This is a genomic window from Longispora fulva, from assembly GCF_015751905.1.
In the GTDB taxonomy this organism is placed as follows: domain Bacteria; phylum Actinomycetota; class Actinomycetes; order Mycobacteriales; family Micromonosporaceae; genus Longispora; species Longispora fulva.
Genome location: NZ_JADOUF010000001.1, coordinates 2,458,953 through 2,689,638 on the forward strand (window position 1 = coordinate 2,458,953; position 230,686 = coordinate 2,689,638).

General features: G+C 69.0%; 217 protein-coding genes and 10 pseudogenes (1 of these 227 running past the window's edge). 117 read left to right on the top strand and 110 right to left on the bottom strand.

Features of this window, described 5'->3' with window-relative positions:
- From IW245_RS10890 to IW245_RS10925, 8 genes are all read right to left on the bottom strand, one after another.
- A protein-coding gene (locus IW245_RS10890) for a hypothetical protein (RefSeq protein ID WP_197003060.1) crosses the window boundary here: on the bottom strand, positions 1-426 show its 5' portion. 279 nt of this gene lie to the left of the window's left edge; 426 of the gene's 705 nt are visible here — the first part of the coding sequence; the start codon lies at positions 424-426; its stop codon lies beyond the left edge, outside the window.
- The gene (locus IW245_RS10895) at positions 423-1,133 is read right to left on the bottom strand and encodes a hypothetical protein (RefSeq protein ID WP_197003061.1); all 711 of its coding nucleotides are present in this window, start codon (positions 1,131-1,133) and stop codon (positions 423-425) included. Before IW245_RS10895 ends, IW245_RS10890 begins: the two co-directional genes overlap by 4 nt.
- Positions 1,130-1,516, bottom strand: coding sequence for a hypothetical protein (locus IW245_RS10900; RefSeq protein WP_197003062.1), 387 nt, complete (start codon positions 1,514-1,516; stop codon positions 1,130-1,132). Before IW245_RS10900 ends, IW245_RS10895 begins: the two co-directional genes overlap by 4 nt.
- Positions 1,517-1,594: 78 nt before the next feature.
- Positions 1,595-2,242 (bottom strand): GGDEF domain-containing protein, encoded by a 648-nt coding sequence (locus IW245_RS10905; RefSeq protein ID WP_197003063.1) that lies wholly within the window; start codon positions 2,240-2,242, stop codon positions 1,595-1,597.
- A 3-nt stretch (positions 2,243-2,245) separates the two neighbouring features.
- Positions 2,246-2,500: a hypothetical protein gene (locus IW245_RS10910; protein WP_197003064.1), complete on the bottom strand. Its 255-nt coding sequence runs from the start codon at positions 2,498-2,500 to the stop codon at positions 2,246-2,248.
- Between the two features lie 121 nt (positions 2,501-2,621).
- Positions 2,622-3,257, bottom strand: coding sequence for a GNAT family N-acetyltransferase (locus IW245_RS10915; RefSeq protein WP_197003065.1), 636 nt, complete (start codon positions 3,255-3,257; stop codon positions 2,622-2,624).
- A gap of 14 nt (positions 3,258-3,271) precedes the next feature.
- Positions 3,272-4,801: an APC family permease gene (locus IW245_RS10920; RefSeq protein WP_197003066.1), complete on the bottom strand. Its 1,530-nt coding sequence runs from the start codon at positions 4,799-4,801 to the stop codon at positions 3,272-3,274.
- A 23-nt stretch (positions 4,802-4,824) separates the two neighbouring features.
- Positions 4,825-5,616, bottom strand: a complete 792-nt coding sequence (locus tag IW245_RS10925; protein ID WP_197003067.1) for a GOLPH3/VPS74 family protein — start codon at positions 5,614-5,616, stop codon at positions 4,825-4,827.
- Between the two features lie 532 nt (positions 5,617-6,148).
- Here IW245_RS10925 and IW245_RS10930 point away from each other — a divergent pair.
- Positions 6,149-7,813 (top strand): S9 family peptidase, encoded by a 1,665-nt coding sequence (locus IW245_RS10930; RefSeq protein ID WP_233472390.1) that lies wholly within the window; start codon positions 6,149-6,151, stop codon positions 7,811-7,813.
- On the opposite strand, the gene IW245_RS10935 is transcribed toward IW245_RS10930, so the two are convergent.
- Positions 7,802-9,112 (bottom strand): helix-turn-helix domain-containing protein, encoded by a 1,311-nt coding sequence (locus tag IW245_RS10935; protein ID WP_307788879.1) that lies wholly within the window; start codon positions 9,110-9,112, stop codon positions 7,802-7,804. The genes IW245_RS10930 and IW245_RS10935 overlap by 12 nt on opposite strands.
- 369 nt (positions 9,113-9,481) lie before the next feature.
- Positions 9,482-10,588, bottom strand: coding sequence for a helix-turn-helix domain-containing protein (locus tag IW245_RS10940; RefSeq protein WP_197003069.1), 1,107 nt, complete (start codon positions 10,586-10,588; stop codon positions 9,482-9,484).
- 191 nt (positions 10,589-10,779) lie between these two features.
- Between IW245_RS10940 and IW245_RS10945 the strand changes: the two genes are divergently transcribed.
- The 9 genes from IW245_RS10945 (at position 10,780) to IW245_RS10985 (ending at position 17,690) form a co-directional block, all read left to right on the top strand.
- The gene (locus IW245_RS10945) at positions 10,780-11,184 is read left to right on the top strand and encodes a glycine-rich domain-containing protein (protein WP_197003070.1); all 405 of its coding nucleotides are present in this window, start codon (positions 10,780-10,782) and stop codon (positions 11,182-11,184) included.
- A 67-nt stretch (positions 11,185-11,251) separates the two neighbouring features.
- Positions 11,252-11,863, top strand: a complete 612-nt coding sequence (locus tag IW245_RS10950) for a DUF6875 domain-containing protein (RefSeq protein ID WP_197003071.1) — start codon at positions 11,252-11,254, stop codon at positions 11,861-11,863.
- On the top strand, positions 11,863-12,744 hold the full coding sequence (locus IW245_RS10955) for a protein kinase family protein (RefSeq protein WP_197003072.1): 882 nt from the start codon (positions 11,863-11,865) through the stop codon (positions 12,742-12,744). The genes IW245_RS10950 and IW245_RS10955 overlap by 1 nt, the downstream gene beginning before the upstream one ends.
- Positions 12,745-13,060: 316 nt before the next feature.
- Positions 13,061-13,288, top strand: a complete 228-nt coding sequence (locus tag IW245_RS42635) for a GNAT family N-acetyltransferase (protein ID WP_233472378.1) — start codon at positions 13,061-13,063, stop codon at positions 13,286-13,288.
- Between the two features lie 181 nt (positions 13,289-13,469).
- Positions 13,470-14,036 carry a peptide deformylase gene (gene def / locus IW245_RS10965; RefSeq protein ID WP_197003073.1) on the top strand — a complete coding sequence of 189 codons (567 nt, stop codon included), beginning with the start codon at positions 13,470-13,472 and terminating at the stop codon, positions 14,034-14,036.
- A 408-nt stretch (positions 14,037-14,444) separates the two neighbouring features.
- Positions 14,445-15,143 carry a RibD family protein gene (locus IW245_RS10970; RefSeq protein WP_197003074.1) on the top strand — a complete coding sequence of 233 codons (699 nt, stop codon included), beginning with the start codon at positions 14,445-14,447 and terminating at the stop codon, positions 15,141-15,143.
- Between the two features lie 4 nt (positions 15,144-15,147).
- Positions 15,148-16,023 carry a PfkB family carbohydrate kinase gene (locus IW245_RS10975; protein WP_197003075.1) on the top strand — a complete coding sequence of 292 codons (876 nt, stop codon included), beginning with the start codon at positions 15,148-15,150 and terminating at the stop codon, positions 16,021-16,023.
- 406 nt (positions 16,024-16,429) lie between these two features.
- Complete coding sequence (locus IW245_RS10980; protein ID WP_197003076.1) at positions 16,430-16,696, top strand: hypothetical protein; 267 nt, start codon at positions 16,430-16,432, stop codon at positions 16,694-16,696.
- 82 nt (positions 16,697-16,778) lie between these two features.
- Positions 16,779-17,690 (top strand): phosphotransferase family protein, encoded by a 912-nt coding sequence (locus tag IW245_RS10985; RefSeq protein WP_197003077.1) that lies wholly within the window; start codon positions 16,779-16,781, stop codon positions 17,688-17,690.
- An 80-nt stretch (positions 17,691-17,770) separates the two neighbouring features.
- On the opposite strand, the gene IW245_RS10990 is transcribed toward IW245_RS10985, so the two are convergent.
- From IW245_RS10990 to IW245_RS11005, 4 genes are all read right to left on the bottom strand, one after another.
- Positions 17,771-18,223: a hypothetical protein gene (locus IW245_RS10990; RefSeq protein WP_197003078.1), complete on the bottom strand. Its 453-nt coding sequence runs from the start codon at positions 18,221-18,223 to the stop codon at positions 17,771-17,773.
- Positions 18,224-18,236: 13 nt separating this feature from the next.
- Positions 18,237-18,773, bottom strand: a complete 537-nt coding sequence (locus IW245_RS10995) for a GNAT family N-acetyltransferase (protein WP_197003079.1) — start codon at positions 18,771-18,773, stop codon at positions 18,237-18,239.
- 14 nt (positions 18,774-18,787) lie between these two features.
- Positions 18,788-20,107: a helix-turn-helix domain-containing protein gene (locus IW245_RS11000; RefSeq protein WP_197003080.1), complete on the bottom strand. Its 1,320-nt coding sequence runs from the start codon at positions 20,105-20,107 to the stop codon at positions 18,788-18,790.
- A gap of 212 nt (positions 20,108-20,319) precedes the next feature.
- Positions 20,320-20,532 (bottom strand): hypothetical protein, encoded by a 213-nt coding sequence (locus IW245_RS11005; protein WP_197003081.1) that lies wholly within the window; start codon positions 20,530-20,532, stop codon positions 20,320-20,322.
- A gap of 453 nt (positions 20,533-20,985) precedes the next feature.
- Here IW245_RS11005 and IW245_RS11010 point away from each other — a divergent pair, with 453 nt between their 5' ends.
- Positions 20,986-21,588, top strand: coding sequence for a hypothetical protein (locus IW245_RS11010; RefSeq protein WP_197003082.1), 603 nt, complete (start codon positions 20,986-20,988; stop codon positions 21,586-21,588).
- Positions 21,589-21,592: 4 nt separating this feature from the next.
- Here IW245_RS11010 and IW245_RS11015 read toward each other — a convergent pair whose 3' ends face one another.
- Positions 21,593-22,051 (bottom strand): hypothetical protein, encoded by a 459-nt coding sequence (locus IW245_RS11015; protein WP_197003083.1) that lies wholly within the window; start codon positions 22,049-22,051, stop codon positions 21,593-21,595.
- 28 nt (positions 22,052-22,079) lie between these two features.
- On the opposite strand from IW245_RS11015, the gene IW245_RS11020 reads away from it, so the two are divergent.
- The 4 genes from IW245_RS11020 (at position 22,080) to IW245_RS11035 (ending at position 25,830) form a co-directional block, all read left to right on the top strand.
- A complete protein-coding gene (locus IW245_RS11020; RefSeq protein WP_197003084.1) occupies positions 22,080-22,664 on the top strand; it encodes a metal-dependent phosphohydrolase in 585 nt (194 codons plus the stop codon).
- On the top strand, positions 22,661-23,578 hold the full coding sequence (locus tag IW245_RS11025) for a phosphotransferase (RefSeq protein WP_197003085.1): 918 nt from the start codon (positions 22,661-22,663) through the stop codon (positions 23,576-23,578). Before IW245_RS11020 ends, IW245_RS11025 begins: the two co-directional genes overlap by 4 nt.
- 81 nt (positions 23,579-23,659) lie before the next feature.
- Complete coding sequence (locus IW245_RS11030; RefSeq protein WP_233472376.1) at positions 23,660-24,787, top strand: M20 family metallopeptidase; 1,128 nt, start codon at positions 23,660-23,662, stop codon at positions 24,785-24,787.
- Between the two features lie 8 nt (positions 24,788-24,795).
- Positions 24,796-25,830 carry an NAD-dependent epimerase/dehydratase family protein gene (locus IW245_RS11035; RefSeq protein ID WP_231398754.1) on the top strand — a complete coding sequence of 345 codons (1,035 nt, stop codon included), beginning with the start codon at positions 24,796-24,798 and terminating at the stop codon, positions 25,828-25,830.
- On the opposite strand, the gene IW245_RS11040 is transcribed toward IW245_RS11035, so the two are convergent.
- The 4 genes from IW245_RS11040 to IW245_RS11055 all read right to left on the bottom strand — a co-directional run bounded on the left by IW245_RS11040 (position 25,810) and on the right by IW245_RS11055 (position 30,580).
- Positions 25,810-27,294 (bottom strand): helix-turn-helix domain-containing protein, encoded by a 1,485-nt coding sequence (locus tag IW245_RS11040; protein ID WP_197003087.1) that lies wholly within the window; start codon positions 27,292-27,294, stop codon positions 25,810-25,812. The two genes, IW245_RS11035 and IW245_RS11040, sit on opposite strands and share 21 nt — an antisense overlap.
- 219 nt (positions 27,295-27,513) lie before the next feature.
- Positions 27,514-28,197: a 2'-5' RNA ligase family protein gene (locus IW245_RS11045; RefSeq protein ID WP_197003088.1), complete on the bottom strand. Its 684-nt coding sequence runs from the start codon at positions 28,195-28,197 to the stop codon at positions 27,514-27,516.
- A 125-nt stretch (positions 28,198-28,322) separates the two neighbouring features.
- Complete coding sequence (locus tag IW245_RS11050; protein WP_197003089.1) at positions 28,323-29,210, bottom strand: phosphotransferase family protein; 888 nt, start codon at positions 29,208-29,210, stop codon at positions 28,323-28,325.
- Complete coding sequence (locus IW245_RS11055) at positions 29,207-30,580, bottom strand: helix-turn-helix domain-containing protein (RefSeq protein WP_197003090.1); 1,374 nt, start codon at positions 30,578-30,580, stop codon at positions 29,207-29,209. Before IW245_RS11055 ends, IW245_RS11050 begins: the two co-directional genes overlap by 4 nt.
- A 623-nt stretch (positions 30,581-31,203) precedes the next feature.
- On the opposite strand from IW245_RS11055, the gene IW245_RS11060 reads away from it, so the two are divergent.
- Complete coding sequence (locus IW245_RS11060; protein WP_197003091.1) at positions 31,204-32,496, top strand: MFS transporter; 1,293 nt, start codon at positions 31,204-31,206, stop codon at positions 32,494-32,496.
- Between the two features lie 137 nt (positions 32,497-32,633).
- On the opposite strand, the gene IW245_RS11065 is transcribed toward IW245_RS11060, so the two are convergent.
- The gene (locus tag IW245_RS11065; RefSeq protein ID WP_197003092.1) at positions 32,634-32,771 is read right to left on the bottom strand and encodes a hypothetical protein; all 138 of its coding nucleotides are present in this window, start codon (positions 32,769-32,771) and stop codon (positions 32,634-32,636) included.
- Positions 32,772-33,613: 842 nt separating this feature from the next.
- Here IW245_RS11065 and IW245_RS11070 point away from each other — a divergent pair.
- Entirely contained in the window at positions 33,614-33,976 is a 363-nt protein-coding gene (locus IW245_RS11070) for a TSCPD domain-containing protein (protein ID WP_197003093.1), read from the top strand.
- Positions 33,973-34,527 carry a class IV adenylate cyclase gene (locus tag IW245_RS11075; protein WP_197003094.1) on the top strand — a complete coding sequence of 185 codons (555 nt, stop codon included), beginning with the start codon at positions 33,973-33,975 and terminating at the stop codon, positions 34,525-34,527. The genes IW245_RS11070 and IW245_RS11075 overlap by 4 nt, the downstream gene beginning before the upstream one ends.
- Positions 34,528-34,671: 144 nt before the next feature.
- On the opposite strand, the gene IW245_RS11080 is transcribed toward IW245_RS11075, so the two are convergent.
- Positions 34,672-35,232 carry a DJ-1/PfpI family protein gene (locus tag IW245_RS11080; RefSeq protein ID WP_197003095.1) on the bottom strand — a complete coding sequence of 187 codons (561 nt, stop codon included), beginning with the start codon at positions 35,230-35,232 and terminating at the stop codon, positions 34,672-34,674.
- 173 nt (positions 35,233-35,405) lie between these two features.
- Here IW245_RS11080 and IW245_RS11085 point away from each other — a divergent pair, with 173 nt between their 5' ends.
- The 4 genes from IW245_RS11085 (at position 35,406) to IW245_RS11100 (ending at position 38,258) form a co-directional block, all read left to right on the top strand.
- Positions 35,406-35,633: a hypothetical protein gene (locus IW245_RS11085; protein WP_233472374.1), complete on the top strand. Its 228-nt coding sequence runs from the start codon at positions 35,406-35,408 to the stop codon at positions 35,631-35,633.
- On the top strand, positions 35,630-36,241 hold the full coding sequence (locus IW245_RS11090; protein WP_231398756.1) for an NUDIX domain-containing protein: 612 nt from the start codon (positions 35,630-35,632) through the stop codon (positions 36,239-36,241). The genes IW245_RS11085 and IW245_RS11090 overlap by 4 nt, the downstream gene beginning before the upstream one ends.
- A 42-nt stretch (positions 36,242-36,283) precedes the next feature.
- Positions 36,284-36,706, top strand: coding sequence for a GFA family protein (locus IW245_RS11095; RefSeq protein ID WP_197003097.1), 423 nt, complete (start codon positions 36,284-36,286; stop codon positions 36,704-36,706).
- A gap of 676 nt (positions 36,707-37,382) precedes the next feature.
- A complete protein-coding gene (locus IW245_RS11100; protein ID WP_197003098.1) occupies positions 37,383-38,258 on the top strand; it encodes a hypothetical protein in 876 nt (291 codons plus the stop codon).
- Positions 38,259-38,638: 380 nt separating this feature from the next.
- Here IW245_RS11100 and IW245_RS11105 read toward each other — a convergent pair whose 3' ends face one another.
- The 3 genes from IW245_RS11105 to IW245_RS40515 all read right to left on the bottom strand — a co-directional run bounded on the left by IW245_RS11105 (position 38,639) and on the right by IW245_RS40515 (position 43,134).
- Positions 38,639-39,811, bottom strand: a complete 1,173-nt coding sequence (locus tag IW245_RS11105) for an alpha/beta fold hydrolase (protein ID WP_197003099.1) — start codon at positions 39,809-39,811, stop codon at positions 38,639-38,641.
- A gap of 81 nt (positions 39,812-39,892) precedes the next feature.
- On the bottom strand, positions 39,893-40,522 hold the full coding sequence (locus IW245_RS11110; RefSeq protein WP_197003100.1) for a hypothetical protein: 630 nt from the start codon (positions 40,520-40,522) through the stop codon (positions 39,893-39,895).
- Positions 40,519-43,134, bottom strand: coding sequence for an FtsK/SpoIIIE domain-containing protein (locus tag IW245_RS40515; RefSeq protein ID WP_197003101.1), 2,616 nt, complete (start codon positions 43,132-43,134; stop codon positions 40,519-40,521). The genes IW245_RS11110 and IW245_RS40515 overlap by 4 nt, the downstream gene beginning before the upstream one ends.
- A 206-nt stretch (positions 43,135-43,340) precedes the next feature.
- On the opposite strand from IW245_RS40515, the gene IW245_RS11120 reads away from it, so the two are divergent.
- From IW245_RS11120 to IW245_RS11165, 10 genes are all read left to right on the top strand, one after another.
- Complete coding sequence (locus tag IW245_RS11120; protein ID WP_197003102.1) at positions 43,341-43,859, top strand: DUF6244 family protein; 519 nt, start codon at positions 43,341-43,343, stop codon at positions 43,857-43,859.
- A gap of 161 nt (positions 43,860-44,020) precedes the next feature.
- The gene (locus IW245_RS11125; protein WP_197003103.1) at positions 44,021-44,326 is read left to right on the top strand and encodes an HNH endonuclease; all 306 of its coding nucleotides are present in this window, start codon (positions 44,021-44,023) and stop codon (positions 44,324-44,326) included.
- A complete protein-coding gene (locus tag IW245_RS11130) occupies positions 44,323-44,757 on the top strand; it encodes an SMI1/KNR4 family protein (RefSeq protein WP_197003104.1) in 435 nt (144 codons plus the stop codon). Before IW245_RS11125 ends, IW245_RS11130 begins: the two co-directional genes overlap by 4 nt.
- 79 nt (positions 44,758-44,836) lie before the next feature.
- Positions 44,837-45,073, top strand: coding sequence for a hypothetical protein (locus tag IW245_RS11135; protein WP_197003105.1), 237 nt, complete (start codon positions 44,837-44,839; stop codon positions 45,071-45,073).
- 56 nt (positions 45,074-45,129) lie between these two features.
- Entirely contained in the window at positions 45,130-45,504 is a 375-nt protein-coding gene (locus IW245_RS11140; RefSeq protein WP_197003106.1) for a hypothetical protein, read from the top strand.
- Positions 45,505-45,550: 46 nt separating this feature from the next.
- A complete protein-coding gene (locus IW245_RS11145; protein ID WP_197003107.1) occupies positions 45,551-45,838 on the top strand; it encodes a hypothetical protein in 288 nt (95 codons plus the stop codon).
- Entirely contained in the window at positions 45,727-46,047 is a 321-nt protein-coding gene (locus tag IW245_RS42640; RefSeq protein WP_197008443.1) for a DddA-like double-stranded DNA deaminase toxin, read from the top strand. The genes IW245_RS11145 and IW245_RS42640 overlap by 112 nt, the downstream gene beginning before the upstream one ends.
- 35 nt (positions 46,048-46,082) lie before the next feature.
- The gene (locus IW245_RS11155; protein WP_197003108.1) at positions 46,083-46,478 is read left to right on the top strand and encodes an Imm1 family immunity protein; all 396 of its coding nucleotides are present in this window, start codon (positions 46,083-46,085) and stop codon (positions 46,476-46,478) included.
- A gap of 40 nt (positions 46,479-46,518) precedes the next feature.
- Positions 46,519-47,067, top strand: a complete 549-nt coding sequence (locus tag IW245_RS11160) for an SMI1/KNR4 family protein (protein WP_197003109.1) — start codon at positions 46,519-46,521, stop codon at positions 47,065-47,067.
- Positions 47,068-47,149: 82 nt separating this feature from the next.
- On the top strand, positions 47,150-49,204 hold the full coding sequence (locus IW245_RS11165) for a DUF1963 domain-containing protein (RefSeq protein ID WP_197003110.1): 2,055 nt from the start codon (positions 47,150-47,152) through the stop codon (positions 49,202-49,204).
- A gap of 419 nt (positions 49,205-49,623) precedes the next feature.
- Here IW245_RS11165 and IW245_RS11170 read toward each other — a convergent pair whose 3' ends face one another.
- On the bottom strand, positions 49,624-49,785 hold the full coding sequence (locus IW245_RS11170) for a hypothetical protein (protein WP_197008947.1): 162 nt from the start codon (positions 49,783-49,785) through the stop codon (positions 49,624-49,626).
- Positions 49,786-49,815: 30 nt separating this feature from the next.
- Here IW245_RS11170 and IW245_RS42855 point away from each other — a divergent pair, with 30 nt between their 5' ends.
- From IW245_RS42855 to IW245_RS11190, 4 genes are read left to right on the top strand one after another with little or no spacing between them, the layout of a single operon-like run.
- Complete coding sequence (locus IW245_RS42855) at positions 49,816-50,235, top strand: helix-turn-helix domain-containing protein (protein WP_197008444.1); 420 nt, start codon at positions 49,816-49,818, stop codon at positions 50,233-50,235.
- Positions 50,229-50,834: a MauE/DoxX family redox-associated membrane protein gene (locus tag IW245_RS11180; RefSeq protein WP_372445122.1), complete on the top strand. Its 606-nt coding sequence runs from the start codon at positions 50,229-50,231 to the stop codon at positions 50,832-50,834. Before IW245_RS42855 ends, IW245_RS11180 begins: the two co-directional genes overlap by 7 nt.
- Positions 50,835-50,856: 22 nt before the next feature.
- Positions 50,857-51,417, top strand: a complete 561-nt coding sequence (locus IW245_RS11185; protein ID WP_197003112.1) for a TlpA disulfide reductase family protein — start codon at positions 50,857-50,859, stop codon at positions 51,415-51,417.
- The gene (locus IW245_RS11190; RefSeq protein ID WP_197003113.1) at positions 51,414-53,285 is read left to right on the top strand and encodes an ABC transporter ATP-binding protein; all 1,872 of its coding nucleotides are present in this window, start codon (positions 51,414-51,416) and stop codon (positions 53,283-53,285) included. Before IW245_RS11185 ends, IW245_RS11190 begins: the two co-directional genes overlap by 4 nt.
- A 27-nt stretch (positions 53,286-53,312) precedes the next feature.
- On the opposite strand, the pseudogene IW245_RS40530 reads toward IW245_RS11190, so the two are convergent.
- Together IW245_RS40530 and IW245_RS11195 are read right to left on the bottom strand one after the other, a co-directional pair.
- A pseudogene (locus IW245_RS40530) lies at positions 53,313-53,402 on the bottom strand (DUF1330 domain-containing protein); the annotation flags it as partial.
- A gap of 245 nt (positions 53,403-53,647) precedes the next feature.
- Positions 53,648-55,240 (bottom strand): hypothetical protein, encoded by a 1,593-nt coding sequence (locus tag IW245_RS11195; RefSeq protein WP_197003114.1) that lies wholly within the window; start codon positions 55,238-55,240, stop codon positions 53,648-53,650.
- 510 nt (positions 55,241-55,750) lie between these two features.
- Between IW245_RS11195 and IW245_RS11200 the strand changes: the two genes are divergently transcribed.
- Complete coding sequence (locus tag IW245_RS11200; RefSeq protein WP_233472370.1) at positions 55,751-57,073, top strand: ricin-type beta-trefoil lectin domain protein; 1,323 nt, start codon at positions 55,751-55,753, stop codon at positions 57,071-57,073.
- A 529-nt stretch (positions 57,074-57,602) separates the two neighbouring features.
- Here the strand turns inward: IW245_RS11200 and IW245_RS11205 are convergent.
- Together IW245_RS11205 and IW245_RS11210 are read right to left on the bottom strand one after the other, a co-directional pair.
- Positions 57,603-58,286: a response regulator gene (locus tag IW245_RS11205; RefSeq protein WP_231398758.1), complete on the bottom strand. Its 684-nt coding sequence runs from the start codon at positions 58,284-58,286 to the stop codon at positions 57,603-57,605.
- Positions 58,286-59,479 (bottom strand): sensor histidine kinase, encoded by a 1,194-nt coding sequence (locus IW245_RS11210; RefSeq protein ID WP_197003115.1) that lies wholly within the window; start codon positions 59,477-59,479, stop codon positions 58,286-58,288. The genes IW245_RS11205 and IW245_RS11210 overlap by 1 nt, the downstream gene beginning before the upstream one ends.
- Before the next feature lie 96 nt (positions 59,480-59,575).
- Here IW245_RS11210 and IW245_RS11215 point away from each other — a divergent pair, with 96 nt between their 5' ends.
- Both IW245_RS11215 and IW245_RS11220 read left to right on the top strand, forming a co-directional pair.
- Entirely contained in the window at positions 59,576-60,304 is a 729-nt protein-coding gene (locus tag IW245_RS11215; protein ID WP_197003116.1) for an ABC transporter ATP-binding protein, read from the top strand.
- Positions 60,301-61,074 carry a hypothetical protein gene (locus IW245_RS11220; protein ID WP_197003117.1) on the top strand — a complete coding sequence of 258 codons (774 nt, stop codon included), beginning with the start codon at positions 60,301-60,303 and terminating at the stop codon, positions 61,072-61,074. The genes IW245_RS11215 and IW245_RS11220 overlap by 4 nt, the downstream gene beginning before the upstream one ends.
- Here the strand turns inward: IW245_RS11220 and IW245_RS11225 are convergent.
- Complete coding sequence (locus IW245_RS11225) at positions 61,041-61,244, bottom strand: hypothetical protein (RefSeq protein ID WP_197003118.1); 204 nt, start codon at positions 61,242-61,244, stop codon at positions 61,041-61,043. The two genes, IW245_RS11220 and IW245_RS11225, sit on opposite strands and share 34 nt — an antisense overlap.
- A 270-nt stretch (positions 61,245-61,514) precedes the next feature.
- Here IW245_RS11225 and IW245_RS11230 point away from each other — a divergent pair, with 270 nt between their 5' ends.
- The gene (locus tag IW245_RS11230) at positions 61,515-61,754 is read left to right on the top strand and encodes a hypothetical protein (RefSeq protein WP_197003119.1); all 240 of its coding nucleotides are present in this window, start codon (positions 61,515-61,517) and stop codon (positions 61,752-61,754) included.
- 398 nt (positions 61,755-62,152) lie between these two features.
- Here IW245_RS11230 and IW245_RS11235 read toward each other — a convergent pair whose 3' ends face one another.
- Both IW245_RS11235 and IW245_RS11240 read right to left on the bottom strand, forming a co-directional pair.
- Positions 62,153-62,593 (bottom strand): SSI family serine proteinase inhibitor, encoded by a 441-nt coding sequence (locus tag IW245_RS11235; RefSeq protein WP_197003120.1) that lies wholly within the window; start codon positions 62,591-62,593, stop codon positions 62,153-62,155.
- A 406-nt stretch (positions 62,594-62,999) separates the two neighbouring features.
- A complete protein-coding gene (locus IW245_RS11240) occupies positions 63,000-63,917 on the bottom strand; it encodes an RICIN domain-containing protein (RefSeq protein ID WP_197003121.1) in 918 nt (305 codons plus the stop codon).
- Positions 63,918-64,077: 160 nt separating this feature from the next.
- Between IW245_RS11240 and IW245_RS11245 the strand changes: the two genes are divergently transcribed.
- Positions 64,078-67,152, top strand: coding sequence for an AfsR/SARP family transcriptional regulator (locus IW245_RS11245; protein ID WP_197003122.1), 3,075 nt, complete (start codon positions 64,078-64,080; stop codon positions 67,150-67,152).
- A 222-nt stretch (positions 67,153-67,374) separates the two neighbouring features.
- Here the strand turns inward: IW245_RS11245 and IW245_RS11250 are convergent, their stop codons facing one another.
- Positions 67,375-67,710 (bottom strand): hypothetical protein, encoded by a 336-nt coding sequence (locus IW245_RS11250; protein WP_197003123.1) that lies wholly within the window; start codon positions 67,708-67,710, stop codon positions 67,375-67,377.
- 90 nt (positions 67,711-67,800) lie between these two features.
- On the opposite strand from IW245_RS11250, the gene IW245_RS11255 reads away from it, so the two are divergent.
- Positions 67,801-70,896 carry an AfsR/SARP family transcriptional regulator gene (locus IW245_RS11255; RefSeq protein WP_197003124.1) on the top strand — a complete coding sequence of 1,032 codons (3,096 nt, stop codon included), beginning with the start codon at positions 67,801-67,803 and terminating at the stop codon, positions 70,894-70,896.
- A gap of 316 nt (positions 70,897-71,212) precedes the next feature.
- Here the strand turns inward: IW245_RS11255 and IW245_RS41565 are convergent, their stop codons facing one another.
- Positions 71,213-71,344 carry a hypothetical protein gene (locus IW245_RS41565; protein ID WP_269215936.1) on the bottom strand — a complete coding sequence of 44 codons (132 nt, stop codon included), beginning with the start codon at positions 71,342-71,344 and terminating at the stop codon, positions 71,213-71,215.
- A 278-nt stretch (positions 71,345-71,622) separates the two neighbouring features.
- Here IW245_RS41565 and IW245_RS11260 point away from each other — a divergent pair, with 278 nt between their 5' ends.
- On the top strand, positions 71,623-72,174 hold the full coding sequence (locus tag IW245_RS11260; RefSeq protein WP_197003125.1) for a hypothetical protein: 552 nt from the start codon (positions 71,623-71,625) through the stop codon (positions 72,172-72,174).
- A gap of 467 nt (positions 72,175-72,641) precedes the next feature.
- Here the strand turns inward: IW245_RS11260 and IW245_RS11265 are convergent, their stop codons facing one another.
- Positions 72,642-73,082 (bottom strand): DoxX family protein, encoded by a 441-nt coding sequence (locus IW245_RS11265; RefSeq protein WP_197003126.1) that lies wholly within the window; start codon positions 73,080-73,082, stop codon positions 72,642-72,644.
- A 412-nt stretch (positions 73,083-73,494) separates the two neighbouring features.
- Here IW245_RS11265 and IW245_RS11270 point away from each other — a divergent pair, with 412 nt between their 5' ends.
- The gene (locus tag IW245_RS11270; protein WP_197003127.1) at positions 73,495-74,004 is read left to right on the top strand and encodes a hypothetical protein; all 510 of its coding nucleotides are present in this window, start codon (positions 73,495-73,497) and stop codon (positions 74,002-74,004) included.
- 392 nt (positions 74,005-74,396) lie between these two features.
- On the opposite strand, the gene IW245_RS40535 is transcribed toward IW245_RS11270, so the two are convergent.
- From IW245_RS40535 to IW245_RS11285, 4 genes are all read right to left on the bottom strand, one after another.
- The gene (locus IW245_RS40535) at positions 74,397-74,603 is read right to left on the bottom strand and encodes a hypothetical protein (protein WP_231398760.1); all 207 of its coding nucleotides are present in this window, start codon (positions 74,601-74,603) and stop codon (positions 74,397-74,399) included.
- Positions 74,604-74,677: 74 nt separating this feature from the next.
- Entirely contained in the window at positions 74,678-75,031 is a 354-nt protein-coding gene (locus IW245_RS40540) for a protein kinase family protein (RefSeq protein WP_231398762.1), read from the bottom strand.
- 123 nt (positions 75,032-75,154) lie between these two features.
- The gene (locus tag IW245_RS11280) at positions 75,155-76,492 is read right to left on the bottom strand and encodes a carotenoid oxygenase family protein (protein WP_197003128.1); all 1,338 of its coding nucleotides are present in this window, start codon (positions 76,490-76,492) and stop codon (positions 75,155-75,157) included.
- On the bottom strand, positions 76,489-77,745 hold the full coding sequence (locus tag IW245_RS11285) for an MFS transporter (RefSeq protein ID WP_197003129.1): 1,257 nt from the start codon (positions 77,743-77,745) through the stop codon (positions 76,489-76,491). Before IW245_RS11285 ends, IW245_RS11280 begins: the two co-directional genes overlap by 4 nt.
- 128 nt (positions 77,746-77,873) lie before the next feature.
- Here IW245_RS11285 and IW245_RS41570 point away from each other — a divergent pair, with 128 nt between their 5' ends.
- Positions 77,874-80,471 carry an AAA family ATPase gene (locus IW245_RS41570; RefSeq protein WP_197003130.1) on the top strand — a complete coding sequence of 866 codons (2,598 nt, stop codon included), beginning with the start codon at positions 77,874-77,876 and terminating at the stop codon, positions 80,469-80,471.
- Between the two features lie 66 nt (positions 80,472-80,537).
- Here IW245_RS41570 and IW245_RS11295 read toward each other — a convergent pair whose 3' ends face one another.
- From IW245_RS11295 to IW245_RS11325, 7 genes are all read right to left on the bottom strand, one after another.
- Positions 80,538-80,702: a hypothetical protein gene (locus IW245_RS11295; RefSeq protein WP_197003131.1), complete on the bottom strand. Its 165-nt coding sequence runs from the start codon at positions 80,700-80,702 to the stop codon at positions 80,538-80,540.
- A 1,024-nt stretch (positions 80,703-81,726) separates the two neighbouring features.
- Complete coding sequence (locus IW245_RS11300; protein ID WP_197003132.1) at positions 81,727-82,575, bottom strand: alpha/beta fold hydrolase; 849 nt, start codon at positions 82,573-82,575, stop codon at positions 81,727-81,729.
- A gap of 56 nt (positions 82,576-82,631) precedes the next feature.
- Positions 82,632-83,327 carry an alpha/beta fold hydrolase gene (locus IW245_RS11305; protein ID WP_197003133.1) on the bottom strand — a complete coding sequence of 232 codons (696 nt, stop codon included), beginning with the start codon at positions 83,325-83,327 and terminating at the stop codon, positions 82,632-82,634.
- Positions 83,328-83,493: 166 nt separating this feature from the next.
- Complete coding sequence (locus tag IW245_RS11310; protein ID WP_197003134.1) at positions 83,494-84,006, bottom strand: hypothetical protein; 513 nt, start codon at positions 84,004-84,006, stop codon at positions 83,494-83,496.
- A 160-nt stretch (positions 84,007-84,166) separates the two neighbouring features.
- Positions 84,167-86,434: an XRE family transcriptional regulator gene (locus IW245_RS11315; RefSeq protein ID WP_197003135.1), complete on the bottom strand. Its 2,268-nt coding sequence runs from the start codon at positions 86,432-86,434 to the stop codon at positions 84,167-84,169.
- 192 nt (positions 86,435-86,626) lie between these two features.
- The gene (locus tag IW245_RS11320; protein WP_197003136.1) at positions 86,627-87,301 is read right to left on the bottom strand and encodes a ricin-type beta-trefoil lectin domain protein; all 675 of its coding nucleotides are present in this window, start codon (positions 87,299-87,301) and stop codon (positions 86,627-86,629) included.
- Positions 87,302-87,309: 8 nt separating this feature from the next.
- Complete coding sequence (locus IW245_RS11325) at positions 87,310-87,465, bottom strand: hypothetical protein (protein ID WP_197003137.1); 156 nt, start codon at positions 87,463-87,465, stop codon at positions 87,310-87,312.
- Between the two features lie 210 nt (positions 87,466-87,675).
- Here IW245_RS11325 and IW245_RS11330 point away from each other — a divergent pair, with 210 nt between their 5' ends.
- From IW245_RS11330 to IW245_RS11340, 3 genes are all read left to right on the top strand, one after another.
- The gene (locus IW245_RS11330; RefSeq protein WP_197003138.1) at positions 87,676-87,819 is read left to right on the top strand and encodes a hypothetical protein; all 144 of its coding nucleotides are present in this window, start codon (positions 87,676-87,678) and stop codon (positions 87,817-87,819) included.
- A 270-nt stretch (positions 87,820-88,089) separates the two neighbouring features.
- Positions 88,090-88,677: a VanZ family protein gene (locus tag IW245_RS11335; protein WP_197003139.1), complete on the top strand. Its 588-nt coding sequence runs from the start codon at positions 88,090-88,092 to the stop codon at positions 88,675-88,677.
- A 182-nt stretch (positions 88,678-88,859) separates the two neighbouring features.
- The gene (locus IW245_RS11340) at positions 88,860-89,327 is read left to right on the top strand and encodes a DUF262 domain-containing protein (protein WP_197003140.1); all 468 of its coding nucleotides are present in this window, start codon (positions 88,860-88,862) and stop codon (positions 89,325-89,327) included.
- A 289-nt stretch (positions 89,328-89,616) separates the two neighbouring features.
- Here IW245_RS11340 and IW245_RS11345 read toward each other — a convergent pair whose 3' ends face one another.
- Positions 89,617-90,180, bottom strand: coding sequence for a GNAT family N-acetyltransferase (locus IW245_RS11345; protein ID WP_233472368.1), 564 nt, complete (start codon positions 90,178-90,180; stop codon positions 89,617-89,619).
- A 323-nt stretch (positions 90,181-90,503) separates the two neighbouring features.
- Entirely contained in the window at positions 90,504-91,859 is a 1,356-nt protein-coding gene (locus tag IW245_RS11350; protein WP_197003142.1) for a chymotrypsin family serine protease, read from the bottom strand.
- A 695-nt stretch (positions 91,860-92,554) separates the two neighbouring features.
- Between IW245_RS11350 and IW245_RS11355 the strand changes: the two genes are divergently transcribed.
- Entirely contained in the window at positions 92,555-95,182 is a 2,628-nt protein-coding gene (locus IW245_RS11355) for an NACHT domain-containing protein (RefSeq protein ID WP_197003143.1), read from the top strand.
- Positions 95,183-95,750: 568 nt separating this feature from the next.
- On the opposite strand, the gene IW245_RS11360 is transcribed toward IW245_RS11355, so the two are convergent.
- The 3 genes from IW245_RS11360 to IW245_RS11370 all read right to left on the bottom strand — a co-directional run bounded on the left by IW245_RS11360 (position 95,751) and on the right by IW245_RS11370 (position 99,271).
- Positions 95,751-96,311: a hypothetical protein gene (locus IW245_RS11360; RefSeq protein WP_197003144.1), complete on the bottom strand. Its 561-nt coding sequence runs from the start codon at positions 96,309-96,311 to the stop codon at positions 95,751-95,753.
- Positions 96,312-96,399: 88 nt separating this feature from the next.
- Complete coding sequence (locus tag IW245_RS11365; RefSeq protein ID WP_197003145.1) at positions 96,400-96,549, bottom strand: hypothetical protein; 150 nt, start codon at positions 96,547-96,549, stop codon at positions 96,400-96,402.
- Positions 96,550-96,862: 313 nt separating this feature from the next.
- Positions 96,863-99,271, bottom strand: a complete 2,409-nt coding sequence (locus IW245_RS11370; RefSeq protein WP_197003146.1) for a P-loop NTPase family protein — start codon at positions 99,269-99,271, stop codon at positions 96,863-96,865.
- A 638-nt stretch (positions 99,272-99,909) separates the two neighbouring features.
- Between IW245_RS11370 and IW245_RS11375 the strand changes: the two genes are divergently transcribed.
- Both IW245_RS11375 and IW245_RS40555 read left to right on the top strand, forming a co-directional pair.
- The gene (locus tag IW245_RS11375) at positions 99,910-101,430 is read left to right on the top strand and encodes a hypothetical protein (protein WP_197003147.1); all 1,521 of its coding nucleotides are present in this window, start codon (positions 99,910-99,912) and stop codon (positions 101,428-101,430) included.
- A 468-nt stretch (positions 101,431-101,898) separates the two neighbouring features.
- The gene (locus IW245_RS40555) at positions 101,899-102,519 is read left to right on the top strand and encodes a hypothetical protein (RefSeq protein ID WP_231398764.1); all 621 of its coding nucleotides are present in this window, start codon (positions 101,899-101,901) and stop codon (positions 102,517-102,519) included.
- Between the two features lie 120 nt (positions 102,520-102,639).
- Here IW245_RS40555 and IW245_RS11385 read toward each other — a convergent pair whose 3' ends face one another.
- Positions 102,640-102,918, bottom strand: a complete 279-nt coding sequence (locus tag IW245_RS11385) for a response regulator transcription factor (protein WP_197003148.1) — start codon at positions 102,916-102,918, stop codon at positions 102,640-102,642.
- 523 nt (positions 102,919-103,441) lie between these two features.
- Here IW245_RS11385 and IW245_RS42155 point away from each other — a divergent pair.
- From IW245_RS42155 to IW245_RS40565, 3 genes are all read left to right on the top strand, one after another.
- Positions 103,442-104,743, top strand: coding sequence for a trypsin-like serine protease (locus tag IW245_RS42155; RefSeq protein ID WP_197003149.1), 1,302 nt, complete (start codon positions 103,442-103,444; stop codon positions 104,741-104,743).
- Positions 104,744-105,405: 662 nt separating this feature from the next.
- Complete coding sequence (locus tag IW245_RS11395) at positions 105,406-106,389, top strand: peroxiredoxin family protein (RefSeq protein WP_231399575.1); 984 nt, start codon at positions 105,406-105,408, stop codon at positions 106,387-106,389.
- A gap of 64 nt (positions 106,390-106,453) precedes the next feature.
- Positions 106,454-106,651, top strand: a complete 198-nt coding sequence (locus IW245_RS40565) for a chitin binding peritrophin-A domain-containing protein (protein ID WP_197003151.1) — start codon at positions 106,454-106,456, stop codon at positions 106,649-106,651.
- 466 nt (positions 106,652-107,117) lie between these two features.
- Here the strand turns inward: IW245_RS40565 and IW245_RS11405 are convergent, their stop codons facing one another.
- The 4 genes from IW245_RS11405 to IW245_RS11420 all read right to left on the bottom strand — a co-directional run bounded on the left by IW245_RS11405 (position 107,118) and on the right by IW245_RS11420 (position 111,975).
- A complete protein-coding gene (locus tag IW245_RS11405) occupies positions 107,118-108,176 on the bottom strand; it encodes a hypothetical protein (RefSeq protein ID WP_197003152.1) in 1,059 nt (352 codons plus the stop codon).
- Positions 108,177-108,656, bottom strand: a complete 480-nt coding sequence (locus tag IW245_RS11410) for a SigE family RNA polymerase sigma factor (protein WP_307788880.1) — start codon at positions 108,654-108,656, stop codon at positions 108,177-108,179.
- Positions 108,657-109,119: 463 nt separating this feature from the next.
- Positions 109,120-110,490 (bottom strand): TolB family protein, encoded by a 1,371-nt coding sequence (locus tag IW245_RS11415; RefSeq protein WP_197003153.1) that lies wholly within the window; start codon positions 110,488-110,490, stop codon positions 109,120-109,122.
- Positions 110,491-110,631: 141 nt separating this feature from the next.
- On the bottom strand, positions 110,632-111,975 hold the full coding sequence (locus IW245_RS11420; protein WP_197003154.1) for a WD40 repeat domain-containing protein: 1,344 nt from the start codon (positions 111,973-111,975) through the stop codon (positions 110,632-110,634).
- Positions 111,976-112,557: 582 nt separating this feature from the next.
- Between IW245_RS11420 and IW245_RS11425 the strand changes: the two genes are divergently transcribed.
- Positions 112,558-113,397 carry a hypothetical protein gene (locus tag IW245_RS11425; protein ID WP_197003155.1) on the top strand — a complete coding sequence of 280 codons (840 nt, stop codon included), beginning with the start codon at positions 112,558-112,560 and terminating at the stop codon, positions 113,395-113,397.
- A gap of 409 nt (positions 113,398-113,806) precedes the next feature.
- On the opposite strand, the gene IW245_RS11430 is transcribed toward IW245_RS11425, so the two are convergent.
- From IW245_RS11430 to IW245_RS11445, 4 genes are all read right to left on the bottom strand, one after another.
- Positions 113,807-114,244, bottom strand: coding sequence for an XF1762 family protein (locus IW245_RS11430; RefSeq protein WP_197003156.1), 438 nt, complete (start codon positions 114,242-114,244; stop codon positions 113,807-113,809).
- Between the two features lie 44 nt (positions 114,245-114,288).
- Entirely contained in the window at positions 114,289-115,194 is a 906-nt protein-coding gene (locus IW245_RS11435) for a TRM11 family SAM-dependent methyltransferase (protein ID WP_197003157.1), read from the bottom strand.
- Positions 115,187-115,939, bottom strand: coding sequence for a hypothetical protein (locus IW245_RS11440; RefSeq protein WP_197003158.1), 753 nt, complete (start codon positions 115,937-115,939; stop codon positions 115,187-115,189). The genes IW245_RS11435 and IW245_RS11440 overlap by 8 nt, the downstream gene beginning before the upstream one ends.
- A 447-nt stretch (positions 115,940-116,386) precedes the next feature.
- Positions 116,387-117,319: a hypothetical protein gene (locus tag IW245_RS11445; RefSeq protein ID WP_197003159.1), complete on the bottom strand. Its 933-nt coding sequence runs from the start codon at positions 117,317-117,319 to the stop codon at positions 116,387-116,389.
- A 613-nt stretch (positions 117,320-117,932) separates the two neighbouring features.
- Between IW245_RS11445 and IW245_RS11450 the strand changes: the two genes are divergently transcribed.
- Together IW245_RS11450 and IW245_RS42650 are read left to right on the top strand one after the other, a co-directional pair.
- The gene (locus tag IW245_RS11450) at positions 117,933-118,817 is read left to right on the top strand and encodes a hypothetical protein (protein WP_197008948.1); all 885 of its coding nucleotides are present in this window, start codon (positions 117,933-117,935) and stop codon (positions 118,815-118,817) included.
- Positions 118,818-118,820: 3 nt separating this feature from the next.
- A pseudogene (locus IW245_RS42650) lies at positions 118,821-118,968 on the top strand (ATP-binding protein); the annotation flags it as partial.
- Positions 118,969-118,988: 20 nt separating this feature from the next.
- On the opposite strand, the gene IW245_RS11460 reads toward IW245_RS42650, so the two are convergent.
- Positions 118,989-119,399 carry a hypothetical protein gene (locus IW245_RS11460; protein WP_197003160.1) on the bottom strand — a complete coding sequence of 137 codons (411 nt, stop codon included), beginning with the start codon at positions 119,397-119,399 and terminating at the stop codon, positions 118,989-118,991.
- A 455-nt stretch (positions 119,400-119,854) separates the two neighbouring features.
- Between IW245_RS11460 and IW245_RS11465 the strand changes: the two genes are divergently transcribed.
- The 3 genes from IW245_RS11465 (at position 119,855) to IW245_RS11475 (ending at position 122,039) form a co-directional block, all read left to right on the top strand.
- Positions 119,855-120,217 (top strand): pilin, encoded by a 363-nt coding sequence (locus IW245_RS11465; RefSeq protein WP_197003161.1) that lies wholly within the window; start codon positions 119,855-119,857, stop codon positions 120,215-120,217.
- Positions 120,218-120,222: 5 nt separating this feature from the next.
- Positions 120,223-121,134, top strand: a complete 912-nt coding sequence (locus IW245_RS11470) for a TrbL/VirB6 family protein (RefSeq protein ID WP_197003162.1) — start codon at positions 120,223-120,225, stop codon at positions 121,132-121,134.
- A gap of 275 nt (positions 121,135-121,409) precedes the next feature.
- Positions 121,410-122,039, top strand: coding sequence for a hypothetical protein (locus IW245_RS11475; RefSeq protein WP_197003163.1), 630 nt, complete (start codon positions 121,410-121,412; stop codon positions 122,037-122,039).
- On the opposite strand, the gene IW245_RS40570 is transcribed toward IW245_RS11475, so the two are convergent.
- The 3 genes and pseudogenes from IW245_RS40570 to IW245_RS42660 all read right to left on the bottom strand — a co-directional run.
- The gene (locus IW245_RS40570; RefSeq protein ID WP_231398766.1) at positions 122,036-122,446 is read right to left on the bottom strand and encodes a hypothetical protein; all 411 of its coding nucleotides are present in this window, start codon (positions 122,444-122,446) and stop codon (positions 122,036-122,038) included. The two genes, IW245_RS11475 and IW245_RS40570, sit on opposite strands and share 4 nt — an antisense overlap.
- Positions 122,447-122,487: 41 nt before the next feature.
- Positions 122,488-122,826: pseudogene (locus tag IW245_RS42655) on the bottom strand (recombinase family protein); the annotation flags it as partial.
- A gap of 43 nt (positions 122,827-122,869) precedes the next feature.
- Positions 122,870-123,112, bottom strand: a pseudogene (locus IW245_RS42660) (DUF5372 family protein); the annotation flags it as partial.
- Here IW245_RS42660 and IW245_RS11485 point away from each other — a divergent pair.
- From IW245_RS11485 to IW245_RS11495, 3 genes are all read left to right on the top strand, one after another.
- Entirely contained in the window at positions 123,070-124,017 is a 948-nt protein-coding gene (locus tag IW245_RS11485; protein WP_197003165.1) for a PrgI family protein, read from the top strand. The pseudogene IW245_RS42660 and the gene IW245_RS11485 overlap by 43 nt on opposite strands.
- Before the next feature lie 133 nt (positions 124,018-124,150).
- The gene (locus IW245_RS11490) at positions 124,151-125,953 is read left to right on the top strand and encodes a VirB4 family type IV secretion system protein (protein WP_233473209.1); all 1,803 of its coding nucleotides are present in this window, start codon (positions 124,151-124,153) and stop codon (positions 125,951-125,953) included.
- Positions 125,954-126,004: 51 nt separating this feature from the next.
- A complete protein-coding gene (locus tag IW245_RS11495) occupies positions 126,005-127,402 on the top strand; it encodes a serine hydrolase domain-containing protein (RefSeq protein WP_197003166.1) in 1,398 nt (465 codons plus the stop codon).
- Positions 127,403-127,421: 19 nt separating this feature from the next.
- Here the strand turns inward: IW245_RS11495 and IW245_RS11500 are convergent.
- Together IW245_RS11500 and IW245_RS11505 are read right to left on the bottom strand one after the other, a co-directional pair.
- A pseudogene (locus IW245_RS11500) lies at positions 127,422-127,807 on the bottom strand (transposase); the annotation flags it as partial.
- 59 nt (positions 127,808-127,866) lie between these two features.
- Positions 127,867-128,307, bottom strand: coding sequence for a MarR family winged helix-turn-helix transcriptional regulator (locus IW245_RS11505; RefSeq protein ID WP_197003167.1), 441 nt, complete (start codon positions 128,305-128,307; stop codon positions 127,867-127,869).
- Between the two features lie 89 nt (positions 128,308-128,396).
- Between IW245_RS11505 and IW245_RS11510 the strand changes: the two genes are divergently transcribed.
- The gene (locus IW245_RS11510) at positions 128,397-128,846 is read left to right on the top strand and encodes an SgcJ/EcaC family oxidoreductase (protein WP_197003168.1); all 450 of its coding nucleotides are present in this window, start codon (positions 128,397-128,399) and stop codon (positions 128,844-128,846) included.
- Positions 128,847-129,324: 478 nt separating this feature from the next.
- Complete coding sequence (locus IW245_RS11515) at positions 129,325-129,744, top strand: hypothetical protein (RefSeq protein ID WP_197003169.1); 420 nt, start codon at positions 129,325-129,327, stop codon at positions 129,742-129,744.
- Positions 129,745-129,751: 7 nt separating this feature from the next.
- Here IW245_RS11515 and IW245_RS11520 read toward each other — a convergent pair whose 3' ends face one another.
- The 4 genes and pseudogenes from IW245_RS11520 to IW245_RS11535 form a co-directional block, all read right to left on the bottom strand.
- Positions 129,752-131,287, bottom strand: coding sequence for an ISL3 family transposase (locus tag IW245_RS11520; protein WP_307788954.1), 1,536 nt, complete (start codon positions 131,285-131,287; stop codon positions 129,752-129,754).
- 556 nt (positions 131,288-131,843) lie between these two features.
- Positions 131,844-132,044, bottom strand: a complete 201-nt coding sequence (locus IW245_RS11525; protein ID WP_307788955.1) for an ATP-binding protein — start codon at positions 132,042-132,044, stop codon at positions 131,844-131,846.
- Position 132,045: 1 nt separating this feature from the next.
- Positions 132,046-132,766: pseudogene (istA, locus tag IW245_RS11530) on the bottom strand (IS21 family transposase); the annotation flags it as partial.
- Positions 132,767-132,774: 8 nt separating this feature from the next.
- Complete coding sequence (locus IW245_RS11535; RefSeq protein WP_197003171.1) at positions 132,775-133,629, bottom strand: GNAT family N-acetyltransferase; 855 nt, start codon at positions 133,627-133,629, stop codon at positions 132,775-132,777.
- Between the two features lie 317 nt (positions 133,630-133,946).
- Here IW245_RS11535 and IW245_RS11540 point away from each other — a divergent pair, with 317 nt between their 5' ends.
- Together IW245_RS11540 and IW245_RS11545 are read left to right on the top strand one after the other, a co-directional pair.
- Positions 133,947-136,523, top strand: a complete 2,577-nt coding sequence (locus tag IW245_RS11540; protein ID WP_197003172.1) for a type IV secretory system conjugative DNA transfer family protein — start codon at positions 133,947-133,949, stop codon at positions 136,521-136,523.
- A 171-nt stretch (positions 136,524-136,694) separates the two neighbouring features.
- Entirely contained in the window at positions 136,695-137,555 is an 861-nt protein-coding gene (locus IW245_RS11545; protein WP_197003173.1) for a replication-relaxation family protein, read from the top strand.
- A gap of 160 nt (positions 137,556-137,715) precedes the next feature.
- On the opposite strand, the gene IW245_RS11550 is transcribed toward IW245_RS11545, so the two are convergent.
- Positions 137,716-138,438, bottom strand: coding sequence for a hypothetical protein (locus tag IW245_RS11550; RefSeq protein WP_197003174.1), 723 nt, complete (start codon positions 138,436-138,438; stop codon positions 137,716-137,718).
- Positions 138,439-138,631: 193 nt separating this feature from the next.
- Here IW245_RS11550 and IW245_RS11555 point away from each other — a divergent pair, with 193 nt between their 5' ends.
- The 13 genes from IW245_RS11555 (at position 138,632) to IW245_RS11615 (ending at position 150,331) form a co-directional block, all read left to right on the top strand.
- Positions 138,632-139,549 carry a replication-relaxation family protein gene (locus tag IW245_RS11555; RefSeq protein WP_197003175.1) on the top strand — a complete coding sequence of 306 codons (918 nt, stop codon included), beginning with the start codon at positions 138,632-138,634 and terminating at the stop codon, positions 139,547-139,549.
- 251 nt (positions 139,550-139,800) lie between these two features.
- Complete coding sequence (locus IW245_RS11560) at positions 139,801-140,154, top strand: hypothetical protein (protein WP_197003176.1); 354 nt, start codon at positions 139,801-139,803, stop codon at positions 140,152-140,154.
- 279 nt (positions 140,155-140,433) lie between these two features.
- The gene (locus IW245_RS11565; protein ID WP_197003177.1) at positions 140,434-140,958 is read left to right on the top strand and encodes a hypothetical protein; all 525 of its coding nucleotides are present in this window, start codon (positions 140,434-140,436) and stop codon (positions 140,956-140,958) included.
- A gap of 552 nt (positions 140,959-141,510) precedes the next feature.
- Positions 141,511-142,206, top strand: a complete 696-nt coding sequence (locus IW245_RS11570) for a hypothetical protein (protein WP_197003178.1) — start codon at positions 141,511-141,513, stop codon at positions 142,204-142,206.
- A 265-nt stretch (positions 142,207-142,471) separates the two neighbouring features.
- Positions 142,472-142,864: a hypothetical protein gene (locus IW245_RS11575; protein WP_197003179.1), complete on the top strand. Its 393-nt coding sequence runs from the start codon at positions 142,472-142,474 to the stop codon at positions 142,862-142,864.
- A complete protein-coding gene (locus tag IW245_RS11580) occupies positions 142,861-143,652 on the top strand; it encodes a hypothetical protein (RefSeq protein ID WP_197003180.1) in 792 nt (263 codons plus the stop codon). The genes IW245_RS11575 and IW245_RS11580 overlap by 4 nt, the downstream gene beginning before the upstream one ends.
- A gap of 51 nt (positions 143,653-143,703) precedes the next feature.
- Entirely contained in the window at positions 143,704-144,354 is a 651-nt protein-coding gene (locus IW245_RS11585) for a hypothetical protein (RefSeq protein WP_197003181.1), read from the top strand.
- A 1,021-nt stretch (positions 144,355-145,375) separates the two neighbouring features.
- Entirely contained in the window at positions 145,376-146,137 is a 762-nt protein-coding gene (locus tag IW245_RS11590) for a hypothetical protein (RefSeq protein WP_197003182.1), read from the top strand.
- Complete coding sequence (locus tag IW245_RS11595) at positions 146,134-146,358, top strand: helix-turn-helix domain-containing protein (RefSeq protein WP_197003183.1); 225 nt, start codon at positions 146,134-146,136, stop codon at positions 146,356-146,358. The genes IW245_RS11590 and IW245_RS11595 overlap by 4 nt, the downstream gene beginning before the upstream one ends.
- 196 nt (positions 146,359-146,554) lie before the next feature.
- Entirely contained in the window at positions 146,555-147,217 is a 663-nt protein-coding gene (locus tag IW245_RS11600) for a GGDEF domain-containing protein (protein ID WP_233473207.1), read from the top strand.
- A 200-nt stretch (positions 147,218-147,417) separates the two neighbouring features.
- On the top strand, positions 147,418-147,981 hold the full coding sequence (locus IW245_RS11605; protein WP_197003185.1) for a hypothetical protein: 564 nt from the start codon (positions 147,418-147,420) through the stop codon (positions 147,979-147,981).
- Positions 147,982-148,148: 167 nt separating this feature from the next.
- Positions 148,149-149,261 carry a M23 family metallopeptidase gene (locus IW245_RS11610; protein WP_233473206.1) on the top strand — a complete coding sequence of 371 codons (1,113 nt, stop codon included), beginning with the start codon at positions 148,149-148,151 and terminating at the stop codon, positions 149,259-149,261.
- Positions 149,262-149,500: 239 nt separating this feature from the next.
- Positions 149,501-150,331 (top strand): hypothetical protein, encoded by an 831-nt coding sequence (locus tag IW245_RS11615; protein ID WP_197003186.1) that lies wholly within the window; start codon positions 149,501-149,503, stop codon positions 150,329-150,331.
- 153 nt (positions 150,332-150,484) lie between these two features.
- Here the strand turns inward: IW245_RS11615 and IW245_RS11620 are convergent, their stop codons facing one another.
- Positions 150,485-150,877: an NUDIX domain-containing protein gene (locus tag IW245_RS11620; protein WP_231398769.1), complete on the bottom strand. Its 393-nt coding sequence runs from the start codon at positions 150,875-150,877 to the stop codon at positions 150,485-150,487.
- Between IW245_RS11620 and IW245_RS11625 the strand changes: the two genes are divergently transcribed.
- Positions 150,876-151,064, top strand: coding sequence for a hypothetical protein (locus tag IW245_RS11625; protein ID WP_197008949.1), 189 nt, complete (start codon positions 150,876-150,878; stop codon positions 151,062-151,064). The genes IW245_RS11620 and IW245_RS11625 overlap by 2 nt on opposite strands.
- A 40-nt stretch (positions 151,065-151,104) precedes the next feature.
- On the opposite strand, the gene IW245_RS11630 is transcribed toward IW245_RS11625, so the two are convergent.
- From IW245_RS11630 to IW245_RS11640, 3 genes are all read right to left on the bottom strand, one after another.
- A complete protein-coding gene (locus tag IW245_RS11630) occupies positions 151,105-151,584 on the bottom strand; it encodes a hypothetical protein (protein WP_197003187.1) in 480 nt (159 codons plus the stop codon).
- Between the two features lie 63 nt (positions 151,585-151,647).
- Positions 151,648-152,238, bottom strand: coding sequence for a hypothetical protein (locus IW245_RS11635; RefSeq protein ID WP_197003188.1), 591 nt, complete (start codon positions 152,236-152,238; stop codon positions 151,648-151,650).
- Positions 152,239-152,345: 107 nt separating this feature from the next.
- Complete coding sequence (locus IW245_RS11640) at positions 152,346-152,711, bottom strand: MerR family transcriptional regulator (protein ID WP_197003189.1); 366 nt, start codon at positions 152,709-152,711, stop codon at positions 152,346-152,348.
- A 52-nt stretch (positions 152,712-152,763) separates the two neighbouring features.
- Here IW245_RS11640 and IW245_RS11645 point away from each other — a divergent pair, with 52 nt between their 5' ends.
- The 3 genes and pseudogenes from IW245_RS11645 to IW245_RS40575 form a co-directional block, all read left to right on the top strand.
- Positions 152,764-153,747: an aldo/keto reductase gene (locus IW245_RS11645; protein WP_197003190.1), complete on the top strand. Its 984-nt coding sequence runs from the start codon at positions 152,764-152,766 to the stop codon at positions 153,745-153,747.
- A 64-nt stretch (positions 153,748-153,811) separates the two neighbouring features.
- Positions 153,812-154,366, top strand: a complete 555-nt coding sequence (locus IW245_RS11650) for an isochorismatase family protein (protein WP_197003191.1) — start codon at positions 153,812-153,814, stop codon at positions 154,364-154,366.
- A 229-nt stretch (positions 154,367-154,595) separates the two neighbouring features.
- A pseudogene (locus IW245_RS40575) lies at positions 154,596-154,787 on the top strand (IS5/IS1182 family transposase); the annotation flags it as partial.
- Between the two features lie 69 nt (positions 154,788-154,856).
- Here IW245_RS40575 and IW245_RS11655 read toward each other — a convergent pair.
- From IW245_RS11655 to IW245_RS11665, 3 genes are all read right to left on the bottom strand, one after another.
- Positions 154,857-155,729 (bottom strand): class I SAM-dependent methyltransferase, encoded by an 873-nt coding sequence (locus IW245_RS11655; RefSeq protein ID WP_197003192.1) that lies wholly within the window; start codon positions 155,727-155,729, stop codon positions 154,857-154,859.
- A gap of 108 nt (positions 155,730-155,837) precedes the next feature.
- Positions 155,838-156,560, bottom strand: a complete 723-nt coding sequence (locus tag IW245_RS11660; RefSeq protein WP_197003193.1) for a hypothetical protein — start codon at positions 156,558-156,560, stop codon at positions 155,838-155,840.
- A 410-nt stretch (positions 156,561-156,970) separates the two neighbouring features.
- Entirely contained in the window at positions 156,971-157,915 is a 945-nt protein-coding gene (locus IW245_RS11665; RefSeq protein ID WP_197003194.1) for a phosphotransferase family protein, read from the bottom strand.
- Positions 157,916-158,068: 153 nt separating this feature from the next.
- Between IW245_RS11665 and IW245_RS11670 the strand changes: the two genes are divergently transcribed.
- From IW245_RS11670 to IW245_RS11680, 3 genes and pseudogenes are all read left to right on the top strand, one after another.
- Positions 158,069-160,966, top strand: coding sequence for an ATP-binding protein (locus IW245_RS11670; protein ID WP_231399582.1), 2,898 nt, complete (start codon positions 158,069-158,071; stop codon positions 160,964-160,966).
- A 301-nt stretch (positions 160,967-161,267) separates the two neighbouring features.
- On the top strand, positions 161,268-161,762 hold the full coding sequence (locus IW245_RS11675; RefSeq protein WP_197003196.1) for a hypothetical protein: 495 nt from the start codon (positions 161,268-161,270) through the stop codon (positions 161,760-161,762).
- 189 nt (positions 161,763-161,951) lie between these two features.
- Positions 161,952-162,511 (top strand): annotated as a pseudogene (locus IW245_RS11680) (IS5 family transposase); the annotation flags it as partial.
- A gap of 186 nt (positions 162,512-162,697) precedes the next feature.
- On the opposite strand, the gene IW245_RS11685 reads toward IW245_RS11680, so the two are convergent.
- On the bottom strand, positions 162,698-165,781 hold the full coding sequence (locus tag IW245_RS11685) for an NACHT domain-containing protein (protein ID WP_197003198.1): 3,084 nt from the start codon (positions 165,779-165,781) through the stop codon (positions 162,698-162,700).
- Positions 165,782-166,189: 408 nt separating this feature from the next.
- On the opposite strand from IW245_RS11685, the gene IW245_RS11690 reads away from it, so the two are divergent.
- Positions 166,190-166,603, top strand: a complete 414-nt coding sequence (locus IW245_RS11690; protein WP_197003199.1) for an NUDIX domain-containing protein — start codon at positions 166,190-166,192, stop codon at positions 166,601-166,603.
- Positions 166,604-166,774: 171 nt separating this feature from the next.
- On the opposite strand, the gene IW245_RS11695 is transcribed toward IW245_RS11690, so the two are convergent.
- The 6 genes from IW245_RS11695 to IW245_RS11720 form a co-directional block, all read right to left on the bottom strand.
- The gene (locus IW245_RS11695) at positions 166,775-167,530 is read right to left on the bottom strand and encodes a hypothetical protein (protein WP_197003200.1); all 756 of its coding nucleotides are present in this window, start codon (positions 167,528-167,530) and stop codon (positions 166,775-166,777) included.
- A gap of 66 nt (positions 167,531-167,596) precedes the next feature.
- Entirely contained in the window at positions 167,597-168,103 is a 507-nt protein-coding gene (locus IW245_RS11700) for a DinB family protein (RefSeq protein WP_197003201.1), read from the bottom strand.
- Positions 168,104-168,125: 22 nt separating this feature from the next.
- Positions 168,126-168,440: a transposase gene (locus IW245_RS11705; RefSeq protein WP_197003202.1), complete on the bottom strand. Its 315-nt coding sequence runs from the start codon at positions 168,438-168,440 to the stop codon at positions 168,126-168,128.
- Positions 168,441-168,518: 78 nt separating this feature from the next.
- The gene (locus IW245_RS11710) at positions 168,519-170,798 is read right to left on the bottom strand and encodes an ABC transporter permease (protein ID WP_197003203.1); all 2,280 of its coding nucleotides are present in this window, start codon (positions 170,796-170,798) and stop codon (positions 168,519-168,521) included.
- Positions 170,795-171,493 (bottom strand): ABC transporter ATP-binding protein, encoded by a 699-nt coding sequence (locus IW245_RS11715; protein ID WP_197003204.1) that lies wholly within the window; start codon positions 171,491-171,493, stop codon positions 170,795-170,797. The genes IW245_RS11710 and IW245_RS11715 overlap by 4 nt, the downstream gene beginning before the upstream one ends.
- Before the next feature lie 87 nt (positions 171,494-171,580).
- Positions 171,581-172,168 carry a TetR/AcrR family transcriptional regulator gene (locus tag IW245_RS11720; protein WP_197003205.1) on the bottom strand — a complete coding sequence of 196 codons (588 nt, stop codon included), beginning with the start codon at positions 172,166-172,168 and terminating at the stop codon, positions 171,581-171,583.
- 331 nt (positions 172,169-172,499) lie between these two features.
- On the opposite strand from IW245_RS11720, the pseudogene IW245_RS11725 reads away from it, so the two are divergent.
- The 6 genes and pseudogenes from IW245_RS11725 to IW245_RS11750 all read left to right on the top strand — a co-directional run.
- Positions 172,500-172,736, top strand: a pseudogene (locus IW245_RS11725) (response regulator transcription factor); the annotation flags it as partial.
- Positions 172,737-172,770: 34 nt separating this feature from the next.
- A complete protein-coding gene (locus tag IW245_RS11730) occupies positions 172,771-173,574 on the top strand; it encodes a sensor histidine kinase (protein ID WP_197003206.1) in 804 nt (267 codons plus the stop codon).
- 20 nt (positions 173,575-173,594) lie between these two features.
- Entirely contained in the window at positions 173,595-174,251 is a 657-nt protein-coding gene (locus tag IW245_RS11735; protein WP_197008453.1) for a response regulator, read from the top strand.
- Positions 174,252-174,322: 71 nt separating this feature from the next.
- Complete coding sequence (locus IW245_RS11740; protein ID WP_233473204.1) at positions 174,323-174,757, top strand: DUF2871 domain-containing protein; 435 nt, start codon at positions 174,323-174,325, stop codon at positions 174,755-174,757.
- 2 nt (positions 174,758-174,759) lie between these two features.
- Positions 174,760-175,695: an NADP-dependent oxidoreductase gene (locus IW245_RS11745; RefSeq protein WP_197003207.1), complete on the top strand. Its 936-nt coding sequence runs from the start codon at positions 174,760-174,762 to the stop codon at positions 175,693-175,695.
- Between the two features lie 228 nt (positions 175,696-175,923).
- The gene (locus tag IW245_RS11750) at positions 175,924-176,367 is read left to right on the top strand and encodes a VOC family protein (RefSeq protein ID WP_197003208.1); all 444 of its coding nucleotides are present in this window, start codon (positions 175,924-175,926) and stop codon (positions 176,365-176,367) included.
- Positions 176,368-176,800: 433 nt separating this feature from the next.
- Here IW245_RS11750 and IW245_RS11755 read toward each other — a convergent pair whose 3' ends face one another.
- Positions 176,801-177,043, bottom strand: coding sequence for a carboxymuconolactone decarboxylase family protein (locus IW245_RS11755; protein WP_197003209.1), 243 nt, complete (start codon positions 177,041-177,043; stop codon positions 176,801-176,803).
- 125 nt (positions 177,044-177,168) lie between these two features.
- Between IW245_RS11755 and IW245_RS40580 the strand changes: the two genes are divergently transcribed.
- Complete coding sequence (locus IW245_RS40580; protein WP_267920142.1) at positions 177,169-177,507, top strand: transposase; 339 nt, start codon at positions 177,169-177,171, stop codon at positions 177,505-177,507.
- Here IW245_RS40580 and IW245_RS11765 read toward each other — a convergent pair.
- Complete coding sequence (locus IW245_RS11765) at positions 177,473-177,913, bottom strand: hypothetical protein (RefSeq protein ID WP_197003210.1); 441 nt, start codon at positions 177,911-177,913, stop codon at positions 177,473-177,475. The two genes, IW245_RS40580 and IW245_RS11765, sit on opposite strands and share 35 nt — an antisense overlap.
- Positions 177,914-178,081: 168 nt before the next feature.
- Between IW245_RS11765 and IW245_RS11770 the strand changes: the two genes are divergently transcribed.
- A complete protein-coding gene (locus IW245_RS11770; RefSeq protein ID WP_197003211.1) occupies positions 178,082-179,815 on the top strand; it encodes an IS1182 family transposase in 1,734 nt (577 codons plus the stop codon).
- Between the two features lie 80 nt (positions 179,816-179,895).
- Here the strand turns inward: IW245_RS11770 and IW245_RS11775 are convergent, their stop codons facing one another.
- From IW245_RS11775 to IW245_RS11800, 5 genes are all read right to left on the bottom strand, one after another.
- On the bottom strand, positions 179,896-180,465 hold the full coding sequence (locus IW245_RS11775; RefSeq protein ID WP_197003212.1) for a suppressor of fused domain protein: 570 nt from the start codon (positions 180,463-180,465) through the stop codon (positions 179,896-179,898).
- A 541-nt stretch (positions 180,466-181,006) separates the two neighbouring features.
- Positions 181,007-181,543 (bottom strand): DinB family protein, encoded by a 537-nt coding sequence (locus IW245_RS11785; protein WP_197003214.1) that lies wholly within the window; start codon positions 181,541-181,543, stop codon positions 181,007-181,009.
- A gap of 250 nt (positions 181,544-181,793) precedes the next feature.
- Entirely contained in the window at positions 181,794-182,711 is a 918-nt protein-coding gene (locus IW245_RS11790) for a phosphotransferase enzyme family protein (RefSeq protein WP_197003215.1), read from the bottom strand.
- 164 nt (positions 182,712-182,875) lie between these two features.
- Complete coding sequence (locus tag IW245_RS11795; RefSeq protein ID WP_197003216.1) at positions 182,876-183,376, bottom strand: hypothetical protein; 501 nt, start codon at positions 183,374-183,376, stop codon at positions 182,876-182,878.
- A gap of 175 nt (positions 183,377-183,551) precedes the next feature.
- Positions 183,552-184,454, bottom strand: a complete 903-nt coding sequence (locus IW245_RS11800; RefSeq protein WP_197003217.1) for an aminoglycoside phosphotransferase family protein — start codon at positions 184,452-184,454, stop codon at positions 183,552-183,554.
- 735 nt (positions 184,455-185,189) lie between these two features.
- On the opposite strand from IW245_RS11800, the gene IW245_RS11805 reads away from it, so the two are divergent.
- The 4 genes from IW245_RS11805 to IW245_RS11820 all read left to right on the top strand — a co-directional run bounded on the left by IW245_RS11805 (position 185,190) and on the right by IW245_RS11820 (position 190,038).
- Entirely contained in the window at positions 185,190-186,188 is a 999-nt protein-coding gene (locus IW245_RS11805; protein ID WP_197003218.1) for a hypothetical protein, read from the top strand.
- 347 nt (positions 186,189-186,535) lie between these two features.
- Complete coding sequence (locus IW245_RS11810) at positions 186,536-187,636, top strand: AAA family ATPase (protein WP_231398772.1); 1,101 nt, start codon at positions 186,536-186,538, stop codon at positions 187,634-187,636.
- A gap of 32 nt (positions 187,637-187,668) precedes the next feature.
- Entirely contained in the window at positions 187,669-188,247 is a 579-nt protein-coding gene (locus IW245_RS11815; RefSeq protein WP_197003219.1) for a hypothetical protein, read from the top strand.
- Between the two features lie 150 nt (positions 188,248-188,397).
- Complete coding sequence (locus IW245_RS11820; RefSeq protein ID WP_197003220.1) at positions 188,398-190,038, top strand: vWA domain-containing protein; 1,641 nt, start codon at positions 188,398-188,400, stop codon at positions 190,036-190,038.
- A gap of 531 nt (positions 190,039-190,569) precedes the next feature.
- Here the strand turns inward: IW245_RS11820 and IW245_RS11825 are convergent.
- From IW245_RS11825 to IW245_RS11835, 3 genes are all read right to left on the bottom strand, one after another.
- Positions 190,570-191,553 carry a hypothetical protein gene (locus tag IW245_RS11825; protein WP_197003221.1) on the bottom strand — a complete coding sequence of 328 codons (984 nt, stop codon included), beginning with the start codon at positions 191,551-191,553 and terminating at the stop codon, positions 190,570-190,572.
- The gene (locus tag IW245_RS11830) at positions 191,550-200,228 is read right to left on the bottom strand and encodes a DUF6531 domain-containing protein (RefSeq protein ID WP_197003222.1); all 8,679 of its coding nucleotides are present in this window, start codon (positions 200,226-200,228) and stop codon (positions 191,550-191,552) included. Before IW245_RS11830 ends, IW245_RS11825 begins: the two co-directional genes overlap by 4 nt.
- An 815-nt stretch (positions 200,229-201,043) precedes the next feature.
- Positions 201,044-201,226, bottom strand: coding sequence for a hypothetical protein (locus tag IW245_RS11835; RefSeq protein ID WP_197003223.1), 183 nt, complete (start codon positions 201,224-201,226; stop codon positions 201,044-201,046).
- Between the two features lie 16 nt (positions 201,227-201,242).
- On the opposite strand from IW245_RS11835, the gene IW245_RS11840 reads away from it, so the two are divergent.
- The 3 genes from IW245_RS11840 (at position 201,243) to IW245_RS11850 (ending at position 204,092) form a co-directional block, all read left to right on the top strand.
- Complete coding sequence (locus IW245_RS11840; protein WP_197003224.1) at positions 201,243-201,401, top strand: hypothetical protein; 159 nt, start codon at positions 201,243-201,245, stop codon at positions 201,399-201,401.
- 1,022 nt (positions 201,402-202,423) lie between these two features.
- Positions 202,424-203,485 carry a hypothetical protein gene (locus tag IW245_RS11845; RefSeq protein WP_197003225.1) on the top strand — a complete coding sequence of 354 codons (1,062 nt, stop codon included), beginning with the start codon at positions 202,424-202,426 and terminating at the stop codon, positions 203,483-203,485.
- Positions 203,486-203,630: 145 nt separating this feature from the next.
- Entirely contained in the window at positions 203,631-204,092 is a 462-nt protein-coding gene (locus IW245_RS11850; RefSeq protein WP_197003226.1) for a hypothetical protein, read from the top strand.
- A gap of 64 nt (positions 204,093-204,156) precedes the next feature.
- Here IW245_RS11850 and IW245_RS11855 read toward each other — a convergent pair whose 3' ends face one another.
- From IW245_RS11855 to IW245_RS11875, 5 genes are all read right to left on the bottom strand, one after another.
- Complete coding sequence (locus IW245_RS11855; protein WP_197003227.1) at positions 204,157-204,420, bottom strand: site-specific integrase; 264 nt, start codon at positions 204,418-204,420, stop codon at positions 204,157-204,159.
- A 248-nt stretch (positions 204,421-204,668) separates the two neighbouring features.
- Positions 204,669-205,769: a glycosyltransferase gene (locus IW245_RS11860; protein ID WP_197003228.1), complete on the bottom strand. Its 1,101-nt coding sequence runs from the start codon at positions 205,767-205,769 to the stop codon at positions 204,669-204,671.
- Between the two features lies 1 nt (position 205,770).
- Positions 205,771-206,346, bottom strand: coding sequence for a TetR/AcrR family transcriptional regulator (locus IW245_RS11865; protein WP_197003229.1), 576 nt, complete (start codon positions 206,344-206,346; stop codon positions 205,771-205,773).
- Between the two features lie 343 nt (positions 206,347-206,689).
- Complete coding sequence (locus tag IW245_RS11870) at positions 206,690-207,103, bottom strand: DUF6188 family protein (RefSeq protein ID WP_197003230.1); 414 nt, start codon at positions 207,101-207,103, stop codon at positions 206,690-206,692.
- 411 nt (positions 207,104-207,514) lie between these two features.
- Positions 207,515-208,174: a site-specific integrase gene (locus IW245_RS11875; protein WP_197003231.1), complete on the bottom strand. Its 660-nt coding sequence runs from the start codon at positions 208,172-208,174 to the stop codon at positions 207,515-207,517.
- A 1,191-nt stretch (positions 208,175-209,365) separates the two neighbouring features.
- Here IW245_RS11875 and IW245_RS11880 point away from each other — a divergent pair.
- Entirely contained in the window at positions 209,366-210,091 is a 726-nt protein-coding gene (locus tag IW245_RS11880; protein WP_197003232.1) for a hypothetical protein, read from the top strand.
- Between the two features lie 105 nt (positions 210,092-210,196).
- Here IW245_RS11880 and IW245_RS11885 read toward each other — a convergent pair whose 3' ends face one another.
- Positions 210,197-210,553: a hypothetical protein gene (locus tag IW245_RS11885; protein WP_197003233.1), complete on the bottom strand. Its 357-nt coding sequence runs from the start codon at positions 210,551-210,553 to the stop codon at positions 210,197-210,199.
- A 209-nt stretch (positions 210,554-210,762) separates the two neighbouring features.
- Here IW245_RS11885 and IW245_RS11890 point away from each other — a divergent pair, with 209 nt between their 5' ends.
- The 3 genes from IW245_RS11890 to IW245_RS11900 are packed head-to-tail and all read left to right on the top strand — an operon-like array spanning position 210,763 to position 212,125.
- Positions 210,763-211,035, top strand: a complete 273-nt coding sequence (locus IW245_RS11890) for a hypothetical protein (RefSeq protein ID WP_197003234.1) — start codon at positions 210,763-210,765, stop codon at positions 211,033-211,035.
- A 53-nt stretch (positions 211,036-211,088) separates the two neighbouring features.
- Positions 211,089-211,391, top strand: a complete 303-nt coding sequence (locus IW245_RS11895) for a type II toxin-antitoxin system PemK/MazF family toxin (RefSeq protein WP_197003235.1) — start codon at positions 211,089-211,091, stop codon at positions 211,389-211,391.
- A gap of 2 nt (positions 211,392-211,393) precedes the next feature.
- Positions 211,394-212,125 carry a TIGR02391 family protein gene (locus tag IW245_RS11900; protein WP_197003236.1) on the top strand — a complete coding sequence of 244 codons (732 nt, stop codon included), beginning with the start codon at positions 211,394-211,396 and terminating at the stop codon, positions 212,123-212,125.
- 46 nt (positions 212,126-212,171) lie between these two features.
- On the opposite strand, the gene IW245_RS11905 is transcribed toward IW245_RS11900, so the two are convergent.
- Both IW245_RS11905 and IW245_RS11910 read right to left on the bottom strand, forming a co-directional pair.
- Positions 212,172-212,375, bottom strand: a complete 204-nt coding sequence (locus IW245_RS11905; protein ID WP_197003237.1) for a hypothetical protein — start codon at positions 212,373-212,375, stop codon at positions 212,172-212,174.
- Between the two features lie 27 nt (positions 212,376-212,402).
- The gene (locus IW245_RS11910; RefSeq protein WP_197003238.1) at positions 212,403-213,314 is read right to left on the bottom strand and encodes a hypothetical protein; all 912 of its coding nucleotides are present in this window, start codon (positions 213,312-213,314) and stop codon (positions 212,403-212,405) included.
- Between the two features lie 413 nt (positions 213,315-213,727).
- On the opposite strand from IW245_RS11910, the gene IW245_RS11915 reads away from it, so the two are divergent.
- From IW245_RS11915 to IW245_RS11945, 7 genes are all read left to right on the top strand, one after another.
- Positions 213,728-214,135: a glycoside hydrolase family 101 beta sandwich domain-containing protein gene (locus tag IW245_RS11915; protein WP_197003239.1), complete on the top strand. Its 408-nt coding sequence runs from the start codon at positions 213,728-213,730 to the stop codon at positions 214,133-214,135.
- A 340-nt stretch (positions 214,136-214,475) separates the two neighbouring features.
- Complete coding sequence (locus tag IW245_RS11920; RefSeq protein WP_197003240.1) at positions 214,476-214,655, top strand: hypothetical protein; 180 nt, start codon at positions 214,476-214,478, stop codon at positions 214,653-214,655.
- 225 nt (positions 214,656-214,880) lie between these two features.
- A complete protein-coding gene (locus IW245_RS11925) occupies positions 214,881-215,312 on the top strand; it encodes a hypothetical protein (RefSeq protein ID WP_197003241.1) in 432 nt (143 codons plus the stop codon).
- Positions 215,313-215,394: 82 nt separating this feature from the next.
- Positions 215,395-216,045 (top strand): HAD family hydrolase, encoded by a 651-nt coding sequence (locus IW245_RS11930; RefSeq protein WP_197003242.1) that lies wholly within the window; start codon positions 215,395-215,397, stop codon positions 216,043-216,045.
- A gap of 494 nt (positions 216,046-216,539) precedes the next feature.
- Positions 216,540-217,493 (top strand): LacI family DNA-binding transcriptional regulator, encoded by a 954-nt coding sequence (locus IW245_RS11935; RefSeq protein WP_197003243.1) that lies wholly within the window; start codon positions 216,540-216,542, stop codon positions 217,491-217,493.
- 79 nt (positions 217,494-217,572) lie between these two features.
- The gene (locus IW245_RS11940; RefSeq protein WP_197003244.1) at positions 217,573-219,651 is read left to right on the top strand and encodes an NPCBM/NEW2 domain-containing protein; all 2,079 of its coding nucleotides are present in this window, start codon (positions 217,573-217,575) and stop codon (positions 219,649-219,651) included.
- A gap of 594 nt (positions 219,652-220,245) precedes the next feature.
- Complete coding sequence (locus tag IW245_RS11945) at positions 220,246-220,548, top strand: DUF4190 domain-containing protein (RefSeq protein ID WP_197003245.1); 303 nt, start codon at positions 220,246-220,248, stop codon at positions 220,546-220,548.
- A gap of 141 nt (positions 220,549-220,689) precedes the next feature.
- Here IW245_RS11945 and IW245_RS11950 read toward each other — a convergent pair whose 3' ends face one another.
- Positions 220,690-221,172, bottom strand: a complete 483-nt coding sequence (locus IW245_RS11950; protein WP_197003246.1) for a P-loop NTPase family protein — start codon at positions 221,170-221,172, stop codon at positions 220,690-220,692.
- A gap of 224 nt (positions 221,173-221,396) precedes the next feature.
- Between IW245_RS11950 and IW245_RS11955 the strand changes: the two genes are divergently transcribed.
- Positions 221,397-222,500 carry a tetratricopeptide repeat protein gene (locus tag IW245_RS11955; protein ID WP_197003247.1) on the top strand — a complete coding sequence of 368 codons (1,104 nt, stop codon included), beginning with the start codon at positions 221,397-221,399 and terminating at the stop codon, positions 222,498-222,500.
- A 216-nt stretch (positions 222,501-222,716) separates the two neighbouring features.
- Here IW245_RS11955 and IW245_RS11960 read toward each other — a convergent pair whose 3' ends face one another.
- From IW245_RS11960 to IW245_RS11975, 4 genes are read right to left on the bottom strand one after another with little or no spacing between them, the layout of a single operon-like run.
- The gene (locus IW245_RS11960) at positions 222,717-225,338 is read right to left on the bottom strand and encodes an FtsX-like permease family protein (RefSeq protein WP_197003248.1); all 2,622 of its coding nucleotides are present in this window, start codon (positions 225,336-225,338) and stop codon (positions 222,717-222,719) included.
- Positions 225,332-226,003, bottom strand: coding sequence for an ABC transporter ATP-binding protein (locus IW245_RS11965; protein ID WP_197003249.1), 672 nt, complete (start codon positions 226,001-226,003; stop codon positions 225,332-225,334). The genes IW245_RS11960 and IW245_RS11965 overlap by 7 nt, the downstream gene beginning before the upstream one ends.
- Positions 226,000-226,692, bottom strand: a complete 693-nt coding sequence (locus tag IW245_RS11970; protein WP_197003250.1) for an ABC transporter ATP-binding protein — start codon at positions 226,690-226,692, stop codon at positions 226,000-226,002. Before IW245_RS11970 ends, IW245_RS11965 begins: the two co-directional genes overlap by 4 nt.
- Positions 226,692-227,243 (bottom strand): hypothetical protein, encoded by a 552-nt coding sequence (locus IW245_RS11975; protein WP_197003251.1) that lies wholly within the window; start codon positions 227,241-227,243, stop codon positions 226,692-226,694. Before IW245_RS11975 ends, IW245_RS11970 begins: the two co-directional genes overlap by 1 nt.
- Positions 227,244-228,049: 806 nt before the next feature.
- Here IW245_RS11975 and IW245_RS11980 point away from each other — a divergent pair.
- The gene (locus tag IW245_RS11980; RefSeq protein ID WP_197003252.1) at positions 228,050-228,619 is read left to right on the top strand and encodes a hypothetical protein; all 570 of its coding nucleotides are present in this window, start codon (positions 228,050-228,052) and stop codon (positions 228,617-228,619) included.
- Positions 228,620-228,853: 234 nt separating this feature from the next.
- On the opposite strand, the gene IW245_RS11985 is transcribed toward IW245_RS11980, so the two are convergent.
- A complete protein-coding gene (locus tag IW245_RS11985; RefSeq protein ID WP_197003253.1) occupies positions 228,854-229,369 on the bottom strand; it encodes a hypothetical protein in 516 nt (171 codons plus the stop codon).
- A 107-nt stretch (positions 229,370-229,476) separates the two neighbouring features.
- Complete coding sequence (locus tag IW245_RS11990; protein ID WP_231398773.1) at positions 229,477-230,013, bottom strand: nuclear transport factor 2 family protein; 537 nt, start codon at positions 230,011-230,013, stop codon at positions 229,477-229,479.
- A gap of 141 nt (positions 230,014-230,154) precedes the next feature.
- Between IW245_RS11990 and IW245_RS11995 the strand changes: the two are divergent.
- Positions 230,155-230,583, top strand: a pseudogene (locus IW245_RS11995) (transposase); the annotation flags it as partial.
- Positions 230,584-230,686 lie beyond the last annotated feature (103 nt).

Sequence of the window (230,686 nt, forward strand, 5' to 3'; positions counted from 1 at the left end):
AGCAGGGCGGCCGTGGCCGACGGTGACCAGGTGCGCCACGCACACCGCCCCGCCTGGTACCGGGACCGGGCTGGGGCTGGTGATCGGCACGTAGCGTGGTCCGAGACGTGGGCGTTCGGCGAGGTGGCGGGCGAACGCCACCGCCAACCTCACCCGCACCGACGCGGTGCCGGGCCCGATGAGGACGACGGCCTCGGCGTCGGGGTGCTTTGCCAACTGCAGGCCGTCTTTGGTCAGGTCGGCGAACTCCCCTCGTGTCCACCACGCGGAGCGGGCGGGCCCGACGGTGCCGAGCCACCGGTGCCCGAGCACGGCCCGGCGCGCCGTGGTCACTGCGAGGACCCCGGCGCCGGGCGGATCACGGAAGTCGCCCATACCGGCTGTGGACACGACCTCCGCCGCCGGTTCGGCCAGGCGGGTGTTCACCGGGGACCGCCGAACGTGACGTCGAGCAGCGGCAGGAGCCTGGCGGCCTCGCGGTACACGGCGGTGATCGTCAACGGCCCGTCCGCGCAGATCTCGGCGACCATCGCACCCAGCGGGTTGTCGGGAAGGTATCCGGCCCGTGCCCGGGCGCGCAGGTCCAGCAGCTCGCGCAGGTGGGTGTCCAGGCGGCCGCGTGCGGTGGCTGGCGGTAGGGGTTCGCCGTGGACCTGCTGCGCGGTGGCGTCGGCGATGACCTCCCACATGACCCGGTCGCGCAGCTGGGTGCCGGTGTCCACGGTGATCAGGTGCGGGATGACCGTGCATCCGTTGAGCACGGTGCTCGGCCGGGCCGGGCAGCATACTGCCGCCTGGTCGGTGACGGCGAGATCGCGACGCCGCCGGGTCAGGTCTGCGGACACGGCCAGGGCCAACGCGACCGTGTGCGCCTCGAGGGTGTGGTCCTCGCGGCGGTGCGCGAGTGCCGAGCCGAGCACACCCGGGGTGCCGCACAGTCCGATCGCCTCGCGCATGGCCCACAGTGGGTCGCGTTCAAGGGTGAACCACACCCCGCCGGCCGACGCATCCGCCAGGTGCTGCTCGCCAGCCACATGACCGATCGCCGCAAGCACTAGCCGTCCCTGTCCGGGCAGCACGTCGAACCAGGCGGCTGTAGTGTCGAAGACGTCCTGCACACCGGCCCCGATCACCGGGACACTTCTTCCGGAACGGGCACCCGCCACAGCCAGCACCGGCCCTCGGCATTGCGGATCTCGTACCGGTGCGCAGGATCCAGAACCACGGTCGTGCCGTTCAGTGACGTCAACCGTTGCACCGGGGCTCCGTTGTGCCGCAACCAGCCGGAGGGAAGCACATGTCCCTCGATGGGGACGAGCAGCAGCCACCCGCCCGGCGGGTCATACACCAGGATGCAGTCGGCGGCCGGCAACCAGTCCGCCCGGTCGGCGTCACCCCGGTAGTCGCGCACGGTGATGCCCACCAGGCGGGCCAGGCCGGTGCGTGTGTCGGGGCCTGTGGCGTCGAGTTCTGCGACCGCCAGGCCGTGGTCGGGAAGTTCGTGTCTGCTCATCATGTCCTCGCCGTGCTCGATCGCTGTCAGTCGAAATCGCGGCCCGTCGCCCTGTGCGTCGCGGGCGGACGGGCAGAAGGTTCAGGCGGCGTGTGGCATCGCGGTTCTGCTGTCGCGGCGGTGGTTCTTGGCCTCGAACATCGCCCGATCGGCGGCCACGAACGCCTGCTCGGAGTCCTCCCCGGGGCGCAGCAGGGCCACGCCGACGCTGAGGGTCACCGGCCACGGCGCGCACTCCCCCGCCGGCATCAACAGCCCGTCGGCCAGATCCGCCGCGAGCGCCGTGGCGTGGGCGTGGGGGTCGGGGCCGTCGAGTGGGACGAGGGCTGCGAACTCGTCTCCGCCGTAGCGGGCCAAGAACCCTCGCCCGGCTAGCACTCGGGTCAGCAGACCCGCGACGTGGTGGAGGGCCCGGTCGCCGCCCGGATGACCCAGCACCCGGTTGAGGTCCCTGAACCTGTCGACGTCGAAGACGAGCACGGCGGTGGGGCCGGCGGCGTGTCCGGCGCGCGCCAGTTCGGCTTCCCACGCGGCACGGGAGGCGATGCCGGTGACGTCGTCGACGAGCGCGGTCTGCCGCCACAGTGCGGCCCGGTGCAGTGCGACGGCTTCGCGGGCCCGGGCGGTGCGCGCTTGCGCCCGGGCGGTCAGCAGTACCGTGGTGACCGCGCTGCCAGCCGCGCACATCACGGCAATGGTGGCCAGCCGCGCCACGTGGCGGGTGGTCACCGCTCAGCCCGCCACGGTGATGCCGGCGGCGAGGATGTCGTGGCGGAAGGTCCACGCCTCGTGCCACGGTCCCCGGGCCGCCGCGCCGGCACGCACCGCCCATTGGGACATGGGGCACGGCCATGCCTGGGTGCAGCCGGCCGCCCACCGTCCCGCGTCATCCGGATGCTGGTGGTGGCGGTCGGCGAGGCGGGTGGCGGTGCGGGCCAGGAGCGGGTCCGTGACGTCCTCACCCACCCGACGGCTGCTGGTGATCATGCTTGTGTCCTTCCTGCTCGGCCGTACGTGCTGGGGCTGGGGCGGGCTGGTGGTGCGGTTTCGGCCGGTGGGGTCGCACCCGGGTCCTGTGCGAGCGCGACCTCACCGGGGCTGATGCCGGTCAGGGCCGGCCGGGCCTCCACATCGGGAAAATCGGCGGTCCGTCGGGTAGATCGATCGGATCGCCGAGGTCGAGGTAGCCGTTGCGGGCGTAGAGGCGCTGGCTGTTTTCGTCGCAGGCCTCCAGGTAGGCGGGGGCTGCGACTTGGTCGAGGCGGGTGTGTGCGTGGCGCAGGAGCAGGCTGCCGATGCCCTTGCCCTGCCAGGCCGGCATCACCCCGAGGAGTGCGAGGTGGTCGTGCGGGTCGGTGGGGTGGTGCTCTTCGAACCGCTCGTCGAGGGTGTGGAAACGGGGCAGGTGCGCTCCGGTGGCGGCGGCCAGCCGGGCCGGGTAGTCGGGGATGTCGGGCAGTGGGGCGGTGCGGGGGAACCAGACTGCGGCGGCGATCGGAGCGCCGACGCGGGTGGCGATGTGTGTGTAGCCGTGCTCGGCGGCATGCCTGGTGAGGATGCCGAAGAAGTCGCGCAGCACCCTCTCGCGGCTGGTGTCGTCGGGCACCAGCCACCGGCACACCGCGATCGGCGCGAAGGCCGTGGTGATGATGCGGGTGACGTCGTCGAGGTCGCCGGCGGCGGCGCGGACGATCTCCACGTCAGCCTCGATGGAGTGGGTGGTGAGGGCGTGTTCTGTAGTCATGGGTGGTGGGCCTCCTAAGCGGACTGGGGTTCGCGGTACGGGGAGTCGGGTAGCTGCTCGGGAAGCGCCGCGCGGGTCGCGCGGCCGATGGACGCGTACACCTCAGGCCGGGCGGTCCGCAGCCACAGACCGCGCGCGCACCCGGCGGCGGTGAGCACCGCCAGGGCGGCGGGAACTTCCCATCGCAGCGGCGAGGTCTCTGCGACGCCAAGCACCGCGGCGAAGTTGACCAGCGCGAGAGCGACCATCGCCGCCAGCAGGACCGTTGCGACGATCGGGCAGATCAGCCGCGTCCACACCCCGAGCCGCGGCTGGTCGGGTCCGTGCAGCAGGAACACGGCGGCGAGGGAGGTGGCGGTCAGCAGGCACAGGACGGCGAAGCCGCCGGCGGCGCCGAACAGGTAGAACATGCGGGTCACCGGGTCCCAGCCGGCGACGGTGTAGGCGCCGATCACGGCGGCGACGGCTGCGGACTGTAGGGCTGAGGCCCAGATCGGGGCTGCGGTGCGGGTGTGGGTGCGTGCTATCCAGGCGGGGAGGACGCGTTCGCGGGCGAGGCTGAACACGTAGCGGCTGCCGGTGTTGTGAAACGCGAGCATCGCCGCGATCAGGGAGGTGCCGAACAGCAGCCGCACGGCGTTCGCGGCCGGCTCGCCGAGCTGGTCGAGCGCGGCGAGGGCGACCAGGTTCGTGCCGTACTCACCGGCGTGCTCGATGGTGCGCGCCGGCCCGTCGGGTACGGTCATTGCCCACGCCGACACCGTGTACAGGCCAGTGATCAGACCGAGGGTCAGTAGCGTCGCCTGCGGCACAGCCCGGGGGCGGGCCTCCTCTGCGTAGGGGATGCCTTGTTCGATGCCGACGTAGGCCAGGACCACGATGACCAGCGCGCCGCCGATCGCCGGACTCCCCAGACCGGCAGGGTCGAAGCTGTCGGCGAGGTCGATCGGGTGGGGGTGTCCGCTGAACAGGACGGAGCCGACGTTGGACGCGGAGGTGAGCATGACGATGAGTAGTTCGCCGGCGCACAGGACGGCCAGGACCTTCGCCGACACCGTGACCCGCAGGACCCCGAGGGTGCTCACCAGGGCCCAGCAGGACAGGGCCACCGCCCACCACGGCAGACGCCAGCCGGTCGCCTCGCCGATCAGCGGGCCGAGCGCGGAGCCGACCGCCCCGTAGGCGGCGACCTGCACCGACAGGTACCCCACCACCGCCAACCACGCAGCACCAACGCCCGGCACCCGGCCCAGGCCGGCGGCGATCACCGTGTACAGGCCACCCGCCGACGGACACACCCGGGCGGCGGCGAGGTATCCGGGCATGAACACCGCCAGGACCGCGCCGACGAGAAGGAACACCAGCGGCAGCGCGGTCAGGCCGATCGCGGCGTAGGCGGTGGGGATGACACCGGCGACGACGGTGAGCACGGCCGCGGCGCTGAGCATCACCCCAGTTAGGGGGCCGGTGCCCAACTGGGCGGCGCGCAGCAACTGCGGCACCCGGGCGGGCCCGGCGCCTTGGGGTGATGGTGTCTTGGACACGAGGAGGGTCTCCAGGGAGGAGGTTAGCGGGACAGGTGCATCGAGGCGATGACGTGCTCGCACAAGGCGAGCACCGCCCGGGCGTCGGGGGCGAGACGCGCGATCATTCCGGTCGCGTGCGGGGCGAGGTGTTTGTGGTCACGCAGCCACAGACGCTGCATACCCGCCGCACGGATCAGCCCCACCAGCACGGCGTCACGGGCCGTCGCGGTCGGAGAGTCCGCACCGAGCGCAAGACGGTTACGCAGCAGCACTGCGCGCCGCTCGGCGTCGGTCGAATCAGCCGGCACGGCGGCACTGCGACGCCGACCCAGCCGGTTTCGCCACTCCACCCGGTGCAGCACTCCGGACGTCACGAGCGCTTCGCGGGTCCAGTTGGGGATGCTGGCCGCGAGTACCCGCAGCCACGTCTCGGCGGCGGTCGGCGCCATCCGCAGAATCTGCTCGGACACCTCCGCCAGGCCGAGGTCCAGGCGCAGGGCGGTGTCGGCGACCAGGACACCGCCCTGCACGCTCCAGCACCCGGCCAGCAGGCCACCGATCAGCTCCGCCCCCACCAGCGACACGCCCAGCGCCGACCCAGGTATCAGCAGCCGCCCGGTCTGGGGGTCGTGCGCGATCAGGTACAGGTCCTCGGTGACGAACCCGCCGTCACCGGCGAGCAGAAGCCCGTCCGCACGCTGAGACTGCCGCCCGGATCCGAAGCGGGAGGCCGGATCACCGGGGACCAGGCGGGCTGCGAATTGCCGACCGGTCGGACCGTAGGCGGGCTCGTCACCCGGTATTGCAGGACCGCTCAAGAAGGTTCCGGTCATCGTGACCACAACTCGCCTCCCGCACACAGCACCCGGCACCCGCCGGTGACGGGCGCGTACCCAGGGCTCCCCTCAGCGCCACCGGCCATCCAGGGACGGCCGCCAGCGGCGACACCCTCACGACCCGCAGCGGGCTCCGGGTGCCGCCGCGAACGAGCAGATGCTGTGGTGGCCATGTCGAGGCCCTTCTTCCAGCCGCCCGCAGTGCGGGCGGACACGGGGCTGGTGCCACCCCACCTAACGGGCCGATCCGGAGTGTCGGACAGGCGCACACCAGGGCGGTGACAATCCGTTGACAGCGAGTGCTTGTTGGCAACCAACGCGCCGGTCGCCACCGTGGCGGGGCCGATCACGTTCTTGCTCTGCCTCCATTGGCGCGCATCGTGGCCTTGACGGGTAGGTCGCCGATGCCGACAGCCCAGTTGTCCGCATCCCCGAGTGCCTGGCTTGGCCCGGTCGGCTGGGTAGCATCGTCAGGGTGAGTACACCGGGTTTTGACGCCTTGACCTGCTGGGGTGACGGCTTGTTGTGGGTGCAGGCCGACGAGCAAGGCTGCGGGCTGATGGCCTGGTCCCGTTCCAGTGGCACGACCCGGCTCACCCCTCCGGAGGTCGAGGTCGGCAACATAGTGCACGCCTACGGCGGCGGCGCGTTCGCGGCCGGCCCGGGCCGCATCTGGTACGTCGACGCCACCGACGGACAGCTCCAGACGCTGGCGGTCCAGGAGCCGAACGCCGAACCGACGCCCTTGACCGGCGGCCAGCAGGCCGGCTCCGGCGATCTGATCTACTACGACGGCGAACTGCTCGGCGTTCAGGAAGGCGAGCACGGTGACACGGTCACCGCGTGGGACACGTCCAACGGGCTGGCCCGGACGCTGCTCACGTCGTCTGGATTCCTGGCCGCCCCGCGCCTCGCGCCGGGCCGTCTGGCGTGGTTGACCTGGGGCCAAGACGCGATGCCCTGGGACAGCGCCGAACTGTGGTGCGCCGACTACCATCCAGGTGGCGTACCCATCGGTGCGGTGCTCGTGGCCGGTGGGCCGGATGAGGCGGTTGCCGAGCCGCGGTGGGGGCCGGACGGGTCGCTGTACTTCATGTCGGACCGCTCGGGCTGGATGAACTTGCACCGCTGGGACGGCACCAGCGTGCGGTCGGTTGCGTCGATGGACGCCGAGTGCGCCGCTGCGCCCTGGGAGCTCGGGTACGCCAGCTACACGTTCCTGCCCGACCACCGCATCGCCATGATTGCCCGCCGCGGGACCCTCGATCAACTCGTTCTCGTCGAACAGGAGGGTGTGCGGGAACTGGAGCTGCCGTTCACGTCGATCAAGCCATACATGGCCACGGTGGGCGATCACGTCGCGATGATCGCCGCGACACCAATCACAGCTCCCGCCGTCGTTGTTGTCGACCCCGACGGCTCTTTCGTGATCATCGCCGGTCAGAGCCCTGTCCCGAGCGCCCCGCGCCCCACGACGGGGCACACCGCGGGCGGGGTCACCTACCTGCTGCATCGGCCCTCGACCAGTCTGGCCGGTCCCCTGCCGCTGATCGTGCGGGCACATCCTGGCCCCACGGACGGGATCACCTACCGGCGGGATGCCTTCATCGATTTCTTCACCCACAACGGCTTCGCCATCGTCGATGTCGCCTATCGGGGCAGCACCGGCTTCGGGCGGGCGTTCCGGAGATCCTTATACGGCCGGTGGGGGCTTGACGACGTGGCGGACTGCGCGGAGGTCGCCGAGCACCTACTCGCCACCGGAACCACCACCCCGGGCTCCGTGTTCATCGCTGGTGCCAGCGCCGGCGGGTACACCGCTCTGCATGCCGTGTGCGCGGCCGGGCCGTTCGCGGCTGCGATTGCCCGCTCGCCGATCATCGACCCAAAGAGCTGGGCTGCGACGGTGCCCCGGTTCCAACGCGCCCACGCAGTCGCTCTCGACGGTGGAGGCGGCCGGGTTCGATCCGAGGCGATCCGCAAGCCCGTCCTGCTCGTGCACGGCGCCAACGACCCCATCACATCGGCGGCCGACACACTTGCCCTCGCACACGACCTGCAAGACCGGCGGTCCAGTGTCGAACTGCTGCTGCTCGACACCGAAAGCCACACCCTCTCGGCGCCGCACCTGGCCGAGGCGGTGCTCGACGCCGAGCTGCGGTTTCTCCGGGCCATGATGCGCTCAGAGCGGTAGCAGGGCCCTCATGTAGTCCTCAAGGTCGCGCACCGCCGGCTCCTTACGGAACGGGCCGAGGTCCTGCCTGAGGTCAGCCAACCGCTGCCGGCTGCGCGCCGAGGAGGTCTGCGCGGTGTAGTCGGCCGCCTGCCGCCCCACCGCACACGCCTGCTCGATCAGTCCTGCCCGGGCCAGCGAGGACGCCATCAGTGCGGCGTCGATCGCCAGCCGCCGCACATGCGTCGGCGACACGCCTGCCAACGCTCCGTCGGCCTGCTGTTGGGCGAGGCGCGGGTGGCCGAGATCATGGAAGCAGTGCGCCACCTCATCGGCAAGGTAAGCAGTGGTGAAGTACCTGATCCACCCCGGCTCGCGTTCCGGCGATGCCGCGTCCAGGTTCCGCTCGGCTTCAAGGATTGCCTGCGTCGCAGCCCGCTCGTCGCCGTGGCGGGCGTGTGCCCTGGCCGCGACGGCCGTAAATGCCGAGCGCGCGAGCGGGCCGGCCAGGTCGCGGGTGCCTCGAAGGCCGGCCTTCGCCATCCGCAGTCCGAGCGGCACCTCTCCGCGGTGCAGCGCCAGGTGGGCGCTGTTGACCGCGAGGATGTAGCCGCCCAGGAGCCGGTCGCCTGCGGCGGTAGCCCAGTCCAGAGCCTGCAGGTAGCAGCCCTGCGCCAGCTCGTCGTTGCCCGAGTCGATGGCCTGATAGCCCGCCAACTCCCAGAACCCCGCGGCCGTGGCGTACAGCCGAACCGCCACCTCGGCACTCGAGGGACGCGATGCCAACAGGCGGGCCAGATCGGCACTCGCGTAGGCCGTCACCATGGGAAACACCATGCCAGCGCCCTGGACGTGATCGAGCCGGCGAAACTCCTCCAACCGCCGGGCGACACCATCGACGACCTCGTCGTCCACCCAGCCCATGGCATTGTCACCCATGATGCGTGGAGCCGGGTCATCGTCGAGCAGCCAGTCCAATGCCGCCTGCTCCATCGACCGCGCCGGTCCCCCGCCGGCGCGCTTCGCCGTCTGCCGCTGCGCGGCGAGAGCGTGCCCGAACGCCGCGATCACGCCGTCGGTGTCCAGGGCCGCCTCCAGGGCCGTCACCAGCTCCGGTGCCGGCCAGCGCTGCGCCTTCTCGACCTTGCCGATCAGATCGGCGCTGACAAATGCCAACGCGCCCAGCTCTGCCTGCGACAACCCTCGCCGGTCACGCCAGCTGCGCACCGCAGCACCAAACGCGTGCCGTGGTGACAGCTGCGGGAACAACCGTCGGGGAGCTTGAGCCATCGCCAGCCTCGAAAACACTTCGGTCCGCATGGCATCGCTATGGGATGCGACACCGGACCTGACCCTACCTGCGGCAATAGCACCGGTCCATGGCTTCGAACCGTTCCGGCGCCATGTCAGTCGCGGAACCGCAACTTGCACCAGGCCAGGCAACTCGCGATTGGACCTGCTGACAATCCATTGGCGCTACACGAAGCACGGCACGCCCCCCCAGGTCGCGGATCGCGAATTAAGTTCACGGTCGTGAACACGCGGCGCAAGAAATCTCTGACTGCAGATCCCGCACCCACACTTCGGCGGTTCGAGGCACAGTGAGATCGACTGGGTCGACGCCGCCCCGGGGTTCGGTGTGGCGATATGACCGGACCGGCATGCCCCTGGGGTCAAGCGGTGCCGGCCTCAGCGGAAACGTTTGAGGACTACCGGGCGGGCGCCGCGATCGCCGGTGAGTTCGACTACCAGCCGGCGCACCGACTGGCTACGGCGATCTGCCGACAACGATTCGACGGCCTGCTGCGCGCGCTGGAGCGCACTAGCGTGGTCGCCCCGCGCGTGCTCGAGAACGGCCCGGTGGAGTTCCAGATGGGTCGAGTACCTGGCGTGACCGGCGGGAAGGGCTCGGGCGGCCTGGTCGATGGCCGCTTCGGCGCCAGGGTGGGCGATGCCAGCGAGGATTCCGGCCCGGGTCACAGCGTGCCGCCACCAAGGGATGTCCTCGTCCGTGGCCGCGGTGTCGCAGCCGGTACGGGCGAGTGCGCGGTCGGCGGCGTCGAGTTCCGCCAGAACGTCAGCGTTGCTCCGGGCGACGAGGACGGCCCGCGTGAGGTGGGCCAGCACCAGGCCGGTAGTCGGCCTGTCCGCGATGGCGACGGCCTCGTTCGCCCACGTGCGGGCGAGACCGACGTGCAGCGGCTGATCTTCCAGGTCCTGGGCCGCTCGAGCGCGCGACCAGACCTGGGTCGCAGGGTCCCCGCTCGTGTCGGCCCACGCCACTCCTCGCCGGTACCAGTCCACTGCGGCGTCGGGGCCGTCGAGTTCGCGCCACGTCTGGCCGTAGAGCGTCGTCATCCGCCCGGTCAGCGCGTGGACCTTGCGGGTGCTGGTGGTGCCTCGGATCGCTGAGAGGTCGCTCCACAGCCGCATGCGCACCTGAGGGACCTCCGGGAGCGCCATGAAGGAACGCGAATGGGCCCGGTGGACTTCGGCCCAGTCATCGGGGCTGTGCGCCACGGGGATGCTCGCGGCCAGGGCCTGCTCGAGGTCGAATGCCAGGGCTGCTGGTCCCGCGGCGGCACTGGTAGCCAGGTACGCGATAATCTCTCGCCTGCTGAGCATGTTGGGGTACTCCAGTCCGTAGGCGAGCACCACCTGGCGGGTAGGTGGTTTCACGCCGTTTTCGATGTTGCTGAGGTACGGACGGCTCAGGCCGCTTCTCAGGGCTAGGGCCGCGAGGTTGCCGCCGGCGGCACGCCGCTCGGCCTTCAGAATGGCACCTATTGTCGCCATTGTTCTACCTCACCACACCGGGGAACGCGAGGGAACGTCGCGGTCAGCCTGGACCACGCACTCCACGGTACGCGCAGTGACAGACTTCAATCACCGCCAGCGGAACTTCCTTACGACCAGGGGCGAGGGGTAGACGGCCGCCATACCCTTCGCCCCTGGCCGTGCCCCTGCGCTGCGAAATGGAGCACGATATGACAGCCTTCACGACCGTCAGTACCGGCCGGGCCCGCGAAGAACTGGGCCGCTTCTTCCTCATCGCCGCCCTCGCCGACAGTGCCCCGGAGATGTTCTCCGCGTTCATCGACGCCGAGTGGCACCGCCTCCTCGGCACCGGCGCGTACGACGGCTTCTGCGACCAGCTGGTCGGCCACCCGGTCGGACACCGCGAGGACGCCGGATACGGCCAGATCACCTGGGTGCAGCGCTACCACGAGCAGTTCGGCCCGTTGCCGGCCGAGTGGTTCGCAGACGCCGCCGGCACGATCGACCACAGCGCCTACGACGCCTACCGCTCCACCGGCGCGGTGACCGCGTCCTGGAACTGCTCCCCGGCCAGCGACGGCGACGGCGACCACCACACCGAGCCCACCAAATAGACCGACGACGCGGGGCCGCCCAGCGAGGGCGGTCCCGCCCACTTCGGTCGCGCCCAGGAGGTCGATCGTGCGCGAGCTTCACCCCACCACTACCGACCCAGCCAGCATCCATCCCGGCCTGCCCGGCTACCTAGCCGCCATGACCGGCCACTGCCCCTTCCTCACCCCGTCGCTGAACCAGCAGCTGACGACCTGGTCAGCCTGGCAAGCCGACCCTGAGGACGCACCGGACCTGTTCGCACTGCTCGTCGAGCACACCGAGCACTTCCGCCGGCGCCGCGCCAAGGATGGGCTGCTCGTCTGTGCGAACATCGCCGTCATGGGACCGAGCAGCATCCAGGAGGCCCGGGCAGTGCTGGACTGGCCAGCCTGGATCACGCGCAACATCTACGCGGAGGTCAGCGTCATGATCGGTAAATTCTGGATCGGAGAGGTCGAGAATGACAAGGTCGGCAGGGCTATCATGCCGCCGCCGGTGTCGTACTTTTCGATCCGGCACTCGTACCCCGCCAAGGACGCCCGGTTCCTGCACCGCTTCACCGATGTCTCCACGGCACTCGCTGCGGCCCCGGCCCACGACGACGGCCGCGATGTCCTGCGCAGGCACCTCGCAGGCGATACTCCGGGCGGCGCGTTCACCCGGCTCTGCGCCGCCTTCCCCGCGCCGATGGCGGTCTGATGGCCGCGTCACTTCCGGCCAGCATCGCCTACCAGATCGGCCCGATCAGCGGCTCCGAACTAATCGCCGACCGGCGCGGTAGCCAGGTGTTCCGCGTGCAGCGCCCCGACAGTGCCGCACTGGCGGTCAAGGTCTCCCGGACCAACCCGGACCCGGGAGCGCCGAACCCTGACTACGCCCGGCTCCTCGCCGCCCGCGAGGCCGCCGTTCTCGCCCACGGGCCGGCCCCTGCCGGGTACCTGCACGCCGCAGGTGCGACTCGTGAGGCAACGTGGATCGCGGTGGCCTGGATCGATGCGCCTAGCCTGCACCGCACGTTCGCCTCCGCCCGCGACGCCGACACCCCCGAGGGTCGCCGCACCGCACTGATCGCCGCCGCCGCGGCGGCCGGCGCTGTCGCCCGGTTGCACACGTCCGGCTGGATCCACCGCGACTTGCAGTCCGCCCACCTCTTGTGCGGCCCCACCGGCGCAAGTCTGGTCGACTTCGCGTTCGCCCAGCCCCCAACTGGCGTCCGGATCGAGCCGGTGGTGCCGTATCGGGGCGGGCTTGTGCACCTCGACGCCCCCGAACTCGCCAGGGCACTGCTCGACACTGGCCCGGCCGCCGACGTGACCATGGATCCTCCCGCGGAGGTATTCAGCCTCGCCGCAGTCATCCGCACCTGCTGGACAGGAGTGTGGATGTACGACTACCCGGAAGACGCGACGATGACCGCCCGGCTCTCGACAATCGCCGCAAGCGACCGCCGACCCCTGTCCACACAGCGTCCCTGGGCCTGGCCTCGACTCGAAGCGCTGCTCACGGCGGGCACCGAACCCGAGGCCAGCGCCCGGCCGACCGCTAACGAGTTCGCCGACGCCCTCACCCATGCGATCTGACGGCAGAAATCATCACCTGCGCGCTGGTGACATCTACGCAGGCATTCCCCAGTGGGCCCGCGTCCTGCCAGAAGTTCTAGAGTTTCGCGTCTTCCTCTTGACCACCCGATCTGAAGCGCAGCCCGACTATGTACGAACTCAGCCCTGCTGAGGCCCACGACGTCCCAGCCATCGCTGCGCTCCTGACTGAGCTTGACACCTATTACGGCGCCCCGGTCGCCAACCTGACGACGCGCGCAACCGCCAGATCGAGGCTGTTCTGTTCAGGCCAGTACCGGCCGCCCACGCACTCCAGACACGACATGACGAGCAGCCGGTGGGCCTGGCCAGCTACACCTTTCTGTGGCCCGCCGCACGGTTTACCCAATCGAGGTACCTCAAAGAGCTATTCGTTAGCAAAGATCATCAGGGCAAGGGGCTGGGCCGGCTAGTCATGGCGAAGCTCGAAGAAATCGCCATGGAAAACGGGTGCAGGCGGATCGAATGGACCACCGACAGCTCAACGCTTCTACGAATCGCTCGGGGTCTCGCCGCGCTTGAGTAAGATCTTCTACCGCCAACAGATCGCCCTCTAGCCGACAGAGTCAGGCGACCGTCAGTGAGTCCACGCCTCTGAAACTGCCGGACGCTCCGACACCTGCTGACGCTGGTGGACGCCGCCCACCAGGAAAGCAGCCGTACCTCAACATATCGAACCGAACTGAACTCCCGGAAGCGAGCCTGTGGTGACTCTTGTCCGAAGCAACCAGCAGTGGATCGACGGCGTCGCAACGGAAGGAATCCGGACCATCGGCGATCCCCTACTCAAGGCCCACGCCGCCGCTGTGGACGACCCGGCTACGGTGGCCGGCCTGCTTGATTTCATGGTTCAGCGGTTGCGGAACCTCAAAGGCACGGGACTCGCCGCACCGCAGGTCGGCGCATCCGTCCGTGTCCTCGTCATCGAGGTACGTAAGACCGACGTGTTCCCCGACCGACCTACGCACCCGCTCCTGCAGATGATCAATCCGATCATCACCAACCGATCTGGCGTGCAGGTCGACGGGTGGGAGGGGTGCTTTAGCGTTCCGGGCCTGATGGGACAAGTCCCACGAGACGACAGGATCACTGTCCGGTTCCTCACCTCCGCAGGTGAGTCGGTTGAGGATTCGTTCACAGGAAATGTGGCCCGCGTCGTGCAGCACGAGATCGACCATCTCGACGGCACGGTGTTTCTCCAGCGCATGGCCACTCTCGACAGCGTGACCACGGTGGCCAACTACCTCACGCACCACCGCACGAACAGGTCCTGACAGCACTTGGCGGCGGCCCGCGTGCCCCCGTACCGGCGTGCGAACTATCCCCGCATGCTACTTCTGGTCAGGCGATGCAGGGGTTCAACTCGGCTACACAGGTGAGCTAGGGTCACCACACGTCGTGTCGGACATCAACCTCCTGGTCGTGGTCGACGCTGCCTCCTGTACCGGGGATGAGACCGACATCGCCATCGCCCTCGGCCGCAGGGTGCCGCCGTTTCCCGTTAGCGGCGGCACGCTGCGGTCTTCGACGAACGGTGCGTCGCCGATCCGTGGCTACGACCTTGGACGAGCGGCGACCACACGACCGTTCTGGACAATGGCCGCCCGACTGCGAGCCGCACTCGGCGGCGGAGGCGACCGAGCGGCTCACCGAACAAATCCTCGCAAACCTTGGAGGCCTTGATGGCTGACCGTCCCTACACCTTATTGTCCGTCGCAGCCACGGTCGATGGCTACATCGATGACGCCACCCCGGAGCGGCTTCTGCTGTCCAACGACGCCGACTTCGACCGAGTCGACGAAGAACGTGCGGGTGTGGACGCGATCCTCGTCGGTTCCAACACCATCCGCGCCGACAACCCCCGCCTGCTTGTGCGTTCCGCCGACCGGCGCGCCGCCCGCACCGCTCGGGGCCTGCCGGCGAGCCCGCTCAAGGTCACCATCACCGGCCGGGGCGACCTGGACCCGCAGGCGTCGTTCTTCACGACCGGCGACACCGACAAGATCGTCTACGCGGCGGCCGGGTCCGTGGACAAGACCCGCGAACGCCTCGCCGACGCGGCCTTCGTCGTCGACGGCGGCGATCCGCTCGACCTTCACCGGGTGGTGGCGGACCTGGCCGGACGCGGTGTGCGGCGGTTGATGGTCGAGGGCGGCTCGACGATGCACACCCAGTTCCTCGCTGCCGACCTGGTCGATGAGATCCAGCTTGTCGTCGCGCCGTTCTTCGTCGGCGACCCCGCCGCGCCCCGGTTCGTGGGCGACGGGGTGTTCCCGCACGGCAAGGACAAGCGGATGCGGCTGGCCGAGGCGCGCACGATCGGCGACTGCGTGCTGCTGCGTTACCTCCTCACCACCGCCACCCCGTTCGCCTCGGCGTGACCTCGTGCTCGACGTGGTGGTCGTCGGCGTCGCCAACGTTGACCTGACCGTCCAGGTCCCTGGCCTGCCGGCCGCCGGGCAGACCGTATTCGGCTCACCGCTGATGGTCGGGCCTGGCGGCAAAGGGCTCAACCAGGCCCTCGCGGTTGCCGCCGGCGGCGGCCGTGCGGCGCTAATCGCTCGGGTCGGCGACGACGACTGGGGGCGCATGCTGCACCGAGCGCTGTCGGACGGCGGCGTCGACACCACTGGGATCATCTTCGACCCGGAGGCGGTCACCGGGGCCGCGCTCATCCAGGTCCCACCGGGCGGCGACAGCGCGGTCACCTTGGCCCGGTCCGCAGCCGCCACACACCAGCCCACCGACCTCGACGACCATGCCGCTCTCCTCCGCGAGGCGGCGGTGGTGGTGCTCCAGCTCGAGCTCGACACGGCGGTGATCCGCCACGGGGTGCGCCTGGCCGGCGGGATCACGATCGGGACCCTCGCACCCGCCAGCCCTCTGCCGCCGGAACTGTTCAGAGCACTGGACGTGCTGGTCGTCAACGCCGCCGAGGCCGGGGCACTACTTGATGCCTCGGCGCCTGGTGGGCGGGGCGAGGCGCTCCAGGCCGCCCACGCCCTGCGCTCGATCGGCCCGGCGTCAGTGGTGGTCAGCGTCGGAGCGCACGGCGCGGCCTACACCTGCCCCGACAGCAACGCCGCCCTCCGCGCCCATGACACCTCGGTCGTCGACACCACCGGGGCCGGGGACACGCTCCTCGGCCGCATCGCCCTCAGCCTGGCCCGCCGCCAGAGCCTGCACGAGGCCGTCGGCCACGGCCTAGCCGCCGCAGCGGAGACCGTGAGCAAGCTCGGCGCCACGAGCCCCGCAGGCTGACGCGGAGGCCAACGCGCGGCCTGTCAACGCATTGTCAACGGCCCTCGTTCGGGGCTATCGACATGGGGCGATAGGGCGTGTACTGGTCGCTCGCCGGCCCGCCACCCCGCGCGTGGTCGGCTCGTTGAGTAGGAGGAGGACGCCATGACGAAGTCCGGCTTGCCCGCAGCATCCAAGGTCGGCGCCCGCGCGGCGGGGATCCTGGAGCAGGCCAGGCCCACCCGGCCACCGACCGGCTGATCAGCTCGTCCATGAAGTACAGCACCTGCTGGGCCACGTTCACAGGCTACCCGAACCGTCAGCAACTGGTCCCTGGATCGCGACGCTGGCCCGCTGCTGGTCGAGGCGCTGCGGACGATGGCGCTCAGGCGCCGGACAACCGGTCCTGGACGAGGTAGGCGCCGGCGTGGTGTTCGATCTCGACGACACCGAGGGCCCGATGCTGGATGAGGTATACCACGGGACCTGGTTCAACAAGCACCGCCGCCTGGAGTCCGCGAAGGCCCACGCCGCCCTCGGCTGCCGGCTCGTGCACGGCTGCCAGTCTGTCCCAAACCAGTCCGGCGGGGCGCTGGTCCCGTACGGCGCGTCGCTGGACACGACCAAGGCCGAGCTGTCGGCTTTCCGCACCGAGTGGATCGCCGCCGTGGAGTCTAACCGGGTCACCGCCTGACCAGCAATGATCCATTGGGGGCTGGGCGGGCGTCGACTGCGGCACCCGCCCGCTCGAACCAACCAACCAGCGAGGGGCACCGATGCACCAGCGCGTCATCGACGGGCTCTACCGGGACCTGGCCGCCAAGGCCAGCATGGGCGTCCTGCGCCGCGAACCGCTGCGGGTCTGGCGGCTCTCCGGCGTCGAACGCCTCCACCTGGCCGACGGCTCCACGGCGATCTTCAAATACGCCGCCGAGCCCTTCACCGGCGAGGACCGGGCACTACGCCTCGCCGACGAGAACGGCGTGCCGGTGCCGGAACTGCACACCTCCGATGTCCAGGAACACACCCTCGGCATGATCATGGAAGACCGAGGGCCGGAGACCCGCGACGCCACCGACACCGACGGCGCTCAAGCAGCCGCCCGACTGCACACCGTGCCCCCGTTGCCGGACCTCGCCACCCTCGACCAGACCCGGCTGGCCGGACTTGTCGACCGGTCCCTGACCAGGCTGACCACCCTCACCGCCGCCGGCCGCTGGACCAGCGTCGAGGACCTGGCAAGCATGCTCACCGCACTCTCCACCGCGTCCAACCGGCTGAGCACCGGAGCCGAGCTTGCTCCGTTCGGGCTGTGCCACTCGGAGTTCCACCCCACCTCCCTGCACATCAGCGAGACAGGCTGGCGACTCCTGGACTTCGCCCGCGCGTTCAACGGCCCCGGCCTGCTCGACCTCGCCTCCTGGCACGGCACCAACGATGACCCCGACCCCGCCAAACTGCGCCACCTGCTCGGCGCCTACGTCGCCGCCGGCGGACACCGCGACACCTTGGCCACCCGCGGCGGCCTGCTCGCCGAGAACTGGGCACTGGGCTGGCACCGGATCTGGGCCATCGCCTGGTACCTCGACCAGTCCGTCCGCTGGATCAACGACCCCGAATCCGACCCCGCCTACATCGACGCAACCCGCCGCCACCTGCGCGAAGCGGTCCAACTCCTGGCCGTGTGACATGACCAAGATGGCCGCCAACCAGTCCGCCTGGCAGGCCCACGCCGAACAACGCCTCGCCGCCGGCCCACCCGAACCCCTCACCCCACCCAGCAGGATGGACTGGACCCAGCACCCCGGCCACGGACCACCGCGTTGTAGACACGACGGTCGAGCAGGTCGGCGATGTCGCGGAGTGCGGCACCCGGCGTCGTCAGCGGAGCGGTCTGCCACCCTTGGGTGGGCAGGCACGTTCGGATCTCCTCGGCGAGGTCTCCTTGACTGAGGATCTCCACGTTCTGGCCGATGCGCGCAACGCACATCTCCACCGTCTCGGGGCGTCCGGTCACGGTGGTCCGGAGGAAGCGGGCGCTGCTTTGCCGGTCTCGGTGGAACGCGTCGATCGCCCACCGCACAGCCCGGCCCGCATCCACGTGCTCAGCCTTATCCGCGCCAGTCCACGTCTGGATCCGGAGTGCCTCGTTGCGACCGGCGTCTTGCAGGTGTGCGTCGACCATCGACTCTCCATAGGGCTTGATCACGTGATCGCGCACGGTGCGACCTGTCCTACACGCGCGGGTCGGTGGCGAGGATCGAGTACAGCCGGGAATCGCGCCAGGCCCCGTTGGTGAAGACGTGGTCGCGGAGCGTGCCTTCGAAGGTGAACCCGAGGCGTTCGGCCACCCGGATGGACGAGTCGTTGTCGGGTCCGATCGCGGCGGAGATCCGTCGCAGGCCGAGGTGGTCGAAGCCGAACGCGATCATGGTGCGGGCGGCGTCGGTGGCGTAGCCGCGGCCCCAGTGATCGGCGTGGATGGCGTAGCCAAGTTTGGCGGCCTTGACCCCGCTCAGTCCCAGTCGGGCGAAGCCGATCAGCTGGTCGTCGCCGTTGATCACCGCGAGGTAGTACTCGTCCCGGGGTTCGTTGCGCGCCCGCGCGACAGCCCCGTCGATCATGTCCTGTGTCGCCTCGGGGCTGCGGCTGTCAAACGACAGCCATAGGGTCACGCGGTCATCGCCGACGACCTGGTAGGCGGCGGGTGTGTCGTTGGCGCGGAATTCGCGGAGCGTCACCGCGCGGCCGGTCAGACTGATCGGGTACATCTGCCGATCATGCATCATCGGGGAAGCGCGTTGGCCGGCACATGTGCGAAGTCCTCCATCTGCTCGACGAGCGCCCGGCCGTCGCGGGTGAGCCCGGCCGCGCTGACGGCCTGGTGTACTCGGCGGACGGAGTGCACGACGCCGTGGATGCGCTGGTCGGCGGGAAGGGTGAACACGTCCTGCAGCGCTGTCTGCGCGCCGTCGAGATCGCGGGAGGCGATGCGGGCGATTGCCAGGGCGGCCACGGCACCGGCCTCGTCGCCGAAGGCCCACTCCGGGGATTGGCGGTCCTGGTATGCGGCGACGGCACGCTCGGCCTGGGCGTGCGCGAGAGGCCGCTCCTCAGGCAGCCAGGCCAGCGCGTCCGCAGCGTAGTACTGGGCGCGGGCCGGGTGGAAGGTGCAGATGCCGCCGAAGCCGTCGAGGTCGTCCGGGCGAAGGTGCTCCCAGGCTGCCTCGGCTGCGGCGATCGCCTGCTTGGCGCGTTCGGCATCGCCCAGCGCCGCGTGCGCCCGGGCGGCGCTGGAGGCGAGCCAGACGGTCGTTGCGCCGCCGGTCCGCTGGGCGTACTCCATGCCGGCCTCGGCGTAGCGGACGGAGTCGCTGTGCCGCCCAGCCCAGTAGGTCACCAGGGCCTGTAGGCCGCGAAGCCAGCCACGAAGCCCGTCGTGGTCGGCCTGTTCGGCGCACAAGATCGCTGTGCGGGTCTGCTGCAGCGCCGCACGCGGCTCGCCCAGGTCATGGGACGCCTTGGCGAGCAAGCCACAGGTCAGACCACCCAGCAGATACAGCTGTCGAGCCTGCTGTGGCGCTTGGCGGCGCTCAAGCAGGGTGAAGACCGCGTCTTGCGTATCCGCGAGGTCGCCGGCGAACTCACTCAGCGGTCGCCGAGGGTACTGCTGGGCGATGCGTTGGACTTCGTCGCGCAGCTGGTCGATCACCTCGGGGGTCGTTCCGATTGATGCGACCAGCGCGAACTTCCGCGCGCGGTGTGCTGCCATCGCCACAATGCTCCTCTCATCGATGGGCACCTTCGGCGCCACGAATCCCGCGACGGCCGCGGGTGGGTCCGAGATCCAGGTCGCGCGGGCGATCAGCGAAAGATCGTCGAACGCCCCGATCAAGTCACCATCGGCGCCCAATTCCCGGTCGCAGGCAGCCCAGAATTCGCGGGGCACGTTCTGTCGTCCGACCTCGACGTTCGCGATCGTGGACCGCACGTAGTTCACCCGCGGCCCCAGCAACGCCTGCGTCAGTCCTGCGGCTTTGCGGTGGGCTGCGAGCCGCTGCCCCAGTTCGATCTTCGCCTTGCGGAGTTGCTCTGGATCAGCCATCGGCAGCACCCTGCGATCGACGATATGACCACCCCGCCTGCTGTGCCTGCTATCTCACTGGCCGGGCAGTTCTCAGGATCAATGCCATCCGCGCCTGACGCAAGCACAAGCAGGACCGAGGGTGTCAGGATCCGTTGACAATCTGTTGACCGTCTCCGCCTTGACAAGGCAGCAGGCAAAGCGCAGCGGAGGCGCCCACCTATGGGCTGAAGTCACGGCACGCCCTCCCGTTTCCACGGCCGGTCCCCGCCTGCTCCTCGCAGGCGTGCCAAACGGGTGAAGAGTTCAATCTGGATGCGGGGCCGGTCGGGGTATTCGGCGGCCATCTGGGCGGCGAAGGTGACCTTGCGTAGCTCCCGCGCGTCCCGCAGAAACGCGTAGCCGTCCGAAGCGGTGACGTCGGAACCGTAGGCGTGGCAGAACACCTCCCATTCGGTCGGGGTGACCGACCCGAACGCGAAGCGGTCGACGGCGACGCGGGCAAGGTCCCACTCCGGCGGGCCGTAGGTAAACCCAGATCAAGCACGACCGGTCCGGTTGCGGTGAGGACGACGTTGGAGGCCCAGGCGGCGCCGTGAACCGCGCACCACGGCAGCGCGGGCGGCAGGCATTCTCCTCGGCCGCATCGCCCTCAGCCGGGCCCGCCGCCAGAGCCTGCACGAAGCCGTTGTCCACGGCCTGGCCGCCGCGGCGGAGACTGTGAGCCGGCTCGGCGCCACCAGCGCCGCAGGCTGAGGCGAAGCCCGTCGGACGGTCTGTCAACGCAATGTCAACGGCCCTTGTTCAGGGTTATCGACACAGGGCGATGCGGCGTGTACTGGTCGCTCGCCGGCCCGCCACCCCGCGCGTGGTCGGCTCGTTGAGCAGAGGAGAAGGCCATGACGAAGTCCGGCTTGCCCGCAGCATCCGAGGTCGGCGCCCGCGCGGCGGCGATCCTGGAGCAGGCCACGGCCCACCCGGCCTATGACCGGCTGATCAGCTCGTCCATGAAGTACAGCACCTGTTGGGCCACATTCACCGGTTACCCGACCGTCAGCAACTGGTCCCTGGACCGCGACGCCGGCCCGCTACTGGTCGAGGCACTGCGGGTCATGGCGCTCAAGGCGGCCGTGTTCGAGCTGACCGGCGGCGACGAGGAAGCCGCCGAGCTGCTCGTGCCCGCCCCGGTCGACGAGATGATCCACGCCGTGCTCGCCCAGCACACCGTCGTGCGCCAGCTCGAGATGGACCTCGGGGTTCTCTTCCCGCACGCCACCGAGCTGGAGCGGTTCGCCTACAGCCGGGGCGGGTACACCGACGACTGCTACGCCGCAGCCGGCTGGGGCGAGCAGCCCCTGCGGTACTGGCTGAGCTCCGCCGAGGTCGACCGCCGCCTGGCCGTCCTCAACGACCGCTACGGCCAGGCCGGCTTCACCCCGGGCGGCCGGTCCCACGACATCGACTTCGAGGTCCTGGCCGTCGCCGAGGTTCTGGGGGCCTGATCCGCTACCGGCGGGCGAGTTCGTGGGACAGCACCCGACGCAGGGCCTTGGTGACCTCGCCGGGTGCGAACCGCTCGCCCGCCACCCGCTCGACCCGGGCCACCGCACTCATCAACGCCGCCTCCGGACACACCCGCAGACTCGCCACCAACCAGCCCTCCAGGTCATCCAGCACCTCGGGCAGCTCCAACGCCGCTTCCGGCACCGCGACATCGGCCGCATCCGGGTCCCGGAGGTCGGGAAGCGGGTCGCCGCCGGAGGCGTAGCGGCCCGGTGGCATGCCGACGCGGAAAGGGTGCACGCACACCGCGGTGCCTGCCTGGTCGACGCGCCAGCCGATCCGCGGGTCGTAGGCGAACTCCGGACCTGGCCGGTCGACGACATCGAACTTGCCGGGGCCGAGTTCCTGGGCCGGGCACACCGCGCAGGTGTCGGCCTCCCAGCACGGCAACGGTCCGCTCATGCCCACACCGTACGGAACGGGAGCCATCGTGACCATTCTCCGCCCGCCGCGCCCTCCGCTCGTTGACAAAGCGTTGACACAGGCGCGGACCTGGTGCGCTGGCCACGTCATCGACGACCGGCCGGCCCTCGTGCACGCCGTGCGGGTCGCCGTCACCCTCGGCCAGCACGTTCCCGGTGCGCCTGAGCACCTGGTGGCCGCAGCGCTCCTGCACGACGCCCCCGAACTCGCCTCCACCGAGGTGCCGCTGGACCGGGTGCTGGCCGCCTGGTTCGGCGTGCGGGTCCGCGATATCGTCCGCGCGCTGGAGGTCGAGCACCACGCCCTCGACGGCCCGAACCCGATCATCGACACCAGCGACCGGGAGGTGCTCCTGGCGTCGACCGCAGACAAGATCGTCGCCATCAGCTCGCTGCTGCGCCGGGCCCGCGCATCCGGCGACGTTGACCGGTTCTTCGCGGCCCGCCCTGCGCTGCTGGGCCTGCTAGGCCACTTCGGCGCGTTCGCCGACGCCGGGGTCGGGATCGTGCCGCCGAGCATGACCACCGCGCTCCGCGACGTGCTGGTCCTGCTCGACCGGGCCACCGCGCACGCCAGGGCCGCCGCTTCATGATCCCCACTTCGGTCCGGAACCTGCTGCTGGAACAACTTCTGGCCGACTCGAACCTTGAGCTGGAGCACCACGAGATGATGCGGGTATGGCGGCTGTCCGGGGTGGAGCGCCTGCACCTGGCCGGGGGCGGCTCGCTGGTCTTCAAGTACGCCGCCCGGCCATTCACCACCGAGCACCAATGGTTGTCCCACGCTGCCGCGGTCGGCGTCTCAGCGCCACGGCTCGTGGCGGCCACGCTCCGAGACGATCACCTGGGAATGCTCATCGACGACCTTGGGCCGCCCGCACGGGTGGCGACCGTCGCCGACCTTCTGAAGATCGCTCCCGCCCTGCACTCCGCACCCGGCCGGCCGGCAGGCGGCCTCCTGGCGACCGTCGATCTGGCCTGCCTTACCCAGGTCGGACGACAGGCTCTCGATGCGCTGCGCGCTCAAGGGCGATTTGCCGGCGCCGCCGGCATCAGCCGGTCACTCGCCCAGCTCGAGCGGGTCACTCGCCGCCGGGTGGCCGGGGCGAACATGCCACCGTTCGGCCTCTGCCACGGCGAACTGCATCACAGCGCCCTGCACATCAACCAGACGGGCCACGTCACGGTCCTGGACTGGGCGATGGCCCACACCGGCCCTGGCCTCCTGGACCTGGCCTCCTGGTTCGGCACCCGAACCGTCCCCGACCAGCCTGCGGCCCGCCGCCTGTTGTACGGCTACGTCGCTGCCGGCGGTTCGGCTGTCGGGCTCGCCGAGCGGGGAGGGCTGGCCGCCGAGGTGTGGGCGATGGGCTGGCACCGGGTGCGGGCCGCCGCCTGGTTCCTGACAGGCGCCGCTAACGGCGTCCACGGCCCGGAGACTGATATCGCCCATGCGGCCATTGTCAACCGTCAGTTGATCACCGCCGCAGGGCTCTTGGACGCCTGAGTTTTGTCGCGGCCGGTCTGGTGTTGGGCGGTCGGCCGCTGGAATGCTTGGCCAGGTGTCGACGAAGTCGGGGGTACTGGAGTGCTGGATGAGTCGGAGCACCTGATCAAGCGACTGCGTGAGCTGGTGGAGTGCGAATCGCCGACTGAGGATCGCGCAGCGTTGTCACTGTGCGCGGACCTGCTGGACGGCTGGTTCACCTCAGCGCTCGGGCGTCCCGCGCAGCGCGTCTTCACAGACGGTCGACAGCATCTGCTGTGGGCGGCCGACGATCCGGCGGTGTTGCTGCTCGGGCACTACGACACCGTGTGGCCTGTCGGCACTCTCGCCGACATCCCGTTCACGATCGACGAGGGGATCGCGCGCGGGCCGGGTGTGTTCGACATGAAGGCGGGCATCGTCCTCATCTTGTCGGCGGTGGAGCAGTTGGCCGATCGGTCGCGGCTGAGTGTGCTGCTGACCGCCGACGAGGAGACCGGGTCGGTCGGATCAAGGACGGTGATCGAGGAGCAGGCGCGGCGGAGCGCGGCGGTGCTGGTGTGCGAGCCCAGCGCCGACGGAGGGGCGGCAAAGATCGCCCGCAAGGGCGTGGCCCGCTACACGATCACTCTCACCGGCCGGGCCGCGCACGCCGGACTCGAACCACACCTGGGGGTCAACGCGAGCCTGGAGATGGCTCACCAGATGCTCGCCACAGCAGCCCTCGCCGCGCCGGAGCTCGGGACGACGGTCACCCCGACCGTGTCGTCGTCGGGTACCACGGTGAACACCGTGCCCGAGGCGGCCGTGTTCGAGGTGGATGTCAGGGCCTGGGAGCGCGGCGAGCTGGACCGGGTCGACGCCGGCCTGCACGCGCTCACCCCGGTGCTGGGCGGTGCCACTGTGACGGTGGTCGGCGGACCGAACCGCTACCCACTGGAGCCGAAGGTCGCCACCGGCCTGCTGGCCGAGCTGCACGCCGCCGCCGAGTCCCTCGGCATCGCCCCGCCGGCGGGTGAGCGGTCCGGTGGTGGGTCTGACGCGAATCTCACCGGGGCGCTCGGCGTTCCGACATTGTGTGGGCTCGGCGCGATGGGCGCGCACCCGCACGGCCGCGACGAGCACGTCGACGTCGCGTCCCTTCCACAGCGCGCCGCGCTGCTGGCGGAGCTGGTCCGGCGGCTGTGCGCCTCGGGCCTGGGTTTCGGTTCGCCCCAGGTGCGGGCATGATGGCCGGTATGCGTCTGCTGCTGATCGGCGGTACCTGGTTCCTCGGCCGCGTCCTCGCCGAGTCCGCACTTCAGCGCGGCTGGTCCGTGACGTGCTTCAACCGTGGCAAGACCGGCCGTGACGTGCCCGGGGTCCGCAGCATCCGCGGTGATCGCTTCGACCCCGCTTCGCTGGACGCTCTCGCCGCTCAGGGTGGCTGGGACGCGGTGATCGACACCAGCGTCTACGAGCCGCCGGAAGCGGCATCGATGGCGCAGGCGCTGCGCTCCGTCGCAGCCCGGTACGCGCTGGTGTCGACGGTGTCGGCCTACCGTCACTGGCCCGAACAACCGTGCGAGGAAGCGTCACCGCTGTGGCCGTCCCGCCCCGACGCCCGCGAGAGCGATCCGGATGTGCAGGCGCTACCTCGGCCGTTTCGGTACGGCACACTCAAGTCCGGCTGCGAACAAGCCGTCCTCGACGTCTTCGGCGACGACACGCTGATCGTGCGGCCCGGCGTCATTCTCGGCCCACACGAGTACGTCGGCCGGCTCCAAGCCCTGCTGCGGCGGGCCAAGCGCGGTGGGCAGATCCTCGCCGCGGGCTCTCCCGACCAGCCGATCCAGCCCGTCGACGTGCGCGACCTCGCGGCGTTCCTTCTCGACCAGCTCGCCACCGGCAGGACGGGCACGTACAACATCACCGCACCTTCCGGACACGCCACCTACGGCGACCTGCTGACCGGCTGCGTCACGGCCGTTGGCGCGGACGCGGAGCTGGTGTGGGTGGACGCGCAGTGGCTGCTGGATCAGGGCGTGAAGGAATGGACACAGCTCCCGCTGTGGCGGACCCCGCAAGGCACCTGGCGGGTCGACTCCCGAAAAGCGCAGCAGGCGGGGCTGCGGTGCCGCCCGCTGACGGAAACGATCATCGACACGTGGCGGGCGTTGCAGGCCGAACCGCTCGTTGACCATGAGCGGCAGCGTGAACACGGCCTGCCCGCCGAGCAGGAACGTGAACTGCTGCAAGCGTGGCAGGCAGCATCAGGGGCGTCCGTCTGTTAGCTGACTGGGTGCGTCGGCGGTGAAGGCGCCGATCCGTTCGATCAGCTCTGCCACGTCTTTCTGTCCGCGCCACCGCGCTGCGCTCAGGCCGTCTGCGACCTGCCTGATGCGGGTGACAAGCGAGTGGCGCCTCCGCGCCGCCGGTACATGCCAGACCTGCTCGAGCGCAGCTGTCGTCGCGTCCAGCCGGTGGCCGGCCAGCTCTGCTGCGGCAAGGTCGCAGTAGGCGCGCTCCGGCACCAGCCCGCCGAGCCCGTCGGCCGGCAGGAGCGTCAGCGCAGCCTGAATCCGCGCCGCCGCACTCTGGGCGTCGCCAACCTGCAGCAGTGCGCTGCCCGCGCACGCCGCGTGCCGCGACGGACCCCACCCGAACTCACCGCCCACTTCATCGAACAGGTCGTCCCTGCCGTCGGACGCCGCCAGCGCCACATCGGCCGCGCGCAGTGCCTGCCGAGTACGGTTGCCATCGCCGAGCAGCGCCCAGGCGCGGGCCTCGATGCACCGCAGCCGTGCCTCCGCCGCACCTGACGGGCAACCTTCCAGCCCTGCGGCGATCGAGGCGACAGCCTGGTGGGGCTGGCCGGTCCAGAACTGGATCAGCGCCGCTGTTCCGCGCGCCCAGGACCGTAAACCCGCGTGACCGACGAGTTCGGCGTAGACGCCGGCGGCGTGGGCGAGTTCGGCGGCCGGTGCCCAAGCGGTCATGTCGAAGGACGCGATCGCCGCCAGCCCGCACGCCTGCCCTGCGGCCAGGTACAGGTCCGCGGTTTGCGCGGGCCGACTGGTGCGGTCCAACAGCAGATAGGCAACGTCGCGCATGCGGCGGGCTTCGCGCAGCAGCACTGGGGACGGGAGGTCCGCATACCCGCGAGCCAAGGTCACGACGCCCACCTGGACCTGTTCAATGCTGACCGGGTCGACGCCTCCGCTGACGCGCATGGCGTGGTCGGTGGCCTCGCTGGCGGTGATCGCCGCAGCATCCGCCCAGCCAGCCGCCGGACGAGCACCCCGGCGTGCACTCATCACCGACGGCGACGGCTCCAGCAGGTCCAGTCCGTGCGCGACCCGCTGGCCCGCCAGGTGTTGTTCGGCTGGCAAGTCGTGGCTCCGACGGTAGCCCCTGTTCACAGCGCCGTCGGTGTCGAGTGGCCCCGCAACGCCCAGCTTCTGTCCTTGGCGTACCACGAGGGCAACGGTGGTCGCCATGTGCGAGCCGCGGATCAGGTCCTGGAGGCCGTCAAATCCGGCTATGAGTGCACCACCGGCATCCAGTAGCCGATCACAGATCGCCCAGAATTCCCGGGGCACGTTCTGCCGACCGGTCTCGACGTTGGCAATGGTCGAGCGCACATAGTTCGTCAGCGGCGCCAGGGTGAACTGGGTGTGGCCTGCCGCGAGGCGGTACGCCGCCAACAGTTCCCCCAGCACTTTGCGAGCCTCGCGGACATCCTGCGGATCAGCCATCGGCCGCCCCGTCCTGAGCTGAAGGAGTTCCTGCCCCGACGGTGGCCGGTGCGGCGGCGGTCGGACGTTAGCCAGCATCGGTGAAGCGCAAGGTGACACACAAGCACACACGCTGTCGCTGCATGTCGGAACATATTGACAATCCATTGACACCGCCCACACCTCGGCTGACGGAGCAGTCCCTGAGCTACATTGCACCGCGCTGAAGGCGGAGGCGGATCACAAGAAGATGGTGTGAACCGGCATCCACGAGTACTGCTTGCCCTGGCGGCGCAGCGACACAAGGTAAATGTGCGAAACGTTCACCTCGACTGGGCGTTCGTCACGAAGTTCTTCGACCGCGGCGATTACCGGCTGGGCGCTTCGGTGCAGGCCGTTGTAAGCGATGCTGATGTGGGGTCGAAGGTCCGCGACCACGCGTTCGCCAAGACATGCGGCCGCCGCGGCGGCCAGCTCGGCGTGGATGTGGATGATGCGGTCCCACGGGGAGACTGAGAATCGAACGGCGCCGGTCGAACCAGCGAGTGGACCAACCGCAAGCGGGATTGCACCCGAGCCGCCGAGTCGCTGAGTTGCGTTCGCAGCGATCGCCGACAGGTTCGTTTGGCTGATGTCCTCGATAGCGCTGACGCGCAGCAGGGTCAGATGCAGCAGGTCCAAAGGCACGGGCGCAAGGTCGGCATCGTTGTGCAGTGCCTTCTGAAGTTCGGCGGCGCGCCTCCGCAGATCGGGCTGGTCTCCTAATGCCAGGATCCAGTAGTACGCCTCGGCGCCGTCGGGCCAGGCGGGGCGACTCCAATGGTCTGACAGGCGCCGCAGCCCGGCGTAGGCCGCCCAGTCGTTGGTGACGATCGCATCGTGGTCGGTCAAGGACGAAGGCAGCTGGTGCGGAAACGCCGTCACCAATTCACCTCTCCGCAAGAGTCTCGTACTGGGCGGCAACGCACAGCGTCTTGGGCCGCACGTGGTCGATCTTCGCCTGCCGAATTGCCTCCCGCCTGGCCCGCCCGCCGCCGGGTGTGCGCTGGTCATGGAACTCCGGCCCAGCGCCACGGCCGCGGTCCTTCCTCGCCTCGCAGGCAAGCGAGGCGGATCTGAACTTGCTCGGCGATGCGCGGCCGGTCGGGATACTCGATGGCCATCTGAGTCGCGAAGGTGAGCTTCCGTAGTTCCCGGATGTCGCGGAGCACCGGGTATCCGTCCCAGGTGGTGACGTCGCAGCCGTATGCGCGGCAGAAGTCGTCCCAGTCGTCGGTGGTGACTGATCCGAAGGTGAAGTGGTCGACGGCGACGGCGGTGAGGTCCCATTCGGGTGGGCCGACCGCGAACCGTTCCAGGTCCAACACAACCGGGCCGGCGGCGGTGATGGCGATGTTGGAACCCCACGCGTCCCCGTGCACCGCACACCACGCCATCCCCTCGGGCAGTGCGGCGTAGCGTTCCCGCAGCGCGGCGAGGCGTTCGTGCAGCCAGGCGCGGTCGGTAGCGGTGACGGTCGCGGCGGCGTCGATGCGGTCGGCCAGTTGGGTCAACGGCTCCAGCCGTGGTAGGTCTAGTTCGGGTGGTGGGATGAGGGTGTGAAGGCGTCGCAGCATTCCCGCAACGTCCAGCGCGCTGCCGGGCCGATGCGGTGGGAGCTCGTGCCAGAACGTCACCGCCCGCCCATTGACCGCCACCGGCTGCTCAAGGTCTTCGACGACCCGGACGACTGGGACTCCTTCGGCCGCCAACCACTGTGACACCCGGGTCTCCTTGGCGGCCGTGCCCTGCTGTCCGGGGCGTGCGACGCGGGCGACGATCGCGCCAGGGAGCCGGAACAGGGTGTTCTGTCCGTGGCGGATCAGCTCGGCTGCCCCCGGGTCCAGTCCAGCGACCTCGGCGGCTACGAGGAGCGCGGTCCGGGCCTGCTCGATCATCTCCCGGCGAGGGCGAAGCTCAGACCTGCGACGAGATCCTCCGGCGGCTGGTCGTTGGTCGCGCGGCGCAGCGCCCGTTCCAGGTCCCTCAGTCCGGTGGTGACGCGCTGCGACCGCAGCGGTCTAGCCGCCTGCAATGCCACGCGTGCTTGGGCGATGCCTTCATCGCGGTCGGCGGTGCCAAGTGTCAAGGTGGCCAGGGTCGCCGCCGACATGGCTTTCGACCGGGCGTAGGCGGCGGTGTGCCCGGCAACCGCTGTGTCCAGGCGCTGGGCGGCGTCGGTGTGGTGGCCGGTGATTTGCAGGTCGACGAGGGCATGGGCGGTATCGCCGGCGTGCTGGGCGTCGTCGTAATAGGCCGTCCACACCGGGTCCTCAGGGCGCTTCACTGCGGCGTAGTGCTCGTCGGCTTCGCCGACTGCGGCGAGGGCGTCCTGGGCGCGGGAGGGGCCGAGTTTGGCCAGCGCACGGGCACGGATGGTCGACAGTTCCGCGCGGATCGTCGCCGTCAATCGATCGGAACGCACGGCGGCCGTCTCGGCGTAGGTGAGCCCTTGGTCGGGGTTGCCGCACCAGATCTCCCGCCGGGCCATCGCCGCCAGCAGGCCGGCACGCAGTCGCCAGTCGCCGGACTCCTCCGAGCAGGCCAGTCCGAAGCCGAACATGCGGCGCGCGTCGTCATGGGCCAAACCGTCGAAGGCCATGAACCCCGCCACCGCCGAAAGCCCGGCGACGGCCGCGAACAGGTCTGGCCTGACTGCGGGCGCGATGGTGGCATGCAGCAGTTTCATCGACCAGTTGAGTTGCGCGACGACGGTCTCACGTGCGAGTCCTCCGCCGAACTGATTGTCCCAGCCAGCGAACACGCTGGTCGAGGCGTGGACCTGGTCAATCTCGGCTTGTCCGACCATGCGCGGGACCGGGGTGGCGGTGGTGGCCACCAAGCCCGCGCCGACCCCGAGCGCGGTTCGTAGGAACTCAGCCCGGTTCACGCCCTCCACGGTATCTGCCGACCACACCCGCACGGAAGGATCAACCATGCCCCGGTCAGGAGAATCTGGCCGGGCCGGTTCCGGTTGTTCCCCTCGGTCCGACAGCGCGCAGGTAGGCCGATGCGCGGCGCGGATCATGCCCTGGAGGTTGTCGAATCCGGCGGCGAGCGTCCCGCCGGTGTCCAGGAGCCTGTCGCAGGCTTCCCAGAAGTCGCGGGGCACGTTCTGACGGCCGGTCTCCACATTGGCGATGGTTGAGCGTACGTAGTTTGTGAGTGGCGCGAGCGTGGTCTGGGTATGTCCGGCGGCGTTACGGTAGGCCGCGAGCGTCTGCCCCAACGCCTTGCGGGCGTCGCGTACTTCCTTCGGATCGGCCATCTGTTTCCCCGTCCTGAGCTGGAAGACCTCTGCCCGGCTGTCCTGGCAAGCGCGACCAGGGCCGTTCAGGCGTTAGTCAGGATCGATGAAACGCAGGTCGCAGACAAGCCACACGCTTTCGCCCAATGTCGGAATGTATTGACAATCCATTGACACCAGGCGCACCCCCTGCGTTGCGCCCGGTCCAGCATGATGGCCGGTATGCGTCTGCTGCTGATCGGCGGTTCCTGGTTCCTCAGCCGGGTCCTCGCCGAGTCCGCGTTCAGCGCGGCTGGTCCGTGACGTGCTTCAATCGTGGCAAGACCAGCCGTGACGTGCCCGGAGTCCGCAGCATCCGTGGTGATCGCGTCGACCCCGCATCGCTGGACTCCCTCGCGGCTCAGGGTGGCTGGGACGCGGTGATTGACACCAGCATCTACGAGCCGCCAGAAGCCGCATCGATGGCGCAAGCGCTGCGCACCCGTCGCAGCCCGGTACGCGCTGGTGTCGGCCTATCGTCATTGGCCCGAGCAACCGTCGCAGGAACTGTCACCGCTGCGGCCGGCTCGCCTCGACGCCCGCGAGAGCGATCCGGATGCGCGGCACATCGCGGTCCCGCGCCGCCCCCAGTACAGGAGTCGCCGGTGAACACCGAAGCCACCACCCCCGCCCGGGGAACTACCGCTCTGGTCGCCGCGACGGCCGTGTCGGTGACCGGCGACGGGATACTCCTGGCAGCCGCACCGCTGCTGGCCGCGTCCCTGACACGCGACCCCCTCGCCATCGCCGCGGTCACCGCCGCCGGGTTCGCCCCGTGGCTTCTCATCGGACTGCCCGCCGGCGCGCTGGTCGACCGGTGGAACCGCAAGGCGGTCATGATCGGCGCCGACCTGGTCCGCGCCGCAGTCCTGGCCACCATGGTGGCCCTGCTGTGGACCGGCGCGATGAACATGCCGGTACTCGTCGCCGCGATCCTGGTCATCGGCGTCGCATCGTGCCTGTTCGAGCCCGCCTCCCACGCGATCCTGCCCGCACTCGTCAGCCGCGAACCCGCCAGGCTCGCCGCGATCAACGCAAAACTCTGGTCAGCTGACACCTTCGGCCGAGCCCTCGCCGGCCCGCCACTGGGCTCGGCCACGTTCGCCGCGGCACCGGCACTGCCCTTCGGCCTGGACCTGGTCTCGTTCCTGATCTCCGCGGCACTTCTCACCCGCGTCAGACCCGCACACGTGGAACCCGCAGCGCGGACCACGATCCGTGCCGCGGTCGTCGAGGGCGTCACCTATCTGATGCGCCACCCCATGCTGCGCTCCCTCGCCATGGGCATGACCGGCTACAACCTGGGCTACAACGTCGCCGCCGGCGTCCTGGTGCTCTACGCCCAGGACGTCCTGCACGTCACCACCGCCGGGTACGGGCTCCTGCTGGCCGTCGGTGCGATCGGCGCCGTCGCTGCCGGCCCTCTCGCGCCGAAGATCATCGGCCGACGCACCCCGCGTCAGATCTACGCCGCCGCCTACGCCCTACAGGCCGCATGCTGGGCGCTCGTCGTAGCCACCGCCAACCCGTGGGTCACCGCCGCCGCCCTCGCCCTCCTGAGCGTCGGATCCGGCGTGACCACCATCAACAGCGCCAGCATCCGCCAACGCCTCACCCCCGACACCATGCTCGGGCGCATCACCGCCGCCACCCGCCTCCTCGGCATCGGCTCCGCCGCCATCGGAGCACTCCTCGGCGGCACCATCGCCACCCTCACCAACCTCACCACCGCCATCACCACCGCCATCGTCGTCCTCGCCGCCGGCGCGGCCACCTTCGCCCTCAGCCACGAACCACGCCCCACTCAACTCATCACCACCACCACCGATGAACGCCACCAGGCCGACGATGAGGCACCACCCCGTACTTCGGGGCCCTCCCGACGTCCTACGTCATAAGCCTCCTGATCAGCGCGGTCCCGCGCTCAACCCACGCCTTCAGCACCACGGAAATCTGCTTGATACGGGCGCACGTCAGATGTTGGTCGGCTGGGAGGTTGATGTGGCGCGGACACGTACGCGTCGGCCTTCGATTGCTACCAGTCGAGGTAGGCGGCGACGTCGCGTCCCGACACACCGACGGCTTCACGGAGTTGACGCAACTCGGGCCCGATCTGCACCCGCACCCGCATCCGAACCGCCCACGGCTTCATGCCCCACGGATACAAGATCATGACTGGCATCGCAAACGGATCTCTTCTCTACCGACGGCGCTCAAGGCCGCGAACTGGGCCGGCGGAGTAAAACCGCTGCGAGGTGGCGCTGTGGACCGTGGAGCGTCGCACTGTAAGCGGTTGACCGACTGGCTCTTCGCATCTTCATTGACCACCATGATGATGCACACGTGCATCCCAGCTGAATTGGTGGTGATCCACGCATCGCGGTGGACGGTGAGAGCCCTGTGGTCTCACCCCGGGAGAGGAGTGACCGTACCGTTCCTCGTACTGGCTGCGGCGGCCTTCGTGGCAGGACTGCGATGCTGGCGGCCATACCCGTGGGTGGCCTGGACCTGCAACGGGCCAAGACGGAGTACCAGCTGCGTCGGCGTCAGCGCCGCCACCCGCTCATCGCCGCTGTCGGCCTCGTCGCGGCCCCGGCCTCGGCATGGGTGCGCCCATGGATGCCCGCCGGCTCCGCGCAGTTGACCTTCATGGCAGGCACGACCTCGCCATGTACGAGCAGATCTGGACCGCCCTCACCGGCACCGCGCTCAGCCTTGATGAGACCCGAGACTGGGCCCACGCCCAGGTCACCGACTAGACAACCAATCAGCCCCCGGCCGACCGACGCGACAGCGGCGCGCCCAACAGCCAGCTGAAGCTCGTGCGCCACATGTTGTGGTCTGATATCACGAGAAGCTCAACCTGTTGCGTTTTTGCTTGATCCCCTTAGCTCGAATCCAGATCCCGTGAACGCTGGAGCGACCATGTACTCGATCGATACCCTCCCACCACACGACCTGGCCCGCGGCGGTAGTTCTCCTGTTCCGTCGCCTCGGTGTCGGCCCGGTGCCACGATGTCGTTCACTGTTGGAGGCGCCTACGGGCATCTCCTCACCAGCACCCTGTCTGATGGATCTCTCGTCGACGTGCGAATCGTGATGGCCAAGGAAGGGTCCACGATGCGGGGCCTGACCGACGGCCTCTCGGCGATGCTCACGATCGGCCTGCGCCACGGTGTCCCTTTGGAGTTCCTCTTGTCACAGCTGATCGGGACCCGGTTTGAACCATTCGGGATGACTGATGATCCGGAGATTCCGGTGGCCACGTCGATTACTGACTACGTTGCCCGCCGCCTCGCCCTCGACTACCTGCCCAGTTCCGATCAGCGAGGTTGCGACTTGGAGTCGGCAGACGTAACGGACATGGTGAGCCGGTGAAGCCGGAGTACGAGGCCCGCTTCTACGACGTCGACCCCGCCACCATCGCCGACACTCTCGCCGCACGGGGCGCGACCTGCACCATGCCTCGAACGCTCATGCGGCGCGTGATCTTCACCAACCACGACATCGCCGAGCGAGGCGGCTGGCTGCGTCTGCGCGAACAGGGAGAACGGATCTTCCTGACCTACAAGCAGAACACCGCCGTGCCGTCGGCCATCGACAGCGTCCTTGAAACCGAACTCGAAGTGTCCGACTTCCACGCCACCCGCACTCTGCTGGAGGCCATGGGCTGCACCGCACGGCGCTACCAGGAGAACTACCGCGAAGAGTGGACCCTGCACGGCGTCACCTTCGACCTGGACATCTGGCCCGACCTGCGGCCGTTCCTGGAGATCGAGGGAACCGACGAGGCGGCCGTACGCCGGGGCGCGGAAGTACTCGGACTGGACTTCACGACCGCCACCTTCGGCAGCGTAGACAAGGTCTACCTCACCGTCCTCGACCGAGACATCCTCACCGAAGACCGGCTCGTGTTCACGTCCGCGTAGCGCCGTAGCCAGCTGGCTGTGCCAAACAGCGTTTGTTGGCCAGCGACCTGCTACTGACCTGCTGGTCAGGGGCGTTCGAGGATTCGGACCTGGCCTTAACGGCGATCGAAAGTTGGCCGCATTGGAATGTCAAACGCGCCGCGCTCAGTCCAGTGACGGCTGGCGGAAGTAGGTCAGTGGGGTGATCTCGGGCTGCCCGTCGAGGCGGCGCAGGATCTCCTCGGCGAAGGCGAGGTAGTTCGACCCGGTGGCGGTGACGATGTTCGCGTCGGTGACCAGGGTCTCGGCGAGCCTCGTGCCCCGTCCGACGATGGCTGCGTACGCGGCCTCGTCGGGCGTCAGCGATGCGGTGTAGCGGGCGTTGTCCAGGACGCCGGCGTTGGCGAGCAGGGCGGGGCCGGCGCAGATGGCGGCCAGTAACTTGCCGTGGGCGTGCATGGCCTGGATGAGCCTCGTCAGCTCGGGGTGGCCGAACAGGCTGGCGGGTTCCCCGCCGGGGATGATCAACGCGTCGTACGCGTCTGGGGTGATGGCGGTGCCTGCCTCATCGGGTTGGATGGTCAGCCGGCCGGTGGAGGTCACTGGCCGGGCAGTCGGACCGACGGTTGTCAGCGTGTGTCCGGTGCCGCTCAGCGCAGTGATGAGCACAGCGATCTCGAACTCGGCGAAGCTGTCGTAGACGAACAGCAGGATCTTCTTGTGCATGGTCGCGCAGCGTATAGGGCTCACGGCCGGTCTGAGATTGAATTTCGGGGCAGGTCGTCGCGATGGCCAACTAGCGCCCAGATCGGCCACCTAACGGACTTCGTCTCAGGGCGGTAACCGGCTGTCGGCGCGTCGACTTGCTGAACTTCGGTCAGGTGTTCGAGGATCGTGCCGTGGAAGAACTCGCAGCGTGGCACAACGGACGTGACGACCTCGAGCGGATGGTCGTCATCGTCCGCCGTAACCTCTCCAGCGGATCCTGCGAGGTGCAGGTCAGCACCGCCGAGGGTCCCAAGCTGCAGGAACTGCTGACAGAGGCCAACGCGTTCGCGCTGGCCACGCAGATCCGCAAGACGGCCAAGGGCCGTTGGGAACGTGTCAACATGTCCGCCCAAACATGACCGCGCGCCGCGACCAGACGATGAACCTGAGTCACACCGAGGCCACCCTCCGCGCGGATCTCACCGCGTTGATCGCCGCCATCACGCCCGGAGACGCGGTCGAGGAAGCCGATCTGCGGCACACCCTGGAGTGGGTAGCCAGCGGTTACGACCTGTACCGCACGGCCAAACCCGCCACCCCGCCCCAGCACCTGGTCGCGTACTTCCAGGTCATCGACCCGGACACGGGGTTGATGCTGCTGGGCGAGCACAGGGGCGCCGGACTGCTGCTGCCAAACGGTGGGCACGTCGAGCCAGGCGAGAAGCCGTGGCAGGCGGTGGTCCGGGAGTGCCGCGAGGAACTGCACGCCAGCGCGGAGCCCTCACCACGGTTCGGCACTCGCCCGGCGTTCGTCTCGGTCACCCGCACCCGCGGCCCAGCCGCCGGGCAGCATGTCGACGTATCGCTGTGGCACGTCGTACACGTGGAACGCGAGTCGGTCTCCTATTTCGACCCGGCCGAGTTCACCGCCATGCATTGGATGGGCCCACGCGAGATTCTCATGATGCAGGCCGAACGGCTGGACCCGTGCATGCACCGCTTCACCCGCAAGATCACCCAATCGTGAAGAAGCCCTGGAAGCTGCAGGGCAACGGAAGGACCTGAACTGATGTCCGCGACCACCACCGACACCGTTCTCCGCACCGGTGGGTGCCTGTGCGGGAGGATCCGGTTCACCGTCAGCGGCGAACCAGATTTCCCCCACGTTTGTAGCTGCCGAAATTGTCAGAGGCTGGGCGGCGGCCCGCTGCAGTCCTGGGTGTCCTTCCCGATGCAGGGCCTGCGGTGGACCGGCGAGGGCGGCGAGCCACGCTGGTACGACACCTTCGCGGGCAAGACCACCCGGGGATTCTGCACAACATGCGGCAGCTCAGTGGCCGCGATCGACTACGGGGTCGACCTCATCGGTATCAACATGAGCGCGTTGGACGTCCAGGATGACCCCCGACTCGTGCCGGTCAACCAAAGCTTCCGTGGCGATGCGGTTCCCTGGCTCCCCCAGGTCCCTGACACCCAGCCCGCCGCGGCCTAGCCCCGCCGGAGGAGCCAGTATGCAGTACGCCGCCGTCGCCCGCGCCCCGGATGACTTCCAACAGCCCGTCACCGCCGCCGAGACATCACCCCTGCCGCACGTTGGCGAGCCGGGGCGTATGAGGCCCGACACCTGGCCGCCCTGCGGCTGGAACGCCACCGCCGGGGCAATACCGACGGCGTGGCCCAGTCCTACCCGGAGATGGCCGTGGTGCTCGACGCCCTGCGCAACAGGCCCGCGCGGTGACGGCCAAGTTCCCCTTCGGAACAGAGTTCGCTTCCGTTGAAGCGGGGTGCGCTCGAGCCTCCAGATCCAGTGGCTCGCTGAGCGCCAACGGGACCCTGGCCATGGATCTGGTCCGACTGCGGGCGCTCGCCGGCGAGGCGGAGGGCCTGGTCGTGGGCGAGGAGGTGCTGCACCGTGTCGCTTCGCGTTCGTTCTGGCGAGGGTTCACTGCCCCCGCCGCATATCCGCCGAGCCGTCGGCAGTTATCGCCTCTCATTCTGAGTGGCGAATTTCCGGCCGGTTGGGTCAGCAAGCTGCCCGCGGGCCGTCGGCCGGGCAGCGTGGGCTCCGACCGCCGCTCGCCAGCCTCGTCTTCTGGGCCACCCGCACCGATCTGGGAGTCGGGTGAAACCCGGTTGACGGCCCGGCCGGCGCGGACGAGGGTCGCTGGGTGCGACGTGACTATCAGGGGCCGGCCGATCTCCGGAAGCTGCAGGTGTTCGGCCAGCGGATCTGGTCGATGGCCAGCCGGTTCCACCTCGGTGAACTGACCTGGGGGTTCGGGTTCGAGCTGTTGACACGGGCGTGGCCGGAGGTGCCGGTGGCGCTCTGGGAGTCCGACGGCCGGGTGCTGGCCTGGGGCGGGCTGCACCGGCCCGGCAGCCTGTACCTGGCGGTCGACCCGTCCCACCCGGGGCTGACCGGCGAGGTGCTCGACTGGGCGGGCGGTCTGGTCGCGGAGCCGCTGACCGTGACCGTCCTGGACACCGAGCGGCACCTGATCGACGTGCTCACCGGGCGGGGCTACCTGCCCGGAGACGTGGACGAGCCATTTCTCCTCGCGCTCAGCCGGTCCCTGACCGAGTTGCCGGCGGTCCCCGCGCTGCCCGAGGGCTTCGTGCTCCGCGCGGTCCGTGGCGAGTCGGACGTGGCCGAGCGGGTGGAGGTACACGACTGGGTCCGCGCGCCTCGCAGTCTGACCGAGGACGATTGGCGCGCCATGACGGGGTCGTGGCCGTACTCGACGGCCTTCGACTGGGTCGTGCAGGCCCCCGACGGCGAGTTCGTCGCGAGCTGCATGGGCTGGTACGACGAGGTGAACCGGTGCGGCGAGTTCGAGCCGGTCGGGACGGTCAGCGGATTCCACCGCTTCGGGTTCGCCCCGGCCGTCGTGCTGGCCGTGCTGCACGCCTTCCGGGCTGCCGGCGGGAAGACCGCGCTGGTCTACCCGAGGGGCGAGGACGGCTGGCCGGCCCCCCGCCGCCAGGTGTACGCCGACCTCGGCTTCACCCCGCACGCCCGCACGGTCCGCTACCGCCACCCCTGAGCCGGGGGCTCTCGCCACTACTCGCGAGAGCTCGCCACTTCTCATGAGGGGATTCGCCAGGTCGGCGAGAACCCGCCATTTCACCGCCCGGCCGGCCAGCGGTCCGCAGGGTCGCGGCCCCGAACAGCCCGTAGACGGTGTCCTTGTCCAGCAACGCCGGCACCGGCCGCAAGACACGGAGCAACAGTTCGGCGACAGTACTCTTCCCCGTGCCGGGAGCGCCCGCCGCAACCACCGCGACGGCCTGCATCGAGACAAACTACCAGCGCCGGCACCGCGATCTCGTGCCGTGGTCGGGTCCGATCGGCAAGGCCCGGGCGCTGGCTGTGAGATCAGCACGACTACCGGCCACCGACTTAGGAGTCACCGGGCAACGGCAATCAGGTCGCCTGTCCGCCGAGCTCGGCGACGCGTGCGGTATCGATTGTCAGTGGTTGGCTGGTGCGCGTTGCTGCGACAACCGCGTCGATGGTGTAGGCCACCAGCGCCGGGGCTTCCTCGTGCAGGCGGTGGGAGGCGTCTGCGGCGATGATCCGCGTAGCACCGTAGCGGTCTGCGAGCAGTCGCTGTTGGGTCTGCCAGTAGGCATCCACCTCTGGTGTGGCCTGGGGGCTGAACCACCGGCCGGGAGTTTTCGACAGCACCACGACGGGAACAGCCAGGCCGTGTTCCTGGGCGAATTCGGCGGCTGCGGCGGGCAGGTCGATGATGGTGGCGTGCGGGCCAGCGCCGTCGGTGACGGTGTCGCCGAAGTTGCCGGGCCACAGTTCCAGCTCCGGGACGGAGCTGTCCACCAGGACGAGGCCGGCTACCTCCCCCGGCCATTGTTGGGCGAACGCCCGGACGATGAGCGCGCCAACCGAGTGGCCCACCAGTACCCACGGGCTTGCGATGCCCGCGCCGGCCAGCGTGGCGTGCAGTTCGGAGGCGAGCGTCTGGTAGGTCGCTACCCGCTGGTCAGTGGGCCGCGCCGGGCTGGCGCCGATCCCGGCCCTGTCGTAGGCCAGGGTGCGGGACCCTGCGGTCAGTAGGCTCCGCACAGGTGACCAGACCGCGGCGGGTTCACCGAGGGCGGACACGAACACGACGGCCGGATCATCGCCCGGCTCGATCACAGCCGCCACCGCACGACTTTCCACCTCAATCATCAGCACTACGGCCTTCCCTTCGTTGTGATCAACTTGACCGGTCCCGCTCGCGGCCGTTGGCCGTGCCGGATCCAGACTGACGGTGGGTGGCTTGGCGAGAGCGATCTGGATGGCGAGCACGCCCAGGCGTTCCTTGTCCGGTCCGTAGATCTCGCGAAGGTCCCGCAGCTGCTCGGCCCGTGGGAGGTCAGGGTTGATCCGGGTCGGGTCTTCTGTGTTGAGCATGTGCTCGAACGACGGGTACCGCGCGAGCCCGGTGATGGTGGTCAGCACCTCGTCGGCGTCGCAGACGAACAGGATCTGCTCGCCGACGCTCAACGTGTCATTCCGCGGGTAGCACACCCGCACCTCGACCACTTTCCGTCCGGATGCGACCAGGTCGAAGTACGGCCGTCGAAGGTGCATCACGCGACAGCGCGTCGGCTCTGCTCCGGGATCCCCTGTCACGGTGCCCAGCCTGACGCTGGCCCGCCCACCGGTTCGGCCTCAGCCAACGACGGCCCGCGCCAGGATGATCAGGACGTAGGACATGGGAAGTGCCGCGAAGCACAAGACCGCGCCCATCGCCTGGTGCCGTTCGCTCGATCCGCCGCCGAGGCGTGGCCGGGAAGCGAAAGCGAGGGTGAGGTAGCCGGTGAACAGCGCCAGCGTGGGCAGCCCGGCTCCGCCCCAGGCCAGGGCGGTGAACGTGTCGACGCCGGTGAGGATGAGGATCCAGGCGGCGATGGCGCTGGCGGCGGCTGTGGTGCTGTAGATGGCGGCGGCACGGGTGCGGCTGCGGGCGTGTGGGAGCAGGGGCGGTCTGGCGGCCAGGTCGAGTGCCTTGTCGAGCTGGGTGGTGACGGCGCGTTCGGCAGCGCGGGCGGCGGTCAGGCCGGTCTCGACGGTGTCGAGTTCGACGCGGCCTGCTGGCTGCAGGTGGGGTGCGGGTAGCCGTAGCCGAGTGGCGGTGGTCGTCAGGGTGTCGGGGTGGGCGTCGAGGCGCCGGTCGAGGTCGGTGAGGGCCGCCTCGGTGGTGGCGGTGTGGTGCTCGCTCCCGTGGGCGTGGTCGGCGCGTTGTGCGAGGTGCTGGTCGAGCTTTCGCAGGAGGCCGCTGTAGGCGGGTAGCGAGGTCACCAGGCACCTTCCTGTTCGTGGCGGCCGGGGCGGACGAACGGCACGATGAGCTGGCTGGTGTGGTCGTGCCGGTCGAGGAGCAGGCCCCGGTTGGGGCGCGGCTGCCAGTCGCCCATCACGTCCCCGGTGAGTGAGGCCAGGCCATCGGCGCCGATGTTGAGCGCGAGCAGGCACGCGATGAGGTCCCGGCCGGCCGACCCGCCGAGGTCTTCGGCGAGCCGTTTCGCGCCGCGCCACCAGCCCAGCACGTGCACACCCCGGGCAGGCCCTGCCGCCAGGACGGTGCGCAGGTCGTCAAGCGGGGTGCGGCGAGTGTCCGGGTCGCGGGTGCCCAACTGCGTGCTGGCCGCGTCGGTGCCGAACAGCACCAGGTAGGTGTCCCGCGCGGTTTCCGCGGCCAGGTCGGCCAGAGCCCGGGGCAGATCAGCGATCGTCAGCCTCTTGGTCGTGTGACCGGCCTGGTCGAGGGCGGCAGCCAGCTCGGCGGCGGGGTCCTCGCTGGGGCCGACGAGCGGGGCGAGCAGGAACCGGACACTGCCGGGCGGGTGCTGATGCGCCAGGGCGGTGGTGGCGGCGTGGAGGACGTCCGCACCGACGGGCGAGGCGCCGACGACGGCGAGGTGCCGGCCGGGGGTTGCGTCCAGAAGCGGGCCGGCGAGGCTGGAGGTCACGTCCACGGCCCGCCCGACCAGCAGCCGCCGTCGCGGGCCACCAGTCGGCACGTCGGGCAGGGCGGTGGTGATGTGCTGTTCGGCGAAGCCAGAGAACACGTGCGGTGGCCGGTTGCCGTCCGCCCGCATCGACCACAACTTCTGCCGCAGCTCGGCGACGGCGGTCGGGGAAGCGTGCGAGTCGGGGAAGCGCACAATCCGATCCCGGCCGATAGCCCCGGCGGCGTCGTTGATGACGGCTTGGCCGACCGTGAGGTCGCCGGCGGCGGTGTTGCCCGGGTCCAGGACGCCGGTCGCGCCTGCGAGGGCGACTCGGAGCGGGAACTGGCCGAAGATCGCATCCTTCTTCCCGAGGAGTGCGTCCACGCCGCTGATGGTCTGCGAGGCGAGCACGAGGTGGATGCCGTAGGAGCGTCCCTTGCGCGCCAGGTCCTCCAGCAACGCGACCGCGACCGCGGCCTGACGCGAGGGGCCGGACAGCAGGACGTGGAACTCGTCGACCACGGCAACGACCCGAGGCCACGGCGTGCGCGGGTCAGCGGCGCGCAGGGCGGGCAGGGTGGTGACGCCGAGCCGTTTCATGGCCACCGACCGGCGGCCCATCTCCGCGACGAGTTCCTGCAGCACGGCGATGCCGTATTCACGGTCGGACTCCACCCCTACCGCGCGGGCGTGCGGAATCCATGACGGGTCGATCGGGGTGGGGGTGAACTCGGTGAAGGAGACGCCTTCCTTGAAGTCCAGCAGGTACAACGCCAGCTCGGTCGGTGAGTACCGGGCGGTCAGCCCGTAGAGCACGTCGAGGAGAAACACGGTCTTCCCCGACCCACTGCGCCCGGCGATCATCCAATGCGGGGTCACATCGTCAAACGACAGTTCGACCTCGGTGTGCTTCTCCCGCCCGACCACCGTGCTAAGCCCGCGCGCAGACGAACCGGCCCACAGGGTGTCGCCGGTCAGGTCGGCGAACGTGAACGTCGCAGCGGCCTTCGCATCCGCCGACAGCAGCCGGCACAACTCCCCCACGGCCTCGGGGTTCGGGTCATCGTCCAGGGACACCCGCACCTGCATCCCCCGCCTCGGCCGGATCACCGCCGGGCGGCCGGCCGGGTCGGCGATCCGGGCGTACTGGCCGTCCACGGCGACCGTATAGGCGTGATCGAGCACCGGCCGGCTCTCCTCGGCCGGCCAGCCGGCCAGGACGAGGTGCAGCCGAGACGCCGGGCCGGCGTGAGCGAGGGCCTGGATCCGGGCATACTCGCCTCGGCAGTCGGGCAGCTGCCCGCACAGCACCAGGAACGGCACCTCCTCCAGCCGGCCGGCAGCCGCCATGGCCTGGGCGTGCTGGACATGCTCCTCGGCCTCGTCCAACACGCCGGCCAGCCCGGCGGTGTCGATCACCGGCGGTGCCAAGCCGCCAGAGGCGATCAGCGGCCGAAACCCAGTGAACGCCCCACCCGCCGTCGCCCCGTCGACCAGGCGCACATCGAGGAACTGCTGTGGCACCGCGCCCAGTAGCCGGGTCAGCACCGCGCGGACGAGGGACGCCGCGGCCCGGGTGCGCAGGCCCGCGTCGATGGTCAGGTGCCCGCCGCCTTCGCCGAGCAGCGGCAGCACCACCGGGAACCAGTCATCGTCGGTGACCCAGCAGATCCCAACATGCAACGGCAACGGCCCCTCGCCGGGTGTGTGCGCGCCGAGTTCAGGTAGCGGGGTGGTCAGTTTGCGCACGTCAACGCCCAGCCAACCCGGGGTGATGAGGGCGGCGGTCGCCTTCAACTCGGCGACCAGGCCCCGCACCGCGACCTCGTGCCCGGCGGCGGTCACACCCCGCTCGGAGTCCTGATCCTGCAGCAGCGACCGCACCGCCGCCACCTGGGCGCGGGCGGAGCGGTACGCGTCGGTGGCTGCGTCGAAGTGCCGACTGACCCGACCAGCCACCCAACACCCCCGGACCCTGTGACACCGTGTGCGCCGCGACGGACCATATCCGAATCCGCCCCGAACCACATCACCTCGCACTATCCGTCACCGAAACGCCCCTCAGGGCGCGGAAACCTTCTACGGATAGTGATGGGTCTGTCCAAAAGTGACGGCGTCTCCTAGGCTGCGGTTCCTCGAAACCGGAACCGATGGAAAGGCTTGCGATGACCGCGACCGCGGACATTCTCACAGCGCTCTCCGGAGCGGAAAAAGAGCTCGACGAGGCCAAGACCCACAACGCCGGAGGCCGCGACCACGCCGACCGGGTCCGCACCCAGGCCCTCGGCCAAGGCTTCCTCGGCGTCGCCCAACACATGACGCAGGTGATCACAGCGTTCGACGACGCCCAGATCACTCTCGGCAACGCCCTCGCCGCCGTCGGCGACGCCCGGAGCCCGGTCGGAGAGATCAAAGACGGCATGACCCCGGACGAGGTCAAGACCCGCCTGAACACCTCGATCGCCTCCATCGACAGATCGGCCGAGGCGATCCTGGCTACCTACCCGGCATTCGACGAAGCCGAGAACGTCGTCAAGTCCGCTCTCGCCGGAGGCGACCCCGGGCCGCTCCTACGGTTCATCAGCATGGCCAATGAGGCAGCCGCCCGCGGCAAGGCCCAGGCCGCCACCGCCAAGACCAAGGCCCAGGCCCAGATCCCGCAAGCCAGCAGCTTGGGAAACTGACCGCGGGCGCCGCCGGCTCTGACGCCGGACAGGCGCCCGCATCCAATACTCCGCCTCGGACAGATTCCAAGGGGCGAGTCATCCCCGACGGGGTCCAGCGCCTGCCCAGTGGCAGACTGCCGATCAACTTCACCTACGCGGGGAGGAAGTACGACGGCAACTTGTGGACGCCGAAACTCGACGCGAAGTACCCCAACGGCGTGGTGTTCACAGATGAGGGCTTCCCCGACTTCTCACCGTACGTCAAGGACGAGTGGCCGCCCGTGGTGATCGAGCCGAACTTCTCCGGCGACCGGTACCAGGACGAGAAGATCGCCAACGAGGCCGTGGGGCTCGAGGAGACGCCAGAGGACCGCACGTGGCATCATCACGAAGACGGCAAGACGTTGCTCCTCATTCCTACCGATATCCACAAGGCCGTACGCCATGCAGGGGGCGTCGCAATCGTGAACGGATTAGACCAGTGAGCGTAGAGTTCCGCCGAGCAGAACCGCCCGCCCCACCGGAGAAACTGGCCGAACTCGCCGACCGCGTAGGCGTCGCCTTGCCGGACGACTACATCGAATTTTTGTCACAGCATGATGGCGGACGGATGGGCAACAACAACGAGACCGTGAAGATGGTCTTCGGTGTTGGGGAAGTCCCCGATTACGCCAGCATCTGGGATGCGCTCGACACCTATGACGGTCGCGTCCCCACCTGGCTGATCCCCGCGGCAGATGACTCGTTCGGGAATCTGTTCTGCCTGTCGATCCGCGAACAGGACGTTGGATCGGTGTGGTTCTGGGACCACGAACAAGAAGCCGACGAGGACGAGCCCGCCACCGAGGACAACCTCACCTACAAGGCGAAGTCGTGGACCGAGTTCCTCAATCAACTTCGCCCCTCCGAGCCCTGAGTCAGCATGCTTGAGCCCTGAACCTCGCCGATGGGCGTGCCCGACGGCGCGGTGCCGACGGTCGTGTACACACGGCTGGATGCACGACAACGCCGGAGCCTGGAGAGCCGCACCGTTGACCGCATACGTGTTCTTCGCTGGCTGCGTGTACCCGCTGTGGCTGGACATCGACTTCGTGGCCGGCCGGGCCCGTGCGCGCTGGACCGCCGAGCAGCCTGCCGTCAGTGCCGACGAACTCACCGTCGCACAGGCGGTGGAGATCGACGCCGGCTATGTCCAGATGATGACGGCCGGCTCCTGGTCGGCGCCATCGTGACACGACACCACCTACTCGGGCCCGAGGTCGCTGGGGAGCTCGGACCCGGCACGGTCATGGACACCACAGTGCATCCGCCGGTCGTGTCGGCGCTGGAGTACGTGATCAGCGACTGGCTCGGCGATGACCTCCTCGAGTGCTTCCCATGCCACCTGGCAAGCGATCGCCTCGCCGACGCCATCGAGCTGTCAGGCCTCACCGGATACCGCATCGACCAGGTACGGGTGACACTCTCACCGCAGGCCGAAGAAGCCCTGGAAGGCACGCCCCTTCCCGCGTTCCGCTGGTTGATAGCGATTGGCGTGGCGGGCGTGGACGACTTCGGTGCGACCGCCAAGGGCGAAATCGTCGTCTCCGACGATGCTTTGAATCTCCTGCGGTCGTTCACGATCCAAAATTGCGACGTCACCGGCTATACCACCATCGGCTGACGCTCGCCCCTGCCATGCATGTCGGCACAGGAGAGAAGGTGGCGGAGTGACGTACTACGTCTTCGGCGACGAGCACGTAGGTCAGGTGACCCCGGCAGGGCCGGACGAGGCTGCGACGTTCGTGAGTGAGCAGGAGCACCTGCTCCAGGCGCACGGTGGGCGCGCCGTGGCGCATTTCTTCGGACCAGACGGCGGCGCTCACGTCCTACGGCTGGATGTGGACTGGGACGCCGAGCGTGCCGCTGTGCGGGAGAGGAGATCATCAGCGGTGAGAACCACAACTCAACAGCTGGGCTCAAGCCCGGGTCAGCCGGAAGTTGGCCAGAGACGGTGATCAGCCACGTAGAAGGTCATGTCGCAGCTCGCATGCGACGCCACAACCTGAAGGAGGGCGAACTGGTCATCAACCGCGGCGTCTGCGGGACCAACGAACGTGACCCTGAATTCCCGCTGAGCTGCGACAAGATTCTCGAGGACATCCTGCCCCGCAGGATCCCGACTGACGGTGTACGTGACCCAGGATGGCGGCGCGACCTGGAGTAAGGCAGCTATCTCGGCAAGGGTGGGAGAATCCAAACGTGACTTTCTCCGTCTGGTGGGACAACGACGAGCAAGAACTGTCCGACGCCGCATCCGTCGAGGCATTTTTCGCCCGACGTGCTGACCGCATCGCCCCTCATGGAGGCAGGGCCTTCGCCTACTGGTTCGCACCGGTCGGCGTCGAGGAGGTAGTACTTCGGCTGGACATCGACTACGACGCTGGCCGCACGGCGTTGCGCTGGCTTCCCGACGACACTCACGCCCTCGAACTCCCACAGGCTGGACCCATCACCGTCCTGGAAACCTCAGACGGCGGACAGATCTCCGAAGTGCCAGCAGAACTCGCGGTCGTATCCGTGCCGACGGCGCACGCGGCGATAGCTGAGTACATCGCGACCGGTCAGCGGCCAGCGCTGCTGCGATGGTCGCAGTGACACTGTTTCGAAGTTGAGATCCCACGAGACGAGGCATCCGATGAGTGACCCGGTCGACTGGAAAGTACTCATCGGCCAGGTGATCCTCGCCAAGAACGAAGCCGACCAGCTCGAGCCCGATCACCTCGAGCCACTCGTGGCACCCCGCGCACCGGCCACGCCGGAGGATATCGCCGCCTTCGAGGCCGCGGCCGGTGAGCGGCTGCCCGGCCAGTACCGGGACTTCCTGGCCCACGCCGATGGCTGGAGGTCGTTTTACTTCCGGGCCAAACTGTTCGGACTGACCGACCTGGCCGGGCACAGTCCTGAGGCGCAGGTCGCCGCCGACATCCTCGACGTGTACGCCGACGAGGACGTTTTCGAAGACCTCGACGTCGGCCGCGACGACGTGTTCGCGATCTGCGCCGGCGTGGGCATGCGCACGATGTTCGTCATGATCCGCGAAGGCCGACCGGACGCGGGCACGGTGATCTGGCTCGACGGCGAGGAAGTCGAGCGGTACAGCAGCCTCACGGAGTTCTTCGCCTCGATGCGCGACTACTCCCTGCAGCAAGCCGCCAAGCTGCGCGCGCAGCCCTCAAACTTCTGACCCTTGTACACCGAGCTGCAGTCGGCGCGACGGCAACGCTCGTCGTGCAGGCCAGCATGCTGAGCCCCCGGAGGCCAACGTCGTGAAGTCCGGTCCTAGCGGCTCGGTCGAGTGGAAGGTTCTCCTCGGCGAGATGCTCATCGCCCGCGGCGAGGCCTCCGAACGCGACCCGAGCACCGCCGAGCACTACGCCCTACCCCGGGTGAAGGCCTCGCAGGAGGAGATCAGCGCATTCGAGGCCGTCACCGGCACCGCGCTGCCCGCTGACGTGCGTGACTTCCTGGCTCACGCGAATGGCTGGCTCGGCTGTTACCGGGACCTGCACCTGTTCGGCCTCTCGGAGCTGCGGGGCGAGGGCGCGGGCGTGACCGGGGCGCTGCTCCTGCACGACGCCGCCAACTCTGGGACGCTGGCCGCCGAAGGCCTGGCCGTCACCGACCTGCTCGCGGTCGGCGTCGGTGTGGCCTCTGCGAACCTGGTCGCCGTCATCCGTCCAGGACAGCCCCGGGCCGGGGAGGTGCTGTGGATCCGCGACGACGTGTACGCGACGTCACCGGACTTCGTCGGCTTCTTCGCCGCCCTGCGCGACCTCGCGCTCATCGAGACCGCCCGGCTGCGGCCCCGCCTGCAGCTGGACCCGGCCGATGACTGGCCCGAACGCACCTACGGCCGCGAGGCGTTCGGCGCCCACCTGGATGACCTTCGCGCCTGGGCCGACGCGTCACCGCTGCGGGCGCTGTCCGACAACGGGGTGCGCCTGTACCTCGCCCGCCGCCGCCTGGCATCGCGCACCGACACCGTGAATGTGGTCAGCGCTCCCCCGGGCGACGGGCCGGGACTGTGGACGCTCGACACGATCTCCACCCCCAACCACCACTCCTATCTGATCCTGCACCCCGGAGTCGAGGTGCTGCGCGTCGGCATCGACGGCTTCGCCGCCCAGCTCCACCTGCGCCTGGAACCAGGACTCGCCGAGTCACTCGGGCTGACCGACTCGGACGTCACCCTCACTGTGGGCGTCCCGCAGGGCACCTATCGGCACGGCCACGAACTGACCGAAGCCGACCTGCGCGACAGCCTGGCCAGACTCCTGGCCGCAGGGGGCATCAGCACCCCGCAGATCGACACGATCGTCCACGACGCGATCGAGGACACAGAACGCCACACCGCAGCCGCGGCTGTCGCCGCCACCAACCGCGCCGTGGCCGCCGCGCACCCGGGCCGGTACTGGACGCTGGACTGGCCCCGCTACCCCCACGGGATCCTGCGCCGCGCCGGGCTCACCGACCGCGCCGACGACATCGCCGCCCTCTGCCGCCCGGCCCTGGCCCTACGCACCGCGGACGGCGACACCGCCACCGTCGGAGCCAGCCGGTTCGGAGGCTGCCCAGACCTACCCGACGGTGCAACCTGGCCGGAGCAGGACGGCAAGCTGTACATGTTCCTCCTCCAACTCGACCTGGCCACCCTGCCCGAGATCCCCGGCGTGCCGCTGCCGCGCACCGGCGTCTTGAGCTTCTTCGCCGGGCACAATGAAACCGCAAACGACCCCGGCGGCCTCGTCTGCCACCACGACGGCCCCTTGCACCGGGCCGCCCTGCCCCACGAGGACTTCCTCGACGAGGAAGGTGAGCTCCTCCCCGAACGCGCCGTCGCCATCACCCCCGTACTGCGCGCCCCGGTCTACGGCAGCGAGGCATACGACGCCCTGGAACTCGCCGACACCGACGTCGACGCCTACCTCGAAGCCTGCGACGACCTCGCAGGCCGGCGCGAACGCGAAGAGGTCTCCTTTCTCGCCGGGTACGCCGACTCCAGCCACGACCTGCTCAGCGAGCTGACGTTCGCCGCCCACGGGCGCGGAGACGAACGCCAGCGCTCCGTCAGTGAGCTGCGCCGCAAAGCCCCGGGCAGCCCCGCCTGGACACGCCGTCTGGAGGACTGGGAGTGGTGGAACGACCGGCGGGAAGAAGTCGCGGCCGAGATCCACGACTGGATCACCCTGCTCGTCCTGGACTCACACGCCGACGCCGGCATGTGCTGGTGGGACGCCGGAACCCTCAACTTCCTCATCCAGCACCACGACCTCACCGCCGGCCGCTTCGACCGGGTCCGCGTCGTGCTCACCACCAGTTGAACCCGACCGCAGGAGCTGAGGCGGTGGGCAAGGCCTCGGGCGGCGCGCGCTATCTCCGAATCAGCTGATCTTCCTGTGTTCGCTCGCCGAGCAAGGCAAACCACACACGCGCGGCCTACTACGGACGTGCCAAGTATTGCCGATACACCCCGTTCGATCAGATCAAGCAACTGATCGAACGAAGACGCGGTGAGCGAATCGACCAGCGCGCCAGATCCATCGCATGGCTGCGGTCATGCCCTCGGTGTTTCGCAGGGCCGAAAGCGCACACAATGGGTTTTGCCGAACTGGAGAAGACAGTCGCCGGGTACTTGCCCGAGCGGGGGTCCGACATCTGCGGCGTGCCGGCTGAGGACATCCGGGAGGCGGCGCGGAAAGTCGGCGCAGCCGAACGTCTGTTGTCGACGTGCCTGCAGGGTCTACCAGTCCCACCAGGCGACGGCGACGGCCTGCCAAGGCAACAACATCAACCCGCTGCGCGGCATGATCGGCGGACTGGGCGCCAACGTGTTCCAGATGAACGGGCAGCCCGCCGCGCAGAACACCCGCGAGACCGGGGCCGACGGCGACCTGGTCGGCATGCGCACAGTCTCACCCCGCAGGAACGCACCCTGCTCGAACTCGCCGACGCCGGGCATACCGACGAGAGCGCGGCCCGCAAGCTGGGCGTGTCCGGGCGGACCGTCAAACGCGGTATGGCGCACCTGGTGGAACGCCTCGGCGCGGCCAGCCGGTTCCAGGCCGTCGCGAGGGCCGCGCGACGCGGGTGGCTGTGGCCGCCGCACACCCTTTGGTGCCACGCCCAAAGGTCCGTCTGTCCAGCATGGAAAAGCGTTGCGAGGATATTCGCAGATCGAAAAAACCTAGGAGGCGATTACATGTACAGCTACCAGGAGAAGCAGTGCCGCGGCGGCGGTTGCATTTTTTGGTACGAGCAGGCGTGGTACCGCGACTGCAGCTGGTCGGACGGTGCCGGCACGATCTGCGGCCCGTGGTACAAGGGCGGCAACGGCTGCTCGATGGAGTGCTAGGTCGTATTCATGAGAACGCCGGAGCGGTCCGCCGCGAGCGGGCCGCTCCGGCGGACCACCGTCGAATCCGGGAGACCGCGTTGTTCGCCTTGGGATGGGGAATTCGAGGAATGCTCGCCCTGGTCTGCGCTGCGGCGGTGACCGGGAAGCTCCGCGACCGGAGCGCCCGCGCCGAGTTCGGCGCCATGCTCGCCGCGGTCGGGGTGCCCGGTGCGCTGCGGATGCCGGCGGCCGGGGCTCTGCTCGGCGGCGAGGTCGCCGTCGCCGGGCTGAGCCTGGTGCCGGCGACCGCCAGGCTCGGCGCCGTGATCGCGTTCGCGCTGTTCGGCGGCCTGACGCTGGGTGTCGCCCACGTGGTGCGGTCCGGAAGCCGGACCCGGTGCGCCTGCTTCGGCCGGGCGAAGGAAGTGCTGGGTTGGCGGCACGTGGCCCGCAACGCGGCCCTGACGGCCGCAGCGGTGGCTGCGGTGGCCCTGCCGGCGGCCGGCCCGGGGAGGCCGGCGGACCTGGTCGCGGCGACGGCCGTCGCGGCGATCGGCGCAATAGCCGTCGTCCTGCTCGACGACGTCGTATCCATTCTCAGGGCCGATCGGCCGTGAGCAACCCACGAACGGAGTAGCAATGAACAATATCGCGTGGATAGGATTCTCGCTGTCGGCCCTCACGTCCGCGGGCTCGGTGTTGCTGTCCGTGGCATTGCACCGCAAATTCGAGAACCTCAAAAAGAGTCTTCCGGTAATGCGTCCCGCGCACCAGGACAGCGCATTCCCGAAAATGGGCAGCCGGCTCCCCGCATTCACCGTCCGGGCCGTCGACGGCACCGTGGTGAGTTCCGCCGAATTCGAGACCGGGCCGGCCCTGATCGCCTTCTTCTCGGCCGGCTGCGGAGCCTGCGCGGAGCAGTTCCCCGCGCTGCGCGAGGCGGTCGCCGCGCACACGTACGGGCCGGCGCCGCTGGCCGTGGTCGATGGCCCCACCCCGGAGCTGCGCGCGGCGTACGTCGCCGAGCTCACCGGCTTCGTCCGAGTGATCGAGGGGGACGACGCCGAGTTGCTCCGGGGCGAGTTCGGGGTCAAGGGCTGGCCGACGCTCGTCCTGGCCCACGACGGCGTGATCCGGGCCGCCGGGGTGAGCATGCGCGGGATCGCCGCCGCCCTAGGCGAGAGCCCGATGGTGCGATGACCCCGGCCCGGCACGGGCTGGTGGCGACGACGGCGATGATCGTCCGGTCCGCGCCGCTGCCGGTCGCGGCCCTGACGCTGTGCACGGTGCTGGCCGGGTTCCTACCGGTCAGCATCGCCTGGTCGCTGAAGGTGGTGCTGGACTCGGTGACCGGGACCGCCCGCTCCGGGCACACCGCCGCGCTGGCCGCGATCGGGCTCGCGGGCGGCGGCATCGCGATGGTCGTGACCCGGGAGTTCGCCGGGTACCTGTCCAACACGATCCGGCGCAGGGTGCGACTCGACGCCAACGCGGCGTTGTACCGGCACCTGGCCACAATCGGCGGCATCGGCCTGTTCGAGGACCCCGGGTTCCAGAACAGCCTGCGAATGGCCGGCGACGCGGCCGACACCGCGCCGAGCCGGTTCCTGTCGTCGGCGGTGTCCCTGGTCCAGGGAGCTCTCCAGATCACCGGCTGGCTGGTCGCGTTGCTGGCCGTCTGGCCGCCGATCGTGCCGATCCTGGTCGTCGCGCTGGTGCCCGCCATCCTTGCCCAGCGCTCCCTCGCCCGACACCAGGCGGGCTTCGCGGCCCAGCAGGCGCCGCGGACCCGCCGCCAGGTCGGGTACCGGATGCTGATGGCCGACCCGGCCGTCGCCAAGGAGATCCGGCTGTTCGGGGTGGGCCGCTTTCTCCGGGACCGGATGCTCGGCGAGATCCGTGCGGCCAACACCCAGGAGACAGCCCTGGACCGGCGGATGATGCGGGTCCGGGTCGTGCTCGGCACGCTGGACGCGGTCGCGACCGTCATCGCGATCGGCATCGCCACCCGGCTCGCGCTGACCGGCGCGGTCTCCGTGGGCGGCGTGTCGCTGTTCCTCGGCGCGGTCGCCGGGCTCCAGGGGGCCGCGATCGCGGTGATCGACAGCGCCGGGTCCGGGTACGCCGCGTCGCTGCTGCTCCGCAGCCTGCACGACGTGCTGGCCAGGCCCTCCGACGTGCCCGACGGCACCCGGAGCACGCCGCGGCTGGCCCGGTCGGTGGAGCTGCGGGACGTGTGGTTCCGGTACCGTGACGACCTGCCCTGGGTGCTGCGCGGCGTAAGCCTGACCGTCCCGGCGGGCGCCACGGTCGGCCTGGTCGGCGTGAACGGGGCCGGCAAGAGCACCCTGGTCAAGCTGCTGTGCCGGCTGCACGACCCGCAGCACGGCCAGATCCTCTGGGACGGCGTGGACGTCCGGGACCTGGAGCTCTCCGGCCTGCGGGACCGGATCAGCGCGGTGTTCCAGGACTTCGTCCGCTACGACCTGACCGCGACGGAGAACATCGCGGTCGGGGACATCGCGGCGCTGGACGACCCAGCGCGGATCCGACGGGCCGCCGAGCTGGCCGACGCGCACACCGATCTGGCGGCACTGCCGGCCGGATACCGGACGCTGCTCAGCCGGATCTTCGCCGCGGAGGACGGCAGCGGCACCGCGACGCTGTCCGGCGGCCAGTGGCAGCGGGTCGCGCTCGCCCGGGCCTTCCTGCGCGGGTCCGCAGACCTGCTCATCCTCGACGAGCCCACGGCGGGGCTCGACGCGGAGGCGGAGCACGATCTGCACGTCCGACTGCGGGAGCTGCGGGCCGGGCGGACCAGCCTGCTCATCTCGCACCGGATGAGTTCCCAGCGCGAGGCGGACGTCATCCTCGTCCTTGAAAACGGCACGGTCGCCGAACAGGGCCGGCACGCCGAGCTGGTGGCGAGCGGCGGTGCGTACGCCCGGCTGTTCGACCTCCAGTCCCGCGGCTATCGGGATGCCGGGGCGGACCGGGTGTCGGCGGCGGGCGCGACCGGCGTCTCGGGCGCCGGAGGGGGCGAGGGCCACGTGAACTCGGCGACGTAGTCCTGGACGCCGGTGAGCCGGTCACGGTCAGTCGATGCCTTCCACGATGCGGAAGTCGCGCTCGACGCCGTCGGAGAGGACGGCCAGCGCCTCGCGGTAGGCCGCACTCTCGTGCGCTGGTCGTGACCATGGCGGCGATGCCGATCAGCGCTGCGGTGGTGTAGGCGTCGTCGTTCGGGAAGAGGTGGCCGGTGTCGGTGCCGGCGGCCAGGATCAGGCCGCCTATGGCGCTGCCCATGACGCCAAACGAACGGCGGTCCTTCACACGTCAGCCACCCGTCAACCACCTGCGCGCGGTCCACCCCGACCTGGACCGGCTGGCCGACGCGCTCGGCCGGGTCCACCACAGGCGGTGAAGTCGGTTAGGTCATGGCGAGCAGCGGTCGGGTCAGTTGTTCCAGTCCTTGGTTGAGTCGGCGGTAGTAGGTGGCTCGGCTCAGGTGAAGCCGATGGGCGATGAACTCGTGGCCGCCGGTGCGGTCGAGGTAGTACAGCGTCAGGATCTGACCGGCTTCGGCCTCGGCCGGGATGGTGCTGTTCGCCAGATCCCGGATTCCGCCCCGGAGGAGGTCGCGGAGGGTGGCGGGGTCGCCGACCACGGCCAGGAGCGGGCTGCGGGCGAGCCGGAGGGGCCGGTCGAGATGTTCGAGGGCTTCGCGGAGGTGGCCGATCGCCCACTGTGTGTCGTCGGGCAGGACCGGGGCCAGCCGCGGGCCGCGCAACCGGTCCAGCCAGCCGGACAGCGCCTCGGTGGTGAAGCTCTGTGAGTAGACCTGGGTGGGCAGCGGCCCACCGAAGACGTCGTGGCGGAGCGGGCCGTGGGCGTGGAACCCGAGCCGGGTGGAGACCTGCTGGTACTCCGACGTCGGGGTGGAGATGACCAGCCGTCCGTACTGGAAGCTGGTGGCGATGATGAAGCGGAACAACGCCGTCCGGGCGGCCGGGTACCGTTCGTCGTAGAGCGCCGTCCCCAGGAAGACCCCACCGGCGGCGGCCGTCTCGGCGTGCTGCTGCAGGACCGGTTCCAGGGTCGATACGGTGTGGTCGGTGATCGGCACGATGCCGGTCATCCCGACCGGCCGGTCCTCCTCGTCGCACACCACGTGCACACCCTCGGGTAGCTCGTGCAGCCAGGCGATGTTCTGCCGTTCGGACTGCCGTGGGTCGATGTCGCCCCGCGTGGACCGCAGGCGGATCAGCCGGCCGAGGTCGCGCTCGTCCTCGGCGCGGGCCGGCCGGATGTGCACGGGAGCGGTCACCGGTGCGAACATCGACCGAACGCCCCCGCCGACGGTCAGGAACAGCGACTGCACCACCCGATCGCTCCGCGCCGCGCGATCGGGATCGGTGGACAGGAGCCGGGTATGGTGCGCGGCGGCCAGCGTCAGCGCGGTCTGGTAGGAGACCGGTGCCCGCCAGCGAAGGGCCAGGTCGAAGACGGTGCGGAACGGTTCGACCACGGCTAGGCCGTGCGCCAGGGGAATGATCACGCTGGAGCCGAGCAGGCCGGCGAAGGCCGGCCCCTGGCCGAGTTGGACGAGCAGGTCCTCGTCGCACTGCCCGACGGCGGCGACCAGCAGCAGGGCCTGGTCGATTCCGGCCGCCTCACCGGCGAGGCGGTCCAGTACCTGCCGGGCGGCGCCGTCGGCCATGGCCCCCGGTGCCTCCAGGCCCGGCAGCGTGAGCGGAGTTCGACTCAGGGCGATTGCCAGCAGAGGGTTACCGCCGGCGAGTCGCAGGACATTGTCGTGGTACTCCGGGCCTGAGGCCGGTGCGCCGCCGAGCAGGGCGGAGATCCGGTCATCGGGCCACGGCCCGACTTCGACGGTGGCGACCGGACCGGCCGGATTCCACGACCGGTACGCCGGCAGCGGCCGACGGCTCGCGATGAGGATCGGGGCATCGGGAAGGACGAGCCCGCCCAGGTCGGCCTCGCCGTGGACGTCGTCCAACACGGTGACCTCGGTGGCAAGGCCGCCGAGGATAGCCGATTTTCCGCTACCGACTGGACCGACCAGATTGATCACCCGTGGTGCGTTCGCAGCACTGAGCAAAGCCCGGATCCTGGTCGCCTCATCGTCCTGCATGGATCACCCTAACGTCGCCACGCCCGACCGACCAAGAGGTCCGATGGCGCCAGGCCGGTATCCGACACCGAGACCCCCGCACGATGTGAGACGAACGTGAGACTTCGACAGGAGTCGCTGGCCGTTACTGTCCCTCCACACCTCTCACCAACGAAGGGAACACCATGCGTCATCTGTTCAATGCACTGGCAGTGGCCGCACTCGTCGCCGGATCCCTGGGCCTTGGGGCGGCACCGGCGAACGCGAACACCAGCCCGGACAACAATCTGACCTCCTCTTGACGTACCCGGCGTCTGCGAACGCCGCGTTGTCGCCTCGCCGACCGCGCTACGTGAAACATCCGTCCAGCATCGGTCATGCCTACATATTGGAGTTCAGGTGAAGCATCGGTTACGCACATTGCTCAGTGTCACTGTCGCGACAGTTGTCGCGGCGGGGACGCTGGTACTGGGGGGCGGCGCCGCATACGCCCAGGACCCGGGAAGCTGCTCGAAGTCGACCGGATCGACCGGCGAAGGCCTGCCGATCCGGGCGACCTGCTCGTCAACGGCGGACACCACGACGTGGGTGGTGACCGACCTCTGCTCGTATCCGTTCAGCTTCCCCCCGACCATTTACCGGGTATACGGCAATCAGGTAGCGGGAAATGGCACGTCGACCGCGTGGTGCAATCCGGGCGACGCGCCGTCGGTACGCAACAGTGATATACAGATCATCATTCTCTCGGCGGCGGCGCCGTCCATCACGGCCTCCCCGTCCACAGTTGTCATTCCTGCCGGGCAGGTCATGGGCACCACGACGGTGAGTTTCAGTAGTACGAACGCGAGTGGCACCTGCATTTGGATCAGCCAGACGGGTGAGGCTCCGAGGCTGTGGAGTTGCAACGGGGCGGCCGGCAGCGGTCTGGTCTGGCCGTATGTCCCAGTCGGCGGCTATACGAAGTTCCTTCTCACCACGAGTTCGACCGCACCGAGTCCGGTCCTCGCCACGACCACGGCGACCGGCGTCACGCCAACAGGGACGGTGACGGCTTCCCCGTCCACAGTTGTCATTCCTGCCGGGCAGACCGCGGGCACCACAACGGTCAGTTTTACCAGCACGTATACCAATGGCACCTGTATCTGGATCAGTCAGACGGGCGAGGCTCCGAGGCTGTGGAGTTGCGGCGGGGCGGCCGGCAGCGGTCTGGTCTGGCCGTATGTCCCAGTCGGCGGCTATACGAAGTTCCTTCTCACCACGAGTTCGACCGCACCGAGTCCGGTCCTCGCCACGACCACGGCGACCGGCGTCACGCCGCCCCCGGACGGACCCGCCGGAACCATCGTGAGCGCCTACTCCAACAAGTGTGTCGACGTCGCGGGTGGCTTGACCGCCAACGGCACACACGTGCAGCTCTACGACTGCAACGGCACGGCTTCACAACGATGGACCGTCACCGCCGCCCACACCCTCTCGGCGTTTGGTAAATGCATGGACGTTTCCGGCGGCGTGACGGCCAACGGCACCAAGGTGTGGCTCTACGACTGCAACGGCACCGGCGCCCAAGTCTGGATGCCGCAAGCCGACGGCACGCTGCTCAATCCGATGTCCGGTCGGTGTCTCGACGACCCGTACGGCGTCACCACCAACGGCACCCAACTCGACATCTGGGACTGCGTCGCCGGCGCCACCAACGAGAAGTGGTCCGTGCCGCACAGCTAGTCCGCCTTTGTGAAGAGCCTGGTCGGGGAAAGTTCCCGACCAGGCTCGCTCCATAGTTGGGTATTCGGAGTCGCGGCCTCAAGGGTCTGCCCGACGGTAGAATCCGCCGCCGGGCTGGCCCGCAGCGGCGATCTTGCGAATGCTGACACCTTCCGAGATCATGCCCGTGCACGACCCGCGGGCCGCGAGGTCGACGCCGCCGGCACTGCCGTCGGACTCATCGGGGCCGACACGTCCGTGCCCGACACCATCACGCACCTCCTCCGGCCGTGCCCCGGCAGGGGGCTCCTGAACCGGCCTGCAACCCGCAAGAGCGATTCACGCTCCCTGCCCATGAACGATTCAGACACACTCTCCGCTCGTCCCGTATCCGCCGCAGTCTGGCATGACCTAACGAACACGTTCCCGACACCGCGCGGTCCACCTAGCCGGCGGGCAAGCCCGGGACCTGGCGAAGCGGCGTACCCGCCCGATGCCGCCGCGCCCCGTTGCCGATCAGGTTCGAACGGCCGGCTGGCCGTCCTGACCGTCAGTCGTGGAGGGCGTCGCGGGCGAGTAGTGCGGCCTGGACCCGGTTCGTGCAGGCGAGCTTGGCCAGGATCCGGCTCACGTATGTCTTCACCGTCGTCTCGGTGGCCCGCAACGTGCGGCCGATCTCCGCGTTCGACATGCCCTCCGCGACCAGCCGCAGCACCGCGGTCTCCCGCGCGGTCAGGGTCGCCAGCCGGTGGACCGCGTCCGCCCGGCGGGGTGGGGCCGGCGGCCGGACCTGGTCCAGGACCAGTCGGGTGACCGCCGGGGACAGGTACGCCTGGCCGGCGTGCGCGGCCCGGACCGCCCCGATCAGCTCCTCGGGCGCGCAGTTCTTCAGCACGAAGCCCACCGCGCCGCCCCGCACCGCGCGCAGCACGTTCTCCTCGAGCCCGAACGCGGTCAGCACCACCACCGCCGGGGCCGGCCGGCGGGCGAGCAGGGACTCGGCGGCGGCCAGGCCGTCCAGCCGGGGCATACTGATGTCCAGCACCGCCACGTCCACCCGATACGCGGAGGCCGCTTCCAGGGCCGCCCGGCCGTCGCCGGCCTCGGCGACCACCGTGATGTCGGCGGCGGACTCCAGCACGGTGCGGACGCCGACCCGGATCAGGGGCTCGTCATCGGCGAGCAGGACCCGGATCAGAGGTCGGCCGTCGTCGGTCCGCCGGACCGGGGTCATCACCGCGACCCGGCCAGCAGCCCGAACGGCAGCACCACGAACAGGGCGGTCGCGGCGGCGAGGCCGACCAGCACCGGCCGGGCCGGCGGCGGCGCGACTGGTTCGGCGCCGGCGGGCAGCATCGCCCACAGCCGGAACTCGCCGGACTGCCACCGGTGATCCAGGTACCCGCCGACCGACTCGAGCCGTTCCCGCAGGCCGGCGAGGCCGTGCCCGCCGCTACCCGGGCCGCCACAGGGCGGGGCGGCCAGAGCCGCGCCGGGGGCGGCGGCAGGGTCGGCCGGGTTGGTCACGGTGATCAGGAGGGCGTCGGACTCCCAGGCCAGGGCGAGCCGCACGGGGCGGCCGGGCGCGTGTTTGGCGGCGTTGGTCAGACCCTCTTGCACGATCCGGTACCCGGCGTGCCCGGCCAGCGCGGACACCGCGACCGGCGCACCCGACCGGTGTACTGTCAGGTCGACGCCGGCGGCCCGGAAGCCCGCGACCAGCTCGTCCATCGCGCCCAGCCCCCGATGGCGGTCGGGCTGGCCCCGCAGCGCGCCGACGAGTTCGTGCAACTCGGTCACCGCGCGGCGGGCGTCGGCGGCCAGTTGTCCGGCCCGGTCGTCGACCCCGGTGACCTCCAACGCCGCCGCCTGCACCGAGACCAGGCTGAGCCGGTGGCCGAGCGCATCGTGCATGTCCCGGGCGATCCGGAGCCGTTCGCGGAGCCGTTCGGACTCGGCGATCAGGTCCCGTTCCCGGTCCAGCCGGCGGTTGCTCTCCCGGAGTGCCTCGACGAGCTGGTGCTGTTGGCGCAGGTACCGGCCGGCGAGCAGCGGCAGGCCGGCGAAGACCAGGTAGCTGAACACGAGCTGGCCGACCGCGGCCGGGGTCGGCCGACCGGCGAGCAACTGGCCACCGAGCACCCCGGCGAGCGCGCCCGCCGCCACAGCTGGTCCGGCGCGGCCCGCCGACCGCCCGGAACGGTAACAGGTCCATAGGAGGGTGGCCCAGACGGCGTGGTCGACCGCGCCCAGGACTAGGGCCGGCACCAGGCCGACGGCCGGCCACCGCCAGGCGCACACCAGCACGGCGACCGTGGCCAGGGCGTGCGCGCCGATCCACCACGGCGAGAGTCGACCGGCGTGCCCAACCGCGAACACGGCCAGGTCCGCGAGGGCGGCCAGCACGGGGAGCACGAGTCGGGGCATGCCGCCAACGTACCGCCGAAGAGTGTCAACTTTGGAGGACGGTGACGGTGAGTTCCGCCGACTGTCGGCCGGGCCTGGGGAGCCTAGCGTCGGGGCATGATCTCCGTGCGCAACCTGAGCAAACGGTACGGCGGCCGGCTCGCCGTCGACCGACTGTCCTTCGAGGTCCGGCCGGGCGTGGTCACCGCGTTCCTCGGGCCCAACGGGGCGGGCAAGTCCAGCACCCTGCGGATGATGCTCGGCCTGGACCGACCGGACGAGGGCGAGGTGCTGTTCGACGGCACACCGTACCCGGCTCTGCGCCGGCCGCTGCGCCGGGTCGGCGCGCTGTTGGAGGCCCGCGCCGTGCACGGTGGCCGCAGCGCCCGCGACCATCTGCGGTGGCTGGCGGACAGCAACGGCATTCCCGCCGTCCGGGTCGGCGAGGTCCTCGACCAGGTCGGGCTCGCCGACGTGGCGCGCCGACCGGCCAGGGGCCTGTCCCTCGGCATGGCCCAGCGGCTCGGGATCGCCGCCGCCCTGCTCGGCGACCCACCGGTGCTGCTACTCGACGAGCCGGCCAACGGGCTGGACCCGTACGGCATCCTGTGGATCCGCGAACTGGTCCGCGAACTGGCCGACGCCGGCCGGACCGTGTTCGTCTCCAGCCATCTGATGGCCGAGACCGCCCTGGCCGCCGACGAGCTGATCGTGATCGGCGCGGGACGGCTGCTGGCGGCGGGGCCGGTGTCCGAGTTCGTCGCCGGCGGCCGCACGCTGGAGGACGCGTTCTTCGGGCTGCTCGCTGCGGCGGCGGACCCGGGCGACCCGGGGCCGAGCCGATGAGCCTGGGGGCGGCCTGCCGGGCCGAGTGGACGAAGGTGCGCACCGTGTGGTCGACCCCGGTGGCCCTGGGGATCGCGGTGGCGCTCAGCGCCGGGCTGGGCGGACTGGTCGGACTGGCCATGCACCGGCCGCTGCCGGCCGCGCAGGAGGCGAAATTCGATCTGCTCTTTCCCGCGTGGTACGGGCTGACCCTGGCCCAGCTGGCCCTGGTCGTGTTCGCGGTGCTCCAGCTGACCGGCGAGTACTCGACCGGCACGATCTGGCCCAGCCTAGCCGCGGTGCCAAACCGGGCCACGTTCCACCTGGCCAAGACGCTGACCGTCCTGGCGGTGTCCGGCGCGGCCTCCGCCGCCATGGTCACCGCGGCCTTCGTCGGAGCACGGGTCGGGCTGCGCCCCCGGGTGCTCGACCCTGGCGGGCCCGGGGTGCTGGAGTCGGCAGTCGGCGCCTGGCTGTACCTGGAGCTGATGGCCGCGTTCGCGCTCGGCGTCGCGAGTGTGCTCCGCCGGCCGGTGCCGACCCTGGCCGTCCTGCTGCCGACCCTGTTCCTGGGCGCGCAGGGCCTGGGCGGGATCCCGAAGCTGGGGGCGGTTACCCAGTACCTGCCCGACCAGCTCGGCTGGGTGATGCTGCACCTGGCCGGCCCGCAGGACGATCCCCGGTGGGCCCGGGACTACGGCGCCTGGACCGGCCTGGCGCTACTGGCCGGCTGGGTGCTGGTCACACACCTGGCCGGCTACCTCCTGCTCCGGCACCGCGACCCGGGCTGAGGCGCGAGCAGGTCGGCCCGCTCGCGGGTGAGATGTTCGAGGAGCCGGTTCTTCCCGGCGACGGTGGCCTGCACCCCGACCGTGCCGTTCGGGTGACGGTGGATGAGCACCTCCGCCCGCGCCTCGTCAAGGTGGCCGTACCAGAACCGGGCGATCTCGATCATCTCCACGCCAGGATCGTCGAAACTCCGCGCCGGGGAGTCAAGACGACACGGCGGAAGGTGTTTGCCCGGCCGCCGGCCGGGTATGGCACCTTCTGGAGGTATCCGCGCCGTGACGGCCTCCCATCCACGGCGGACGCGGGCGCAGGGGTACGGCCGGGGCCGTCGGCGCGTCGCACGCCGCCGGCCCCGGCATCGTCGTGGGGTGGCGTCTGACATCCTGGACGCCACCCCACAATGGGAGGAGCGCCAATGCGCTCACGTCGTAGCGTGGCGGGTATGACCGACGTCCCGACGTCGCACGGGCCGGCCCCGGAACCGCACGGTTCCCCACGGCTGGATCCGCTGACCGAGCCGCTGCTGTTCGCCCGTCCCGTCCTGCAATACCTCGCCGAGGCCGCGGCCGCCGTGACCGGGGAACGCGCCGAGGGGCTCCTCGAGGCGTACGAGATCGTCGCCGCGCACGCCCCACACCGAATAGCCGGCCAATGTGAGACGCGTCGACCTCTTCCAAGATAGTGCCGAACAGCCTCCAGATGACGGCTACGCTGAGCACTCCTGGCGACCAGCTCGCGCGCCACGATCCTGCAGGCACCTACATTCGTCGGCACGGCGGCTCGGAGCGTTGCGAGCCAAACGAGGCAGTATCTGGAACTCGGCAGGTCAGGACGAGGATCGAGCTGTCCACCCAGCTGGGCCTGCGGCACCTCCGAGTCGTGCTCCGGATCGAGCATGGCGAGTCCGAAGAGCCTGCTCTCGGTGTCCGTCACGGTCCCTAGCAGGTCGGTGCCGCCGGCACTGGCCGTGGAAATGGCTGGTCCGGTCCCGTGGGCTCGACGTCGCGGCCCGAATGTCGCTCGGATAGGACTGACGGGCGCGGACCGTCCGGTCGGCGCCCGTCAGGAGGACTACAGATCCTAGAACTGGAAGACGTCGCCGGTGTACTTCGCCAGGACGCTGCCGTTGGTGTACGTGCGGGAGAAGTCGACGGTGGTGGCGCCCCAGTTACCGGTGGCGGTGACCGAGACCGGCGCGACGACGTTGGTGGGGAACCAGGTCGGGTGCACGATCAGCTTGGTCAGGTCACCGTTGACGGTGTTGAGTTCCTGGCACGCCGCGACCGGGTTGGTGACGGTGCCGCTGCCACTGACGTAGATCTGGCCCTGGACGTTGATGCCCCGGACGCAGGTCAGGTCCGCCTGGGTGGTCGTCCCGGCGTTGTCGGTCTTCGTCAGGTGCAGGGAGCCCAGCAGGACGGGTGTGCTGGTGGTGGCGGCCTGCGCGGTGCCGGCCCCCAGGGTCGCGGCAACGGCGCCGGCCATCAGGAGCGTGCCGGCGGTGGCTACGAGTCGACGCATTGTGCCTTCTTTCGCGTGTCGTCCCCCTCTGTCTGGCGGACGCCTGGTCCACACAAGATCAGCTGTAGGTGAATACGAGATAATAAAGGCTGTTATCCGGCGCATTGTCTTAGCAATGTGTATTTAGAGTAGATTTGCGTGGCGCCCTGTGCCGCAGGTCGAGCTACCTGTTGCGATCGTCCATCCATTGAGGATCATGATCTAGTGATCATTTCCACAGGCAGACGTGGGAACCCAAGCTTCTGTCGATGTTTGTCAATGTGTCGCTCGATGGCGGGTGGCCGCAACGGGGTGCGCCGCCGGTCCCGCGCGCTGTTCACGACTTCGTTCGATGTTCGCTCGAGCCGAAGAGAGCGGGTGCCAACAGCCGGACGAGGCTGTGGGCACCCGCTCGTGTCGTCGCTGCCTACTTCCAGCCCTGGTTGGTGCCGCCGTCGCAGGGCCACTGGTCGATCGCTGTGCCGTTGGCCGTGTTCCAGTTCGGCAGTTCCAGGCACATGCCGCTGTACAGGTTCGCGTAGCTGTACATCTTGGTGGTGGTGTCGAACCGCTCGAACCACAACTGGTTGGAGCCGCCGTCACAGGTCCACTGGTCGGCGGGGTAGCCGGCGATGGTGTTGAAGTTGGGCATCTCCAGGCACTTGCCGCTGCTCAGGTTCACGATCTCGAAGCCGGCCCCGCGGACCCGCTGGGTCCACCTCTGGTTGGAGCCGTTGTCGCAGGTCCACTGGTCGGCGGGGACCCCGTTGGCGGACGCGAAGTTGGGCATGTCGATGCACTTGCCGCTGTTGGCGTTGGCGTAGGCCCAGGGACCGCCCGCCCCGGCGTGGTAAGTGAGGTCCCACTTCTTTCCTGACGTGGTCTGACCCGGGGTGCAACCCGTGACGCCGGTGCTGAGCATGCCGAAGTAGCAACCGTTCGCGCCGTTGGAGATCGTCGTCGACGTCTCCAGGGAGGTGAGCATGTTCAGGGTCCCGTTCCCCGGGCTCTCCGAGCCGCAGCCGGTCGTGAACACGTCGGAGTAGGCGTCAACGTGCAGGCACAGGCCCGAGTTTCCGCCGTTGTCGGCGGCCATGTAGATCTCGATGACAAAGTCAGGCGCGACGAAGTTCCAGCGCTGGCGCTTGTTGTTGGTGTCGCACAACGCGCCGTGGACATCCTCGACGGCGCTGGGGACGTTGTACGTGCCCTCCAGACACAGCCCGGTGCCGTCGTTGCGGATCATGAAGTTGTTGGTCCCCGCCGAGGCCGGCGCGGCGTTGACGACCACCGCCGACAGCACGAGGGCGGCCATCGTCAGGGCGATGGTGATGACGCGTTTCATACAGTGGATTCCCATCTGCGGGTCCGAGTGGATCAAGTGCTCGCGGCCCGACCGGGACGGACCCGGCCGTCGACCGGGAACAGAATGCCGAATGATCTTGATAGGTTCGCTCTGCGTCCGCTATCGGGATCCTCTCGGTCGGCACGCGAGGGGGGACGAGATGGGGGTACGGTTCACGGTCCTGGGACCGGTGCGGCTGTCGGCCGCCGACCGGCCATCACCGGCGCTGGCGCCACGGCACCGCGCGGTGCTGGCCTACCTGCTGTTGCACGCCGGGACCGGTGTCAGAGCCGACCGGCTCGTCGACGCGGTGTGGGGCGCGGCGCCGCCGGACACGGCCCGCGCCCAGATCCAGACCGCTGTATCGGCGATCCGCCGGGCCCTGCGCGCGATCGGCGCGCCGGCGATACTGACCACCGGGCCGGCGGGTTACGCGATCCTCCCCGAGCCCGGCCAACTCGACCTCGAGCTCTTCACCGGCGGCGTCGCCGCCGCTGCGGCCCTCGCGGCCACCGGCGAGCGGGAGAAGGCCGCACGCGAGCTGCGCACCGCACTGTCACTGTGGCGGGGCGAGGCGTTCGCGGACCTGACCGCGCACTTCGTCACCGACGCCCGGGCCCTGCTGGCGGACCGGCGGCTGACCGCGGTCGAACGCCTCGCCGAACTCGACCTCACCCTGGGCCGCCCCGACGACCTCATCGACGAACTCACCGAGCTGTGCGCCCGGCACCCGCTGCGGGAACGGCCCCTCGAGCTGCTCATGACGGCGCTGTACCGGACCGGCCGGCACGCCGAGGCGCTGACCCGCTACGACGCGGCCCGCCGCCGTTTCGCCGACGAGCTGGGCCTTGACCTCACCCCGGAACTCACCGAACTGCACGCCCGGATCCTGCGCCACGACGTCGAACCGGCCCCGGCCACACGACTCCACCTGCCCCGGTCGCTGCCCTACGCCGTCGGGGACTTCACCGGTCGCCGCGCCGAGACCCAGCGGGTGCTGGACCTCGCGGCGGACCGGGCGGGCACGGTGGTCATCTCCGCGATCGACGGCATGCCCGGCGTCGGCAAGACCGCGCTGGCCGTCCACGTCGCACACACCCTGGCCGGGCAGTACCCGGACGGGCAGCTCTTCTGCGACCTGCACGGTTTCACCCCGGGCCGCGCCCCCCTCGGCAGCAACGAGGCCCTGCACCGCCTCCTGCGCGCCCTCGGGGTCCATGAGGAGACAATCCCCGCCGAGCAGGAGGAACGCTCGGCGCTGTGGCGCTCGTCGGTGGCCGGACGCCGGCTGCTGATCCTGCTCGACAACGCGGCCGACGCGGCCCAGGTCCGGCCCCTGATCCCCGGCGTCCCCGGCAGCCTGGTCCTGATCACCAGCCGCCGGCGCCTAACCACCCTCGACGGCGCCACGTCCCTGGCCTTGGACGTGTTGATGCCCGCGGCCGCCCGGACACTGTTCACCGCCGCGGCCGGGCCCGCGGCCCGCGCCGAGCCCGAGGCGGTCGAGGAGGTCCTGCGGCTGTGCGGCTACCTGCCGCTGGCCGTGCGGATCGCGGCCGGTCGGGTCGGCCACGGCGCCCGCCCCGTGGCGCGGCTCGCCACCGCCCTCGCCGCCGAACACGACCGGCTGGCCGAACTCGCCGTCGACGACCGGGACGTCGCTGCCGCGTTCGCGCTGTCTCACGACGCGCTGCGGCCCGCCGAGCGGCGCCTCTTCAGCCTCCTGGGCCTGCTCCCGGGCACCGATGTCGACCCGCACGCGGCCGCCGCGCTGATCGGCCTGACCCCGGAGGCGACCGAGCGCCTGCTGCGCGGTCTCCGCGACGCGCACCTGCTGACCGCCGGGCCGGGTGACCGGTACGGATTCCACGACCTGTTGCGGCTGTATGCGGCCGACCGCGCCGCCGCGCTCCCCGAACCGGACCGCCGGGCCGCCCTCGACCGGCTGACCGACCATTGTCTCCAGGTGACCGTCGCCGCGGTGGCCGCCGCGGGCCTGGACACCCCCGCCAGCCGGCACCCCGTGCCCGGGGCCGCCAGGCCGGGCACGCTGACGTTCGCCGGGCCGGCCGAGGCGCTGGCCTGGCTGGACGCCGAACGGGCGAACCTCATCACCCTCGCCGGGCGGGCGGGGCCTGAGTTCGGCTACCTCCTTGCGACGGCGCTCAGCGGGTACCTGGACGTCCGCGCCCACCATCGAGAGTCCCTCGTCCTGTACGACCAGGTGCGACGGATCGTCGCCGACCCCGTCCGGCGGGCCGACCTGCTCCGGTTCCAGGCCTCCGCGCACAACCGGCTCGCCGAGTACGACCAGGCCCTGGACCTGGCCCACCGGGCGCTGGAGGCCCACCGCGACGCCGGTGACGCCGCCGGACAGGCCGGCGCCCTCAACCAGATCGGCATGATCCACACCCAGCGCGGCGAACTCCGGCAGGCGGTCGACAGCCTCCGCGCCGCGATGGAACTTGACGCCGGCGGTCCGACGCTGATCAACCTGGCCATCGGCTACGCCCGGCTGGGCGACTACGAGGCGGCCGCGCGGCACTACACCGCGGCCCGCGCGGCCGGCCGCCAGGTCTGCGACCGGTACGTCGAGAGCCGGGCCCTCGTCAACCTCGGGACCATCCACCAGCACCAGGCCCGCCCCGCCGAGGCCACGCTGGCCTTCCGGCAGGCCATCGACCTGGAACGCTCCGGCGCGAATCGGCAGCCCGACGGCAACACGCTGGCAAATCTCGGCGAGGCCTACCGCCGGACGGCCGAGTACGACCTGGCTGCCGAGACCTTCCACCGCGCGATCGACCTGCACCGCGACAGCGGCAACCGGGTCGCCGAGGGCTTCGCGCTCAAGTGCCTGGGGCAGGTGTACCACCACGTGGGCCGCGAGCAGTGCGCCATCGACCACCAGCAGCGGGCGCTGGCGATCGCAAGGGAGGCCGGCGCGCGGATCCTGGAGGGCGCCGCCCTGACCAGCCTGGGCGAGGCCACCCTCGCGCTCGGCAGGCCGGCGTCCGCGGTAGGGCACTATGAGGCCGCGCTCCGTATCGCGAACGACTCCGGTGACCTCTACACCCAGGGACGCTCGCACGAGGGCCTCGGCCTCGCCCGCCGCGCCCTCGGCGAACGGGACGCGGCGGCGGCCCATCTGGGCGCCGCCCTGCGGCTGTACACCCGCCTCGGTCAACCCTTGGCGGACGCGCTCCGGGCTCGCCTGGACGCCCTCGCCGCGCACTGACCTGCCGCGACGTAGCGCCGCCCACCCCGGACTACCCGGCACCGACCGGTGCTCACATCCGGGCGCCGACCTGGCCGCCCGAATGGTCGGGACGGGGGTGCCGGTGGGGCGCTCGCCCACGGCCGCTCTCCGGCCGGCCACTCGGTGCTGCCGTACTCGCGGTGGGCCGGAATCGGCTCCGGCCCGCCGCGTCGAGAACGTTCGCTACGGATTGCAGTTCTCCTACGGGGTGTAGGAGGAGCAGATCGGGTACCTGGTGGCCGACGCCGACGCTCCGGTCTCATCGGTGACGACCACGGTCACCTTGATGCGGTATCCCGTCGAGCACGACCGGTACCAGTCGTTGCGGTTCGTGAAGGCCGCGTCGAGCTGCCCGGCGATGTACCACTGCACCGTGGCGGTGTTCGGCGTCGAGTCGGCGTTGCAGCTCCAGTAGTGCGCCGTGGGCTCGCAGACTAGCGACGCGGTGGGCGCGGCGTACGCGGGGGTGGCCAGCGTCGTCACAGCGGCCGCCGCGATCGCGGTCCCGGCCACTGCCCTCCAGACGGTGCGGTTCAACTGTCCTCCTGTAGGTCGAAGAAGTGCAGCACAGAGATACTTCTTGCGGACCATGGTGACGGTGATCACTGGACGCGGATTGGATCGGGAATGGACGCTGCGGATCTCGGGGAACCGGTGCGGGTGCAACTGCTCGGCCGGTTGCGCGTCTGGCGGGGCGCGACCGAGATCGCCGTCCGCCCCGGCCAACAGCGCGCGATCGTGGCCCTGCTGGCGCTGGCCAACGGGCAGCCTGTACGTCGAGACCAGCTCATCGGAGCACTATGGACGAGCGCGACCATCCCGGCCGGGGCGTGGAACGTGGTGCAGACGCACGTCAAGCGCCTGCGATCAGCGCTCGAGCCGGACCGCACGGCCCGGCAGTCCAGCCGGCTGCTGCCGCGCGCCGGCGACGGCTACGCCCTGCGGGTCGAGGACGGCGCCGTCGACCTGCACCACTTCGCCCAGCTCACGGCCCGCGCCCGCGACGCCCAGCGCGAAGGCAACGCCGCGGACGCGTTCGCGCTGCTCCGACAGGCGCAGCTGGGGTGGTGCACGCCGCTGACCGACGTACCGCTGCTCGCCGACCATCCGGCCGTGGCCGACACCGTACGCCAACGATGGCTGTCGATCGGCTGGTTCGCCGCCGCTGCCCTTGATCTCGGCCGGGCCGGGGACGTACTCGCCCTCGTCGACGAGGCCGCGCGGGAGCACCCGCTGGACGAGGACGCCCAGGCCCGGCTCATCCGGGTCTATCGAGCCCTCGGCCGACGGGACGAGGCGATGGCCTCCTTCCGCGAGGTGCGCGCCCGATTGGTGGACGAGCTCGGTGTGGAGCCCGGCGCGCAGCTGCACGAGGCCTACCAGGGGCTCCTCGAGCCCACGCCGACCGTTTCCGAAGGCACCGTCGCAGCCTCGCCGCGGATCGCGCAGCTACCGGCCGACATCCCCGACTTCACTGGCCGGCGAGACGAGCTCGCAATCCTGGAAGCGCTGCTCGGTGAGCAGGAGCCCGCGCCGGGCACCCCCGACGCAGACCGCGTGCCCACCGTGATCGCACTCGTCGGCATGGGAGGAGTCGGCAAGACCACGCTCGCCCTGCGCGCGGCGCACCGAGCGGCCAACCGGTTCCCCGACGGCCAGCTCTACGCCACCCTGCGCGGCTCGACGACGTCGCCCGCCCGGCCCGACGACCTGCTCGCGACACTGCTCATGTCGCTCGGCGTGGCCGGATCGGCGGTGCCCGACGGACTCGAGGAGCGCGCGGCGCTGTACCGCAGCCGGCTGGCCGGACGACGCGTGCTGATCGTGCTCGACGACGCCGCCGCCGTGAGCCAGGTGCGTCCACTGCTCCCCGGAACGCCGCCCAGCGCGGTGATCGTCACCAGCCGGGACCGGCTCAGCGCGTTGGCCGAGGCGCGGACCGTCGCCGTCGATGTCCTCGGCGACTCCGACGCGCTGCGCCTGCTCCGGCGCATGGCCGGCGAGCGGTGGGCCGGCGCGGACCCCGACGCCGTGCGCGACATCCTCGACACGTGCGCCGGCGTACCGCTGGCCCTGAGGGTGGTCGGCGCCCGGCTCGCATCGCGCCCCGACCGTCCGCTCGGCTGGTTGGCGGAGCGGCTTTCCGACTCCCGCCGACGCCTCGATGAGCTGCGCACCGGCGACCTGGCCGTACGTAGTTCGTTGATGCTCAGCTACGACGGCACCTCCCCACAGGCCCGCCGAGCGCTGCGCCTGCTCGCCCTGCTCGACGTGAACGACGTCGCCGACTGGGTGGTCGCTGCCCTGCTCGACACCACCACCGCCGAAGCTGAGTCCCTCGTCGATGTTCTGGTCGACGCCCACCTCGTCGAGCCGAACGGCACCGACGCCACCGGCTCGCCCCGGTACCGGCTGCACGACCTGGTCCGGCTCTTCGCGCGCGAGCGGGCGTATGCCACCGACACCCGCGCCATCCGGGGCGCCGCGATCTCCCGGGCAGTCGGCGCGTGGCTGACCCTCGCCGAGGCGGCCGACGTCAGGCTGTCCTGTCGGTACCTGAGCCGGCGAATCGGCCCGGCGCACCGGTGGCCGGTCGAACCGCACATCGCCGAGCGGCTCGCCGCCGCACCGGAGGAGTGGTTCGCCGCGGAGCGGGCCAACTTGCTTGCCGCGATCGACCACGCGGCGTCGGCCGGCGACGGCGTCCAGGCATGGAACCTCGCCGACGCGGCGCTCGGCTTCTACGAGATGCGTGACCTGCGCGACGACTGGCTGCGCAGCCACGAGACCGCGTGGAAAGCCTGCTCGGACTCCGACATGTTGGGGCGCGCCGTGCTGGCCCGCAACCTGGCCTACCGGGCGAGCGCCGCGCACGTCTGCGACCTGCCGAGGCTGCGCAAGTACGCCGAACAGTCCCATGACGCGTTCGCGCGGCTCGGCGACGATGGCGGCCGCGCCGAGGCGCTGGTGCTGCGGGCGGAGGTGCACCGGGCGTCCGGCGAGCAGCAGCTGGCCGCGCGGCTCTTCCGCGGCGCGCTGGCGCTCGCCGCCGACGCCGGCGACAAGCTCGTCGCGAGCGTCGCGCACAACGAGATGGCGCTGCTGCTGCGCGAATGCGGCAAGGCGGCCGAGGCGGCCCGGCACTACGAGGAGAGCCTGCGGCTGTGCGCGGCGCACGGCAACCGGCGCCCGCGCTACACGGCACTGCGCATGCTGGCGATGACAGCCGCCCAAGCCGGCGATGCCGCTAGCGCGGAGGCGCTGTTCGACGAGGCGCTCGCGATCGCGCGTGCCATGGGATCGCCGGTAAAACAGGCCGCCGTACTGCGCGAACTAGGCGGGTTCCTTCTGAAATTGGGGCGGCTGGACGGTGCGGGGAAGGCGCTCGACGCGGCGCTTGAGCTGGCGGTCCCCGCCGGGGTGGAGGTCGAACGAGCTTTCACGATCCGCTGGTCCGGCGTCCTGGACCTACGCCGGGGACAGTCGGAGAGAGCCCGGGCACAGCTCTACGAGGCGGTGGAGATCTTCGAGCGGGCCGGGCTGGCGTACCCGACGGCCCTGGCGCTGCGCGACCTCGGCGTAGCGCTGGTCGCGTGCGGTGACGTCGACGGCGCTCGGGAAAGCTGGTCGCGGGCCCGCCAGATGTACGTGCAGCTCGCAAACGCCGCGGCCATCACCGAGATCGATGCCCTCTGCAGTGGACTGGTAGTTCGTCGCGTCTGAAGGTGATCAATGGGTAGGGATACTTGGTCCAGGTTGCAGCCGGTCCCGCCGAGCCACCGCCGTCGTGCGCCCAGCTGCTGGACCCGAACCCGTCAACGCCACGACAAGTGTCCACCGCTCCGTCCGGGGCCCAGGCCTGACGGCTCACGACCGGCGCGGTGAGCCAAGCACAACACGATCAGCTCGCTGCCGTGGTCCCCCGGCCAGCGGGCCCCCGGGCGGCGCTGGCTTGAGGGGCGAGCGATAGCGGCTACGGCGCGGTCGGGCCCCGAGTACTTTCGGGGCCCCCGCTGTACACGTCAGGTTGTGGACGTCGTCAGATCAGGTCGTCGCCCGGGTCTTGCAGCGCGGCCTCGCGGACGATCCACACCTCCGCGGAACTCAACGTCACGACCAGGTTGGTGATGCGCACGCCGAGAGGCAGGTGGGTGAACATGGACATGTCCACCGATGGCTCGCTGTGTTGACTGGCGAGGGCGTCGGCCTCCTGCCGCACCGCCGGGTCTCTCGGAGACGACGACGGCACCCTCGTCATCCCTCCCTCCACCGGCCGCTGCCAAGTCTCGTCAGACGTCTGGCGGGCGTGATGGTGAGCGTCAGGCCGGATGCCGTGTGTCGCCCAGGGCGGATGTCCGGGGCGACACGAGTCGGGCCGGGTTGGCCGGACCTGGCGGTGTCAGTTGGGGCAGGACGCGGTGACGGTGATCACCGACCGGGCCGGGAGCCATGACCTGCCGATCGAGCTACCAGCTCGAGCACTGCGCCAACGACCTGCACGAACTCATCGACCGGCTCAACCTCGGCGTCGTCGACCTGCTCGGTTTCGACGGTGCCGAAGCCGATCTCGGGGTCATCGCCGCCACCGTGTTCGACATGGCCACCGGAGACGTGGATGAAGATCTGGCCAGCCAGGTTCAGGGGTTCGGCGGCGCGGTGCTGATCGTCAGCTCCGTCCGCCTGGATCCGCGGTGGCGCGGGTTCGGGCTCGGCCCGGTCCTGGTCGGTGAGGCGATCGAGGTCCTGTCGCAAGTAGCCCGGCTCGTGGCCTGCTACCCGTCACCGATCGGCGAGTCCGACGACGACCGCCTTGCTGGCCCGGCCCGTGACGCCGCTGTCACCAAACTCGAGAAGGTCTGGTCCGCGCTCGGGTTTTGGCACTACCGCGACGGCGTGTGGGTGATCGATCTCGCCCCGCAGACCCTAGGCGACAACCTGCGAACCCTTCGCCAGGCGTTCAAGACACCGACGACTAGCCTCGACGCCGCCGGCACGAGGTAGGACTGGTCGTCGTTCGCGCCGGCACCGACCCGCACGTCCGGCATGTGGGGGGCCGGGCGGACCGGCTGTTCCCGCAACCGCCGCCGTGCCGGTCGTCAGCCCTCGCTATGGTTCGGTGCTGTGAGCGCCGACGGTCTCGGATGTGTCCCGTTCTGGGTCGCCTGCGGGGCCGGGACGACGATACCCGCGCACCTGGAGCGCTACGCCGTCCAGATCAATGCGAGCGGGAAGGGTGTCCCATCACGTGTCGAGGTGGTCGCGGTAGCGGCTGTAGAGCCAGTCGAGCATCGGTTCGAACAGCGGACACTATTCGTGTGCCACCTCGGCCCAGCCCCGCCGATGTCCGCCTGCGCGGCCCACCGTGCGCGGTGGGGGCCGCTCGCCGACCGCTGCGCAGACGCTGTGGTCGGCGATCCCGGCGCCCGGTCAGGCCATCCCATGGCGGAGGCAATGACGTGATCGGCTAGTCACCCGTTCTCGGCCTGGGGCATGGCGGTCGTCTGGCCGCGATCCTTGAAGAGGAGGGCGTCCAGCGACAGGTGGCCGGCCCCAAACACGGCGATCAGCAGGAATGCCCAGCAGAACATCGCCGAGGCCTCACCGCCGTTCTGGATCGGAGCGAGGGCGCGTTCCTGGTGGACGACGAAGTAGGCGTAGGCCATGGATCCGGAGCAGATCACCGCCGATACGCGGGTGCCCAGGCCCAGCATCACCAGAGCGCCGCCGACGAGTTGGATGACGGCCGCGTACCAGCCCGGCCACGTTCCGAATGGGACCGTGCCGCCTTTGCCCATGGCGCCGCCGAGGACGCCGAGCAGGGACGAGGCCCCGTGGCTGGCGAACAGCAGGCCCACCACGATCCGGAAGACGGAGAGAACGGTCCCTTGTGATCTATTCAGGATTCCCATGCCTCGAACCTGGCGGACCGGTCATTGCCGAGTCAACCATTCACGGTTAAATTTAGGATTGCCTTACATAAGCTTCATCAGTCAACAAGGTTGTCGAGAACGAACATGATGCACATTGGTCCACCGCGACCAGCTCGAGCTCCCCGCTCGCCCGAAGGTCTCTCGCTGCGACCTTTCGACGCGGCGAGGCGAAATCCGGGTTGTCGTGAAATCGGCTCGTGTCATGTTCTTGAGGATCTCCGTTCGAACCATGAACAGATGCACGTGTTGCGCCAGTCGCCAGGTCATCGGGTCGTGAGTGGTGAAGTCCTGATGCTGAGGACCGTTGCCCGTGAGCCGCTGTCACCCACGTCCCAGTGACTCGCGTGTTGCCCGGGTCGCCGTGCGGCCGAAAGCGTGTCAGGCTCCCCGGATGTTCAATGAACGCCTGATTGCCCTCGTTCCCGATGCACCCTGGCTACCTGCGGGCAGCACGGCCGAGGTCTGGGCCGGGACACGCTGTGGCGTGCCAGAGCCCTGCGTCATCGTCCGGCTGCTTCTGGCGCGGGTCTCCAGCCCAGGGACGGTTGAGTTCTTCTGTGTACCGACGCACCGGGGGCTCGATCTGCCGACGCTGTTTCTCGGCAGCGGCCCCGACCGGATGGCGGTCCCTGACGGCCTCGCCCAGCTGGCTACTGCGACCCTCGGCCGCGCGGATGTTGAGACTGGCTGCGTAGGGTACGTCCGCAACGTCGTCCCGCGACCCGACACCGCCTACCCGCACCCCACGCCGTGGGCGCACGTGCCGGTCTTCGCCGTCATCGACGACGCCGACCCGGTCGTCGAAGGCTCGTGGATCACCCTCGACGCAGCCCGCCCCTCCCTCAACGCCCGGCACTGGTGGACTGTCGTCGAGCACCACCTTGAACCTGAGGCACAGTAGCTTGGGCCGTCTTGGAGCTCGGCTCCAGAAATGCCGGCGTAGGCGGTGGGTCGCCGGTGGCCCGTGGTCACCTGCAGGCGGCCGGCCCTGCGACGAGGAAGGTGATCATCGGCGCGGCGGGCAGGGTCCGCGACCAGGCATTGTCGGAGTTCCTCACCGACAACGCCCGCCACCGCGTACAGATGACCCCGGCACAAGCACCACGCCCTGACCGGGGCCCGCATCGGTAACCACGGCCCGCGGACGGCGGACGGCGGACGGCGGACGGCACAGCCTGCTCGAGGATGCCGGGCACTGGATACGGGTAGGAACGGGACCTGAGAGTCGATCCGGGATCGCCAGGCGCATGCCCGTTCCGAGCCCGGCACCGCACGATAGTCGCGCCTCGGATTTCAGCCGAGCTTGGCGCGCGCCTCGGTCACCCAGGCGGCCACGGCGTGCGCCCCGCTCGCGGCGGCCTGCCCTTCGGCCTCGTCGAACAGCGCCGCCGCGTCGGCGGTGCGGCCGTCGTCGAGGGCGAAGTAGCCCAGAGCGACCAGGTTCGCCGCGACCCCCGCGCCGAACCCGACCCGCCGGCGCAGCTGGGTCGAGGTGGTCATCGGCTCGTGCGCCTCGTCGGCGCGGCCGGCCTGACGGGCGGCGAAGGCGAGGTGCCGCAGAGCGTACGACGCGGTCAGGTCCTCCCCCGCCCCTCGGCCAGCGACAGCGCCCGGTCGAGGTGCGGCAGGGCGAGCGCGGTGTTGTCGGCGCACACCTGGTGGTAGCAGCCGATCCAGAACTCGGCCTCCGCCTCGCCCGGCATGTCGCCGAGCTGCCGGTACAGCGTGGCGGCGCGCTCGAAGTGCGCCAGCTCGGCGGGCTCCAGCCGCCGGTCGGCGAGGACCCGCAGGTGCGCGGCGCGGCCCCTGCTGAGGGCCAGGTCGGCTTCGATGGCGTCGAGTTCGCGCTCGCTGGCGGCCACCGCGTCGGTGTCCCCGCCGAACATGGCCCGCTCGTACAGCTCACATACCCATTGAAGTCGATCCATGCACCCAGCCTAGTGGAGCATGAGCAGCCTCTCGGTGCCCGTCGCACGCCCGCCGAGCGGAGGGCCTGATGGGGTACGCGGCGCGGGGCCGGGCGTGTCGCCCGGCCCCGCATCGTGTTCTCGTCAGTTCTCGTCGTCGATCCAGCTGCCGTGGATGCCGGCCGGTACCCGCTGGGGCAGCTCGACGGTGGCGATCGGCCCGGCGGTCAGGTCGGAGGCGGACAGCACCAGCAGCTGGGACGCGTCGGCCCGCAGGTCGCTGACGATCGTGAGCAGGTAGCCGTCGTCCTCGCGGCTGCCGCCGGCGGCGGGCACGAAGACCGCCTCGCCGGGCATCCGGCCGTCGCCGTGCCCGAAGAGCTGCCGCTGGCCGGTGCGGTGGTCGAACTTGACGGTGTGGTAGCTGTCCAGGCCGGCGCCGGGGAAACCGACGGCGTAGGAGTAGCGGTTGGTCGAGCCGGTGTAGTCGTCGTTGATCGCCGGGAACTCGGTGACCAGGTCGTCGAGGGACTCCTCTGTGACCTTTCCGGTCGCCGGGTCGAGGATCCACTGGTGGTGGGTGGCGCCGATGTTGGGCGTGGGGGCGTAGCCGGGCGCGCCGGTCCACCATTTCCACGACGACTCCCACGAGGAGCGGTCGAACTTCGGCGCCCGCAGCACCACCCGGCCCCGCTCGTCGGTGAACGCGTTGCCGACGTGCAGGATCACCGCCGGGTCGTCGAACTCGAACCAGGTCGGCGCGCCGCCGGCCCGGGGCAGCAGGCCGATCCGCAGCGGGATGCCGTCGTGCCAGCGGTACGGGATGCCGGACGGCTCGGCGTGGTCGAACACCACCGGCGAGTCCAGGAACACCACGTGGTCGCGAGTGAGGCCGAAGTCGTGCATCAGCGACGGGCCCGCGCCGTCGATCACCGTCGAGCGGATCACCGTGCCGGCCGCGTCGACGACGTAGTAGGTCAGGAACGGCGGGAACGGGCTGTAGGAGAAGAAGTGCAGCTCGCCGGTCGCCGGGTCGACCTTGGGGTGCGCGGTCATCGCGCTGGTCAGCGTGCCGCCGAAGTCGTACGCGCCGACGGTGTCCAGCTCGGCGGTGACCTCCCAGGGCAGGTTGGCCTCCTGCAGGGCCAGGTACCGGCCGCCGTGGAAGATGATGTTCGTGGCGGCGGCGCTGACTTCCAGCTCGGTACCGGTGAACGGCACGCCGTCCAGGTAGGGGGTGCGGACCCAGCGGTTGCGGTACCACTCCGCGTGGCCGTCGGCGAGCCGGACGCCGTGGAGCATGCCGGCGCCCTTGAACCAGTGGCTCGGCGTGACGCCGGGCCTGGGGTTGTGGCCGTTGCGGAAGTAGCGGCCGTTCAGCTCGGGGGGCAGGCTGCCGTGCACGGTCAGCCCGGTGGCGGTGCGTTCCTCGGTGGTCGGCTCGAAGTGGCCGCTGATGTAGGGCTTGCGGATCTCGGTCATGACATTGCCTTTCCGGTGACGGTGATCAGGAGGGTCAGGGCGGCGCAGGCCAGGAAGGCCGCGCCGTAGGAGGGCAGGAGGGTCAGGAGGGATAGGCCGACGGCGCCGCCGACCTGGCGGGTGGCGTTCAGGAGGCCACCGGCCAGCCCGCTGTCCTCGGCGGCGACGCCCGCGGACGCCATCGCCGTGATCCGGACGAAGGCCACGCCGAGCCCGACGCCGATCAGGAGCGAGGGTCCGAGCAGGTCGGTCAGGAAGCCGCCGTCCGCAGGGGTCCGGGCCAGCCAGGCGAGCCCGAGGGCCAGTGCCACCAGTCCGGCGGGGAGGACGGCGCGGCCGGCGACCCGGGCCACCACCCAGGAGGTGAGCGTGACCGTCGCCGCCAGCGGCAGTTGGGTCAGCCCCGCCTGCAGCGGCGAGTAGCCGAGCACCCGCTGCTGGTAGAGCGGCAGGAAGTAGAACAGGCCGAGCCAGACGGCGCCCAGCAGCGCCATCAGGAGGTTCGGCGCCGCGACCGGGGCCAGCCGGCGCGGGATCAGCGGATCGGGATGCCGACGCTGGCGGAGCGCGAACCCGAGCAGCAGTGCCGCGCCGAGTACCGCCACCGGCCAGGGACCGGTCAGGCCGTACACCACAGCGAGCAGTCCGCCGGTGACCGCGGCCGCGCCGGGCAGATCGACCCGTCCACCCCGGCCCGGCACCGGTTCGACCAGCCACCGCACCGCCAGCAGTACCGCCAGGGCGAGCGGCACCAGGGCCAGGAAGACCGCGCGCCAGCCGGCAACGCCGGTGAGCACCCCGCCGAGCAGGACGCCCGCGGCGCCGCCGGCCCCGGAGACAGCGCCCCAGACCCCGAGCGCCGTGCCGCGCTCGCGCGGGTCCCGGTAGCGCACCAGGACCAGCGCCAGCGCGGTCGGCGCCAGGAGCGCGGCGCCGAGGCCCTGCACGGCCCGGGCCGCGATCAGCACCGCCGCCCCTGGTGCGACCGTCGCGCCGAGCGCCCCGGCGGCGAACACCGCCGTCCCGAGCAGGAACACCCGGCGCAGGCCGAGCACGTCGCCGATCCGGCCGCCGGCCAGCAGCAGCGCCCCGAAGGTCAACACGTACGCGTTGACCACCCAGGACAGCCCCGCGTCCGTCAGGCCGAGCCCCGTGCGGACCGCCGGCAGGGCCACGTTCACGATCGAGCCGCTGAGCACCACCAGGAACTGCCCGGTCGCCAGCGCCGCCAGCGGCAGCCATCTCGTCTTCATGGGAATGAGCCTCGCAGCGGGCGGGCGGCCTTCGCGTCGGTGAGGATCACCTAGAACGTCGGCTACGTAGGTGACGGGGCCTTGCCCCGGTTCCGGCGAGATCTCCGGATCCGGCATGATCCACTCCCATGACGGTTCTTCTGGGACGCGAGGACGAGACGGCGCGACTGGAGGCGCTGTTGGCGGGCCTCGGCCGGGGCGAGGGCGGCGCGCTGCTGCTGCACGGTGAGCCCGGCATCGGCAAGAGCGCGCTACTGGACCGGCTGGCCTCGGGCGTCGGCGGTCCGGCCGACCTGCTGGTGTTGCGGGCGTCCGGCGTCGAGTTCGAGACGGAGCTGCCCTATGCCGCGCTGCACCAGCTCTGCGGACCGGTACTGTCCGGCCTGCCCGCCCTGCCGCCCCCGCACCGGGCCGCACTGGAGATCGCGTTCGGGATCCGCTCCGGCAGCCCGGATCCGTTCCTGGTCGGGGCCGCCTGCCTCGGCCTGCTGGTCGAGGTCGGCCGGCCGGTGCTGTGCGTGATCGACGACGCGCACTGGCTCGACGACGCCTCCGCCCGGGCGCTGGCCTTCGTCGCCCGCCGGCTCGGCGCCGAGCAGCTGGCGATGGTCTTCGCCGCCCGGGAGGAGCTCGGCCGGGAGCTGGCCGGCCTGCCCCGGCTGCCGGTCGGCCGGCTCGACGAGTCCCGGTCCCGCACGCTGCTCCACCGGGCGCTCGGCGCGCCGCTGGACCCGCAGGTCGCTGAACGGATCCTGGCCGAGGCCCGCGGTAACCCGCTGGCCTTGCTGGAGCTACCGACGACCGCGGCGCTGGCCGGCGGCTTCCGACTGCCGGAACCGGCCGGTGCGGTCGAGCAGAGCTTCCGGGCCCGGCTGGCCGGCCTGGGCCCTGCGGACCGGCTCGCCCTGGCCCTGGCCGCCGCCGAACCGCTCGGCGACCCGGCCCTGCTGTGGCGGGCCGCCGAACGGCTCGGGATCACCGAGGCTGTCGGCGGTGAGCTGCCGCTGGTGGAGATCGGGACCCGGGTCCGGTTCGTGCATCCACTGGCCCGATCCGCCGCCTACCAGGGCGCGCCCCTGGCGGACCGGCGGCGGGCGCATGCCGCGCTCGCCGAGGTCAGTGACCCGGTGGCCGATCCCGACCGGGTGGCCTGGCACCGGGCCCAGGCCAGTGTCGGCCCCGACGAGGAGGTCGCGGCGGCTCTGGAGGACTCCGCGCACCGGGCCAGCGCCCGAGGCGGGGTCGCCGCCGCCGCGGCCTTCCTGGAGCGGGCCGCCGGTCTGACCCTCGACCCGGGCCGCCGGAGCAGCCGGGTGCTCGCCGCCGCCGAGGCCAAGCTCAGCCTCGGCGAGTTCGACGTGGCCGCCGAGCTGCTCGGCACCGTCGACCCGGAGGAGCCGCGCGCTGACCTGCTGCGCGGCCGGATCTCCTTCGCCCGGCACAGGGGCGACCGGCGGCCCACCGAGCACTTGCTGCGGGCCGCCGGCCGGCTGAGCGCGAGCGATCCGGACCTGGCCCGCGCCTGCTATCTGGAGGCCGTCGAGACCGGCGTCCTGACCGGTGGCCTGGCCGAGGTGCTGGCCGCAGTCCGGACCGTGCCGGGCGGTGACCCGGTGCTGGCGGGCATGGTGGCCCTGGCCGATCAGGGACACGTGGCCGCCGGTCCGCTCGCGGCCGCGGTCGCAGACCCCAGGGCCGAGGTCTGGGCTCGGCGGCCGACGCTGGGCTATCTGCTGGCCGTCGAGTTCTGGGACGCCGAGGCCATGCACGGCATCGCGGCCCGGTTCGCCGCCGCGGGCCGTGGCTCCGGGGCCTTTCACCTGCTGCCGATCGGGCTGGCGATGCTGGCGGTCAGCACCGCCTACCGGGGCGACTTCGGTGCCGCAATGGCGATGATCTCCGAGGAGGAGTCGATCGCCGAGGCGACCGGCGCCGCGCCGCTGGTCTACCCGCGCATTCACCTGACGGCACTCCGTGGCCGGCGCGCCGAGGCCGAGGAGCTGTTCGGCACGCTCGGCCCGCACATGAGCCTGAGCGTGCACTACGCCCGGGCCGTGCTGGGCAACGGGCACGCCGACTATCCGGCGGCGCTGGCCGCCGCCCGGGCAGCCGTGGCGACCGGTGACCTCGGACTGTCCGGCCTGGCCCTGCCGGAGCTGATCGAGGCGGCGGTCCGGTGCGGCGAGCACGACGCGGCCCGCTCAGCACTCGGCGAGCTGGAGGAACGCGCCCAGGCCGGCGGGCGGCCCTGGGGCCTGGGCGTGGCCGCCTACGCCCGTGCCCTGGTCACCGACGAGGGCGGCGCCTACCGGGAGGCGGTCGCGATCCTGGAGGACGAGCCCCAGGTCGTGCACCGGGGCCGGGCGTTGCTCCTGCACGGCGAGTGGCTACGCCGGCAGGGCCAGCGCGCCCAGGCCCGGATCGAGCTCCGCCGGGCACACGAGCTGTTCTCCGCGACCGGCGCGGCGGCCTTCGCCGAGCGGGCCGCCCGCGAGCTGACCGCCACCGGCGAACACGCCCGCAGCCGTACCGCGCCGGCGTCCGACACGCTGACCATGCAGGAGGTTCACATCGCGCGGCTGGTCGCCGACGGTGCCACCTCCAAGGAAGTGGCCGCGACGCTGTTCCTCAGCCCGCGGACCGTCGACGCCCACCTGCGCAACATCTTCCGCAAACTGGGCCTGACCTCACGCCGGCAGCTCCGGGATCTCCCCGCGATTCGGTGACCGCAACCGGGTACGGGCAACGCACGGCGCCGGTCCACAAAGGTTGAATTTCATGAACGGGTTGGGTCAGGCGCTGGCGCACCGCTGCCGGCCGTGGCGGTCCAGCCCTGTTCGAGGAGCCTGGTCGACGGCCGCCGCGGGGTCGGGGCGGGTCCGGGCGAAGATGAGGGTCTCGATGGCGAGATGGGCGTAGGCAGCGCAGAGGAGGTCGTCGTGCGGTCGGCGATCCACGCCCGACACCTGCGGCCTCGGCGATCACAGTGTGCGCACCCGGGTGCGCGTGGACGAACAGCGAAGGCTGCATCTCTGCAGTCCTCGCTCCCCTTCACCCTGCGACGGGACGGGGAACCCGGGTCGGTGAAATCCGAGACCAACTCACCTCGGCACACCGGCCGGCTCGACCCGCCGCCAACCGGGCCCGGCGGTCAGCGAGGCCGCCAGCGTGTCGGCCCGCTGGCGGGTGAGGTGTTCGACGAGCCGAAGCCACACATCGACGCCTGCGGGGCCGCCCTGGGCCACGGCGGAACACCGCGATCGGCACGGCGAAGATCCGGAATTCGGGCATCATGCCTCGTCCCGCCGCCGCAGGCCTCGCCGACTGGGCCATAGGACTCGTCTTGCACACCGAAGTCAGCCGGGCGGCCCCCAGGCCTGGACCGATGGACTCTCCCGGGCGCAGCCGCTTCTGTCTAATGTGAGAGGTGTCGGATGTTACTGGCCGGTTCGGATGGCGCTCGGAAAGGTGGTCACAGAGTCGTGGTCCTGCGAAATCAACCGCGGTGGAGCCGTGCCGCGAACTATCACGGACCGGCGGTGATCGTATGTGCCGACCAGACCGAGATCGCTGTACTGGTCGATCTGTGGACCGAGCAGGGTGGACGCGGTCGGGGTTGGCGTGGGGAGGTCAGAGCCGCACCGGGTGAGGAGTTCGCGGGCGTGGCCGGCGGACAGGAGGCGCAACTACGGCTCCGTGATGGCCGGATCGGCCGTTTCCTGCCGAACCGCTCCTCCATCGCCTCCGGACGGATGATGATCACGGGAAGTGGCTCTGAGCCATTCTGAATCCTCACCCCATCGGTTCACCGGGCGCACCAACTGTCGCGATGCGGCGACGGAGACGCCATTCTGTGAGTAGCTGCCACTCGGCCGGGCTGAGAGTCGCCTGCTCGGGTGGGGCGGGCGCTTCGCCCGCGAGGCAGGTGGTGCCCGCGCGGGCCCCGGTCCACGGCGGTGGACCGGGGCGCTGTCGCGAGTGTCAGCTGACCGCTGTGGCGGCGTCCACGATGAGGTCGGCGACGATCCTGGGGTGGCTGAGCATCACGACGTGGGACGAGTTCGGCACTTCGACGACCTTGCGTGCGTTCGCGCGGCTGTACATCCAGCGCTCGCACGCGGGCGGGATCGCCTTGTCCTTTCCGGCAACGAGGCCCCATGACGGGATGGTCTTCCAGGCCGCGGCGGTGGTCGGATAGGTGAAGGAGGCGACGTCGAACGGCCGCTGGGTGGACTGGAGCACCCGGAAGGCGCTGGTGGGAATGTCGGCTGCGAAGGCCGCCTGCCCGTCCTTGCTCAGGTACAGGTCGATTCCAGTCGTGCCGTCGGCCTTCGTGTACGGGACCCCCACGCTGACCGGCTCGACCTCGCTGCCGGGGAACTTGGTGATGAGCTCCCCCTGCGTCTCCCCCACGTCGGGCACGAACGCCGCGATGTAGACCAACGCCTTGACGTTGCTCTTCCCGGCGGCGGCGTTCGTGATGACCGTTCCACCCATGGAGTGCGCGACCAGCACGACCGGCCCGCTGATCGAGTCCAGCAGACTACCGATGTACGGGGCGTCGGTCGGAATACCCCGCAGCGGGTTCGACCCGCAGACGGTGGTGTAGCCCTTGTGGTGCAACTCCGCGATGGTGGCGTTCCAGCAGGAGGAATCGGCGTAGCCGCCATGTACCAGCACGATCGTGGGCTTGGTCTTCGGTTTGTCCTCACCGCTGGCGGTCGGGGCCGCCGCCGCGGCCGCTCCTTCCGAGCCAGCTACCAGCGCCGCCGACGTGGCCACCACGGCTCCGGCGGCCAGGACCTGACGGCGGGAAACACTTGTACTCATGGAACTCCTCACACAATGGGATGGGGAAACGCGGCTGACGCCAGGCGCCGGAGGGCTCAGCGTTCGGCCGACGCGGCCTGGCGGATGAGGTCGGCGACCGCACCGGGCTGGGAGACATACACGGCGTGGCTGCCGATCGCCTCGGTCGTGACGGCCCCGGCGCGGGTGGCCATGGCCCGCTGGGCGGCCGGCGGGATCATCCGGTCCTCCGTGGCGACCAGGTAGGAACTGGGCTTGTGCCGCCACGCCGGCTCGGTCACCGCACCCGCCAGGGCGTCGACGCCCCACGGCACCTGGGAGTCGGCGAGGAACGCGGCGTCGGCGGCGGGCAAGTCGGCGGCGAACGACGCGGCGAACTTGGCCCGGTCGAGGAACAAGAAGCCGTCGCGGGGCTCAAGGATCGGCGGAACGGGCGCGCCGGGCGGCGGGTCGGCGATCAGGGTGTTGACGGACTCCCCCTTGTCGGGGGCGAACGCGGCGATGTACACGAGGGCGGCGACGGACTCGTGCGTGCCCGCCTCGCTGATGACGGCCCCGCCGTAGGAGTGCCCGACGAGGACGGCCGGGCCGTCGAGACCGTCGAGGACGAACCGGGTCGCGGCGACGTCACCTTCCAGGGACAGGGTCGGATTCTGCACGACGGTGACGGTGAACCCGTCGGCGGTCAGCAGCCGGTGCACGGCCTGCCAGCCGGAACCGTCGACGAAACCGCCGTGCACCAACACGATATTGCGGACAGAGGGCGTGGACATGGAACGCTCCCGGGGCGCCAGGGCGGCCGGCGGGGCGCCGGCCGGGTCGCCTTCCATGCAAGTCGCAGCGCGAGGAGCGGAACAGGCGGAACAGGATGCAGAACTAGTGCCGTGTCCGCGCGGCTGGTGGTCCCCGCCGTGGCGGGGGCGCAGGCGGCGTCAGGCGTCAGGCCCGGCGGCGGCGGTGGTAGGCCCAGGTCAGTGCCAGCACCGCCGGACCCCACAGCATGCCGGGGGCGACGCACACCGTCGCCAGGGCCTCCCACCAGCCGTTGGCGAAGCGGACGAGGTCGTAGCCCCCGACGTGCAGCAGGCCCCGCAGAAAGGACCCCCACAACGCCACGGTCAGGACCAGGCCGCCCAGGGCACCGGGCACGATCGCCGCCCACGGCGGCACGCGCCGTGCGCCGAGTACCGGCACCCAGGCGGGGAAGGTCTCGCCCCAGCCGCGTACAAGGCCCAGCGTCAGCAGCGCGAGTCCCTCCGACAGGACGCTGAGTCCCACGACGTAGACCCCGCCCCACCACGGCATGGCCGGCGCGGCGGGATCGATGGTGCCCATCGTGAAGTCGACGGCGAACGGCAGCCGCCACAGGCACCAGGGCAGTAGCGCCCACGGAATGGCCCGGGCGGTGAAGGCCGCCCAGCTCGGAACGGGACGCGCCGTGTCGTTGATCATGAAATCCACTCTGCGCTAGCGCAGACGGTGGATCATCCCGCCCGTGAGGGAAGCCTCTCCCCCGGCAGAGGGAGAGACCAACCCGGCAACAGGTTCGCAGCTGCCCGCGCGACGGCCAGTGCCTGCTGCGGATCACTGAGGTTGCGGTGCGGGGTGGCCATTACGAGCCACCGTCCCCGGAACCGATCGCGGTGGCCGTCTCCCGGCAGCCGGCCGCCTCGTCGGGCTGCCCGATCGAGTCGTAGATCTCCGCGGCTGCCAGCAGGCTCTCGCGTGCTTTGACGGGGTGGTCGGCGCCGTAGAAGTCCCGGCCGAGGATGCGCAGCCACTTCGCCCGCGACAGGGCGATGCGCAGCTCACCGAACAGGTCCGTCGCCCGCAGGAGCAGGGGCACGCCCTCGCCGGCGCGGCCGAGGCGACGCAGGGTCAGGGCGGTCTGCCCCAGCACCTCCGGCAGCGTCGCCGCCGCGATCGACGGGGTCATGCCTGAGGCCGGGTCTTCCACGAGTTGCAGTGCGCGCTGGAAGTCGGCCAATGCCCCGGTCACGTCCCTGAGTTTCAGCGCGAGGGCGCCGCGGCCCAGCAGGCTCTGGCAGAACGCGTCGATGTCCCCGGCTTGTTCGAACCGATCGGCCGCCGCGCGCACGGCGTCTGAGGCGGCCTGCCACTCGCCCAGGTTGATGCGGGCGACGGCGGTGAACTGCCACGCCCACGCCTCCTGCCGTACGTCGCCGGCCTCACGTGCCAGGACCAGTGCCCGCTGCGCATAGCCCAGCCCCTGCCGGCAGTCGCGCCACGGCTGGGTGTGGGCCCACGCCAGATGGTTGAGGAACTCGGCCTGCCGCGCGGCGTCCCCGAGCGCGACCGCGGAGTCCAGGGCCAGCGTGAAGACGTCGGGCCAGCGGGACCAGTAGTTCCAGCGGTCGGAGAACCAGTGCAGGGCGCTGGCGGCACGCACGACATCGTGGTGGTCGCCTGCGACCGCGGCGTCGCCGAGCGCCGGGAACCAGTGCTCGGCCTCAACCCGGATCCAGGCCTCCGCGTCGGCGACCCCGTCGAAGCCGGCATCTCCCGCCTCACCGGCGCCTGGCCCGAACACGCGCCCGGCCGCGGTGACGGTCGTCAGCAGCCAGGTGACCATCCGCCGCCGGACGGCCGCGACGGCATCGGCGGCGTCCTCCTGCTCGAGCCGCTGGTGGGCATACAGCCGCACCAGGTCGTGGAACCGGTAGCGGCCACCGGGTGCCGTGTCCATCAACCCCAGGTCGACCAGGTCATCGAGCTCGTCCTCGACAACCGGCACCGACACGTCGGCGACCACCCCCGCCAGCGCGGAGCTGAAGTCCGCGCCCGGCACCAGCGCCGCGCGGCGGAACACCAGCCGGGTGCTGGCCGGCAGCTGCTCGTAGGACATGCCGAACGCCGCCGCGACCGTCAGGTCCCCGGCGCTGAGCTGCTGCAACCTCCGCTCGGCGATCGACAACCGGGCAGCCAGGTCAGCGGCGCTCCACCCTGGCCGCGAGATGAGCCGGTTGCCGACGATCCTCAGCGCCAGCGGCAGCCCGCCCAGCAGCTCCACCAGCCCCCGCACGTCGTCGGTGTGCGGCACGTCCAGGCGCTCGGTGAGAATCCGGCTCAACAGATCGGAAGCGTCGACCGCCGGCATCGGCGCCAACTGCAACCGCCGTACACCCTCCAGCCCGGCCAGCAGCCGCCAGCTCGTGACCAGCAGCAGGCTGTGCCCGTCACCGGGCAGCACCGGCCGCACCTGCGCCTCGGAGGCCGCGTCATCGATGACCACGAGTACCCGTCGCTCGCGCAGCAGCTGCCGGTACCGGCCTGCGCGCTCGGCCCCGTCCCGGGGGATCTGCTGATCGCGGACCCCCAGCGCGCGCAGCAGCCGGGCGAGGAGCTCGTCGCTGCCGACCGGCCGTCGGCTCATGCCCAGCGCGTCGACGAACAGCACCCCGCCGGGGAAGTGGTCCCGCAGCCGATGCGCGGCGCGGACCACCAGCGTTGTCTTGCCCAGCCCCGCACCACCGGAGACCACCGCCGCCCCGGACCGGTCGCCGAGCTCCTGCAGGGTGTCGGCCAGCCGGGTCAGCCACGCCAGCTCCGCAGCCCGCCCGGTGAAGTCAGCGATCGAGCCGGGCAGCTCGGCCAGGCCCGGCGCGGCCGCGAGGTACGCCTGCCTCGTGCGGCCCGCCTTGGCCAATGCGAAGAGTTCGTCCCGGCCAACACCCTCGAGCTTCAACGTGTCGGCGATCAGCGCGACCGTCCGCCGCTGCGGGCCCAACGCCCGGCCGCGTTCCATATCGCTCAACGCCCGCACACTCACACCCGAGCCCTCGGCCAACTCCTCCAACGTCAACCCGGCGGCGCGACGCAGCATCCTCAGCGCGACCGCGAACGAACTCTCCTCACCCATCGCATCATCATCGCTGGTACCTCGGACCGCGCAGCCGGACGGTCAGCGGATTCGGGGTGGAGACGTCGAACCTGGGTGCCGGCTTCTGCCGTGACGGCCTTGACCTGCGGTGCCCTGCGATCTACTGGCTTCACCGCGTGGCCAAACCCTCACCGCGCCCGCGTGAGCAGGCCCTGACCAGCTAGGCGGTGTTCAGCCTCGATTGAAGGTCTTTGACGCCGCGCCGTCGCAGGGGAGCAGTCGGATCTCCGCGCCGTCCCTGGCCGCGCCCACGCACAGGTCGGCCTGCTTGGAGTGGATGGTGTCCCCGCGCAGTGCGAACTGCTGCGCCGGGTTGCCGCGGCAGTTCGCGAGCTGCACGATCGTGCCGGGCGCGGTGGCACCCCAGGCCGCGTCGTAGCACAGGCCCAGGGTGCGGATCGTGCCATCGGCGGCGACGTCCCGCTTCTGGTTCGGGCTGCCGTCGCACGGTGCCAGGATCAGCGGCGTGCCGTCCGAGCCGGCCGATCCGCTCAGGCACTTTCCGGTGCCGGGATTCAGTAGCGCGCCGTTGGGTACGCCCTGCGTCGGGCGGGGCGACGGCGACGGGGACCGCGTGGTCGTCGGCTTCGTCGTGTGCGCGGGTGTTGACGAGGCGACTGCGCGGGTCGCGGCCTGGTTCTCGGGCCGAACTCTGGCGGCTGGGGACGGGGAGAAGTCCACCAGGGTGAACGTCAGGGCAGCGCCCGCCAGACAAGCCACCGCCACGCCCGAGCCGATGATCCGCGCCCGGGTGGCCAGCGGCCAGAATCCCCGGCCGGCCCCCGCAGCGCCACTGGAGACGGTGGCGGGCTGATGCTGGACGGGCGGCTGGGATCGGCGAGCCACCGGCCCGTTCAGCAGCCCGGTGTCCACGATCCCGGCGGCGTCGATGGTGAAGCGCCACCGGTCTCCTCGAGCCGGCCGACCACGACCACCGACCACCGGCCAGCGGGGTCGTCGGCCAGCTGGCGGACCCGGTCGGCGTCGCGGCCACCGGGCGCGGCGGCCAACAGCAGTACCCCGCCGGCCTCGTCGGCCAGCGCCGCCTCGGCGTCGGCCAGGTTCTTCGCCTCGACCGTGCCGACGGGATCGGTCGCTGACCGCGTGCAGCACTGATCCAGCCGGGGAGCGCTCCACGGCGAGACGGAACAGCCTCAAGCTCGCCACCCTCGCCGAGGCAATGGCGGAGGCCGGCCCCGAAACACCACGGTTCCGCAAAGATGGATCCACTGACCGAGCCGCTGCTGTTCGCCCGCCCCGTCCTGCAACACCTCGCCGACGCCGCAGCGGCCGCGACCGGGGAACGCGCCGAGGGGCTACTCGAGGCGTACGAGATCGTCGCCGCGCACGCCCACACCGAATAGTCGGGTTAGGATCCACCGCCCGCCCGGATTCGCCACCGATCTGCCGCCAGGCGCTTTCGCATCAGACCCAGCGCCCACCCGCCACAGAACCCGCCTGACCCTTTTGACCGCCAGACCAGTGAAGCTGTTCTCCACCAGCGGGCGGCTCCACCCCGCCGCCAGCCCGACCCCGTGGCGAACACTGTGCTGTTGCGGCATCAGCTGCGAGCGTGATGTCCCCGGTCGGCTCGGAGCCCGGTAGATTCGCGGTCGAACGACGAGGAGGACCGCGTGCTCAAAGGCTGGCACGGCTGGCTCGGCACTTTCACAGGCGTCGCGCTCCTCACGGTGGCGGTGCTGCCGTTGGCCGCGCTGGCAGTGTGGGTCCTGGCACGCCGGCACCGGGTCACCGGCATCACCCCGGCACGGCGCACGGCGCTGGCCGAGGTCGCCATCGTGTACGGGACGGTGCCATGGGTGTGGATGATCCTGTTGCCGGGACCCGGCGCCGGTTCCGTCCCCGGTCGGGTGAGCCTGGTACCAGTGCACGATCTGCTGACGATCATCGCCGCCGGTCCGCTGAGGGCGACCGTCCAGATCGTCGGCAACCTGCTGGTGTTCGCAACCCTGGGCTTCTTCGCCCCGATACGGTTCGCCCCGCTGGCGTCGGTACCACGGATCCTGGCACTGGCGGCCGGCTGCTCGATCCTCGTCGAAGTGGCACAATACGTCCTACGCCTAGACTGGGTGTCCTCCGTAGATGACGTCCTACTCAACGCCGCCGGCGCCGGACTGGCCGCCCTGGCGTCACGCCGCTGGTGGCGGGCCACGGCCACGGCGCCGTCACGCCGACCCCGGGCTGCGGTACCGCGAGGCTGAGTGAACCGGCCCCGGGTCAACAGGGGGCTGGCAGATGAAGTCGGTGGGACCATGGACCGCCGATGAGTTCTACGACAACCCTGCCATGGACACAGACCGTGGTAATTGCCGTTCACTCGCCGGGCCTCCCCGCCGCCGGCCGTGCGCACGTGTCTCCGGCCGGCGGTGTCCGGGCTCGCGGCGTGGGGCAAGGCCGTCGACCTGGCCGGCACGCGCCGGTCACGGACCAGGCCCTCCGCCTGATCGACAGCATCGGTCGTGGCTGGCCGATCGGCACCCTCATCGTGTACGGGCCGTACCCGGAGGAAGGCCTGGTCCTCGACGGACGCCACCGCCTGACGACCATCGCTGACTCCCTGCACGCGCCACTGGCCGGCGACCCGCGCCCTGACTCCGGGTCCGAGATGTACTGGGACCTCACCGACACCACCGGCCAGGCCACCCGACACTCCCCCACGATCGACGGCCGGCCGTCGTCGTGGTGGCTCGTGCGGACCCTGACGAGCACCCTGGCCCTCCTCACCCACGGTCGCACCTCGCCGCCGACGACCAGCACCTCGTCGAGCAGGCTCAGCACCTCGGCGGCGTGGCTCTGGACACGCGGGTGCCGGTCCTTCACCTGCCGACCCGAAGGGCGGCAGACACGGTGACCGGCATCGCCAGCCGGCTGGCCGGGCGCCCAGTCGTCATCACGGCCGGAAGCCGCCCTGGGGCCTGACGCGAGCGACGGCCCCAGGGACACGGCATCCACTGGCCGTCAGATGCTGGGATAGCCGCCGTCGACCAGAGGTGGCCAGTGTGCGGTGGCGAACGTCAAGCGTCGGGTTGTCGACGAGGTAGACGCGGCTCTCCACGCGCCGGAACCGGCTGCCGAGCCAGCGGGTGAGGCGTCCGTTGCCGCATGGGCCGCGCTCGCACCCGCCGCCACACATCGTCAGATCATGACTCGTGGGTGAAGCTGGTGATCCTTGCGCGCAGTTGCCAGCCGAGACCCTCGTAGAGCGCACGTCCTTCCTCCGTCGCGTGGAGCACGGCGGTCACACCCCCTTGGTCCATGGCGGCGACGGTGAGTGCGTTCATCACCGCCGTGCCCAAGCCACGGCGCTGATGTGCGGGCTCGGTGGCGACGCGATCCACGACGGCGACACCGTCCACCACAGCGATGTACCCCGCCGCGGCGACCTCGCCCTCAGACTGAACGCGCACGTTGATCACGCCCGCGTCGATCGTGGTGCTGAGGTCATAGCCGGCGGGCACGCTCGGCGCGACCCGCCGCAGCGTGGTCGTCATGAGCGGCTCCGGCGGCGTGCCCTGCCAGGCCTGCCCCAGCAGGGCTGCCGCCGCGTCCTCAGCGGCGACGACGATGATCACACCGTGCGGAACGGTCGCCTCCTTCGACGCGCCGCGCACCGCGTCGAGGTCGTCGCCAAACACCAGACAACGGGAACGAGTCTTCGGCCGGACCTCGTCGATCCGCAGACCCCAGGCGGTCTCGACAGGCACGGAGTTGCGCCTGACGGCGGCCAAACCCTTCGCCCAGCTACGGAGTACGTCTGTTACCTCAGGCAAGATCATCCGCACGAGAGTACTAGGTCAGAGCGCCACCGCCAGGCCAACTACACAAACAGGGATAGGCGCAACCAGGACGGTGACCCCGATCCTGGTTGTCCGGTCCCGTTCAACCTTGCGGTGTCCGAGTTGAGTTTGCGGGTGATCTTGCGGCGTCCAGGGGGCGCGCCGAAGTACGCCAGACACCCGCCACAAAGTGGATCTCGGGTATCCCGCGTCGGCCGGGACCGGCCCCGGGGCCGGTCCCGGCCGTCGGGTCAGCTGGTCTTGACGTACATTCCGCTGGCGGCCCACGGGCCGATCGCGCTGACGACGTCGGTGAACCAGACGGCGGTGGAGCAGGTGTTCGGCTGGTTGAACACCGGGTCGTTGCCGCACGGGATGTCCGCCCAGCCGTCGGGCCGGCTGGAGATGAGGCCCCGGGCGTCGGCGGAACTGTTCGGCTGGTCGAAACCGTTGATGGGCGTCCACACCGGCCCGCCGCTGTCGCCGTGTCCCGCGATCAACTGGTTCGCGACCGTGGTGATCCCGCCCTCGACGTTGAAGCAGTTGCCCAGGCCGACGGCGGCCACCCATGCCCGGCAGTCCTGGGTCGGACCGGAGGCCCGGATGTAGCAGTGCCAGCCGGTGGCCGCTCCGCCCGTGCAGAGGCTGTCACCGACGTGGGTGTGCGAGGCGCGGGTCACCGGCATGCTGCCCTGGCCGGCGGCATAGGCGCGCGGGCCGGTGTAGATGCGGCCCGCCGTGCCGCTCGCGGTGCGGATGAACATCAGGTCGTAGCCGGTACCTCCGGGGGTGCCAGGGCCCATGGTCGAGGTGAAGTTGCCGTTGGAGTACGTCTGCCAGACGCCCCCGCAGTGCGCCGCGGTCGTCATGTAGTCGTTGCCGTCCTGGGGCCAGTGCACCGCGAACCCGCTGCTGCAGTAGGAGTCCGCTGAGTACCGCACCAGGGCCCCGCCCCAGTACGCGGGGGTGTCGGACTCGCGAGACAGCCCCGGTGCCCGGTCGTTGGAGCCGATGGTGATCGTCAGCTCGACGTCCCTCCCGGCCGCCTGCACGTGCGCGAGGCTGCTGCCCAGCGGAGCGCCGGTCCGCGCGGAGGGTGCCTGGGCGGGCGCGACGCCGACCTCAATCCCGCTCCCGTCGGGCCGCTTCGTGATGTGCGTGACCCGCTCGGCGCCACCGGCGGTGGCGTCCAGCGCGATCTGCGCGACCTGGCGGTCGAGGTCCAACTTCGAGTACCGGGCCGGAACCAGCGTGACCGTGGTCCCCTGGTGCCGGACGTGGTCCAAGACCGCCTGCTCCGCCTTTGACGGCGTGCCGTGCCAGAAGACTGTCAACGTCCCCTTGGCCGCATCGACGGTGACGCTGGTGAACCCGGATCCCGGGTGCGCGGAAGCGGCGTCCTCGACCCGGGTCGCGGCCTCGTCGAGGGGCCGCTGCGCGTCGAAGAGCTGCGCCCACGAGGCGAACCCGGCGGGCAGGCCCAGCCGGCTCGGTTCGCCGGCCGCGGAACTGGCCGGTCCCGGCTGCGCCGAGGCGGACTGCGGCACCAGACTGATCGCGACAGCCGTCACCAACAGGACGACTCGCATATATCCATGTCGATTCATGAATGGAAGTTTGCCAGGGGCGGCGGTGTCCCGCTGTCCCGTACAGCCCCAACCGCCTGTCCGGAATAAGGCAGCGTGGTCAGCGGCGACACTGACGCCGTCGAGACAGTCGTCGTAGCTCGGGGCGGCGGCGATGTCGTCGTCGGAGTCGTTCAGGCCGAACCGTTTGATCCGCTCGGTCAGACACCGGACCGGCAACCAATGCGTCCCAGGTCCTCAAGCACCTCGGCGTCGAGGTAACCGAGCAGCTGCTCGGCTGGCTCTACATCGGCACCCCCAGACGACTGCCCGCCCCGGGACCGGCCACCTGTCGACGCCTCATCCCGGATCAGCTGGTCACCCCAACCTGATCGATCAATGCCGTCGCGCTCGACCATCGGCTGTACGGATCAAGCCCCGGGACCACCTGAACACTGGCAGCTGCCCGTCAGCCATCGGGACACGACTGCGACGCGCCCGAGCGCGCCGCCACGTTCGCGTGGGACGAAGCCTATCCACCCGCATGTTCGCTGTCGCTACACCGCGATCTGAGCAGGTAGGACAGGCGTCTGGTATTCGACCGTGCCTCGGCTACCTCTTGACGTCCCGATGGGATTCAATGTCGATGAGTGCTTAGGTGGTGCGTGAAGGGCGGCTCGGTGTCAGCTGATCGACGATCGTGGGTCGGGCCCGCCTTCCTGACTGCGATCTTGACCGTGACCGCGAATCTCGCGGCCGTCGCCATCAACGTTGCGACATCTTCGAGCGGCGTGTGGCCGATGCCGTTCGAGTTGATCCATCGCTACCCATTCTGGTGTTCGGGCGCGCTCACGCTGGCAGCAGTTCTGCTCGGCGTCGGCCTTGTGTGGGTGCAGCGGTCAACCGACGCGGGCAACGTGGGTAGCGACGCTGCTGGGCCTGTCGTCCGCGGCGACGGTGGGGCGATTGACTATTTTGGACCCCATGCGGAACGCTCCCATCGCACACCGCTCGAACAGGTACGCCGGCTACCTCCAGCCGCCCGTGATTTCATCGGCCGTGACGCCGTCATCGCCGAGGTCCAGGACCTGTTGCGGAACCATGCCATGGTCAACATTTACGGCCTGCCTGGGACGGGCAAGACCACTTTGGCAGTGGAGATTGCTTCACGTCTCGGCGCTGAGCGACACGATTGCCAGATCTACTTCGACATGTCTCGAAGTGACATCGAGGCTTGCCTCGGCAACGCGTTGACATGGCTGGGAGTGCAGCAGTCTGAACTTCCTCCCGGCGTGATCGCCAGGGCGGACGACTACCGGATGCTGCTGGGAAAGTACCGCCCCCTCGTGCTGATCGACAACGCTACGCCGAGTCCGGACCTCCCGTTTCTGCTGCCATCACAGCCCGACGCGGTGGTGATCATCACCAGCTGGGCACCGATGACCGGCCTACCGGGACTACGCATCGTCGGGCTGACACAGATGAACGCCGACGAATCCGTGGAACTCCTTGCTCGGGTCGCCGGGCGCCGCGACACACCCGATGACCCCGCCATCCGGGCGGTAGCGGACCTGAACGGACACCTTCCGTTGGCCCTCCGGATAAGCGCCGGCATGATCAGCGAACGGCCAGACTGGTCCTGGTCTGACATCGCGAGGAAGCTGACAGATGAGTCAGGAGGGGTACGCACGGAAGTGCTGACTTCGGGACTCGAGTCGGTTCACCGTACGTTCCATGCGGCCTATCGAAGCCTTGAGCCGACCGACGCCGCAACATTCAGACTGATGGCACTGACTCCTGCCCCTACCTCCAGTATGGGCTTGGTGTTAGCCGCACTTTCCGCTGACCAGCGCGCAGCCGAGGACGCGTTCGACCGCTTGGCGGCGCGGCACCTCGTCCGGAAGGACGGCGATAGGTGCCACATGCACGCGCTGCTGTGGTCTTGGGTCCGAGAACTACAACCCAAAACCAACGATCCGCAGCTCGGCTTGGCGCGAAAGCGAATTACCTCCTGGGCCCTCCATACACTCAACACAACCTATGTGACCTGGCTGAAGCAGACATCAAGCCGAGTGCCGCTCCTCGGACACCTAGATCATCTCGACCTTGTCCTTAAAGACCTGTACATCGAGAACCGAATTGCTGTCGCTGGCGACACGACCGATCCTCGAGATCTCTTCTCGGGAAGGCAGAAGACACTCATCGTCGGTCCTGGTGGAAGCGGAAAGACCACCATCGTCAATCATCTGTGCCTCACTGCTGCGATCGCGCGCGGGGTCGACCCTCAGGCGATTCTTCCGCTGGTGTTGTTCGCCCGCGACATCCGGCCCGGAGATCAGGTGGAAAACATACAGACGCTGCTCCTGCGGGGACTACGCGAGCGTGCTGACATCGACATCCCTAACGACGCACTGGACATCGCCCTGAAGAAAGGCAACGTCGGGTTGGCCATCGATGGCCTCGATGAGATTGGCTTGGACGAACTTCGCTTTGCATTCCTGCGCCAACTGCATCAGTTCACTGCCGATCATCCAGATATTGCCGTTCTCATTACATCGCGGCCCCACGCAAAGTTGAAAGCCCTGCTGCCGGATTTCACTTATGCCGAAGTCCCGTCGTGGAGCCAGGTGCAGTGCAGCGAGTACATGGACCGGTTGGCCCGAACCACGCCGATGAGCACACACAGGATAATTGCTTCCCAGGACGTACGCTTTCTGCCGGGCTTACGCGAAATGATCGGTGATCCGCTGGCACTTCAACTGGCAGGAGTGCATCTCGGCCCCCTCGAGTCTCTCGCAGGAATGATGGAAAGCTTCGTCAACTCTGTCTTAATCCAGCGCGAGGCGGGTCGACAGCGTCGCGGCTCTGGCTCCCGGGAGGACATTCGTCGCGCTCTCGAAGTTGTCGCTTTCACTATGCAATCAAGCACGACGGAACGGACGTCCCTCAGCGCATCCAGGCTGCTCGACATTATCTATCCGGTTATGATGGTGAGGGGTGATCGAGCGGAGACGGCTTCAATTTTTCGCCTTTTCAGTGAACGTTCGGGTCTTTTTGGGGAAGTTGGCGGTGATGGCTTAGATGCTCGGTTCGCCTTCACTCACACGGCGTTTCGCGAGTATCTTGCGGCGTCCTATCTGTCCGGGCGGTACTTGCAGGGTCACGGCGACGCCTCCTCGATCGTGAGGATCTTCGCCCAACACGCGGATGATCCGAGTTGGCTGTCGGTGTTGACCGCGACGTGCGACCTGGGGATGACGCGCTATGGCCCGAACTTCACCGCCAGACTTCTTGAGGCTGCGCACGAGCTTGCTGAACCCGACGTCGTCGTCGCGATTCACAATGCCCAACGCGCACGCGCGTAAGCCTCGATCTTGCGGACCTCCTCCCAACGGAAGCGGCTTAAGCCCACGTCACCTCCGACTGCCTCAAGACAGCGCATCCCGGGGTTGCAACTCCCCGGGATCCTCTTTCGGGGGCGTAGGGCGGCCGTCCCGTCCCGATCCCCCTTCCGCAGGGCGCAGGCTCCACGTCGGGGAAGGCACGTTTCGCCAGATCAGCGAGATACTCTGCACCCACCGGCGGTCCGGACTTGAACTCGACAGAGCAAGACGACCTGCCGGTCACCGCAGCCGAGTCAGCTGTCCGTCCGAGCCTGAATGAGATCGGCGAGTATCACCTCACCCTTCCCCGCTTTCCCAAGACCTTCACCTACGCCAGCCCGAACCGCGCTGACGGGCTCGTCAGCCTGCACTACAACTGGCGGGCAGACCCTCCGATGCCCGACACGCCGCCGATCCTGCTCACCGTCCGCCACGGCATCGGCACGCTCCCGGAGAGGTTCACCTTTACCCAGTCGGGTCGGCCGTCCGAGCCAGAACCATGCAGGATGACGATTGACCCAGCCGACGGACACACCATGCGGGCTGCGGGTCAGGGCATCTGGTTTGGTACGGCAGGCGGTTCAAGTTCACTTCGGGCTGCCATCCATCGGCGGTGGAACTCGCTGCTGCTGACGGACGTCATGGTGGCGAGGGCCTCGGCCGGATACGGCGTTTCGGGCACCACGCCGTAGGTCAGCTCGTAGACGCGGACCGCGTTGACTCCTCCGGTGTCGAGGGCTGCGATCGCCTCGTCCAGGGACCCGGCGGCCGTGTACTTCTGATCGCTTGTGGTGGCCTCGATGTGGCGGACGGCTTGGCCGGTCGAGTCGATCTCGTCCCAGACGGTCAGGCCTTCGTCCTCCCAGCGCCACATCACATGCCTGCACGCGACCGCGGTGAGCACCGTCCAGGCATCTCCGGAGGGCTCCCACCGCTCGACGACGGTCCTGTCCTCGTACCAGGCGACCCCCGAACCCCAGCGTTCGGTGTCCGCACGGCTATCGCCCGTAGCGTCGTGTTCGATATCGATCAGGTCGCCGCCACGGTACAGGCGCAGCTCTTTGACGCCGTGTCGCTCAATGCGGTACGGCTTCAGGTCTGCCTCAGACACACAGCGCTCCTAGCATGTGGTGGTCATCCGACCGGCGAGTGACGGCGGTAGGCCGCCTGCGGCCGAGTGAACCTGAGTCCATTCTCGTCTACGGCTTGACGATCGTCATCTGACCGCTCGGGAAGGTGAGGTGGATGTCGATCGAGTCGATCGCGTGCCCGTCGATGATCCATTCCAGCAGCTCGACCTGCTGGACGATCTGTCCTCGCAGTGCGACCCAGTTCAGGTGGGGTGTCACGGCGCCACGAGAGCTGGAAGTTGTCGCGGGTTCCCCAATCGATGGGAGGTGCGAGGTCGATGGTGTTCCAGGTGATCGACAGATCGCTGTCTTTCTGGTGGTTGACCTCGAGTTGTTCGCCGCCGAAGTCCAGCACCATCGGCCCGTCGGCCAACCATGCGTCGTCCTCGCGGTCCCACATCAGGCGCGCGTTGTTCAGGCGCCGCCGCGCCAGCTCGCTCAGTCGTCGCCCATGGCGGCCCGGATGGCAGGCAGGTCGGTGAGCCAGTTCGGCTCGTGGCCACTGACACCGAAGTTGAACACCACCTGCTGATTATGTCGTGATGGCGAGGTCTGGGCAGGCCGGAACTGAGCCGTCGGCGCTGAGCCCGCACCTTCGTAGGATTTCAGCGGTCGCCGCTTGGTCGTGTCGGTCGAGGTAGCCGATGAGCGCCGCGCCGGCAGCGAAGGTGCCAGCGAATACTTCTTGCCAAAGTTGGTCTACGAGACTGTTGCGGATGAGTAGCTTGATCAGCTGTCGTGCTGCTCCGATATCGCCGTCGTCGGCCGCGCGCCGCAGGGCTGACAGGGCTTCATCGATGTCGGGGCCTCCAGCGACGAGTTCGGCAAGCATATCGTTGGCGTCAATTCCTACACCGTACTCGTCGAACGTCCCGAAGCCTCCGAGCGGACGTTGTTCGACGTGTTCGCGCAGACCCTCGATGTCTCCGGCAGCGAACAAGGTTCGCGCGAGGATCGTGCGGGCAATGGTGTCGATCGGATGAGCTGCCCGCTTACGCAGCTCTTCGATCATGTTGTGATCGGCGAGCACTTGGGCGAGGTGCTCACGCATGTGTCCGTTCATCGGGATCGCGTGTGGTGTGAACACGGCGATCGCCTCGTGTACCCTTCCGTCGGCGATGAGTGCGTCACCGAGATCCCAGGCGATACGCCAGTCGTCAGCGAATGCTCGTAGCGTCGCGATGGCGGCGTCGTGCTCGCCATTTGCGTTGAGGAGGTCGACGAGTTGGCGAGTGACGCGCCAGTTACCTCGGTCTGCGCCAGCAAACGGGCGCAGGCTTTCGACCGCTTCGTCTATGGAGCCGTCCGCGGCCAACAGGGTCGCATAGTGGCTGGCCGCCCACATGTCTCCGGCAGCCGCATAGTTCCGCAGCGCGACGAGATCATGTTGCGCAGCTAGATGATCGAGGTAGATCCTTCTTATGTCGGGGTCTCCAGTTTCGGCGCGGTGGCGGATTTCGTCGGGCGAAGCGGAAGCAACGTAGAGTTCTGCCAACGCATGGGCCGCCGAGTAGTCGCCATCGGCGGCCAGCCGCTGCAGTTCCTCGGTGTCGTTGAGCTGCTTCAACGCTGTGATATAGCTAAACTTCAAGCTGCCGTGGGCGGGCACGAACGGGTACAGGATGTCGGCTGCGTCTTGCGGGCGTCCTTGGCTGATGAGGACGTCGGCCAGCCGGTGGGCGGCGCGTGAATCAACATCGGCCCAGGTCCACATCTCGGCGGAGTCCGGCGGGAGCAATTCGATGAGGCGTTGCTGGATGCCGTCGTCTTTGTCCGCGAGTTGCCGGAGCTTGTCCAGGGCTTCCATAGTGGCGCCTTTGCGTAGGACCAGGTCCGGGTAGCGCCAGGTGGCCGGCTGTGCGGGGCCGAATGTCGTGATGTGGCGCTCGTACAGTGTCGACGCGAAGTCGTACAGGAGCCGGCGTTCTGCGCTACCGGCGAGGCGCAGGAGTGGCGCGGAGTCCCAGGTATTGTCCATCAGGGCCCGCCAGGTGACGGCGGGGAGGCATTCGCTCCGACGTGCGCGACTCAACTGCTGGGTCAGGTAGTCAGACACCGTATAGCCGACGATCGTGCGACGATCGCGGTCGAGGACCTCCAGCACGGGCGCGGTGGCCCGGTCGGCTCGCCGGTCCCGGCTGGTGACCGAATCGAGTGCCCGACGAAACCAGGAGCCGTCGCCCGTCGCACGTGTCAGATAACCGCGGGCAGCCTCGCGCAGTAGTGTGGCCGGGACCGAGGATTCGATTCCGACTCGGCGCATGTCGATGATCGCATGGATGAGCGCTCGTTGTTCGCTGGTACCTTGCCGGTAGCGACTCATAAGCTCACGGACGCCAGCGAGGGCCTCGGTCACGTTGTAGTCGCGGTCGGCCAGCGCTACGGCCACGCGCGGGTCATAGGTGGCGACGTCCCGAGCTGCGGTTCGCTCGGCTGACGAGAATGTTTGCAGAGCGTAGTCGGCGTCAACGAGATCCAGTACGTCCACCGCGAGCTGATGAATCGGTCGGTCGACACCCGACGCAGGGTCGTGGTCGCTGGCCTGGAGCCGGTCACGGTGCTCGGGCCTCATTGTGGCGACGAACACCACGGCAGTTTCGGCGTTGAGCAGCCGCTCGATGGCTTTAGCGGTGACCGGACGGAAGTCGCCGTCGGGATCTGGGACGAAGTAGGGACCCTGTAAATACCTCTGTAGTTCGTCGAGCCACACGACCAGCCCATCGGACGGCAGCCGCCCTGGAGCGGACGCAAGTTTGTTGATGACATCGCCGTCGCCGCGGGTTGGGGCCAGCACGTGGAAGTCTCCCAGCACCGCGCGAGCCGCCTCGAAGATCAGGCGGGTCTTGCCCACGCAGGAATCACCGACGATGAGCAGGAACCCTCCGTCCGAGCCTGCGGTGCGCATCCATTCGACCACGTCGCCGCCAAGATCCCGGTCCACGAATGTGGGCAGATCCCGGTCAAGTGACCTGAATTCCGGACGGGAGCCGCGTCGCCGTGTGGCTCGCGCCCAAAGCCCGCGTACACGTTCGGGTTGCCTGGTGTCCTGGCCCGCAGGAAGGCCGATGGCTCGGTGTACGCGCAGCGCTAGTCCCTTGGTGCGGGAGTCGGACATCCGTGGCAACGTGCCGCTACGGCCCTCATAGTCGCGCATCCTCTTCGAGGCGGCCGCATCTGCGGATGGTCCACCTTCCCGTCGAATCTCACGGATCGATATGATCAAAGACACCAGGCCGACCATGAACGACAACACGCTGGCGGACTGATCGAACGTGGACAGGCGAGGCGAAACCGCCCTGAGGAGCGCTGGAGCCCACCAGAACCCAGTCAGTAGCGCTAGACCGGCGCCCGTCCAGATAAGCCATTGCCATCGTGGCAGCCGAGACACTACTCGCAAGGAGAAGTACATCTTGGTTGGCCTGTCCCGAGAGTGAACACGCGCCTGAGTTATCGATTGAGGTCGATCATCTCAATGGTCGAGCGGATTCACCAGAGCCAAACGGTCCGGAATTCCCTGGACACCGGGTGCCATGTCGTAGATCATCACGTGCGCTGAACACGCGCCGCAGAAAGGACCTCATGACGGCTGAGCAGCCCCTCGATGTACTTCGCCTCCTGCACGCCGGCCTTCGCCAGCGCCGCACGCCCCAGGACGTCGCCGCCGAGCTGCTGCGGCTGGACATCCTCACGTCCCTGGACGCCGCCGGCGCCCGCCAACTGCACGCGGTCGCCCGCGCTGCCCGGCCCGCCTCCCCGTTCGACTGTGGCGTCGGGACGTCGATGTCGACCCGCTGGCGCCGCCACCCGGGCCTGGCCCGAGCCCACCAGGCCGCGGCCACGGCGATGGCCCCCGTGTGGCTGGCGGCCGGCGCGCCCTCCGAACCTGACGCCAGCGATCCCGCGTCGCTGGGACGGTGGGTCACAGCCGCCCTGCTGCGCCTCGGCCTGCCGTCCGACGAGCCATGCCCGGCGCGGCGCACCAAACCGACCGGCACGGTCACCCTCACGTACGGGTCGTTCTCCTACACCCGTCGACGGACCCCGAACGGCCGCCGGGGCGACACCGGCGGGCATGCCGACATCCGGGCCCGCCTGGAAGCCCCGGCGCGACGTGAGCGGCTTGCGGGGGTGTCGGTGCGCGCGTACCGGAAGGCCGTACGGGCGGTCGCGCACCTGCAGCAGCGCACGGCCGTCCTGGCGCGTGAACGCGACCGTGAGGCTGCGGTCGCGTTCGGCAAGTCCCGCTTGGCGCACTTGATCGACGAGGCTGACTTCATCGAGTGCCGTTTCACCGCCGCGTTCGTCGCCTACTTCGTCGCGCGGCTGGGTCTGCGGACTCAGTTCACCAACGGACAGCAGGCCCGGCCGATGGACACCCTCGCCGAGCAGCTGCTGCGCCTGGCCCTGGCCTCCCCCTCCTGCCGCCCGGAGGTCCTGGCTGCCGTCACGGTCCGCCGGCGGGTCCTCGACAGGCTCACCGACACCCAGTGCGGCCACCTGCTTGGCCTGTACTACGAGCAGCTGGCCGCCTGCGCCCGGGTGCTGCGCGCCGCCGATGACCCGCATCGCGACCCGACGCACATGGTCGTGCGCCGCGGCGATGACTCCTCCAGCTGGAACGCCGCGTCACGCGCGTTCAACCAGGCCCGCACCGGGTGGTTGGCGCTGACCGACGCGCTCGGCTACGACGACGTCGTGGAGGCGGCGTGCCCCGGCAAGGTGCCGGCGCTGGTGGCCTCCGACGTCGCGCACTGGCACACCGTGTCCGGCGGCGACCAGCACACCGACGTGCTGATCGCCGCGGACCTGCCGGTGCCGTGGGATGTGGTGTTGGGCGATGACGACTGCCCGGCAGACCTGGTGCGGCAGGTGTGCCGCCAGCACGGCGTCGAACCGGAGACCACGGGCTGGACGTCCCCGTATCGTCAGGACCACCTCGAGCGCCCCGCCCCGGCACCGGACCTGGTGCACGGCGTGCAGGTGTCCTCTCCGCTGCTGGCCGGGCTGCTGCGCGACTTGGGCGTGTTCTCAGGACAAGCGCCGTCTGCCGCGCAGGTCCGTATGGTCGACACTCTTATCACCGCCGCGGACCGCGGCTAGAAACCCGCTCGCGTCCCTCGCCTCGCGATGCGATCCTTAAGGCCGCACGGTGTTAGCTCAAAGAGCCCGGGGAGACCTGGGCCTGGCAGAGCGGGCGGCTCACCGAATCTTCCGCCCCGATCCCGTTTCGACCACGGGACACCGTGCACGACCACGTTCCGCCCCTGTCGCGCTTCGTGCGGCGGGGCGGAACTGTTTCTCCGCCGAAGGGTGTGGGCGCGGGGGTAGTCATTTTGGGCCCTGGATGTTCGAGGTGGCCACGGCGCGCCGGTCGGGCACGGGCTGCACGCCCGTGGTGGGGCGGTTCTGGCCGCCGCGCCGGGTCAGCTCGGCCTCGATGGCGTCAAGCTCTACGTTCCCTCGCAGGGGTGACTCGACCCCACCCGGGGAGGGAGGTGCGAGGCACCGGATAGCTGCGATCTTGAGGTAGTCGCGGACGGGTACGGCCCGCCGAACCGGAGGACACAGATGACCACGCGCACCGCTCAGGCGTCGCAACGACCAGGACAGCCGGAGACCCGCTCCCTTTTGACCCGGATGCACGGCCGTACGGCGGCGGGCGTGCCGGGCTGGGCGGTGTTGGCCGCGTTCGTCATCACCCTGAGCGTGCTGCCGTCGAGCATATGGCGGATCGCCGCGATGGTCTTCAACGCGCCGCTGCTGGAACACCCTTCCGAGCCCCCGATCGGGCACGGGCCGGAGTTGATCGCCGACAGTCCCGGCTACATCATCGGCCTCAGCGTGGTCAGCGAGGCGTTGGCGTTCCTCGCCTTCGGGCTCGTCTGCCGATGGGGCGAGGTATGGCCACGGTGGATCCCCGGGCTGGGCGGGCACCGGGTGCCGCCGCTTGCCGCCGTCATCCCCGCCGGCCTCGGCGCGGCGGTTCTCATGATCTTCCCGTGGTCGCTGACGATGATCGCCACAGGCCGGATGGTCACCGGGCACAAGGGCGGCGGGCTCGTCGTCCACGGCTGGCAGTCGGTCGCGTTCTGGGCCGCGTACCTGCCACTGGCCCTCTGGGGGCCGCTGCTCGCCCTGCTGACCGTGCACTACCAACGGCGGCGCCGGTCACGAACTGGGAACGCCTGAACGGCCCCGCGCTCCGGTCCCGGATCTCGCAGCGATCTCCAACCTCATCACGGCGTGGCGCGAATAGCCGCCCACACGTCGCTGGCAGGGCCGATGTGGTCTCGGCCAGCGGCGCGTGGGTCACGGCTGGTCCGGGTCGCCGGTGGTGATGTGGTGGGCGAGTTCGGTTCGGGAGCGTACGCCGCGTTTGCGGTTGATGCGGGTGAGGTTGGACTCCACGGTCTTGGCGGACACGAACAGCGCGTCGGCGGTCTCCTGGTTGGAACGCCCCGAGCCGACGAGTTCGGCGATCCGCCGCTCCGACTCGGTGAGGGTGCCGGAGGCGGCATGCAGCCCGACGCGGCCGGCCTCATCCCGGGCGCGCAGAGGTGCGCGGGCCCCGGTCGTCGGGCTTCGCACGCTTGATCAGGTAGGCGCCGTGCCCGCGGTCCCGGGCCTGGCCCGGCAGCCTCAACGACACCGGCCGAGCCCGCTCCACAGCGCCTGGCAGGACCCGCAGGCGCACCACGGTTCCCTCGATCCTTCTTCTAGTGGAGGGCGGGCGGTAGCGGGCACCGGAGGACTGCCGATATGTGCGTCAGCCTCTCCTCGGGTCGCACGCCTCCAGTTGAAGGAGGCACCACACCAGTATCGACGCCGCCAAATCCGGATCCGGAGGGCTCCCCCTGCCCTCGACGGCCAGATCATCATCGAGCCGGGTTGCCTGCCCCACGCCGCGTTTCGCATCCTAGGCAGCTAGTCCGAAATGGATTCCGCAGCATGAGTGCGTCGGCCTGCGGCGGGCGTCCACCCGCCCGCGCGTAGTGCTGGTGCGGCAGCGCCTCGGCTGTTCTCCGAGCCGTCAAACCGACACCATGGAGTCCGTTGTGGACGTACGTAGCGGTTAAAATCGACGCCAGTCACTCAATATGGGGGTTGTCACGTGAGAAGACGTGTTCTTGCGGCCGGAGTCTCGGCCATCGCCCTGCTCGCTCTGGCCGCGCCGGCTGCGGCCACCACGCCCAGCCCGGCGCCCACAGCCGGCAAGTCCCAACCCGATCGGATCATAGGTGCCGAAAGCCTGTCTGTCGACGAGCAGGCCCGGCAGCGCGTCCAGGAGCCGCTGCTGACTCTCAACAACCGGTTGCACGACCTGGCCGGGAAGGCCTATGAGGCGCAGTTCGCCGGCTCTCTGGTCGAGACCAGGACAAACACCCTCACGGTGTACTGGGCCGGCCCGGTCCCGGCCGAACTGGCCCGGCTGGGTGGATCGGCGCTGCTGATCAAGCCGGCGAGGTTCTCCCGCCAACAGCTGATGGCTGCCGCTCAGCAGGTCATGCCGGATACCGCGCTGACCGGCACCGCCGCAGCGGCCGGTGAGGTCGAACTGGCCGTGGACGGCTCGGGCATCACCGTCTCAACCGGCGACCTCGCCAGCGCCGCCCGCGGTGCCAGGCCCGCCACGGCTCCGGAGACGGCCCTGCTCAACCGCGTCGCCGCCACCCGCGCCCGCACCGGCATCCCGATCAATATCGGGTCCGCCACCCCCGGCACGCCCGGCGTCGACGACACCCGGCACGCCGACAACTCGCCCTACTGGGCGGGAGCCGAGATCGACCTGCTCGGAGGCAGCTGCACCAGCGGCTTCAGCATGTATGCCACCGGCGCGCCGTCGACCCGGTTCACGCTCACCGCCGCGCACTGCCCCGGCTACTCCGACGGCGTCTCCGTCACCAACGGTGCCGGCTCACCGATGGGCACCAGCGACTTCGTCCACATCCTCAACGGCTCGGGCACCCCCTATGACCTGGGTGTCGTCCGGCTCAGCTCCGGAAAGTCCAACGCGCCGTACATCTACATCTACGAGGATTCCGCCTCGGGCGGCATCCCCGTTACCGGCTACGCCACCGCGGGCATCCCGTCCGGGGGCAACTACTGCGTGCACGGCATGACCGGCGTGAACTGCAATCTGCTCTCCGGGGGCCAGTTGTGGCACTGCGAACCCGGACACTGCTTCTGGACCATCGCCATGAACGCACTGAACTCCAACTCGATGACCTGGTGCCGTGGCGACAGCGGCGGGCCAATCTACTACTGGACCGGCGGCACCGTCGTCGCCTCGGGCGTGGTGAGCTGGAGCAACCATGAACTGGGCGACTGTTCCCTGACCGGCGGCGCCTCGGTCGTCGCCACGGCGGTCGGCATGGTGCCGGGCCTGGCGGTCGTCACCACATCGGCCCCATAGTGCGACTGTGGGGGCCCGATGTCGTTCGGGGCCCCCACCTAGTTCGTGCCGCGACACACTCCTCACCGACCGGTCGATGACCTTGTATTTACGAACCCGCAGAAGCCGCCGATATAGAAATATTGTGGTGTTTTGACTGGAATTGATCCATATTTGTCTGTTCTGGATGTGGCGCCCGTCGATCCAGCCGTTGCCACTTCCCGGTGTTTCACGACTGCGGCTTCAGTCTGAACAGCAACGGTTGAGGCATGACTCGTGCGCGGCCAGCAGATGACGCAGCGCCCGACCTTGAGGAAGGCTTCGTGTATGCCGTCGCGGATCTCCCACCGGATCCATAGGCAACGAAACCAGTGCCCGTGGGCGAACACGCTCCACAACCCAGCGTTAAGTGCCGAATCCGGAACCGTGTTCGGCGCCCCGGCGGGCGATCAGCGGCTTCACGCCGAGTTCTCGGGAGACACGGCAGTACAACCCTGCCATGGACACGCAGGCCGTGGTAATTGCCGTTCCTCGCCGGCCTGCCCACCGCCGGCCGCACACCCGGCACCGCGCACGCACGTGCCTCCGGCCGGCGAACGTCGAGGTTCCGGGTCGCCGGGCACACGTGACCCGAGAGTGGGTGATCGTCCTATCGTCGACTGTGGCATCGTGCTGTCGTGCTGATGGGATATGTCGACTGGGTCGCGCGCCTGGCGGTGGCCGCGGTATTCGGGCTCGCGATGTGGGGCAAGGTTGTCGACCTGGCCGGCACACGCCGGTCGTTGGCGGAGTTCGGGGTTCCCGGCCGGTGGGTGAGGCCGGCGGCCTTCGCGTTGCCGGCGGCCGAGGCCGCAGTCGCCCTGGGGGTGCTGCTGGCTTGGTCGGCCGGCTGGGCGGCCGGGGTGGCGGGGTTTCTCCTGCTGGTGTTCAGCGCGGTCGTCGGCGGCCTGCTCTCGCGGGGCCGGCGGCCGCGCTGCGCCTGCTTCGGGGCGGCCGCCGGCACGCCGATCAGTGCGTGGGTGGTCGCGCGGAACGCGGTGATCGCCGTGCCGGTCGGCATCGCGCTGTGGGGGTCGTGGACCCGGGAGGCGGTTCCTGGCGTGCCGGTCGACCACGCGGTGGGCCTGGCGGCGCTGGCCGTCGTCGCCGCGACGCTGGTGTGGCAGGGCGCGGTGGTGCGGTCACTGCGCCTTCAGCTCGACGAGAAGGTGCGCCGGGAGTTGGGACCGGAGGGGCTGCCCGTCGACGCGGTGGCGCCGGAGTTCGACCTGCCGGCCACCGGCGGCGGGCGGGGCACGCTCGACGGCGCGCTGGCGGCCGGCCTGCCGGTCGCGGTGGTCTTCGTCCATCCGGGTTGTCGCCCGTGTGAGGACCTGGCCGGGGAGCTGCCCCGCTGGCGGCAGCGCCGGGCCGGGGCGGTAACGATGCTGGTGATCGGCAGCGGCGCGGTGGACGCGAACGCGGCGTGGGCCGCGAAGCACGGGGTCGGGGACATCCTCGTGCAGGACGGCAACGAGATCGCGGCCCGGTACCGGGTCCGGGGCGCCCCCAGCGCCGTGCTCGTCACCGCCGACGGCCGGATCGGCGCCCCGGTGGCCGGCGGCCCACTCGCGATCCGCGATCTGCTCGCCACCCGGGCCGGAGCCCGATCGCGGCCAACGGGTTGACACCAGGGCCCGGGCGCGTGATCTGATGTCCCGGCCCTTGGACGAACTTCCCTAAAGGACACACGTGAGCGACTACGACTGCACCGGACACGCCGACGGCAACTACGTGCACCCCGACGACTGCACGAAGTTCATCTCCTGCGTCGCCGAGAAATACGCCTACGAGATGGACTGCCCGGCGGGCCTGCACTACCACCACCCGACGGACCGCTGCGAGTGGCCGGAGATCGCCGGCTGCGTCACCGGCCAGCCGGCCGGGTAGCCCGGCGCTCGCGGGGCGGGTGGCCCGTCGTCACCGGACCGGGCGGCGGGCCTCGATCAGGAACGGGTCGAGTGCGCGGCGAACGGACACCCCAACCAAATCCTTCTCATGCCGGAGGCGGAGGAAGGCACTCTCGAGGAGATAGAGGAAGCGGAACACTTCGCCTCGACATTTTCCGGAGTACCACTGCGGACGACGTGGAGTCAATTCCCGCCGACAATCCCCGACCCATCCAACGAGGTGGTATCCCCAAGATTGAACGTGGCGGCCCGTTTCAGTGGAAACGTGCCCCCCAGTTCAGAATTGCGAATAGGGAACTCGTCATCGATCGCCCACTCGAATACCTGCTCGCAACAATCAACCTTTTGGTCGCGGCACCGTCGGGTCCGACGCGGGTGCAGGTGGCGTCGCGGTTGGCGTCGCGGGCTCGGCAGCACGGCAGCGGATCGACGGTCAGAGGGCGCTGTCATCGCCAGTCGGCTCGGTCCGGGTAGAGCGTGAGCCCCTTGAACACCGCTGCGGCTGTTCCTTCCGGTGGGATCTTGTCGGGCTCCCGACCGGTCACGACGACCATGACGGTTAGGCCCTGCACATCGAACACGGTCAGCTGATCTTGGCCGATGGAGTTGAGGACGGAGCGACTCCCGCTCGTCGGATGCCCGTCGACCGTGGTGTTCACCGTGGCGCCGCCGCGGTCGGTTCCCGGCTTGACCGTGATGCTGGTGAAGTCCGTTCCAGGGGGTCCGATCCGACGGTATGCGATCGTGGCCTGCCACGAGTCGGCGGTGTCGAGTTGCACGGACATGATCTTCTTGTCGGAGAGGTCCGGGGTCACGGGCAGTCGAATCGGGTCGGTGGTGCCGAACCGCGCGCCCTCGGCGACCCGATGGACGATTGCCTTCGGGTCCCCGTCACTGCTGGCGAGTTGGACCTCCACCTGGGCCCAGGCGTGTGGTGCGTACTGCCAACGCAACCGCAGCACGTCGGCGCTGTCGGCTGGCCGGGTGATCCAGATCGCGGTCGCCCCGTGCACGGCGGGCGCCGGGGTAGTAGTGGGCTCGCGCGCCACGGCGTCCTGGGGGTCGCCGACTCCGGCTGCGTACGCGGTGAACGCGAACCGTCCGGCCGGATCGTAGCCGGTGGACCCGCCGCCGCAGGGAGGGGGCATCGTGCACGCCATTGCCCGGGAGGCGAGGCGGAGGCTGTTCGGGCCCGCGCTCAGGTAGCGGACCTGCAGGCCCTCCGGGAGCCAGTCGAGCTGGGCGAACTGGACCCGGGGATCGAACTCGACGGGCGCCTCTCGGAGGTGGTGCCCGCCGGCAACCGACGGCTCGGGCCCCGGAGGGTGGGGCGACTGCCATACCGCGACGGTGGCTGCGACGACCAGGCACAGAGAGGCCGCGATGGTGGCTAGGACGCGTCGGGTTCGTCTCGTGTGGCGGGCGTCGTTGACGGCGCGGTCGAGGTCCACGGCGGAAGGTGGCAGGTCGGCCAGTCGGGCCGCGAAGATCTCTCGGATGTCCATTCAGCTCTCCTGGTGGGTCAGATGTGCGCGCAAGGTGGCCAGACCGCGGGCGGTCTGACTCTTGACGGTCCCTTCCGAGCAGCGCAGGGCGTCGGCGGTCTCCGCGACGGACAGGTCCAGGTAGTACCGCAGGACCAGGGTCGCCCGCTGCCGCGCGGGCACCGCGGCCAGCGCCGTGCGGACCGCCACCCCCGTGGTGGGGTCCGCCTCCCCGACCATCTCCGGCGCATCCGCCACGAGCAGGACCCGTTTACGCCACCGGGCCCGGCGCTCGCCCAAAAACACCCGCAACATGATCGTGCGGACATAGGCGTCCACGCTGTCGGCCTGCCGCGCCCGCCGCCAGTACAGGTACAACCGGGTGATCGTCACCTGCACCAGATCATCGGCGTCGTGCCAGTCCGGACACAACAGATGAGCCACCCTCCGCAGCCAGTCCATCCGCTCCCGGACATAGCCCACATACTCCGCGTCACTCACCGAATCCCCGCCTCTACGCTGCCTCTACTCACCCTGATGGACACGGACCAGGCCCCGGTTGCACCGTGATCGCCAGGAATTCGCAAGCCCGGCCGCACATAGCACAAGGCGGCGCAGACCTCGGAGGTCGCGACGGCGGCACCCAGCCCCTCGATACCGGACCCGGCGGCCGTGGCAACCCCGATCTTCGCCGCAGCCGGCATGAATACCGGCCGCACCCATCTGCTGACGCTGACCGGCGGCATCGACCCACACGTGCCTGCCCGTTGCGGATCCGCCGTGTTTCCGGCTCCTCGGGCCGTTGGAGATCGCTCGTTAACCTCAAGGCGCCCAGGCTCAGGGCGCTGCTGGCCGTACTGCTGATGCGCCGCAACGAGCCGGTGCCGGTGCCGGTGACCCGCCTCGCAGGTGCCTGTGGGGCCTTCACCTGCGGCCAACGTCCGCCGGGCGGTGCAGGCCTATGTCACCCGGCTGCGTTAGGCCCCCGGCCCGGCCGGGGCGAGGATCGAGACCATGCCCGGCTGCGGAGTCGCCGGACGAGTAGCCAACCGCTGGCGAGCAATGTGAGGACGCAAGCGACGATGGTGGGCGCAAGCCAGTAGGGCTGAGGTTGGGCGTCCGCCGGTGGCCCGGCCCTGGCGCCCATGACCGGCACGAGGTTGCCTGCGAGTTGGATGTCCGTGGTGTGTGCCCACCCGGCCGGACCAGGGCCGAGCGCAGCCAACTGCTCGGGGGCACCGCCCGCGGTGTGGACTTGGACGATGCGGGCGGCGTTCGGGGCCGTGTTATAGGAGTCTCGGGCATGGGCGGAAGTGAGGACAAGAAAGGTGCCCGGGTCCTTCCAGCCCAACACGGGACTGGACCAGACGAACCCGACGTGGACCGGGGCGGGCACGGCGGCACCGGTGCCGGTCGCGTCGAGGAACGAGATGCGTGGGCTCATCGCAGCATCGAACCCGGCACCTTCGAACGTGGTGAGCGCCAATAGGGAGCCGTCCGGGCTCCAGGCCTGCGCCCCGGCCAGCTGCTGTCCGGGTGGCAGGTCGAGTTCGCGGATCGGGCGGCCTTCGAGGTCCATGATGGTCAACTGAGCCTCAGTCTGCACCGCAAGCCGCCCACCGTCGGGGGAGAACGCGACCAGGGTGGGTTCGTCGGTGCGGGGCGTCTTCTCGGCCGCGAGCTCGTGGTACCGGCCGGTCTCGGTGTCCATCAACCACAACGGGCCGGCCAGGAACGGAATGTTGCACATGGCGTGCGCATAGGTGGTGACCACGAGATACCGGCCGTCGGGTGACCAGGCCCGGGGGGTGGTGACGGATTCCGGTTCCAGGTGGAAGGTCCGCCGCTGGTCGGTGGCCAGGTCGACCAGTGTGACGACCGGGTTACTGCCGGAGCAGTCGCCGAGCGCGAGCCGAGTGCCGTCGGGGGACAGACGGGCACCGACGTCCGCCTCGATGCCGAGCCGTCGGAAGCCGTCCGTCGTCGCCCCGGCCACGTACGCCTCGCTCCGGTAGAAGTTCTTCGGGTTCGTGGTCTGGCGGTAGAACGCGATCGCCGGGCCGGTCGGTTTGTCGGCCAGCAGTGGAATCCTGGTCGAGTGTGCAGGGAACTGTCGGGGCAGGGTGATGCCGCCGTTTGCCGGCCGGGGCGGTGGCGGTGCGTCGGGCAGCGCGACCACCGGGGTCAGCACGGCCAGCACCGCGGCGGCGGCCACCGCGGGTGCCAGCCAGGCCCGGCGGGGCCGGCGCGGGGCCGGCGCGGCGGCCATGTTCGGGTGTACCGGCACGAGTTCGGCGAACCCGGGTAGCCCGTCGGGTACACGCTGGTCAGTCATCGAGATGCTCCCGGAGTACGGCGAGGCCACGGTGCGGGGGCGATGGGACGGTCGCTCTGTGGGCTTCGGGTCGCAACTCTTGCAAATGACTTCTCCGACCGCACCGCCGGGAAGTGTGCCGCCTCGTCTGGGTCCATCGGTCTACCGTGCCCATCCGGTCCGAGCGCGGCGTCTGCGGTAGGCAGCCCAACCGCCGACTGCGATCGCCAGCAGGCCGGCCGCGCCGCCGGTGACGGGCAGGATGGACGCCCGCAGCCGCAGCCATTCTGTTTCCGGCCCGATGTCCGGTTGTTCACCGGAACGGCTGCCCATGGCGGGAAGTAGATCGGTCGCCACCTGGACGTCCATTCCGTGGCGCCACCCGCCCTGTCCCCGGCGCAGAGTCGCCAGGACCTGCGAGGACTCCCCCGTGGTGTGGACCTGCAGGATCAGAGAGCCGGTGGCCGCGAACTTCTGTGAACGGTAGTCGACGGGGACATCGTCGACCTGCACGAGGAGGGTGGTGTTGTCCCTCCAGCCGAGCACCGAGTCGTCCGTTCCGGGCACCGGGTAGCGGGCTCGAACCGGGCTGGGCACGGGGCGCCCGGTGCCGGTGGCGTCAAGGAAGTGCAGGTACTCACTCGTTCCCTCGGAGCCCACGGTCGGATCCGCGGCGGACGTGACCGCGAGGAGCATGCCGTCTGGGCTCCACGCGTGCTGGCCCCCGATGTATTGTCCCGGTGCGAGATCCTGTGTCCGTTCCACCCGACCGTCGAGGTCTCTGATGGTGAGCCGGGTGTCGATCTGCGCGGCGATGTGTTTGCCGTCCGGGGCGAACGCGACGACGGTGGGTCGGTTTCCTCCGATGGTCTGGGCTTCCACGATCTTGTGGTACTCGCCCGTCTCAGTGTCCAGCAGCCATTGCGGACCGAACAACATCGGTCTCACCAACCCGTAGCCGTCGATGGTGGCGACCACCAGATACCGGCCGTCGGGCGACCACGTCCGAGGGTACGCGTTCCGCCCGACACCCAAGGACATGCTTCGTCGCTGCTGGGTGGCCAGGTCGACCAGGGTCACGATCGACTGATCCGCGGAGCCGACCGCGATCCGGGTGCCGTCCGGGGACAGTTGGGCCGAGTCCGGTCCGCCGAGACCGAGCCGGCGAACACTATTCGACAACGCGCCGGCAACGAAGAACTCGCAGGCCTCGTAGTCGGTCGGGTCCGTGGTCTGCCGGTAAAGCATGATCGCGGGGCTGATCGGCGCGTCCGCCAGCAGGCTGATCGATGGGGAGTACACCGGGAACACCCGGGGCATGGTGGGCGTATCAGACCGGGGTTCGGCCACCGGGGCCCGGTGATCGATCGCCAGCACCACCATGACAGCGAGCACCCCGAGCACCGCCGCGGCGGCCAGCGCAGGTCGCCGCCAGCGTCGGTTGGGATGTCGTGGAGGGGGCGTCCGCACCGCCGGCACATCGGGGTGCCCCGGATTCATGTCCACGACACCACCCGGACCGAAATGCGTGGCCAGGCCAGGCTAGGCACGAAAGGCAGCACCGAAGTATGGGTGGAATCCTCGAATGTGTCGGTCAACGGGGCAGCTCCTGGGTAGATGGCCAGCGTTTGGCCACAGCTTGTTGCCTTGCAGCTACGGCACGATTGGTGGGGGTGACCGCCCGGGCTCGGCCCGGCGGCTCGCTGGAATCCTGACATGCGCCCGCCTTCAGATCGCCTTCACGTCGCCTGGCCGGAAGGCCCCCGCCCCGAAGTCACCGCCCCGGGCTGGCCAGCGGGGTCAGCGGTAGCGTGTTGGGTGTCCGGTACGCAGTTCTCGGTTCCCTCCTCGTCATGCGCGACGGCCGACCGGTTCGGTGCTCGCCTCGCTCGCCGCGGCGCGTCACAGCAGCTGCCGTGGCGACAATCGTCGAACCCGTTCGTGGCGCGACTTGACGTGCCGGCGAAGTCGAGCGTTCATCACCGTCGTGAGATGTATCGAAGCGACACCCACGCGGCCCGCCGGCGCGCTCTGGCTCGGCAACCCAAGCCAGTGCCCAACCTCAGGGTCGTGGGCAGGTGCGTGCCGGTGAGCGCCCATCGCTGGTTCCTCGACCGCTACCGCGACGCGGTGTGGGAGTCAGAGGATCTGACCGCCGACCACAAAGCCGTCGCCGAGTCCTACGCCCGCCACGCCCGCGACCCCCACGGCAACAAGACGGCCACCGCGGATCTGTCCTGGCTCACTTACGACCGGCTGCAAACCGCGGCCGGCATCCGCAGGCGCGCGAAGGTGACAAAAATCCTCGCCGAACTCGAACAGCACGGATGGCTGGTGGCCGTCCAACGCGTCCACCGCAGACCCACGATCTACCGCCTGACCATCCCCCACAACGGCTCAAACGACACTACCGATGCCCGCCAGGGAACCACCGTAGTTCCACCACCAGTTCCACACCGACACCACCGTAGTTCCCACCACCCCCACCACACCCCGCCCCGTAGTACCGACGTCGGAACTCCACCACTAGAAGATCCACCATCAAACACATCACCATCATCATCAGCCCGCCCCGCCGACCGACGCCGCATCGCCGACGCCGCCGGTGCCACCGACGCTGAGGTCAACGCCATCATCGACAAGATCACCCGAGAGAACGCCATCCGACGCCCCTTCAGCGTCTACCTCCGAGCCATCCCCGACACGGACCTCCGCGCGCACCTCGTCGCCCTGCGAACACCCACGCCCAGCCAGCAGAGCGCTGCGTTCGAACTCCTTCGCCACGCAGCGCCCGACTGCATCCACGGCACCCCCGCCGGAGCGCTCATCCGCCCCACGACCAACACCGCGCTATGCCCGCTGTGCCAGCGCGGGCTACCCGCGATACCCGGCAATCAAGGACGACCCGGTGCGCCGCCAGCAGGTTGAGGATCACGGGGCCACGACGCCAGAGGCGGAAGGTTTCCGCCCTCAGATCCCCGGTTCCCTGCGCCACGCAGCGATCCGGGGCGCCCAAAAGACCGCCAAGGGCCGGGCCGGTGACAGCGTCGAATCCGGTGAGAAGGCGGACGCCTTGATGACAGATCTCCACCACCACAACGTGCCCCGACAGCGACAGGGCGGAGGGCACGGCCTGCCAGGCCGTGCCCGCAGGAGCACGGCGACGAGTGACGCCGTCAGCGTCACTCGCCTTCGTCTCGGTCAGCTTTTCGCCGAGCTGCGCCCACATGTCGGGGGCCCAGATGCGCGCACCGGGAGTACCCCTGGCTCACCTGTCACGAACGGATCTTTAGCTGCCCGCCCCGGGCGGGTGCGCAAGGTTCGTACACGAGTCGAGTCACGGCCCGGCCCCGGCCTCCTCGCCGTCGGGGAGGGGACTCTGCCGCAGGCGGCGGACGATCTCCCGTCCGCCGCGCGCCGCGCCGGGCCGGATGTCGTGGCGACCGGATACCCGACGTCGCCGTGGTCGTTCTGTGAGCTGGACCTGTCCGGTGTCGTTGGTGGTGATGAGACGCCGGTAGCCCATCGCCGTCGCCGTGCGCCACGCGGCGGTCAGCAGCGTGGTCCGCAGTCCGGTGATGCCGTCGAGGTAAACGGTCGTCGCCTCGGCCATGTGACCGTCGTCGAGGTGCGTGTCCGCTGGCCGGCCGACCATGACGACACCGACGAGCGTCGCGTAAGCGTCGGTCACGCCGATGCTGAATCGGTGCGCCGGGACTGATCGGGGATGAAGGTCGTGGTCGGTGGCGAAGGTGCGTGCACGTGCGGCGGTCACGGGCGTGACGATGAGACGGCGCCGGATCTGCGATCGCTTGACCATCACCCCTCCCCCACCTCCGGGTGCCCGGGCCGTCCATCGTGGGGTCGGCGGAGCACGAGTACGTCCTCGTGGCTGATGAGGTGCAGTGGGATTCCGCCGGCGCGGGCTTTGCGCACGGTCTGGAGTTGGAAGAACGACGGCCGGGCGATGATCTTGCCGGCGCGAACCCCCGCCAACAGCGCCACGCACCGCTCGACCGGCTCCAGACCCGCGGCGAGGCCTGCGGCGATGACCGCCGACGGAAGGTCGATGAGTTCACCGCGCTTGCGGTACGGCCGGGCCGTGACGACCACGACGCCGCCGGGGCGCAGCACCACCCGGCAGCCGCGGAGGATGTGGGTGAACGCGTCCACGAGCCCGTTCTGCGTCTGGTGCGCCAGGTTTCCGCGCTCGTCGTCGCGGTCCCCGTACGTGGCCGCGGTCTTGGTGACCCCGTCCGGTCCGGCCGTGATGTGACCGTGTACCGCCGGCCCGTACGGGGGGCTGGTGACGACGAGCGCGACCTGGCCGTGCAGGTGCGCGGGCAGGATGGCGGTCAGTCGGGTGCCGTCGCCGCGGGTGATCATGCCGCGTCCGGTCGCACCGGCGGTTTGGGTGTGGCGGACGTTGAGGTCGGCGACGGCGGCCCACTGCGCCTCGTACTCGACGCCGATGCCGTCGCGGCCGGCGTGCATGGCCTCGACGATGGTGGTGCCGATCCCGCACATCGGGTCAAGCACGATGTCGCCCGGGCGGGTGTAGGTGGCGATGGCGTGGGCGGCGATGGCAGGCAGCATGCGTGCGGGGTGCGCGGTGGACTCGGGCACGTAGCGGCCCTTGCGTTGCGCGGGTCCGGTCTGCTGGGCCGTCGCCCACACCGACATGCGGTTTGCCGCAGGGTCGGGGGTGCCGGCCTGCTCAGGCATTCTCGCCCCCGGCACGCAGGAACACGAACAGGTCCGCGTGCACTCTCAGGTGCACCGTCGCCGCAGGTGCCTCGTCGTTGAGGGCATGCGGTCCTTCGTCGTCGACGGCCTCGTCGAGGAAGTAAACGAACTCGTCAGAGACGACCGGGGCCGCGACGGCGACGATGTGCTGCAGGTATCCGAGGGAGACGTTCCTGGCCGCGGCGACGACCGGCGTGAAGTCCTCAGGTACCGGTCGTTGCCGGGGTGCGCTGGCCGCGATGAGGACCAGACAGCCACCGGGGCGCAGCAGTTTGCTGGCCGTTGCCATCAGCCACGAGCGGCGCAGTTCGCCATCTGCGGGGTCCGCGCTCAGCGGCCAGGCGGCGACCATGAGCGCGGCCGTCGCCGTGCCGATGACGCTGGGCGGCGTGCCGCGGGGGCGGTCAACGGGTGACATGGTCGCGTGCGGTGCGATCGTCAGGTAGGACGTGTCGGTGAACCACGCGCGGTGGTGACAGCGCCCGCCGGCCGTGGCGTGCGCGCCGAGTAGGTGTCCGGGGGTCAGGTCGATGATCTGGTCGCCCGCGGTCGAGTAGGCGTCGATCAGCCGGGCTGCCAGGCGGTCCGGGATCACCGCAGTGGGGTCCTCACCCGAGCGCGGGGTGCGCCACACGGTGAGAGGCACGGGCGGTACTCCGGGCACGAGGTCGATGTCGGGGGTGCGGGTGTTGTCCGCGTGGTCGGGGTCGGTCGGTTCGTTCATGGGCGTGTGTCGGCTCTCGACGCACGTGGTGATGCGCTGACGTCTACCAAACGGGTTTTGGCAGAGCTGACGCACGCCCCCGGCGCTGCCATGCTCTGCCACGCCTCTGCCACGGAGGCGGCGGCAACGCTGTCCTGGCGCGACGATAGGTGATTTCAGAACTTTGTCCCTATCGCGGTCCTGCGGTAGCCGGCTGAGCGCGACGCCGGGGCCCTTTCCCGCCCGGCCCAGGGTCGAGAAGGAGGGCGGCCTGTCGTCACCCGATTGGCAGCCGAGCGCATTCACTCAGGGCAATGGCCTACTGATCGTGGTCGACCTCGGTGTGGCAGAGATGTGTGAGAGCGCGTGATCATGGCACCAGAGCGGCGTTGTTGGCAGCGGCGGCTGCGGCACTTGGCAACTGTCGGACTCCATTGATCATGGTTGAGCGCCGCAGAGTATCGGTGCTTACGCCTCGATCCGGAGCCACACATCACCGGTTCGCAACCACAAGAAACCTTCACGTCCCTGGCCGCACCGCATGACAACGCGGCCGGGTACCGCGACCGTGTGTCGTTCCGTGACGATCCAGGAATCGTCGATCAACTCGGCGCGGAACAGTTCTGTGGATGGCATGTTGTGGTGTCGTCGGGTCAGGACCGCACGGTTGCCGCGTATTGCCAGACCGTCCGGCGACGGTACGGGGCTGCGCCAGCTGGTCACTTCACCCGTCAGCGGCGTAACCCGCGTCAGGAAAGTGTCGTCCTTGGACGCGCTGGAGTACCACGCCAACCACACCTGATTGTTCTCGGTCGCGCCGGCGTGACCAGCTAGCGGCCATGCAGGCAACCTGCCATTCGGGGTCCAGAGGACCTGTCCATGTTCGTTCCAGCCCGCAAGTCCCGCCGCTGATTGCGGATGGCCTCCGTAGATGCCCTCGTCTCCGTAGGCGATCCAGATCGCTCCGCCATGGTCGGTCAGTAAGACGTCGATGTCGTCGCCGATGCAGAAGGCGGCCTGTCGCTCGCCCTCTGGGGAGAGGATCGAGGCGTTCGGTGTCCACGTGCCCGTTGGACCTCGCCGGGCGCGACTTTCTGCGATCAAGAGCCGAGTGTCCGGCAGGAGCGCGATGTAGCTGGTGTGCATCGGGAGTTCCCGGATGATCCGGCGCTCCACCGATTCGTCAGGGTGGCGAATGACAAGTACGCCCCCGAACGGGGCCGTTGGGACCGAGCCGATCCAGCCTTTGATATAGGGCGACTGCGTGAGGTAGCGACGATCGACGAGCAAGACTGCAAGGGCTCCCGACGAGCTGACGGTCCACCATAATGGGCATCGTCCCGCAGCAAGATCCGCCGTCGGCGGCTGCCATACCTTCTGTACTGCGACGGCCGCCGTCACCCGCGTCCTCCTCACTCCACCGAGAAACCCCCAGCAGCCCGAGGACGCCGCTGTGTATGACACCTGCGGAGCCAGTGTCTCAAACCACCTGTCGTGCCGTTGTCCGGTCGGGACGTGGCCCATTCGCCATGACCCTTGAAGTCCGACAGCAACACTGCGCTTCTACCGGCAAACGGATTTTGGCAGAGCTGACGCACGCCCCCGGCGCCGCCAGCTCTGCCACGCCTCTGCCACACGTCTGCCAGGGCGTCAGTGGCAACGTTGTCCGGGCGTGGCGATAGGGGATTTCGGAGGTTTGCCCCTGATCGCGGGCCCGCGGCGACCCGCTGAGTGCGACGCTGTGGCCCTTTCCTAGCCGACCGAGGGGTCGAGGAAGGCGGGGCGCTCGCCACCACCCCGGAGGCCACGGAGCACGTTTATACAGGTCAAAGGCTTGATGATCGTGGTCGGCCCCGGTGTGGCAGAGATGTGGCAGAGCTCGGCGCAGGGCGGCGGTCAGCCGTGCGATCAGCCGGCGACCTGCACTGTTAGAGCACTGGCAGAGCCGTGTGCGGCAATGGGCTCCCACGGGCATCCCGGCCTTGGGACGCGCCCACATTCACAGGAGTCCGCCATGCTCACCGAACCGACCACCACTGTCCCCCACGCCTCAGCCTTCGGCGCCATCGATACGGCCTGGAGGCTGCTGACCCGCGAGCCGCAAGCCGCGCTGTCGTTGGACTGCGACGACCTCACCCTCCGACTGCGTCTGCCCGCCGGCTCGTTGCCGGCCGGGACCCGGTCCATGCAGTACCTGCGGGACTGGATGCTCGACAATCCCGCCGCGGCCCTGGCCCGCGACGTCATCTGGCGCGAGACCGCGAGCCGGGCCCACTCCAACGAGCCGGGCTGGGTGATCGCCGCCCTGGGGTTGGCCATGCCGGCGCTGGTGCGCTGCGCCGGGATCCTGTCGGCCGGATACCGTGGCGACGCGGCCGACATCGACGGGGAACTGGTCGCCGGGTTCCTGACCGCACTACGCGGAGACGATCTCGACCTGTCGCGCCCGGTGGTGTACGCGAGGCTGTGCTGGGCCGGCTGGCGTGCCGCCAGGGACCTGCGCCTGGCCGATGAGGCCGAGGTTCCGCTGCCGGATTTCGACTCCGTGGCCGACTCACGCCCTCCCGAGGTTCCCTGGCGGCACGTGGACCTGCTCGTACAGCGGGCCTGCGACCTGGGACTCCTCTCGGCACAGGACATCCGGTCATGGATCGACATACGCCTCGGCGGCAAGACGCTGGCCCTGATCGCCCAGAGCCAGGGTCTTGAACCCAACGCGTTGCGGATGCGCCTGGCCCGCGCCGATCGGCGCATCGCCAGGGCGCTGGCCGACGGGATCCTCACCGGCTACGCCTCCCACCAGGCGGCCGCCCACCTGGCCACGGCCGCGGCCAGCAGCACGGACGCGGTCGACCATGGCGAAACAGTGGGCGAGGGGATCGTCGCACTCGCGGCCTGAGAAAGCGGCTGGACCACAACGTTCACAGACCCGCGCCTCTGCGCCGCAGATCGTCGACCGGCTCACCTTCAACGGCACGATCATCGAAACCGGCACCGGCTCCTACCGCCTCGCCCAAACCCGAGCTCAGCAAGCCGGCAAGGCCCGGTAGTTGGTCCCCCGAGGCTGCCCTTAGCTGCCTGGCCAGGTCAGACCGTTGAACGCGAAGACCGCCTTGCCCTGCGTCATGATATCCACGACCGAACCGGCGGGCGCTGGCGCGAAGATGTCCACCGTCTCCAGAACCTCACCCCGCCGCTCAGGATCAAGAACATACGCCTCGCGACCATTGGCGAACTGTCGCAACATGCCCGAAGGCCACACATCCGGCCGGGCGCCCTGGCAACACAGCAGCAACCCGCGTTCCTCAAGATGCCGCCGAACCAAGATCAAGCAGTCCAGATAGTCACCATCAGCGGCCTCGAACACGCCGTCAGGCTCCACCAACTCAACCCGCGCCACCGACGGCTCACCGATACGAAGTTCGACCTCCCGAGCCGAGCCCTCCGCGTCGACAACCTCCAGGACGAACACCTGCGCCACTCGACCTCCTCGTCGCTGGAATCTTACGACGAACCGGCGTTAGCCCTCGATCAACAAGGCATCAGAGTGGGGCCAGAACCCAAACCTCCCAACCGGTCCCGCAACTCGTTGTCCACGCCAGTCGTGCTCTGCCGGATCTCTGCCATGCGGGTTGGCAGAGGCGCGACAGAGCTGTGGCAGAGGTCGGCGCGTGCGTCAGCTCTGCCAAAACCCGTTTGGTAGGTGAGGGGCAATCGGACGGGCCGTCAGGCCGCCGAGGCCCCTCCCGCCGCAGGGGGCGCACCGTGACGACGCCGGGTCCCCGGGTGTAGCGCACGCGATGCGCTGACACCACATCGCACACCACCTTCTGATGGGAGGACCGGCTCTCGCCCGGTCCCGGTGCTGCACGTTCGCGCCCTGCGGCGGTCCTTACCCACTCATCAGCCCCGCGACGCGGGGCGGGAGGACCTGTCATGTCACCTGCATTGCGTACCCGTCTGCGCCGCGCCACCTCGTGGGCGGCCGTCCTTTCCACCGCCCTGGCGGTGCTGGCCGTCCCGGCGGCCGCCCTGGCCGACCCCGGCGGCCCGGCCGTCCTGGCAGCCACCGACCTGCCCGGGGTCATCTCCAACATCCAGGCCTGGCTGTTGGGGATCCTCAGCGCGATCGTCACCCTCTACCTGATCTACGGCGGCGTCTTGTGGGCGACCGCCGGCGGTGACCCGTCGCAGGTCGAACGCGCCAAGGCGGCGTTCAAAAGCGCCCTGGTCGGTTTCGCTCTGGCGATCCTCGCCCCGGTGTTCCTGCAGATCGTCAAAGGGTTCGTCGGAAGCTGATGGCGATGGGCTTCCTGTTCGACGGCCTCCTCGAATGGCTCACCGGGATGGTTCTCGGAGCCTTCGACGGACTCATCACGATGATCACGGGGAGCCTTCTGGTCAGTCCCGACGTCACCGGACTCCCCCAGGTCGTGGCCCTGTCCGGGCGGTCGGTGTGGATCGTCGACACCGTCTTCGTCCTCGCGTTCCTCGCCGCCGGAGTCCTCACCGTCGTCTCCGGCGGCACCGAACGCTCCCGCTACCACGTCAAAGACCTCGGCCCGCGCCTGGTCGTCGGGTTCATCGCCGCGCACTTCTCGCAGCTGCTGTGTTCGCGACTCGTCGAGGTCGCCAACGCTTTCACCGCCGCGTTCGCCCAGCAGCCGCTGAGCAAAAACGCGACGGCGGCGATGCGCTCGCACATCGTCGCGGCGAGCAAGGACGCGACGACGGCGCTGCTGGCGGTCATCATCGCCTGCGTCATCGTGATGCTGTTGGCGAGCACAGCCTTCCAGATGATCATGCGGTTCTCGGCGCTGCTGGTGCTCGCCATCCTCGCCCCCGTGGCGATGGCCTGTCACGCCCTTCCGGCCACGGACTCCCTCGCCCGGCTGTGGTGGCGGTCGTTCTCCGGCTGCCTGATCATCCCCGCGCTGCAGGCACTCACCCTCACCGCCGGGCAGTGGATGCTCGAGGACCCCGGCAATGTGCTGGCCGCCTACGCCCTCCCGGGCGGCGACCTGACCGTGCTGTTCATCGTCATGGTCGTGCTGTGGACGACCGTGCGCATCCCCGGCCTGGTGGGCAAACTCGTCGGCCAACCGAACGGCGGCAGGTCCAATCCCATCGTCGCCGTCCTCAAGATCGCGACCGTGGACCAGGTCACCCGCCTGGTTCCCGGCTCGGGAAAAGTCCTCAAGGCGGTACGGCCATGAGAGGCGAGGACAGCGCGGTGCGGGCCAAAGTCCCGACGGGCGCTTCATACTGCCTGTCCGATGACTGTTGCTGGGTTGATGGGCGCGGGTCACATGCTGATCGGGTTCTCGCGCCGACGTCGGCGGAGTAATCCGGCCGCCGTCGAGCCGTGCGAAGCTGACCTGTGTGCTTCAACGATCGAGGCGCGACAGACGCCCGCTCCGACCGTCCGCGATGACGGTTGGAGCCGGTGGCGTGTATCGGTGAGTGGCAGGCATTGAGTAGGCTGCCCATCATGGCGAGGAAGATCGCGTATCGAGTGATCGATGCCGCCGAGGCCGAACAGCGGTTCTCGCTGGCCGGGCAGGTCGGTTTTCCCTACTTCGGCGGGAAACGCAGGCAGGAAATCCGCCTGTACGAGGACGGCTGGCACGTCCCCGGCGATCTCGTATCGGACTTCGACTACGAAGGCCTGCCCTACCACATCATCGTCGACGGTGATCTCACCGTCGGTGGTGACCTGGGCTGGACCACGTTCGAGCATGCAGCCTTCCTGCTGGTCGTCGGTGACCTGCGCGCCCGGGTCGTCGTGCTCGACGGAATGCCGTCGGCGCCGGAACTCGTCGTGGGCGGCGACCTCGTCGTGGAGTACGGCGTGCTCGGCGACATGAGCGGCCCCCGGGGTGGACGCCTCATCGTGGGCGGCGCGACACGTACCCCGGTAGTGGTGGCGATCGAGGACTTCACCATGGACTTTCGTCGCGCGCCCGAGGCACTCGTCATCGGCGACGCGGGCAACTTCACCGGCCCGTTCGAGGTGGCCGCGTTCCACGACGTCCTTCACCCGCAACTCCTCGATGGCGATGAGCCCTATCGCACAAGGATCCGCGACGGGCTGACCGAGGGCACGTCAATCCTGCGCTAGCCGGATCGTGATCCTCTCCGCACGATGGAGGTTCCCCTAGCGGTCGCTCGCCGCGGGAGGGGTCGGCTTGAGCCGGAAGAGCTGGCGACCTTCTGCCGGTAGACCTCCTGGGTCTGGGTGTCCCAGGGGACGCACCAGCGGCCCGCGCCGGTGTTGGCGGGGACTTGGCCCAGGCGCAGCCAGTTGTAGATCGCGTCAGCGGGGATGCCGAGCAGCTGGGCTGCCTGTTTGCCGCCGATCTCCCCGTCCTGCACGGCCACGTTTCGGGGCGTGAGGATCTGGTAGACGCCGCGCACCGCGGCGACGTGCCGCGCGGTGAAGCGCAGGTTCTTGCCGGTGCGCAGGCCGGCGTCGTTGAGCATCGTCGAGATCTGAACATTGCTGTGGGGGGTGCCGTGCTCGCGCACCCACCGCGTTTCGAGGGACTGCGCCGCGCGGCGAGCTTGGCCTCGGTGGTGAGGTACTCGGCCCAGGCCACGTGTCCCTCGTGGTGGTCTTCGATGAGGACCGTCCACTCCTTGAGGGCCCGGCGCCGGCGGGTGGAGCGCACCGTGCCATCGGGCAGCACCCGGCGCACCTCGCGGGTCTTGCCGAATGTGTACACCCCGGCATAGGTGGGATTCTTCAACACTTGCGCCACCCGGGCGTGGGTGAGCCTGCCCCACTTGATCGTCCCCGCCCACGCTCCGGCCCACGCCCGTTGCGGGAACAACCTGCCCGCCTCGTGGAACGCCCGGACCCTCGCTCGGGCTACCACCGTCCACCTCAGCGTCAGGAGCCAGTTCATGGGAATCCGCCACCGCCAACACTGGATCGATCTTGTCGATCAGCACCCGCGCCGCCGACAAGCCCTCCACCGCCAGCCGATCCGACGACGCCGCGACACCCCGGTCGGTCCAGTCCTGCGCCACCCTGATGCGCCGCCTCCCCTCGACCTCACACACGAAAGACAGACCATGCCGCTCGCGCTGCGTGAACAGCACAACCAAGCTCTGCCCCTTCAACGGATGGAACGGATGAGTGATCACCAATGAGTCCGAAGTACGACGAGACTGACGGGCCGTATAGGGCACGGATTCCCGCCGACGTCGACGCGCCGGACAAGATCCTCTACGGGTTCACGTTTCGCCAGATGGCTATCCTCGCCGTCGCCGGCACCGGCCTCTACCTCGGCTGGCAGGCACTGCACACCGTCGCACCCGTGCCGGTCCTGCTCGCCGCAGCGGTGATCATCGGCGGGGCCGCGCTCGGTCTGGCGGTCGGCCGCCGCGACGGACTGCCCCTGGACGTGTGGCTCCTCGGCGCGATCTGCCACACCCGCGCGCCGCACTCCCTGGCCGCCGCAGGTGCTGGCAGCGGCGACGGCGTGCCCGACTGGGTGGACGTCGGCCACACGAGGATCACCCTCCCGGCACCGCTGCGACTCCCGGCCGACGCGATCGACGACGACGGGCAGATCCGCCTCGGCGGCACCGCGTCGGCGATCGTCGCCGCGACGAGCGTCAACCTGGGGCTGCGCAGCCCCGGCGAACAGCACACCACCGTCGAGGCATTCGGCCGGTGGCTCAACTCCCTCAACGCGCCCGTGCAGATCACCGTCTCCGCCCAGCCTGTCGACCTGGCCAGCCACGCGACGGCCCTCGCCGAACGCGCCGACGATCTGCCCCACCCTGCACTGGCCGCGGCGTGCGCCGACCACGCACGGTTCCTCGCCGAGCTGGCCGCGCGCCGTGACCCGCTGCGCCGCCAGGTCCTCATCACGTGCCGCACCGGCGGCGAGGCCGGCGAGCACGCCGCCCGCCGCCGGGCCGATGACGTGGCACGCGCACTGGGGGCGCTGGGCGTCACCGCCCGGGTCCTCGACGGTGCCGGCGCCACGTCGGCCCTGGCCGCGGCAGCCGACCCCTACCGGCCGGCCCGCCACGGCGGCCTCGCGGCACCCGGACACACGATCACCGGAAGGACCCACCCGTCATGAACAACATCCCTAACGCCGCTGAGCGCCGCGGCACCGACGTCCTGAGAGCCCGCGCGGGCGGCGGATCGACCCTGACTCCGCAGCCGTGCACGCCCCGCCCCGGCGCCGCCGGCCAAGGGCACCGGTGGCCGCAGTGTTGAGCCGGGTGCTCCGCCGCGGGCCGCGAGTCGCGACCGCCGACGGCGGGGACCTCGCGGCCGCCGTCGCGCCGGCGGCGGTGGAGGTCGGCCCGAGGTGGTTGCGACTCGGCGACGGATACGCCGCCACCCTGATCGTGACCGGCTACCCGGCCGAGGTCGGCGCGGCGTGGCTCGAACCGCTCCTCGCCTGGCCCGGACGCCTGGACCTGGCGCTGCACATCGACCCCGTCCCGGTGCCCGTGGCCGCGGCCCGGCTGCGCACGCAACGGGCGAAGCTGGAGTCCAGCCGGCGGGCGGACAACAACGCCGGCAAACTCGCCGACCCCTACGTCGAAGCCGCCGCCGACGACGCGGGCGAACTCGCCGGACGCCTCGCACGCGGGGAGGCGAAACTGTTCAAGGTGGGCCTGTACCTGACGGTGCACGCCGCGTCCGAACCGGAACTGGTGGTCGCGTGCGCGCAGGTGAAGGCGGCGGCAGCCTCCACGCTTCTTGATCTGCAGCCGGCGACGTGGCGGCAACTGCAAGGCTGGACCACGACCCTGCCCCTCGGCGTGGACAACCTGGGCATGACCCGGACGTTGGACACCGCCGCCCTCGCCGCCAGCTTCCCCCTCGCCGGCCCCGACCTGCCCGCGCCGCTGCCGGGTGAGCCGGCACGGACAGGTGGGGTGCTCTACGGCGTCAACCCCGATTCCCAGGGCGTCATCTGGTGGGACCGGTGGGCGTGCGAGAACCACAACTCCGTCGTCCTCGCACGCTCCGGGGCCGGCAAGTCGTACTTCGTGAAGACGGAGATCCTGCGGTCCCTCTACCAAGGGGTGCACATCGCCGTCATCGACCCGGAGGACGAGTACCTGCGATTGGCCGGCGCGGTCGGCGGGACCGTCGTGCGCCTCGGCGCCGCCGGGGTGAAGGTCAACCCGTTCGACCTGCCCTCCGGCGACACGCGCGCCGACGTGCTCACGCGGCGGGGCTTGTTCCTGCACACGCTCATCAGCGTCCTGGCCGCGACCAACCTCCCGCCCGGCGAGCGCGCCGCGTTGGACCGGGCGATCCTCGCCGTGTACCGGGCGGCGGGCATCACCGCGGACCCGGCCACCCATCACCGCCGGGCGCCGCTGCTCGCCGATCTCGCCGCCGCCCTCGACGCCGATGCCGATCCCGCCGCCCGGGTTCTGGCCGCGCGGCTCGCGCCGTGGGTGGTGGGCTCGTTCAAGGACATGTTCGACGGGCACAGCACCCACCGGCCCGACGGGCACCTGGTGGTGTGGTCACTGCGGCATCTGCCCGACGAGGTACGCGGCGTCGGCACCCTCGTGGCCCTCGACCACATCTGGCGCACCGTCGACCGACCCCAGCACCCAACCGGCACCTCCTCGCAGGCCCGGCGTCTCGTCGTGGTCGACGAGGCATGGCTGCTGATGCGCCAGGACGCCGGTGCCGCGTTCCTGTACCGGATGGCCAAGGCGTCACGGAAACGCGGAGCCGGACTGTGCGTCATCACCCAGGACGCCGCCGACATGCTCTGCACCGAACTCGGCGAAGCCGTCATCGCCAACGCCGCGACCCAGATCCTGCTACGCCAGGCCGACTCGGCCATCGACGCCGTCGGCCGAGCGTTCGGCCTGACCGGCGGCGAGAAACGACTCCTGCTGTCCGCCGAGCGCGGGCAGGGACTGCTGCTGTCGGGCGCTCACCGCACCCGGTTCGAATCCGTCGCATCGCCGGCGGAGCACGCGCTCGCCACCACTTCCCCAGGGCGTGTTTTGAAAGTTGATCAAGGTCTGGAATGATCTTGGTACGTGGGGCCGTGGGTTCGACCGCGATGGAGATGGGTGGCGGGGATGGTTGAGACGTCTGAGATGGGCTTGTTGGATTTCGTCGCGCTCGCTGCGGACAAGCTCGCGGTTCCCGGGGTGGCGGTCGGTGTGTGGGCCGGCGGTCAGGAGACGTTCGCCTGTCACGGCGTGACCAGCATCGCCAATCCGTTGCCGGTCGACCCGGACACGATGTTCGTCCTCGGCTCGGTCGCCAAGTCCTACACCGCGACGGCGTTGGTGTGTCTGGCCGAGCAGGGACGCGTTGATCTGGATGCGCCGGTGCGCCGTTATGTCCCGGAGTTGGCGTTCCCGGACGGGATGGCGGCTGTCGAGATCACTGTGGCGCAGTTGCTCAACCACACCGCCGGGCTGGACTGGCGGCTGGGCGTCGACACCGGCGAGGGCGACGACGCGCTGGCGGCCTTCGTGGCGCAGATGGCTGAACTCGACCTGATCGCGGCGCCCGGCGCGCGTGCCTCCTACAGCCAGGTCGGGTTCAACCTGGCGGGGCGGATCGTCGAGAAGGTGACCGGGCTGACCTTCGAGCGAGCCGTCGCGGAGCTCCTGCTTGCGCCGCTCGGCCTCGCGCACACCGGCTTTTTCCTCAACGACGCCATCACCAAGCGGTTCGCGGTGGGCCACAACGCCGACCCGGAGGGCACGCTGACCGTTGTCCGCCAGTGGAAGGACACTCGAGCCAACAACCCCGGCGGAGGTGTCGTTTCCTCTGCGGCCGACCTGCTCGCCTGGGCACGGTTCCACCTCGGCGACGGCTCCGGTGTCCTGCCCGACGCGGCACTGCGCCGGATGCGGGAGCCGACGGTCGAGCTGAAAGGCAGTACCCTCGGCGACGCGGTCGGGATCTGCTGGTTCATCCGGGACGTCGTCGCCGTCGACGACTCCGCCGCGACGGTCCGCACCGTCGGACACGGTGGCTCGGGCAATGGCCAGTTCGCCGAGCTGCTCCTGGTGCCGGAGCGGGACTTCGCCGTCGTGGTGATGTCGAACGCGGGCCCGGAGCATGGCATCGCCCTGAACCAGGCGGTAGTGAAGTGGGCGCTCGAGTACTATCTCGGCGTCGTCGAGCGCGTTCCGGAGCCGTTGGCGTTCGACGCGAAGCGGGCCGGGGAGGTCGTCGGCCGATACGACAACGACCTGATGACGATCGCCGTCGTGCTGGCCGCCGCCGGAGACGGCATGACGATCGAGTGCCGGATCAAGCCGGAGATCCGTACCGCCTCCGAGAGCGAACTGCCCCCGGACCTCCCGCCGGCTTCCTTCGGTCTCCTGCCCGGCGACGGCGACGGGTACATCGTCACCAGCGGCGGGCTCAACGGGCAGCGCGGTTTCTTCACGCGTGACGACAGCGGCTCGATCGTCGGCGCGGACCTGGCGGGACGCTTCTTCGGCCGGGTCGCTTAGGGAGTGTTTTGAAGGTTGATCAAGGTCTGGGTAGCCATTCGTTGATCACCGCGATCAGGACCGTGGCCTCATAGCGGACAGCCAACTTGTCGTACCGGGTGGCCACGGACCTGCTTCTTTCAGCCTGTTGATCCCGCACTCGACCGCGTGTCTTACGCGGTAAGCAGCCTTGTCGAACGTCGGAGGCCGTCCGCCCTTCGGGCCCTTGTTCTTGCGGTTGAGGGCCTGGTCGGCCTTGTCGGGGATGGTGGCCCTGACGCCGCGGCGGCGCAGGTAGTCGCGGTTGGCCTTCGATGCGTACGCCTTGTCGGCGAGGACCCGGTCCGGGGTGGTCCTGGGCCGGCCACGCCGGCGGGGCACCCGGATCGCGGCCAGGACCGGCACGAACTGCGGACTGTCGCCCCGTCACCTTCTTTGGGCGCCACCACCGGCCACCCAGGGGGATGGTCCGTAGTGCACGGCGCTCAGCCCCGGAGATCGTCTGTGGCCTCCTGGTAGGCGTCGGCGGCCCGGGTGAAGTAGTCGAAGAGGGTCGCGAGTTGCTCGGGTGGGTAGGTCCGCAGAAGTTCGCCGAGTTTGCGCCGGGCCGGGGCCATCGCCTCGTCCAGGCCGGCGGGTTTGCCGACCAGCTCGACGCTCACCTTGCGACGGTCATCGACGTGCGGCACGCGGCGCACGTAGCCGGCCTCTTCGAGCCGGTCGATCAGCCGGGTGGTCGGCCCGGTGGTAAGACCCGTGCGGGCGCCCAGTTCGCCGGGGGTCAGTGGCCCGGAGAGTTCCAGGGTGTTCAGCGCGTACAGGTCTGTGGGGCCCAGGTCGCAGGCCCGCGCGCTGGCCTGGCCGTGCTGCATGACCGCGCTCAGGTAGCGCCTGTACACCGCGCTGGCGTTCTCGGGTGTTGACATCGTCCAGCCCTTCTCATAATATCTTCCTCAACGAAGAGACTTCTTCAAAGCATTAACTTCTTAATTGAAGTTACCATGAAGGGAACGTCATGAACATCCAGACCGACACCGCAACCATCCACGCCCTCCTCGACCAGCTGCTCGACGCCTGGAAGCGCGCCGACGGCACCGCCTACGGCGCACTGTTCACCGACGACGCCAGCTACGTCACCATCCTCGGCACCCACTACCGTGGCGCCCGCGAGATCGGCGCCGCACACCAGGTGCTGTTCGACACCTGGCTCAAGGGCACCCAGCTGTCCTGCGAGGTGCTCGACCTGCGGTTCCTCGGCGCCGACGCCGCGACCGTCGTGACCCGGGGCGACACCTACAAGGGCACGCCCGGTAAGCCGGGCAAAATCCAGACCTACGCGTTGGTACGGGGAGCCGACGGCGCATGGAAGTTCGCGGCCTTCCACAACACACAGCGCAAGGCGCTGATGGAAGCGGTGTCCTTCAAGTTCCAGCCCGCGACACGGCCCGCCGCCCAGCTGATCTAGTCGCAGCGCAGTTCAGTTGGCCGATGTCCGGTGACAGCAATGCTGATCATGCCGCAGCACATGCGGCGTGAGCCTCTCCGCCCACTCGGGAAGCCACCGGTCCACCTCGGCCGTCAGCCAGTCGCACAGCACCTGGTCCCGGTCCGCCGGCACAGGTCGGTCCGCTCGTCGAACCGTCGCTCCGAGGGAAGCAGAGGAACGTCGGTGCGTGTGACATCCTCGCCGAACTGGTGGCGCACATCTACCATCCACCAGTCGAGCAACGCCCCGGTCGAGTTGATCGCCGGCACCAGCATCGACTTCGACCCCCGGCCCCTGCCGCCCTTGCCGAACCGCACCTGCGGAATGCCGTACTCGCCCCGATCTAGGGCGTGTTGATTAGGGCAGTGGTCAATGGGTTCTGGTCCACCAAGCGTGATCGAACTTGCTCGAGTTGTCCGTTGTTCGACTTGGTCAATGGCGTCGGTAGGGTTCGGGCATGGGTGTCGAAGGCGCGGAGACGTGGAACAAGTCCGCCGTTGTCGCGATCGGGCTGGAGGTCTTGCGAGAGCCGGGCGTCGGGCTCGGCGTCGTGGAAGCTATCGGAATGCTGATCGCGGTGGACGCCCGGCTAAACCTCTGGGTCCTGGAGACAGCCAAGGGGCCGGGCGCAATCAATGACGTGTCTTTCGCGGCTGATGAAGCGACAGCTTGCCAGGCGTTGATCAAGGCGGCCTGGGCGCGATTCCTCGAGCATGATGTCGCTGGTCACCTCGAACGATACAAGGCAACGCCGGCAGTGGATCGGGCTCGGACCGGAGTCCGCGATGCAATGGACAGGCTCCTTGACGCGGCGAACGAGGAGTTAGCTGCTGACCTGCGCCTGATTCATGATCGTCTTGCCCGTTCCATGGGCTGAGATGGCGTCAGGCGAGGAGGACTCGCTTGCGGAGCAGGTCGAATCCTGCCCTTCCGTACATCTGCCTCTTGAGCATTTTGATGCGGTTCACGTTGCCTTCGACGGGGCCTGAGTTCCAGGGTTGGGTGAGGCCGGCGGTGACGGCGTCGAGGTCGAGGGTGAGGCCTTTGGCGAAGGCGGTCATGGTGGCCAGTCCTGAGGTGCTGGCTGTGGTGATCCAGCTGGTCAGGTGCTTGCTGCCGGTGCGGCCGGTGAGCATGGCGGCGAAGGAGCGGACCAGGTCGAAGGTGGCGTCGAGTTCGGGGCAGCGGGCCAGGATCGTCTTGAGGCGTAGGGTGTCGCGTTCGGGCAGGTTGTCGGGGTGCCGGCAGATCCAGCCGGCTACCCGCCGCACTGATGGTGGCGCCGGTGGCGGGGCCGGCTGGTCGGGGGCGGTGAGAGTGCGCAGAAAATCGCGGACGGTGGAGTAGCTTCCCCCGAAGCCTTGGGCAGCGACCTGCTGGTAGAGGTCACAGATGGCGCCTCGCCGGGCGGTCCAGTGCTCTCGGAGGAATTTCTTGAACGGGTCGAGGCTGCTGGGCAGCTGTCGGCGGCGGCCGACGACCAGCTGCTGCCAGGTCGCCGCCCGGGCGTAGCGCTGAACGGTGTGCCGCCCCCAGCCCAGGTACCGGGCGATCTCGCGGATCCCCATCCCTCGAGCCAGCAGCCCATGGACCAGGGCATGGTGTTCGCGGCGCCGCTCAGCCATCGGACCGGTCGGGTCGACCGGCTCGACACGGTCCGACGCGGTCGGGCCGTCCGGTGGTGCGGCGACGGGGTCGGCCAGACATGCCTTGTGGCCGGCGACGCAGCGTTCGACGGCGACGGCCAGGTTCTGCCAGAGATGAAACCTGTCGGCGACCTGCAACGCTCCGGGGGCACCCGTCCGGGCACCGTCGGCGTAGGCGCCGGACCGGTCCCGGCAGATCACCTCCGGCGCGGGATGCCCGGCAAGCCACTCCGCAAGAGGGGTGGCATCGCGGCCGGGCAGCAAGTCGATCACCTTGCGGGTCTGGCAGTCGATGAGAACCGTGCCGTAGACGTGACCGCGTTTGAGCGCGAAGTCATCCACCCCGAGAACCTTCACCGGCCCGACCGGCGGGTCCGGTAACGCTTTAACCATCCGGATCAGACTGTTGCGGCTGGTGCGCAGCCCGAGTGCTGCGGCCAGCCGGGCGCCGGCCCGACCGGCCAGGGCCAGCCCGATCGCCGTGAGCGTCCGGCGCAGCAGCTCGCTGATCCGACACCGCCTTCGAGTCAGGCCCGCAACCTGCTCGACGAACGTCTTCGCCGCGCAGGCGAGGTTGTCGCAGAAGAAACGCCTGACCAGCAGCCACAACTCGGCTGGCCGGTCGCCAACCGCTACATCGGCCAGCCGCCGCCGATACCGCGAGTGCACCCTGCCGGACACGCCACCGCAAGCCGCGCAGTCAGCAGTTTCGGCCCGGACCACCGCGTGAAGACGAACACCGCCGTCAACCCGCTCGATCCACTGCACCGCCACACCGTCCAGGTGCGGCAACAATTCACGAAGAACCTCACACCCAAGTACAACGACCCATCAGCCAGCATCGATCACGCTTCGTGGGCCAGAACCGGTCAATGCCCCCGGCATGACGGGTTTGAGTGGCCCCGGGGCGTGGGTTATTGGTGGGTAGCGGCATGGGTCGTGACGGATCTATTCGGCCCCACCTTTGAGTTGGGCCAGTCGATCGTTCTGACGAGGCTATTTGGCCCCACTTGGCGCAGGTTTGCCATCGGTTGGGACCTGCCATGCCGGACCTGTGATCTTGACTCACTCCGGGTGCCGGGAACCTGGCGATCATTCTAGGCGTCTAGAACATAGACGACTTCGCATTGGAGATGCTCATGCTCGAGCTACTGCTCAATTTTCTTGTGGGGCTGTTCACGTCGGACCAGGGCGCGGGCGGCAGCGGTGGCGCCCTGGAAGCTGAGGATTATGAACGTTTGACCCGCTGAGCTGGGCAGGTGATGGATGGCCCGTGTTGGAAGCCGTACGCTGAAGGCTCCGGCGGAGCCTTCAGCGTCGTTGGGGTGAGTCAGGCAGCGGCTGCGAGTTGGGCGCGGGTGTGGGCGAGGCGGTAGGACTCGGTGCCGGTCTGGATGATGTTGCCTCCGAAGGTGAGCCCGTCGACGATCGCGGCGCAGAGGCGGAGGTCGGTGAACGTCTTCGTCCAGCCCGAGAACGACTCGTTGCTCGCGATCGCGACGCTCGCGTTCTCCTCCCGCTCTGTGGGCACCAAACACGTCCGCCGGCAGCGGCGCGAGAGCCGACTGCTCGACGGCGAAGTCCTGGCCAACCGCGCGGACCCGGGTCTGGATGCGCCGGGCGTCATCTGACCGGTCGGCTGCGGCGACCACGGCGTTGAGGTCGTCGAGGGTGTCGACGACCGGAACCGGGGACAGGTGCGTGCGCCGGAACCGGCCGACGTCGCCTTCGACTCCGCCTTTCTCGTGGGCTCCTTCGATGCTGGGCCGGCAGTAGAAGGCGCCGAAGCCCATGTGCGAGCGAAACGCCCCCCAGTGATCGGGACTCGGTGCGGTTGCGGCCCAGCAGTACGCGTGAGACGGCGGACTTCAGGTTGTCGTAGCCGATCTTGTCGGTGGGGACGCCGCCGATGGTGTCGAACGCGTGCAGGTGTCCCTCGATGAACGCCTCCTGCCCTTGGGAGGCGAAGATCTTGTGCACGGCCTTGCCGGAGAACGACAGGCGGAACGCGAACAGGAAGCACTTCGTCAACTCGCCCGCGAGTTCGACCCACACGTCTCCGAAGCCGACCTCGGCCTCTGCGCCCGGCACGTGGTTCTGCAGGATGAACGCGGTCTCCGGGGCCCGGCCCGCGTCGGCGGCGATCTGAGGACGGCGTTTGCGGACGTAGTCGCGCACCGTCGAGTACGACAACCCGTCCGCGGCATGCTCGTCGAGGAGGCGGGCGTGGATGCGGGTCGCAGTGTGACGCTGTCACCGGGTCACGCCAACAACCACTGGTCGGCTTCGCCGAGGACCCGCATGCCGGCCGCTCGGTACACGCCCGGCGCTCCGGTCTCGTTGGCGCTGTCCACATCGACGCCGACCGTCCGGTGGCCCCGGCGGGCGAGTTCGGCGAACGCGGTCAGCAGTAGCGCCCGGCCCAGGCCACGGCCCCGGTACGGTTCGCGGGTACCGAACCAGCCGATCCACGCCCGCCCGGGCGCGCCGCGCGCGATGAGCGCGGCGGCGGGGCGGCCGTCGACCTCGGCGAGCCACCAGAGCGTCGGGTCGTGGCCGTCGATACCCCGCTGGTCGCGCCAGAAATCGGCGAAGTCGCGCGGTCGGTGCTGCCAGTGGCCGGCGACGGCGTCCTCGATCACCGCGTGCACGGTCGCAGGTTCGCCGGCGGCGAGGATGCGTACCCCGGCGGCCGCGTCGGCGGGCGCCGGCAGCTCGGTGGTCAGGTCGGCGGTGAGGCGGGTGTAGCGACGTACCGGTTTCCAGCCGCGTCCCCGCAGTGCCGGCACGGTCGTGGCGCCGGGCAGCTGGAACAGGGTGACCTTCGCCCCGCCGGCCCACCCGGCGATCCGGTCCAGCAGCGGGTCGGCGGGCTCGCCGGGTGCGGTGGCCAGGTGGGCGCGCAGGTGCCCGACGTGCGCTGCGGCGTGCAGGGCGGCGAAACCGACGATGGCGCCGTCGCGGTCGGCGACGGCGCTGCGCAGGTCGGGCGCGTCGAGGATGGCCCGGAGTTCCGGCGCGGTGGTCCCGGCACGGCCGGCCGCGGCCAGTTCGGCGGCGCGGAACAGCGCGGTCAGGGCGGGTTCGTCGGCGGCGGTCGCGGCGCGGAAAGGCATGGCGGACACCCTATGCGGGTCGCCGCGCGGCCGGTATCCGAGGAGGCGTGTCCGCCTGGACTGATCCACCAGCTCCTTCCCGAAACGGCCAACTCTTCCGCCGTGCGCGGGCCCACAGGAGCGCAGCGACCGCACCACCGCCAGCCCCATCTTCCACCCCGGATCGCCCAGGACGACAGACCATCAATCGCGCCACATCCGCCGATCATCCAGAACCAGCCATGACACCCAGTTGTGGCCGCAGCGCCGGACCCGACTGAACGTCAGGGACTTCCGGTAACCAATCCCGCTGACCTCATCTACTCCGAGGACGACCTGTGACACCACCGACAACCACACCGCTGACGGCTCCCCCGCCCTCACCGAACCCGACGCCCCCGGCCAGATGGCCGGGGGCGTCACTGTTCGCCCACCTCGACCAGGCCGCCGTGTGGGCGGCGCACCGGCCATGGCTGGCCATCGTCGCCGTCGCCACGCTCCTGGCCGCGGTCGCCGCCCGCAACCTCACCGCCAGCAGACGACATCGACACCACGCCGCGGGCGCCAGGCTGATCACGATCGCCCCGCCGCCGGAGGTCCATCCGGCGGGGGCACGATCGCTGTGGGCCAACCTCGCCGGCGTCCTGACGCCGCCGCGACTCAAGCGCCTCCTGTACGGCACCCCGCACGTGGTGTGGCAGTACGCGTGGGCGGGCCGGCAGTTGACCATCTCGCTGTGGGTGCCCGGCACCGTGCCGCCCGGCACGGTCGAGTCCGCCGTGCGCGCCGCCTGGCCCAGCGCCGCGTGCACCACCAGCCCGGCGGCGCGGCCCATACCCCTGGCCGCACCGGCGACGGGTGGGCACCTGTCGCCCCACGCGGGCGAATGGCTGCCCCTGCGCAGCGATCACGATGTCGACCCGCTGCGGGCGCTGATCGCCGCCGGGTCCGTTCTCCATGACGGCGAGCACGCGGTCGTGCAGATCCTCGCCCGCCCCGCCCGGCCCCGCCGGATCCGCCGCGCCCGTCAGGCCGCGGGCCGGCTACGGGCGGGCAAGGCGGCCGAGGCGCACTTCAATCCGCTCACGCCGCTCCGCTGGCTTATGGAAGCGGTGACACCCGCGCGGCGGCCCGCGCCACAAGCGGGGGCGGCGGCAGGCCGGTCGGATCCGTTCCTGCAACGCGACGTCAAAGCGGTCATCGACAAGGTGTCGGCGGTCCCGCTGTGGGAGGCAGCCGTGCGCTACGCCGTGGCAGCCGACCCCGCACGTGCGGGCAAACGCACCCGTGGCCGGCTACGCGGGATCAGCGACGGCCTGGCCTCGGCGTTCGCCGTCTACGCCGGACGCAACAGCCTCGGCCGCAGGACCAGGATGCACGCCGCCGCGGCGACCGTCGGCGCCCGGCGCATGGGCGCCGGATTCCTCGCCAGCACCCCCGAGCTCGCGGCACTCGCCGGCATGCCCCAGGACCTCGCCGTCGCGGGCCTCAGCAGAGCCCGAGCCAAGTCGGCACCGGCGCCCACCGCGGTGACCGGCGGCGGACGCGACCGAAAAGCCCTCGGCAGAGCCGAGGTCGACGGCCGCGCCGTGGCCATGACGGCAGCCGACGCACGCTTCCACGTACACATGGTCGGAACGACCGGGTCCGGCAAGTCGACACTGCTGGCGAACATGATCCTCGACGACATCGCAGCCGGGCGCGGCACCGTCGTCATCGACCCGCACGGCGACCTCGCCCTCGACGTCCTCAACCGCATCCCCGCCGCACACGCCGACCGGGTCGTCCTCTTCGACCCGCTCCAAGACGTCGAGGACGCCGACCCGTCAAAAACCCTCAACCCGCCGACGCTCAACCCGCTGCAGATGCGGCCGGGCAGCGACGCCGACCTCATCGTCGACAACCTCGTGTCGATCTGCGCGGCGATCTTCACCAAGGCGTGGGGGCCACGGATGGACGACATCATGCGCGTGGCGTGCCTGACGCTGCTACGCCACAAGGACGTGTCCCTGCAACTGATCCCGCCGCTGCTCAACAACAAACAGCTGCGCTCGGAGATGACCGCGGACCTGCATGACTCCGCGGGCCTCGGCGGGTTCTGGACCTGGTATGACGAGATGCCCATCGCGTTGCGTTCGCAGATGATCGGCCCCGTCCTGGCCCGCCTCCGCGCGTTCCTGCTGCGCGACTTCGTCCGCAAGACCATGAGCTACCCGAAGTCGTCGTTTGACATGGGCACCATCCTCGACGGCGGGATCCTCATCGTCCGCATCCCCAAGGGCACCCTCGGGGTCGACACGTCCAGGCTGTTGGGGTCACTCATCCTCGCCCAGGTGTGGCAGGCGGCCACGGCACGCGCGGACCTGCGCCCCGAGGACCGCAAGGACTGCTCGGTGTACCTGGACGAGGCACAAAACTTCCTCACCCTGGCCACCGGCATCGGCGACATGCTCGCCGAAGCCCGCAAATACCGCCTCAGCATGGTGCTCGCGCACCAGGACCTGGCCCAGTTCCCCAAAGAGCTGCTCTCCGCGGTGAGCGCGAACGCCCGCAACAAGATCTACTTCACGGTCGCGCCTGAGGACGCCAAAGTCCTTGGACCCCATGTCGAACCCGAACTCGACAGCCACGACCTGGCCCACCTGGACGCCTACACCGCCGTGGCGCGCCTGGTCGTCGACGGCCGTCAGGAACCGGCCTTCACCCTCAAGACGAATCCACCGAAGCCGGTGGAGGGCAACACCGACGCGATCCGCCGGATCGCCAGCGCCAAAGTCCCCCAGCAGAACATGGGGCGCTGGCAGCTGCGCGCCGACGAACTGTTCGCCGCCAGCAACGCCGAGGAGGCCGCCAAACAGCGCTACCTGGAGCCGGGTGAACCGATCGCTGACCGAGCCGAACGGCCCCGCCGTTGACCCCAACGTCGCCCCCCGCGTCCACCCCCACGTCACGCCGCGCGAGGAGGCCTGCCCGCCTCGCGGGCGGGCCGCGTTCGTGCAGCACACGGCCCTGACCGAGACCACCGACATCCAGCCGTTTTCAGACACCCTCCGATAGGAGGGACCCTTCCGCATGGAGCTTCGCACATGTCTACTCGTCAAAACCCTTACAACCGGTATTCGATCTTCGACAACACCCGGCACATCACCCCCCGCGACCAGCACCTTCTGGACCTGCTCGCAGAACACCACGTGCTGTCCACCCGCCAGATCGCGGCACTGTTCTACCCCAGCCTCCGCCGCGCCCAGGACCGCCTCGTCGTCCTGCACCGCGCCGAAGTGCTCTCCCGACACACGTGGGGCACGGCCACCGGCGGTGCCACCGACTACCTTTACTCGCTTGGACCCCTCGGCGCACGGCTGCGCCCCAACGCGTCCTACGACCTGGATCGGCCCCGGCGGGTCTCGCCCCGCAACCACATGGAGCGCATGAGCCGACTGGTGTCCAGCCCCAGCCTCAACCACACGGTCGGGGTGAACCAGTTCTTCGTCGACCTCTCGGCGCGCGCCCGCACCGACGCCAGGTGCGCGCTGGTGCGGTGGTGGTCAGAAAGGCGCGCCACAGCTGTGTATGACCGGTCGGGCATTCACCCCGACGGCCACGGCATCTGGCGCTGCGGCGAAAAGACCGTCGGGTTCTTCCTGGAGCACGACAACGGCACAGAGAACCACGCCCGGGTCGTGTCGAAGTTCGCCGCCTACCGCGAACTCGCCGCGCACGGCCCCACCTATCCGGTGCTCCTGTGGGTGCCCAGCCGGGGCCGGCGCGACAACCTGCTGGCCAGCCTCACCGGTGTCGGAGTTCCGGCCGCCGTCGCCATACAGGGCGCCGATCCTGCCGCACGCGTGTGGTACCTGGCCGGATTCGGCGGCCCCTATCACCTGCACGACCTTCCCAGCGACCACGGTCCCGACAGCGCCATCAACCCTGGACGCTTTCACCCCTGACCGCTCCCGGGCCACGGGCCCGGCTCTGACACAGCTCGGCCAGGCACCTCGTCCTGGTGATGGAAGCTGTCGATAAAACACTCCCAGCCCGTCAGATTCGCAGCTCAGGCCAGGAATCCTCTGATCAGGCCGGTCCATTGCTCGGGCTGTTCGAACATCCCTAGCGACTGGGCGGCTGCCGGCGGAGCCAGCGACGATCTCCGGCGACCAGGCAGAGGGCGTACGAGCCCGCGTAGGCGCCGATGGCGAGAGACAGGTACAAGCGGCTGAGGGGATGGTCCACCTCGGCGGCATCAGCGTGCCCCGCAAGTCCGACCGGGTCTAGATAGATCTCCACCCGTCCCTCGCGCACGTCCTCCTGCCGGTAGCCGCGCTTGGTCCCGCCCTCGAGCAGCCGGCCGTCCGGCAGCATCAGCGGATAGTTGCACACCTGGTAAGTGTTCCAGGTATTGGACTTGGCGGCCTTCGACCGGGCGAGCCTGCATTGCGGGTCGCCGACGACGGCGTTCACCCGGTCGCCATGCCAGCCCAGGTAGTCCACGCGAAACTCGGCGACGCCGAGGCCGACCAGGGCGCAACTGACGGCTACCCCGTAGGCGAAGAGCCAGAACGTGTCGGCCCCCTCCCATGCCGCGGTCAGCACGAAGGCCAGCACGGCGACGGTGGCCAGGAGGAGGAACCCTAAGCCAACATTGACCGGGGTGCCGTGGTGACCGCCAAATGTGAGGCCGACGACGGCGATCGCGATGAACGCGAACATGAGGATGCCGACGACCCGCAGGACGATAGACCAGGCCAACGTGCGGCTCCTGTTCGGCCTCCGCCTGGGCTCGCGGGCAGACCGCGACGGCGGTTCGCCCGCACGGGCCGAATGAGTGGTCATCAGGGCACCCAAGCACCTTCACCCGACCAAGCGCAAGGTCCACTCGCCCCCTGGCAGAACCATCGACTGACATCGCCTGAGAGGTGGGGCCATACCCCCATCATGACCCGCCCCGGAACCCAACGGCACCACTGCCCTTCCACCGCAGCGGCCCTTCGACGAGGAGGGCCGCATTCTCCTTTGGAGCCCCACGATGACCACGACTTTCACCCCTCCGACGACCACGGCTCATCCTCGGGCCCCGCACCACGTGACCCCGCGCGATCTGGCGGTCCTGGAACTTCTCTCCGAACACGAGGTGTTGTCCACCCGGCACATCGCCGCCGTCTTCTTCCCTTCGGTGCGTGCGGCACAAAACCGGCTCGCGATCCTGCACCACATGGACGTGGTGTCCCGTCACGCGTGGGGGCATCCCCGCGGGGGCCAGGCCGAGTACCTCTACTCCCTCGGGCCACTGAGGGCCCTGGTGCGCCCCTACGCCGCCAACCGGGCCGACCTGGCCGTGGTGGCGGCCGCGCACCACGACGAGCGGATGTGGCGCCTTGTCGCCAACCCGGGGCTGCGGTCCACGCTGGCCGCCAACGGGCTGTTTACCGCCCTCATCGCCCACAGCCGCAACCATCCCGCGACGCGGCTGGCCCGCTGGTGGTCAGGGCCACGCACTGCGGCCGCGTTCGCCCGGTACCGGATTCGTCCCGACGGGCACGGGGTGTGGCAGGCCCACGGCCGCACCGTCGGCTTCTTCCTCGAAGGCGACACCGGCGACGACCAGTCACTGCTCGCCAGACTCGCCGGCTACCGGCACCTGCCCGCGGCAGGTCCGCGCTACCCCGTCCTGCTGTGGACCGCGGACCCCGACCGCCGTGACCAGGTCCGTACCCTGCTCGCCCGCGAGCACGGGCCCACGGTCGCCGTCGCCGCGGCCGCCGATGAGCCGGCCGGGCGGATCTGGTACCGGCCGGGCCGCCGTTTCCTACTCGGACAGCGCCGCCCGTGCCAGTTGCACGAACTGCCGTCAGACCACGGCCCGGACACGGCCGCCAACCAGGCCCGGTATCCCCCGTCCGCCTGGTGGCCGACAGGGCGGCTCCCACAGCGCGGGTCACCGTAACCCAGCTGGCAACTGTCACCGAGGTACTTGCCAGGGCTGGGTCTTTGCGACGCCAGCCCGGGACAGCCGTTAGGACCCCTTTCAATGTTGATCATCGACGAGTCTGGCCCGGGAATTGCCAACCCCGCAATCGGTTGATGGGGCGCGGCGGCACTCGAGGGACTACAAGGTGGCGACATTCGCGGTCTGACAGGGGCCCCCGACGTGCTCTAGTCTCGGCCATGCCGGCCGTGCGGCCGAGGAAACGAAGGGTGACCATGGCCGACGACACACAACGCCGTAAACCGCGCCGGCGGCGGATCATATTGTGGGTCGCGCTGCCCGCGGTGGTGGTGCTCGGCGCTGTCGCGTCCTGGGGCATCTGGCATAAGTACCAGAGTTCCAGCTCATTCCATGTCGGCACCTGCTTTGAGGTGATCGAAGAAACCTACATTAAGCCAGCCGGCGGCCTGCGCGAGATCGGCGGCCGGGCGAGGGTTGTCAGCTGCGATGCCCCGCACGGCGCCAAGATCACCCGGACCGCAGGGCACGCGTCGGACTGCGCTGCGGAGGGCGCGTGGTTGAACAGCCGCCAGCAGACCTACTGCGTTACCTTGTCGAGTTAGTACGGCAGCGGCATGTAGTGGCTATGCACTGGTAGTGGGCCCGTGGCGACGTTTGTAGTGGCTGCGTGTGGCGATGGCTTGATGGCGTCGTCGCCAGCGTGAGCATGCTTGCGCCAGGTCTGCGGGAACGGTCGTATGTATGGCGGTATTTGATCTGCCAGGCGGTCCCGTGGGCACCCGTCCCGAATCCTGAACGTCGCTCCGCCATGTGATCATCGGCAGGTCACACCACCGCCTACGCAGGAGGAGAGCATGGGGGCATCGAGCTGGACTTCGAGGGTGCCGTATCAGCCGGACGTCGAAGCCGCGCTAGAGCTGGCCCGCCGGGACGCCTACGACCGGGGCTACTACTACCGAGCGACGCCGAACACGCAGGCCCGGACGATGAGCGAGGAGGAGTACGTCGCCTGGGAGATGGCTGAGCTGCGCCTTAGCCTGGCTGAGGCGTTCGGCGATGACGACATGGAATGCGACGACACGATGGCCCGGGACAGCTGGCGGGCCGCTCAGGTGGAGGTGACCGGCCCGGACAGCCTGCTGGCCGCGCAGATCTACTCGGGCGCCCACTCGGTCATCGACATGACCGGTGTCGCGCCATCTCCCGAGCCGGAAATGGTCGCGCCCGTGCCAGAAGATGTCCTGGAAGAGGTGTTCGGCACGCGGCGGCCGACTGCCGACGCGATCGCCGGGGCCATCGCCGCAGGGCGCCTGGAGGACTTCGGCCGCTGGTACGGCGCATACGCCGTGGCCTACGACGGGGAGCACCCGGAGTCGATCGTCTTCTTCGGGCACAGCGGCGACTGACAAGAGGGCCGCCTCCTGCGCTGATGACGGCGATGAGGACCGTGGCTTCCAAGCGGACGGCGAGTGAGTCACGGGCACTGCTCCCGTTGTGACGGCCGACCTGCGCCACAGCTCTGCCAGACCCGGTCGCCGTTTGGCAGAGCTGTGGCAGAGCAACCCAAAAGCGGCCCCCTGACACCGAAAATCAGGCCACCTGAGCTCTAACAGTGCAGGTCACAGGCACTATTGCGCCCCGCGCCAATGAAATTGCGCCCACAGAGCGCCACGCTATGGTTTGACAAACGACGCAACACCGCCACACCGGTCGGCACCACTTGCCGGACCTCACCGCATCAGCTGCCCGTCAGCCCACCCGCCGAAAGGCCGGTCGGCCCGCGCCGCGCGGTGACCTCCCAAGTCACGCCCACCGTGCACCACCACGATCCATGTTCCCGGTGGATCTCCTCCCGCAGCCCAGGCTGCACCTCCGGCACCGCCTCCCTGCGACCCCCATGACCCGGTGGGCCGCTCCCTTCCGCCTGCCCGCAGGCGACCTGCGTGAAGGAGACCCTCATGATCGGTTCCACCAGAACCTTCGACGGCAAGGCCCAGATCACCACGGTGATCGTCGTCGTGCCCGACGAACTGCCCACCGCGGTCCTCGCCGACGGTCAGGCCCTGCAGCGAGACCTCAAGCTCAACGGCGCGCCAACGCCGAGGTTCTGGACCCAGGGACTGCGTCCCTGGCACCGCCGCCACATGGTCGACCTGCGCCGCCAACGCGGCCAGTCCTATACGGCCGGAGGTCCGATCAAACTCCTCAACCTGGCCGGCATGCGCCACGCCGCCTCGCTCTGGGCCGGCGCGCGCCATCACCAGTGGAGCCAGATCGTGCGCGGGCTGCCGCAGGCCACCCCGTGGCATGTGCAGTTGCGGCGACACGAGCAGGATCCGAAAAAGGTGTCCCTCGAGTGGGCGCGCGCCGAGTTCATGGCGCAGCCCCGGGTCCTGGCGATGGCCACGTACAACACGGCCTTCGGCGACGCGTTCGACCTCGACGATGTCGAGGCGATGCAGGCCGGGGCGCACGCCTACCAGGCGTACCGCGGCATGCAGGCCGTGTGCGGGGACGCTCTCATCACCGGCGAGGGCGAGTACCTGCAACCCGACAGCGCCAGCATGGCCGACTGGCTGACGTATCTGGCCGCGGCGAGCCGCCACCTCGGGTCCCTCGACCGTGACCAGCGCATCATCGCACTGAAGCTCTAACCGGCCCAGGAGGGTGCGCCGCTCGGCGGCGCACCCTCCGGTACTCGCGTCCGCGTCGCCGGCCGCCCCGTGCGGGGGCAGCAAGCACCCGCACGGCCAGCAGATGGCCGCCTTATACCTCTTCGTGGCGCAGACGGACCCACGGTGGCCCTGAGATTCGCGCCCAGCCCCGATCCATGTGTGGTCGGGGCTTCTTTGCGTCCTGCACACCTCCGCCGGCCCGTCCGAGCGGCGGGCCGGCATGCCGCAAAAAAGGGAGTAAGTCATGTCCACAAACACCAACATGTTGCGGGAACCGACCTGCGAAGGGGTTCTCGCCGACCTGCAAGTGCTGCTCGGCGACGACAACGGCTTCGGTCCCGACCTGGCCCAGGTGGCCGCCGCCGCCTTGACCGTGTGCGCCGAACACCTGTCGGAGAGCATGCGCCACGCCCGCCCCGTGGTCTTCCCCACCGACGGCGACCTCACCGCCCTGGCCGCCGACTGCAACACCACGCTGCTGCACCTGTTCGAAGGGTTCAGCGCCCTGCTGTCGCACGTCGGGACCGCCGACCCGGCCACGACCGGGGCCGCCTGGTCGAAAGCGACCGCGGCGCTGGGGCACGCGGCCGTGGCGATGGCCGCCGCCCACGCCTGCGTCGCCGAGGCCACGGCATGAGCGGCCTGCGGGTCGGCGACACGGTGATCGTGTCAGGGGATTGGCTCAAACACCTCGACCACGCCGGATACCGGACCGGGTACACCGGGCAGCTCGTCGAAACCCGGTCAGGGTACGTGGTGTTCGACTGCACCCGCACCGTGGTGGAGGCGATGTGCGCCGATCAGGAACGCCTCCGCGACCGGGTCCGCCAACACGCCGTGGCATTCGGCATCAGCGGTGTCGCACTCGACCGGCAGGTCGACGCCGCCTTTGAGAGCCTGCACCTCGACGGTGACGTCCTCGTCTACGGCGGCGGAACCGGGCTCGGCGGATCCGGCTACCAAAGGCGCATCGGACCGCAGGCCACGGGCCGCTACCGCATCGACCTCGGCTGGCCGTTCCTGGTGGTCGACCCCACCGACTGCGACGCCATCGTCAGCGATCCGGCCCGCCCGCCGGACACCGCCGGGCCCACGCCGTTCGTCCGCGAGGATCCCGAGTCCGGCGACCGTCTGATCATCAACACCCCGGACAAGAACGACGGCTGGACCGCGGTGCTTCGCATGCTCGCCTGGGTCGAGACGCGGTACGGATTCCAGCCCGCCGGCGCCGACCGGGCACTGATCGCCGACTACACCGACGCCCGCCACCGGGGCGACGACGCGCACCGCGGGTACCTCGACGCGCTCATGTCGCTCGAGGAGCGGGCCCTGGCACACGTGCACGAACGCGAGCCCGGCTGGCGGCTCTTCTGGGCGGACGCCTGCCTGTGGGCGACCCCCGCGACGACCATCCCCCAGCGCTGAACACCGTCACCGGGGCGGTCCCGGCCGCCCCCGTTCATAAGGAGATTCCCAATGACACCGCACCGCCTGGGCTACACGACGCTGGGCTCCCAACGGCAACGTCCGGCGTCTGCCGGCACTCACCGGTCCCCGACCATCCGCGCGCAGGCCGAGGCCTCCACGGGCGTTGACCTCTACGAGCGCGACGCCGACGGACGGATCGTCGACTACCGCCCCGAGGTCCACGCCTACGGCCGACCCGCAGTCATCGGCGACTGGTACGTGTTCGCCGGCGACTGGCTGACGCGCCACGACGACGAACACGGCGTCGGCCGCGCACGTGTCGGCTACACCGGCCAGCTCACCAGCCTGTTCGACGGCTGGGCGGCATTTCACGCCACCGGCGATGTCGTGGCGGTCCTCGTCGCCGACCACGACGCCGACCGGGCCCGGTTCCGCAACCGCTACACGCGAGATGGCCTGACTCCGGCACGGGTGGAAGCCGAGGTCGACCTGTTCCGCTGCCGTTTGACGTTCGACGGACAGGTACTGGTCTGGGATGACCGGGCCGGAGCAGCCGACGACACGTGCATCGCCGAGATCAGGCCCAGCCGCGACGGGCTGTATGACCTCACGGCACTGGACTGGTGCTGGGAGCCGTGCCACCCGGCGATCTGCGACCGCGTCGTCGGCGACCCGCCGCCCGCCGTCGACCTGATGTAGCACCGCCCCTTCACGCCCGCACCCGCGCAGCGGACCGGCGGACCCGCACTTTCACCCGTTTCGTTGGCCACGCCCCGAATGGCGGCTGGCCGGCACATCGGCCAGCCGCCCCGAACAGGAGGCGACATGCGCACGCCGACCGATCCCCCTTCCCGCCCCCACCGGGCCCCACGCCGCCCAGGTCGATCACCAGTTCCCCGATTCCCCTTTCGTGGCCCTGCGGTTGTCGACGGCGACCCGCCCAGCCCGCGGGACCCCGTCACCGCCCCGGTTGACGCCCACCACAGGCGGCACCGCACGCCGGTCCCCGCGCCCACGTTCACCCCTTACGGCAGGCCGAAGGTCGACGGCGGCGAGGTGACGACTTGACGAACCGGCGAAGTGGAGCGCAGATCGACCCGCCCACCTGCCCGCCACCCGGCGGGCACCAGCCCACCCGGCCGGCGGCGGGCACGGGACAACTCACCGGAGGGAACGCCATGCCATCCAGCCCTGACGATCCGAACCACATCGACCATGTCCTCCTGGCGCGGCTCGCGGTCCCCGTGACCGCCGCCCACCCACCGGACCCCGACTGCCCATGGCGGTGCGCCAACCTGCGCTGCCGGGGGCAGGTGTATCCGTGCCCGCCCGCGCGTGCCGCACGGCGCGCGCGGCACCTCGCCGGAGTCGATGCACTGCAGCCGGATCGTCTCGATCCGCCAGTCGTCGCCGACCGTGCTGTCGGCCGCGCCACCGTCACCTGCGCACCCGACGCGGCGGCGGCCGGCTACTGGGCGCCCACGCCGGCGCACGACCCGGACCCGTCAGGTTGGCTCGGCGACCGCTACCGAGGCCGGCACCGTCCGCCGCGACACTCCCCCGCCGGTCCCGTCGAGGACCGCTGGGCGGCCCTCCAGAAAGCCGCCTGAGGCCGTCGACCTCACGCGCTGACTTCACTCCCGTACCGCGCCGGACCCGGCGCGGTCCTCACCGTGCCCGTTCGGTGAGCGGGCACGGGCACACCAGAAGGAGAAGAAAGTTGACGATTCGCATGTGGTGGCGGTTGCAGGACGCCGCCGCCCTCGCAGAGCACGCGATGGGCTCACCCGGCCACCGGCTCATCCGCAAGCGGCCCGAACCGGCCCTGATCTGGGAACGCCTGGGTGACGCCGACGTGCTGACGTCCAGCGGCCTGCCCGGCTGGCACGACCCGCGTGGGGCATTGCATCACGTCGAGTCCAGGACCTGGACGCACACCGCCACAGGACTGCGCGGCGTGCCCGACCTCATTCCCCGCCAGGGGGTGCTGGCCCTGCACAAGTACCTCAACCTGCGCTGCAAGTTCATCGAACAGATCCGCTCCAGCATCGGCCGCTACCCGTGGCTGGCGGTCACCGCCCTGGACTCCAAGCCGTGGTTTCGCGTCCAGGTCTGCCGGTACCGCGACGAGATCGCGCCGGCTGAGGCGCTGTGGGTCCCGGCGGCCGTGACGGCACGGGGCCTGGGTGCCGACTATCCGGCGCTGATCGCCGACGGGTACACCTGGCAGGGCGGAGTCCTGGCCAGGTTCACCCGCGGCGTCGCCACCCAGATCGCCGCCGACCTCAACCAGACCAATTCCGGGGCACCTGGCCGCTTCAGCGCCCGGTTCCACGACCGTGCGGTGTGCCTGGACTACGACTACCCCGGCGCGCACGGCACCGTCACCCGCGAACTCGACCGGACCTACCCCGACGCCGACGGGCTCTACGCTCTCGGCGCCTACCAGTGGCCGTGGCTCCAGACGAAGGCCGGCCGATGAACGACCACCGCCGCGACGATCACGACTACCTCACGGCCAAAGAGGTCGCCGCGATGTTCCGCGTCGCGCCGCGCGCGGCGAACCGGTGGGCCCGTGGCGGCCTTCTGGGTGCCGTTCGCCCCGCCGGGCGGCAGTGGCTGTTCCCCCGAAGCGCCGTCGAAGCCGCACTGGCCACGCCCCCAACGGTGGACACGTCCGACACCGGACCCGCCGCGACGTAGGCGTCGCGAGCCGCGTGTCCGGCGAGGTCGACGGATGGCGACCACGTCGCCCGGCCGGCCCAGCCGACAACGCCGACGGTTCCGCGCCTACGCCGATGTGGCGTTCGGAGCGACCCGTGTCATAGCCCGGGGTGGACGCTCGGCGACTAACTTCGCGCCCACCCCGGTCCTCCTTCACGAACAAGGAGTTCCGCCAGTGTCTCAAATCTTTCTCGCAGTGTTCCTCATGGTCGTGTTGCCCGGGGCCGCGCTGCTCATGGCGTACCGCGAACACGTCCACAACGGCCGCATCCACACCCTGCAACACCAGCTCCACCTCGCCCTGTGGGCCGCCTCCCACGACGCGCTCACCAAACTGCTCAACCGGCGCGGCGGCCTCCAGCAGCTCACCCACGCCCTGTCGGGGGAACAGCGCGTGTCCGTCGTCATGCTCGACCTCGACAAATTCAAGGCAGTCAACGACAACCTCGGCCACCACGGTGGCGACAAACTGCTCGTCCAGGTCGCCACACGCCTCGAAGCGCTCGGCGGGCGGGTCGCCGACGTCGCCCGACTCGGCGGCGACGAGTTCTTCCTCATCGTCAACGGGATCGGCGACGAGGCCCGCATCGCAGCCCACGCCGCCTGGCGGGCCATCGCCGACGAACCGTTCCTCATCGACGGTCACAAGCTGCGGGTCACCGCCAGCATCGGCGTCGCCAGCCACCAACTCGGAGCCGACGCCATCCGCATGATCACCAACGCCGACTACGCACTGTTCACCGCGAAACACTCCGGCGCGCCGGTGTGCGTGCACACGGTCGGCGAGCCGCCCATCGGCAACCGGCCGGCCGTTCGCCGCCGCGACCGCAACACGTAGCCGGCCACGGCCGCAGTGCGGCGCACGCCCTGGCGCAGGGGGCGATCCCCAGTGCGAGGCGCGTCGGACTGTTCCCGAGCCCCGCCTCCCGCCCGCTGCTCCCGTCGCGGGAGCCGGTCGGGAGGCGGGGCTCGCACCCGGGACTTGCTTCGTCAGCGAAGCGAAGCGTCACTTGCCATCCGAACACCAGGAGGTAGCCCGTGAACACCACCCAACCGACCAGCCCCGGCCACACCACGAAACTCGTGGCCGCGATGGGCGACCTGGGCCCCACCGACGCCAGAACCCTGTCCGAGGCGGCAGGCGTGCCGTACTCCACCACCGTCAAAAGACTCCGCGACTGGACGGCTACGGGACAGATCACCAAGATCGAACGCGGCAAGGAGGCCGCCCACTTCGCGCTCCTCGACGGGACCGCCCCTGAAGTTGCCCCGAGCATGACGGGAGCAGGGATCCCCGCCGAAGGAAACGCGACACAGTCCCCCGATCCCGCAGGCGTCGAACCAGCGCCGGGCACCGATCAGGCCGGCCGGCGCAAACGCGGCGTTCTGCGTGACGCGGTGCTGCAGGTTCTCCGCGACAACCCCAGCCAGGACTTCAAGGTCATCGAAGTCTGCCGGGTACTCGAACGCAACCTCCTCGCCACCGGCCACGGCACCAGAAAGGTCAGCTCCGGGGCGGTAGCCAACGCACTGGCCACCTTCGTCGTCTCCGGCGACGTCGTACGAACCGTCGAAAGACCGGCCACCTACAGGGCCGCGTGACCCGAACGCCACCACCCGGCAGCGCCGGGACCAGCACGACCTCCGTGGGGCCGGCGACCGCCGGCCCCACAACCGTCTTTTCCGAACACGGAGCCTGCCATGCGAAACGACATCCCCACACCCGCCGCCGGTACCCGCGCCCAACTCCAGCCGCTCGTGGGTGCGTCGTGACCGGGAAAGTCCTCGCCTTCATCGCCGCCGGCGTCCTGGGCCTGATCGTGGCCTGCGCAGGCCTCGCCGCCCTCACCGGTGGTGCCAGCGGCGGCGGCCTGTGTTCGCCCATGCCAACCCCAACACCGCACCCGCAGGCCAGCGCCAGCCCCGGTTCGACCACGACCGGCATCACCCCCCGACTCGCTCCGTCCGCCGGCGCGTGGCCACCGGTCGGGCCGTGGAGCAGCGAGCAGGTCTCCAACGCCGCGACGATCACCGCCACCGGTCAACGCCTCCGGGTCCCGCCACGCGGCTGGATCATCGCCGTGGCCACCGCCATGCAGGAATCCGCGCTCCGCAACCTCGGCGACCTCGGACCCGACAACGACCACGACAGCCTGGGCCTGTTCCAACAACGCCCGTCCGCAGGCTGGGGCACCCCGGCACAGATCATGGACCCCGTCCACGCGAGCACCAAATTCTACGAGAAGATGCTCACCATCACCGGCTGGCAGAACCTGCCGCTGACCGTCGTGGCGCAGACGGTGCAGGTCAGCGCGTACCCCGACGCCTACGCCAAACACGAGACCCCGGCAACCCAGCTTGTCGCCGCCCTCACCGGAGTGACCGGGTCCGTCGGGGCATGCGGCGGCTCCATCGGCCCGATGGGTTGGACCCAACCGGTGCGAGAACCGGTCACCAGCGGATTCGGGCCACGCGGCCCCGAACACATCCTGCACGCCGGCGTTGACCTCGCCTCGCCGAAGGGCACCCCCATCCACGCCGCCGCCGCAGGCACGGTCACCGTCGCCGCCTGCAACGCTCCCCCCAACTGGGGCTGTGACCGCGACGGCTCAGAACGTCTCCCCGGCTGCGGCTGGTACGTCGACATCGACCACGGCTCCGGCATTCTCACCCGCTACTGCCACATGCTCGCCCGCCCCTCCGTAACCGTCGGACAGCAGGTCACCGCTGGACAGATCATCGGGATCACCGGCAGCTCCGGCAACAGCTCAGGCCCACACCTTCACCTGGAGGTCCACCTCGGCGGCGACGGGACAAACGCCGGAGCCGTCGACCCCGTGCCCTACTTCGCAGCACGTGGCGCCCCACTCGCCAGCCCCTGATGTAGGTTCTCACTGAAGATGGCGCTTTCGTTCGAGCGTATGGGTGCAAATGCCCCGCGTTGTCTTGGATCTGTCTCAATACGATGTTGCAATTCCCAGTGATCCGGCCGGGGATGCCTTGTTGGCGGAGGTCGCTGAACCTACTGAGCTCACCGTCACCGTTCCCTCGGCTCCTTGACGCCGTGAGGGTCTCGATAATCCGATGGCGACGGCAACGACCTTGTCCGTAGCATCCGGCGATGCGCATCCTCGCCGTGGACGTACCCGAAGGCCTGCCCGAGCGCTGGCGGGCCTGGCTCGCGCCCGCCCGCCAGCCGTTCTACCTGACGCCGGCACAGCGAACATCCTGGGGTCTGTCGGCCGGGGAGCCGTCGACCGATCCGCACCTGCGCGACACCTACACGCTCTACTGCGTGACGCCAGGGCTCGATGTCGTGTGGCTGGATGAGACCGAGTTCCACGCACTGCCCCGACCGGTGCGGGCCGGGATCGTGCGCGCCCAGGTCGACCATGAGCGAGGCGCGGTGCCGACCGTGCGCAGGTACGCCGACCTCGTCGACGCGCGCACTCAGGCCGACGGGCACCGGTTCGTGTGGTGGCCGTCGATGGTCACTGACGAGGTGCTTGAGCGGTTCGTCGTCGACGACGGCTGGCCCGCCAGCCGGCACGCCGAGGTCCCCGGCGCGGTGTGGGACGCGACGCTGCCCGGGGCTCAGGCACTGGCCGGCACGTTCCCGCCCGGCAGCGGCCCGAACTGCTTCGGCACCGTGATGGCCGCAGCCGGGGTCGCCGACGCGGACACCGAGTGGATGCAGCGGGAACCGTTCGAGGCGTGGCTGGCCGCCTCGACCGCTCCCGGCGGCCGGGATTGCGACGCCGGCACCGTCCTCGTCTGGCGCGGCACTGACGGCCTCGCGCAGCACGCGGCCGTCACACTGGGCGGCGGCTGGGCACTCAACAAGCCCTCCCAGTGCTGGTACGCGCCGCGCGTCGTGCTCGCCGTCGCCGACGTGATCGCGACGTCGCGCACCGCAGGCTGGCACCTCACCCGCCGACGGCTGACCAGGTAGCCGCTGCACAACTGCCGACCTGGCATCCGTGCGACGCACACTGCCCAACCAGAAAACGACAGCCACAACGAGAATCCCGGGCGTACCACCGAGCCCGCACAGCACCGCGAGCAGCCCGGTCAACGAAACCGTCCCAGCCAACTGGCAGCTTCGTCATTCCCGGCCGAGTAACGCCCAGGCGTTGCTGGCCAGTTCCTTGGTTTCGATCTCCTCGAGGGTGAGGAACTGCATCGCAAGCCCCTCACCGAGGACGACGTCTTCCTGGCGGGCGTCGGTGCTGCCCTCGAACACGTGGAGGCGGACGCAGGCTCCGTCGGCACCGACCTGCTCCAACACCCGACAGAGCTCAAGGGTGGCGGTCAGCCCGGTCTCCTCCAGCAGCTCACGGTGAGCAGCGGTCAGAGCGTCCTCCCCGGGCGCAACCAGTCCACCAGGCGGCGACCACCGTCCCGGCTCCGCACGCATTTCAGGGCCACGATGCTGCATCAACACCCGCCCAACCCGGTCGGTCAGGACGACAAACGCAAGTTCATGATCGATCTCCATGCGCGGCACCCTGGACGACGCGTACGACATCCCCGCCCAGCGACAGGATCGTGAACGCCAACCGATCATTCGAAGTTGGCCGGGAACCGAGGAAAGCGCCATCTCGGTGAGAAGAAACGCCGACAATTCAATGAGAAACTACGGCTACGCCGCAGGTCAGAGCGCCCAGAGCCGACATCTCCATTGAGAACCTACACCTGACTCTGGGTAGCAAGTCGCCGTTCCAGCTAGCGCAGGTGACCCCGCTCATCCACGAGCCGGCTGGGGCTTCCCAAGAAGGTCGCCGGAACCACCGGCCCGAACGCCAGGTTGAGAGTTTCCAACCGGTAGCTCCAATCAGCGCCGCAAGAACACGGAGCGCTGAACCGGTAGTTGACCTGCCACCGCACCCACTCGCCATGAGCCAGCCACACACCTGGAGGACGCCGCAACCGCCGAGGCAACCCGAAGCGCGTCACCACCAGCTCCACGCGCAGCCTGCCATCGGCTTCCTTGAGCAGCACGCCTGCCCGGTCCGGTTCCCCGGCACGCAGCGACTCCTGCGGCGCGAAGTCGTCCCGCTCGTCCATCACCACCTCATGGACCGCAGGGAGCGCAAGCTCCGGCAGCGCGAACCCGACCGGTGCCGCGTTACGAAGCGACGCGCCCACCGCTCCACGAGACCGCTTCGTCCACGACGTCCGCACCCACTGCGCCACCACATCCACAACGTGATCATCCCGCCCGATGGCCGCGACCTGCAACGCACTTCGAGCCAACCGGCAGGCGGGCTACCGCTCGAGCGAACGCGGGGACTGGATCTCGGTGATCGTCGCGGTCCCGACCGGCGGCAGACCCTCATGCATCGTGATCGCATCACCCGGCGCCAACCGTCGCCAAGGCGCCGGTGTCAACGGCAGCAACCGGACCGACCCCCGCCCTCCCGGCGGAATGTCAGCAGCGGCCTCCACCCACATCCTGGCGACATGTAAATCGTCGCGCCCATCGGAGGTGGTGACTCCGATGGACCACAGCGGCCTCAACTGCCCCCGGCCCGGAACCGGCGCTTTCCGCCCGCCGCTGTCCGGCGGAACGAGCCGCAGGTCCACCCGAATCAGACCGCGGAGAGTCTCCGCCCGTCGCCACGCCAGCCAAGCGCCATCATCCAACGGCCGGATCAACCGAGCAGCGTCCACCAGCAGGTCCCAGTACTCGACGGTCTGCCAGCCGATCCCGTCGAAATCCTGCAGGATGTCCAGCGCCATCTCCCACTCCTGATAGCGCAGCCACTCCCGCACCTCCTCAGGGCCCACCCCGGCGTCGTTACGCGCACCGTCCGGAATCAGCGCGACCGCGCGTTGCAGCGCCCCGTGAAAAACCACAGCGTCATTCTGCCCGTCCGGCGACTATCCGCGCGGCTCATGCCGGACAGCCGAATCGGCGGGCCCATGGCCCTACTGTCGCGCACTGAGCGGTCGGTAAGTTCCGGCTAGTCGCCGGCCTGCCGCCGGTAGAACGCGATCTTGTCCTGGAGGTTGCGCTGCTGGCGGAGCAGGAGGTCGAGCTGGGCCGCGACGCCCACGGCGTGCTCCTCCAACAGGGCGATCCGCTCGGCGAGCGAGCCGGTGTCGGCGCGGGCCAGCTCGGCAAACCGGCACATCCGGGCGATCGGCATGCCGGTGTCGCGCAGGCAGCGCAGCAGGGCCAGCCAGCCGAGGTCGTCGTCGGAGAAGGTCCGCCGGCCGCCGCTGGTCCGGTCGATGTCGGCGAGCAGGCCGATCTTCTCGTAGTAGCGCAGCGTGTCCAGGCTGAAGCCGCTCTTCTCCGCGGCTTCCGAGGGCGAGTAGCCGATCATGCCGCCGAGCGTACTTGACCTGGAGCGCACTCCAGGTTGTTGGCTGGTGGCCATGACACACACGAGAACTCTGGGACGCAGCGGCATCGAGGTCTCCGCCGCCGGCTTCGGCTGCTGGGCGATCGGTGGGCCGTTCTGGGCCGGCGACCAGCCGCTGGGCTGGGGGAACGTCGACGACGACGAGTCCGTCCGCGCCATCCGGCACGCCGTCGACCTGGGCATCACGTTCTTCGACACGGCCAGCGTGTACGGAGCCGGCCACAGCGAACGGGTACTGGCCAGGGCGCTGCACGGCATCCGGGACACCGTGGTGATCGCCAGCAAGTTCGGCGAGACCTTCGACGAGGACACCCGCCAGACCCACGGCATCGACGCCAGCCCGGAGTACATGAGGTCCTGCCTGGACGGGATACTCCGCAGGCTCGGCACCGACCACCTCGACCTTTACCAGCTGCACGTCAACCACCTGCCGCTCGACCAGGCGCTCGACTTGATCGACCCGCTGGAGGACCTGGTGGCCGCCGGCAGGATCCGCGCCTACGGCTGGAGCACCGACCACGCCGACCGCGCGGCCGTGTTCGCCGCCGCCGGCCGGCACTGCGCGGCGATCCAGTTCGACCAGTCCGTGCTACGCGACAACGCGGCCATGGTCGCGCTGTGCAAGTCCGCCGACCTCGGCGGGATCAACCGCGGCCCGCTGGCGATGGGGCTGCTCAGCGGCAAGTACCACACCGGGGCGGCCATCGGCGCCGACGACGTCCGGGGCCGCACCCCGGACTGGCTCACCTACTTCGACGACGGAGTGGCCAACCCGGAGTGGGCCCGCCGGGTCGACGCCATCCGCGACATCCTGACCTCCGGCGGGCGGACCATGCCCCAGGGAGCACTGGCCTGGCTGTGGGCCCGCAGCCCCAACATGATCCCGATCCCGGGGATCCGTACCGTGGCCCAGGCCGCCGAGAACGCCGGCGCGCTCGCCTTCGGCCCGATGAGCACCGCCGAGTTCGGCCAGATCGAATCCCTGCTCCGCCCGTGACGCCGCCCGCAGAACCCGGCGCGACGCCCGACAATCCCGACAACCCCGATGACCTGGAGAAACCGTGACCACCCTGGAGAACCGGCCGGGCACCGCCCTCCTGGTCATCGACGCGCAGAACGACGCCCTGGCCGGCACCCACGCCCGCGACACCGTCGTAGCGAATATCGGCGACCTCGTCGACAGGGCCCGCGCGGCGCGGGTACCCGTCATCTGGGTCCGGCATTGCGACGACCGGCTCGTCCGGGGCGGCGATGCCTGGCGGATCATCCCAGAGCTGTCCCCGGACGACGCCGAAGCGCTGGTGGACAAAAACCACGGGGACGCGTTCGAGGACTCCACCCTCGAGCCGGTGCTGGCCGGCCTCGGCGTCGGCCGACTCGTGGTCGTCGGAGCCCAGAGCGACATGTGCGTCCGGTCGACGCTGCACGGCGCATTCTTCCGGGGGTACGACACGATCCTGGTCGCCGACGCGCACACCACGAGCGACCTGACGGGCCGGGGCGCGCCACCCCCGGCCCAGGTCATCGCCCACACGAACCTGTACTGGAGCCACCAGTCCGCGCCGGGCCGCACCGCCGGCACGGTCGCCACCACCGACGTCGACTTCGGGCGCTAACGAGTCGTAACGAAATGAGCTCGTGGTTGCGTCGGGAATGACGCTGTGTCAGACGTCGTTGACGCGGCCGGAGGGGGTGCGAGTCAGTCGAGGAGAAGAGTGCAAGCAAGCCGTGGGAGGTCGACGACGGACTATGGGCACGGATCGAGCCGCTGCTGCCGGTGGTCCAGCGCCGATACCGTCACCCTGGTCGACGACGCCTGGATGATCGGCAGGTGCTCTCCGGGATATCGCCCGGCGCGGCACCGAACACGGCTCCGGCCTGGGCCTCTACCGCTGGGTCGTCGAGGGCACGATCGCACTGCTGCACTGGTTTCGTCAATTGCGCATCCGCTGAGAGATTCGCGACGACATCCACCATGCCTTTGCCACACGCGGCTGTGCCGTCATCTGCTGGCGACGGCTGAAACCGTCGCTGTGACTCCAGTCGATGGACCCCACAGATTGTCGCGCACGTCAGAGCGCTCTTCTGGACCGCTGTCCCATTGGATCACGGCGAGCTGTGAACACGTTGAGCAGTGTAGATGACCGTCAGGCGCGGGTCTGCGACCTGGCCGCCGAACTCGTCGACGAGCGAACCGAGGCGAGTGAGAAACTCCGCGCGTTTCGGCGGGGCGAGTTCGGCGATGTTCGGGAATGTGGACCACTGGTCCCGCGCGGTCTGAGCGGTCAGGATCTGATTCCATTCGATGATCTCTACGGAGACGTCGCCAAAGTAGCCGCCCGTGGTCAACTGCCCGCACCACCGGTCGGTGTCGAGCACGTGAGAGCGGCTGTCCCGGTAGCCGGTCTCGGCGGGCAGCAGGTCGTGGTAGACCTCATCGAGCCGGTCGCGGAAGAGCGTCGGCCGCTTGCGGTCGCCGAACTCGTTCCACCACGCCGCCAGCCAGCCGCCCGGACGCACCAGCCCGGCGATCTTCGCGGTCGACGTGGCCGGGTCGAGCCAATGCAGCGCTGTCGCCGCCACCGCGAGGTCGAACCTGCCTGGCAGGTCTACGGCCTCAAAGTCGCTGACAATGATCTCCAGCCGGTCGCACGCGAGATCGGCGGCGAGGATCGCGGCCAGGCTCTCGCCGGGCTCGACCGCGACCACGTGCGCGCCGGCCGCCAACAACGGCCCGGTAGCCAGGCCCGTCCCGGCACCGATCTCTAGCACCCGCGCGCCGGGCCGCAGTCCGCACCGCTCTGTCAGCAGGTCGAAGATCGCGTCGGGGTAGCGTGGTCTGCCCCGTTGGTAGGTCAGCGCATCGGCGTTGAACGACATCCGGCGAGCTGCGCGCGTCGTGTCAGACATCATCGATCCCCCAGTCACGGCAACATCCTGGGCAGCGCTGGTGTCGAGGTCGGATTCTTGATCGTCCATTCCGGCAGTCTGCCCAACTCGGCCCTGCGGAGCCACAGGAATTTCGCCCCGTCGACGTGGCCGCGCGAGTACCGTGCGCCGGGACCAGTTCGCGAGTCGGCGCCAGGTCTACCCCTGAGTGTCCAGGTACAGCCGGGCCCGGTGATACTGGCCGGCCGGCCCCAGGTCCAGGTGCGCCGCCCAGCCGGGGTCGTACTCGGTCCGCAACCAGGCGTGCCGGGCCAGCGCGTAGCCGTACATCGGCTCGGTCAGGTAGCCCAGCCGGCTGACCCGCAGCCCACCGCCCGTCACGGAGAACTCGGTCCGGTGGTTGGCCTGGATCACCCCGAGGCCGAGGAACACCCCCAGCAGGTCGGTGAGCCGCTCGTGGTCCTCCCGGCGGGCGGGGTCGATCCGGCCCTCCCCGATCAGCCGGTCGTGGCACAGCTCGTGCGCGATCACCGCGATCACCGAGCCGGCCCGGTCCAGCCGGCCGCGCTCGATCGAGATCACGGGCCGACCGTTACGGAGCTGGTAGTGGCCGGCCACGCCCGGCAACTGCGCCGCCGAGTACACCTCGAGGTCGATCCGGCGGGACTCGACGCCGAGGTAGCCGGCGACCCGATCGAGCAGCCGGGCCGCGTCCTCCAGTGTGCCCTGATACTGCTCGGGGAAGAACTCCGCCGTCGGCAGCACCACCGGGCCTTGAAAAGCCTGCGCGCCGAACTCGTCGGCGAGCCAGATCAACTGCTCGTCGATCCAGATCCGCTCGGCGTCGGGCACAGGGCAGCCGAAAGCCTCGGGCAGGCCCGTCCGGGCCAGCGCCGCAAACCTGTTCCGCCATCGCGCCATACCGGCCATTGTGGCCGGTCCGATCAAGGATCGACAAACCATCACAGCGGGTACCGGTGGTGCAGAGACTGCCTCGGGTGGCCATGGCCGCCACGCGGTCCTGACCGCCCGGAGCGCGCCCAGCGGGAGGCTCTCAGGGTGAGAGCCCGACCGCTCACTGCCCGTCGAGCGCTGCCCGACCTGATCAACATGCCGATCCTGCCTGCGTAGGCTCGGTCCGGCGTGATGTCGGGGCCCGTCGTAGAGGGAGACAAGCGGATCAGCGGTAGTAGCCCTCGACCACGACCCGGACCTCGTCTAGTGTGATGTCTCGTTGTTAGCCGGTGATTGACGCAAGTGCGACCAGCTTTCGGGCAGGGGCCTGTGCGGCATGCCAGAAACCGGAAGGGCGACCAGCAGGGAACCCGCAGTTATCCGAGGCGCCGTAGCGCTGCCTCGACAGCGACCTCGACCCGGGAAGTCATGCCGGGCACATCGACGGGACAGCGCCCAGCGACCTGACCACGGATCCACTTCGGCTGGCTGTCGTCGTAGTGCAGCAGGGCATACAGGTCCCACCACGGATCGAGAGTCACCCCGGCGATCGACTCATAGAGCGATCGTAGCTGCTCCGACCACTCGGGCGAGTAGAGCGCCGCCAAGTATCGCCGACAGTGCCCGACGTCAATCGCGCGCGACCCCCGATGGATGGAGTTCCAGTCGGTCAATCCAGTGATCCTCCCGCGCGACCACAGCATGTTGACCGGCAGGAGATCGCAGTGCAAAAAGACGTCAGTGTCCTTTGGCGGTGGCGCCGCCATGGCACCGAACGCCGCCGTCCACACGGCCGGATTCTGTGCGTCGACCGGCACCTGAAATCCGTCTAGAGGAGCGATCCAAGAATCCGTCCAAGGTCTGAACGTCTTCGCGGGGAGATCGAGGGAGTGCAGCAATACAGCAATCTCCGCGATCTTCGTCAGCCACGACCGGGGTTCCGCCGGGTTGAGGTCAACATGCCCCCGCAGCCGTGTCATCAGCAACGATGGTGCGCCTCCCGTCGAAGCACCAGCAATATCAGTAGCCAGGATGCCCGGTACCGGGAGCTCGCTTCCCGCCACCACAGCGAGGTTGGCGATCTCCTTCTCCAAGCTCCCCTGCAGGCCAAGCCCGCCCGGGTACTGCCGCAGTACGACGAACGTTCGTATTCCACGTTGCTCGACGGTCAGCCGATGCACGGCGGAGCAGACGCCGCCGGTCAATCGGCGATAGCCAACGATGCGGCTGCCCCGACCCATCGACGCCGCAACCCAGGCGAGAGTCTCCACGGAGGGTCGACGCTGCCTGAACCCGCCATCTCTCCAGTCGCTGTCGGTCATGAGCGCGAGCCTATTCGTCAGGGGCCGAGATTAGCCGGGATTGATGCGAGTGCGACCCGGCCTCGGCGCAGCCAAGCCGCGCTCATTTTGTAACGAGTCGTAGGCCGCCGCATCCCTCGGATGGGTGGGACGCCCACGCCACTGCGAACTCCAATGCCCGACCGTTATCAGTCCTCGGTAGGCCGCGCCTCCAGCCGCGCTAGTGTTCGAACGGAAGTTCGGAGGCGGTCGCGGCGCCGCGTGTGCCCGTGCGGTGGCGTCAGGGGGGCGGCTGTGGCTTTCGGTACGTTGCTGCGAGAGTTGCGGCTCAGGGGGGCGTGGACGCAGGAGGACGTGGCCGAGAAATCGGGGGTCTCCGCGCGCACGATCAGCGTATTGGAGTCCGGGAAGCGGCGTCCACGCCTGTCGTCGGTGACCCGGCTGGCTGCGGCGCTGGGGTTGGATGAGGCCGACCGGGAGCTGCTCATGGTGGCTGCGGTGGGTTCGCGAAACGCCTCGGACGTGGGTGGGAACAACATCGCCGAAGCCGACGCCGCCGGGTCAGCCAACCCGAGCCGCGCCGGAGTGAAATGCCAGCTTCCTTCTGATACGAGACTGTTCACTGGTCGTGCCCGTGAGCTCGAACGACTGCTCGCGCTGGCCGGGGCGGCTCCCGAGGGTAACGACGCCGGGATGGTGGTGATCTCAGCGATCGACGGGATGGGCGGTGTCGGCAAGTCGGCGCTGGCCGTCCACGCCGCCCACCGGATACGCGGGAACTTCCCCGACGGCCAGCTGTTCATCGACCTGCACGGGCACACCACCAGCCAGATGCCCCTGACCGCCAAGGATGCGCTAGACCGGCTGCTTCGCTCCCTGGGTGTCCCACCCCAACTGATCCCCCGAGACCTCGGCGAGAGCGCCGCGTTCTACCGCGACCGGCTCGCCGACACCCGCACCCTGATCGTCCTGGACAACGCCGTGAGCACCGCGCAGATCCGGCCGCTGTTGCCCGCGGCCCCTGGTTGCCTGGTCATCGTCACCAGTCGCAGGCGCCTCACCGGTCTCGACGACGCCCACATCCTGGCCCTGGACACACTCATTCCGGCCGAAGCGGCCGCGCTGCTGCACAAGGTCGCAGGCCTCGACCGGATCCCTCAGGACCACCCGGCGATCGGTGAAGTGATCGCGCTGTGCGGCCGCATGCCCTTGGCCATCCGCATCGTCGCGGCCCGGCTGCGGCACCGCCGCGCCCTGCGCATCGAGGACCTCGTCGAACAACTGCGCGACGAACACACCCGCCTCGACCAACTCAGCGACGAGGACCGGAGCCTGACCGCTGTTTTCGACACCTCCTACACCGCCCTGCCCGATGCCGAACAGCACCTGTTTCTGCGGCTCGGCCAGGTGCCCGGGCCGAGCTTCGACGCGCACGCCGCCGCCAACCTGACCGGAGCCGACCACCGCACCGCCGAACGTCTCCTGGAATCCCTGCTCGACCACAACCTCCTCACCCAAGACCTGCCCGGCCGCTACCACTTCCACGACCTCGTCGGCCTCTACGCCCGCGCCCGCGGCGACAACCTCATCGGGGACGACGGACGCCACGCCGCCCTGGAGGGGCTGCTGGACCACTACCAGCACACCGCCGGCAGCGCCCATCACCAGCTGGCGCAGTACAGCCACCCCGGCCCGGAACGAACCGATGCGGTACTGACCGCGACTCCGAAACTGTCCGACAGGGCTGCAGCCCTGGCCTGGATGCGCGGCGAACGGGACAACCTGCTGGCCGCCATCGCCACGGCCCCGCCCGGCCGCCGGATCTCCCTCACCGCGTCCATGGCCGCTTTCCTCCTCCAGGAGGGCCCCTGGCAGCAGGCCGCCGACCTGCACAGCGCCGCAGCGGCCGCCGCGCACGAGGTCGGCGACCGCGCTGGCGAGGCCGGTGCCCTGGGCGACCTGGGGCGGGTGCGGCACGCCTTGGCGGAGTTCCCTGCCTCGTGCGACCTGCACGAACGCTCACTCGCCATCTACCAGGACCTCGGCGACCGCCACGGTCAGGCAAGCGCGCTGGAGGGACTGGGCCGGTCGCGGTTCACCCTCGGGGAGTTTGAAACCGCCTACGGCCTGCACGAGCGATCACTGACCATCTACCGGGACCTGGGCGACCGTCTCGGTGAGGCCAACGCGCTGTGGGGACAGGGCCGCGGGCGCAACGCCGGCGGAGACTACCCGGCAGCGTCTCACGCGCTGGAGGAGGCGCTGAGAGTGTTCGTCGCCGTGGGCCACCGCCAGGGAGAGGCCAACGTTTTGTGGGACCTGAGCCGCGTGCGGCACGCGACCCACGACCAGGCGGCAGCCGGTGCCCTCCTAGAGCAGGCCCTGAACATCATGCGGGACCTCGGCAACCGTCCGGGGGAGGCCAACATACTGTGGAGCCTGGGCCGGGTACAGATCACAGCCGGGCACTACCCTGCCGCACGCGACACCCTGGAACGGGCGCTGGCGATCTATCTCGACCTCGGAAAGCGCGACGGCGAGGCATACTGTCTCAAAGACCTGGGCCGGGTGCGGCTCGCGACCGGGGACACCGCCGGTGCGACCGAACTACTGGAGCGGGCCATGGCGATCTTCCAGGAACATGGCCTGCGCTACGGCGAGCGCAACCTCTTCCATGACCTGGGGCGGGCTCGACACGCGACCGGCGACTTCGCCTCCGCCTCCGACCTTTTCGAGCAGGCCAGGACCGTCAACACCGACGCGGGGGACCGTCAGGGCGAGGCCGATGTGGTTATCAGCATGGCCGCGCTCGCCGTCGACATCGCCGGGCCGCACGAGGGACTGGCCCTGTACCGGGAGGCCCAACACCTCGCCCACACGTCCAACAGCCCCCTGGAAGAGGCCAGGGCTCTGGAAGGCGCCGCCCGCTGCACCGCGCATCTGGGCCAACGCGACACCGCCCTGACCGACCTCCGCGCAGCCGTCGCGATCTACCACCGCCTTGGAGCGGCCGAAGCCCAGCCGGCAGCCGACTACCTGAACACCCTCGAGGCGCATCAGTTCGATAGGTAGCGTTTCCTCGTCGCGGGGATCTCGGTCTTGCCCGACTCCAGCGCGCTGTTCGCGTGGGCCGAGACCCGGACCACTTCGCCTGACCCTCCTCGATCCGGCCCGCCCGCGACCGGTGCCGGCGCAGGGCGTTCCCAAAGTCGTGGACATTCATCTCCAGATGGCAGATGTCTCGCCCACGACCCTGGGCGTCAGAGCCTGCGAAACGTCAGAGGAACGTCAAGTCGACGTCATGGATTGTCCCATCCGTGACGGCGAGACTGACTTTCGTCCGATCTGGATGGACCGATAGCAGGAGGAACCTATGAACTCGGTGAGGGAATCCAAATCCATGAAGAACACTTTGCGTGTTCTCCTGACCGCCGCCGTTGCCGGCAGCTCGCTGTTCGGAATCGCCACCTCCGCCCAGGCCGGCACCACCCCAAACCCCGGCTGCCGCTACGACTACGCCTCTGTGGGGTACGGATATTCCCTGAGGCCCTGCACGGAATTTGGCGGTAGCGCGGAGGTGATCGCCGCCTCGATCAAGGTCAAAGTCGCCGCCCACGCCACCGACGTCTATATCTGCGGCCAACTGATCCCTGTCACTGGCTGGAACGCCTCCGTCGGGGACGAGATCTGCACCTACTACGCCGGCACCGGTTCGTCCGGAGCCTCATTCACCACCGACTACGCGCGCCAGGGTTGCTCTGAACTGCTGTACTTCACCGACACGGACTACGTCTACAAGGCCTACATCCGCGAAAACGGCCAAAACATTGGAGACGTCGAGAGTGGCCGCTTCACGTGCAAAAAGTAAAATGATCTAGGCCGAACTTCGGACTAACCATCGTGATAGTAACGATGCGGGAAGGGCATCGTGGTCCGCGGGTCAAGCTGACCTCGATGCCCTTCTAAACCCGACGACCCGTTCCGTCTTTAGAGATCAGTTCAGAATGGTGGACTGGTTGTCCGTTGTGGGGCCTTCTGGTGGTTTCATGCTCGGGTCATGGACGAGCGGATCGTGTCTGATGAGTTGTGGGCCCGCCTGATGTTGATCATTCCGGTCCGGGTGCGCCGGTACCGGTTCGCGGGCCTGCGCCGGACGGATGATCGCGCCGCGTTGGAGGGCATCTTGTTCGTCCTGCGGACCGGGATCGGCTGGAACTGGCTGCCCACGGCCTTGTTCGGTGCGTCGGGGGCGACGTGCTGGAGGCGGCTGACGGAGTGGCAGCAGGCGGGCGTGTGGCAGCAGTTGCATGAACAACTCCTCGCCGAACTCCGTGCCGCCGGGCTCCTGGACCTGGTCAACGCCCTCGTGGACTCCTCCCACCTCCGCGCCCTCAAAGGGGGGACCTCACCGGCCCGAGCCCGGTCGACCGGGCGAAGCTTGGCTCCAAGCAACACCTGATCTGTGACGGCAACGGCACGCCTCTCGCGGTGATTCTCACCGGCGGCAACCGCAACGACGTCACCCAGCTCACTCCGTTACTGGATGCCATTCCGCCGATCCGTGGACTCGTCGGCCGGCCCTGGCGCCGCCCGCGCAAGATCTACGCCGACCACGGCTGCCCCGACAGCCAGGGCGTCGGCGAGCGCCGTCACCGCCCACTCGTTCAACTGGCGCAGCCGGGCCTGAAGCGACCGACTGTCGGCGAGGCCGGCACCGGTCGCCTTCGCGATGACGGTGGCGAAGATGGTCGGGTGCGCCAGCGGCGGGGTCTACGCCCCACGATCCAGCCACGCACGAGCTCGTTAGGCCCGGGCGAGGAACACCACCTCCATAGGGGCGTCGCCCCGGGAGCGCGCCTCCATTGCGCTCACCCCGGCGGCGATCAACTGGCAGTCGTGCCGCACCGTCGTCGCCAACTGCCCTCCGTCCAGTTCGGGGGCGAGGCCCACAGCCAACAGCCGAATCCGTCTCGCGAGCTCTGGGGTGAGCTCAGTCGATCGGTCGAAAACCGGCTTGGCGAGCGCGGCCAGGCGCAGCGCCGCGAATGTCCGCCAGCCGTCCATCGGGACACTTCTCGAATCGACGATTCGCGAGATGCGGATCGCCGCCGCGGCGACCATACTAAGGTCGACCAGGACAGCGGAGCTCCCACCGAATGCGCGGCGCACGATCTCTCCGACGAACGCGCGACCCGCAACCTCCCCTACCGGGTCGTCGTTCTGAGCGAGCGCGGCGTCGAGTGCGAGCGCGAAGGTCCTGCCCATCACCAACTCCCAGACGTCGAGGAGCGGGACCGCCTTGTCAGCACTCCTGGACAGCCAGCCTCGCTGTCGGTCAGCCTCATGGAACCGCCGGACGTCACGGACTAGCGCATGAGCGAGCGCTCGCGCCATACCACCAGGTTCACGGGTCCGCCCCGTCAACTGATCCGTCAGGCAGAGATCCTTCGTCACTGGGTCAAGCGAACGCTCCGGGTCCAGCGGACGAAGGGGATTCTGTAGTACCTCGTTGCCCGGGATACGCTCTAATTCGCGCCTGACCAGCCGCCATTCACGGGCTTGAGCCTCACCTAAATCGCCGAGGCCTTGGACAGCTGCTTGGCCGGCTAGTTCGGCCACCGCCGTCAACTGGCCCACTATGCCCGCGTTCCCGACGTCCGCAGCCAGCGGACTCGCGACCTCGATTTCGACGAGCGCCGGGGTGACAAGAGAGTGCCGATCCGCATCGACGGCCAGATGCAGCCATGCGGGCTTGGCGGTGATCTCCGATCGGACCCACGCCACCAGCGGCGACCCGGCTACGAAGGTCTCCAGCCTCAGGGCACCACGGACTACCGCTGCTCCGAGCTCCGCATCTGTCGGGAGGCGGACTGGCTGCGCGCCAGCTTCCGCGAGAACCCCGTTGAGCCACTCGATGAACTGCTCAAGTTCCTGCCGCCAGATGCCCATTGCCGGAAAATCATTGCTCGGTCTGAACTCAGGAAAGACATCTGGGCGAGGAGCACGCGTCTCGCGGACGAACAGCCAGTACAGGTCCTCGGTGACTGGGCTGGGAACGACATGGGAGCCGGTGGTGGTCGCGACAGCGGCACCGACGTGCCGGGTCGCGAGTACCCCCGCGATCAACCGTCGGGTCTCCTGCGACGCACCGCTATCGAACGCCTCGGCCAGTACCTGCTCCAGCTGCCCCTCAAGCTCCTCGGCGAGTTCGCATTCAATGTGCACACACTCGAAGGCCAGTGCAAGGGCGTTCACCGTGCGCACGTCGAGACAGGCGGCCACAATCTGGTCGGCGTCCGCGCCGGCGACGTACAGCAGCGTCGTCTCCCGCCACCATGGATCGCTCACTCCCTCGACGAGGATTCCGACCTGGCCGGTGTCCCGGATGTGTTTGGCCGCCAGATACTCGCCGAAAGTATGGTGCGCAAACGCAAACAGGTCCTTCTCCCGCTCGACTAGCAGCCCGTTGGAGCTGACGTCGGTCAGGAAATCCTCGGCAGTTACCGCTTTTGACACCCTGCGCAGCGCCGGGCGGACGATCTCCAGCACGTCCTCCCTGCGCATGTCCCGCACTCGCGCCGTCATCATCGAAAAGGCGAGTCGACCGAGGAGCCGTTCCTTGCCCGCTCCAGGGACGATCGTCACGAGCTTCTTGGCCTCCTGCCTCCGCCACAGCATCACCTGGCAGATCTCCCCGTAAAGATCCGCTCGACTACCTGGCAGGGCGCCCCGATAGCGGTGCACATTCGCGATCATGGTGAGCAGAAGTGGGTTGACGGTCAGCCCGTACAACACCGGTGCGGCCGCCAGACGTGCGAGCAGGTCCTCGGCGGCCTCCGCCGCCCGTAGCCGGACGTCCGGGTCCGGGGAGTTCGTCGCGTGGCGCATGGTGGCGAGATACCAGGCGTGCAGGAATTGCCGGACCTGGGTGTCGGTGAACGGTCGCGCCTGGAGCACGACCGCCTGCTCGACGGTCGCGGACTGATAGCCGTGCGGGCGGGAGGTGATCACGAAGTCGTTGCCGGGGTACAACCGGATCTGGTGTTCGATCCAGGCCGCGACGGCGCGTCGGTCCTCGGCTCGGGCCACCTCGTCTAGGCCGTCGAGGAGCACCAGACATCGTCCCTGGTGAAGTTGCTCCTCCCACCAGCCGTCCGGCTCGACGACCCGCAGGCCGTGGACAGTGGCCCGAAGAATCTGCGGTAGGTCGTACTGCCGATCTGCCCGGCCCACGATGCCCAGCACGTGGTCACGCAGCAGGAGCAATATTGGCAGCCCGCGCCGTCGGCCGCGGCCCGCCCGCGCCGCTCGCCGCGCCACCTGCCGGAGCAGGGTGGTCTTGCCACTGCCGGGAGCTCCGATGACGGCGAGCACCGCGGGCCGGATCTGGTCGATCAGGTCGTGAATGGAGTGTCGCTTCGCGCTGTCCTCGCGAATGTCCGCCAGTACTCCGCTGACCGTGCGATGCAGCGGTTGAGTGGTCAGTCCCACGTCGACGAAGACCTCGTCGAGCTCTGGCAAGAACGGCCCCCCGGTGGCCAACCCCTTCGTGTCGATCAGCTTGAGACTGGCAGCGACCCGTTCTCGGTACCGCTGGCCGTAGCGGGTGATGGCTTGGCCCAGGCGCCGGTCGACCGCTTCACCGCCCTGCCGGAGCCTGCGGTCCAGCACAGGCATGATCGCCTTGACCAGCAGCACACCAATCAGCAGCACCACCTCGTAGCCGGCGGCCAGCAGCAGCGCCGGCACCGGGTGCGCCGTGATCAGGTCGCGCCAGACCGCCCCGAGTGCGGCCGGCACGCCCACCGTCACGAGGGTCGCGAGAAGGACCCTGCCCGGATGCCGCACGCCGCCCTCCCCCCAGCCGACGCACACCGTGCGAGCCACGTCAGTTCATGTTTAGTCTGTGGCGAGTGGCTCGACAAGACCGATGTGCCGGCCGGCCAGAGTCGGATTCCGGCACCTCAGCTATCGACCATCGTGTAGGCGGACCCGCCGACGCGCCGTTCGAGATCGCTGAACGCGAGTTTCGGCTCCTGTTGTTCGACGTGTGGGGTTTCGACCGTCCCGTCCCTTGGCAGCAGGACAAGCCGAAATGGTGGAGCGCAGACGTGAGTCCCAGCTGACACGAGACGGCGGTTCGGCACGGTTGTCGACGACCGCCCCGAGCCGGCTCGCCCTGGCTGCGTGACGCCGCGCCACCCAACAGGTACGAAGCGCTGGATCAATGTCAGTCGTGGCTGCGTTCAATGCGCCTGGCGATCGGTGTCGTACGTGCCGTCTAGGGTCGGCCGCATGGAGATCATCCACGAGGTCGCGATCGTCGTTCTCACTGACCGGGTCGGACGGGTGTTGATGCAACATCGCAGTCACGACGCGCACGTGGAACCAGGCAGGTGGACACCTCCGGGTGGACACCTGGAACCTGGGGAGGACGCCGTGACCGCCGCCTACCGCGAACTGCTGGAGGAGACAGGATTGACCGCTGTCCTTGCGCCTGACCAGGTGTGGGAGCAGGTCGATGCTGACGGGGCCGGGGTCCGCTTCCATGTGTTCACCGGCCGCACCGACGCCTGCCAGGAAGATATCGTCCTGGGCGAGGGTCTGGCGATGCGGTTCCTCACCCCCGACGAGATCGCCACGAAGGAACTGGTCAGCAACGCCCACATGTTCTTGAGCCTGCTACGACCACACCACCACGTGACATAGCGAAGGACGGCGCTGTCTGGGTGCGCCGGTCCTCGGCCCCGCAGCCAACCGAACCATGAACGACCAGCACCCCGGCCGGTCTACCAGCAGCGGGCTCGGCGAGCAGCCCGGCCCACGGATCGCCTACACGGCGCTCCAGAATGTCCACCCAACTACCGCTCCCCTCGATGATCATCCGCGCAAGCGCCCGAGGCCTGCGAGCAGTTCCAGCCGCTCCTCGGGATTCAGATCGGCAAAGGGTTGTCCAGCACGGACATTCGTATCGTCCTCGATGAGGTCACGCTCTGGACCCGGCGCCATCGCTGTGATCTGTGCCGCGGTCAGCCCCACCGCAGCCCAGGCCGCAGCGTGAGCGTCGGCGCGGTGACACCGGAACGCGCCAAGCAGGTTGAACAGGATCAAGCCGGCAGACCCGCCCGTCGGCTGGTAGGGCGGAGCGAGCGCGCCGAACACGCCGCCCGGAGCAGACTCAGCGACGCCGATCAACCGGTCGAACAAGGTGACCAGCCTCGGCAGTGCCGGGTCCTCGCCCCACAGCGTCGCCACCGCCGACGCGTAGCAGGCCGTGAGCTCCTCCAGCATCTGCCGACACCGGCCGGTCGCGACCAGATCGCCACCATCGATGGTGATCAGCCCCGCTCGGACCTGCTGGTCGACTTCACGGTGAAGCATCGCGTCGCAATCGGGAAAGTAGCGCAGCAGCGCGGCGACGGCGGTGACCGGCACCGGCCGGATCGGCAGCGCCAACCGCAGGGTGAGATAGAAGCCGAGGTCGGGCAGGCCGAAATGGTTCCGCAGCGCGACCGCAGGTCCGGAGCCGGTGCCTATTGCGCCCGCTTCCCGATGGACAGCGGTATGCAGACGATTCATGATCGGATCGACGAGCGCACCGCATCGGGCGGGTGACAGATCGAGGATGTGGGACACGGGCCGATCGTAGTCCAGATGATCAATGTCATGTGACCTGCGAAAGTGGACCTGGCCAGCGACAGGTTACTCGCCGGTTGTGCCGTCGATGCGCTCGCGGAGGAGGTCGGCGTGGCCGTTGTGGCGGGCGTACTCCTCGATCATGTGCAGGAAGACGTAGCGCAGGTTGTAATCGTCGTCGGGCATGATGTCGCCGAGGTCGCATTGCGCGACGGCCTCGCGGGATCGCTCAACGCTCGCGAGGTAGCTGGCCAGGTCGTCTTCGGCATGGTTGGTGTCCACGTCATCGCTGCCGTCGGGGTGGTCAGGGTTGTAGTCCCAGAAGAACTGGTGGATCGGCTTGTCGTCGTAGAAGTGAAACCACGACTCCACGACGGACATGTGCCGGATGAGACCCAGCAGCGACAGCGTCGACGGCTCGACCGAGCGCATCGCGAGCTGCTCAGGTGTGAGACCCGCGCATTTCATCAGCAGCGTCGCGCGCTGGAAATCCAGCCGAGCCTCGAGCGCGGCCCGCTCACCGGCTGGCGCGTGCGGCGGTTCGGACCGTTGGGGCAGGGGCCATGTCGACATTGCGGCCACCCTACTGACCAGGTCAGTCGCGCGCCATCCGATTAAGCACGCTCCAGACTTCCGTTGATCTTGTTACTCGGTGATCAGCATTCTCCGGCGGAGTAGGTCGAAGTTGGCGCGGCCGAACATGGCTCTTGATGGCCTTCAGTTTGCCGACCGTGCCCTCGACCGCGCCGGAACTCCAGCGCAGGGTGAGTCCGTTGGTGACGGCGGTCAGGGCTCGTCGCACGCCGGTGACGAAGACGCGCAGGTCCGGCAGGTCTACGGCCCCGGCGGCGTCCAGCCAGGCCGGAAGCCACACATCTCCGCTGCCCGCCGATGGGACCGAGTGCGCCACGCCGTCCGGACTGCGCGGGCCGGCCTGTGGACCGAATCATCGGCGCACAGACCGGCCCGGCCGGTGGCGATTCTCGCGCTACTCGGTGTGCAGTACCGCGGCGATCGTGGCGCGCGCCGCGGACCGAGCTGGGATCAGGGCGCCGAGGACGGCGATGACCAGGCCGGCGAGGGCGAGGGCGGCCAGTTGCGGGGCGTGCCAGACGTCTTTCATGGACTCGGGGAACACGACCACGCCGACGTTGTCCACGATGAGGCGGTGGGCGATGATGCCGAGCGGGATGCCCAGGAGTCCACCGATGACGCCGAGTCCGGCGACCGAGGCGACCGTCATCACGATGACCTGGCGGGGGGTCATGCCGATCGACTTGAGCATGCCCAGGTCGCGGCGGCGTTCGCGGATGTTGAGGAGCACGGTGTTGAACACGCCGAGCGCGGTGACGATGGTCAGCAGCACGGTGAACACCGTGGAGAAGCCGACCACGGTGGTGGTGCCGGTGTTGCCGCCGAGAGTCGCCGCCCGCACGGAGGGGTCTGCCGCCTTGACGGCGTTGATGTAGGCCTGCGAGTCGGTGCCGGGCGCGAGCTGCACCGTGAAATCCGTTGGGTGGATGTCCGGCGCGAGTACCGCCTGGGTCTGCCAGGTGGTGGTCATCGCTTTGGCGTTGCCCTCGATCAGCTCGCCGACGATGGTGACGGTGGCGCGGGTCCCGTCGCGTTCGAGCGTGATCTTGTCGCCGATCTTCAGGCCGCGTTGGGTGAGGAACGCCGGCCCGGCGAGGACCTCGCCCGGCGCGGCTGGTTGGCGGCCCCGGACTAGCCGCTGGGCGGCGGCCGGGTCGTCGGTGCGGACGAAGTCGGTGTAGACGGTCTGGGACTGTCCGACGATGCCGACCTGGCAGAAGCCCCGGACGGTGAGGTGCTGCACGCCGGGCAGCGACCGGAGCAGGTCTTCGAGCTGGGTGTCGGTGAGGCGCTGCGGGCCTTCGGCGTAGACCTGCACGCGGGGGCCGTCGCCGTGGCCGGACTCGCCGAAGGCGACCATGGTCGCGGTGAGTCCGGTGGTGAGGGTGACGGTCATGACGCCGAGGACGATCGCGGCCATGGTCAGCCCGGCCCGGCCGGGGCGGGTGAACGGCAGGCCCAGGCCCAGGCTGACCGGTCGGGGAAGTCGGGTGCCGCTGAGCCAGCGCTGGACCCGCAGGCCGCGGCCGGTCCGTGGTGCGCTGCCCGCGGAGATCGCTTGTGCGGCGGGTAGCCGGTGGGCCTTGGAGGCGGGGACCAGGGCGGTGAGCAGCACGAGCAGTGGCATGCCGATCAGGCAGGCGATCGGGATCCACGGGCCGGTGGCCGGCGTGATCGTCCCGGTCTCGATGCCGGCGAAGGCCATTGTCAGCACCGGGTCGGCAAGCAGCGTTCCGGCGACGGTGCCGATGATGCTGCCGGCGACGGCGGGGATGGACAGCATCGTCAGGTAGACGGCGACGACCTGGTTGGGGGTGAAGCCGAGGGCTTTGAGAACTCCGATGTGCCGGTGGCCGGAGACGACCGCGCCGCTGACCACGTTCGCGACGATCAGCACGGACACTGCCAGGCCCAGCACGCCGAAGACGGTCATGAACGGCAGGTAGGCATCCGCCTGGGCGGAGAAGGCACGGCGGAGGGTGAGGTGGGACTGGCCGTTGGTGAGCGCGCCGGACGGCAGTTCGGCCGTGGCCCTGGTCAGGCTCGCCTCGACCTGCGCGTCGGTCGCCGCGGCTGTGAAGCGGTACAGCATCTGGGTGCTGGTCGGGTGCAGCGCCTTGACCTGCTCGGGGGTGACCCAGGCGCCCGCGGATTTGCTGATGCTCGTCGCGAAGCCGACCACCGTCAACGGCGCGGCCCCTTCGGGGGTCAGTATGGTGCCGAGCGGGCCGGTGCCCCGCTCCCCGTGCGGTGAGTTGATAACGACCTCGCCGGGGCCGGCCGGCCACCGGCCCGACAGCATCTCGACCCGGTCGACGGGCCCGGCGGGGTCGGCCCTACCGATGACCACCAGTGAGCCCGGTGCCCGGCCCAGCCAGGTCTCTTTCATGTCCAGCGTAGCCTGCGCGAACGGCCCGGCCACCGCCTCGACACCGGGCCTCCCGGCCGTGCGGGCGAGCAGGTCATCGGTGACCTGAGCGCGGTCGAAGGTGGCGACGGCGTGCGCGCCGTGCTGGGCGTCGAAGGCCTCATCGAACGGGCCGGACGCCGCGGCCAGGAGCGCGGACGCGAGGAGCACCATCGTGGTGGAGCACAGCACGACCAGGCCGATCACGAACGTCTGCACCCTGCGCCGTTTGACCGCGGCCCGCGACGCCCGCCACACGGCCCTCATCGGGTCTGCTCCAGGGCGCTCTCGCGGGCGATGCGGCCGTCGGCGACCTCGACGAGGCGGCTGGCGCAGCGGGTGGCCAGGTGCGGGTCGTGGGTGACGATGAGGAGGGTCTGGCCGATCTGGTTCAGGTCGATCAACAGGTCCATCACCTGCTCGCCGGAGCGGCTGTCAAGGGCGCCGGTCGGCTCGTCGGCCAGCAGCAACGCCGGCCGGTTCATCAACGCGCGCGCCACCGCGACCCGCTGGCGTTCCCCACCGCTGAGCGTCGCGGGGTAGTTGTCGCGCCGGTCGGCGACACCGAGCTCGTCGAGGAGTTCCAGCGCGCGGCGGCGGGCCTGGCGGGCCGGGGTGCCGGTCAGCTGCGCGGCCAGGGCCACGTTGTCGAGCGCCGGGAGGTCATCGATCAGGTTGAAGAACTGGAAGATCATGCCGATGTGCCGGCGGCGGAACACGGCCAGCCCGGTCTCGGTCAACCCGCACAGATCCTGGCCATTGACCTCCACGAGCCCGGACGTCGGCCGGTCGAGGCCGGCGACCATGTTCAGCAGGGTCGACTTGCCGCACCCCGACGGCCCCATCACCGCGACCGCTTCACCCGCCCGGATCTGCAGGGACAGCCCGTCGAGGGCTTTGGAGTCGCCGTATTCCTTGTGTACGCCGTCCAGCCGGACGACGACCGGGTGCTCAGAAGTCATGATCGAAATCTAGGATCGCAAGGCCGCACACGCGTCCCTCCCGGGATGTAACTCCTCGGGCCCGTCATCCCAGGGATGTACGGGCGGTCATCCCGCGGTCGGCTCCGTGAACAGCGCGGGCCCCAGGGCCGCGAGGACCTCGGTCATGTAGTGCTCATCGACGGGTCGGGTGCGCAGGAGCCAGGTGTGGTAGATGGGACCGTAGAGCAGTTCGATCGCCAGTTCCGGGTCAAGGCCCGCGCGCAGCTGGCCCAGCTCGCGGGCCCGCTCGAGCCGGGCCACGCCCTCATCGATGGAGACCCGCAGGATCCGCCGGACGCCCTCGGCCGCGGCCTCCTCGGTCTGCGCGGCGGCGATCAGGCCGCGCCAGATCGCGCCGAACTCGGTGTGAAACAGGCGCATCACGTTGCCGGTCTGGGTGGCCATGTCGGCGCGGATGTCGCCGGTGTCGGGGAAGCCGGCGGAGGCGTCGCGGTGGATCCGCACGCCCTCGATCAGCACCTCCGCCTTGGAGCCCCACCAGCGGTAGATCGTCTGCTTGCCGACTCCGGCCCGGGCGGCGATGGCCTCGATGGTGGTGGCGGCGAAGCCGCGCTCGGCGCACAGTTCGAACGCCGCGGCGATGATGGCCTCGCGAGACTTCTCGTTGCGGCGGGCATGGGCGGGCGGGGTCATGCCAGTCAGCATAGCAATCTGGGAACGGCACGTCTCGTCTTGCCACGGCGGGCGGGGTGGGGTAGCGTCCAGGCGGCGCGAGACGGTCCGTCTCGTCTTAGGGTGTGGAGGTCTCATGAACACAGGACTGGTGGTGAGGGCACGAGAGCCCGACGCGCGGGGCGTCGTGGGCGCGGTAGTCGTCGACTACCGCATCTACGCCGCCCTCGTCGCCGCGATCCGGCTCGTCGACACCGGCGACAGGCCACCCGCGCCGCCGAACGCCCACCCGCCGGGGCAACGGCGCACCCCCGGTCGTCCCGAGTCAGATGGGACCTCCGCCGTGCATCGCGACCCGGCGGCGCTCACGCCCCGCGAGCTCGAGGTCCTCACACTCCTCGGCCGCGGGCTGTCCAACGCCGAACTCGCCCAAGAACTCACGCTCAGCGGGCACACCGTCAAATCCCACGTCGCCCGGATCTTCGCGAAGCTGTACCTGCGCGACCGCGCCCAGGCCGTCATCCTCGCCTACGAGACCGGCCTGGTCTCACCCGGCGACCAGGGACACGTACTTGGCCCTACGGGATGACGCGGATCTTCGGCGGAGATGGGAGGCTGACGCGGTGTGGACCATCGAAGCGGGCATCGCCGTGCTGGCGTGCGCCGTCGCGGCCTGGCTGGGCGTGGCGCTGATCCGGGCCCGCCGGCTCTACCGCGACGCCATCCGGGAACGCGGCTGGCTCCTGCAACGCGAACGTGACAGCGCCGCGCGGACCGCCGTCGACGCCGAACGGGCAAGGATCGCCGCGGAACTGCACGACATCGTCAGCCACAACGTGAGCCTGATGGTGGTCCAGGCCGCAGCGGCCCGCGAAGTGATGACCACCCTGCCCCAGGAGGCCAGCGCCGCGATGGGCGCCGTCGAGACCGCAGGACGCGACACGATGACCGAGCTGCGGCACCTCCTGGGCCTCCTCGCCCCGGACGCCAACGGCGACGACGAACCCGCCCGCACCGAACCCCAGCCGAGCCTGGCCAGGCTCAGCTCACTGATCGACCGGATCGCCTTCGCCGGCCTGCCCGTCGAAGTGCGGATCGCAGGCGTCGCGCGCCCGCTACCGCCCGGCATCGACGTCACCGCCTACCGGATCATCCAGGAGGCCCTGACCAACGCCCTCAAGCACGGCGACGGAGGACAAGCCCAAGTGACAGTGAGCTACACCGAACGCCACCTACGGGTCGAGGTACTCAACAGCGGACCGAGCGTGCTGACCGGTAGCCGATCCGCAGCGAAACCCGACGGTGCCGGCCGCGGGCTGCTCGGCCTGCGCGAACGCGTCGCGGTGTACGGCGGCGACTTCGACGCCCGCCGCCGGCTCGGCGGCGGCTACCGCGTCCGCGCCCGCATCCCCCTGGACCGGCCGTGACCAGCCCCGGGCCACGGGTCATGATCGCCGACGACCAAGAGCTCGTCCGAACCGGATTCCGACTCATCCTCACCGCGCGCGGCATCGACGTGGTCGGCGAGGCCACCGACGGCGTCGAGGCCGTCGCCCTCGCCCGCCGGTTGCGGCCCGACGTGGTCTTGATGGACATCCGGATGCCGAACATGGACGGCCTGCAGGCCGCCAGCCGCATCCTCACCCACCTGCCGGACTGCCGGATCATCATGCTGACCACATTCGACCTCGACAAGTACGTCTACGCCGCCCTCGCCGCCGGCGCCAGCGGCTTCCTCCTCAAGGACGTCACCCCCGCACACCTCGCCGCCGCCATCCGACTCGTCAACACCGGCGACGCGCTCCTGGCACCGTCCATCACCCGCCGACTGGTCGAACGCTTCGCCACCGCCACCCCTGAACCCGGCGCGGCCCCCGCCGTGCACCGCGACCTGGCCGCACTCACGCCCCGCGAACGCGAAGTCCTCACCCTCATGGGCCACGGGCGCTCCAACACCGAACTCGCCCAGGACCTGACGCTGAGCGAAGCCACCGTGAAAACCCACGTGGCCCGCATCTTCGCCAAGCTGAGTCTCCGCGACCGCGCCCAGGCCGTCGTCGTCGCCTACGAGACCGGACTCGTCTCGCCGGGCGACTCCGGCTAGCGCATGGAAGTCGGATCCTGCGCAAGGCAGGCCCGCGCAGCACTACCGCTTTCAAGATCATCTTTGCTACGGTGACCGTCGTGAAAAAGATCTTCCACGCGGCCCACATCTACATGATCCTCGGCGTGATCAGCGGCCTGTACTACCGCGAGATCACCAAGATGAACGACTTCACCGGCGACACCCAACTCGGCGTCGTACACACCCATCTCCTCGCACTCGGCATGCTGTTCTTCCTCATCGTGCTGGCACTCGAGAAGGTGTTCACGCTATCGGCCAGCAAACTGTTCACCTGGTTCTTCTGGGTCTACAACGCCGGCCTCGCACTGACCGTCACCATGATGACCATCCACGGCACCCAGACCGTCCTCGGCGCCACCACCAACACGGCGATCTCCCTCATCGCCGGGCTCGGGCACATCGTGCTCACCGTCGGCCTGATCCTGTTCTTCACCACCCTCGGCAAACAAATCCCCGCCAAGAACAGCACCGGCGCACAGTCATGACGATGCGCGCCATCGGCCAGGACTCACACGGCGGACCCGAGGTCCTCAAGGTGATCGAGGTGCCACGACCGGAACCCGGACCCGCCGAGGTGCTCATCCGGGTCCACGCGGCCGGGGTCAACCCGACCGACGCGTGGCACCGGTCCAGCGCCGGACTCGCCGGCGGCGACACGCCCATCAGACTCGGCTGGGACGTGTCCGGCGTGATCGAAGCGACCGGGCTCGGCGTGACCACCCTCAAACCCGGCGACGAGGTCTTCGGCCTGCCCCGTCACCCCCGACCCGCAGGCACGTACGCGCAATACGTGACCTCCCCCGCACGGCACCTCGTCGCCAAGCCAACCGGCCTGACCCACGTCGAGGCCGCCGCACTGCCACTGGCCGGCCTCACCGCATGGCAGGCACTGGTCGACACCGCAAACATCCAACCAGGCCAACGGGTACTCATCCACGCCGCAGCCGGCGGCGTCGGACACCTCGCCGTCCAAATCGCCAAGGCACGCGGCGCACACGTGATCGGCACCGCCCGCTCCGCCAAACACGACTTCGTACGCGGCCTGGGCGCCGACGAGGTCATCGACTACACCACAGCCGACTTCACCGACGTCGTCCACGGCGTCGACGTAGTCATCGACCCGATCGGCGGCGAGTACGGACCACGCTCCCTGACAACCCTGCGTCCCGGCGGCATCCTCATCGCCCTCGCCTCACCCGACGAGACCTACCTGGTCGACAGGGCCCGCCAGCTCGGCGTGCGCGCCGCCTTCATGATCGTCGAGGCCGACCAGGCGGGGATGCGCGAACTCGCCGCGCTCGTCGACGCCGGCCGGCTGCGGCCCGAGATCGCGACGACCCTCCCCCTCGAGCAGGCCGCCAGGGCCCACGAGCTCAGCCAGAACGGCCGCACCACTGGAAAGATCGTCCTCACTGTGGGCTGAGAGGGCGGTCCGTGATGCTATGTCCTTTTAGGGTTTGGCTCTGGGATTGAAGTCCTGCTCGGAGGGCTTTGCGGCCGGCGGCGCTGGGGCGAGTGTGAACAGGCCCGGCCCGGTCTCGACGTTCATCGACCCCACCACGGCAGTCACGGAAGGTGAGCCGACCGGCACGACAAGTCCATTCCGCTCGCTGGTCTGAAACTGTCGGACCATTGGGGCAGTATCTCCGGCATGGGATTTCAACTCGCCATCGATTGCGCCGATCCGGACCGGCTGGTCAGTTTCTGGGCGGCCACGCTGGGCTATCGGGCGCAGGATCCGCCCGAGGGGCATGTCACCTGGCGGGATTTCTACGTGAGTGTGGGGGTGCCCGCCGAGGAGCTTGGTGATGGTGACTGCGCCGACCGGATCGTCGATCCGGCCGGTGCCGGGCCGGCCATCTGGTTCCAGATCGTGCCGGAGCGCAAGACGCTCAAGAACCGCCTGCATCTTGACGTGTTGGTGGGTGGTGGCCGGTCGGTTCCGGTGGCGGTGCGCCGCCAGCGGGTCGATGCCGAGGTGGAGCGGCTGGTGCGGCTCGGCGCCACGGTGCTGTCCAAGCATGACGGCGACACGGATGGCCAGTATGGCGTGACGTTGGCCGATCCGGAGGGCAACGAGTTCTGCGTCGCGTGACGCGAAGCCGGCGGCCTCGGGGGCGGTTCGTGAGGTTGATGTCCACTTCGGATGTCGGGCCGACGCAGGAGTCCTGTTTGTCGGACTATGCGGATGTCGTCGCAGTGATCGTGAACAGGCCAGGCTCGGTCTCGACGAGGATCTGGCGGGCGACGAGGCGTTTGAGCTTGGCGCGCATGCCGCCGACGGTGGTGGCGAAGGCGGCGAGGATCTGCTGGTAGGGGGTGCTGGCGATGGTCGCGTCGGCGGGTGCTCAAAAACCGCCCTCTGAGTCCACGCTCGGCCAGGACTGGCCCATGAGGACGTCGTGGCCGTAGCGCGTTCAAAGTTCTCGCGACACCACGGTTGCGCGGTGGACCCGCTTCACGACAGGGGCCACGGGGGGCGATGGCCTCCAGCCGGTTCCACGCGTTGATCACGGTGACAGACCAGATCAGCTCGGCGAGTTCGACCTCGCCGAGCTGGGCGGCCGCGCGGGCGAAAACCTCGTCGGACACGGGATGTCGGCGAGCCAGACCATCGCCTCGGTCAGTTCGAGGGCGGCGCGCTCGCGGTCGGTGAATAACGGGGTGTCCCGCCACACCGGCAACACGGACAGCCGCTGCTGCTCCTCGCCGCCCTTGAGCGCATCCGTGTTGTGCGTGTCGGTGAGCACCTGGCTGCGCAGTATCTCCACCCGGCCAAGCCTGTCATCACCGCCCCAGCCCCGCCGTCGGTCAGGCGCGTCACCGGCTGGATCTGCCGCCACCCCAACCACCTAGGCGTGCGCGACACCCTGCGACTGAGGGCGATCCTGGCTCGCTGCCCGGAACTGGACGCCGCGTTCGAGCACGTCCGGTCCTTCGCCCGGATACCGACCGCACCGGCAACCAGAACCTGACCGATTGGATCGCCGCCGCCAGCACCTCCGGCCTGCCCGGCATCAGCGGCTTCGCCCTGAACCTGACCGCCGACCTGGACGCCGTCACCGCCGGGCTGAGTCTGCACTGGAACTCCGGCCCGGTCGAGGGCAACGTCAACCGCATCAAAATGCTCAAACGACAAATGTACGGCCGAACCGGATTCGCATTGCTCCGCAAGTGTCCTTCTCACCTGAGGGCGACACTCACAGAACGGGCGAGGATTTCGCATCCCATGTGAGCTCGCCGCGAAGGAGCCGGATCCAGGCGTCGGCCACCGGCATGAACACGTCGACCTCGACATCCCCGGAATACACGGCATGCCTGTCGAAGGGCAACGCGTTCAGGTCAGCCCCGGTGATCACAGGGCCGAAGGCCAGTAGCCGACTGCGAGCGTCCTCCGACAACGCCAACAGCGTCTCCACCCGATCCGAGTCGGCCCCGACAAACCGGTCCAAATTAGCAGTGACCATACCCGTGAACGCCTCGGTCGCATGCAGACGCCACTCATCGCGCGCCTCCAGCAACCAGCCCGGCCGGTCCGAACCAGAATCGATCTCTTCACACAACACAAAGAGCCACAACGCGATCTTGGAGTCACGGGTCCAGAATCCATGCTCCGCGTACCAGGTAAATGACGAACCCATGGCGCCATTACACCTGATCACCTCACAAACGCCGCCCTCACCCCACCACGACCTCCCGGCCAATCACGCTTTGGACGCTGTTGGCGATCTTGGCCTGTTTGTCCCGTATCGCTTCTGGTGTGAGGTTCGTTGGGTGTGGTGAGGCGGCCCGCGTCGGAGGTGGTGGCGATGTCGATGGGGCGTGTTTCGGGTGGGGCGATTCCGGTGGTGACGGCGCGGGTGGCTCGGGCGGCGTGTCCGAAGGGGACGCCGGCGATGTGGGTCCGGGACAAGCTTCAGGAGCTGTTCGTGGACTCCGATTTCGCCGATTGGTTCGGTGGTGATGGGCGTCGTGGTGTGTCGCCGGCACGGTTGGCGATGGTGTCGGTGTTGCAATACGCGGAGAACCTTCCCGACCGCCAAGCCGCGCGGGCGGTGGCGTGCCGCATCGACTGGAAATACGCACTCGGTATGGACCTCGATGAGCCCGGGTTTGATCACTCGGTGCTCAGCGAGTTCCGTGACCGGCTGGCAGAGGGCGATCGTGCTGACCTCCTGCTGCAGGTGATGGTCGATCGGCTTGCAGCAGCTGGCCTGGTCAAGCGACGTGGCCGGATGCGCACCGACTCCACCCACGTGCTGGCCGCGGTCCGCAAACTCAGTCGGGTGGAACTGGTGGCCGAGACGCTGCGGACCGCGTTGGAGGCCCTCGCCCGGGTCGACGAGGTTTGGCTCTCACGGGTGATCACGCCCGAGTGGGGACAACGGTATGGCCGCCCGATCCGCTACGAACACCAACCCAAGGGCCAGACGGGGGTGTCTGACTACCTTCTGCAGGTCGGCGGCGACGGCATGGCGCTGCTACAGGCCGTCTACCATTCCAGCGCCCCGGCATGGGTTCAAGCGGTCGCCGAAGTTGAGATCCTGCGGCAGGTCTGGGTCCAGCAGTACTGGCACGACGCCGGACAACTGCGCTGGCGGGAGACCAAGATCTCCAGGGCGCGGCGCAGCCGCAACGACTCGCCCCGACGGGCCAAAGGGCCCGAGGTCGCAGACGACGAGCCCGCACGGGTCCCCTGGTCGAGTTCGGAGATCGTCACTCCACATGACACTGACGCCCGGTTCAGTCACAAGGCCGGGAAAATCGCCTGGATCGGATACAAGGACCACCAGACCGAGACCTGCGACGACGACGCCGTCAACGTTATCGTGCACGTTCTCACCACCCCCGCTCCCGAACAGGATGTCGAGGCGGTCAGTCCGATTCACGCCGCACTGGCCACCGGATCGCTCACTCCGGCCGAGCACCTGCTCGACAGTGGATACGTCACCCCGTACATCATCCACCAGGCCGCCACCGAACACGGGATCACGATCGTCGGGCCCGTCCGCCTGGACCCGCGGGCCGCCGACCGCCCCCGATTCGCCAAGGAAGACTTCCATATCAACTGGGAGGATCAGACCGTCACCTGCCCCCAGGGCGTGACCAGCCCGCCCTGGAAACCAACCGTCACCGACCGCAAAGCCGGCATCTCTGTCCTGTTCAGACGCGGTGACTGCCGGGCCTGCGACGTCCGCCTGCAATGCACCGGCAACATCGACGACAAGGGACGACACCTCCTGCTGCTTCCTCGACCCCAGCAGGAAATCCAGACCCGTGTCCGCGCCGAGCAACAGACCCCCGAATGGCAGCGCAGATACGACCTCCGCGCCGGCGCGGAATCCACCGTCTCGGAGACCACCCGAGCCCACGGACTACGCCACTGCCGCTACCGAGGCCTGGCCAAAACCCACGTCCAACACGTCCTCATCGCCGCCGGCACCAACATCTGCCGCCTCGCCGCCCACGACCCAACCCACCCACACCACCGACCACCCAGCCACCTGAAACGACTCTGCAAGACCCTGACAACCACCATCTGACCCGACAAGATCGCCAACAGCGTCCGCTTTGTGGGCCAGAACCCAAAACTCGGCTCTGGCCCCAAAAGCATGACAAGCCGTCAGACTGCCGGGGGCCGGGTGACGTTGCAGGGGTCCCATTCGATTTCCCAGAACGCTTGGGGCCCGTGCTCGCGGATGAATTTGCGTTCGATCTCGTGGATCGGGTACATGCCGGCGATGTTGATGACGTCGTGGCCTTCGTGGCCTGGAGCGCTGACGTCGATGCCGGCGTAGTCGGTGCGGTCCATGACCGCGGGTGCGGCGACCACGAAGGCGGTCATGGCAGACTCGGGTGAGATGGGCCCGCCGAAGCCCACGGTGTCGCCGTAGGCGAAGGGGCAGGAACCGCGCAGACCTTCGGCGAGGTGGCCGATCGCCCGGGCCCACAGCTCATCGGAAGAGCTGACGCTGATGCACAGCTCCGGGGTTCCGTGCCGCCATTCCGGGTGCTCAGCGAGGGAGAGCCCGTACGTTACGGCGGTGAGCAGCCCCTCGGGCAGGCCGGGATAGGCCATGACGGTCACGTTCTCGAGCCCGTTCTTGGTTGATGGGACGGGAAGGAACCGTGGCTCGGCGCCGCCTGTCATGCGGTCGAGGTGGGCCAGATACTTCTCCACTCGGGTTGCCATCGACAGAGCATGCCGTACGGTTGCGGGTAGCGCCAATCCGTGTGACCTGCGAGTTCAGCTCACGTAGGCTGCCGACTCTGCCGGACAGCGTGGCGCGAATGTGGCGTCCCTGGACTCGGGGCCGGATCGACAGGATCCTCGGCCAGCTCATCGACATCCCCACTCCGGCTGGCCCTATCCCCGCAGTTCGTTCCCGGGGTTGGAGGCCATCGGGGTTCCTCGCCCGGGTGGCGGGCGGCCCCAGACACCCCGGATCCAGTGCTGGGTGACAAGGCGTACTCCCCAAGGCTCACCGCGCCTACCTGCGTAAACGGGGGATCAAGGCCACCATCGCCGAACCCGATGACCAGAAACGTCGCCGAAGGAACAAGGGACCGCCGGTTACCGACCTTCGGTGTTCAGCAAGGACGCCTGCAAGGCTCGCCACGCTGTGGAGTGCGGAGTCTCAAAGTTGAAACGCAACCGCGCGGTGGCCACCCGGTTCGACAGGCTCGCCGTCTGCTACGAGGCCACGGTCCTCATCGCTGTCGTCGGCGAGTGGTCATGAAGCGACCACCTGGTCTCCTTGTGCTCCGTCGATCTGTTCGCGGAGGATGTCGGCGTGGCCGGCGTGCCGGCCGAGTTCCTCGATCATGTGCACGTAGATCCAGCGCAGGGAGACCCGACCGAGTCGAGGGTGTGGCACGGTGTGGTCCAGGTCGAAGCCGGCGGCGATCTGCCGCGACCACTCGCACGTGGCGTCGTATTCGTTGATCAGGTCCGTCAGGGACTCATCCGGCCCGACCAGGAAGCTGTCGTCGTCACCGAAGGAGTTGCCCGGGATATCCTCGCGCGGGATCTGGGCCAGCCGGTGCTGGAACCAGTTCCGCTCCACAGCCGAGGCGTGCTTGAGGAGACCGGCCAGCGTGGTGCGCGACGGAACCAGGCGGATCCGGAGCTGTTCGGCGGTCAGCCCGGCCACCTTGTTCTTGGTCACGTCCCGGAAATAGTCCACGAAAGTCTCGAGGATCTGCCGCTCACCGGCAACGGCGGCCAACTCGGGCGCGTCCAACGGTGGGTCGATCTGCGGGGTGATCATAACGGCAGACGCTACCCCCGAACGGCGCCACTGACTTCGAGGGATAGTTGCGAATGCCGATGCCCTGACTTGTTAGGCTCAGGATGCCCGGTCACTCATCGCCATTCCCCATCTCCGCCGCTGACCGCCGACCCATGATCAACGTTGAAAACGGGGCCCTAGTGCCGTACGGGCAAATCCGGATTTCACTCTCAGAACAACCCGTGCGGCCTTCTGATGTCACGGCCCATTCGGTACGCGCTCCAGGTCGTTAGTCGGCGAGTTCTCGGAGGTCGTTGAGGGTCTGATCCAGCCAGCCCTCGGCCTGGGACTCGACACCGCGCCAGGCCGGCTTCGTGATCAGATGGAACCGCAGGCCGGCGATCACCTCGATCGCGTCCAGCCACGCCTCGGCGGCCAGACCAGCCGGGTCGATCGGCCTGATCTCGGTGTAGCCGGCGACGAAATGGTCCCAGTTCGGGGAACCGAACGGGAAGTCCGCGATCAGGAAACCCTCACCGGCGAGGTCGAAGTCGAAGACCACGAGCTCGGGGTCGTCCTCGGTGCCGCCGACGATCAAGACGTTGTCCATCGTGGCGTCGCCGTGGCACAACCCGCGCAGCGGCGGGTTCGCGGTCAACCCGGCACGCGCGGCCGCCGCGACGGATACCGCCCGGTCCCGATCAGGTGCCGACAGCAGCGGCAGTACCTCGGCCAGTGGCCCATCCAGGACAGCCGACAGATCCGTGGCGCCGCGCCGGTGGTCTGACCGGAAGGACCCGCCAGCCGCGTGGATCCGGCCGATCAGGCGGCCGTGCGCCCGATGCAGGCCGGGAGCGAACGGCGCCACCGGCCGGTGCCCCTCGACTCTTTCCAGCAGGACCAGCGGACGGGGCCCCTCGGGTGCCTGCCACGTCCCGCTCAACGTGCCGTCGAGTCGCCGGACCACCGGCGGGACCGCGACGCCCTTCCGGGCCAGGTGCCCAGCCAGATCGCATTCCCACGCGACCTCCTCCGGGGTGCGCCAGCCGTGCCGGTACACCTTCAGGAAATGACCCGGGTCCACCCGATAGACATCATTGGCCAGGCACCGGTGCAGCGTGACCCGCTCGACCGGAACCCCCCACTCCCGCTCAACTAGCCGGCCGAGCGTCTCCGGCCGAGCCAAGGACCGCAACACATCAGACATCCACCCAGTATCCGAACCGCAACAACCGAATTCCGGATGCCTTGACCCACGACAGGAGTCCAACGACCTGCCACGCGATTACACGCGGGCTGCGCCGACCCAGCCCCCGCCCAGCGGCACCGTCAGGCCACCTATCGCGCACCAAGTCGTTAGCGTTGACACCCTTATGGACAGCTTTGACGTCGTGTGGTGATCGTGCTGATCGCGCAGATCATCCAGCCGAGGGTGGGTAGGTAGGCTGTCGGCCACAGGTCGGGGTGTCCCTGGTCGAGGAGGAATGCCCCGGAGGCCGCGGCCAACGCGTAGCAGATCAGCACTAGGGCGCCGATGATCCGTAGCGTGAGTCCTCGCAGGAACGCGAACCCGAGCCAGGCCAACGCCATGACTGCCGCGCCTATCGCCAGTGGCGTCGCACCTTCCCACGAGGGCGGGTTGGGTCCGAATCGGGGGATGATCAGTGTCGCCTCGAGCCAAGCCGGCCCGAGTGCCCAGAGGCTGAAATGCAGCCACTGTAGCGCCCGCGAGTCCAGGTTCACGGCGAAGGCGATGAGTGCGCCGAACAGCAGCGACGGACCTGCGAAGATGAGGACGGCCACGGAGGCGTAACCGGCGGGGTCCTCATGCTTCGAGCTGGCCAGCAGTGGACCGTACTCGCTCCACGGCACGACGAATAGTCCGGCGGCGACTACCAGGACACCGACGAGCGGTGCGACCCACCTGAACCCGGCCCGAGACCGTAGCGGATGGTGGTCATGGGGCGCGGATGGCAAGACTGTCATGTCGACCACTGTCGCAGGGCGAGCGGGCATCGAGTATCCGTACAGATACTCAACCAGATGCTCACCCTCCGGGCCCGGATTCCGCGTACTCGGTGAGCACTTCGTCGATGACGCGTTTCACCTCCGCAGCCGCGGCAGGGTCGTCGTGGAGCGCGCGGGCGTAGATGATCAGCGCCTTCCACAGCGCCCACCCCCGCCCACGGGCCCAGGTGCCAGGGTCGACGTCGACCCTGGCACGGAACGCTTCGCGGCTCACACCGGTCAGGCGTGTCCACGCGATCACCAGGTCACACGCGGGGTCACCGACCCCGCAGGTGCCGAAGTCGATGACCGCGGCCAACGCGCCGTCGCGGACCAGAAGGTTCCCCAGCGCCACATCGCCGTGAAACCACACCGGCTGGCGATCCCACGTCGTCTGAAGCGCCGACTGCCAGACGGCCGTGACGGCGTCGCGGGGCACATGACCATCGAGCACCTCAATCGCCCGTCGTGTCTGGGCGTCATAGACCCGCAGTGGCCCACCGCGGAACCAGTTGTGCAGCCCGGGCTCGGGCCCGCCGGTCGCATCGACGTGTCGCAGCGCGACCAGGAAGGCTGCCAGGCTGTCGGCGAACCCGGTCAGGTCGGCGATGGTGTCGATGCGGGCGGGGTCTGCGTCGATCCACTCATACACCGACCACGGGAAGGCGAACTCTTCGCCGGGCCTGCCGGTCGCCAGCGGCTTGGATATCGGCAGGGGCACCCGCGGAGCAAGTAGTGGCAGCCATCGGTGCTCCTTGTCGACGGCCAGAGCGTACTCCCGAGCGGTGGGCAGCCGAATCGACATGCGATCACCGAGACGAAAGGTCTGGTTGTCCCAGCCGCTGATCTCGACGGGCCGGATGGGGAGGCGGGCCCACTGCGGGAACTGTGTGGCGATCAGCCGCCGCACCAGACCCACGTCGACAAGGCGGCGATCCGGCATCGGGACAGTGTCTGGGGCAGAGGTCACGCCCCCAACATCACAGGGAAGATGCCTGCTCGCAACCTATTTAGGCGGTTGAATCTCACGGCCTGACCAGGCCCGCCTACCCAGCTGACGGCTCGACTCCAGGGACTATTCCGGTGATCCCGCGGCCACGCCCGCCACTGGCGGAGGGCCAGTCTGACGCCCACCCACCGCACGTCAGCCCGGCCGCAGCGCGGCCGTGGCACTCCCCACCGACCACTTCCAGGTCCATTGACGATCGCCAAGGCTGCCAAGGCACATAGCCGCTGAGAGGAAGCGGAAAACGCCCCAGGCGAGCACCTCGCCGACTACGCGATGAGTACCCAGGGATGGGTGCGGAGCCCGATTGTTCCGCTGCCGAACGGTGAGCGGAAAGGCAGATGCGCTGCGATGGCGCACCGTAGTGAAAGGAAATCACTTGTCCTGTAAACCGCAAACACGGGCAGTCCTCGACACGCACACAGGCGTGGTCGCGGGGCCTCAGGCGCACTTCGGCGCGCCGACCAATCCGTTCCGCGACGCCGCCGTGGACGGGTTCACCGACATGCCGGACCAGATGGTCAGCCTCTGCGGCCATGGCATCGGTGGAGGCGTGCGATGACCGGTCTGCCCATGCGTCCTGTCCCCGGATCCGGCCCTGCGCCTGCCGGCCATCACAGTCCGCAGCACCCCACCGGGTCCTGCTTGTCCTCTTCGATTGGAGCTGCGATCATGCCCGCTGTCCTCTTCCGTTTTCCGCTGGCGGCGGTCCTCGGCTTGTCCGAGCACGCGACCCTCTCACCCGACCACGCCGTCACCGCCGACCGGACGCTGCCCGGCCCAGCGCTGATACTGCGAACCGGCAAGGTGACGACCCTGGCCTCCAGTGGCCGCAACAACCCGCACAGTGACCCCGTCGCCCCGGTCCCGGCTGAACCAGGCCCCGACGGCGATGCGGCCCGGCCCGCGTCCGAACACATCCTGGACCTCGACGCTTCCATACCGATGACGCTTCACGGAGTGCGCGAACCCCAGCCGTTGCCGCTGAGCAGCCAGTTGCACATCGCCCACACCATGGGCTGCGCCTTCATGGAGATCGAGCTGACGGCCACCGGACCCGTCATCGGGTACACCATGCCGCGACCATCCGACGCGCACACGACCGGGCAACGCCTCGTCAACGTGAACAACCGCGCCTTCCAACGGTTCCTGGCACTGCTCCCCGACCACTTCGACGTCAACCGCTGGGAGATCCCGGACACCGGCCAGACAGTCGCGGTTCTGCTCACCGACGCGGCGAGCGGGGACTCGTTCCAGGTGGCGTTTCTGGACTCCGCCGAACCCGCGGCGCCGAGTGTGCTGATCACCATCGACCTCAGCGGTGCCGTGCGCGCCGTCGGCGTCTACCCGTCGCAGGATTCCGCCGCCGACTCCGCCGACGATATCGCCGCGGCCGATGAGAGCGTCGCGATGTCCGTGGCGCTGATCCTCAACGACCCGGTCGCTGCGGGCGCGTGGCTGCCGGTCACCGGACACATCGTCGAGGTGGTTCACCAGCCCGACGAGGACTTCGAACGCGCGGTCGTGCTGCTCGTCGACCACGCCCGCCTGCAGCTGGCCGCCACCGGCCCGTTCCCCGACCGCGCGTCGGCTGAGGCGTTCGCGGCCCAGGCCGGCCGTGGCATCGGCCGCATCGTCGCGCCGCTGCGCGACGCCCAGCCGCCGTTCTGACCCGAACCACCGGGCCCATACGGCTTCGCCGCGCACTCCCATCGACAAACGCGTACCACCCGAGCCGCCCTGTGGGCGGCCATTTTGTGCGCGGCGACGGGGACTGCCTGTGACCGCTGTACCGGTCCCCTGACCTGACCCTCTGTCCCTTCTAAACGCTTCGCGGGCATGCCTCCTTGCCTGCGCGGCGAGGAGGCATGCCCGACGACGGCACCCCGGCCCCGCCGCGGGTCGCGGCGGGGCCTCCCTTTCACCCAAGGAGGCACTCTCGTGCGCGTACAACGCTCCGGCTCCCAAAGTCGGCCGCAACCCGCAACCCCGACCGGCACTGCTGGGCGGGGGCGGCGATGACCCATCCCGCCTCGCCGCCCGGCATGACCAGGACCGGCCTGCCCAGGCTCAAGCCGGGCGAACTGCAAGACGAGATCGTCCGGATCATGGCCGGCGAACCCGACAGGTCGTTCACCGCCCGCGACATCAACGTGGCGCTGCCGGGACGCTCGACCGGCGCCATCGGACAGGCGCTACCCGCCCTGGTCGCCCAAGGCCGCATCGTGGCCACCAGCCGCAACTCCTACCAGGTCGCCTCCGCCTCCACCATCGCCCCGATACCGGTGCCACCACCGGCCCCGACGCGGCCTCCCGCCAAGGCGGGGCCGATCCGCCGGCCTGGCGGAGGCCTGTACTACCCGCGCGACCTGGCCGGCAAGCCCGACGTGCAGGTACTGCGCGAGCTTCGGACCGCCGACATCCCGGTCCTGCTGTACGGGCCGCCCGGCACCGGCAAAACCAGCCTCATCGAGGCCGCGTTCGGCGCCGAATGCCACACCCTGGCAGGTGACGGTGACACCACCGTCGGGGACCTGCTCGGCGACTACGTCCCCGACGGCGGCGGCTACCGGTTCGTCGACGGGCCACTGGTCGCCGCGATGGAGACCGGCGGCGTGTTCTTCCTCGACGACGCGACCCTCATCTCCCCCAAAACCCTCGCGGCGCTGTACCCGGCGATGGACGGCCGCCGCGAGATCACGGTCAAAGCCGACGGCTCCCGCGCCGTGAAGGCGGCGCCCGGGTTCTTCGTGGTCGCCGGCCACAACCCCGGCGTGCACGGCGCGATCCTGACCGAGGCCCTGGCCAGCCGGTTCACCATGCAGATCCATGTCACCACCGACTACGACCTGGCCGTGCAACTCGGCGTCGACCGCCGCCTCGTTAGGGCCGCCCGCGAACTGTGGGCCAAAGTCGGCGCGCACGAGATCGGCTGGGCGCCCCAGCTCCGCGAACTCCTCGGCGCGCTGAAAGTGCAACGCGCGCTGAGCCTGGACGTCGCCGTGGCCAACCTCGCCGGGGCCTGCCCGGAGGAGGACCGCGATGTCGTGCGCGAGGTGCTCAGAAAGCACCTGCCCAACATCGCCGACCAGCCGCTGACGCTCGGCAAGCAGCTCTAAACGCCCAAGCACCCGTACCGAAAGGAATCACCGTGCTCGACCCTGAACTCGTCACCCACATCACCACAACGCTCACCGATATCGAAGCCTTCGCCGACGCGCGGCTCGGCTGGGACGCCCCGCCGCGCGCCTACGGCATCTTCACCCAGCCCGACGGAGGCGGCCGGGCGCTGCTCGTCGCCGCCCCGCTGCCCATCCGTGAAAGCCAGTGGCATCTGCCCGACCCGCAGCGGCCCGGCGTCAACCTGTCGGCGGCCCTCGTCCTCGGCGGCATCACCTTTCAACTGACCGAACCCGGCGCACCGGCATGGTTCGGCCGCTGGCTGACGAAGAACGGCCGGCAACTGGTGGCCACCGCGTTCCTGTTCGAGGGATACACGACCTCCGGCTACGCCGGCTACACCCCCGGCGACCTCAACGAGTTCCCTGCCATGGCCGACGCCGAGGTCCGCATCATCGCGGCCATCGACATCGACGGGCGCGTCTGGCAGCTGGTGCGCCGTCGCGGCGACAGCACGCCGGAACTGACCGTCATGGAACAGCCCCCGCCGGAAGTCAACGCGACGAACGTCATCTACGCCCTGGCCCGTCTCCTGGCCGCCCGCGCCTAGATCCGCCACACCCCCGGCCCACCCGGCCACGACCGTCTCCCCGCGGGTGCCGGCCGGGCTGCCCGGCCGGCACCCGCCTTTCACCCGTGAAAGGGAACCTCAATGTCCGCACACGTCACCCCCGCACCGGCGGTGCCCCATCCTCAGGTCGTGCCAGCCTGGCAGGCACTGTCTGACGCCTGGACCACGCAGGTCGCCGACCTGGCCGAACGCCCCGACCTCACCGTCCTCGTCACGCCCGGCGCCGGACACGGCAGCCCGGCCTGCTACACACCCGCCGACGCCACCATCGAGATCAACGCCGACCACATCACGCTCGACCCCGCCACCATCGACCCGACCGATGACGCCAGCCGCCAGCTGTACCCCGTCGGCTGGGGACTACTCGTCCACGAAGCCGCCCACGCCCGCCACTCCCACTGGGGCTTCGGCGACCCCAGCAACCCGATGGCCACACGCGCCGCCGTCATGCTCGACGAAGCCCGCATCGAAGCCCAACACCTACGCCGCCGGCCTGCGGACCGCCCGTTCCTGCACGCCGTCACGACCAAACTCATCACCGCCGAGATCACCGCCGACGACAACGTGTGGACCGCGGCCGCCGCCGCAGCACTCCTGCTCGCGCGGGCAGACGCCACCGTCCTCGACCACACCGAGGTACGCGGCGTACGCAAGTCCATCGAGAACATCCTCGGCCGTCGACGGCTCAAACGGCTCGAAACGATCTGGCGGCGTGCCCTGCGAACCCGCGACGACGACACCGCCGCCATGATGGAATGGGGCCACCGCTGGGTGCGCACCCTCGGCCTGCACCCGTCCATCCCGTTCCCCCTACCATCAGGTGGAGGCAGCCTCGTGGCCGCCGTCGGCGCACTGCTCGACGCGATCGCAGACCAGCTCGCCGCCGACACCGGGCAGGCGCTCGCCGCACGGGCAGCGGCCGCCCGCGCCGCCATGCGCGACGCTGAACTCCAACGCCGCGCCGAGGCCGAACAGGCCGGCAACACAGTATTCGGGTCGCCCACGGCGGGAATCTGGGCCCGTGCCCCACAGGGACACACCCGCCCGGCCACCGAAGCCGAACGGTCGAGCGCCCGCCAACTGAGCCGGGCACTCAAAGCCGCCGCCTACCGCGAACCGGTCACCACCCGCGTCACCTCGCCCACACCACCGGGCAGGCTCAACGCCAGGGCCGCGATGTCAGGCCACGTCCAGCGCCAACTCGGGCAGAACCCCACCACCGAGCCCTGGAGCCACAACCAGCGGCGCACAGTCCCCCAACCACCGCTGCTCGTCGCCATCGCCCTCGACGTGTCCCGATCGATGGCCGGATTCCTACGACCAGCCGCGTCCACCGCCTGGATCCTCAGCCAGGCCGTCAGCCACGTCCCCGACGGCGCCTCCGCCCTGGTCACCTTCGGCAGCTACGTCACCGCCATCACCCACCCCGGCAAACCCTCGGCCGACGTCCGCGAAGTGCCCCTGGAACGATCCACCACCGGGTTCTGCACCACCATCGACGCCCTCGACCACAAACTCGGCCTGTCCCGCCGCGACCACGCCGCCCGACTGCTCGTCATCATCTCCGACGGATACCTACCCCACTCCGACATCCCCACAGGCCAGGCACAACTCGACCGGCTCGCCCGATCCGGCTGCGGACTCCTGTGGATCGGGCCCGTCAACTCCGCACCGCTGACAGGGACCGAGGTACTGCTCCTCGACGACGCCACCCACGCCGGACCGGCCATCGCCGCCGCGGCGACCAAAGCGTTGTCCAGCAGGAACTGACCCGCTGCTACCCGGTCACGATTGTGGCCGGGTAGCGCCGACCCACCACACCCCTGCTATCCGACGGCACCGTGCGCATCGATCTGCTGACCCTGTATTCCTGGCAGGCGACCTGCACCGTCGCCTTCACTCCCACGCGAACCCTCAGCAACTCGTGGAACGCGGAGCTTCCACCCAGCTGGATTCAGTGGGGCAGGGGTCCAGGCCGGTAGTTGCTGCTTCCGGGGTTGTCCGGGTAGTAGGCCGAATGGAAAGATTCACCTCAGTAATCGCGGATGCAGGAAACTTGTTGGCTGTGGCCCACCATTGCGGCTCGATTGGTTGCACGCCTTCGGCGAGATGAAGCTGGGCCGCCTCACAGCCGGCGATCCATGCCTGAACGTGCGGCGTAACGACTGCCGTGGCCACTGAGATCGCGATGGCACCGATAGCCGCGATGAACAACAACCCAAGGCGACCCATCCGCCCAGCGGGCTTGTCATACGTGTCTGGAGCAGCTTTGCCTCGACGCGATGACTTGGCCTGACGAGGCTATTCCGCCATTCGGAGAAGTATCTGCCGACAGAAAGAAACATCATCAGATAGCCCGATGTCGCTATTGTTGAATTTTATTAACTCTAAGGCATTACCTGCCAAGTCAGCCATTGATGAAACTGTATTCAACCTACCATCAAATCCTATCGCAAGGACGGCACTCCTGACACCGAGGTGCTTTTGTTCCAAGCCCAATTCAAATCGACCGGCCTCTAGGTCGAATCCCGGCCCAACGAATACAAGGTCCAAAGCGTGTCTCGTACCGTAGCCGTTCAGCAGTTCGCCAAACGTTTGAGAGAATTCGATCACGCGATTGAAGGATCCTCCAGTAAGGAAGTCTTCCTCGGCATCTATGAGGAGGTCAATGAATATGTTTTCGCTCGGTGCGGTAACCAGGTCAATGTCCACAAGGGAATTGCGGTGATCCGCGAAACGGTCATGCACGCTTTCGCTTGACATGAGTTGGGCGCCTAGCAACTCGGACGCCAGTTCTCTGATGGTAACGGTGTGACACTTTGCCGCCCAGACCAATTCGGCGCGCGCTTCAAGCGTCTCACATTTATGAAGCGCGAGTAGGCAGACAGCAGCGATGGCCGGATCCCATTCCTTCCACCCCGACCGGAGCACTTCCGTAAGGGCCGAAATCGCATCCCAATACGCGGCGACGCCCTTCTCTATTCCCTTTTTTAAGGATTCAGCTACCGCTTCATGATCATAGTTGGAAGGTGTGTCGATATCATGATGGTTGCCGACGAGAGCATCACACAGGATAGGGACGCATCCTGGAGATGGTCTATGCCCCGCTAAATCAACGTACCCCATAAAGAGGGGCCATTCTTGAGCGAGCCATGTTTCTTTGAGCCGCTCCTCGATGAGTGGACTGATCTCACCAAATTCTTCGAGGCGATCAGCGCGAAGGTGCCTTCCACCGCTCTCGGAAACCAGGCGCTCAAGTCGAATATATTGAGACTCGTTACTCATGGCGCGCCGCCAATCACTCGACCCGTTAGAATGTTTCCGTTGAAGAATGCTACCGCGTCTCCACGCAAACCATACGCGATGTAGCCGCCATCCGCCTTTACATGGACAAGATTCGTGCCGCTCCCTACGGGCTGGAGCCCAAGAAATTCATCGTGCCATCCAAGCGGTCGATAACTTGGGATGTCCCCCCGCCTGCCAATTGATGGCTCATACATGCTTGAGGTGCTACCAGGGGTCAACTCAAATTCAATGAGAACGGTGTAATCACCGAATCGACCACGTTCGCCGTCGAGGTAACTGCGAGAGTACTCCCGGTTTCGCGTTGTGAAGATTTCCCTGTTTTTCCCACCACCTTTGAGCGAAAGTCCCTGATTTTGCATGAACCGTTCATACTCCCTCGCGCCCATTGAGCGATAGAAGCACTCCCGACCATTGTGCCAATACTCGCCATTGGAATCTGACTGGCACTGACTTTCCGTTTGCCCCGGCGAAACGACGGGCGGCTTTCTGGGGTCTCCATCCGCGTTTGGTTGACTGCCCGGATCTTCCGACGGTACTGCGTTGACGATGCTGCCGAATCCACCAAGCAGCGTTTCTCCATCTTTGAGGACCGCGACAGAGCCTGGTCGGTCATTGGAGTCAACGAGGGGTGCGCGCAACAGATTGAGAATCCATTTAAGCGGGCCGGGTATCGCGTTTTCGTCACATGAACGGCCGCATAGGGGTGGCGGTGGGCATCCCATGACCGCGCAGTTTGTTCGGTCTGGACCATCGCCTCCACACTTGGAGCTTGCGAAATGGACCTCGCAGTATGTGGGGCCGTTCGTGCCCACTCTCGGCGGTGCCGGCGGACGTCCCGGATCGTTTTGGGGGTTGCGCCATCGGGCGTCGGGATCTGAGCCGAAGAAGTAGTCCCACATGTTCGCCAAGCCCAGCCCCACGGCTGCGACCATGCCGCCGCCGGCGGCGCCACCGCCACCACCGCCCCCGGGTTCAGCACCGGTTCTGCCGCCAATAGGCGGCCCTGCACCCTGCAAAGTCATCCCCGCGCCGCCGTTCTTGCCGGGGTCCCAGAAATGGCCCGTGGGGTCGGTGCCGTTGACGGGGTTAGCGTTGGCGTAGGTGTAGCGGTTGGATTGTGCGGTGGGGATGGGGTCGAGGGTCCAGGTGTCGCGGCTGGTGAATGAGCCGGTGGCGGGGTTGTCCCAGCGGGCTGCGGCGTTGACGTACCCGGTGGCGGTGTCGGTCCAACCACTCTGGTAGCCGAGGAGGTTGGCCGCGCCGGTTCCCGCAGTCGGCTTGCCGAAGGGGTCAAAGCTGGTGGAACCGGTGACGGATCCGGTTGCCGGATCGAGGTTGGCGATGACGTCGTCGTGCGTGGCGTCACTCAGGAGTGCGCTGGCGGTGCTGCCCGCCTTCTGCGCGATGGGTTGTCCGGCGGCGTCGCGGGAGATGAGGCCTTCGGGGGAGGTGACGGCGTTGTTGGATAGGTCGGGGTAGCCGAAGCTGATGCCGTTGCGTTGTGCGGTGCGGCCAAGGGCGTCGTAGGTGTAGTTGACGGTGGCTCCGGCGTTGCCGGTGGTGCTGCGGAGCTGTTCGAAGGCGTCGTAGTTCGAGGTGCGGACCTCTGTGCCCCGGGTAGCGGTGGATAGTGCTCCGCGCGCCTTGTACGTCCAGGTTTCGTCGGGGTCTGTGCCGCCGGTGGCGGATTTGACGCGGTTGCGGGCGTCGTATGTGTAGGCGCGGGCGCCGACGGTGGTGCGGTTGGAGGCGGCGTCCCAGCCGTAGGTGGTCTGCACGCTGCTCGGCGTGGTCCAGGTCTTGAGGCGTCCGAGTCCGTCATAGGTGTAGGTGTTGGTTCCGCCTCCGACGACGCCGGTGGTGGTCTTCGTCAGGGTGCGGTCGGCGTCGTCGTAGGTGTACGTGGCCTTGGCCGCTTCGACGGTGCCGCCTGGTTTCAGGGTTGTGTGGGTGGTCAGCCGGCTGTAGGCGTCGTAACTGTACGTCTGGGATGCCTTGGTTGCTCCGCCGAAGCCGATGGAGGCCAGCTGGCCGTCGGACCTGTACGCATAGGTCAGTTGGCTGCCGGTCAGCGGTTCGCTGGCGGTGGTGACACGTCCTGCGAGGTCGCGCCCAAGAGTTGTGGTGCCGGCGGCGTCGGTACGGGTGGTGAGGTTGTTGTCACCGTCATAGCCGAACATCGCCGTGTTCACGCCGGTCGTGGCGGTGAGCAGTCCGCGGTCGTTGTAGGTGAACTGCGTCGCGCCGGCAGGTCCGCTAATGCTGGTGGTGCGGCCGAGTGGGTCGTAGCCGAAGATTCGATCGGTGGTGGTCGCTACAGTGCCGGCGCCAGTCTCCTTGGCAAGGCGACCGAGCCCGTCGAAGGTGCGGGTGCGGGTGACCGCGCCGGGGAGGAGTTCGGCGATCGGCTGGCCGGCGGCGTCATACGTGGTGGTCCAGGTGCGATCGTCGCTGTCGGTGTCGCCAGGGGTCGACGGTTCGATGGTCGACGCCGGCTGGCCCCACGGGGTGTATGTGTAGTGGGTGGCGTTGCCGTTGCCGTCGACCATGCGGGTGCGCTGCCCGGCTACGTCATAGCCCAACTGCACCGTGATGGGGGTGGAGGCGTCAGCCTTCTGCGTGACGGTGACCAGCTGCCCGGCGACGTTGTGACTGAAGTCGGTGACGTTGCCAGTGAAGTCGATCTCCTTGAACAGACTTCCTGCTTTGTTGTAGTTGTTGGTGCGGGTACGTGTCGATGCGGTGCCGTTGCCCTGTTCTGTGAGGGACAGTAGGTTGCCTGCCAGGTCGGTGGCGGCCGACTTCTTGTTGGACCACGTGGTGTCAAGTCCATAGTTCATTGTGGTCGAGGTGAGTCCGCCACGGGCGTATGCGAAGTCGGTGCGTCGGCCCGTGGGGTCAGTGACCTGGGTGACCTTGCCGGTCTTGTTGTAGGCCATCGAGGTCGTGCCGCCGGCGGGAGTGGTGATCGACAGGATGTTGCCGACCTGGTCGTACACCTTGGTTGTCGTGTAGTAAAAAGTCTGTCCGCCTACGCGCTCGGTGCGGGTGCCGGTTAGCTGGCGGCCTGCGGCTTCGTAGGTGGCCAGGCTTTGTGCGCCTGTCGGGTCGACTGTGCTGGTCTGGTCGCCGACACGGTTGTATCCGAAGGTCCAGACCGGGGATGTTGAGGAGCCTGCACCATCGGGGTCGGGCTCGGTACGGGTGAGCAGGTTGCCATACTTATCGTAGGTGAAGCTGGTGACTCGACCGAGCGGGTCGGTCTGCTGCAGAACCTGACCTGTAGGCGTGTAGGTGGTGCGCGAAACCGGTGTGATCGCAGGCCCGAATGGCGGGGTGTAGGTGGGGAGAGTTACGGCTTTCGGACGCCCCATGGCATCAACGTCGGTATGGGTGACGTGTCCGAACACGTCTTGAGCGTCGGTGACCTCGCCGAAGGTGTTGCGCCCGGTGGTGGAGATCGGCTGCACCCCAGTCTGTTTGACGCCTGCGGTCCAAATATCACGGGCGGTGCCTGTGGTCGTCACAGGCTGGCCAAGGGCGTCGTAGGTGGCCGTGGTGAGCCCGCCGAGGGGGTCGATGATGGAAGTGGGGAGGCCTCGGGTGTCCAGGACGTAGACGGTGGTCGCGTCTGTGAGGGTGCTGGTGGAGCCGGTTCGTCGGTCAGTGACGGTTTGTGCGGTGACGCGATCGGCGAGGTCGTAGGAGGCGACGGTGCCTGCATACTTCGTGGTGTCGTCGTAGCGGTCTGTTTTGAGCGGGTTGCCGTCGTTGTCGCGGGTGTAGATGGTCTTGTACTTCAGGCTGCCGGGTTCGATGGTCTCGCTGGTCTTGTAGCCAAAGGCGTCATAGGTGAAATCTACAGCGGCTCCGTTGGTGTCATATGTCTCCGATGTTTGCCCTGCCGCATCGTAGGTGAACTGGCGAGCTTGTACCGAGGTGAAGCCTCCGGCACCGTCGGGCTCGCCCAGCGACATTGCGGCGCGAAGTCCGTCGGCCCAATACTCGTAGCTGGTCAGGCCTCCCCGGGCGTCCGTGGTAGACGCCAGTAGGCCGTTGTCGAGGTAGGCCCGGGACTCAAGAACCATGCGAAGGGCGGCGGGGTTCGTCGGGTCAACGCCGGCACCGACCGCTGCTGTTTCGATCAGCTGGCGGTTGTCGTTGTAACGCAGCTCGGTGACCAGGCCCGCCTTATTGGTGGCTTTTGAGACATCGCCGGCGTTATTCCACTCCTGGCTCGTCGTTGATCCGTCAGGGTCCGTTGAGGAGGTGAGGCGTCCGGCGCTGTCGAAGCCGTAGGTGGTGACGCGCGTGGCGTCACCACCGGTCGTGTCTGCCACGCTCTGCTTGACGACGTGGCCGAGCTGGTCGAACTCGTAGGTGGTGACGGCAGTGTGCGTGACCGACGTGATCGGGTTGGTCACCCCGGTGCTGGTCACGGTCGCGGGCTGACCGAGCGCGTTGTACGTGGTCGTGACTCCGCCGTACGGAGTGCTCTTGGACGTGACGCGCCCGAGTGGGTCGTATCCAAAGGTGGTGACCAAACCGACGGGGTCGGTACTGGTGATCGCATCACCTTTAGCGTCGTAAGTGTTGGTGGTTGTTTGCCCGATTTTTCCTGTGCTAACGAGTGGCAGTCCGGCGGGCACCGTTCCGCCGCCGACGGCAGTTTCGGTGCCAGTCGAGTAGGTGACAGTCTGAGTGGGGGCGACGGTTCCCGAGCCGACCAGGGGGTAGGTGGTTTTGGTGACCTGACCTGCGGCGTTGGTTTCGTAGGCCACTCGGAAAGTGGTATCGGTGGCTGAGGTCGAGCGTGCGTCGGCCTGCCACTGCAGCGTGTCGTTGCGAGGGTCGAATGCGTCGGCCGCATTGACGTAGTACGAGCGGTAGCTGGTCTGACTGGAGTCCGATTCCCGGTGGGTGGTCGTGGCGATGACGTTGCCGCGGGCGTCAGTCTGGGTTTCGGTGACTTGGCCAATGGGGTCGGTGGTCTTGGAGACGAAACCTGCGGCGTTGTACTCCCAGGTCCGCGCTCCGAGGCCGTCTTCGCGTTTGGTGATCCGGCCGCTGTGTTCCGTGTCGTAGGTGTAGGAGATCTGTCCCCTGCTGTTGCTAGTGAGGGTCGCGGTGCGCTGCTTGTCGCCGACGGCCGTCTCGGTCAGGCCCCATGTGGCGCCATTGCGGTCGGTCATAGCGGTGAACCGGCCGGTGATGGCGTCATAGCCCACTTGTGCGGCAGCGAAGTTCCCGGGCTCGGTGACCTTCGTTAGGCGTGATCCCAGTCCGCGGGCTCCGTAGTGGGCAGCGACCTGGGCGGATCCCAGTTCGTGCTTGTAGAACGCAACGTCGTCGATATCACCGGTGAACGGGAACATGCTCTTCCCCGCGATCCAACCGGCGACTGAGCCGTTGCCTACGGCGACGTCGCTCATGAGTAGGTGGGTAAGTGCGCCGGTCTTGGTCGCGACCTGCACGCCGTCGAGGTAGAGCTCCTGGTGGGTGCCTCCAGCCGAGAGCACCATGTGGTGCCACTGGCTGTTGTCGACCCGGTTGACGCCGCAAGGGCCACCGCCGGCGGCGGTCCAGAACCCGGCGCACAGCTTCCCGTCGGTGCCCACGTACATCGGCACGTGGTCACCTGGTGCGACGTTGAGAGGGGTGTTCTGTTCGCTGAGGAGGACACCGCCCTGGCCGGGGTCGGTTTTGAACCACATCTCCAGAGCTAGTGACACCGAGCTGTTGATGCTGTTGACCGGCATGACCAGCGAACTGTTGGCAGCGGCGGAGAATCCGACCGCCGTGTCCGCCGAGCCGGGCAGTGCTCCGGGTCGAGCGAGTGTGACGCCCGCGTACAGGCCGTCTCCCTGTCCGGTGCTGCGCGCTGCGACGTTCTTCGCCGTGGTCCCGGACGGCTCGCCCATCGGGTAGTAGATCGACGGGTTGTCGTCGGCGATGACCGAGCGGTAGAACGATGAGTCGGTGTAGCTGTAGGACACGCAGGCGGTCGCCGTCAGTGGCGAGCAGACCTTGGTGAGTTGGTTGCCGGTGTAGGTGTACTGCCACACCGACCCGGCCTCGTTGGTGACGGTGGCGACGTGCCCGCCGGACCAGGTCAGGGACAGTTTGCGTCCGGAGGCGACGTCCTTGACTTCGGAGAGTCCGTCGATGCCGAAGATGTAGATCTGCTGGCGACCCTGCATGTCCTTAGTTCCCGCCAGGCGCCCGGCGGTGTCGAATGTGCGCACAGTCGCGGTGGAGTCACGCAGTGACCAGGTGACCGCACCGACCTGCGGGGTGTTCTTCGTCAGGGTCAGGTTCGCGCCCTGCGGCGGGGCGTAGGAGCCGTCGAGGCTCTTGCCAAATCGCACCTCCCGACCTGCGGCGGTGGTGAGGACGACATTGCCGTCGACCTCCTCGATCAGACGCTGGTCCAGCGGAGTCGACCAACCCGCGCCGAACGCACCGGCGGTGCGCAGGTCCTGAGAGTTGTAACTGCGAGTTATAGACAGGTCTGGCCCGACAACCGACACGGTGGCGTCAGTGACCGTGGTGCTGTAATTGCCGACCTGTGGATTGACTCCCGCGAGGTCAGCTCCGTCTGGTGCCCCGGCGAGGTGGTTGGTGACTGCCGGCTGGGCGACGACGGGTGTGAACCACATCGGGTCGGATAGTGGACCAGATGCCTGACCATCAGAGACCTGGGCCTGCCACCACGACTGCACACCCCATTTCAGGACCCCCGCCGGCACCGTCCAGGCTGCCGTGTCGATCCAGCCCGACTGCTGGCACCCGACCGGGGCCGCAGGCGTGCCGTTGCAGATCTTGTAGAAGTATTGGCGGCCCGTCGCCGGGTACTTGTCCAGGTCCTCGTAGTCCACCCACAACGCAGGCTGCAACGAGGTGGCGTACCCGCTCTGAGGCGGCGAGTAGCCGTCGATCCGAGGAGCACTGTTCTGCACCGTAAACGGCACCTCACCGGGAGGCGAGGCGAACGCGGCGCCGGTTCCATCCGACATGCGCAACATCAGCTTGTAGCTGCCCACCGGCAGCGGCTGCACCGTGATCGGGATGTCCCCGGTCTCGTGCGGACCGACGTTGTTGGTCGGGTAGAAGTTCGGGCTCGTCAGGCGTACCGAGCCGTCGATATTGAGCACCTGATACGACAGGTGGTAGCTCTCCCCTGTAGGCGGTTTCGGGGTCCAGGTGTTGCGGCCCCAGTTCGTCGCCCGCACCACCAGACCACCAGCCTGCGTGGAGGTCAGAGCCGGATTGAACTGCACGCTCGGCAACGCATACTCAGCTCCGTTGTCCTGGAATGTCACATCCAGGTAGGGTGCCCAGCCGTTGAACGTCGTCTGCGTGGAGGCGAACCGCTTCCACCCGAACGAGTCACTCTCCGAGGCTTTGAGCACGAACCCGTTGTTGGGGGCCAGGCCGTGAACCCAACGGGTGAACTGCTGCGACGAGATCGGGAAGGTCTCCCACGCCGGGTTGCTGCCACAGGGCGTGTAGCCGTGCGCGAACGACTTCGTCGCCAGGGGGGTCGCGTCATAAGGGCTGCCCGGCCAGCGCATCTGCGACCCGTACCAAAAGTCCGTCGAACGGTACACGCTGACATCGCGGGCGTCGCACGAGTACGACCAGGTGTTCACCAGGCTCAGCGACGCACTGAGGATGTACTTGTTCTGCAGCGTGCCGTTGAACGCGGTACCAAACGACACGTACGCCCGGGACCTCTCCCCGCCCCCGTTCCACGTACCCACCGTCAAGTCCGCGGCCGTGGAGTTGTTACCGTTGTTCGTCGTCGAAACGAATGTGTCATCGGCGTCGGCGGCGAAGCGCTGCGACGGGTCGACGATCACCGGATACTGCCGGGCCGCATCCCGCAACCACGCCTGATCGATGTCGACCTTCAAGGCCTGCCCTGACCCGTTCGCGACGATCGTGTACGTCACCCCATAGGACTTCGCACCCTCCCCCGACCGCGGATCAATCTTCGAATCCGTCATGAATGGGGTGGGGATCTCACCGCGCACAACCCCGGCGCCGTCAATAAACCTCACCGCGCCGGTGTCCGGATCCACCATCGCGATCAGGCCACCCGTGACCGTCAACGGGAACAGCCACCCAGAGCCCGCCTCGGGCGAGTGCAGGACGAGCTCTTCCTTGAGCCCCCAGTTCGCCGACGTGATCACGACATCGGCACCGGGGCGCGCCCCAGCGAAGGTGATCTTCTGCCCAGAGGCGGCTCCGGTCACGTTGGCCCCGGCGCCGTCCAGCCGCAGGGACACCGTCGCTCCGCCCCCGAAGTCCATCGACTCCAACGCAGGGTCGTCCGCGCTGGCCGCGACCTCGACGTTCGGACCCACGGTCGGAACCCATCTCCCGGCGGCGTTCTTGCGCATCGCCAGATCGACCGCGACCATCGACCGCCCGTCCGGACTCGGCTGAAACGCCCGCGTCGAATACGTGCGCAGCGTCCGCGTACCGTCGGGATTGGCGAACACGGTCGACGTCTTCGTCCGGTTCTGCCGCAGCTCCTGCGACTGCCCCTCCACGAACCCTCGAGCCTTGTGGTCCTGCGTGACAGTCAGCGCAGGAGCAGCACTCGACGGCTGCGCGGCCGCGTCGGGATGAACGACCTCCGGACCCACTGCACCAGGCACAAGAGGCTTCGCCCCACTCGGAGCGGCAACCCGCTTGTTCGAACCGTGCGACTTGCCCGCAGCCGATCCATCCGGATGCCGGGGGGCGGTCTTCGACGCCCCAGGCGGCGGCACGGGGTCACCGGCAACAGCGGGCAGCGCGGGCAACACCACCAGCAGGGAAGCCACCAGCGACAGCCCCAAACCCCTGCGAGTCCACTTCGCACCAAATCCACGCATCACCGCGACGCCCTCCTGGCAATCGAAACAGTGCTGCGGAACCTACGGCATCACATACGTCTGCACCCTTCCACCTACGGTCCAGAACCAGATCCACTAACAGAGTGTGATCGCAGGTACCGGGCAGCCCAGCGCATACAGCTACCCGGTGTAGCGGTTATGACTAAGATCACTGGATGCCGCCTCGATCGCGGAGTACGGCAAGATAGGTCCTCCGCATTCAGACGAGGTGATACTCCTCTGGGTCGGGTCAAAATGCTGTGATCCATGCCTTTCACCACAGGGATTGCCTGATGCCGCCGACGAACCAAGACAAAGACCATAGGCTCGGATTGATCACCGTCGGCCCTCAGTGGCTGGGTGGGGTGACCGACGGGATGGTGCCCAACTAGGGTCGCTCACAATGGAGTTGTTGAATTGCCTGGTCATCACCGTTCGCACCACAACCTCGGCGCTTCGACATCGACCCACCCTATGATCCCGAGGACCGCACGCCCGCAGACATCGTCACCACCATCACCGCGATGGTCACCACAGGTGACTCAGTTGGTGTGCCGGATCAGGGTTGAGGTCAGGACGCCGAGTCATAGCGGTAAGCCCGACCACAGTGGCCGAGATCGCCAGGAGTGTGGCCCCGCCAGGTATGGCCACGGGACGCTGAGCTGGTCCGGCGGCGGGTCGAACACCCCGGTGAGGACCGTGACGAGGGTCTGGGACACGCCCAGCCCCAGAAGGGCGCCCAGGACCAGGGCCGGAAGGGTGATCACCACCGCCGTGCCTGCGATGAAGCCGATCAGGTGCGCCCTCGTCGGACTCCTGTGGATCGGGCCCGTCAACTCCGCACCACTGCAAGGAACCGAGGTACTGCTCCTCGACGACGCCACCCAGGCCGGGTCGGCGATCGCCAACGCGGCGACCAAGGCACTATCCGACAGGACCTGACCGGCCGCGACCCGGTCACGCTCGTGACCGGGTCGCGCACCAGAGCTGACACCAACCGATCGGCCGCCGGCGGTGTGCCACCGACGGCTCCGGCAACGTGTGCGCCGCCTGGCCCTGCTCTGACAACCCCACCAGGGGACGTGTGCGGTGTCGCCCATTTGTCACCCGATTGTCAACGTCCACCGCCGGGCGATACAGCCCTTGAGATACCTCACGGGATAGCCCACACACGCATTTGATCATGTCTTGGGCTGCGGAAACGCCGTCAGGCGGCTCCTGTGGAGGGTGAGTGGGTTGGGTACCTCGCCGGCCGGCGAGCGGCTCGCAGCGCGAACGCCTCGCCCTACATACCGAAGCGGGGCCGGGAACTGCAGGAAGAGGTTGCTGGTGGGGTCGGCGCGTCGGGCGCACATGCTCGCCATCCTTCCGAGGTAGGCAACAGAAGCTGAAAGCCAGTGTTCTCAGAAAAACCCGAGCAGCACTCGTGTGAAAACACGGAAATTTCCCGGAACCTTCACGGAGCCCACGGCGGCGCCGGTTCCCTGCGAACAGGCCTGTTTTCTGTCGGATGGGGGCGATAGCGTACTTGTGTGGTGCCGGAGCGTGACCGGCCCTGGAAGGGAGGCTGTCGAGGTGTCGGAAGTCAGGGTCCGTGACATCGTCGCGTTGCCGTTTTCCACGACCCGCCAGGAGTTCCTCGACCTGACCACCGGCGACTTCGACGTGTTCTGCCGGTGCGTGGTGGCCGAGGCCACCCGGCGGGTACCGCCGGCGCTGGGTTTGTTTCTGCGCGAGCCCCAGTGGCACGACGACTGGGTCGACGCCCTGCTCGGCGCCGAGGGGGACCTGCAGCTCGCGGTGATGCGATACCGCTTCACCGACGGCCCCGACGCGCGGCGGACCCGCAACAACATCGAGTCCCTGGCCCGGGTCCGTACTCGCCTGCACCAGGTTCGCCTGGCGGTAAACAGCGCCGGGCCGCCGCCGAGACCACCTCGCCGGCCGGCGACGGAGAGGACGACGTGGTCCGGCGCGCCACCAAGCGGCTGGCCTGGCTTCACGCGGAGGAGTACCACACCCTGTTGGGCGAGGAACTCCACCGACGCGGCACCGACAATCGTGTCCGCGAGCTCCCGCCTCCCGCCGACGAGCTCGGAGGCTGGGCCCTCGAAGTCGGCTACCCGGACCTGGAACCCGTCACCGAACGGGTGCGACGCCTGCTCGACGCGGACGGCGACATGTTCGACCGCATCGTCGGCGACGACGTCACCCGCCGCTCACCGGAGCCCGACCTCGGCCACCCCCTGGTCCTGGCACGCTGGGAGACGGTGCTGGACCGCCTGGCCCGCGACCGGATGGACCTGCTTCGCATCCCATGGCGACCCGACGCCACCGTCTCCGACGTGGACCTGGTCACCGCCGGCCTCGACGAACACCAGGCGTACGAGCGCATCAACCTGTTCCGGTTCCTCGTGCACGTGCGCCAGCGGTGGATGGAGAAGAAGATCCTGACCCGCAGATTCCACACCGCCGTGGTCGCCTGGCGCACGGAGGTCACCACCACGGCCCGCGCCGCAGCCCGCGCCCAGTTGCGCGACCGCCACGAAAGCGAGTACAGGGAACTACTCGCCGCGGCGGCAGTCGAGCCGCGACCCGACCGTCCCGAGCGGCAGGCCCCACCCCCGCAGGCCGTCGTACCGCCGTCGCGGCCCCAGCGGGTGGCGTCGCTGGTCGACCGGCTCCGCGACGCCGGCTGGGTGGCCATCGTCGAGGACGTTCCCGGACCACCCATGCAGGTGTACGTCACTGCCTCCCGAGGTACCCCGCGCGCCAGGCTGCGGGCGGCGTTCCGGCGCGGCCGGAACGGCAGCGGCACCGGACACTCCTGGGACCTGCGCTTCGCTGGCATCCGCCTCGACGGCGCGCCGGACTGGACCCGCCTGCCCGGCATGGCCGAGCTCGTTGAACTCGCCGCCGTCGACCACGCGCACCTGGCCGAAATCGCGGCGAAGTTCGCCACCCCTGCGCAGTACGGATCCATCGCTGCCGGAAGAGGAGGCAGACGCCGCCAACACCACAGCTGATCCAAGCACCCCAACTGCAAGCGCCTCGGCCCGCATCGCCAGCGTCGAGCGTCACGACTACATCTTCCACGCCAGCGACAACCCGGCCCGTGAGATCCGGATCGCGCTGCTTCCCTTCGTCCTGCGCTGAACAGGGAGGATCCCGGTGACCGACCCGCTCCGGGAACTGGCCGAGGACAACGCCCGCCAGCTCATCACCGCCCACTACACCCGCCGCCTGGCCCAAGCCGAGGCCGCGCTCGCCGCTGCGCAGGCCGAGGTGAAGCCGGACGAGGCCGTCGACCATGTCGGGCAGGTGGTGGAACTGGCTCGCGCCGCTCTGACCGCCTGGACCGTCCGCGAGGAGATCACCGCCAGCAGGCCGCCGAGACCGGCGGTGGGCCACTTCCCGCCCGATGACCCGCTGCAGGCCGAGATCGTTGCCATGACCGGGTACAGCACCGCCGAGTCGATCGCCATCGCCGATACCACCGGCCTCCCCGACGACCACCCCGACCGGATCGCCACCGGCACCCTCATCGCGGAGCGGCAGACGATCCGCGGGTACCTGCGCCGGCGGGGCCACCTCGACTTCACTGAAGGCACCGGCGGAATACCGGGGCTCTGACCTGCGAAAATTCCTGAGAGCGCCTGTGTGGCGGCCTGCCTGCCACCCACCCTGTTGTTGCTGGTCAGCGGGTGCGCTCGCGCACGGGCACGTCGAGGCGGAAGAGGGCGTCGACCTGGGCGATGGTCAGGGCGCGGGTGGTGTCGACGGTGATCTTGGGTCGTGCCCATCCCGCTGTCGTGGCCGAGGCGAGCCGGCCGGTGACGGGCCACCAGCCGATCGCCGACCGCAGGGCGGCGAGGTGCCGGGCCCGGGTCGCGGGGGCTAGGTGGCCGAATCCGTGGTCGAAGGATGAACGCAAGACGGCGTTGCCCGCCGGGGTGTCCAAGGCAACGATCGGCAGGTGCGCACCGAGCCGGCCGAAGAGTGTGTGAGCGTCTGGCGGTGCTTGACCGCGGTGCCCTCGGCCCAGGCGGTGTCGAGCCGGCCGGCTTCCATCTCGGCGTCCTGCCAGGCGAGGGCGTCGAGGATCAGAAGGTGGCGTTCGGCGTCGCTGAGCCTGAACTGTTCGTTCATCGCCGGGACGCGGTCTTCACCGGGCGGCGGGGCCTGGATCAACGACGAGAGGAACTTAAACTAATAGCGGCCCGTAGCCGGCTGGCCAATCAGTTCATCGAGGAGTTCGGCGCCGGTGTCCGCGCCGTGTGCTGCGCGGATCGCGGCGCCTAGCCGGGCGGCGGCCGTACGATGTGGTCCGTCTTGGTTGAGTTCTGCGAGGATGGGGCGTAGCTCATCTGGGGTAGCTTCCTTGCGCAGTAGGCGCCCTGCTCCGGCGGCTTCGACTGCCTCGCCGACCATCGGTTGATCGAGGAGTGGGTGCATCGGCATTACCGCGACCGGCAGGTCGTGGGCAAGAGCCTGCATCGTCGTCGCGTGTCCGCCGTGGCCGACTACCAGCGAGACATGAGGCATGAGTTCCCTATGGGGGACAAATCGGTGTACGACCGCATTCCTAGGGACCTGCAACTTGGCGCCGTCGATCACTGGGCCTGTCGTAACTACTATCCGGGTGTCCAGGGGTGCGAGGGCATCCAGGATGTTTTGCATTGCGAGGGTTTGCCCCGGGAAGTTGTAGGTACTCAGACTGACCAGCACCGCCGAGTCCGTCGTGGATCGAGGTGAGCCCGTCACCATCGGGCCGGTGTAGTGGAGATTCGCCGGTTGGCGGACTGCCGCACCAGGGTCGAGTTCGGCGAGCGACGCCACCAGAGTCATCGCAGCCGAGTTCCAACACCGCGCTGGCTCGAGAATCCGGATCGGTTCAGCCAGTGCCATACCGTTGAGCCAGCCAGTGCGAAGGAAGCCGTCGAAGAGGTGCTCCAGGGTGACGTAGCGCAACCCTGCCTGGTTCGCGGCGTGCAGTGCTCCGATGAGCAGGCAGTCGATGATCACGAGGTCCGTCGGTCGGGATCTCGCCTCGGTGACCACGTCCTCGCCCATGCCCCGGTCGCCGAAGGTCGCAGCCACGACCTCGGGCGGGTTGGAGCTGGCGGATGAGAAGGGGAGCGCCTTCTGGTAGGCAGTGAACTCGAACCCTGCCGCGGTGATTGCGGCACGCTGGACGTCGTGGCCAAGGAAGCGAACTCGGTGCCCCCGGTCGCCGAGCCGAGCAGCGAGGCCAAGCGCGGGCGGAACGTTGCCGCCGCCGTCCCAGGTGGCGAAGAGGATGTCGGCCATGTCAGGCCTCCTTGTGGGATGTGCCGAGCAGGGTGCTCAGCAGGTGCATGATGCGTAGCTCGGTCGCCTCTCGGCTGAGGCCCCGGTCACGGCGGAGCAGCTTCCAGGTGTAGACGTCGGTCGCGACCACGAGTAGGTCGATGAGAGCTTCTTTGTCCGGGGGCGCCACCTTCTCCAACGAGGGGGCGAAGGTCTCCAAGACCCAGTCTCGGTGGAGCTTGCGTCCCCGCTCGGTGATCCGGCAGATCGCTTCCTCCACTCTTTCCTGGGCGAGCAGCAGGATGACCCCGTCGCCGCGCAACTCGTAGTGCTCGACGATGGCACGGGTGGCACCTTCGACGTCGCCGGGAATGGCTCGCCTCTCCTCGGTGACGACCTCGGCGCCGTATTCCATTGCTGCGTCGAACAGCCCAACGCGACTCCCGAACTGGCGAAGCACCGTCTGCACGCTCACCCCCGCTCGTTCGGCGACGGCTTCGAGCGCGATTGCGGGGGTGAGCCGCTCGGTCTGCAGGCCGAAGGCGGCTTGCACGATGCGGCGCCGGGTGGCCTCGACGGTCTCGGCGCGAGTCTTCATGGTGTACTGCCGACTTGTTTTCATATCAATTACAGTTCACACCAAATCATAGTTGACGTCAATAGCAATTAACACGAAATCCATCAGGTTCGACCGACCCCAACCGACTCTGCGTCTCGAGGTCGATGCATTGATCCTTTGAGTGCTCCTTCAATTCCAGACACCACAACCAGCGGGCGAACCGGCCGGAGGCTTAACGTGACTTTCCCGAATGTTGGTCCTCAAGCCCCACGAGTTCCCGGAGTTCAGGGAAACTGAGGGTTCTTCGGGTCGAACTCACGTGGGTTCGGGTCAAAAATGGGTGTCAGCCTCTGGGTTCCCGGCGAACCTGTGGTCCCGTGGGTTACTGCCAGATCGCCAGATCGCCGGCTGACATGCATACCAAGCGCAGATCGGCTGGTCCGGTCACGCTCCATGCCTCGAAGTCCGGGGCGGGCTTCACGTTGAGGTGCAGGCCGCTGTCGAAGACCAGCCGCAGGCTTCCGGTTTTGAAAACGACCGAGGACAACACTCGGTTTCCGAACAACGGCAGTGCCGCGGCGACGTCCTGTCGCTCTGGCACCAGCTCGACGGGCTGGGCCGTGGGGCTCCAAGCTGGGCCGTGGGTCAGCGTCGCTGGAGCTTCGATGGTGACCTCGGCGCCGCAGTCCAGGATCAAAATCAGCTGGTGGCTGACCCGGATCTGCTCGACCTGGCTGCCGCGGAACGGCAGCAACCAGCGGTCGTCGTGCTCGACGAGGGCGGTCGGTTCGATCATCGGGATAGCCTGACACGTAGGGCTGGGTAAGTTGCGACGGCTGCGGAATCCGAGCTCACTCGAAGTGTCGTTCTGCGGCGGTTTCGAGGTGTTGTCGGGCGGCGTGGGCGTAGCGGATCGCGGTCTTGGGGTCCAGGCCGAACACGGCGGGCCAGGTGCAGCGGGTCGGCGCCGACGGTGAGGGCTTCGTCGAGTTGCCGGTCGACGCGGAGTTGTTCGAGGGTCGCGGTCTGGCCGCGGAGGGACTTCTTGGCCCAGAAGGTGCTGACCGGGCCGATCTCCACGGCGGTGTGCTGGTTGATGAGTAGGTGAGGGTTGGCGGTGTTCGGCCAGCGGGCGCGGCGATGATCCAGCCAGTCGAGGAGGGCCTGGGGGTGAACTCGTCAATCGGGCGGAGGCGTCCGGCGATGATCAGCCTCCGGTTGCCGAGGTCGACGTCGTCGAGGAGCAGTTGGGCAACCTGCTTGTTGCGACCGGCATGGACGCGGCCAGGACGAGGATCAGCCGGGCGGCCGGGGTGGTTGCCGATGCGACGGCGCGTTCGATGTCGGCGGTCCGGAGTTGCTGGATGACGCCGTAGGCGTGTTCGCCGACCTTGATGCCCCGGGTCGTGTTACGGAAGATCAGGTTGTTCTTCCTGCAGAAGGAGAACAGTGACTGCAGGGACACCAGCACGTTTCTCCTGGTGGAGCCGTTCCTGTCCTCGATCGCGGCGAGGATGTCGTCACGGGTCACCTCGCGTAGGTGCCCATAGCGGATCGACCAGTCCAGCAGGATTGGCCTGATGTTGTTCATGTGGTTGTAGGTGGTGAACGGAGCCCGGGGCTTGGCGCGCGGTCCGCCGTCGTGCAGCGTCCGCAGCCAGGTCCCGGTGTCGCCGGCGACGCCGGATGCCAGACCGGTGAGTTTGCGCTCCAGCCAACCGTCGAACGCCCGTGGCCGGTCGTCGACCAGGACGCCCATTTCGGCGAGAACCTCGGCGACCCGTTGGATCGGAACGGTCGCCCGGTTCAGGCCGGCCAGGAGGTCGGAGTAGAAGACCTGGTCGCCGTCGACGTGTCCGGACAGCACGATGACGAGGCCGCGGCGGGCTGTGTCGTGAACGATTCGTGGCCATCCCCGCCCCTCGCCGAATCGGTGGGCAACATGGGTGGCCCAGGCCAGCCACGGATTGGCCGGATCAGCGGGGCCCTTTCGTCGAACCGGGAGAAGTCGCGGCGGATCCCATCGACGAGCAACGGCTGGACCCAGCGGGACGCCGGCCGCGAGACGACCGGAGGGGGCTGCTTGCGGGGCCTTCCTCGACGGCCGTATCCCTTGCCTGGCCCGATCGTCGCAGCACCACGCTGGGAGTGCAGGTTCGCCAGGAACAACTGATGATGGGCGCCGACGCCCTCGAGGAAGTGGACTGCGGTGGCCCTTCCACCGGTCTTGCCGCTGGTGCGAGCGGCACCATGCGCTCGCGCGCCCCAGAGCCCCGGGCGCCCTTGCCGGCTCGGACGTGCAGTTTCCCGAACCGGCCGAGGTCCCACTTGATGTCGGCGAGGTCGGGGCGAACTTGCGGCAGGTCACCAGGTCACCCCGCCAGCCGGCGAACAGCACCTCGACCTGCGGCGCTGACGGCGGGATTCGCAGCGCGGCGTCGCGCTGGCCCCAGGGCCGGTTGAGCTCGTCGATCGGGCACTCGACGATCCGTCCGGTCAGCTGGTGAATCTCGACCTTGTGCCGCAACTCCAGGAACAGGAAGTACGTCTTCAGCGCCTGCGCCCGGGCCAGCCGGGTGCCCTTCGCCGCTGTGCGCGCGCCCCGCCAAGGGCAGGGCGCCGGCGGGCGCCGCTCGCTGGCCTGCAACAAACAGCGGCGCTCGCACACCAACGCCACGCCTGCCTATCGCCGGGAAACCCACATCAGCGGTAATGCGGAGGCCAAGCGCCCCCGCCCCGATCAATACGGCCAGCAGTCCATGTTCCGTGATTCCGGAAATCAGCGCCGCGCCTTCCGCCACGACAATGATCTGCCGCGCGACATTTTTCCAAATGCATTGCGTGGACGTAACGTCGGCCCTGAGAGCGAATACTGCAAGGCCGTCGGAGACGAGCCGAATAGCAACCGCCAGCCCGGACGCGGCGACCAAGACCCAGCCTCCGACCTCCAGTGCGTGACCTGCGAGGACTCCCCCGTCCACGAGCAAGCCGATACTGCGCAATACGGACAGAGCGATCGGCAAACCCGGTCTAGCCTCAGAAGGTATGAGGCGGAGAGATGAAGTGGAAGCCGCCGAAGAACACCACCCAAGCCGCCGCCAGCGGTGACACGATCACCCGGCTGCGCGTCGGGATGCTCGACGCGGCCCACCAACTCGGTGTCAAAAGCACCGTTGTGGTCTGGAGCCGGGGCCTGCTCGACTGGTCCGAGGAGCGCATCCAGCCAGAGATCCTCAGGTGGCTCTACGAGCGGATCGAGATGCTCCTGGAGGAACAGCGGGAGAACGGGATCGCCATGGCCGACCGACCCGGCGGCGGCAACGCCGCACACGGGGCGTGGATGGCCAGAGCCCTGACCCTGACCCAATCCGGCACCCAGTACGTCCAGGCCAACCGGGTGCTCACGCCCATCGTGACCGCCCCGTCGAACCTGCTCGCGGAATTCCAGCTCGCCGACTTGGTCACCGCAGCCACCACCCAGGCCATCGCAGGCCGCGACAACGGCCTGAAGCTCGTGCCGCACCTGAAGAACCTGGCCCGCACCAGCTACTACGGCACCATCGGCGGGGCCGGGCTGGTGCTGTGGCCCAGGCCCGCGATGCTCGACCTGCACTACTGGGTGTTCGGCGAGCGCGTCTACGTCCAGGGCGGAGCCCAGACCACCCTCGGCCCGACGGGCGACCCGTTCTCGCCCCCGGGGCGCCCGTTTCAGAACGACGACGGGATCCCGCCGTCTCCCCCGGCCCTCGACACAGCCACAGCCACAGCCATGATCACGTCATGAGCTCTCGTGGAGTGCCGGCGCTGATTGGTCAGTCCGATGCTGCGTCAGGCCCGTTCCGTTCGCGGCGGTCGGCCGCGCCGAGCTCGTCGCCCACGTCCCCGCGAGTCAGGCAGGCCGGGTGACCAGCACGCCGGCGGTCACGGTCGAGGTCAGAAACCCAAGACGGTCGGCGAGATCCTGCACCTTCGGCGCGGCGCACCGCAGGTGCTCCTCCAGTGAGATCGCTACGCGCACCCACCGCCCCAGCAGGTCGATCTGGTCCGGCTCGATCTCCAGGGCCCCGCCCAACTTGACGGCCGTGCCGAGTGCGCCGGCCATGCGCTCCAACACCCGCACGACTCCGGCGAGCCAGTCCACGAAGCCCGCCTCTGTCAGCTCACCAGCGGGCACCGGCACACCAGCGGCACGCAGCACCCGGCCGAACTCAGGCCAGTCCAGATCGTGACCATGTTCGGATGACATGGGCACTAGTGTCTCAATTAGGTCGATACGCGGGCGTCGCGGGCCCTGATCCACGTGTGCAGCACAGCTCGAACGACCTCCTGGGCCAGTAGTCATGAAGACCCGTTATGGCTACGTCGAGCCCGAAGTCCGAAACGGTGGCCCAGGCGGCGTTTCAGACGGTGAACCAGACGGCGTCACGGACGGCGCAGCGGAGTAGGATCTGGGCCATGACAATGACGACTTCGGTGACGGTGAAACTGCCGAGCCAGATGGTCGCGGCGGCCCGACGTTGGGCCGAGCGCGACGGGACCAACGTGTCCGCGATGACCGGCCACGCCCTGGAGGAACTGATCACCCGGCTTGAATTCGCCGAGCACGCCGAGATGCTGCGCGCGGCCGACGCCGCCGACCCCGACCGGCTCCGCCGGCGTGCCGCCGCCATGGGCCGGGGCCTGGCGGCATGGAAGGCCGACCGCGAGCTGGGAACCGACGCGGAGTGAACCAGCCTGCCATCCCCCCGCAGTCCAGCCGGCCCTACCAGGGTGAGGTCCGCGTGTCCGACCCGTCGCCGCTGACCGGTGAGCGCGAGCTCTACGTCGTGGCGTCGTCGGACCTGTACAACGAGGCCGGCGGCCCGACCGTGCTCGTCGCCGAGATCGAGGTCGGCACCCGGCTCCGGGCCACCCCGCTGAAGACCGCGATCGAGACCCCGTGGGGCGTCGTGCTCTGCGACCGGCTCACCTGGCTGCCGGTCGAGTACGCGGGCGAGCACTTCGGCCAGCTCGCCCCCGATGAAATCACCGACCTGATCGAAGGATCCTGCCGGGTCATCCGCGGGGCCCGGCCGGTCGGCTAAACATGGACACCGACTGGGCACTGACGGAGCTGAACAACTTCCTGCGCCTGACCGAGTTGTACTACCCGCCCGATCCACCCGGGATGATCATCATGACTTCCCATCTCAGCAACCGCGGCGAGGACGCCGACATCCTGGCTTCGGCACAGGTCGTGGAGCAACTTTTTGACCGCGTGATCAAAGACTGGCGGCACGTCGTGCCCAGCGAAGACAACACCCAGGTCAACCGGTGGTGCCAGCACCGGGAGACAGCCGAGCGGGTAAAGGCCGTCCTGCTCCGCCAGGACGAGGTGCGCGAAAAGCTCGGAGACAACGCGCCCGAGCTCAACGCCGCGCATCTTCACCCGTGGATCTGGGACGGCGCCCGGTCGCTGTGGCAGAGCGGCCACTATCGCGAAGCGGTCCGCGCCGCTGCGGTGATGCTCAACGCCGAGACCCAGAACAAGGCCGGCCGCCGGGACGTCTCGGAGACGGACCTGTTCAAACAGATCTTCACCACCGACGACCCACAACCCGGAAAGCCCCGGTTGCGCTTGATGGTCAACGACGGCTCCAGGACGTTCACCAGCCTGCACCGAGGCATCATGGCCTACGCGGAAGGCTGCTTCGCCGCGATCCGCAACCCGTCGAGCCACACCGTCCAGGACGAACTCCCAGAAGACCACGGTCTGGAACAACTCGCGGCTTTCAGCGTCCTGGCTCGATGGGTCGACACCGCCACTGTGCTGCGCTAATCGGGGCAGAGGAAGGGCCGCATGCACTGGGTGCGGCCCTTCCTCGTCAATGCAGCCGCAGCACCGCCGTGACCACTCGCGCCACGCACTCCACCGCCGCCTTCGCCTCCGCCTCCACAGGAGTGGGAGCGTGGCCCTTGTGGATCGCGCGGTTTCTCACCTGCACCACATCGTCGTCGATCTCCTTCCTGGTGAGGCCGGCAGGAATTCCGTTCGCTGTGTGCAGGAACATCAGGATCCCGCCGAGCATGCGAACCTGGGTGCCGACGTAGGCCGGCTACCAGTCCAGTCGGATGCCGTAGACCCCTGGGCGGGCGTCAGTGACCGCGATGCACACGCTGGGGATGTCGTCGGGCAGCAGTTCGCGGAGTTCCTCCTCGGGGGCGGACGCCGTGGCCTGGTGGAACGCCACGCACCGGGCCGGCACCGCTCCCGGGGCGAAGCTGATGTGCAGGGTGTACAAGGGTAGGAGTTCGAGCACGACCTGCCCCAACCGCGTCTCAGGCCCCATGTCCGTCGGCGGCACGACGGTGTATTCGATCATCGTCGTCTCCCCCTCGGCCAACGGCCGGCCGAACAGCAGCTCCGCGCTGAACTGGCCCGTTGCCGGGTCCCACCGCACCCCGCCGCGTCGGCAGCCCGCCAGGTCCACCAGCCGGGGCGGCCCGGAAACCGGCTTCTCGGGGCACCACGCCATGACCTTCCGGGTCACCCCGTCGGCCAGGGACCGCAGAGTCATGCGCACCCGTCCCTGTCGGACGGACCCGTTCGCGCCGATCGTGACGTGGTTGTCGATGCTCAACGGCCGCAGGACCGACCGGACCGGCATCTCGAAGTCCTCGACCACATCGACGATGGACGGCCACAGGCCCAGATCCATGTTCCGGCTCCTGGGGCCGCGGCTACGCACCCGGGGAGAGCGGAGCAGCCCGACCAGGGCCCCGGGCGGCAGCCGCAGCAGCTCCTCCAGGACGGCGACTCCGTGCAGCGACCCCTCCCGCTCGGGTTGGGATCGGCCGGTGCTCCAGTAGCTCAGCGTGGCCGTGCTGATCTTGATGCCGCGCTCGGCGAGCCGGCACTGCAGCCGGCCCAGGCCCAGGCCCGGGCGCTGGACGGCCAGCGACAACGCCAGGTGGAACGGGCCGTCCGACAGCGCCCGGTCAAGTTCGGTCTCGAGATCGGAACCCACGTCAACCCCCCTGCGGGCCGTACGACTGGTGCACGGAGTGTATGTGCTGGATCCGGCCGGGTAAACGGACAACCCGGTAGGACCGCGAGGAGGAGGTTTCCTGCGAAGGGGCGTCCTTCCACGGCCATCATGTACGGGGCTCCGTGGACAACCGCCGGACACGCTTCGCGCCAAGCGAAGGTCCACATCGTCACGTGGCGTCAGCTAACGGGACATGAAGGTTCCCTCAACGCAGCCTCAAACCGGTTAACAGCTATTAACTGCTAAGCCAGGGTCGGCGCCTCCTCGGCGTGCCGGAAAGGCGAGAACCCACCTCGAAACAGTCCGCCACCACCGAACCCCCAACCGGACTCGATAGTCGCGAGCCCATCATCCTGTTCGACACTTAAATAGGAATTCGTCAGCTTGGCGGGGTGTCGGTGTCCACCGCGGGCGGCACCCGGCAGATCAGCAAGGACGGGCACCTGGTGCTCAACGGCGACGCCTACCTGCTGCCGTGGAGCCAGAGCGCGGAAACCAAGCGGTACCGCTGGAACGCGGCCTCGGCGAGCACCACTTGGACGCTGCCGACGTCGTGGGGCAGCCGGGCGTCGGTGAAGCCGTACCAGCTGACCGACACCGGCAAGCACACTCAGGCCGGTCGGTGGCGGGCGGCGCTGCGGGCGTTCGGCCGACGCCACCAGGCGGCCGCTGACACCCGACCGGTAGCCGCGCGCGCAGCCCCGACTCGTCGCCAGGCTCGCTACGATGCCGTTTGGCCTATGGACAGCCCGAGGCCCCTGGTCGCGGGCGATGCCGGCTATCTCCGGTGTTGCACCTGACGTCCCGGACGGCAGGTCTGCGACAGTGGGCGCGGATCCCTTTGAAGGTAACCATCCACGCCGCCAGCACCAGGATGACCGGGCGAGCGAGGTCGATTTAGCTTAACCGGGCGCGTGCCCGACACCTTTCCCGGAACAGCCCGACACCTTTCCCGGAACAGTTAGTCACCAGGTGAATCAATGTTTGGAGCAGCGCCTTCAAGTTCTGGCCTTACAATTGCCTGAGCAGCTATTTCTGCCACGCTGAACTATCTCCTCACTGGCGCATATACCCCCGGCGAGCCGGATTCGACTTCAGACGGTGTCGGACGGCTTCTGGAAACCAGGAAGGAAGAAGACGATGAAAGAGTACAAGTACGTCTGTGAAGATGATGACAGTCTCATCGCGTCTGACAATGAAGAGGAGTTCCGGAAGATCCTGGAGGACCACCTCCGTAAGCATGATATGACCGGGGTGACGCTGAACGAAGCAGCTGAGAAGGTTCTGGCCAAGGTCAGGGAAGGCATGAAGATGGCATGACCCGCATGGCACGACGTTCTGCGGGACGGGTTGCATCGAGCAGGTCGTTCCCGCGGAACATGGCCTCGTCCGAGGCGCAAGCGGAGAGAGCCATCAGCATCGTGGCCGCGCCGACATGGAGGCCTTCGGGCTCCGACAACGCCGCGTGGAGCACTTCTGACACCGCTTCGGTCCCCTGTGCGTTCAGCTGATGCTCTGCGGCGTATTCAAGCATGGGCAGACGCGGTGACCGACGTCAGCGCGTTGCTCGCTTCCTTGCTTGCCCGCCCGATCGGGGCGGTCACCCATGACGACCCGAAGACGGTCCGAGGCTGGGTCGCGAACAAGCAGGACAACAACACAGCAATGTCCCTGGGCAACCTCGCCCGCGGCATCGCCTGGGCAATACTGCTCCCAGCTCCTCTGGCTGTGGACTCCATCCTGATGTTGTTCTACAAGCTTGAAGTCACCGGGCCGTTCGACGGGCTGATACTCGGCCTCATCATCCTCATGATGATGCTGTACCTGATCAGAGCCTCGTTTGCGCACTACATGACGGACGAACAGATGGACAACGCTGGCCCGATCCGGCGCCTCCTGATGCGGCCCGGTCATGTGGATCTGCCGTTCGGCGTGACGGTGATCGGCGGACTCTGGATACTTGCCATCTGGAGTTGAGGCGGCGACATCATGTGGTGCGGCGCCGGCTTGGTCATCAGCGGCCTGTTCACCGATCAGTGATCATGGAAGGATCAGGAAAGTGAAGAAGTACGTCCTCTTCGACCACGACGGTGTGCTGGTGGATACCGAGTTCTGGTATTACAAGGCCGGGGAGCGCGCCCTGGCCGACATCGGCGTGGCCCTCGACAAGGATCAATACCTTCGGGACATGAACCAGGGGCTGGGCACGTGGATCCGGGCCAGGGAGGCTGGCGTTGACGAGCAGACCATCGACAGGCTGCGGGTGGTGCGAAACGATCTCTATCAGGAGTACCTGAAGACGGAGGATATCGAGGTCGAAGGCGTCGTCGACGCCCTCGCCGAGCTGTCCAGACACGTCCGCATGGCCATCGTGACGACGGCGAAACGTGTGGACTTCGACCTCATCCACGAGAAGCGCCACATTCGGCAATTCATGGATTTCATTCTTCTCCGTGAGGACTACGCGCTCGCCAAGCCGCACCCGGAACCGTACCTGACCGGTCTCCGGCGCTTCGGGGCCACCAAGGAGGAGACGCTGGTCGTGGAGGACTCGTCCCGAGGGCTGACTTCGGCCGTGGCTGCCGGTATCGACTGCGCCATCGTCTACAACGACTTCGCCAAGGCGAACGACTTCTCGCAGGCCACCTATCGCATCAAGACCCTGATGGAGTTGAAGGACATCGTCCTTGACGTGCCCTCACCATCCTGAGTATGCCGCGCGAGGGGCAGGCCCGAGCCGTCCGGCGACGTGTAGTCCCAAGCCGCTCCGTGCCACCGCAGCACAGCCGCCGACGGGCCTGACACCGGAGCACCCGCTGTAACGGACCGCACCGACTACGCCGGCATCGACGTCATCAACATCGCCGGTATGTACACGATCCACGAGATCGAACGCCATTTCATCCGCGAGCACGGACCCCAAGCGTTCTGGGAAATCGATGAGGACCCTACGACGTCATCCCGACCCCCAACAGCCTGACCGCCCGTCACGCTTCCTGGGTGACCCGGCAGTCGGATCCCCTTCAGTTGCCAAACTCGCTTCCTCGAGTGCCACACTCGAGCATTCCGTCGCGCGACCGAGGCACGGTGGATGGTGCGTGGCATACCCCGTCAGGTCTGGGTCAGCGTGCCAGCCGTGTCATCTGTTCGGGCACTCACCGCCGCGTCCTTCCGGTAGGCCCGGCACGCGGGAATGATCAGGGCGTGGCTACCATCTCCGATGTCGCGCGCGCCGCCGGCGTCTCCCGTCAGACCGTGTCCAACGCGCTCAACGCCGCGCACCGGCTCGCCCCCGACACTCTGGCCCGGGTCACGGCCGCGATCGAGGCGCTCGGCTACCGGCCGGACCCCACGGCCCGCAGTCTGCGGACCGGCAGCCGGCACGCCGTCGCGTATCCGGTGCCCCCGGACAACCCCGACCGGCCCAATGCGCTGATGGGCGGCTTCCTGCACTGTCTGGTCGACGAGGCGGGCACCCGGGGGTTTCGGATCCTGCTGACCCGGACCGACCGGGCGTCAATCGCCGAGGTGATCGCCGCCCGGCAGGTGGACGGGTTCGTGCTCTCCGATGTGCTGAGCGCCGATCCACGACTCGCCGAGTTGGACGCCGCGGGCGTGCCCTATGTGGCCTTCGGTCGCCTCGGCGGGTCCGGCGGCTGGGTCGATGTGGACAGCGCTGCGGCGATGGCCGAGGTCGTCGAGCTGCTGGTCGCGCAGGGGCACCGGCGGGTCGGGTACCTGGGCGCAGCGGAGGACCTGCCGTGGATGCGGGACCGGCGGGCTGGGTTCCTCGCCGCCGCCGATCGTCTCGGGCTGACTGTCGAGTCGCGGCCGCTGCCGGACGCGCTGCGCGCCGCCGACCGGCCCACCGCGATCGTGGCCGGCGATGACTGGCTCGGGCTGGCCGGGTACCGGATGATCGGCGAGGCCGGACTGGTGCCGGGCCGGGATGTCGCCGTCACCGGCTTCAATGACCTGCCGCTGTGCGATCTGGTCAGCCCGGCGTTGACCTCGGTGCGGATCCCGGTCCGACTGATCGCCCGGGTCCTGGTGGGGCGGCTGCTGGACCGGCTGGCCGGCGGCCCGACGCCGGAGCACGGTGCCCTGGTGGCCGGCGAGCTGTTGGTCCGGGCGAGCACGCCGGTGCGCCAAGGATGACGTAAAACGTTGACTTTGATCGATCAAACGAGTTCTCTTGTGATGGATTTCGTTGACTCATGTCTGAAGGAGTCGCTCCATGCGCAAGAAACTCATCCTGGCCGCCGGCGTGCTGGCGGCCGCCTTCCTGGTGGTGCCGGCCACGCCGGCCGCCGCCCTCGACAACGGCCTGGTCCGCACCCCGCCGATGGGCTTCAACAACTGGAACTCCACCGGCTGCGGTCCGGACTTCAACGCGGCGATGGTCACCGGCATCGCCGACACGTACGTCAGCTCCGGACTCAAAGCCGCCGGCTACACCTACGTCAACATCGACGACTGCTGGGCCCTGCCGAACCGTGACACCGCCGGCAACCTGGTGCCCGACCCGGTCCGGTTCCCCAACGGCATCAAGGCCGTCGCCGACTACGTGCACGCCAAGGGGCTGAAGTTCGGCATCTACTCCAGCGCCGGCACGCACACCTGTGACGTGAAAGGGTTCCCCGGCGCGCTCGGCCACGAGCAGGCCGACGCCAACCTGTGGGCCTCCTGGGGAGTGGACTACCTCAAGTACGACAACTGCAACAACCAGGGTGTCGACGCCAAGCAGCGCTACACCGCGATGCGTGACGCGCTGAAGAACACCGGACGACCCATCGTGTACAGCATCTGCGAGTGGGGTGCCAACGCGCCATGGGAGTGGGCGCAGGGCATCGGCAACTCCTGGCGGACCACCGGCGACATCAGCGACAACTGGCCGACGATGATGACCATCGCGCACCAGAACGCGTCACTGGCCAGCTACGGCCGACCGGGCGCCTGGAACGACCCCGACATGCTCGAGGTCGGCAACGGCGGCATGACCGACACCGAGTACCGCACGCACTTCAGCCTCTGGGCCATGATGAACGCACCGCTGCTGATCGGCAGCGACCTGCGCACCGTGTCAGCGGCAACCCTCAACATCCTGCGCGACCGCGACGTGATCGCCCTGGACCAGGACCCGCTGGGCCGCTCGGCAACCGAGGTCACCAACGCCGGCGGCAAGACGGTCATGGTCAAGGTGCTGGCCAACGGCGACCGCGCTGTCGCCCTGGTCAACGAGAACAACCGGCCGTTGACCATCACCACCACCGCGGCGGAACTCGGCATGGGCGGCTCGTCGGCGTACGCGGTCAAGGACCTGTGGACGAAGGCGACCAGCACCAGCGCCGGCGTGTTCAGCGCGGTGGTCCCGGGGCACGGCACGATGCTGCTGCGGGTCACCCCGAACGGCCGGCCCGGCATGCCCACCGGCATCACCCAACTCGCCGACCTACCCTGGCAGAGCGCGACCAGCGGCTGGGGCCCGGTCGAACGCAACCTGAGCAACGGCGACCAGGCCGACGGCGACGGCCGCACGATGACGATCGGCGGCACCACCTACCCGCGAGGCCTGGGCGTGCACGCCGGCAGTGAGATCGTCTACCAGCTCGGCGGCGACTGCACGTCGTTCACCGCCGACGTCGGCGTGGACGACGAGACCGGCCCCAGCGGTTCGGTCGTCTTCCAAGTCCGCAAAGACGGCGCACTGGTCGCAGACAGCGGCCGCCGCACCGGTGCCGACCCCGCGACCCGGTTGACCGTCGACCTGACCGGCGGCCAGGAACTGCGGCTGGTCGCCACCGACGCCGGCGACGGCATGAACTGGGACCACGCCGACTGGGCGAACGCCCAGGTGATCTGCGGCCACGGCCCGGCCGCCGGCACCTGGAGCCTCAGCGCCCTGCCCTGGCAGAGCGCCGCCGGCGCCTGGGGTCCGGTCGAGCGGGACCGCAGCAACGGCGAGCAAGGCCCCCACGACGGCCACCCGATCTACATCGGCGGCGTGTACTACCCGACCGGCCTCGGCACCAACGCCGCCAGCGAGATCGTGTACTTCCTCGGCGGCACCTGCTCGACGCTGGGCACCGACGTCGGCATGGACGCCGAGGCCGGCACGCGCGGCTCCGTGGTGTTCCAGATCTACGCCGATGGCGTCAAGGTCGCCGACAGCGGCGTGGTCCGAGGCGCAGAGGCGGCCCGCAGCCTCACGGCGAACCTGACCGGGGCAAAGGAACTGCGACTCGTCGTCACCGACGCCGGCGACGGAGCCAACTCCGACCACGCGGACTGGGCGGGGCCGACGATCACCTGCTGATCATCCTCGGACAACCCCGGCAACCGACCTGACCGGATGTGCGGGACGCGTGCTCATCTCATGGGCTTCTCCACGGGGTGGGCATGCGTTCAGGTTCACTGCGGGCTGTTCGTACAACGGTCACAGCGCGGATGGCGCAAGCAGGAACCCGTGAACGCCGGTCAGGAGGCACTACTTCTCCCGCGGACGCTCCTGACCCGCGGAATCGGACCCACGCCGTACCTGCAGGCGGCCGAACCTGCGGCGATCGGACCCACGGTCCTTCGGTCCATCGCGCCGACACCAGATCGGCCAGGCTCTCAGTCGAAGACGACGCGGCCGTCCTCGACGACCCGGCAGGCGACGGATCGCCCGGTGGCCGCATCAGCGCGACCGCCCGGTCCCCCTCGTGGTCCGGGCGGACCGTGGTCAGCACCGCGCCGCAGATCTCACCGGCCGTCACCGCACCGGGGCCAGGTAGTCGGCGACTGCGCGCACGTCAATGTCGCGGTCGGCGCCGATCCTACGAAGGTGCCCGCCCTCGGCGACGATCACGTTTCAAAGTTGATCAAGGGCCGTGTTTCATGAGTGTGCCGGGTGAGGCATCATCGGGCGATGATCGGTGATGCGCGAGGCGGCCTGGACGGTGGTGGCTTGGACGGGCGGCGACTGATCGCAAGCCGACCGTTGAGCGGACTCGCGGTCGCCGCGTTGGTGCTCTCGGCGCTCGGGGTCACCAACGGCCTGACGGGGATGGTCGGCGCGGTCTTGGGCCATGTGGCGTTGTGGCAGATAGGCAAGAGCGGGCAATCTGGGCGCTGGGCCGCTGTCGCTGCCGTCGTTATCGGCTGGACGTTGACGGTGTTGATGTTCGCGGTCCTCGTGCTGATGTATCAGACGATGAAGGACTTCGATTGAGGGTGTAGCCGCTCGCCGATCACGGCGATGAGAACTGTGGCCACGTAGCGGACGGCGAGCTTGATGCCCCTATGGATGTCAAGCTCGCCGCCCACTACGAAGCCACGGTCCTGATCGCGGTGATCAACGAATGGTCATGAACTACCGAAGGCGCGCAAGGATCTGCCCCGGTTCGATCTGAGACCGGACATGGATGAAGGTCCTGTCCTGCCCGTATTCGGCCCTACCCGCCAGGATCCGGGGTCGCACATGGCGAGGAAACCGCCAGATGATCTTCACGAGCCGGGGAATGATCAAGATCTCAGGACAGTGATCGGGCAGCTCCGGGCGCGATGAGAACAAGTATCGGACGTTCCTTCTGGCCGCGCGCCCGTAGCAGCGATACCGGGGAACGTCCAGAAAGACAACCGCATCGGCGGCACGGAGCACTTGATCCGAGACGCCGTCAACGACCCACGACTCCTGGGCGATGAGGTCCGCGATCCTACTGTCCCGCTCCACCTCGGGCGTCTTACGCCACCTCTCCTGCCACACGATCTGATCGAGGCCGAACCACGGAAGGTCCAAACCCGCCGCCAACTGCCGGCTGAGGGTGGACTTCCCCGAACCGGCATTGCCTGTCACCAAACCCGCCTCACACACACCCCCAGCCAGGCCCGCACATCGCAAAGCTAACCAACCGCATCAAGGCGCAGGATTGATCTACCTGCGTCGCTGGGGCTTGTCGTTGCAGCGACCGGACAAGCGTGCCATCGATTTTCGATCACTAGGCCGCCAGGCGCTCGACCACCGCCTGGACGCCGGCTAATGTGACCACGTTTGACGACAGCACAGTGGATGGAGCGGGCGTGGTGGATCAGGAGACGGCACAGGGCATCCCGGTACAGCCGGATCGCATCGACGAGGATCTAGCATCGCTGACCGGGGCCGAACGTAGCGCCCGTCTCGTCCAGCACCTCGCCACCGGGACGCGGGGCGATCGCCTGTCATGGATCAGCGAGCTCGCCACCCGCTCTGAACGCCACGGGCTGTCGCTGCCTGAGATCCGATCGATCGCGGCCGACCTCGCCTGGCTCGCCCGGGACGCCGGGCAGCGCTACCCGGGCTCCGCCGACTGGGACGCGGCGGCCACGGCCAGCCGCCGGCACCGGCTGATCCTGGCCTATGTGCACGGCCAACGGCTGCGGTACGACTTCAAGTTCGAGGCGCTGCAGGCGCAGACGTACACCTGGCTGACCGAATTCGGCGATGACGCCCTCATTCTGGCGCTGGCCGCGTTCGCGGCGCTGGGCATGCGTACCGCACGGGGGCTTGAGCTCTACCGGCAGGCGATCGCCGCACCCGACGCCGACGGGAGGACCCGGCACGTGTGCCTGCACGCGATCTGGTTCGCCGACCATGTCCCGGACCAGCCGCAACTGGTGCTGGACCTGTCCAACTCGATGATGACCACCGGCACCGGCGACGCGAACCTCTTCTACCGGCGCGCCTACGCGCTGCGCAAACTCGGCCGCTACGACCAGGCGCTCGAGGAGATCGACCGGGCCATCGGCATGCTCGCCCCCGGCAACAACGCCGTCCACCAGGACTACGTACGCGAACGCGAACTGATCACCGCCACCAGGCAGATGCGCCAGTACGCCGACACCCTCACCCGCGACCTCGCCGACCAGGTCACCGCCCAAGCCGACCGCCGGATCACCGAAGCCTCCACCAAGCTCGCCGAGAAGGTCGAATCCGCCCAGCGTGTGGTGTCGGAGAGCACCCTCAAGGTCGTGGAGATCCTCGGCCTGTTCGTCACCCTCGCAGGCTTCCTCATCGGCTCAGGAACAGTCGCCTTCACGGCATCGACATTCGGCCAGCGAATCACATCCATGCTCATCATCCTCAGCGGATCGCTGATCTTCTTCCTCCTGCTACGGATGGTGACCGGGTACCGGCGACGTGGGTAGGCAGTGTATGAAAGTTGATCATTTAGGCCTGTCGCGGAATTGCCAGGTCTGGCCCCGATACTCGATCAGGAACAGCGTTCAGCAGATCACCGACCAGATCCATCATGATCCATACAGCAAACACCGATCTTTAGCGTTGCTGATCACCATGATCCCGAGGTCCGCACGTCCGCGGACATCGTCACCACCATCTCCGCGATGGTCATCACGGGTGACTCAGTCGGTGTGCCGGATCAAGGTGAGGTCCACACGCCGGGTCGCGGCGGTCAGCCCGACCACAGTGGCCGTGATCGCCAGAAGTGTGGCCGCCGCCAGCGCCGCCAGGTACGGCCACGGGACGCTGAGCTGGTCCGGCGGCGGGTCGAACACCCCGGCGAGGACCGTGACGAGGGTCTGGGACACGCCCCACCCCAGTAGGGCGCCCAGGACCAGGGCCGGAAGTGTGATCACCACCGCCTCGCCGGCGATGAAGCCGATCAGGTGCGCCCTCGTCGCACCCAGCGCGGTGGCGATGGTGAAGGACCGGCGGCGTTCTGCCAGCCCGAGAGCGAGGACGAGGCCGCCGGCCGCCGCGGCCAGCACCAGGGCGAAGGCGAGTTCTATCCGGGTGAGCCCTGTGAGGTTGACACTGGTGAGGCTCGATCCGACTGTGCCCCGCGCCGCGGTGATGTCGCTGACCTTCCCGTCACCGCCCAGCACGGCGCGGACGGCCCCCGCGACGGCTGCCGGATCGGAGCCGGTGGTGTCCAGGAGATACGCGCCGGGGGTGCCGCCTCCGGTGACCTGGTCGAGGTAGGCGGAGTTGGCGACGAGGAAGCTGTCAGTGGGCGCGGTCGGGAACTCCCTGACCACGCCGACATAGTGGAACGGCACGGTGACCTGCTGCCCGGTGCGGGTGTCGGTGAGGCGGAGCTGGATCAGGTCGCCGACGGTGAGCTGGAAGTCGGCGACCGTCTCGGCGGACACCAGGATGCTGTCGGGGCGGGCCGCGAGGGTGGCCATGAGCTGCGCGGCGGTGCCGCCGGTGACGTAGCTGTCGGACAGGTGCGTGACGGTCGTCGGTTGCACGCCGTAGAGGTCCTGCAGGTCCGCGCCGACGTAGGCGAAGCGATGTTCGAGGGTCTCCATGTGTCGGACGCCCGGGACTCCGGACAGTGTCGCGGTCAGATCGACGTTCTTCCCGGGTACGGGCGTCACGGTCACATCCGCGCCGTTCGTGAGCCGCGCGTCGACCTCCGCCTGGTGGGCGTAGGTTGCGTTGAATGTGGCCGTCGACGCCGCGAACGCGACCGCGACGGTCAGCAGCGCGATGGCGGTCGCGATCGGGCGGCGCTGCCGCGACAGGCTCGCCGCGACCGTGCCCGACAGGGGGCCGGCGAGCGGGCGCAACAGCCGACCGAGCGCGCCGCGTCCGTACCGCAGGGCGAGTTCGGCCAGCCGCCAGGTGGCCAGGCCCGCGCCGGTCCACAGCAGCGCCGGCACGGCGAACGCCCAGTAGTCCACCGAGACCCGCGGCACGCCCTCCGGGGCCAGCACCAGGTGGTACCCGGTGGTGCTCGTCGCCCACAGCAGCAGCGCCGCGCCGGCCAGGGCGGCGACGTCCAGTCCCAGCCGGGCCCACAGTGGCCGGCGGGTACGGCCGAGGGCGGCCCGGGCGGCGGTGACCGTGCCGGTGCGCAGGTCCCGCCAGGCGGGGATCAGCACCGCCCCGGCGGCGATCACGAGTCCGGTGAGCGCGGCGGCGGCCAGCCATCCGGCGAGCCCCGGTCCCGGGGGACCGAAGGCCAGACGGCCCACGACGACGGCCGCGCCGAGGCCGACGAGCGCGCCGCCGGTCCCGACGAGCGCGGCCTCGACGGCGGTGACCGCCAGGATCCGGCGGGCCGTGGCGCCCCGGGTGCGCAGGAGCGCCTGTTCGCGTCGGCGACGGGTCGCGCCGGCCGCGACGACGACCGTGGTCAACAGCCCGGCGAGCACGGCGCCGGGTACGGCCAGGAACAGGAACAGGAGGGTGGCGTACGCGGCGTCGGTGCGGGCCGCGTCGAGGGCGGCCGCGAGGTTGTCGCGGACCATCCCGGTGCCGGCGAGGCTGATCTCGGCGTGCCGCGACGCGGAGGCCGCCGTGACGAACGCCGACGCCGGATCGGCCGGCAGCGCGTGCGAACGCCGGGCGTGCAGCTGGGTGCCGACCAGGTCGGGCCTGGCCTGGGCGAGCGGGTCCAGCAGGCTGTGGAACACGTCGGCGGGCAGGAGCAAGACGTTGTCCGGCGGTGCCGAGGGAGCTGCCGCAGACGTCGGCACGGGTGCGAAGAGGGTGTCGGCGTGCGGCAGGTCGACGATCCCTGCGACGGTCACCTGGACCGGGGCCAGGCCGGGTCGCCCCACGGTGACGACGGACCCGGGGGCGGCGTGCAGGTTCGCGGCGGTCTGCTGGGCCAGCACGACCCCGGCCCCGTCGCCGGTGAGCGGCCGGACCATGGTCGGGAACGCGGCCTGGTAGCCGGCGGGCACGCCGACGACGACCGCCGCGCCGGTGGTGTGGGTGGCCCCACCGGCCTCGGTCGACAGCCCCGGCACGCGCGCGAATCCGACCGCCAGCACCGGGCCCACCGCCGGTTCGGCGGCCACGGTCGCGGCGGCCGTCGCCGGGTCGCCGGTCACCTGGACCTGCCAGTCCACGGGCACCCGGCCGCTGGCCCGGGCGGTCATGGTGCCGGCGGCGGTGGTCAAGAACCCGCCCAGGCAGGCCAGCAGCCCCACGGCGATGGCGATCCCGGCGGCCTGACCGGCGAGGCGCCCGGCCCGGCGGCGCAGCGTCGCGAACAGCCAGATCAGCACGGTGCCGCCCAACCGGTGCGCAGGTGACCGTCGCGCATGTGCCACCGCGTGCCCAGCCGGGCGGCGACGTCCTCGTCGTGGGTGGCGACGACCAGCGCCGCGTCGAGGTGCGCGGCTGCGGCCAGGAGCACGTCGAGGACGGCGGCGGCGGTGCCGGTGTCCAGTTGCCCGGTGGGTTCGTCGGCGAGGAGGAGAACGGGGCGGGTCGCGATCGCGCGGGCGATGACGACACGTTGGGCCTGCCCGCCGGAGATCTCCTCCGGGAGCCGTCCGGCCAACTCGTCGAGGCCGAGGAGTTCCAGGGCGGCGATGGCGCGCTTGCGGGCCTCGGCGGGTTCGTGGCCGCAGAGCAGCAGCGGCAGGGACACGTTCTCGGTGACGTCCAGCGCCGGCAGGAGGCTGGGGGCCTGGAACACCATCGCCACCGCGCCCGGCGGTCGTCGCGGGTCACCGCCCAGCCCGGGCCACTCGGCCTCCCCGGACGTGGGTGTCTCAAGGCCCGCGATCAGGTGCAGGAGTGTGGACTTCCCGGACCCAGACGCCCCGGACACGGCGATCCGGTCGCCCGGCTCGATCCGGCAGGTCGCCTCGGCCACCGCCGTGACGGCAGCGGCCCCCGCGCCGAAAGTCCGGCCCAGTGCCCGGCAGCGAAACAGCGCGCTCATCGGACCTCCTGCCCGTCGCGCAGGGTCAGCACCCGATCGGCGGTGCGGGCGATGACCGGACTGTGCGAGGCGACCAGGACCGCGATGCCCCGGGCGGCCCGCGCCGTCAACAGCCCGAGGACACGTTCCTCGGTATCGGCGTCGAGTTCCCCGGTTGGCTCGTCGGCGATCAGGACCTCAGGGTCGTTCGCCAGGGCGACGGCCAGGCCGGCGCGGGCCGCCTGCCCGCCGGACAGCTCCGCCGGGTACGCGCCACCGCGCCCGGCCAGCCCCACGGATTCGAGGAGGTCGGACACGTCCACCGGCCGGCGACCGGCGAGGGTGCGCACGAAGGCGATATTGCGCGCCACGGTGAGGTGCTCGAGCAGGTTGCCGTACTGGTACACCATCCCCAGGTGCGCCGCCCGCAACCGGGCCCGCTCGGCCTCGGTGCGGCCGGTGAGCCGGTGGCCGGCGACGTGCACCACCCCGCCGTCGGGCTCGTCGAGGCCCGCGAGGCAAGCCAGGAGGGTCGACTTGCCCGACCCGGACTCCCCCGCCACCACGACCCGTTCCCCCGCGGCCAGGCGCAGCGACACCCCGGACAAGGCGAGCACCTCCTCGCCGCCGGTGTGGAAGAACCGGTACAACCGGTCGGCCTGCAGGACCACCCCGGGCTCCGGCGCGGGCCGGTACCGCGACCCGGCCATCACAGCCACCGCAGGGAGTCGGTGACCGTGCGCCACGGGTCGACGTTGTCCGCGCCGTGCGGGCCGGCCAAAGTCACGGTGACCAAGTGTCCGGCGTGGAAGAACTGGTAGCGCGAGACGTCGTCGTTGACGACCTTCCCTGTCACCGGGTCCGCGGACGCGTCGGCCCGGTAGGTGACCAGCAGGGCCTCGCCGGCGTTGCCGGTCACCATCGACACGTCCCCGGGCGTGAAACCCCGCGACCCGGCCAGGGCCTGAAGGTCCGCGCGCCCCGAGGCGAGGTCCGGCGCGGCGGCCCGGGTGGACTCCTCGATCCGGATGGAGTTGAGCTTGTCGGCGAACAGCACCTCCGTGGCGGTGTCGGTCCGCGCCCAGCCCTCCGGGACCCGCACCACGAACACCCCCGACGCAGGCCTGTAGTCCACGAACGCCTGGTTGTCGGGGATGTCACCGGCCCCGCCGGCGTCACCGGACCGCGTCGAGCAGCCCGCCACCGCCACGAGCACCCCTAAGGCCACCAGCCCGAGCACGCTGCGCCTTGTCACGGACACGGTCATCCCCTTCGCCCAGCCCCGCCGTCCTGTCACCTGACGCTAGAAGTCTCAACCTGAGAAGACCCTGAACCACCCAAAATACGCACATCATCTGGCACCAAATGATGGGTCCAGGTTGAGTTCAGGCTTTCTCAGGCGCCCCGCAGGAGCATTGGACGCGCCGAAACGCGGGCTGATCGTCAGGACGAGGGCGGACCGCGCCGCACCCATGGACCCCACCGCCTGCCGCCGGGAGGAGAAGGTCTCCGCCGTGGCCACCGGCGACGCTGCGCCACAGCCCCGGCAGACCCAGCGCGCCGGCGAAACAACCCCTGTCGTCCCTGCGCCCAGCGCCGGGGATCGCAGGGCTCGATGGTGTGGCCGAGGAGGATGTCGTCCTCGATGTCGATGAGCCGGGACGGGTGACCCGACCGCCGCGGCCGCCCGCCGGAGACAGGCAGCCGCAGGTGATCACACGCCGGCGGCGGTGACGATGAAGTCGGTGGCGATCAATCACCGGCCAGCAAGTCCACACCCACCCAAGATCACGAACGATCGAGGTTAGTCCTAACTTTGGACTGGTCATTTATGATCGCGACGGCATGGGGAATCGTTGTCGGCGTGTGAAGGCCACCAACATGCCGAGCTGGGCCAAAGGCGAGAGAATGAGGCCCGATGAGACCCCGGGCGACGCTACGAAACGTATTTTCAAAGAGCATGGCATGGAGATTCCGCCGAAGAATCTCCGTGGTCCCGGGAGTGAGTGGAGCCAGACTCGCAAGGGCATCACCCGGGCTTAATATGCCTGAGTGAAGGAGGGATTGATGACCAAGCTCGATGATCTGAGCGGTGAGACAACCATCTGGATCGTGAGGCTCACGCTTCGTGATACATTCGGCTACTCGCTGTATGGTGGCGCCACTGATGAACATGAGGATCGTTTCTTGATGGTTGAGGGGCGGCTGGTCCTAGCTGCAAGCCCGAGTGATCTATGGGCGAAGTTGCCTTCGATTTCTCAGAGTTCTTTCGGGCGCGACAGCGATGAAGCGTTCGCGACGTTCCGAGCAGGGAGTCAAAAGGTCAACCCTCCTGACATTCTCGATGACTCAATCGCGCATTTCAACTTCAACGATGCGCTTTCCGCGCTCTCGAAGAACCTTGTATTCGAGGAGTCTGGTTCGTCTCGGATATTCCAGTGCCTCAATGCCGCGATCGACCTTGGTGAGCAGTTGGGGACTGAATCTCTAATATTTCAAACCGCGCGGGGTCCCGCTCTGTCGACACTGTACAAAGCCCTTTGGGGGACTGTAGATCAAGGTGATGTCGAACCGGATATGTGCCTCCGTGACATGCATCGGCTGATCGAACTGATCGAGGGTCTGATTGACCGCTAGCTTGGTGTTGGGCCTCGATGCCCTCTGTTGGCAAGTACCCCAGAGGAGGCCAATGCGCGCTTCTAGCGGCGCCCAGTCGACTACATGGGCGCGCCCCTGCCATCCCACGAGCTGTCGCGGGTCGTTGAGGTCATTACCCATACCGCTTTCACTCCCGCTGGTTTGCGTCTTGACCCTCAGATCACAAATGGTGCTCTCCTCCAGAGCGCACTAGAGAAGGCACCATTTGTGATTCTAGCCTGCGAAACGAGGCGATCCTCCAAGGTGCTCAGTGATGGCCAATCGTTGCGACCCTTGAAGCAATTCGAGAAGGCAGTCCGTCATAGTGCCCGGAAAGGCTTCCCATTGGCTCCCCGTGCCGTCAGTGACTACGACACTCCAGTCATCGGGCTCACCCTCAGCTAGCCACCAGAAGTAAATTTGCTCTTCATAGTTACCCCAAGGGATGAGTGTACGACCGGGCTCCGGATAGATGGAGAACGGAAAGTCCGGTGTCAATTCAAGGAAACTCGCCACAGAACGGCTAACATTCTCCCATTCATCCTCAACACCAAAATCGGATTCCGGATGTCGAATGAAAAGGGCGTCCTGGAACGCCACAGGCGGGAACTCCATGCAGAATCTCTTGAAGTCGAGCGGAAAGGGATGCCCCGCCGCCTCCTCGATCTCTCCCCAATCGATGCTGTCGAGGTCAAGGTAAGTGCCCCACCAAGAAACCAGCTCACGCAGCTCGGCAATGTTAGCGTCCATATTCAATCACTCGCCCATCCTTCAAGCGACTCACATTGTCCACCGGCGTGGTCCGGCATCCCGGCTCTTCGAAGTTAGTGGGGGTCGAGGTGTCCGCCGCGTGCGGGTTACTCTGTGATGGCCTGGATGAGTTGCTCGGTGGTACCTCGTGACTGCGCGCTTCGGACGTGGTCCATATAGTCCCGGGATTCCACGATCTTCCCGTCTCGGATTCGCATCACGAACACACATGGGATGGCGAACGGTTCCCCGCTGGCGATCACTGTGCCCTGGTACTCGAACTCGGCCACGATCACCTCAGGGTCTGTGGTCTCGTGCACGGCGGTGACTACCGGCCTGCGCTTGATCGGTGACGTGCTGCCCGCTGGTGGCGTGAAGTGTTGTTGGATGGCCGCCCGGCTCAATAGTGGACCGGACCGGTACGGATCGAATGGGTGCGAGATGTGGGTGTCCTCGGCGTACAACTCGGGGAGGTCCGTCCAGCGCTCCTCGCACACTCCGTTAACCAGGTTCAGGAAGACTTCTCGTGGGCTCAGCATCGGACAACCGTAACGATCGGCCTCCGGGCGGGCAACGAAGAAGGTGGGGTCGGCCCGGTCTGCGGCGGCCTCGGGCGCACAGGGCCCGTGACCGTCCGTGATCATTGCGGTGTTGAGACTGAATGATCACTATGGACAGTCACGGGCTCGTCCGACGATACGACACGACTGCTGGGCCTTGCTGGCCTGGCCGTCGTTGGGGTCGAAGATGGAACAGATGGTAGGCCGGTGGTGCACCTGGTCCTCGATGACCTCACCGCCCTGCCCACGGCGATCAGCGCACCGATCCTGGCCACCTGGAATGCCAAGGAAGACCTCCTGGACCTCCTCGCCCTAGCCCGCAGCCAGCCTGATCGGGAACACATCGCCGACCGGCTCTACCGGTTCTACTACCACTGCGCCCACTCCGGCCTTCCCGAACTCAAACGCCTCGCCATCACCGTCCAGACATGGTGGCCACAGATCCTCGCGTTCATCGCGACAGGCATCACCAACGCCGGTTCTGAGGGCACGAACCGGGTGATCAAGACCATCGCACGAGACGCCTACGGAATCAGGAACCCCGTCAATCAGCGACTACCAACCCGCTGCGCCACCACCCGACGAGGACGCGGACACCTCGACCCCCACCAACTTCGAAGAGCCGGCATCCCTGGCTACTGGAACAGACCGTGACACTCAAGTAATCCGGCACCACGTTGCTGCCATACATTTTCAGGCGCGCCCGACGAGCATCGGGCGCGCCGGGGTGCAGTGCTGATCGTCGAGGACGAGGTCC

Excerpts from the sequence above, each read along its gene's own strand:
- IW245_RS10900 (WP_197003062.1), bottom strand. The coding sequence starts at position 1,516 with ATGATGAGCAGACACGAACTTCCCGACCACGGCCTGGCGGTCGCAGAA.
- IW245_RS10910 (WP_197003064.1), bottom strand. The coding sequence starts at position 2,500 with ATGATCACCAGCAGCCGTCGGGTGGGTGAGGACGTCACGGACCCGCTC.
- IW245_RS10915 (WP_197003065.1), bottom strand. The coding sequence starts at position 3,257 with ATGACTACAGAACACGCCCTCACCACCCACTCCATCGAGGCTGACGTG.
- IW245_RS10925 (WP_197003067.1), bottom strand. The coding sequence starts at position 5,616 with ATGACCGGAACCTTCTTGAGCGGTCCTGCAATACCGGGTGACGAGCCC.
- IW245_RS10935 (WP_307788879.1), bottom strand. The coding sequence starts at position 9,112 with ATGCGGACCGAAGTGTTTTCGAGGCTGGCGATGGCTCAAGCTCCCCGA.
- IW245_RS10940 (WP_197003069.1), bottom strand. The coding sequence starts at position 10,588 with ATGGCGACAATAGGTGCCATTCTGAAGGCCGAGCGGCGTGCCGCCGGC.
- IW245_RS10945 (WP_197003070.1), top strand. The coding sequence starts at position 10,780 with ATGACAGCCTTCACGACCGTCAGTACCGGCCGGGCCCGCGAAGAACTG.
- IW245_RS10955 (WP_197003072.1), top strand. The coding sequence starts at position 11,863 with ATGGCCGCGTCACTTCCGGCCAGCATCGCCTACCAGATCGGCCCGATC.
- IW245_RS10970 (WP_197003074.1), top strand. The coding sequence starts at position 14,445 with ATGGCTGACCGTCCCTACACCTTATTGTCCGTCGCAGCCACGGTCGAT.
- IW245_RS10985 (WP_197003077.1), top strand. The coding sequence starts at position 16,779 with ATGCACCAGCGCGTCATCGACGGGCTCTACCGGGACCTGGCCGCCAAG.
- IW245_RS10995 (WP_197003079.1), bottom strand. The coding sequence starts at position 18,773 with ATGTACCCGATCAGTCTGACCGGCCGCGCGGTGACGCTCCGCGAATTC.
- IW245_RS11000 (WP_197003080.1), bottom strand. The coding sequence starts at position 20,107 with ATGGCTGATCCAGAGCAACTCCGCAAGGCGAAGATCGAACTGGGGCAG.
- IW245_RS11010 (WP_197003082.1), top strand. The coding sequence starts at position 20,986 with ATGACGAAGTCCGGCTTGCCCGCAGCATCCGAGGTCGGCGCCCGCGCG.
- IW245_RS11015 (WP_197003083.1), bottom strand. The coding sequence starts at position 22,051 with ATGAGCGGACCGTTGCCGTGCTGGGAGGCCGACACCTGCGCGGTGTGC.
- IW245_RS11025 (WP_197003085.1), top strand. The coding sequence starts at position 22,661 with ATGATCCCCACTTCGGTCCGGAACCTGCTGCTGGAACAACTTCTGGCC.
- IW245_RS11035 (WP_231398754.1), top strand. The coding sequence starts at position 24,796 with ATGCGTCTGCTGCTGATCGGCGGTACCTGGTTCCTCGGCCGCGTCCTC.
- IW245_RS11040 (WP_197003087.1), bottom strand. The coding sequence starts at position 27,294 with ATGGCTGATCCGCAGGATGTCCGCGAGGCTCGCAAAGTGCTGGGGGAA.
- IW245_RS11050 (WP_197003089.1), bottom strand. The coding sequence starts at position 29,210 with ATGATCGAGCAGGCCCGGACCGCGCTCCTCGTAGCCGCCGAGGTCGCT.
- IW245_RS11055 (WP_197003090.1), bottom strand. The coding sequence starts at position 30,580 with ATGGCCGATCCGAAGGAAGTACGCGACGCCCGCAAGGCGTTGGGGCAG.
- IW245_RS11065 (WP_197003092.1), bottom strand. The coding sequence starts at position 32,771 with ATGATCTTGTATCCGTGGGGCATGAAGCCGTGGGCGGTTCGGATGCGG.
- IW245_RS11070 (WP_197003093.1), top strand. The coding sequence starts at position 33,614 with ATGTCGTTCACTGTTGGAGGCGCCTACGGGCATCTCCTCACCAGCACC.
- IW245_RS11080 (WP_197003095.1), bottom strand. The coding sequence starts at position 35,232 with ATGCACAAGAAGATCCTGCTGTTCGTCTACGACAGCTTCGCCGAGTTC.
- IW245_RS11090 (WP_231398756.1), top strand. The coding sequence starts at position 35,630 with ATGACCGCGCGCCGCGACCAGACGATGAACCTGAGTCACACCGAGGCC.
- IW245_RS11095 (WP_197003097.1), top strand. The coding sequence starts at position 36,284 with ATGTCCGCGACCACCACCGACACCGTTCTCCGCACCGGTGGGTGCCTG.
- IW245_RS11105 (WP_197003099.1), bottom strand. The coding sequence starts at position 39,811 with ATGCACCTTCGACGGCCGTACTTCGACCTGGTCGCATCCGGACGGAAA.
- IW245_RS11120 (WP_197003102.1), top strand. The coding sequence starts at position 43,341 with ATGACCGCGACCGCGGACATTCTCACAGCGCTCTCCGGAGCGGAAAAA.
- IW245_RS11135 (WP_197003105.1), top strand. The coding sequence starts at position 44,837 with ATGCACGACAACGCCGGAGCCTGGAGAGCCGCACCGTTGACCGCATAC.
- IW245_RS11140 (WP_197003106.1), top strand. The coding sequence starts at position 45,130 with ATGGACACCACAGTGCATCCGCCGGTCGTGTCGGCGCTGGAGTACGTG.
- IW245_RS11160 (WP_197003109.1), top strand. The coding sequence starts at position 46,519 with ATGAGTGACCCGGTCGACTGGAAAGTACTCATCGGCCAGGTGATCCTC.
- IW245_RS11170 (WP_197008947.1), bottom strand. The coding sequence starts at position 49,785 with ATGCCGACCAGGTCGCCGTCGGCCCCGGTCTCGCGGGTGTTCTGCGCG.
- IW245_RS11185 (WP_197003112.1), top strand. The coding sequence starts at position 50,857 with ATGAACAATATCGCGTGGATAGGATTCTCGCTGTCGGCCCTCACGTCC.
- IW245_RS11190 (WP_197003113.1), top strand. The coding sequence starts at position 51,414 with ATGACCCCGGCCCGGCACGGGCTGGTGGCGACGACGGCGATGATCGTC.
- IW245_RS11205 (WP_231398758.1), bottom strand. The coding sequence starts at position 58,286 with ATGACCCCGGTCCGGCGGACCGACGACGGCCGACCTCTGATCCGGGTC.
- IW245_RS11210 (WP_197003115.1), bottom strand. The coding sequence starts at position 59,479 with ATGCCCCGACTCGTGCTCCCCGTGCTGGCCGCCCTCGCGGACCTGGCC.
- IW245_RS11215 (WP_197003116.1), top strand. The coding sequence starts at position 59,576 with ATGATCTCCGTGCGCAACCTGAGCAAACGGTACGGCGGCCGGCTCGCC.
- IW245_RS11220 (WP_197003117.1), top strand. The coding sequence starts at position 60,301 with ATGAGCCTGGGGGCGGCCTGCCGGGCCGAGTGGACGAAGGTGCGCACC.
- IW245_RS11230 (WP_197003119.1), top strand. The coding sequence starts at position 61,515 with ATGACCGACGTCCCGACGTCGCACGGGCCGGCCCCGGAACCGCACGGT.
- IW245_RS11235 (WP_197003120.1), bottom strand. The coding sequence starts at position 62,593 with ATGCGTCGACTCGTAGCCACCGCCGGCACGCTCCTGATGGCCGGCGCC.
- IW245_RS11240 (WP_197003121.1), bottom strand. The coding sequence starts at position 63,917 with ATGAAACGCGTCATCACCATCGCCCTGACGATGGCCGCCCTCGTGCTG.
- IW245_RS11245 (WP_197003122.1), top strand. The coding sequence starts at position 64,078 with ATGGGGGTACGGTTCACGGTCCTGGGACCGGTGCGGCTGTCGGCCGCC.
- IW245_RS11255 (WP_197003124.1), top strand. The coding sequence starts at position 67,801 with ATGGACGCTGCGGATCTCGGGGAACCGGTGCGGGTGCAACTGCTCGGC.
- IW245_RS11260 (WP_197003125.1), top strand. The coding sequence starts at position 71,623 with ATGACCTGCCGATCGAGCTACCAGCTCGAGCACTGCGCCAACGACCTG.
- IW245_RS11265 (WP_197003126.1), bottom strand. The coding sequence starts at position 73,082 with ATGGGAATCCTGAATAGATCACAAGGGACCGTTCTCTCCGTCTTCCGG.
- IW245_RS11270 (WP_197003127.1), top strand. The coding sequence starts at position 73,495 with ATGTTCAATGAACGCCTGATTGCCCTCGTTCCCGATGCACCCTGGCTA.
- IW245_RS40535 (WP_231398760.1), bottom strand. The coding sequence starts at position 74,603 with ATGACCACCTCGACCCAGCTGCGCCGGCGGGTCGGGTTCGGCGCGGGG.
- IW245_RS40540 (WP_231398762.1), bottom strand. The coding sequence starts at position 75,031 with ATGGATCGACTTCAATGGGTATGTGAGCTGTACGAGCGGGCCATGTTC.
- IW245_RS11280 (WP_197003128.1), bottom strand. The coding sequence starts at position 76,492 with ATGACCGAGATCCGCAAGCCCTACATCAGCGGCCACTTCGAGCCGACC.
- IW245_RS11285 (WP_197003129.1), bottom strand. The coding sequence starts at position 77,745 with ATGAAGACGAGATGGCTGCCGCTGGCGGCGCTGGCGACCGGGCAGTTC.
- IW245_RS41570 (WP_197003130.1), top strand. The coding sequence starts at position 77,874 with ATGACGGTTCTTCTGGGACGCGAGGACGAGACGGCGCGACTGGAGGCG.
- IW245_RS11300 (WP_197003132.1), bottom strand. The coding sequence starts at position 82,575 with ATGAGTACAAGTGTTTCCCGCCGTCAGGTCCTGGCCGCCGGAGCCGTG.
- IW245_RS11305 (WP_197003133.1), bottom strand. The coding sequence starts at position 83,327 with ATGTCCACGCCCTCTGTCCGCAATATCGTGTTGGTGCACGGCGGTTTC.
- IW245_RS11310 (WP_197003134.1), bottom strand. The coding sequence starts at position 84,006 with ATGATCAACGACACGGCGCGTCCCGTTCCGAGCTGGGCGGCCTTCACC.
- IW245_RS11315 (WP_197003135.1), bottom strand. The coding sequence starts at position 86,434 with ATGGGTGAGGAGAGTTCGTTCGCGGTCGCGCTGAGGATGCTGCGTCGC.
- IW245_RS11330 (WP_197003138.1), top strand. The coding sequence starts at position 87,676 with ATGGATCCACTGACCGAGCCGCTGCTGTTCGCCCGCCCCGTCCTGCAA.
- IW245_RS11350 (WP_197003142.1), bottom strand. The coding sequence starts at position 91,859 with ATGAATCGACATGGATATATGCGAGTCGTCCTGTTGGTGACGGCTGTC.
- IW245_RS11375 (WP_197003147.1), top strand. The coding sequence starts at position 99,910 with ATGACGGCTGAGCAGCCCCTCGATGTACTTCGCCTCCTGCACGCCGGC.
- IW245_RS40555 (WP_231398764.1), top strand. The coding sequence starts at position 101,899 with ATGACCACGCGCACCGCTCAGGCGTCGCAACGACCAGGACAGCCGGAG.
- IW245_RS11395 (WP_231399575.1), top strand. The coding sequence starts at position 105,406 with ATGGGATATGTCGACTGGGTCGCGCGCCTGGCGGTGGCCGCGGTATTC.
- IW245_RS11405 (WP_197003152.1), bottom strand. The coding sequence starts at position 108,176 with ATGGACATCCGAGAGATCTTCGCGGCCCGACTGGCCGACCTGCCACCT.
- IW245_RS11415 (WP_197003153.1), bottom strand. The coding sequence starts at position 110,490 with ATGACTGACCAGCGTGTACCCGACGGGCTACCCGGGTTCGCCGAACTC.
- IW245_RS11435 (WP_197003157.1), bottom strand. The coding sequence starts at position 115,194 with ATGCCTGAGCAGGCCGGCACCCCCGACCCTGCGGCAAACCGCATGTCG.
- IW245_RS11440 (WP_197003158.1), bottom strand. The coding sequence starts at position 115,939 with ATGAACGAACCGACCGACCCCGACCACGCGGACAACACCCGCACCCCC.
- IW245_RS11450 (WP_197008948.1), top strand. The coding sequence starts at position 117,933 with ATGCTCACCGAACCGACCACCACTGTCCCCCACGCCTCAGCCTTCGGC.
- IW245_RS11465 (WP_197003161.1), top strand. The coding sequence starts at position 119,855 with ATGTCACCTGCATTGCGTACCCGTCTGCGCCGCGCCACCTCGTGGGCG.
- IW245_RS11470 (WP_197003162.1), top strand. The coding sequence starts at position 120,223 with ATGGGCTTCCTGTTCGACGGCCTCCTCGAATGGCTCACCGGGATGGTT.
- IW245_RS11475 (WP_197003163.1), top strand. The coding sequence starts at position 121,410 with ATGGCGAGGAAGATCGCGTATCGAGTGATCGATGCCGCCGAGGCCGAA.
- IW245_RS11485 (WP_197003165.1), top strand. The coding sequence starts at position 123,070 with ATGAGTCCGAAGTACGACGAGACTGACGGGCCGTATAGGGCACGGATT.
- IW245_RS11495 (WP_197003166.1), top strand. The coding sequence starts at position 126,005 with ATGGTTGAGACGTCTGAGATGGGCTTGTTGGATTTCGTCGCGCTCGCT.
- IW245_RS11505 (WP_197003167.1), bottom strand. The coding sequence starts at position 128,307 with ATGTCAACACCCGAGAACGCCAGCGCGGTGTACAGGCGCTACCTGAGC.
- IW245_RS11510 (WP_197003168.1), top strand. The coding sequence starts at position 128,397 with ATGAACATCCAGACCGACACCGCAACCATCCACGCCCTCCTCGACCAG.
- IW245_RS11515 (WP_197003169.1), top strand. The coding sequence starts at position 129,325 with ATGGGTGTCGAAGGCGCGGAGACGTGGAACAAGTCCGCCGTTGTCGCG.
- IW245_RS11535 (WP_197003171.1), bottom strand. The coding sequence starts at position 133,629 with ATGCCTTTCCGCGCCGCGACCGCCGCCGACGAACCCGCCCTGACCGCG.
- IW245_RS11545 (WP_197003173.1), top strand. The coding sequence starts at position 136,695 with ATGTCTACTCGTCAAAACCCTTACAACCGGTATTCGATCTTCGACAAC.
- IW245_RS11550 (WP_197003174.1), bottom strand. The coding sequence starts at position 138,438 with ATGACCACTCATTCGGCCCGTGCGGGCGAACCGCCGTCGCGGTCTGCC.
- IW245_RS11555 (WP_197003175.1), top strand. The coding sequence starts at position 138,632 with ATGACCACGACTTTCACCCCTCCGACGACCACGGCTCATCCTCGGGCC.
- IW245_RS11570 (WP_197003178.1), top strand. The coding sequence starts at position 141,511 with ATGATCGGTTCCACCAGAACCTTCGACGGCAAGGCCCAGATCACCACG.
- IW245_RS11575 (WP_197003179.1), top strand. The coding sequence starts at position 142,472 with ATGTCCACAAACACCAACATGTTGCGGGAACCGACCTGCGAAGGGGTT.
- IW245_RS11580 (WP_197003180.1), top strand. The coding sequence starts at position 142,861 with ATGAGCGGCCTGCGGGTCGGCGACACGGTGATCGTGTCAGGGGATTGG.
- IW245_RS11585 (WP_197003181.1), top strand. The coding sequence starts at position 143,704 with ATGACACCGCACCGCCTGGGCTACACGACGCTGGGCTCCCAACGGCAA.
- IW245_RS11595 (WP_197003183.1), top strand. The coding sequence starts at position 146,134 with ATGAACGACCACCGCCGCGACGATCACGACTACCTCACGGCCAAAGAG.
- IW245_RS11615 (WP_197003186.1), top strand. The coding sequence starts at position 149,501 with ATGCGCATCCTCGCCGTGGACGTACCCGAAGGCCTGCCCGAGCGCTGG.
- IW245_RS11625 (WP_197008949.1), top strand. The coding sequence starts at position 150,876 with ATGCGCGGCACCCTGGACGACGCGTACGACATCCCCGCCCAGCGACAG.
- IW245_RS11620 (WP_231398769.1), bottom strand. The coding sequence starts at position 150,877 with ATGGAGATCGATCATGAACTTGCGTTTGTCGTCCTGACCGACCGGGTT.
- IW245_RS11640 (WP_197003189.1), bottom strand. The coding sequence starts at position 152,711 with ATGATCGGCTACTCGCCCTCGGAAGCCGCGGAGAAGAGCGGCTTCAGC.
- IW245_RS11645 (WP_197003190.1), top strand. The coding sequence starts at position 152,764 with ATGACACACACGAGAACTCTGGGACGCAGCGGCATCGAGGTCTCCGCC.
- IW245_RS11655 (WP_197003192.1), bottom strand. The coding sequence starts at position 155,729 with ATGGACGATCAAGAATCCGACCTCGACACCAGCGCTGCCCAGGATGTT.
- IW245_RS11660 (WP_197003193.1), bottom strand. The coding sequence starts at position 156,560 with ATGGCGCGATGGCGGAACAGGTTTGCGGCGCTGGCCCGGACGGGCCTG.
- IW245_RS11665 (WP_197003194.1), bottom strand. The coding sequence starts at position 157,915 with ATGACCGACAGCGACTGGAGAGATGGCGGGTTCAGGCAGCGTCGACCC.
- IW245_RS11670 (WP_231399582.1), top strand. The coding sequence starts at position 158,069 with ATGCCCGACCGTTATCAGTCCTCGGTAGGCCGCGCCTCCAGCCGCGCT.
- IW245_RS11675 (WP_197003196.1), top strand. The coding sequence starts at position 161,268 with ATGAACTCGGTGAGGGAATCCAAATCCATGAAGAACACTTTGCGTGTT.
- IW245_RS11690 (WP_197003199.1), top strand. The coding sequence starts at position 166,190 with ATGGAGATCATCCACGAGGTCGCGATCGTCGTTCTCACTGACCGGGTC.
- IW245_RS11700 (WP_197003201.1), bottom strand. The coding sequence starts at position 168,103 with ATGTCGACATGGCCCCTGCCCCAACGGTCCGAACCGCCGCACGCGCCA.
- IW245_RS11710 (WP_197003203.1), bottom strand. The coding sequence starts at position 170,798 with ATGAGGGCCGTGTGGCGGGCGTCGCGGGCCGCGGTCAAACGGCGCAGG.
- IW245_RS11715 (WP_197003204.1), bottom strand. The coding sequence starts at position 171,493 with ATGACTTCTGAGCACCCGGTCGTCGTCCGGCTGGACGGCGTACACAAG.
- IW245_RS11720 (WP_197003205.1), bottom strand. The coding sequence starts at position 172,168 with ATGACCCCGCCCGCCCATGCCCGCCGCAACGAGAAGTCTCGCGAGGCC.
- IW245_RS11735 (WP_197008453.1), top strand. The coding sequence starts at position 173,595 with ATGATCGCCGACGACCAAGAGCTCGTCCGAACCGGATTCCGACTCATC.
- IW245_RS11745 (WP_197003207.1), top strand. The coding sequence starts at position 174,760 with ATGCGCGCCATCGGCCAGGACTCACACGGCGGACCCGAGGTCCTCAAG.
- IW245_RS11750 (WP_197003208.1), top strand. The coding sequence starts at position 175,924 with ATGGGATTTCAACTCGCCATCGATTGCGCCGATCCGGACCGGCTGGTC.
- IW245_RS11765 (WP_197003210.1), bottom strand. The coding sequence starts at position 177,913 with ATGGGTTCGTCATTTACCTGGTACGCGGAGCATGGATTCTGGACCCGT.
- IW245_RS11770 (WP_197003211.1), top strand. The coding sequence starts at position 178,082 with ATGTCGATGGGGCGTGTTTCGGGTGGGGCGATTCCGGTGGTGACGGCG.
- IW245_RS11775 (WP_197003212.1), bottom strand. The coding sequence starts at position 180,465 with ATGGCAACCCGAGTGGAGAAGTATCTGGCCCACCTCGACCGCATGACA.
- IW245_RS11785 (WP_197003214.1), bottom strand. The coding sequence starts at position 181,543 with ATGATCACCCCGCAGATCGACCCACCGTTGGACGCGCCCGAGTTGGCC.
- IW245_RS11790 (WP_197003215.1), bottom strand. The coding sequence starts at position 182,711 with ATGTCTGATGTGTTGCGGTCCTTGGCTCGGCCGGAGACGCTCGGCCGG.
- IW245_RS11800 (WP_197003217.1), bottom strand. The coding sequence starts at position 184,454 with ATGCCGGATCGCCGCCTTGTCGACGTGGGTCTGGTGCGGCGGCTGATC.
- IW245_RS11805 (WP_197003218.1), top strand. The coding sequence starts at position 185,190 with ATGCCCGCTGTCCTCTTCCGTTTTCCGCTGGCGGCGGTCCTCGGCTTG.
- IW245_RS11810 (WP_231398772.1), top strand. The coding sequence starts at position 186,536 with ATGACCCATCCCGCCTCGCCGCCCGGCATGACCAGGACCGGCCTGCCC.
- IW245_RS11825 (WP_197003221.1), bottom strand. The coding sequence starts at position 191,553 with ATGAGTAACGAGTCTCAATATATTCGACTTGAGCGCCTGGTTTCCGAG.
- IW245_RS11840 (WP_197003224.1), top strand. The coding sequence starts at position 201,243 with ATGAAGCCGATCAGGTGCGCCCTCGTCGGACTCCTGTGGATCGGGCCC.
- IW245_RS11860 (WP_197003228.1), bottom strand. The coding sequence starts at position 205,769 with ATGGCCGACATCCTCTTCGCCACCTGGGACGGCGGCGGCAACGTTCCG.
- IW245_RS11865 (WP_197003229.1), bottom strand. The coding sequence starts at position 206,346 with ATGAAGACTCGCGCCGAGACCGTCGAGGCCACCCGGCGCCGCATCGTG.
- IW245_RS11870 (WP_197003230.1), bottom strand. The coding sequence starts at position 207,103 with ATGATCGAACCGACCGCCCTCGTCGAGCACGACGACCGCTGGTTGCTG.
- IW245_RS11880 (WP_197003232.1), top strand. The coding sequence starts at position 209,366 with ATGAAGTGGAAGCCGCCGAAGAACACCACCCAAGCCGCCGCCAGCGGT.
- IW245_RS11885 (WP_197003233.1), bottom strand. The coding sequence starts at position 210,553 with ATGTCATCCGAACATGGTCACGATCTGGACTGGCCTGAGTTCGGCCGG.
- IW245_RS11890 (WP_197003234.1), top strand. The coding sequence starts at position 210,763 with ATGACAATGACGACTTCGGTGACGGTGAAACTGCCGAGCCAGATGGTC.
- IW245_RS11900 (WP_197003236.1), top strand. The coding sequence starts at position 211,394 with ATGGACACCGACTGGGCACTGACGGAGCTGAACAACTTCCTGCGCCTG.
- IW245_RS11905 (WP_197003237.1), bottom strand. The coding sequence starts at position 212,375 with ATGCTCGGCGGGATCCTGATGTTCCTGCACACAGCGAACGGAATTCCT.
- IW245_RS11920 (WP_197003240.1), top strand. The coding sequence starts at position 214,476 with ATGAAAGAGTACAAGTACGTCTGTGAAGATGATGACAGTCTCATCGCG.
- IW245_RS11940 (WP_197003244.1), top strand. The coding sequence starts at position 217,573 with ATGCGCAAGAAACTCATCCTGGCCGCCGGCGTGCTGGCGGCCGCCTTC.
- IW245_RS11945 (WP_197003245.1), top strand. The coding sequence starts at position 220,246 with ATGATCGGTGATGCGCGAGGCGGCCTGGACGGTGGTGGCTTGGACGGG.
- IW245_RS11965 (WP_197003249.1), bottom strand. The coding sequence starts at position 226,003 with ATGAGCGCGCTGTTTCGCTGCCGGGCACTGGGCCGGACTTTCGGCGCG.
- IW245_RS11970 (WP_197003250.1), bottom strand. The coding sequence starts at position 226,692 with ATGGCCGGGTCGCGGTACCGGCCCGCGCCGGAGCCCGGGGTGGTCCTG.
- IW245_RS11980 (WP_197003252.1), top strand. The coding sequence starts at position 228,050 with ATGACCAAGCTCGATGATCTGAGCGGTGAGACAACCATCTGGATCGTG.
- IW245_RS11985 (WP_197003253.1), bottom strand. The coding sequence starts at position 229,369 with ATGGACGCTAACATTGCCGAGCTGCGTGAGCTGGTTTCTTGGTGGGGC.
- IW245_RS11990 (WP_231398773.1), bottom strand. The coding sequence starts at position 230,013 with ATGATCACGGACGGTCACGGGCCCTGTGCGCCCGAGGCCGCCGCAGAC.